This window comes from Paenibacillus amylolyticus, from assembly GCF_051136285.1.
Lineage (GTDB): Bacteria > Bacillota > Bacilli > Paenibacillales > Paenibacillaceae > Paenibacillus > Paenibacillus amylolyticus_F.
In genome coordinates this window covers 3,977,884-4,208,569 of sequence record NZ_CP194938.1, presented here as the reverse complement: position 1 = coordinate 4,208,569, position 230,686 = coordinate 3,977,884, and the positions used below count along the sequence as shown (strand labels likewise).

Genomic DNA, 230,686 nt, shown 5'->3' with positions numbered 1-230,686 from the left:
GATCGTTAGAATTGGAAATGTGTTAAAATGCGCCAAATAGCGTCATCTGGGATCGTTAGCCGAATTGTCACCAAGGTGACGATGTGCAACTGACCGTGGAGGGGGAAGGCACAACGACACTTTCATATTTTAAGGAAAGTAAGTGCCCTGTCCATTATCATCAGGCAGTACTTATACGTATAGCGCATGACAGTCAGTACATGATAAGAATTACATGGGCAAGCACGGACTATCGGCGGACTATCGGCGGACTATCGGCGGACTATCGGCGGACTATCGGCGGACTATCGGCGGACTATCGGCGGACTATCGGCGGACTATCGGCGGACTATCGGCGGACACCAAAAAGACGAAGCAGGGCTGTGCCCACTTCGTCTTTTTGCCTATAGCTTCGTACTCTACCACTGCCGCCGATCATCGTCAGGAGTTGTGGGAGCACCGAGTTCACTCTTGTATGGTCAAGTTATCCCCAAGCCGTGAACTATTTGGAAGCGACAGGGGCCAGCGGAGTCTTGCGATGCCGATCTAACCATCCGGGCCGATCCAGTTCAAGGAGCCGGCGATATCGCTCTTCCCGAGCCAGCAGCTGTTCGTGAGAACCCTGCATGACGATGTTTCCATTTTCCACAAACACAATCTCGTCCATCTTCTCCGCACCAATCAGGTGGTGGGTGACCCAGATTAAGGTTTTGCCTTGCAGGCTGTCCAGCATGGTGCGCATCAATTCGCGTTCTGTCACAGGGTCTAACCCTACGGTCGGTTCATCAAAAATAACAACAGGTGTCTTCCGTAGCAGCACCCGAGCCAGCGCAATCCGCTGACGCTCTCCACCCGAGAAACGCAGTCCCGTCTCCAGCATCGGGGTGTTATACCCCTGCGGCAAAGACTCGATCAGATCCGCCAAACCTACCTGGGCAGCTACCTGCCGAATCTCTTCATCTGTCGCATCCGGACGACCAATCCGCAGATTGCCCGCAACTGTAGTATCGAACAGATGTGGGCTCTGATTGAGCACCGCCACCACTTCGGTTACACTCTCGCCAAGCATCTTCACAGGCAGATCATTGATTAAAACCTTACCAGAAGAGGGAGACAGTGCACCCTGGATGAGCTTCAACAGTGTTGATTTGCCACCACCGCTGCGCCCGAGAATGGCCAAACGTTTGCCCTGCGGCAGATGTAAGGAGATATCTTGAACAGCGTACTCTGCCTCTGCTTCATATCGATAACTTACTTGCTCGATGGTAATATCCGCACGCAGCTTCGGTGGAATTCGAAGCCGAATACGCCCATCAGTAGCAGCCACTGTGTCAGTTATAACTACTCTGTCATCCGATCTTGCAGCCAGAACAGAATTCTGTCCGTCATCCGACATATTTGCAACTGAAGCAGACAGCCTTCCCTTATGCAGGTCAGCCTCTTGGTCCTGCTTCTCCTGACGTCCCTTCTCTTGATGTTCTTTCTCCTGAAAACCTTGTTCCCCCGGCCCTTCCAGTTTGTTTAATCGCTCTAGCGATTCACGGTAATCTGGTATATGAGCAAGTGCATCGTTAACAGGCAGCAGTGATTCTGTAAGCGGGAACAGCACGAGCACAAATGCTGCAATCATCACCGCAGGCAAATGAGCAGCAGATGCCGCTTGTCCTGCCCACAGAGTTACCGAAACAACCATCAGTCCAATGACACATTGGGCAATAAAGTCCCGCCTGCGGCTCCAGCTCCGCAACCTGCGCCGAATCTGATCAGCATGCTCTTCGTCCTCTTCTTGCCACTGCACAAAAGCTGCGGCTCTGCCACTGGCAATCCAGTCACCAAGCCCAAGCACACCGTCGGTCAGGCGTGTGTATAACTTACTATTTTCTCTTTTGAGCTGTACACGCCATCTCCAGGTAATCTTCAGTGAAATTGCGGGAAGTACCAGAGCGATGAACAGCATATAAAGCGCTACCCATAGCGCAAATATCGGATCTACACTACCAAAGGCCAGGACAGCCGCCCCATAGATCACAAGAGCAGTAACCGCCGGGAATACAGTGCGCAGATAAATATCCTGCAGGCGTTCCACATCATCGGCAAGGGCACCGAGCACATCACCGGTTTGCATACGTGAACGCAGCAATAAAGCCTGCGGCTCCAAAATGCGATACAGCTTCACCCGCTGATCTGCCAGCACTCGCAAAACAGCATCATGCCCTGCCAGTCTTTCTACATAACGGAACACCGCCCGGAAGATCCCAAAGGCACGCACACCCACAATCGGAACATACACCATCAAAATGTTTTCAGGACGCAGCGCAGACTTCGAGATCAGATATCCGGAGGTGAAAAGTAGCATCACCGCACAGAGAGCCGCACATGTGCCTAGAGCAATCGCACCGATGAATCGCCAGCGGTACTGTTCCGCGTATGGAGTGATCCAGCTATTTTTTTGTTGATCACCGCTGTGTTCAGCCTCTGTCCCTTGATGTCCGGATTTCATCTCATATCGCCTCCATCTGTGCCTGAATCATGTGATAATATGCACCTTTTCGTGCAATCAATTCCTGATGTGTCCCTATCTCCGCTACCGTCCCGTGATCCATAACGATGATCCGATCCATATGTGGCATCCAATGCAGACGATGAGTCGCCAGAAAAACAAGTTTACCTTCAAACAACGGTAGCATAGTCTGCTTTAACTCATACTCGGTCTCTACGTCCAAGTGTGCTGTAGGTTCATCAAGCAATAGCACACTGCGTTCACTCAGCAAAGCTCTTGCCAGTGCCACACGTTGTTCCTGACCGCCGCTAATCTGCCTGCCTCCCGCACCAATCTGTTCGTGTAGTCCGCTTGGCATAGCTGACAAAAGCTTCGTTAGCCCCGCTACCTGTGCAGCTTGAGCCACCTCTGCGTCGGATGCCTCCGGTACATAAAAACGAATATTATCCGCAATTGAGCCACTGAAAATATACGGATGCTGCGGGATTGCGGCCGTCTGGCTACGCCAAGCCTCAAGTAGATCCAGGGTCAGATGCTGTCCATCGACCAGCACTTGTCCGGCTGTTGGAAGCTGGAAACCTGCAAGGACATCGATAAGTGTTGATTTCCCGGCTCCGCTGGCGCCAATAATCCCAATTTTACCAAAACCCTTTAGCTGAAACGTCACATCCCGAATGGAATAAGGACCCTCTGCTTCATGTTGAACCTGAATACCCGTCAGTGCTAACCGGCTATGCTCTTCCCAAGAGAACAAGGATACGGAATCATCACCGTAGTTCAAGTTGCCTGAGGAACCAGGGTCTGCGTCATGAACTGAAGCCGATGAAGAAGATGTTGAAAAGGATGTTGAGGCCGGTGCCACCGGATGTACGCCATGTCTGTCCCGGTTAAATACGACGCGCAGCTGGGAAGAGGACACCGATGTATGGGGCTGAGAAGGGATCGGTCTATCCATAGTTTGTTGTAACTCGGGAGAGGTTACTGCTGATTGCGCCTCTTCGGTTCGTTCAACCATCCCTGCATAGGCTTTATGCTGGCGCTGTTCTGCGGCCCTGCCTCGTTCAATCACTTTATTAATTGCTTCCCCGGCTTCCTTGCCATCTAATGTCGCGTGGTAATCTGCACCCAACATACGTACCGGCAGAAAGTATTCCGGTGCCAGAATAAGTACCGTCAGGGCAGGTAAAAGTGTCATATGCCCTTCCGTCAGCCGGAGCCCAAGGCCTACCGCCACCGACGCAACCGACAACATCGTGAAGAAATCCAGAGCAAATGAGGACAAAAAGGCCATGCGAAGTGTGGACATGGTTGCTTTTCGGTATCGCTGGCTCACTCGCATGATGGAGCCTTCGTGTGTTTTGCTTTGCCCCAGTGTTTTCAAGGTTTCCAGCCCACGCAGCGTATCGACAAAATGATTAGCCAGCGCTTTGTAGGACTTGAATTGTCCATCAATCTTACGCTGAGTCGCCAGACCGATCAGGATCATAAATAGGATCAGAATCGGTAGTGTCAGCATCAATATTACACCGGACATGGTATCCAGTCTGAACACATAAACCAGGATGACAACAGGTGTAAATCCCATGCCCAGCATACGCGGTATAAACAGCTCCAGATACGTCTTGTATTGAGAAATACCTTCGCGTGCCAGCGTCACCAGATGTCCTGTACCTTCCGTCTTGGCGTAACGCGGTCCGAGCCGGAACCACTGTTCCGTCATCTGTCTACGCAGATCGGTTCCTGTTCTCTCCGCATACCGTGTAGTAACAAGGTGCAGCCAGAATGACAAGGCATAGCGGGCAGCAAAAGCAGCCAGAAACAGCAATAGTACCGGATACTGCGACGAAACTGTGGCACCTTCAAACAAGGCCGTGATGGCCTGTGCCAGCCATTTGGCCTGCATAATAATCGTCATCGCCTGCAGCAGCACCAGCGCAGATGCCAGTGCGAGTACTGGCCGGATGCCCGGCAGCTTCATTAGCCCGCGTCCCATGTCAGTACTCCAGGTGGTGCTGCTCGTTCAGACGTTTGCGGAAGATATAATAACTCCAGATCTGATATCCGAGTACAAATGGCAGCAAGGTGCAGGCAACAATAGTCATCACTTTTAATGAATAAGGTCCCGATGCTGCATTATATACCGTCAGATCAAATGCCGAATTGATTGAACTCACCATAACTCGTGGGAATAGCCCAATAAATACGGAGGCAAAGGCAATCGCAATAACTGCACCCGTCATCCCAAAAGCCCAGCCTTCGCGTTGCTGACGAATGAATCGAGCCGCAAGAGCCAGTGCCGCAGCACCCAGCAGAGCCATAATCCAGAGTGCCCAACCGCGAACAGCAAACACATCGGTCATCAGATAGGTCAGTATTGCATATATCGCAAGGACTGCGACTAACGGCATCATTAACTTTTTCGCCAGTTGAAGTGCCCGTTCTCTCAATTCACCTACGGTACGCAGGGAAACAAATAACAGCCCGTGAACCAGACACAATAGCGTTACACTCAAGCCACCTACAACGGTGTATGGATTCACAATATCCAGGAATCCGGCATGCATCTGCATGTTCTCATCAATAGGCAGGCCCTTCATCAACGTTGCAAAAACGACCCCAAACAGGAATGGCAACAAGGCACTTGCCACCACAATAATGATGTCCCACGTTTTACGCCACCGCTGCTGTTTCATTTTACTGCGGAACTCAAAAGCAACTCCGCGTCCGATCAACAACAGCAACACAACAACAAGCGGAAGATAGAATCCGCTGAACAGCGTAGCATACCAGTGCGGGAAGGCTGCAAACATGGCGCCGCCTGCGGTCAGCAGCCAGACCTCGTTTCCATCCCAAAACGGACCAATCGAGTTGATTAACGTACGGCGTTCACGATCTGTTTTGGCAATCAGACCCGTTGACATACCTACTCCGAAGTCGAAACCTTCAAGAAAGAAAAATCCGATAAACAATACGGCGATCAGTACAAACCAAAGCTCACTTAGTAACAACGGAATACCCCCCATCTACGCCAAACGGATCGGCCGGCTCATCATGCTCTTCCGACTTATCGACGGCATACGGTCCTGCTTTGATTTTGCGTACAAACAGGAACACCATCACGATGCCCAGAACGGTATATGCCGCAGTAAAAGCAATCGTGGAGAATAAAATCATACCTGCTGATACATTCGGTGATACACCTGCTTCGGTCGTCATATACCCGAATACCGTCCATGGCTGTCTGCCAACCTCGGTCATAATCCACCCTGCTGAATTCGCAATAAACGGCAGGGAGATCGCAAAGACCATCAGACGCATAAACCATGGTTTAGCCACTTCCAGCTTCTTGCGCCAAGCCAGATATGTACCATACATCGCGAGCAGAATCATCAGTCCGCCCGCAGCAATCATGACACGGAAGCTCCAGAATGTAGTTCGTACTGGCGGAATATAATTTCCAGGCCCGTACGTCTGCTGATACTCGGCATTCAGTTCTTTCATGCCTTTGACACTACCTGAGAATTTACTATAGGAGAGGTAACTGAGTAATCCAGGGATTTTGATCTCACCGGAGTTCTCCTGTTTATCCGTGTCAATGGAGGCAATAACCGTCCACGGTGCCGGGTCTTCCGTTGTTGTCCACGTGCCTTCACTTGCAGCCATCTTCATCGGCTGTGTTTCCACCAGATATTGTGCCTGGAAGTGCCCGGAGAAGGCTACACCCAGCGAGGATACGAGACCAATAATAACGGCAATGTTGAAGGATCTGCGGAACACTTCCACGTCTTGTTTTTTCATCAACTTGTAAGCACTAATGCCCGTCACCACAAATGCTCCCGTCATTAACGCACCAAAAATCGTATGCGGGAATTCAACGAGAAACTGTCCATTCGTAAGCAGTGCAAAGAAGTCATTCATCTCCGCCCGGCCATTATTGATGGCGAATCCAACGGGATGCTGCATAAACGAGTTCGCTGCCAGAATCCACACCGCTGACAGGAATGTACCGGCAAATACGAGCCAGATGCAGGCCAGATGCACTTTTTTGGACAAACGATCCCAGCCGAATATCCATAAACCGATAAATGTGGACTCCATAAAAAACGCCAGCAAAGCCTCGATCGCCAGCGGCGCACCGAAGACATCACCGACAAAGCGGGAATACTCCGACCAGTTCATGCCGAACTGGAACTCTTGCAGAATACCGGTAACCACCCCGACAGCAAAGTTAATCAGGAACAGCTTGCCCCAGAACTTGGCCATCGTTTTGTAAATCTCTTTTCCCTTCATGACATACAACGTCTCCATAATCGCAACCAGCAGCACGAGGCCGATTGATAGCGGTACGAAGAAAAAGTGGAAAATCGTTGTAAGTGCATACTGGATACGCGATAACATAATCGGATCCATACCTTTACCCCTTCTTTCTGTTCGCTTTTGCAAGATACGTAAATGGCTTTGAAGCGGCATCTTCGCTGTCTGTCCTCCAAATACGTTGTTGAACGTATTGTGCCAGATTACCTATTTTTCACATGTGATAATTCTCACATTCTCGTGCCTCTGTAACAAAAAAAGTGACCTCGGTCACACAATAGATAAAATTAGGCCTATTTATTGTGCTTGTAAGTGGCCTGTTTGATCTGGACTGCTCCATGTATTCATGGAAGTTGTTCATGTTTGGAGACAAATGCCCATATGTTAGTGTCAGACGGATGATGCGAAGTTCTGCACGGCTTTTACATAAGAGAATCGGCCTAGACCTATTAAAGTGAGGTGAGTTACAGTGGAACACTCCGAACCATTAACAGATGAAGATCCGAAACCGGAATCGAACTTTACGGATGAATGGGTAAAGGCAACACCTGAACGGTATGTGTCCACAGACGCTACAGTTCAATACGTGCTTTTTCCGCGAAAAGGGGGCTGGTCTTCCTTCCCCTATCCAGACATCGCGGCTCTGCTCGCAGCAGAACAGGGAACCCTCTATTATGTCAGCAGCCGCACGGCCGAGGAGGAGAAACTTCCAAATGCCATTCAAGTGATCTCCCTCTCGGAAGCAGAAACCCGATTACAGGAGCCACACACGGCTGCAGTCGTCGCACACCCTTACTGGCTTATGACTGTGGCTTCCCTTCAGCCGGAAGTATGCATTGCACTATTGCCTGAACCTGTAGGGGATGAAGCAACCTCTCCGCTCTGGGAGAGCAGTATCTCCAGGCTTGTCGGCATTGCCGATCTGGTGGGCACATCTTCGGAAACCCGGTACATGAAATTGCTCTTTCAAGGCACCCGTGCCATCTGGCTAGGAGGAGAAGACGCTTCTCCTGCTGGTTATATCCATCATGGTGGCACACGTATTCCAGTGCGGGACTATGAACTGTTTTTCATGCATGCACTCCAGCAGGTGCTTGCAGGTAAGCCAGATCACATCACCATGTTACAATGCCATGTACGAGCCGACTATTACAGACAGCTTCGGACAAAAGCAGGTGCTCATGAAACGATCTCGTTTCTTCTTTCAGCTTATGAGTATTTGCTAGAGGATTCCCGTGCCGCTGCTTCGCTTAAGGAAGCCTTCACACACGCTGTCATCAACGGGCGGCCAGATTGCGTTGTGTCCCATTACCGTTTCCTCTCCGCTATCCATGCGAGGTCAGGTCAGGTTGAGGAAGCTCTACAGGTGTTTGGCATCAGTGCACGTGACGAGCAGGAACGCCATCACTATGAACAATTATGTCGCTGGCTTGAAGCAGGAGAGGAGCAGTTGGTTCAAGCGGAACTGCTTCGCATCAATGACGATTATGGCAGTGCTATTCGTATTCTGGATGAGCTTGGCGGGGAAACGGCAAGGCACTGGAAATTCCGCATCTATCAGGAAACAGAGCATGTAGAGGCTGCACTCACCCTAGTTCATGCCATCGACATTCAGGACAGAGCCGGTCTTCTGCAATATCGGCAATTATCCGGGACAGCACTGGCTCTTCGAGGAGAGCGCCACGGTGCAGTGAGGCAGTTTCTGGAGGCGGCTGTAGAGGATGAACATGTGCTCGCCCGGATTATTGAACTGGAACTGCTGGATCATGCCGTACAGCAACTGCTTGGGGAGGTGCTTTAATGTTAGACCCGAAAAAACGTAGAGCCCCCGGGAGCAGACCGATTATGCATGATTCACTTCAGACACAGACAACCAAACAACAAGCAGCCGTGGAGGATCATACAGCGGTTGCGGTTGAGCTGAATCGGATGCCGCCGGAGAAGATAGATATGCCTTTGATGAATGGACCAGATATGGACGCGAAAAGTGAACAGCTGATTAAGTCCATGAACGAATCGAACCCTTCTGCCAACTTGGATGTTGAAAGGGAGGCATTCAAAGAGTTCTCCGCCATACGCCGGGTACGCAAAAGTAAAAACAACAAGTTAACAGCCATGCTTCAGGTTCGTAATGAACAAGGACGGTATCTGGAGGAAGTGCTGCAGGATCTGAGTGAATTCGTGGACGAGATTGTCATCGTTGATGATGCCAGTACAGATGGAACGCCGGATATATGCAGATCCTTTCCAAAGGTCGTGCGCCTGGAAATTTTGGAGAAGCCACTATTTGCCGAGGAATGGCGCCTTCGCAATACCCTATGGCAAGCAGCTGTGAGTACCTGCCCGGACTGGCTTCTCTCGGTCGATGCCGATGAACTATACAGCACAGAAGCCAAACAGGCGATACGCAAACTCATTGATCAGGACTATGCAGACTGGTTTGCCTTTCGTTTCTATGATATGTGGGGCGGCCGAACTCATTATCGGGAGGATGAACTCTGGTCGATGCACAAACGCCACACAGCCTCTCTTGTTCGTTATATGCCAGGCTATCCTTACTTTTACCCGCAGCAGAATCACCATCTTCCTCGCCTCCCCGTGTCCAGCACCGTATTGTCAGGGGTATGCACAGAACTGAAAGTACAGCATCTCGGCTGGGCTGGCAGTCTGGAAGACCGGGTGCGCAAGTACTTGCGTTACAAACGTATTGATCCGCATGGAGAATGGGGCAATCCGGCGCAGTATGAGTCCATTCTGGATCCTGAACCGCGCCTGCTTCCGTGGAAGGAGGGAACCTAATATGGGTGTGGTCAGCATACTGACCCATAGTTTTACCGATGGATACAATCGGGAGTTTAACCGGGTATTTGGCGGTGGACTGGAACGTTACATTCTCGATCTATGCCGTGTGATCCGCGGACTCGGTCATATTCCCGAGGTACATCAACTGTCTTATTTCGAAGCGTTCCAGACCCGAACCGAACAGATTGACGTCTATGGCTATGATTATGACATGCAAAATGTACCTGAAGCTTTTGACCGGATGGCCGCAGCCGCTCGCGGACCTATTATCTATGCAAGTTGCCTGTGGCAGCCCATTAACTACAAACCCGGTAGCCTCGGGATATGCCACGGCATTAATTGGGATCGCCCCGGTCTGCCGCTGGATACGAAACGTCAGGTTGCCGAACATATTCAGTTGGCGTTGGACGGACTGGTTCGCATCGTCTCGGTGGACTCTCATTTCCAGACCTTCTGCCGGGCAGCTTGTACGTACAACGATTCAGAACAAATCGTATTGATTCCCAACGCCGTGGACACCTCATACTTTGTTCCGGCTCCGCCAAGGAGGACACTCCCACAGCAAAACGAAGAAGAATGGATGGCTGCGTGGAAGAGAGATACGACAATGCAAGCTGAACATGCGGACATCATTGTTCAGCAATCCGGAGATAACATAGTGGGTCTCGATAGAGCAGATCAAGATGATTTAGATGCCTATAGCCGTTCAGTGGAAAAGGCCATAACGAAAAGTTATCATCCAGAGTTATTGGAGGCCTCCAGTGTTATCTCTGTAGAAAGCGAGGCTACCGAAACCGTTCCTCATTCATGGCAGGCTCACACGAAAAACGATGAGCCAGCTTCGACTCCCCGTGCAATCCGTATTCTGTATCCACGTCGCATCAGCAGCGAGCGCGGTATCATTCCCATGATGCTTGCTGCAGATACGCTACTGGGGGCTTTTCCAGATGTGGAGGTTGAATTTGCCGGGGAACTGGTGGAAGGTAGTACGGTGGGCAGAGCTTTTCGCTATTGGCAGCGTACACATCCGTATACAGCTCGTATCCACCAGCATACGTACGACTTCAGAGAGATTCGTGATGCCTATCATCAGGCGGATATCGTTGTCATTCCTACGTTATTCTCGGAGGGAACCTCCTACGCTTGTCTGGAAGCGATGAGTTGTGGCCTTCCGGTTATCGCTTCGAATGTTGGCGGACTCAATGATCTGATTCAGGACGGGTTTAACGGGCTCCTTGTTCCTCCGGGTGAACAGGCACTGTCTGCTGCACTCGTTCGTCTCGTTCAGGATCGAGCCGAGCGGGAACGGCTCGGCATCTATGCGCGCGAGACGGCGCTGTCTTATGATCTGTCCATATGGCGCAGCCGGTGGAGCAGGGTTCTGGAATCTTTTTTAACGGAAACAGGATTGAGGGAGGGGATTCGGACATGATGAACACACCTGATATCACGGCAATGTTGGAATCTAGGTACATTCGGCAAAGCGATCCGAAGACAGATACGCTGGTTTTTCCGCTTCATCCTGCGTGGTGGAGTCGCCCTTATGAATATGAGTGGGCCCGGCAGTTTGTACGCCCGGATGATGTAGTGCTGGATGCGGCATGTGGTATATCTCACCCGTTCAAATTCTGGCTTACAGAGCATTGCCGCGAAGTTCATGCGTGCGACTGGGATGAACGCATTTTGTCGGAAGAGGCGATTCGGTTGGATATTGCTGCCGATTTTGGTGAACAGGCATCCCGGAATCTGCCGGAACCCTATCTGACACGGCTCAACCGGGCTCAAGCCAATCTGGCTCAGCTTCCATATACCACCGAGCAGTTTGACCGTGTATTCTGCATCTCTGTTCTGGAACATCTGGACACCGGCACAATGCTGCGAGCTTTCCGCGAATTTGCCCGGGTGTTGAAGCCGGACGGACAGTTAATCGCCACCTTTGATGTGCCCGAGATGCGGCCAGACTTGCTGGAGACGATCATGGCTGTAACGGGGCTGAGGATTGAAGATAAGCTGAACGTGACCGAACCGGAGGACGCGATATTTTCGGATATGTATGGCGCCCCGATTCGCTGTTTCAGGGCTGTGATCTGTAAGACGGGAAAGGGCTAGCGTCGCCGAATACGAGGAATGAATAGCTGTAGGGTCATCAAAAAACAGCAAAAATTGGAGAGACCTCAAGGAAGTGTACGCCGGGATGCCCCGGCTTTTTTGCTGTGCCGAAAAGGAGGGGCATCCCGTGAATCCGGCGGTATGGGGACGCCGGATTACAGGTACACCAGTAGCATGTTGCACTGCTGCTGGAAGGTTGGGGCATTGGCTGCACCGGGAACCGTCAGGCGCAGCAGGGTTTGCAGGCCCGGCGGAGACGTCTTCGCCGGGCGGCCTTGGGCGGCAGCATGCCGTGCAGTGATTCGGGCCGCGAGTTCGGCCCAATCACACGCCAGGCTCTGCCGCCCGGCGAGCAGCGCGAGCGTGCCCGCCAGGAGCGCAGCGGCGGGCACTGCGTCCGCGAGGGGCTGCTGCGCGCCGCCAGGCGAGCCGCATAGCGCAAGCAGCCCTTCGCGGACGCGTGCGGGCGCGCGCAGCAGCCCGCAGCGGGCCGCAGGCGGGAGCGCTGCGAGCAGCGCCAGCGCGCCGCCCGGCGGCAGGGCTTGCAGTAGGCGCAGCCATGCGGGCCATGCGCCTACGGCAGCAAGCGCCTGCGCGGGCGCGAGCAGTGCCGGGGCAGCGCTTGCTGCGGGTGCGAGCAGTGCCTGCTGGGTGCTGCTGCGCGGCTGGGGCACATGGCCTTGCGGCTCAGACTGCGCCTGCTCGTGCACGCTCGCCTGCTCATCCAGCCTTGCCTGCATCTTCACATTCGCCTGAGCGTGTGCCTGCTCATCTACCCCAGCCTGTGCCTGCACCGCTATGCAGCTCGCATCGCCGCCACCCACTGCCACGCCCTCGCCGCGCAGCAGTGCCTCGGCAGCACGCGCCGCTTCCGGCACCGCTGCCCGCTGGCGTGCTGCCGCATGGCGCCCAGGTACGCCCTGCCGCTTGTGGCCCAGCGCCCACAGCGCCAGCTCGGCCTCTGGCCCGTGCTGCGCATGCGCACGCCACAGCTGCAATGCCGCGCTGGCAGCTGCATCCTCGCCCAGCTGCGCCAGCGCAAGCCCCGCAGCAAGCGGCTGCGCACGCAGTGCCGGGCCCAGTGCCGCCGCATGGCGCAGCAGCCATTCCGGCCGATGCGCAGCCAGTGCGGCCGAGACCAACGCTTGCCACGCCAATGGCGGCAAGCTCACTCCCTCGGCTGCGCCGGCAATGGCCTGCGGGCGCCCCGTGGCTGCGCCAAGAAGCAGCATTCGCTGCCACGCCGCCCCATTGCTTGGCTGCATAATCAGCGCCGCCGTATAGGCCGCTTCCGCTTTTGCCCAGCGACCCACCTGCTCATGCGCCATGCCTTCCAGTGTCAGGCTGCGGTAAGTTCCGGCACCAGACACCGAGGTATACCTCGCTCCTGTCGATGCAACGGATTTCGCCTGCTTCAACCAGTTCAGCGCGCTATCTGCCCGTCCCTGATCCATTTCCAACACAGCCGCCAGCTCCAACAGATCCGGGTAATCACCATACATCGATGCCCAAGTCTCCACTACGGAAAGCGCCCGTTCTGGCTGTCCCAGCTCTCTCCAAGCGTAAGCTGTTTTCAGCACCACGTCCGAATGATATCCACACGCCGGGTCAAGCCCTGCGAGTAGTGGCAACAACAATCGAAGTGCTTCATCATATCGGGCTTGCTGAAACCACTCGGCAGCCAGCGCATAGAACAACTCGGGCTGATCTGGTGTCTGCTGCAAAGCTAGCCGAATCAGCCGCATGTTACGCACATCTTTTTGTTTAGCAGCAATAACTTGATCCAGATAACCATAATGAATAACCTCTATTTCCGAATGGTGAATCCCTTGCGGCATCAGAGCAAGAATGGAAGAAGCAACTTCCTCATGTATTCTTCCACGAAAAGCGATCCGGGGATCATTACGAAACAGACGGCAGACCTCATCCGTTACACGCTCTTCACCTGAGATACCCAGCAGGCTCGTTACCTTCATCCAGTAACCCCAGATTTCTTCACTCCCTGCTTCCAACCAATCCAGAAACTCCGACTTTGTTTGTAACGTACTTATCCACATTTCATCTGCATCCAGTACCAATATCCACGAATAACTCGCGGCGGCAAGTGAAAGATTGCGTGCCTGGCTAAAATCTCCATTCCACTCCATACCAATAATCGTCGCATGATAACGCTCGGCAATCGTTGCCGAATCATCTGTCGAGCCTGTATCCACGATAATGATCTCATCTACCATTTCACTCACAGAACCGAGACAACGAGCCAAAAATTCGCCTTCATCCCTCACAATCATGCATAAGCTGATTCCATGCTTCACCCGTAACCCGCCCCCTTGCCGCAAAACCTCTCCCCATCCTTATATCTCGCCCTGTTCACAAAACCTTCTTTTATCCTAGCCCTCGAATCCATCTACTCCCGGCAACTCCAGCCGAATATGCTGAATGACAGGCCAGTACGCACGATGTTGCCTTTTCCCATGCTCCACCTGTTCCGTATCAGACGAAAGCTGCCCCAGATGGCAATCCGCTGCACGAATCAGTCCTTTCACGAGCCAACTCGTTCCGGTCAACGTATCCAAGGCTCCGGGAAAAGGTTCACGATTCCCTCTTCCCTTGGCATCTGTTATCTCACTTTCAACTTGCTCTCTCTCCATCTCCTGCTCACCACTAGCATTCCTTTCCTTCTCCGGCCTCTTTTCCGTTACATGATCCACTTCAACCAGTAACTGCCGGCCCCGTTGAATCAATCCATGCAGTACGTGCCATCTTCCAGACTGAACGCACCCTTCCAGCATAAGCCCGAGAGCTTGCCAACCATCATATACCCCTGCATGATCTGAGTCCGCCACACCCTCAAGTCCAGCTACATTCTCACTTTCCGATCTGTTCTCCACCTCTATTGCAGCCATCCACCATCCTGCCAACCGAGGCTCTGCCTCAGATAATCCCTCCTTACTCTCATCCGCCGGTGAGCCATTCATCAGCCATAGGGTAAAGGCATCCTGTCCGCTCGCACCCCGCCCCTCTTTCCCATCCAGCCATTGCAAACGTTCGAGCCAACGGGCAGCCATAGGGGTAAATGAACCCTTTTTCCGCTTCACGGTTTCCAGTTTCAAACGTGCTGTACTCCAGTCCCCTCGCTGCACATGCAGAACAGCCTCAGCTACAGAACGTTTCTCCCGTTGCTCGCCGGAAGAGACAGACGGCATCTCCCCCAGCATCTCAAGCGCCGCATCATAACAATGACATTGTTCCAGAATGCCAAGCACTTTAGACAAAGCTTCCTCCGAATTCATGGCAAAACGCGACTTGATCACCGCTGGAATCTGCCGCTCCTGCCCCGACACTCGCATAATTCGAAATATGCGATAGAGTGGCGGTAGCAGGCTGGATTTTGCACGCACAGCTTCCACGTAAGCCTCTACCGCTCCCTCAAGATCGGCCTTTCCTTCCAGCAAACGACCCAATGTGTACCATGTCTGGTATGTGCCCATCCCTTCTTCCGTATGGAAAATTGCCGGTGGCGGCCCCTGCCGAACGGCTTCACGAAGTGACATCTCTGCCATAACTGTATCCCCCAAAGCGTCCGCGCAAATCGCACGATGGTGCATCAGATCCGTGTATTCCGGAAACAGCTCCAGCGCCTCATCCACCCGTTCCAGAGCCTCCTGCCAGCGCTGCAAATGCTCCAGACAGCGGACCTCGTATTTCAACAGCAAATGAGCATAACTGGTCACCACAGGGTCAATCCTCTGCCGGGCTTTGCCAAATGATTCGAGTGCCTGCTCTGCTTCACCCACACGTAAATACTCTACGCCCAGATTATAGTGATGAAATGGCTGGTCCGGCTCTTCCGCCACCGCCTGCTGTAGTAAACGCAAATTACGGTTCACCTTGTCCTTTTGCTCCACAATCACCGTCTGATACCCGTAATGGTGAATCACCATGTCCGTAACATGAAACGCCGCCTCTGGATTCCGCTCACAGATCGCCGCCGCAATCTGCTCATGAATTCGGCCCTGGAACCGATGCTCCGGGGCATTGCGAAACAGACGCAGCACCGGATTAACCGTCGCCCCCTGCTGACCCGAACCCGTATAGTTATGAATGTTCAAAAACAATCCGTCGCATCCGCTGACTGTCGTCCAGCTTCTGATCTGCTCCCGTGCTGCTGATTCCAGCGCCTCGTCCGCATCAAGAAAGAGAATCCAGTCGCCGGAAGCCCGCTCCAGGCCAGCATTCCGTGCTGCGGCGAAATCATCGCACCACGCAAATTCAACCACAACCGCCCCATGCTCTTCTGCAATGACCTTGCTGCGATCTGATGAGCCAGTGTCTACCACGATGATTTCATCGACCGCACCGCGTACACTTTCAAGACAGCGCGGTAGCATTTCCTCCTCATCCTTGACGATCATACACAGAGAGATTTGCTGCGCTTGGCTCTGCTGACTCTGATGCTGATGTACTCGCATGATGATTCCTCCTTTCTTTTGCACGGTATACCGTCCGCCAAGGTATACCTTCCGCGGTTCGCAACTGCTGCTCCAAAGCCATCTGTTGAGCCGCAAGCACTGATGGTTCCGAGGATCGATTCTGCTCCTGACGAATCAAATCAAGGGCGATCTGTAAGTAACAAACCGCTGCCCCGGCACGGGCTTGACTGAAATTCGGCTCGCGCTCCAGCGCCTGTTCAAACATTGACAGCGCCTGTTCCGAGTATCCTTTTGCATACAACGTTTCACCCAGCCAAAAGAGTCCTTCCGCATCCAGTTCCCCTTCCGTCATACCCTGAATCAGCATCTCGGCGGCAATCATCGTGTAGCCATATCGATAGAGCAGACCTGCATAACTCCGAGGAATCGCCGTTTCTGTCCGCTCATGCTCTGACATGATCCGAGCCAGCCGTTCATGCAGCTGCCTTGCGAGGGACAGCTGTCCGCTCTGAATAGCGCGAATCACAACTTGCTTCGCAGCCATTTGCGCTGCCTCACCCCATTGCAGTAGCTGCCCATCGGGTACATGCGGTATAGGATTCGTAGCAGATGAACCCGGTGTATACTCAAACAGCAAATGGTCTGCTACTTTCCACATATTTCTTTCAGCGGGGGGTGATTTAGCGAGAAAGGATGAAGATAACCGTCTTCCGTTCGCCCAACAAGCTAACGCCCAGTCACTCCGCTCTTCTGCTCGAAGGCTTGTATGGAGATCATCTTGCCCCCACGTAACGCTAATGGAAGAGCTACAGATCTGCTCGCCACTTTCCCTGTCTGGTTCTCTCCAACTGCCTTCCGCAAGGTGCCATGCATCTGTGACTTGGCCTGCACACAGCAGCCAGTGAAGTTGATCACCTGCCGGGATATGAACATTGGATGTCTCACTGCCGAGTAAATGCAATGCCTGCTTATAGGCTCCACATTCAGCGAGGGCATAGATCATCTCCATTAGTATTTTTATCTCTATCCGTACTTGCCCTGTCTTCTTTTCTAGAGAGGAGCACAAATGGTTCATTCTATCTGCACGATCTGTCCCATGTATCTCATTGAATTGATTAGCCAGATGCAGCAAGCGATCTGTTATCTGTTCATCTGAAAAGCCCTGTTGTTGCAGTACATCCGCCAGCCCTATCCATGCCGGTCTATAGGTGAACAGGTGCTCCAGCGCCAGCTCATATAATCGAACCGCTTCTTGCCCGAATCCCCTCTTTTGTGCGAGCCGTGCCATGGACGTATATGCCCGATAACTGTTCGAGCCCGCTTCTGTTACGTAAACAGGCTCCGTTACTGCTTCACCACCGCTAGCCCTTGCTTGATCATCCCGTCTAGAGCCACAGTTACTCGCTCTTGCGTAGGCACGATATGCCCGCTCCTCCAAGCCTTGGCGCTCCAGAATCTCTCCGTACAACAAATGCAGATCGGGATATGCAGGGTAACGACAACATTCTGCGGTGAGCAGCATGTGTGCTTCTTCATAACGCTCCAGCACTACCAGCACTTTAACCAAATCTTTCACCAGAGTGGCGCGATATGGAGCCTGCAATTCAGCAAATTTCAGCGATTCCCCGAACGCATCCGCTGCCTGTTCCAGATCACCTAGCTGGCAGCGTGTTACGCCCAGATTGTACAGGTGAAAAGGCTGTGCCGGATGATCCGCCAATTCTCGTTCAATCAGGCGCAAATTGCGCTTGGGTTTATCACCTTTAGCGATCACCGTTGCGAGATAACCATCATGTCCCAGACGCAAAGGAACCAGCAGTTCTTCCTCTGCTTTTACATCTGCTTTTACACCTGCATCTGCTAACTCGTTTGCTGCATTTGCTTGCGGCCAATCCCATTGTGCATATGTTTCTCTCGTGGACTTATTTGATGTAACATCACAGCTCTGCTCGGCAGGATCCTGACGAACCAACTGTTCATGAATACGTCCGGTGTACCGGTAACCGTGATGAGCACGGAACAGCCGTACCGGATAAGACAGAATCTTGTCCTCCGGCCCTTCACCGAACTGATTTTCAATCGTTATGCGTAATCTGGTAATGCTCTTATGGACACCTGGCAGAACAGTCATCAATTCTTCCAGACCTTCAATCACATACTCGTCGGCATCCAGACAGAGAATCCATTCTGTGGTTGCCAAGGGCAAGCTAATATTTCGGGCTTTCGCAAAATCTTCCTCCCAGTCAGCTCGCAACACGGTCGCATCATATGTTCTGGCGATATCAGGCGTCCGGTCGGACGAGCCTGTATCCGTAATGAAGGATTCCAAGTCTGCTTGCTTCAAGCTGTCCAGACAGCGAGGCAGGCACTGTTCTTCATTTTGCACAATCATATGGATACCGAGTAACCGGTTCTGCATCCGCTTGACCTCCAATACAAAAAAATACATGAAGCCCACCAAAGTGAACTCCATGTACCTATATGACAGCAAAGCGGGTTATGTGCCTTGTCCATTGAAGAACACATCAATCGTACTTGGTGCACCGATCAGGCTTGAGCGATAAGAAAGTCGAGTATATTTCAGAAACCGTTGGGGTACCAAAACATCTACAGAACCGGACAGGATACCCGTTACCGTAGTCACATCCGTGTACCAGTTGGTTCCGTTCGCACTGATCTCCACTTGGGCATCCACCCTGTTCACACCTGGTCCCCTGTTATACACGAAAAAGGAGTACGTTCCAAACACACTGGTTGTTACAGCAGGCAACGACGTAAACGTATTAGCAGTCGGTGTGCTGACAAGTTGGTTCTCCTGAAAACTTTTCTGTGAGATGGATGTTACACTGCTAAGTGTACCTGCCGTGATGGTTGCTCCGAGCACACTCGTGATTGTACCGTTCAGCAAGTTCGTCAATGTTCCGGCGGTAACTGTCGCTCCCAGCACGCTGGTGATCGTACCGTTTAACAGATTCGTCAGCGTTCCCGCCGTGATTGTTGCACCTAGCACACTCGTGATCGTACCATTCAGCAGGTTCGTCAGTGTTCCAGCGGTGACTGTCGCTCCCAGCACGCTCGTGATTGTCCCTGCTGTGATGGTCGCACCTAACACACTCGTGATTGTACCGTTCAGCAAGTTGGTCAGCGTTCCGGCAGTCACTGTCGCTCCCAGTACGCTCGTGATTGTACCTGCCGTAATCGTTGCACCTAACACACTCGTGATTGTACCATTCAGCAAGTTGGTCAGCGTTCCGGCAGTCACTGTCGCGCCCAACACGCTCGTGATTGTCCCTGCTGTGATGGTGGCACCTAACACACTGGTGATTGTACCATTCAACAAGTTCGTTAGTGTTCCAGCGGTGACTGTCGCTCCTAGCACGCTTGTTATCGTTCCCGCCGTGATCGTTGCACCTAGCACGCTTGTTATCGTTCCCGCCGTGATCGTTGCACCTAGAACACTGGTGATCGTACCATTCAGGATGTTGGTGATTGTACCTGCATTAATAGTCACCGTGGTCAGACCTGATATGTTGCTGATCGTCCCGTCCAGAATGATACCTACTACATTGCCGCTTGTATCCGTTCTGACGGGCTGGGCCGTACCTGTACTATCCTGACCAAAAATCAGTGTTCTCAGGTTATCGGGATTCGTATTAAACGTTGTAAAGTTAGGCATGAGCCTCGTCCTCCTCCCTGGACAATCTGGGTAATCAAACTACCGTACGAACATACGCTGTGCCTGAAAATAAACATCAAGCCGGGTTGGCTGAGCCGAATTCACAGGCAAGATAACTAACCGGGTATAATGCAGAAATCGCAAGGGAACAATCGCCTTGGTCTGGCCCCCCTCAATGACTTCCTGACTATCCACTGCATAATCTACAGCATTTGGGCTGACCTGAACTTGAATGATAGCTGGATGTGTTCCACGATTCACGACGCCATAGCTGTACATGCTCAGAGATGAGGTATCCTGCGGTGGGAGGGCATGTTCACCTTGACTTGTCTCTGCTCCGGTATAGGTATGCTCTGTAAAACAGTGTGTAGCACCAGGGAGTTTCGCTCGTGAGAAAACACCCTGTTTGAACCGGGGACGAGTAATCCGGGAACAAGGGGGCTTCAGCAGTTTGGCGCGGCGAGAACAACGGGATGCATGGCGGCTGACATATTTGGTTGTCCGTTTGATGGTCTGCTTGGCTGATGGTTTTGTTCTCTTCCTGCTTCGCTTCGCTGTTCGACTCATCTCGATTTCCCCTTAAAAAAATGTGCTTACGCATCGTATGCCTGAAATGGAAATACGGGCACGGCACCCGCCGTTATTTGGGGATTCGTATGGAATCCCCAAACGCTTTTTCTTCCTTTTACATATAGTACTAGTCATAAGGACATGCGGAATAAAGTGAGCTATGATTATGCCCCATCCATTCCATTCGTCCAGAGGAGGTCAAGCGGGATGACCAATACGAATGTGTTCAACCAGTCCAATGGCCCTTTATTCACACAACTGACCAACACGTTTGCGGCTCCGGGGATTGGAGCGGCTCCAGACACGGGTGCGGCGGCGGCGGGAAGCTTTTTTGCCCTGACCACGAACAATGTGTCTATTCCCTCAAGCCAAAATCTGCTACTGCAAATTTTAAATAGTGTAGGCAGCGGCAGGACGATATGTATCGCGAGCCTCTCAGGAGGCACAACAGCAGCAGCCACACTCGCAGTCTATTCTGGTGGAACCGTAACTGTCGGCAGCACACCCGTGCCCGTCAATACACTGCTGGGCAATACCAATACCAGCATCGTAACGACAAGACAGAATACAGGAACTCTCGGGGGAGTCTTCACAAGCCTGCTCAGTATGCCGCTGACTGCCGGAATGTACGCTTTGGATTTGAATGGCTCCATCGTTGTTCCTCCGGGTCAATCTTTATCCATTAGTTTAGGAACAGGTAGCCAGACCGGAGCGATTAACCTGTTTTGGTGGGAATTCTAACATGAATTTTGATCTAAGGTGGTGCTAACCATGCCAAATAACAACGTGTTTAATCCATTAAATAGGCCCGTTTATACCTCTAATACAAACACATATATCTCACCTGGCATTGTTGCCCCACCCGAGAATAATGCGGGCAGCACAGGCAACCTGTACAACGCCGGCTCTACCAACTCCAACACACTGGGCTTGCTTGGAGGAAGTGTAACGGCAACACTGCAACTCGCCAATCCGGCTGGCAGCGGCAGAACACTGTATATCTCTCGATTATCCGGCGGCATTACTGTTGCACTCAATCTGCTGTCTTCATTCAGTGGTACGATGACCCTAACTGTGAACGGCACACTCTCATCCCCAAGTACACTTGCAGCCGTAAACAGCAATCTTTCCAGCAGTAACACAAGTGTCGCTCTCGTTCGATTTTCTACAGCAGCCCCATCCGGTGCCACCGCTATAATGTCCATGCCTTTGCAAGTTGGCCCATTTCAATCCAACGAGTTCGGTAAATACGTGATCCCTCCTGGTCAGGCCATAAACCTGTCCGTAACCGGAGCACTCTCCGTCGCCGGTGTGTTAGCCTCCACGACGTATTTCACCTGGTGGGAAGTGTGAATATCTGTAACCATATCTGATACAGGTAAAGAACAAAAATAGCCACGTTCGGATAAGTACCGAAAGCGGCTATTTTGCATGTTAAGATATAGTAGACAGAGCCAAAAGGACTTAACACAACACGGTGTCCATCTTTTTGAGTTGTATTCCCCTTTCCAGAAAGAATCCCTGCACCTTAGTGCTTATCCCAGTACCACACGGTCATCTGCCATCTTTTTGCCGCTAATCCGCTCGAATTCGCCAAGCAGCTCAGATACCGTAAGTGTACGTTTGTGTTCCTCACGGACATCCAGAATGATTCGGCCTTTGTCCATCATGATCAGACGGTTGCCCAGACGAATGGCCTGCTCCATATTATGCGTTACCATGAGTGTGGTGAGTCTCATCTCGCGGACAAGAGTCTCCGTCAGTTCTGTAATGAGTTCGGCACGGGATGGATCAAGTGCTGCCGTGTGTTCATCCAGCAGCAAAATCTGTGGCTGGGTGAAGGTTGCCATCAGCAGACTAAGCGCCTGACGCTCGCCACCAGACAGGAGGCCCACCTTGGCATTCGGGCGTTTTTCCAGTCCGATACCCAACTTCTCCAGCTGCGCGTTGAAGATTTCACGTCTGGCGCGTGTCACCCCGAAGCCGAGTCCGCGTGCTTTGCCGCGTTTGTACGCCATTGCCATGTTCTCTTCAATGGACATATGCGGTGCCGTTCCGGCCATCGGGTCCTGAAAGACACGTCCAATCCAGCTGCTTCGTTTATGCTCCGGCAGATTTTTGATCGAACGGTCGTTGATGAGCACGTCGCCCATATCCGGTTTCATCACGCCTGAGATAATGTTCATCAAGGTTGATTTCCCGGCGCCATTACTGCCAATAACCGTTACGAAATCACCCGGATTCATCGTTAGATTCACACCAACCAGCGCCGTTTTCTCATCCGTGGTGCCCGGATTGAACAGTTTGGTAACTTGTTTAATCTCCAACATACTACATGCCCCCCTCTGCCTGTTGGCCGCCGGATTGCATCAGCTCTTCGGTTCGTTTACGAGCGAGACTGCGCTGTTTCATCGAGCGCTGTATCGTCGGGAAGACGAGTGCGATAATCACGATCACAGCCGTGATCAGCTTCAGGTCGGACGTTTCGAACCAATCTACCTGCAAGGCCAGTGCCACCACAATCCGATAGATAATGGAACCAACAACGGCTGCCAGCGTTGCCCAGAATACCGTTCTGGCGCCGAGGATCGCTTCGCCAATAATGACAGAGGCCAAACCTATGACGATCATCCCGATGCCCATCGTAATATCCGCAAACCCGGATTGTTGGGCAATAAATGCACCAGACAAAGCTACCAAACCATTGGACAAGCTGACACCAAGAATGGTCGTCACATCTGTATTCGCGCCAAAACTGCGAATCATCCGTTTGTTATCTCCTGTAGCGCGAAGCGCAAGTCCGATATCTGTTTTCATAAACAGATCCAGCATGATTTTAAATACCAGCACAACGATGATGATCAGGATCATGACATGTTCACCCGAAAATGGCGTTTCCACGCCCATAATGGATTTATTCGGTGCACCCAGAATACGCATGTTGATCGAATACAGGGCAATCATCATCAAAATCCCGGACAACAGTCCGTTTATTTTTCCTTTGGTATGCAACAGACCTGTGAGTGCTCCAGCCACCATGCCGCCAGCCATTGCTGCCAAACAGGCCAGCCAAGGAGAGTAATCATTGGAGATCATGACCGCCGCAATCGCGCCTCCTGTGGTAAAACTTCCGTCTACGGTAAGATCGGGGAAATCCAGAATGCGGAACGTAATGTACACACCCAGTGCCATCAGCGCATACAACAGCCCCAGCTCAATAGCCCCTTCAATGGAATTCCAACTTATACTCACACTACTTCCTCCCTGTCTATCTCTATCCGAAAAGAATGAGGCGAACCCACATACACGTTCGCCCCCCATCCGTCTGCCGAAGTATTGTCATACTGTCAGCTTCTCAATAAATTCATTTGGTCTTTGGTTCATTATTTGATAATGTTGTTCGCCTGATCTTTCACTTCCGCCTTCATCTCATCCGTTACTGTAATACCTTGGGCTTCAGCAGCTTTCAGGTTCAGGATCAGATCCAGCTTGTCCGGCACGGTAACCTTCATGTCGCCTGGTTTGGTTCCATTTTTCAGGATGTCCGCAGCCATCTCACCTACTTGGTAGCCGTGGTCGTAATATTTGAAACCTACTGTTGCAAAAGCACCTTTCTCCACCGTATCCCGATCACTGGAGAAGAACGGAATTTTATTTTTGTTCGCTGTCTGGATAATCGTATCCACCGCACTTACCACCGAGTTGTCGAGTGTAATGTAGAACGCATCTACTTTGCCTACCAGTGAGTCTGTTGCTTGTTTGACTTCCGATGTATTGGTCACCGGTGCTTTGACCAGCTTGATGTTGTGCGTTGCCAGAGCCTTCTCTGCATTGTCAGCCATGACAACTGCATTCGGTTCACCTTCGTTGATGACCAGTCCCACAGTCTTTACATTCGGTAGATTTTTAGCGATAAAATCAGCCAATTGTACAATCGCCTCTGGATTTGTATCCGATGCACCAGTTACATTGCCGCCCGGTTTGTCCATGTCACTCACGAGCTTGGCACCCAGTGGATCAGTTACAGCTGCAAACAGGAGTGGCTTGTCCTTCACTTGTTGCGCGAGAGCCAGTGCTGATGGGGTAGCAATCCCGAGCACGAGGTCGTTTTTGGAATCGCCTGCAATTTTCTGTGCAATGGACAGGTTGTTCGTAGAATCACCTTGCGCATTGTTGTAATCGATCTTGAGGTTTTTGTTCTCTTCAATGCCTGCATCTTTCAGGGCAGCGATGAAACCTTCGCGTGTGGCATCCAGAGATGGATGTTCAACAATCTGAGAGATGGCAATCTGATAGGATTTTTCGGCGCTGCCTCCCCCTGTTGTACTGTCTGATCCCTTGGACTCCGAGCCTGTACCGCTGTTATTTCCGCAACCTGCCGCTACGATCATCGAAGCAGCCATCATCAGTGACATCCAAAACTTCTTTTTCATCTGTAAGAACCCCTCTCCAATGGTTAAAATGTGGTGTCTTCTTATAAGTGTTGCCTTAGTCCGATAAGGCGGGACAAAACGACCGCTTCAACGCATTGTTGCTTTGATCGACAAAAGCAGACAAATCTAGACTTTTGGCATGCGACTGAAGTCCATGCTGTGTTGCTCTTTTATTGTTTTCCTAATATTAAAGTGCATCCCGGCTTCCGTCAATGGTTGAACCGCTTCCATTTTAGTTTATTTCAGATACGTGATAGAAAACTTTACATAAATAAAAAAAGACAACCCCCAAATCATGCGGGTTGCCTAATTTCACATGTCTATTTTAATAAAACATGCCTTCATAAATAGCTCTTAATCTATTGCGTTATATGAAACTACAATTTAAACTTCTCAATCTGTGAACGCAGTTTCTCTGACATGTCGGCAAGTTCTGCAGATGAGGAAGCCACTTCCTCCATGGAAGCCATTTGCTGCTGTGCAGCAGCCGAGACATTTTGGGTCTCTGCTGCCGTCTCGTTAGCTGACTCCGATATGAGACGAATGGAGCCCACCAAGCTGCCTGTGCCAGAGACAATTTCCTCCGCGGCAGCCGTCACGCTACGGATACTGTCAGCGACCTGCTCCACAGAAGAGCGAATATTCGTAAATAGCTCACTTGCAACTTCGCCTGCCTGTTTACCCTGAGCAGCCTGCTCAACGGTCTGTTCAGATGCATGAAGTGTACGCTCAATTTCCACCTGAATGCGCCCAATAAAACCGGCAATCTGCTCTGCGGATGCAATCGACTGTCCAGCAAGATTACGAACTTCATCTGCCACGACAGCAAATCCCCGGCCAGCCTCACCAGAACGTGACGCCTCAATTGCCGCATTCAGGGAAAGGATATTCGTTTGCCGTGCAATGTTGCTAATTACACCTACAACCTCACCAATAGAATTGGACAAACCGCTAAGGTTCTGAATGGTGTTCGACAACTCACGAATGCCATACTCCATCTCATCCATCTTCCTGCCCATATCATTCATAGCAGCAGATCCATCTGTTGCCAACACATTAGCCTCCGAAGCAACAGCTGATACATTGGAGCTATGTGTAGCAACACCGTTAATTTGTACTGCAATATTTTCTGCTGCGTTGCTACCATCTTGTACACTGGACGTTTGACGCTCCGAGCTCTCCGCGACAACCATAATGGCCTCCGTAATGCTCTGTGATGCATTGGAGCCTTGCTCGGCACCGACCGCAAGCTGTTTCGCAGAATCGGTTAATTGACCGGATAAATCCGTAACACTTGTCATCAACTGATGTAGCTGCTCACTGGATCTATTAAATGAATGTAGTGCTACGCTAATATCCGTTTTCCCTTTTACAGGAATACGATATGTCAGATCTCCTTGTGCCAGCAGATCAATTCCGTGTGTCAGTTGACGAATCGGCCGTACAATTTTTGTCGCGATTAAAATACTTAGTAACAATGCTGCCGCAACGATGATAATTCCTACGGTAAGTATAAGTCTCAGTAGATCGTTAACCGGTTTTAAAAACTCACTCTCATCCATATATGTAACTACAACCCAATTAAGTTCCGTTTGATTCATGTAGCCAAGTGAATCTGCACCATCCATTTGAAAATCAAAAGTAATATAATTTCCCTTTACCGCTTCAGCGAACGCTTTATTTATAGTAGCGTTACCCATATCAGCAATTGTCTTATTCATAATCATCGTCTCATCTGGAGAATAGATATATGTTCCACTGGCTGTTGTCATAAGCGCTTTTCCTGTGTTGCCATGCTTAAACAGACTTACACTTTCAACCAATTCACTGATGTGATATCCAGCTGTATAGAAACCAACTGGCTGACCCTCTTTCATGATCGGTGCACCAATGGCAACGCCAAGTTTATTATCCACTACAGAAATTAACGGTTCAGAGACATACGGACGACCCGCCTGAATTTCTTTTAAATACGGCCGCTTCGATAAGTCATATTCTTTACCTGTCGCGTCCATCGCAAACTGTCCTGTTACATCAGGTGAATACAAAACCGTAGTAAACTCAGGATGTTGCTCTTTTAAACTGGAGAGAAATTGGAGCTGCTGCTCTTTATTATCCCCAATCGACGCACCTTGCTCGGCAATCATTCTAACGATGGTTTGTTGCTCTTTCATTTTGATATCCATTTCTTTAGCCAGCAATTTCGTATCTAATACGAGCTGTTTCGTTGAATTGCTTTTGACCTGATTAGCTGTGGGAACATAGAAGGTAACCGAAAGGACCGCAACACAGACAATGACGATGATCAGTGAAGACAGCATAATTTGTCCCGCTGTTTGCCTTAAAGAACAAAATGTGAGTATTGAACGAAGAAAACCTGATTTTTTCCGAGCCATAACCTATCCCCTTTTTTCTAGAAGCTATATTTTTTATATTATATATATCGGAATAATAGTAGTTGTTTTTAATCAGTAAATTACCTCTTTTTGAAAAAAAATTGGAATCGGTTTCAGATAACAAGAGGTTTTTATTGATTATGTTCATATTTAGATATCAATGTATATACTGATACAATATCGTATTTAAGTCATACAGTTACGTATATGCGCTTTGTTTATACATAAAAAAAGACTGCTTCGAACATTCGAAACAATCTCATAGATAAGCTTGCTATTATTAATTCCCCGACACTTCACGAATCTGGTACGTGCATTTCTTGCCACCATCGGCGTAACACTCGGTGCGCTCGACATCGGCTTTCAGCAACGAACGGAACAAATCCAGTTCACAACGACAAGCCTGCTTGTATACACTTGCGACTTGCACAATAGGGCAGTTTAGTTCGGTAATGACGTACGTGCCATCTTCTTCTCTGGAAGCATCCGCCATATATCCGTTTGCATTCTGGATTCGTGCCAGTTCCTCCACACGTCCGGCGAGATCATGCCCCTCCATCTGTGCCAAACCACTGCGAAGCAGCTTGTCACGGCGACTTTCGAAAAGGCCATCCACGACACGGCTGCCTGCTGTATCAGACAACTCTTCGAGTAATTCCAACGTTAATGAAGAATATGATTTCGGAAAATAACTATCTCCGCGATCTGTCAAATGATATACCGAGGATGGACGTCCCGCGGTGGCCCGGGCCTCACGTACCTCAATCCAGCCATCCTGCTCCAGTGCTGTCAGATGGCGACGAATCGCCATACCGGTCAGCCCCAGCTCCGCAGTAATCTCGCGGGCCGTCATCGTCCCTTGCTGTTTCAGCATGAACAGAATCCGTTCACGCGTTGTACGTTCTTCTTCACGCTTCACGTTCAGCACCTGCTCTCCTGCTTATGCGTGTACGGGCGCTGCCTCCCGGCAAGCATCCGAGCAAAAGCGGTTATGCGTCTCTTCGCAATCCTCACAGCATACATGCTGCAGGTTGCAGGTCGGACAATTAATATATCGGTCATGTGTTGTGCCACAGTGATAACAGCTGGCAATGACAATATCCTCATCGGTCTGATTAATCGGCACCGAGATCCGCTCATCAAATACATAACATTTGCCATCAAACAGACGCCCTTGCACCTCAGGATCTTTCCCGTAAGTGACAATACCGCCTTCCAGTTGAGCGACATCCTGGAATCCTTCCTTGATCATAAACCCGGTCAGCTTCTCACAGCGAATACCACCCGTGCAGTACGTAATGATCGTTTTGTCCTTCATATCGCCCAGATTCTCCCGAATCCACTCCGGAAACTCACGGAACGATTCCACGTCTGGACGGATAGCGCCACGGAAATGGCCGATCTCGTATTCATAATCATTGCGGCCATCGATGACGATGACGTCATCCCGTTGCAGATGCTCGTGGAACTCTTTCGGCGAAAGGCGTTTACCACTGGTCTCATTCGGATCAAGCTCTTCGTCTACGCGGAACGTCACGAGTTCTGCCTTATGGCGCACAAAGATTTTTTTGAACGCATGCTCTTCCACATCATCCATCTTAAACACCATATCCTTGAACAGCGGGTTGGCATGCATATCTTTCATATACTGCTCTGTCTGTTCAGGTGTTCCCGATACCGTACCGTTGATCCCCTCGGAAGCGATCAGAATACGGCCTTTCACCCCCAAGTCTTTGCAGTATTGCAGATGCTCCTGCGTAAAGGTCTCGGGGTCTTCAATCTTCACGAACTTATAATATAAAAGCACGCGGTACGCACTGTTACACATGTATATCACCTGTTCCTATTCAATGTTGTTGATAAAAAAGAAAAGAAACAGCCGCTCGAAACATCGTCTCGAACTGCTGCCTTACATTCGACTTTATATTCCTGCATACTAGTTTATCGGAAGCGGAAGGACTTAGTCAATATAAATGTATAGAAAGGCATGAAAGATATGGAACATCTCTTCTATGCCGCCACCATTCTTTTCTTCAGTAACTATTCCGAGATCGTAATAATAGAGGTCACAAAGTGGTACTTCTCGTTTTCCATCACCGATTGTGACAAAAGTATTTTATTCCCCTCCGGACTCCAGGCTAACGGATCGGATGCAAGGTCCATATTTGCCGAGATCTGGAATTGCTCTGCGGACTCCGTGTTGGACACGAATAATCCCTTTTCATTATCTTTCTCGGAACTAATGGTGTACGCAATCTTGGTATCGTCACCTGACCAGCTTGTGCCAAAAATCTGATTACCCCTGGCGAGTGTGGCCTTTTCATTCCCTTCCAAATCGGTGAGCACCAGCGCCCGTTTGGTATCCGCTGTTCTTTTCACAATGGCAAGCCTTGTTCCGTCGTTCGAAGGAATGACCCACTCCACGCTTTTGAGCACCTGTCGTACTTCGCCCGTCTTCCCATCATAGGCATTCAGCTGACCGTCTTCTCCCGTAATGTAATAGATTACGTTGTTTGACGCTTTGATACTGCGCACATTGAAGTTGCCCGTCTCCACCAGCACTTTAGTTGTACCGTCCAGTGCAGCCGAGATCAGATCCCCTTTCATATTGGAAAAAACCACATGTTCATTGTCCAGCCATGCACCCTCCTGAATGAATCCATCCTGTTTACCCGCAGCTACCGCTTCTCCGCTCTTCAGGTTCAGAATGAAAGGCCAGCCTGTCGTCTCCTCCGTCTGCCAGTAGAACAGATGCTGCCCATCTGGCGAAACTAGTGGCGCTCCCAGACTGACCTCACTTTCCTTGATCGGTGTATCTGTGCCTTTCGTCAGATCATACATATACAAGTTATGCGGATACCGCTCTTGTCCCTCTACATTAACCGATTTCATGGATGTGTTTTCTTTGTCTGTAACAATTGAACTCTCGTTGAACCAAGCGATTCCGCGCATATTAAGCAGCTTTTCTATTTTCTCCAGCTTGAGACTCTGGTAGACGGATGTGTTCGTGTTATCTTTCACTGTAATATCTGTGCCTGTTTTCGCACCTTGTGTATTGCCAGACGGCTCTGTTGTGCTTCCACAGGCAACCGTTGTCAGTAACGCAGCTGCCCCCAGCACCCCAAACGTCGCTTTCATCCATTTCATCATGTCGTGATCCCCCTCGGTTACTTATGCTATACACCCATCATAAAGCCGGCATACTTCCAAAGTTATTCAGACTTGTTTCCAACTTGTAAACTTGTATCTATATCTTAATCTACGAGTGGGAATACGAGTTGAAATGTCACACCTTCTTGATGCGCTGGATCACTGGGCAGTAATGTAATGGTTCCGCCTTGCTTCTCGACAAACTGCTTTACGAGAGATAGACCGAGTCCAGTGCCGCCTGTTTTTCGAGCTCGATCCTTATTGACGGTATAAAAGGGTTCGAAGATCTTCTCCCTTGCTTCTTCCGGGATTGGCACACCTGAATTATGGATACGAATGACGGCTTGACGCTCGTTCATCCGCAGTTCGTTTTCGACCCGAATAATGCCGCCGGGGATGTTATATTTGATTGCGTTATCCAGCAGGTTAATGAAGATATGCATCAGACTCTCCCGGTCACTGTGAATGACGGCAGGTTCAAGCTTCATTTCCATGTTCAACGCGAACTTCTCCACCTTACCTCGCATCCGTCCACAGGCATCCTCCAGCAATGCTTTAATCTCTACATCTTCTGCCTGATTCTCAAAATCGTACTTTTCGAGCGCAGACAGATGCAGCACCTTCTCCACCATTTCATATAATCGCTCGGTTTCTTTGCCAATACTATTCGTAGCATCGTCCAGCAGTTGCGGATCATCCTTGTACATGTTTAGCAGCTCCACATACGCCTTGATGGACGTCAGCGGTGTCTTGAATTCATGGCTGATATTGCCGATATATTGTTTCTGCTGCTGCTCGAGTGCCTGTAACTTCTCAATAGCCAGCTGCAGCTTCTGCTGCTCGGCATGCATAGCTGCAATATTCTGTTGAATAGACGTGCTCATATAATATATCCCTTGTCCCAGATCACCCAGTTCATCCTTGCGTTTAACTGGAGATTCGGTGATGTAGTTCCCCTCCTGAATGGAGGCTGCTGATTTCTTCAACCGGGTGATGGCTACAGCAAAACGGTTGTAGAACAGATAACCCAGAATGAAACTCAGGGCAACCACCGTGATACCTGCCCACAGGAACAGTTGTTGAATACGAGCGTAGAACTCCTGATAACTCTGCACGGAATATTGGATCCAGATCGCACCGATCTGTCCCTCAGGGCCATCCAGCGGCGCAGCATAAAGCAATGTGTCATCTTGCTCATGATAGGCAATTTTATTTTGCAAAGCATAATTCAGGGTTTCCTGAACCAGTTCACTTTCACTTGGTGGAAAAGAGGCTCCCACTTGTTTTCCGCTCATGTCATACAATGCAATCGGCAAGCCTGTTGAGTCGGCAAGGGATTGCACCAACCTGCGCCCATTTTGCTGCAAAAACAATTCCGGCTCCTGGCGAATCGCTTCCGTATAGTACGCCTGGCGCACATTCAGATTAATCAGACGTGTCTGCTGGGCGAGAATACTCTCGACCTGTGACTGCTGATTAAGTTCAATGCCTCGCAGCACGAGAGAACTCAGCACAACCACGGTGAGAATGAGCAATGCTGCCAGAAACACACTGAACTTCAGCTTGATGCTGACTCTCATACCGCCCCGCCTGTTTCGGGGGCAGTCGCTTTGTAACCGATACCGTATACGGTCTGCAGCATTTGCTGATCCGTATCCCCGATTTTTTTGCGCAAGCGCTGGATATGAATGTCTACCGTCCGCGTACCGCCTGCATACTCCATACCCCATACCCGATCAAGCAGATCATCCCGCGTGTACACCCGTTCCGGATTGGACATCAGGATGGTCAGCAGGTCGAACTCTTTCGGTGTTAAATCCAGCTTCTCTTCACCAACCTTGACCGTACGGTGAGCAACATGGATATGCAATGTCCCGTTGACAATGGCCTGACTCTTGGAATCATCCTGCGGTGGTGTACTGTTCTTCTCCACACGACGCATCAGCGCTTTTACACGGGCCAGCAATTCACGGATTTCGAATGGTTTGGTCATATAATCGTCTGCGCCCATTTCAAGACCAATGATTTTATCAACCAGTTCGTTTTTGACAGTAAGTAAAATAATGCCGATATCCTCCCGATCTTCTAAGCGGCGGCAGACGCCATATCCGTCCAGCTTGGGCATCATCACATCCAGAATCATCACCTGAGGATGGAACAAAGCAACCTTTTCCAAGGCCTCTTCGCCATCATTTGCCGTCTCCACTTCATACCCTTCGCGCCGCAGCGCATATGCAATGGCACTGACGATGCTCGATTCATCATCAACAACGAGTACTTTTTTATTCATCGGATTCATCCTCTTTATCTGTGTCATGAGTTATGAATTTATGTTAACAAGATCGCGATCATTACGCCATAAACTTTGGTCGTTTCCAGCAGAATCTCGATTCTTCTCCGCAAGGACGCTGCCCTTCTTCTTTTATACCCTAAAGACAGCAAAAAGAGCCATTCCGCAGATGGGTTGGCTCAATATTTCAGTATTATGATACAAGGTTAAACTACGGCAGCAGCTTTCGGATTTTCTCTTCGGAAAGACCCGAGGCCTTCACAATAGCGGACATGTCCACACCGAGCGCCAACAACTCACGAGCCATCTCTTGTTTACCTTCCAGCCTGCCTTTGGCCGTCCCTTCTGCCCGTGCACCCTCAATCATTGACTTCTCATCGCTCAACGCCTTCATCCGGGCATCATACGCCATTCGGGTAGCGGCATCATGACTCAGGAATTCCAGCGTATCCATCGCTTTCTTCAACATCGGTTCATTCATCGCCAGCACCTCCCAGTTTGATATATCGATCCCTTTCAGGAATAAACCGCGCTATTTGATTTCATGTTCCTCAAACGATAGATTTAAAGGCTCGTCCGACATCTCATATTCTGTATCCATATGGGTCAATGGTGTGTTCAGATCCACTTCCTCGAAGCGGAAACTGTCCACCCAAACCTTGCCTTTCCCGTTCAAGAGTACCCCAAACGAGATCACCGCACTCTCTGCTGGTACATCCAGCACAATGCTGTACTGATTCCATGGCTGCGTACCGGAGATCGGCCGGTCATGCATGTTATCAAACTGCAGCACATCGTGCACTTGATTATCCACACGCATCCATAGTCCGCAGAAGGCTTCCACACGATCCGTTTTGACGAAACCGGTCAACTTCATCCGTTTGCCTACATATTTATCTGCCCTGAACTGCTGCATCATCGTAGCAAATTCATTCGGTTCCATAGGCGTAACAGCCTTCAGATACCCTGAGGCCTTGCCTTGATGTACCTCGGCAGGGTCAAGCCCCATCTCATAGTTTTGCGGGTGACTTCCCGTTAACATCCAGCCTTTAATTGCCGTTGCAGAATTCATCTGTAATTCTCCTCCTCTGGTTTTTCCACTGAATAGTTTTAGATCGAATAATTTGCGAAAACGTCCAGGCGGCATGCCATACATCTTGCGAAAAGCACGCGTAAACGCTTCCTGACTTTCAAATCCGCAGGCAAGCGATATGTCCAGAATCCCTGTATCCGTAGAGCGCAGTGCGGTGGATGCCAGACTCATCCGCCGATGGCGAATATAATCAACCACCGTCATACCCACCCCATCCCGGAAGAGCCGATGATAATGATAAGGCGATAACGATGCCTCGGAAGCTACGTCTTCCAGTCCAATCTCTTCATGCAGATGGTTCTCGATGTAGATCAAACTGTTCTGAATCATCTCCTGATATCGACTCAATTGAGGAATCCTCCCTTCCTTATCTTTACTATACGTGTTCGCACAGAAGCCGTTTTGATCATTTTTGCGGAAAATAAAAAAAGAAGAGCCAGACCAGGGACAACCATGTCCCTAACCGACTCTTCGTAGATACTGTTACTTTAGGCGAACCGAGACCACGCCAGTCCACCGTGCGACAGCTTAACTGTTCTTTACTTTGATACTCTCAAAACCACAGGCGGGCTTATACTGCTGGAACCGGCTGTGCACTAACCTCTTCTTCATCATGCTCTACCAGCTCATGTTTCTCCCATGCACGGCTCTTCCAGCGGAAGTACATAATGACCGCTCGAGTCCATTCATCCGCTGCAATGGCAAGCCACACGCCTGCCAGCCCCATATTCAACTGGAACACCAGCAGATAGCCAAGAGGCAGACTCATGCATACCATGGAGATTAGACCCATGTATACCGGGAACTTCGCATCCCCTGCCGCACGCAAGGAACCAATAATGACGATATTGCAGGTACGTCCGGTTTCAAGTACGAGACTGAGCAGGAGCACTTGTGCGCCCATCTTGATAATCTCCGGATTTTCCGTAAAAATACCCATCAGCGGTACACGGAAAATGATAATGATCACATCAATAACAACGGTCGCCAGTAGCGCCCATTTCACACTGTCAAATACACGTTTATACGCATCATCCTTACGGCGCGCTCCTACTAGTCGGCCGACAATGATCGACGTTCCCATACCAATTGCCATACTGAACAGATAAATATAGCTTGAAATATTACCCGCATATTGCTTGGTTGCCATCGCTTCTGCACCCAGATAAGTCACGTACAACGTAAATACGAGCTGGCAAGAGTGATATACCATGGATTCCATTGCAGATGGGATCCCGATCCGCAGAATTTTCCCAATAAATTGTTTGGACAACTTAATGTAGTATTCAAAATCGACACGAACCTCACTTACACGATACAAGAGCCAGAAAAAGATCAGTAAGCAGATGAAACGGCTACCTACCGTCGAAATTGCTGCTCCTTCTACGCCCAGCTTCGGCAAGCCGAAATGTCCAAAGATCAGCGCATAGTTACCAATCACGTGAATCACGTTCATAAACACCGATACATACATCGTTTCCTTCGTATAACCATGTGTACGAATTGTAGCCGCCAGTGCATTAATGAGGGCCTGCAGGAAAATCCCGCCCCCGACAATGCTTATATATGACCGTGCATAATCGTAAATTTCACCTTGTATATGTAAAAGCGACAGCAAATGTCCACCAAACACGAGGAAGATCACACTCAGGATCAATCCAACCGCCAGGTTAAGCGTGATGGCATTACCTGTAACCTGAGCTGCTTCAGTCAGCTTTTTCGAACCGATATATTGGGCTACAACAATGGCAGCACCATGACCAATGACTTCGAGTACAAGAATTGCAATGGAGATAATCTGGTTGGCTGCACCCACCCCGGAGACGGCATTATCCGATACCGAGCTAAGCATGAGCGTATCCACGCTCCCCATCAACATAAACAAGAAGAGTTCCAGGAATATAGGCCAGGTTAGCCGAATCAGCTTCAGATCCTGGGCATCTGAACGGAGAGACTCTTTCGTCGAGGATATTGCTGTCATTTTCTCACCTTTCCAACGTTTGCTTTAATTCATAGGGTATGTTAGCACAGGTGGTTTGAAAATGCAGTAGTTTTGCGAAAATAATTGAAAGTTTTTTGTAATTCCAGAAATAGGAATTATATCATTTTCATAAATCTGGTCTTGTAGGTACTCATGCATGGCTCTCTGCCACATAATTAAGACACAACAAAACCCTTCCACCACGCATATCCTGCGATGAATGGAAGGGCTCATATCCCTTTTTTAAAATATCAGAAGCACTGACAGACAATCATCCTTTCACCGAACCTGCCGCAATCCCCTCCACAATTCGTTCACTCAGCACAAGGAATGCAATTAGAATCGGCAAGATGCTGATCATCAGTGTAGCACCAATGGCTCCCCAATCGGTTGTATACTGCCCGATAAAGTTCTGCACTCCAACGGTCAACGTTTTGTACGAATCCGAACTGATGAAGGTATTGACGAAAATAAATTCGTTCCAGTCATAGATCATGTTAATGATCGCTGTTGTGGCAATCACGGAAGCCGTCATTGGTAACACAATGCGGAAGAAGATGCGGTTCACCGAGCATCCATCCATCACTGCCGCCTCCTCGACCTCTCTCGGAAGAGCGTAATAGAAGCCGAGCAGAATCATAATGGTGATCGGCATGTTAAATGCGATGTAAGACAGAATGACCGATAACGGATGATCCGTAAGATTTAACTTCAAGAACAGACTGAACAGCGGAATCAGTGTGGAATGCACCGGGATCATCAGACCCACCATGAACAGTCCCAGCACCAGTGAACGTCCTTTCCAGCGCATCCGTGTAATGGCAAAGGTTACGAGACTGGCAAACATCACCGTAAATACGACAGAAACAACCGTAATCCATACACTGTTGAAAAAATATAAACTGATATTACCTTCCGTCCATACTTTGACATAGTTCTCCCAACGCGGCGTAGCCGGTAGTGCAAAAGGAGCCATGTCGAATACTTCCTGGTTATTTTTGAGTGAAAATAACAGTAGCCAGATTAAGGGCAAGATTTGAAGCAAAGCCACCAGAGACAGAAGCACGTATAACAGGACATATCCAACTCTTCTCATCCATACAGGGCTATGACCTGTCTCCGAACCCACGGGCAACCGAACAGCCGGTTCCATCTTCAACAGAATGACCTCCTTTCATTGTACGTATGCGTCAGGAATATTGAATTGTGTCTTTAGATGCCGTTGCCTTGCGAAGTAGCCAGGTTACGACCAGACAGATCAGAAGTAGGAAGAACCCTACAGCACTGCCGTATCCAAAGTCAAAACTGCGAAACGCCTGACGATACATATAGGAGGCCATGACTTCGCTGGAGCCATTCGGACCGCCATCTGTCATGACGTAGATCAGGTCAAAATATTTGAGTGATCCTACCACGGCGAGTACCACGGTCACTTTAATCACTTCGGTAATAAGCGGCAGCTTAATACGGAAAGCAATCTGCCACGGGTTCGCACCATCAATACGCGCAGCCTCGACCAGTGATTCCGGAATGTTTTTGAGTGCCGCATAATAGATCAAAATATAGAAACCTGCATACTGCCATAGAATCGGCACGAACAGTGCATAGAGCACCAACGATGGTTCCGCCAGCCAGGCTGGCGGATTGCTAAATCCGATTGCTTCCAGAAAGCTGTTCAACACACCATTACTGGGGTGATAGATTTTCAGCCATAACTGGGCGATAGCAACCGAAGATAGGAGCATCGGAATCAGGTATATTTTACGAAAAAAATTCGCGCCCTTAATCTTGCCTGACAGCACCAGTGCAATCATCAGATAACCGATGAGACTCAGCGCAGAGAACAAAGCTAACAAAAAGGTATGATTGGCACTCTGCCAAAACGTGCTATCCTGAATCAATCTGGCGTAGTTATCCAAACCTATAAACGTCATTGCCCCGATCCCGTCCCATTGCATCAACCCGTAATAGCCAGTGAGCACAATCGGAATGTAGACCAGAACCAGCAGCAGAAGCAGCGCAGGTAGTACATACAGCGCGGCCACCAGACGGTTCGACATGACTTTGTCCAAGACGTAATCCTCCCTTCAAGCGTTCAAGCATTCAAATGGTGTACGTGTAGGTGAGGTGTACATCAGTTGCCTTTGTCGATGGCTGCCTGATGATTCTTCACAAAGTCTTCCGGTGTAACTGCTTTGCCAAACAGCGCCTGAATCATATCCAGATGTGCCTGAGCAGCAGCCGGTTTCATCTGCACGTCTGCAAAGAGGGTCAAGCTGCTCGCCTGGTTCAACTCGTTCAGCAGATCGATGTAAAGCTGTGGCAACTGTACAGTAGCTGTATCCACTTTGGTCGCCGGGATAACCCCTGCTTGGGTCACCGAGCTTTCGCCCCATTTTTCCACAAAGTATTGAATGAATTTCTGTGCTTCATCCTTCACTTTTGAGTTCTGAGCCGCAAACAATCCTACACCTGGCCCACCTACCCAGCTATTAATGTCACCTTTACCACCGTCAATTGTCGGGAATTTGAAGAATCCAACCTTATCCTTGAATTCCTGCGGGATGTCCGGGTTCGTTGTAAAGTTTGGCAGTTCCCAGGTTCCCATCAGGTACATTGCCGCTTTGGAATTCATGAATTCGGATTTGCCCTCGTCATTGGACAAGCCGTTAAACCCTTTATTGAATGCATTCATATCTACCAGCTTTTGCACTTCAGCCGCAGCCTGTGTCAGTGCTGGATCATCAAACTTACCGGAGCCGTTAATGGCTTTCTCCAATGCATCCCCGCCTACACGATTGGCCAGATACATGTACCAGAGTGAACCCGTCCAGCGGTCTTTGTTGCCCAAAGCAATCGGCACTTCGCCGTTATCGGTCAGCGTCTTCACCACATTCAGGAACTCATCATAGGTCGCTGGCGGCTGCAAATTATATTTTTCAAATATCGCCTTGTTGTAATAAATCGGGGAAATGTTCAGCTCAATCGGCAGCGCATACGTTTTGCCGTCTACCGCATAAGCCTCTGTTGTGCCAGCGATAAACTTCTCACCGAGCGATCCCTTCAACAGCTCATCGAGCGGTGCAAACAGATTGCCCTTCACGTAAGGCTCCAGGAAGCCCGCAGCCCAGGTTACGCCCACATCGGGAAGTTCATTGGAAGCAGACAAAATTTTCAGTTTGTTTTTGTATTGTTCGTTCTCCAGCACTTCCTGCTTGATGGTCACATTTGGGTTATCGGTCTGATACTGCTGAATAATATCGTTGACCAGCTTGTTCTGTTGTGCCGAGCTTCCAGCTGGCCAGAGATGCATGAACTTCAAGGTTACCTTGCCATCTCCGCCACTATCACCGCCGCTTGCATTACTACCGGATTCCTTGCTTGTACCAGAACCTGAATTGTTACATCCAGACAAAATGACAGCCAGAATCAGCGTCCATGACAGGATCATAGCTAGTGTCTTTTTATTCATATTTCCAACCCCCAATAGTGGAATTTCGGTTAATGTAACCGCTTTAATGAAATTGTAGCATGGGCACCTCTAGCCTATAAGGGTAGAATGATTTGGGAAAACTCCACTATTTTGAGTATTTATTACCTGTTTTCTTAGGCAAGAGAATTCTTCTTAAGCGGATATATTAACTCTTTTCATTTACGGCATGACGATACTTGCTTGGACTGATGTCCTCCAGGCTTTTGAATACTTTGATGAAATATTTATCGGTCTGATAGCCAACTCTCTCGGCAATTTCCGAGATGGGCAGGTTCGTCTGCACCAGCAATTCCTTCGCCCGCTGTACCCGTTTGCGCATGAGATACTCACTGAAGTTAAGTCCGACCTGCTCTTTGAACAAGACGCTAAAATAACTGGAGTTCAGGTGCAGGGTATCCGCAAGCTCACGCATGGTCATCGGCTCGCCCAGATGTGCCTCGATGTAAGCCAAAGCTTCTCCAATAGGTGTATCCTCCTGCTGCTCTCTCCGTTCGCGGATATCAACCAGCTTCGGATCCACCATCTCCTGCATCGTTTGAATACGCCGTTGTTGCTCATGAAGTTGAAGAGCCTTCTGTACGGTCTGAAGCAGCTGCTCTTTATCAATTGGCTTGAGCAAATAATCCACCACGCCCAGCTTAATGGCCTGCTGAGCGTAATTAAAATCCGCATACCCTGACATAATCAGAACCGCTGGTTTACTCGGAAAATGCTGAATGGCTTCCACCAGGGATAAGCCGGAGAACTCTGGCATACGCACATCGGTAATCAGGAGATCCGCAGGCTGACTTGCAAGCCATTCCCTGGCCTCGACACCACTCGCAGCTGTCTGAATTCGGATCTTTCCGGCAGACCATGCCTCCAGTGTCTTGCGAATCCCTTCTCTTGTACGCGGCTCGTCGTCCACAATCAGAATCGTTCTCTCATGAATCATGTGCAGCCCCCGCTCCCCTCGGAATTTCAAAACATATCACTGTTCCTGTTCCTAATTTGCTCTCTATCGTTAGTTTGGCATGTTCGTCAAGCTGGCTTCCAAAGTACAGCCGAAGGCGTTGATGTACGTTAATCAGCCCTACACCGGTTCCTCTCCCAAGAGCTACCGAATCACCATTGTTGAGTGCATGTCTAATGGTCTGAAGACGTTCCTCATCTATACCCGGCCCAGTATCGCGTACCTCGACACACACCTCACCTGTCTTCGAGGAAGGATGGACGCTGATTTCTATCCTTCCGGGCTTTAAAGAACTCTCGATGCCATGCAGAACTGCGTTCTCTACCAACGGCTGAATCAGCAGTTTAGGCATAGGTACATTGCGTAGTTCATCGCTCAACTTGATCTCCCATTGCATTCTGTCACCCAGACGCATCTGCATAATGTTCAGATACCGCTCTACATGTTCAAGCTCGTCCGCCAGTGTAACCCATTCATCCTGATGGGGGCTGGAGATAATGTAGCGAAATAACTGAGACATCGCGATAACCATACGCGCCATCTCCTCCTCTCCTTTTTCCTCCAGTGACCAGTAGAATGCTTCTAATGTATTGAACAGAAAATGGGGATTAATCTGGGATTGCAAAGCCTTCATCTCAGCCCGGGACTGCATAACTTCCTTCTCATGTACCACCCGTGTCAATTCATTCTGCCTGTAGACCATCTGGTTATACACCTCATTCAGCTCATTGATCTCCAAGGTAGAGCTGACCATGAGGTTAGGTCTCATCGCCCCTGGTTGTGCTCCGCGCATCGCCCGCATCAGACGAATTAACGGACGAGTAATCATCGTGGAGAGAAAGAAGGACATGACCAGAAAAAGCACAACGCCAATGATACCCGATACGAGCAAAGCTGTTCTCAAAATCGACACCCCTTCGGTAGTCTCCCGCAGCGGTGTCAGCACAGCCAATGTCCAGCCCGTTAACTCGGATCGCTGTTTCACCACGATATAAGATTCCTTGCCGTTTTGAACAACCGATTCACTGTTCATCACCGCTTGAGGATCGAGATGCACCTCCAAATTAGACGTCACCACTTCACCGCCGCCGTCCAGCAGCATGATCGAATCCTGTGAGCCGTCTGTCCCATCCGAATCATTGAGTTGAAAAAAACTGCGCTGCATACGCACGACCACGTATCCCCCATGCTCAAAGGAACGATCCAGTAAGCTGATTCGCCGAACAGCCAGAAGAATGCTTGGATCATCGGGATCAGAGCCTGCCCATACCAGCCGTCCCTTACCCTCATCCGCCTTGACAATCCAGCTCCGTTCCAGCCTGTGACTTAAGGAGCGATCATCCATCGGGAAGATACGGCTATAATCGGTCGTGTAGATTTCCATGCTCTGCGCACCATTAATAAAGGATTGGTAACTGCCCGCGATCTGCAGCAGTGCCTGTCGCTGATTAAAGGTGGCCTTCTGTCCCCGTTTCTCCTCACTGAGCAGACGCTGCACATAAGTATCATCTGCAACCTGAGCAGTCAACGAATTCACCTGAGCAATCAAGGCATCCAATCTGCCACTGGCTTGAACAGCGGTCTGGTGGATATGCTTCTCGGCATTGTTTTTCAACAAAGCTGCCACACGATCATAGGCTGTAATACCTGCGAGCAATAGGACAATGAGCATAACCATTACAAAACCAACAAAGATCTGATTACGAAGCGAGTTAAAATGCCTTGTTTTCCGCTGCAATGTGCAAACGTCCTCCTCTTTCTGCATGTAAAAGAAACCACCATCTCACGCCCGTCTTTTTTCATGACGGGATACACTCGATGCCGGATTCATCTACGTTATTCTGTTAAGGTAATATTGAAGCGCTTGCAAAAATAAAAAAATGTTCTCGTGTATATTGTTTTCCTCTGAGTGGTTCTTCTTTGTTTATTGATTAAACTAACCAGTTCAAAATATCACATATTAGTTTATGAATCAATGGATTTAGCCGTTCTCCATAAATCAGAACAAAAAAAGAGAGAAGCGGAGCGCTTTGTTTGCTAACTCCCTCTCTCTTTCTAATATGCTCTTTTACACCTTTTTTAAGGTTTGAGCTGACTCAACAATTGTCTTATTAGAACACCATTTTTATACCAGTGACATACTAATTAACGTTGACCTTGTAGTTTACTGGAATTTTCCAATCTAACGTCTCTACTTTCGAACCTAGGAAACTAACGTCAAATTTCCAATTAATATAAGCTGTAGTACTTTCGTTACTTTTTTGTTTAGAATCCCAAGTGGAAACTAGAAGACCTAAATCAAGATAATGACCTGCATCATATAGATATGCTGATTTATCAATTTTATAGGAGTACCCACTCACGTTACCAACCACATTTTGATAAATAGTATCATTTACTGTTGTAGTGGTTGTATTATACGAGATACTTGTAAGTACATTATATGCTGATTTTCCAGCAGCATAATATGGGACATTTTTGGTGAAAAGTCCTATGATAACAGGCCAGTTAGCCTTAATTTCTGAAGTGGATTTTTTATATACTCCACCGATTAATCTAGAAGTAATTACTGTATTCTGACCCGCTGCGATAGTTCCGAGAGTTTGAGTGCCTCCACTTGTTACTCCGCCTATTTTATAACGTTGCTCAATACCATTAGTAGTGGTCCCATTAACTCTTACATGTTCTGCAACTGTTAGTCTGGAAGTCCAATTGGCATTACCTGCTTTACCAACATCCACGATATTCCCCTCAACTTTAGGACAGAAATAAAATTCTGCTACGTCCACACCAAAAGGGGCTTTTGAATAGTAGACATTGGAACACGATTTAATGTAGGGATTAGCTGAAAAAGGACCAATCTCCTCGTTAGTAATTTTATGTGGCTCTGCAGGCGCAAGAATCTGTTCAAACCAGTTGCCATCCAAAAGGCTATCTACATATGATCCATCCGTAGTGATTTTAGAAGTATCTATATTCAAATGATTTAACTTCTCTTCAAAGTAAAACATATCCCCTTTTTTATCTTGTAAATATAATTTAATATTGGCTGTGTTCCGTAAGTCTGTAGAAATAAGACTTGTATCGGCCTTATCGTTGGTTTTTATCTTAAAGTGTAAAACTTTAAAGCTATCATTATTCTCCTTCAAGTCCCCAACATAACTTTCAATACCATCGGATTGTTCTCTACTTGAATACAATTTACCATCCAATTGAAGCGGGACAACTCCTCCATTGAATCTAACAAGCCCATTAATATGTACAGCATCGCCATCCAGCGTTAAATTATCTATTAATAGTTTAGCCCGATGAACTAACTTCTCTTCAGCGATGTAATTCGAATATTCTTCTGACCCTATGACCATTTGAATGTTTTCTTTCGAAACCATGTATCCAGGAATAGATGTTATGCTTTGAGGGATCTCCCCATTTTCAATAACAGACTCACTCGAAGCGCTACTAACTCCACTAAAGGATACGACTAGTGCAATAATTAGAGACAGCAAGGTTACATTCTTTAATACCGCCTTAATTTTACAATACCTCCCATTTAAGATTATTTAAGTTATCAATATATTTCAGGATACATATATTGTCAAGGAGTTGAATAAAATGGATATTACAATTAAGATAGAGTGTATACACAGTTGTACATCGAAATTTGTTCTAAGGAGATCCTTAACTTATGAAAAAAATGAGCCAAAAAAATTGGATTATCATTTTAACACTTGCTCTTGTAGCCTCTCTAATTGCAAATGTTGTTGGTTATAATTCGAATAACGGAAAACTAAAAGATTATTTAAATCAACAATACAGTCAGGTGCTGTCAGATTACGAACGTAACATTCTTTCCACTTCGGATTCAATCTTGTTAACTTTGCAGAGCGCTATGGATCAAAAGAAGATTAGTAAAGAAGAATTACTATTCTTATGCAATAGCTATGAACAGTTAAAACAAAATCAGATTCAATATGCAAACTATGTACTGGTCTATAACTCTCCTGACGGGAAAAAGGCTTTTTCTTTGGATAAGAATGAACCTATTACTCTTAATTATCTTCCCGGTTTTATCTACTTTAATTCAAGTAAAGCTATGTTTGAAAAACTTCTTTTGCAAAGCGAATCCGCTTCTGACTTAGTTGTAACTACTAGCTTAGATAAGAGCTTAAGACTTGCAAATGAAATCGTCCAAATAAACACAGCCATTTATAAAAAATATATCAATGAAAATTTCACTCAATTGTCAAACGAGGAGACAATCATGACCCGGCTATACTTACAAAAGGATCTGACCACCTCGTCTGCAAAACTAGCTGAGCTTGATGCAGAACTATCCGATTTAAATAACTAAATTTCTTCTTGAAAAGTCACAATAACAAAGAGCCGAAGCAGGATTAACCTCTGCTTCGGCTCTTTTGCCACCATACATTAGACCAATCATTGGTTATATCCATCAACGTTACCCTTTCGGTAACGCATTACGTAGACGCTTCTCCCGATACCGCTGGTATGCACGAATCAGCATGCCGATGATGATCATCACCACACCAATGTTAATCGCCACATCCGCCAGGTTTAATATGCCCCGTCCCGATGGAAACACCAGAAAATCCGTCACACGAGCATAAACAAAGCGATCTATGGCGTTGCCGAGCGCACCGCCGACCATGAATCCTGCCCCGGCCTGCATCCAGAATCCCCGTATCTCACCTTTATGCCGATAATAGAGCATACCTGCGATAAACAGCACGGCAATGACCCCGAATAAACGTGCATTACCTTGAAACATGCTTCCGGCCATACCGCTATTTTCATAGTGCTGCAGCTGCATTCCTGAATCGCCGAGCCGCATCACTTCCCCAACCTCCATATACATCCGAACCGCAATTTTGGTACCCTGATCCACAAGCGTAACCAGCACCGCGATAAAATAAAACAGCATCGTTTTCCCCCTGCCTGCCTGAGCCGCTCTTTATTTTCACAATTGTAGAAAAATCATTATAACGTTCCCCTTTACTTTACCACAGCGGTTATAACGTCACCAAATGATCCGGTCTTGACCCTCTTCTAACAACCGATAAAGTGTGTAATTCGGTTCGGGCAGGTAGAACAGGAACTGGTATGGGATACGTTCAACTCCGAAACAGCGCTACAACTCGGCCTGCACCTGATTCAGGAAAGCGAAGCATCGTTCACAAGCCGTGACTATCGATATTACATTAAAGGGTCATCGTCTCTTTTTGCATGCGATGGAAGGCACTCCCCCCGATAATGAAAATTGGATTCGGCGCAAAAACAACGTGGTCAACGACTTCGGCTCCAGCTCCTGGCATACAGCCTTACGGTTACGGAGCGAAAACAAAACATTAGCGCAAGATTACCAACTGCCCGATGCCGACTATGTACTGGCTGGCGGAGCATTCCCGCTGATCCTAAAAGAGGAAGGACAAGTGGGGACAATCACGATATCAGGTCTGCCTGATGAGGAAGATCATGATCTTGTTACTACGGGCATTCGCTCGTTTTTAGAGGGATAACACATACTTCATACTTACAACTGCGTTTCCTGGACGTTTTACGCATAAAACCCGCCTTATCGTATTTCACAAGGCGGGTCAGCATGCTTTAACCATTGTCCGATACGTCGTGTATTACAAGGATCAGGATGGCTTTTTATTTTTCATAATGTGATACACGTTGCTAAAACTGCCAGAGAGAATGCCAACGATCGGGAAAATCGCCCAGTTAATATCCCAGCGCTGGTAGACGAAACCCGTAAAGAGGAAGAACGCTGTCGCGAGCGGCCAAACCACAGCCTCGACGGCTCGTACTGCTCGTGCCTCTTCTCTCTTGGCTGCATTCAGGTGCCGATCCTCCAGCAACGTCGTATAGGAACCCTGAATATTACCGTAATAGACAAACAGAAACACACCAATCCCCGCCGTCGCCAAAAGAGCCGACACCCCGTAAGCTGCATAGGTATCATTCACATAGGTCCCCGCAAAGATGAAAACAGGAGACAGAATGCACAGACACACGCCCGTAATGAGTGCCACACGATATGTAAGTGCAAAGCTTGCCTTACTACGCTGAATAGTCATCATCAGGGAACGAGGGAGCTGGAACCCTTTCTCCATATACTCAAACCGCCCCAGCTTCATACCACTGTAGATGAACATGCCCACAGCAACAGCCGCCAGGACAAACATACCACTCATGCCAAGTACAGAACCAATACCAACCGCACCTTGATCTGATGATGTACCCATGCTTTCGAACAACGTATCCATTAATATGAGAAAAGCTATTCCCGCTGAGGACAGCCACACGCCAAGCCCCGTCCAGAAACCTGCACTTCGCTTAGCCGCGAGATAGGCCTGAACCTCTTCTTCGGTCAGCACGGGATATGTTACCTCGCCATCCTCAGGCTGAATACCCAGCTCCGCCATCAGTTCCTCGATGTTGCCAAACTCGGAGATCACAATACCAACCGCCTCATTCTCCGATCTGCCCTCCTGTTTTAACTCCAGATACTTATCCTCCATACCCGAAAGAAGCTCCTGTTTCATACGCTCCACCTCAGGACTTCTTGGCAATCCCGCAAACATATTGTCCAGATACACCATTATTGTCTCCATATCCGATCACAGCTCCCTGATAAACAGATTAACGACCTCTTGCGTAACCTTCCATTCCTCACATTTTTCCCTGTAAAAGTCCAGGCCAGCTGGCGTGATCCGGTAATACGTGCGGCGTTTTCCCAGACTTTCATCCTGATAAAAAGATTCGATATAACCGTTCTTCTCCAAGCGGGTGAAGGCTGAATAGAGTGTAGTCTCCTTCATGACATACTTTTCATCAGTTAGCTGCCGGATGTTCTTGGAGATCTCGTAACCGTACGATTCTCCTTCAAGCAACATATAGAGGATTAGCGTATCATTATAACCGCGTATTACATCACTGCTGATCACAAAAGGTGTTCCTCCTCATTACTTCATCTGTCGTAGTAGTTTGAGTATAACACAGTTACTACGACAGATGAAGTAGTTTAGTTGAAAATAGGCAAAATAAAAATCCGCACCTGGTTAGAGGTACGGATTTGAAATAATATATCCTTTTCATCTGACAACAATGTCTAAAATCATCCATCATTTGCTCCATAGATTTACCGAGTGCTCCCTTGCTTTTCGGTTTAAACTACGGTGATGCACCCTAATTACTTAATCGCTGACAGCACATCCAGCAGCATGGACTTGAACTTCGGACGATCAATCGCTTCACAGACCCGTACATTTGGCGTTTTACCCAAACGTCCGTTGATATCTACCACACTGTATCCACGCGTAAGTTCTCCCGCCGCTTCCACATCGACGTAATAATGCCCAGACTTCGTCATGAGCGACTCATCTGCCGCTACCGCCATTAACAGCGTATCGGGGTGTGTTGTTCCGTTCAGTTTATGTACCGACTTGTTGAATTGCATGACCACCTTGTTGATCCCCGTGAAGAAATCAGCACCCGATGTCCCCAAAGCTGCAATCTCGGCATGATCGTCATCATCCATAACAGAATATTGAGTACACATCTCCCAGCCAACCATCGTAATCGGGATGCCTGCATGCAGTACAATTTTGGCTGCCTCCGGGTCTACGTAGAAGTTATACTCTGCCGCCGGTGTAATATTGCCCAGGGCATTGTTCGCTCCACCCATGATGTACAAGTGAGCAATTTCAGGGATAATCGTTGGATCTTTCTGAATAGCCATCGCAATGTTCGTTAGCGGCGCAATCGCCAGCAGTTCGAGCTCCCCCGGGTGTGCGTGCACCTTCTCAATAATAAAATCAACTGCGTGGCCGCTCTCCGGACGCTGATCCGCCTTGGGGAAATGCGCGCCGCCCATGCCGTCATCGCCGTGCACGTCTTCCACCGTACGATGCTGGGCCTGACCATAGGCCATAAGAGGACGCTCGCAGCCTTTGTATACCGGAACCTTGCCGCCGTGTCCGGCAACCTGTACGGTGTACAGTGCATTTTCAACCTCTTGGTCAAACTGCACGTTGCCACCGGTAATCGTAATGCCTTCCACCTGAAAATGATGTAGTGCCGTCAGGATCGCAATCGTATCGTCTCCTGCTGTATCCGTATCAATGATGACTCTTCTCATGCTACCGCGCTCCTTCTTCTGTATAAGTATAATAATCGTTCTATATCCGCCAAACGACCCTCGTATATCACCATGTTCATTCAACGGACATATCTATGCGAAACGTCAGGGTTTATTTTACATCAAAAACGTACCAATGACGATGGAAACGCCGATAATTACGGAACGTAACAACTGTGCTACCGCCATATTGCCCCGCGCAATCTCGTCACATACCCTCATTTTCGGGATCAGGAAATCAAATATAATATAGACGAGGCACAGAATAAGGATACCCAGCACCGACCATAGCAACATATCTACCCATACATGCGTTGAGAAGGATACCATACCTACAATAATACACAGTCCCAGCAGCTTGCTACCCATGTACATACCTGCGGCTTCATTTCCTTTTGCAATCTCTTCACTATCGTTATACCGAGTCAATTTGCTGAACGCAAAATACCCCACAATTAATACCACTAAAAGAATGCCGATCCCCACCGCAACATTCACGAGGTTCAATCCTAGCTTTTCCATTCCTTCTCCTCCTCCTCATCAATCATCTTGTTGCGTACTGCAGCGGCGCAATAATACGCCATATCTCCAGTCACTTTCTCCCCGACCCTGGGCAACATCCCGGCAAAACGTCCGCCAATCACAAATACACCCGTCAGCAAATAACCACGGTATTCTCCATCCTCTGTCTGAATCACAGCCTGCTCCATCGGCACGAGTTGCTGATATACCTTGGGCTGATTTTCATAATAGGCGGCGACCTCTTCGTCTTCCTTATCTTCATCTTCTTTGTTCAGGAGTATAGATTCGTCTGCTGTATTTGTATTTTTATCCGTACCTGTATCCCTATTCGTATCCACGACTTCCATCGAATCTTGAACTGCTTTATGATCCAGCAAAAGTGTTCCACGACCCTCGCGACCCCAATAGCTCTTGGCTACGTAAGGCACATCGCTCTGCTCAAACGGCTCCGCGGTGAAGTAGGTTGGCAGCAAATACTGTGAAATCACCTGCATCTCCGCCTTGTCAAAAAGCGTAAATCCGCAGTACTCCGGCGTTTGCTCATTCCGCTCGTACAGCGACCAGATGGCGGCCATAAAACCTTTGCTCTGCATCAGCACATGCTGGACAGGATTCATCAGGCCAAGTTGCCCTTCTCGCACCAGCTCAATCAGAGCAGCACCAATGTCCACATCGGTTGTTTCGTCTCGATCCCCGATCAGGTATTCCAGCGGATACAAGCGATACAACAGTCGAATCTCACGTCCCTGATGATACAGTGCCTCTCCCGGCACAATCTCCAGCTCTTCCAGCGGAGCATATAACACCTCATATCCGGCTTCACGGCAGCGTTCCATCAGATAGGTGGTGTTGGTTCGATCCTCCACATGATCGCCGTAAGAGGTGAATGTGACCGGCCCCTCCAGCCCTTGCTCGGCATAACAGGTTAACCATGATCGGAAACACTCTCGAATATGTTCATCCATATGTGCGGAGGGTGCAGTCCATGCCTGGTCAGCTGTCTGGCCGATCAGAATACGTTCGAGTGTCGCCGATTCAGGTATACCTGTTGGCGTATCGGTGTTATTTTCAATACATTTCAGACCAGCTTCGCCAATAATCCAGTCCTGACGAGTGATTCCACCTGTAACAGCTTCCATGCGTGCTGTGGGGATTAACCCCGGATGGATGCCAAGAGGATGCTCCAGAAATGAGTCCGGCATATATCGCTGGATGAAACGCATCACTTTGCTGTAAATCGCGTCTACCGCCTCTGCCGCGGCACGTAGCTCCCCCAGCTCTTTTGGCGTATAGATCGTCAATGCAGGCACACAATACTGTTTGCCGTACATGCGATGATATGGGATCTGCTCCCCAGCTTCACCCGAGAAAATCTCCTCGTGACTGAATGGCATCGAGTACACTTCCCTCATCCTGCCAGCCTCCCCCAGATGATACGATGAATATTCGCTTTATTCATGATGCAATCAACCTCCGGAACTTCGGAAAAAGCTGCCGAAGCCGCTCGATTTCGATTTGGATGAGCTTTTATAAGAGCTACTGCTGTCTTTGCTACCCCGATAAGATGAGCCGCTGTATCCGCCATAATAGTAGTGACCACTGCTGGAATCGTACTCACATCCATTATCATATTCGGGGTCACATTCGTCATCGCTACTGCCACATCCCGCAAGCACCGCAGGCACAGCCAGCATTAGCGAAAATGCAACCAGTTTGGCTTTGGAGCCCGGTTTTGGTTCTGGCTTGGGGTATGATTTAAAGCCCATTTCAGAGTCTAATCTGGATGATGATTTTGATTCTAATGTATTGCCAGATGCCACTGCAGTCTCAGAACTAGACTGTAATGTGAATGCAGTTTCATCACTGCTGATGTTTCTGGACACCTTCTCTGATAAGGGCTTTTGTACCTCTTCTTCCTTCATTACAGATCCACCTCTTTCATGAAAAACAGTACTTTCTTCCGATCCGCATCCAGCACGGAATACAGAAACTCGTACGTCTTGCCTTCGCGTACCATGTAGTGATCCAGCAGCTGCTCGGCCAGCTCCATCGTGTAGCCAGAGGATTCCGCAAGCTCCAGCTCATCAAAAGAACGTCCATTCCACAGCATGTATTCCGGGCTGTACATGGAAGACATTTTACACATTGCCAGCGCCGCATCCGCAATAGCAGCACCATGCCCTTCCGGCATCTGCTGGTCATACGCAGCCACGTAGATGGCATGTTCGCGCCGATCCTGACACTCATTGGACAGATGGGCCCATAATTTGTTTTTCATCAGGGTAGCATCCACCAGCTTGCGCATAAACAGTTCATCCCGCGTCACTGAAGCCTGCTCAAGCATACCCGTCTCTGCCTGTTTATCCTCTGACCAACTGCGATACATCAATGAATAATAGATGGTGATTCCCTCCCTATCTGCAAGCTCTTAGATGAGCCGATTCAATATACACAAACGTATTAAACGCATGAGAAGGAAAAAAGTTACACTATTCGCCGAGACATGTAAAAAGAAACATGGGAAATTTATGCTGCGCCTTTTAAATAAACTCCAGCCCGCCCACCAGACCTACGTGTCTGCCTGCCAATTTCATCTCCTGCTCAAGCGCTAATGATCACCACAGAGCTTATTTGGCAAAAAAACAGGCTGCCCGAATTCTAACGATCAGGAGAAACGTTATTTCGGAGAAAAGCCAGTGAAATCGGCTAAAATCTCTACATTTCACGGAAATAACGTCGCTGGTGATCGTTAGAATTTTAAATCGCCAAATAACAGCCAAATAACCTCTCCTCAGATCGTTAGACTGGCCAGAGTCAGAGATGGACGCCACTCGGGTCAATTATAGTTACCCTTTCATGCATGAAAATCAACATCGATCATCTCAACAGGACTAACCCTTGAAACACTCCATCGCAACACCCTCCAGAAAAGTAATATCACACAAAAAGGACTGCCTCATGTCAGTCAATGCATATCCATGCTATCAACTGTGAGACAATCCTTTTACGTTCCCTTTTACATCCTTACGCTCTAGTCCATTTCCTACACTTCTAGTTAGTTACTTTCAACAATCAGTCCTGTATTTACACTCACTCAGTGAGGTTTGGCTGTGTTTTGTTAACGGCTTGTGGCACGCTTTTGCTGTTCGTACTCTACTATCACATCTCAGCCCATTGAGCCAACAGTTCATCGTATGCCCCGGATAACTGCTCACGCTCGTTCCAGATTTGTTCCAAAGCTATCGAATCATTGGCTAATGCTTCAAGCTGCTGATCAAGCTCCTGAATCTGTGTTTCCAAACGAGCCATCGCCTGCTCCAACTTTTCAACAGACCCGTGTTTCCCACTACTGTTATCGCTGCGGCTGCGGCTGTGGCTGCGATTGTGACTACTGCTGCGGTTAACATCTCCACTTCCTACACTCTTGTTCACCTGTCCGGCATCAAACTCAGTATGAACTTGCTCCTTCACAGTCTCTCGGCTTCCCCCCGGTTCACTGGCATATTCACTTGCTCTCGTCACCGTTGAATTCCCGCCGATCCCCGTACCTGTTCCTGTTCCTTCCGTTCTTCTCCCCGTCTTCGATCCGTTTCCAGAACCACTTGCCCCAAGTGACCGTGATATTTCTTTCGTTATGCGAGTCTGCAGATCAAGCTTCTTCTCCCGATATGCTTCATAATCTCCACGGTACGTCGTCAGTTGTCCATCCTCCAGTTCCCAGACACGGGAAGCCAGACGGTTCACAAAGTATCGATCATGTGAGATGGCAAGCACGGTTCCTTCAAAATCAGCCAGAGAATCCTCCAGCGCCTCTCTTGATGCAATATCCAGATGATTCGTCGGCTCATCCAACAGAAGTACATTCGGTTTGCGCTGTACCAGCAACGCCAGCCTCAGACGAGTCCACTCTCCACCGGACAGCTGTCCTACCGAACGGAAAACATCTGCACCATAGAACAGATATCGCGCCAAAATGCCACGAGCTTCCCCTTCCTCCACGCCTGCTTCCTGACGGAAGTACTCCAGCACGTTCAGCTTGGGATTCACAGGTTCCTCCTGCTGAGCCAAGTATCCCACATCAACGCGTGCGCCCCATTGCAGCTTGCCTGCATCCGGCTGCTCTTCACCAAGCAGCAGCTTGAAGAGTGTTGTTTTACCAGAGCCATTGCGACCGATCAAGGCTGCCTTGTCCCCGTACTCCAGAAGAGCAGATATGCCACGTAAAATATCCCGGTCACCGTATCGTTTTTCCACGTCTTCCAGCACCGCTACACGTTTACCTGTCCGATCCGTCGGAAGCACATCAAAATCCGCCTGGCGACGCTCCAGCACAGGGCGCTTCACTTGCTCCATCCGCTCCAGCGCTTTGCGCATGGAGGCTGCACGCCGGAAAAACTTTTCGTTACCGCCGACACGGCCCCATTCTTCCAGCTGGCGTATCGTTTCCTTCATTTTTTTCATAACCTTCTGCTGCTCTTTGAACTCTTCAAACTGCTTCAGCAGCCGCTGTTCCTTCACCTTCATATATTCGGTATATCCGCCCGCAGCGATTTCGGCCTCTCCGTCCTCCAGCTCCAACGTACGTGTTACAACCCGATCCAGGAAATAGCGGTCATGTGAGATCAGAATAACGGTACCGGAATATTCTCGCAAAAATCCTTCCAACCACTCCACCCGCTCCAGATCCAGATGGTTCGTTGGCTCATCCAGCAATAACAGATCAGGACTGACGATCAGCTGCGAAGCCAGCACCACACGTGTCTGCTCACCGCCAGAGAGCGATCCGAACCGCCAGCCGTAATGTGCCTTCGCAATATCCAGCCCGTCTGCGACTTGGTCAATCCGTGCATCCATCTCGTATCCACCTTCGCGTTCGAACCGCTCCTGCAGTGCTGCATACCGTTTCAACAGACGCTCGAGTTGCTCTGGATCTGCCGCACAGGAAGGATCGGACATCTGTTGCTCCAATTCGGTCATCTGGGTACGGCAGGCGATAAGTTCCCGAAAACCAAGGCCCAATACATCCAGCACCGTGTGGTCATCCATTCCTTCGGGTACTTGGGCGACATAACCGACTCGTGTATCTTTTTTCAGCATCAATTGGCCTTCATCCGGCTGGCTTAATCGGGCCATCAGACGCATCAAGGTGGTTTTGCCGCTTCCGTTGCGGCCGATCAGGGCCACCTTGTCGCCTTCCATAATTTCAAATGTAATGCCGTCCAGCACCAGATGTGCTCCGTGATATTGTTTCAGCTGTTGCGCGCTAATGATCATCATAATAAAGTTCCTCCTATGGTGTGGAAGAGCCCGACCGCAACACAAAAAGAGCCGCAGGAGGTTAGCTCCGCGGCCCTTCAGAATTCAAGCAAATATGCTTATCGTCCGAATGAGGTCAAGGCAGGCATCTTCTCGTACATGTTAACTTCCGTATATTCAAAATTGGACAGACTTCTCCCGTTGTTCGAAAAAGTGTGAACAATGCCAGCCATAGCAATCGGCAGCTGGCTAATACGGTTGTTAAGCATCTCGTGATTCACCTGTCTTCACCTCCCTTGTCATAAGTAATGTCAATATATCACAGACGGTTGCATCTCTGCAACCACCTCATGCAGCTAGCTCCCTGTCATGTGCCTGTGCCATTGTTATGTGGGTGCGCCCGCGGTTATCATACAGTCATCTCCATCAGCATTTTTCATCCCTGACTACTCGTGCTGATCTCCTAGCAATCTCCTACCGCTCTTATACCCAGAAGGCAAACTACCCTAGATAAGCCATCTGGATATCCAATAAAGTCTGCAAATTAATCTCAATGCGCAGTTCGTCATGCTCATTGATCGCAATTAATGTATTACCATTAACACTTAACGTTTTGATCGGGTTAGTATCCTCGAAAAAAATCCCCCACACCAAACGATCTTCGGCATCGGCACAAGCAATGAAGCCTTCATTCCCCATTTGCCCGTCCCCGCCAATGATTTTCCCGCCTTGATAATCCACACTTGTCCATGCATCCACCATAGTCCAACAATCATCGTTATATTTCACAACACTATCCATCGTTGTATCACACACCGGAGAACAATACATGGTACGCTCATTATTGTTAGGATCGACATATGTTCGGATATCCAAAATGATGACCTTGCCATCTGCAAAAACGATGCAATTCATACCGGGCAACTCACGCTGTTCAGCAGACCAATGTTCCATAATTAAGCTGTTCATCATATATTCCTTCCTCGACGCCGAAGCACCAGAGCTGTAATGGCGACTGTGATCAGCGTTAGCAATCCTGATGTACCTAGTGCCGCACCAAGCAGCGCATACCCGAGACCACTCCATCCGCCAATATCGATACTAATCATGATCACAACTGCCCCGCCAAGTAACGTCAGACACGGCAAAATGGACTGAATCCACGTCATCCGGTGCCCTTGCACTCGATACACAATCCATTCGATCAGCAGCTGCACCACCCACATGCCAAGTGTCCACAGGATGAGTACTTCCATAATGTCCTCCTTCTTACAACTGGAAAGTCCTTAACTGGTCAATGCAAAGCTATTTTTAAACTTGAATCTTACGGACAACATCAGTCGGATACTGATCTATGCTACAATCTCTTACTTCAACCAGTCTGCAAAAAAGTTCCGATACCCTTCCTTCATCACCGTTCGTGAAAAGGCACCAAACGCGTATTCACGATTATCCTCCGATACACTGCGAGGCGCAGCCGCAGCCATGTTCACCAGTTCAAACCAGTTATCCTCGTTGCCAGCAAAGGCATGTGTTGATCTGATGTGACCATAGCAGGCATGCTCGGGCTTCACGACCATTTTCCCCATCGCCATCGCTTCCGTCAGTGGCATCGCAAACGTATCAAACGCCGAACAGCTCCAGTACACCTTAGCCGAGTTCATCAGCGTAAATATCTCATCCTGAGTAAGTGCAAACTTCAGCTTCACGTTACTTGGAATATCATATTTCTTCATACTCTCCTGATAGCGTACACCGCCAAACACCATGTACACTTCTTTGTCCGGGTTCTGCCGGGCATATTCGAGCACAAGGTCGGGACGGCGGTTCGCCTCATCCCGCCCGATCCAGAGCACGCGGTTATGCACGACCTGACTCGGGTCATAATGGCGGTGTGCCAGCTCTTCGTTGAAGCCAATCGGAATGACGCTCACGTCATGCACACCGAAATTGCGCCCCAGCTCTCTTTTCAAAAACTCTGTCTGCACAATCGCTTTATCCACCATCGTATAGAATGGCTTCATCATCTCATATCCCGTCAGTGCCGGGTCTGGGAAACTGTGTGGAAACAGTACACTCTTCGGCAAAAACATTTTCAAAAACGTAAATCCCGATACCGTATAGATCACATGCTCGATATTTTGGCTATGAATCTGATCCAGCACGATGTCATAGTTCACCAGGTCACCCTTCTCATGCTCGTATCCCGGCAACCAGTCGTATCCACTGACATGACGCTCCGGCGAGATGAACACGATGTCCACACCCAGCTCCAGCCCGATCTGCTTCAGTCGATCCGCGAACACCCGCGGCCCCTGAGCCTCCGTGAATTGAATTTTACGCATAACCAGTCCGACTTTACGCAAATCTGTCACCCCTTATTTCCATATTACACTTCAACCGTCTAATCTCTCATCCCGTCCAAATGCGCCATGCACTGTTCCAGCGTTGCAGCCGTCTCATGCCACTGATTGCGCAGCTGTTCCTGCGGCCACACACAGTCCGGATTCTTTAGATCACCGTCGATCAGACGTAACATCCAGAGCGAGAATACAATCGCATAAGCGTCGTACCACTTGGCAAAAGAACCCCATTCAACCTGCACACCAAGGCTCTCCAGCTTGTCCAGGTACACCTTCATCACACGCGCCCGCAGTCCCGGCGTCATCGTACGAGGAAAGAGCGGATGCGACAAGTCCAGCAGATGGTATATGTCCCACAGCGGCGTATTCAGGTGTGCATGCTCCCAGTCCAGGATGACCAACCTGCCTTCTACCTCGGCTACGTTGCCGGGATGCAAATCGCCATGACACAGTACCAGTGGCAGCTCATCTTCTGCCGTCAGAATTAACATGGTAAGTTTATCCCAGTCTGCTGCTGACAACGTCAGATTAAGGCCGGATAACAACTCATCTGTCCCTGACTGGCGCTGTTGCAGTTCATGCAGCATATCCCGGATGGGCGGCTTATGCCCGACTCGCGGCAGTTCTCCCCACGCTGCAACAGGCAGTGCATGCCAATCCGCCATATGTGCGGCAGTAGTCAACAGGGTCGATTCGCACGAACGATGCTCCAGCTGTCCCATATCTTCGTAGATCATCCAGCTCTGTGAAGGAGCTGCCGCCTGATCCGAAGCCGCGATGAGCTGCGGATATACGGGTGGCAATTGTGCCATCACATGCTCGTACATCCAGCGTTCCCGTCCGTGCTGTGCAGAATTCGTCAACGGTTTGAAAATATAAGACTGGCCGGATTGCGCAGTAAACCGTTCCACATGCCTGCCGTTCAACCCTTGATAGAGAATCTGCCGGCCTGTAATCTGCTGTTCATCTAATATTCCTTCGCGTGTCACCCAGCGCTCTGGATGTCTGTCTTTCTCCATATTCCTCATGTCCTCGAAATTCTCTGCGTCCTCTATATTCTCCATGCTCTTCATAAACTCACCCTCCCTTCCGTCTGACCTTTCCCGTACAGGATTTCTATTCATCATACGTTCCAGGTGAACGACCTGCAAGGGTAAACTACGGCGCAAATTAGGTATAAATAAAAACAAGATTGATGGTATATGTACTCCGAGAGGTTGTTTAAGAGTTTAAATAGGGTTATTCGCACCTGTCCATCGTATGTGGAAATCATCTCCTCATCCTATCAATATGAAATAAAGGAAATTGCCCAGCCTACAATCCATAAGCACATGAAATAACAATATCCCAATCCCTTCGTAAAAGAGGCCAAGCCGTTATTCCCGACTTGGCCTCTTTTACTTTCATATGAATTACATTTAATAACAATTATAATCTCACTGACTCTATCTATCAAAAAACATATTAAAAGAAAAAAATGAATTTATCTATCCTCGTTGTATAATCTCAGTTTCATGCAACGTCTATCTAATAGTATTTTAATACATTTTAAAAATTCATAAAACCAGCTATAGAAAGTAATTAGGCTCCATTAAAACTTATTTTAATGCAACAAATACTATAATTAGTCAGGTTGTTATGAGATTTTATCAATGCTATATTTTTAGGATAAATTATACATATTTTAAAAAATTTAAATTCAGGAGGTCATTATTAGATGATACTGCAAAACGAACAATCGATGGATAAATTCTCCTCGATCTTAAAAAAACTGGTAGACATTGCAGCTGAGGATCATTATAACCCCTATAAGGAGTTTGAGTGGGTAGATAGCCTTGACCCCAATCAAATGTGGATGAGCCCGAGTTTAATGTCTGTTTACAATACTAACTTTTATAACGATCTGCCTGAAGCCCGAATTCAAGCATTAAGTAAATGGGAGAGTATCAATTTTTACAGTTTGAATGTTCATGGGATTCGCGAGTTGCTAATAGAAGTAATCAAAAGAATACATACCGAAGGTTTCGAGCTGCCATCCGAGTTCTTTCACCATTTTGTTGGTGAAGAAAATGAACATATGTGGTTTTTCTCGAAGTTCTGTCTCAATTATGGAGGAAAGATTTATGTCGATAAAAAAGTGAAAGTCGAAAACAGTGGCAAGGAAGCGTTCGAAAACTTCTTAGTCTTTGCTCGCATTCTTATTTTCGAGGAAATTGTAGATTATTTTAATATTTGCATGGGAGCTGATCAATCACTTCATCCTATCATTAGAAAGATTAATAAAGTTCATCATATGGACGAATCACGCCATATAGCTTTCGGTCGAGAGATCGTGAAATTGTTACACAGTGATTTAAAGGAGACCCAATCCATCGAACAGTTATATTTACTTGAAACATATATTAAACGTTATATGGTCTCAAGTATTCATTCTCTATACAACCCTACAGTTTACAAGGATGCAGGATTTGATGAACCTTACGCTTTTCGCAATACATTAATTGATCTTCCAGAACGAGTCGAAATACATGAAAAAATCTTGAAGAGAACCACTGACTTCTTTGTTAAAAGTGAGATTTTCACCAAGAAGGAGTTGTTTTAAATTGCAAGACCTTACCCAAAAAGAAATGGTTCAAGTAAAACAATGGATCCTTCAAAATAACACCTCCTCGACTGAATTATTATATGAAACGGATTTAATTGAAAATCGAATCATTGACTCATTACAATTCGTTGAATTTATTTTGTTTTTAGAATCAATTACAGGTAAAGAAGTATATACAAAAAATTTCAATCTCGAAAGTATACGATCTTTGCAAGCTATTGAGCTCAATTACTTTAAGAAAGAGGAATTGCATGGATAAAAATAAATATTTCACGATAACAGATGGCCTTGCAGTATTTGGTCCCGAGATAATCCAAATATTGAATAAATTAGACGCCATTTTTGTAGACATGTCGAAAGATTTCATGGCAGACAATATGATTTTCCCTGCCTTGATGAAAGTGGAAGACTTAAGTTCTCTGGATTATTTCAATAATTTCCCACATTTAGGTTTGGCAGTGGCTGGATTAACAGATGAAGCCTGTGGCTGTTTGACATCACAAAAAGAGAAGGTTACGACTATTCGTCAGAACAACATCAAAGATAGTGATTATCTATTACCTTCTGCTGCTTGTTACAATGTGTACCTCCATCTTCGTAATGAAGTAGTGACTCAAGCCAAATATTATACAACTGCAGCTCGTTGTTTTAGAAACGAAAGCGAGTACAAAGGTTTAGAGCGTCTATGGAGCTTTCAAATGAGGGAAATTATCTGCATTGGTAGTATGGATGAAGTTCAAGCTTTTCTTTCCGTTTACAAAAATAAGATATCCTCACTAGCAGAACAGATTGGGATTGTATTTGACATTGAAGTTGCAACAGATCCTTTTTACGACAAACAAGGAACTAAAGCACTCATGCAAAAGCTCCAACCTGTTAAAGAAGAGTTTGTATTTGAGGGCACAGTTTCAGCAGCATCATTGAATTTTCACCGCAATTTTTTCGGAGAAAAATGCAACATCCTAAACAATACGGGGGCGGCAGTATTCTCCGGCTGCGTTGCTTTTGGTCTTGAACGCTGGCTTCATGCTCTTCTTAAAACATATGGACATGACCTGGAAACGATTCATGGGAAATTGAATAATGTTTGAATCTCTTTTCCTATCCACCTTCGAGCTTAAGACTCCTCTCATTCAAGCTGGAATGGGTGGTGTATCTGGTGTTGAACTGGCTGCTAGTGTGTCTAATCAGGGGTGTCTGGGAGTGTTAGCTCAATATAAAAACTCTCCTCAAGAAGTTATACGAACAATACAGGAAACACGTCATAAAACTGCCTGTTTCATCGGTGTTAATTTTATTCCAGAGGTCTCAGGAACATCACTACTGGATAAGCAAATTGAAGCATTAATTCAATGTGGAGACAACAAGTTAACCATTGTAATGTACGGTTTACCACCGAAGCATGTAGCGGAGAAGATTATTTCATCCTCTATCCCACTAATTATTCAGGTTGGTACCCAAAAGGATGCAGAGGCAGCTTATCTAATGGGTGCCACATGTATCGTGCTTCAAGGAATACAGGCTGGAGGGCATCTTTTAGGTGAAGTAACCACTGAAGAATTACTTAAGGATGTACTGAGTTGCAAGTTTGAGGTTCCTCTTATTGTTGCAGGAGGAATTTCAAGCGGTATAGATTATTTATACTACAGAGATCAAGGCGCAAGTGGCTGTATGTGCGGAACAATGTTCGTAACGTCACATGAATCGAATGCCCATCCGAAGTACAAGCAATTAATTGTAGACTCCGCTGCAAAAGATACGATTATGACAGACCTCTTTCGTATAGGGTGGGAAGGTAGAATACACCGAGTTTTAAAGAATGAGACGGTTCGTATTGGACAGGAACAATCGATAACGTTCATTGCCGAATCTGAAATCTTCGGCAAACGATATCCCGTGCCACGCTTTAGTTCAGCTGCTCCCCTAAAACAAACAAACGGCGCTATTGAACTGATGGCCTTGTACTGTGGAGAATCTTGCGAAAACATACAACGAATCGAGCCTGTAGAAGCAATTCTCGAAAGATTTTGTTCGGAAATAATCTTGCATGATTAAGGACGATGAGTATGAAAGAAATTTTTATCATTAGACATGGGGAAGCAGAACATTTGGTAAATGGAACCGGTGGAGGCTGGGTCGACACCCCCTTAACAAAAGTAGGACGTGACCAATCACGACGTGTAGCCTACCGTCTTAAAGAATTAGTAAGTGACAAGCCATGCGATATTTACTCAAGCGATTTGACTAGAGCACACGAAACGGCAACCATAATTGGAAGTGTTTTAGAAAATAATCTTTCCACCAGTCCGCTTATTAGAGGCTTGTCACTGGGCATTGCTGGAAGCATGCAAAAGCAAGATGCTGAATTGGTTAAACATCCAATTTCAATGCCATTATTTGATTGGATTCCATATCAGGATGCTGAAAGCTGGGCAATGATGCAAGATAGAGTTGATTCATTTATGACAATGTTATGCGAAAGCAGACATGACACCTCCATTATTGTGACTCATGGGAATTCAGGAGTTTCCGTTTTATATTGGCTATTAGGAATTAATAGAGGTTTACTGACCAAGTTGGTTAAACCCTCCTTTCAATTAGATCCTTGCAGTTTGACTCATCTAATAAAAAAAGAGGAAAACAAAGTCAGATTGGTGAAAATTAACGATATGAGTCACATCAATATATGACATTAAATGAGGAGCAACAATGAAAGAATTAATTATAGTTAATAGCAAGGTTGATACAAACCAAATTTTACTGCCTGAGTGGGAAAGCAGATTAAAAAACATAAGCAATAATATAAAGAAATACACTGGTGAGAATTATGTAAGCTTATACAACATTGGTGGAGAACATATGTATAATACTGCCAATCGTTTGTCCAATGAACTAGAACTCCCTTTAAAAAAATGGGACGAATGTTCTACTTATAGTCAGCCGAAGAATTCCCATCAACACGAACTTCATGACTCAATGGATCGTTTATATCAATCTGAAAAAAGCACAGTTATTGTAACTATTTTAAACCAACAACTATCTGATCTCATTGGTTGGTGGTTAAAGTTACCTTATGGCATATGGAGTAATTGGGAGTTAGTAACTGAACAGATTGGATTTCATGTGTTGAATATTAATAAATCAGGTGATCGTACCATTTATAAGTTCAATGAGAGATAACCAAGCCGACCATTCAAGGGAGAACATTTATGAATGCGAAAAGAACATTGGTAATCAGCGATATCCATGGTTGTCACGCGGAATTCAAACAACTCTTGGAAATTGTTAATTACAATCCAGCGCAAGATAGACTCATTCTTATTGGAGATTATGTTAGCAGAGGTCCTGATAGTAAAAAAGTGGTTGACTTAGTAATTGAATTGGTGCACGAAAACGGCGCAATTGCTTTACAGGGCAATCATGACCATCGTTTTGTAAGAGTAATCAAGAATCAGGCGAGTGAAAAAGAAGTTTCCAAATTTTTTGACAAAGGTGGACGTGAAACTTTACAAAGTTACTGCCAAACTAATATAGTCGAAAATTCATATCATATGAAGGAAGTCCAAGATTTCGTTATGAACCAATTCTCTCATCACATCGATTTTCTAAAAGATCTGCCTTACTTTTATGAAGATGATAAATACATCTATGTGCATGCAGGATTGAATCCCCTTGTCTCTAGCTTATCTGAACAAGATGCTCATGACCTACTGTATATTAAAGAGGATTTTTACACGAACAAAAATCCCATGGACAAAATTATTATTTTCGGACATACCGTTACAAAGGATATTCATAATTCTTTTGATATCTGGTTTGGTGGAGACAAAATAGGTATTGACGGTGGTTGCTCCTTCGGAGGTCAACTTAACTGCTTAGAGTTAGTTAATGGAAAAGAAATCCAAAATTTCAGCATTAAAGCTGGGGGTCATCATTTGTGAGTACTGTTCAAGTTGAACAAACCCCCTTGGAACAGAAGCAACCATCTGTAATTAAAATTTACCTCTGGGTATTATCCTTTATGAAGCCTTATTACGGGATGACCATTTTATTAATTTTGATGGGGGTCATCGTCTCAGGTTGTGAGTTAATGATACCAAAAATCATACAGTACTTTATTGACATTGTTTACCCAACCGGAGATTACCAAACATTCATCCAACTGTTCATGATTCTGCTTATAGTCACAGTTACAATCATACTATCTACAATGGGACAAAATTTACTGCAACGTATACTCTCCGAGAAAACCGCTAGAGATCTTCAACTAGCTGCATTCCGTAAAACTAGAGAGTTAGGAATTCCGTATTTTGAAAGCAAGCCGCCTGGTCAAATTCTATCTTTACTGAATAATCAAGTATCCGCCATACAAGAAATATACAAGTCATATATGCCCGTATCTATTCAATTCTCCATTTATTCCATTCTATCCATTGCAATTATGTTATCCATGAATGTCAAACTAACCTTAATCATGATACCAGTATTTCTCATTTATTATATAATTGGGCCGTACTTTGCTCGTCGAGCCGTTCTTTTCGGAAAGCAGTCTGCCGACTGTAATATAGAGTTGAATAAACAGATTTACGATAGTGTGTCGGCTTTGCAAGAATTCCGCGCAAATGATTGTCACGATTGGGATATGGAACGACATGAGAATAGCGTAAAACTCTATTTAAAAGCATATTTAAAAACTAATTTATTCTCCTTTCTAAGAGGAAGCGTACGGCGACTTTGTAATAATGCCGGTGCAATAGCCATATTTGCATATGGCTCTATTCTTTCCAAAACAGAAGAGATCACTGTTGGTGAATTTGTTGTATTCATTTTAATCTACTTCTACACCATTTTTGTCCTGACCAAGATTGTTTCTCTAGCAACTGAGCAAAGACAATTACTTTTTCAGGGTGAAAAGCTCTACGAATTAATGAATAGCGAACCTACAATTATTGAGAAAGAAAACCCGATTCTAATCAAAAAAGTGAGAGGAAATATATCGTTCAAACAAGTTCAATTTGCATACTCGAAAGATAAACCCATTTTGAAAAATTTCACTTTGGATATCCGTGCTGGAGAAAAGGTGGTTTTAGTAGGAAATAGTGGTTGTGGCAAATCTACGATTTTAAAATTGGCTAATCGTTTCTACGAGACTGCAAGTGGAAGTATTACATTAGACGATGTGTCTATAAAGGATCTTTCATTGAAACAACTTCGAGAAAATATAGGCTGTGTCTTTCAAGAAACCTATTTATTTGGCTATTCGATTCGAGATAATATCGCTTTTGGTAATCCTTATGCATCGGAAGAAGATATACTAGCCGCAGCTAAAGCCGCTTGTGCTCACGATTTTATTGTGGAGCTTAAGGATGGATATGACACCTTAGTAGGAGAAAGAGGCGTTAGACTTTCTGGAGGACAGCGACAGAGAATCGCCATTGCCCGAATGTTTGTGAAAAATCCATCCATTATTTTATTAGATGAGGCCACGTCTGCACTGGACAATATTAGCGAAAGGGATGTTCAGGAAGCTCTAAACCGATTAATGGAGGGGCGGACAACAATCATCGTTACCCATCGAATGACTTCTGTAACCAATGCTGATCGCATTGCTGTGGTAGATGAAGGAGAAGTTCATGAAAGTGGAACCTATGACCAGATTATACAATTGCGAGGGAAATTCTATAATCTAGTCCATGGGAAGATACTAAAATAAACAAGTTGTGCAGTGGAGGAATAATGAGCTACAAGCAATGGATTGTTCCAGTACTAATGCGACATAAATGGAGTTTCATAATTACATCCATTTTATTGATTACACAGGTGATATTAGAAATTATAATGACTGGATTGCAAAAATACGTCATTGATGATGTTTTTATCGCAGGGAATTATGAACGACTGATTCCTCTCTTAATTATTTTTGGTGCGGTCATCGCTGGTTATACAATACTATTCACTGTGGTACCGTATTTAACCAAAAAAATTGAAACCGAAATCTATCTTTTGTTAAGTAAAGGTCTAAAGGAACAGCTACACCGATTAACCATTCATCAAATTCATAACAAAAGAACCGCTCAGTTTATTCAATTGTTAACATCAGATACGAAAAAGGCTGCTGCTTTTATTGGAGTTGATTCGTTTAGTGGTATTCGTCATGCCATCACAATTGTCCTATTGATTATTATTATTGGCACAATAAACTATCAAATTCTTTTATTTGTACTAATCATGAGTATATTTTATATTTTCACAGCTAAAACGTTCTCCCCTAAACTTCGGAAAATATCCAAGTCCATAGAAGAAAGTCGGGGAAATCTATTAATTCACTTGGAAGAAGGTATTTCATCCACGAAAGAGGTCCTTTCTTTTAACCGATTAGAGCACGAGGAAAGTAAATACCAATCCTTATTTAACCGCTACTTGGAGAATGTGGTCAACGAAGGCAAACTATTAAATAAACAATTAGCAATAAGCGGGCCTTTAAAATGGGGGGTACGCCTAGCATTATTCGGTTTCGGAGGTTATGAACTACTTCAAGGTAATATCTCATTAGGAATTTTCGTTATTGTTTGGCAATTCTCATGCAACTTAATTGATGAAATTTATTCCTTGTTTCTATTTGTATCCCACATATCGATAAACATGGCTTATTTAGATCGGCTTAAGGCTGTCCATGATGAAACCCAAGTTGCAGACGGCACCATTTACTTAGAAGAAAAGATAACCAGGCTTTCTTTTGAAAAAGTATCATTCTCATACAACGCGCATTCACCTCTTGTACTAGATCAACTCCACTTCGACATTCCCATCGGTAAGAAAATTGCTTTTGTTGGTGGAAGTGGAGGTGGAAAATCCACAATTACCCAACTACTGATTCGCTTTTTTGAACCTACTATGGGAAGTATACATGTTAATGGATACCAACTTAGTGATGTGAAGCGTAGTTCTTGGTTGCATAAAATAGCTGTCGTCTTTCAGGACCCATATATACTATCAGATACTATTCTAAATAACTTAACTTTAGGCCGAGACGAAAGCTTGAGCAAAGTAAAGTCTTATTCTCAAATGGCTATGATTGATAATGTAATTGAAGAATCTACTGAAGGCTACGGAACTATAATCGGTGCCCGAGGAACTACATTGTCTGGAGGACAACGACAACGATTAGCGATAACGAGAGCTTTGATCCGGGATGCAGAAATTTTAATTTTTGATGAGGCCACGTCATCATTAGATATGGAAACGGAAAGAAATGTACAGCACAACATTGATCAATTACGAAAAGGAAAAACAACCATAATCATTGCTCATCGTTTATCAACTATTCAAAATGCTGATGTAATATACGTGCTTGATCGTGGACGGATCGTAGACAGTGGATCTCACGAAAAATTATTAAAATCATGCGATTTGTACAGAAAATTACACCTCGCACAAAAAGAGCAGGTACAGACATCTGTCGAAAGGCAAGTTGTAGAGGAGTTTATTTGATCATATAACAACGATTTGATGATACTATACAAAAGGGGAGATATAAAACGTGCACAAAGTACTTCCACTTGCTAAACCCATTATTGAGAGTTATTTGCACCATGCCTATCAAACCTCAATTATTGGTCTTGAAGAAGGAACTACGCCTTGGCTGCTCTCGAATTATATTCAATTATATTTCGACGGAAATGATTCACTGCCTTTACAATTTTATATGCCGGATGAAACCGGCTATACTTGGAACTTTGGTTGTCCATTTTTAGATACACAAGTAATCAAAAAGGAGACTATAACTGAACTACATAAAGACATCAAAGAGTTTATCATTTATGCTTTGAAACACGGTAATTACGTCATGACTTATATTAATGAAAAGCATGTTCCCCAAAAGTCCAGTTATAAAAAAAATGATTTCTCTCATATGTTTTTCATTGATGGATACAATCTGGAAAATCAAACTTTTCATCATCTAGGCTACAATGTTGAAAATAACAGCAGAAGGTTCGGAACGAGTGAGATAACATTTGAGAATTTCATAAAAGCGTATCACAATAATCCAAATTACTTGTTCCACACTCATGAAAATGTATACCTCACTAGACTGAATTATAACTTTCAATATGATTTTAATATTTCACAAGTACTAGACCAATTAACAAATCTCTTACATTCAAGCAGACAAAAAAAGTTCAATGACGATCCCAACCATGTATTTGGATTGAATGTCTACGCAAACTTAAGACGAATACTTAAACAAAATCTTGAAAGTAGAATTGATATGAAATTGACTCCTTTTTTACTTCTAGCCGAGCACAAAAAGCTAATGGTGCAAAGACTGGAATACATGAGCACTCTAAAAATAATGGATAACTTTCTGAAAGAGCAGCACACATATAAACAGTTGGAGCAACGTCTGATTTTTCTAAGAAACTCTGCTTTACTATATAATCGAACGAAGCGTGTTGATGTAATGGATAACATGTTAGATGAGTTAATCCATATTCAAACTGAAGAGGCAGAAGTACTTGATGCTATTCTTCATAAAATGCATATGGGTTGAACACATCACTCAAACACAATCCGGCCTGACGGATGCTCTGGCAAAATGGACGACACCAACTGCCGGACAGCAGGCTGGTCCGATTCCATAATTGAATCTGTGGCATCGCCGGTATAGACCAGCCTTCCCTGATCCATCACGGCGATGCTGTCACAGATCGTTAGCGCGGCGCGGATGTCATGCGTGATAAACAGATAGGACAGCCCATACGACGCTCGTAACTCTGCCAGCAAGGACAGAATCTGTGTCTGGTGAACCATATCCAGACTACTGATCGATTCATCCAGCACGATTAACTTCGGCTTGAGTGCGATCGCTCTGGCAATGTTGACTCGTTGCAGCTGACCGCCGCTGAACTGATGGGGAAGCTTGCTCGCATCCTGCGGCGTGAGTCCTACCTGAACGAGTAGCTGTTCAATCGTGCGCTGTTGTTCCTTGGCGGACAAACGCTCGTAATTGTCCAGCGGCTCTCCAATAATCTGCGCGGCGGTCATCATCGGATTTACAGCTGAGTAACAGTCTTGGAAAACGACCTGCAGATCACGCCGCAACCCTTTAAGCACCGTTTTATCCGCTCGGTAGATGTCTTGGCCTTGGAATAGAACCTGACCTTGGCTTGGTCTTTCCAGCCCTAAAACAATTTTGCCCAATGTGCTTTTGCCCGCCCCACTCGTTCCAAGCAGTCCAAGACAAACACCTTGTTCAATCGTAAGTGACACATCCGCTAGTACAGGAGGGCGTGACCCCGAACGATCCAGCCAGCTCCGTTTGCCATAGCTATGACTTACTTCATGTACTTGTAACATTCGGTTCATCATCCTCCTTCCCTGTTTCCAGACCACTTCTAGTGACCAAGAGACAACTTCGGCCGGGCATTTAACAGCATCCGGGTGTACTCATGCTGCGGGTGATCAAACAGTTGATACACGTCTGCCTGCTCGATGATCCGCCCCTTCTGCATAACGGCCACTTCATCCGCCATCTGAGAGATAACCCCAAGATCGTGGGAAATGAGCAGGATGGATGTGCCGTGCTCCTTGCGAAGCCGATCCAATTCCCGTAATACATTTAACTGGTTCACGACATCCAGTGCTGTTGTGGGCTCATCGGCAATCACTAAAGCAGGCCGCAGGCACATCGAAACAGCAATCATCACCCGTTGCAACATGCCTCCGCTGAGTTGGAACGGATAACGTTTTATCAACTTTGCCGGATCAGGCAGGTTCATATCAGCTAGCGCAGCCATGGCCTGCTCCCGTGCCTCCGCTTTGGATATCTTCCTATGGGTTCGCAGCGTTTCAATGAATTGAGATCCGATGGTATACACAGGGGTAAAAGCATTCATCGGATTCTGCATAATAAATCCGATATCCTTGCCCCGGATACGCCGCATCTCTTCTTCCGACAAGTTGCTAAGCTCCCGCCCATTCAGACGAATGCTGCCTGAAGATTCCATTCTGCGCGGATGAAGCAAGCGCATCAGCGCATTACATGTCACCGTTTTGCCGCAGCCACTCTCACCAACCAGGCCAAAGACCTGCCCTTTTTTCAAACTCAACTGAACAGGTTCCAGTAACGGGACGGCTCCCTTCGCTGTCTTGAGCTTAACCTCTAGATCACGAACTTCAAGTACAATCTCTGCCTCGTCCATCGTCACAATCCCCCTTGTTCAGTTATTTTCACGATTACTTCTTGGAAATCCCGTACCGATCGGATAACGCTTCTCCCAAAATGTTAAATGTCATTACAACAAGTAAAATAGCCACACCCGGATAGATCATTAACTCCGGATGACTGCGAATATACCCTGTGCCTTCGTGAATCATGGCTCCCCACTCCGCGTTAGGCGGCTGAATGCCAAGTCCCAGGAAGGACAGCGCCGAGATATCCATAATCGCCCAGCCCATCTCCAGTGTGCCCATAACCACGATGGGACGCTGCACATTGGGAATGATATGTTTGCGAATGATCGTCCAGGTGGAAGATCCGCTGATGCGAGCCGCTGCAATAAAGCTCCGTTCCTTCAAGCTGACAACCATGTTTCGGCATATGCGTGCATAATGTACCCACTGCACCATCATGAGCGCAAGTAGGACTTGCATCAGACCTGGGCCGAAAATGCCCACAATCCCTAGTACCAGTACCAGCTGTGGAAATGCCAAAATGCCTTCACATAACCGCATCAGCACATTGTCAATCCAGCCGCCCAGATAACCGGAGATCGACCCAACGATAAGGCCGATTACCAAAGATGACAGGAAGATTAGCGTTGCAAATCCAATGGAAACCCGCGCTCCATAGAGAAGTCTGGAGAGATTGTCTCTCCCCAGATGATCTGTACCGAGCCAGTGCTCTGCAGATGGATCCTTCAGCTTCTGCAGCAGATTGACCTTGACAGGATCATGCTGCGCAATCCACGGAGCCAGTAACGCCAGGATGAAGAAAAGAATTATAATTGCAGAGCAAAACCAAATCATTTTTTGCCCTCGAAATATGGTAAGCCATCGGTTCATCAATGCTCTGCCCGTCCTTTCGATGAAATTCGCGGGTCCATATACAGCTGTACCAGATCAACGATCAGATTACACACGATGAACAGACATGCCGAAATAAAGACATAACATTGGATCACGGGAATATCCCGGTTAAAGATCGCTTCGACAAAGTAACGTCCGAAACCCGGCCAGGAGAAAACTTGTTCTACAATAATCGTTCCGGTTAACAGTCTGCCCATGCTCATACCGAATCCTGTGATAAACGGGGTGATGGCAAGCTTGAGCACATGCTTCAGCATAATGACCCGTTCGCGTATGCCACGCGTTCTTGCGTATTGCACGTAGGCTTCCTGTAATTGCTCCAGTACACTGGTGCGCAACATACGGGTGTACAGCGCAATCATCACCATGGAAAGTGTCAACGTAGGCAACACCAGGTTCTCCCAAGAGCCGCGCCCTTCAACGGGCAGCCAGTCCAGTTTGACTGCAAAAAAGAAAATGAGCAGGTAACCGAGCCAGAACTGCGGAATGGAAGCACCAAAATAAGAGATGGCCCGGCTGATCATATCAATCCAGCTATTTTTGTATACCGCCGCCAAAACCCCCAAAGGGATGCTCACCAAAGCAGAGAACAGAATGCTCCATAACGCCAGTTCTGCCGTAGCAGGGAACTTATCCTTCACTTCATCAATCACCGGTTTATTGGTGAGATACGAGGTACCAAAATCCAGCTGAGCTATTCTCTTCAACGTATCTACATACTGAGTGAACAAAGGTCGATCCAAACCGAACTCATGGCGTTTTTCTGCCAGCAGCTCTGGTGTTGGATAGATATGTGCTGCTGTCAGATATGCTTCGGCTGGATCAACCGGTGAAATATGAATCAGCCCAAAAGTCACAAGTGTAGCGATAAAAACGATAGGAATGATCGCGATCATTCGTTTACCTATATAGCCGATCACCAAACTTTCCTCCCTTTTACCCTGCCACACAAGCTCTTGTTGCCTGATGTGTTACGTGTTCATGAATACGTTCTTCGATTATGCTTATGGATTGCTTAACTGCATCCCCACAAACGGATTCTCATCGCGATTCGCCGGGAAGACAAATTTAGCAATTTTCTTCTGATATACAGCTGTTTTCTTCACATAAGAGATCGGTACAATCGCCGATTGTTCCTGCAATGTTGTCAGAATGGATGTATACAGTTCCTGACGTTTTTTCTCATCTGTAGAGGACAGTGCTGCATGCACCTGGTCGTCCAGTTCCTTTTTCATCGGCAAGGCAGTAAGTGTCTCGGAGATCCCGAATCCTGGGCTTGCTACGACGTTAATAAAGGAATGCGGATCGTATGGTGCCCCGTAATTGTACCAGAAGTACAGGTCGAAATCATTGGCTTTCAGGCGTTTGATCTGCACCGTTAACTCAAGTCCGGTAAGGTTTACTTTAACCCCCAGCTCACTCCATTCGGCCTGAATGGTTTCGCCCATTGCTTTTTGAATCGGATCGGTTTTATCAAAAATCAGTTCGAATTCCAGCTTCTGTCCGTCTTTCTCACGCACTGTTCCACCAGCCGGAAGTTTCCAGCCTGCTTCGTCCAGCAATGTTTTGGATTGCTCCACGTTATATTCAATCGGTTTCAAATCAACATTAGTGTACGGATAGTTTTTGGACAATGCAGTATCCGCCGGTTCTTCCAGACCCAATGTGACACCTTCTACCATGGCTTTCTTGTTGAAGCCCTGTTGAAGTGCCATCCGCACTCTCACATCAGACAACTTCGGATTGGAAGAGTTAAGTAACAGGTCACGCGTACCTACAGGATCAGACAACTCACTTACATATTTGTCGTTGTCACGAAGCTGCTGGAACGCATCCAGACTGATCATACCTTCACCGTAAATCAGATCCAGATCACCTTTTTCAAAAGCAAGTACCCGTGTCTCTGCATCAGGGATAATTTTGACCGTAATCTGATCAAATGCTGGTGCCGTTCCCCAGTAATTCGGGTTACGTTTGAAGACAGCATACTCATCCTGCTTATAATCAGCCAGCATCCACGGACCCGTACCAACCGGCTCTTTGATGCCTTTGGACGTATCTCCATCATCCGGGAATCCAGCCGCACCCAGGAAACGGAACGGACGAACCACGGACAAATCCTGAAGTACAGGATAATACGGCTCGGTAAGTGTCATGCGGAACGTATGATCATCTACGACCTCAGTCTTGCCCAGCACGCCGATAATGCCCAGCCAGCTATGTGTTTTTTTATTTTTCATGATGGAGTCAAAATTCTTTTTCACAATTTCAGCATTAAAAGGCGTGCCATCGGAAAATTTCACCCCTTGGCGCAGCTTGAATGTATATACTTTGCCATCATCAGAGATGGTCCATGATTCAGCAAGTGCAGGTTCCAGTTTACCATCCTTCTGGTAACTCACCAGCGGCTCATAGATCATGGATTGGGCAAACAATTGGGACGGATTGTACGTATGTGGATTCATCGTGCCGATATCCCGTGGCCATGACATCGTAATCGACTTTGCTGAAGCCGCCTGATCTCCTGAAGCTGAAGGAGATGCCGAACTGTTCTCTTTATTACTGCAACCCGCGATGATCAACACCAACAGCAGTGTAGTTATCATTATAAGGGTAGAGCGCTTACGTTGTTGCACTGACATAGATATAAACCCCTTTTCTCTCTTCTCTCATTCTTTACCTGACCATTAACGTGATAATGATTCTCATATTCATTAAGAATATGAAGTAGCCTCCCTTTTGTCAACAAAAATCGACATAGTATGTATGCCCATTAAATAGCTAAAAAAGCCCTCCCCATAGGAGGAGAGGCTTTTTTAGATGGATATATGCATATTTGCTTCATCTTCACATCTTCATATGCACCTGCTGTCTTACGTATAAAATTCAGTGCTACCCGTTGCAGAGACTCATTATAGTTTGCCTTCCTCGCGGTCGCCGGCAATCACTTCATCCGTTTCCTTGACATAGTTCACGATCTCCTGGGCTGTTGTGTAGGCCACACCTACATAGGTATCAGCTGCACCGTAATAAATGGCAATTCGTCCAGTATCGGCATCGTGCAGGGTTGCACATGGGAAGACAACGTTATCAACGAAGCCCTGTTCTTCATACCATTTCTCCGGCGTCAGTACAAAGTTGGATGAACGATACTTCACTTTGGACGGCTCATCCAGATCGAGAATAACCGCACCCATACTGTACACAAAACCGTTGCACGTCCCGGTTACACCATGGTAGAACATCAGCCAACCTTCGGATGTCTCAATCGGAGCCGGACCACCGCCAATTTTCACGGATTGCCACCAGCCTTGTCCACCTTTGCTCATAACATGACGATGTTTGCCCCAATAAACCAGATCCGGGCTTTCGCTCAAGAAAATGTCTCCAAACGGGGTATGCCCGCTATCGCTTGGTCTGGACAGCATCACGTAGTTGTCGTTGATTTTGCGTGGAAACAAAACGCCATTGCGGTTAAAGGGCAGCATCGGATTCTCAAGACGGACAAACGTTTTGAAATCTTCCGTCTTGGCAAGGCCCAAGGAAGCACCGTAAAAATCGGTACACCAGATGATGTAATAGGTATCGTCCACTTTGACCAGACGCGGATCGTATGCGTAGTGCGGCATAAACGGTTCGCCTTGTTCGTCCACAAAAGCAATGCACTCTTCTTCGATTGTCCAAGACAATCCGTCTTCACTGGAACCCATGTGCAGGTGCGGACGGCCATTGATCGTCTCTGCGCGGAATACACCAATGAATTTCCCCTCATAAGGAACAACTGCACTGTTGAAAATACGCGCAACCCCTTTCACCGGATTACGCGGAACAACTGGATTGAATGAGTGTCTCCACACCGGACCTTCCGTTCCTTCCGGTTTGTTCTCCCACGGCATGTTTGGCAAAGTATCCCCAATAATGTGTACCTTTTTCGTTTCTGTAACTGTCATATTTCATTTCCCCCTTTAATTGAATGATTTCAAGGAAGTGTTTCATGCAATCATTTCACGGAACCTTGCGCAAAACCGTTGTAGATGTATTTTTGAAGCAGCAGGAAAATAATCATTGTTGGAATAATAGCGATCATAATCCCTGCGCTGATGACCTCCCATTGTGATCCGAAGGGGCCTTTGAACTTGAACAGGGCAGTGGAAATCACCTGTAGATCGGTCTTGGGCATATATAGGAATGGCGTGTAAAAATCGTTGTAGATGTTTACACCTTTGACGATAATGACCGTAACAATTGCCGGTTTCAGCAAAGGTAAAATAATTTTCCAATAGATCGTGAAGTACGAAGCACCATCCAGCATGGCCGATTCATCGAGTGCACTGGAGATTGAACCAAGGAATTGCAAGAAGATGTACACCGCGATAATATCCGTTCCCAAATACATAACGATGGCGGCCCATCGTGTATTGAACAGGTCGAGTGCGTTAATAATCTGGAAGGTCGCAACTTGTGTGGTTACACTCGGAATCAGGGTAGCGAGCAGGAATGCGGCAACCATGATTTTTTTACCTTTGAATTTGAAGCGATCCAGAACATATGCAATCATAGATCCCGTTAACGTTGCACCCACGATGGAAATGATCAGGATAATAATGGTGTTTTTGAAACCGACGAGCATGTTGCCATCAACAAATGCCTTCGTATAGTTCGCAAAATGAAACCAGTCGGCTGGCGGGGCAAGCGGACTGCTTGTGGCATATTCGGCATTGGTCTTCAGGGACGCAAAGAGGATTACCACGATGGGCAAAAGTGCAATGAACGCTGCCAGAATCAGAGATGCGTATTTCATTACGCTTGCGATGGTAGTTTTGAATGGGTTCACGTTCATTCCTCTCCTTTCATGCTGACACGCTGCACAAGCGTCACAAGAATAACGATCAGAAGCAGCACAACAGCCATGGCTGATGCGAGTCCCAGTTTGCCGTATTTAAATGCCAAGTGAACCGTCTGAATAACAAAGGTCATACTGCCGTTGGAACCGTCGGTCATAATATATGGAATATCGAACGCACTGATGGCGCCGCTTATGGCCAAAATCAGGTTGAGCTGCAGGATACGGGTAATACTCGGCAAAATAATATGGCAGAATTGCTGCCAGCGGTTGGCACCATCAATATCGGAAGCTTCATATACATCCTTCGGAATGGAAGAAATCGCACCGAGGAAGATAATAAAGTTAAAGCCCATGTATCTCCAGACCGATGCACCCGCAAGAGACACGTTAATTATATTCGGGTTCCCAAGCCAAAGCTGGGTGTACTGCCCAAGTCCAATCGCCTGCATCAGCGTATCAAGCGTCCCATCCGGTTTGAAGAAAAAAAGGAAGATAAATCCGATGGCAACACCATTCAGCAGGTAAGGAAAGAACAGGATCCCTTTGAAGAAATTTTTGCCCCGGATTTTGAAACTCAGAATTGTCGCAAAATAAAGAGCCAGACCCATCTGCACAAAAGTGGCAACGAAATAATACAAGCTCACAATGAACACTTTGAAGTATTCGGGATCACTAAAAATCCGCGTGTAATTCTCCAATCCGACATAGTCGAACCTTTTACTGTATCCATTCCAGTCGGTAAAACTGTATTTAAACATATTAATGACAGGCAAATAAGCAAACGTGAACAACAATGCCAGCGGAATAATCGAGAAGGCACAGATAATAAATATGCGTTGTGCTGAGTAACTCCAGTTTGAAAGTCTTACGTATTTCATGCTCCCCACACCTCCCGGCGGTTCAGCCGCCTTGGTTCATTAACGCTTCGTATCGCTCCGCGGATGTAACCGCAGGGCGGGCCAAGTAAATACATATTTAACAGGTTATCACCTTAGTCATTCCACTAATGGCTCAAACACGCTGCGAACCTGGCCCTAAACCAGACAACTACCGACACCCGCATTATGTCTGCTCACATCTGCTGGTATGAACGCTTGTGTTTTTCTATTATTTCATGACCTCGGCGAGGGCTTTTACCCATTTATCGTTCAGGTCTTTCATGATGTCATCATACGATTCGCTTCGATTACCAATAGCTGCTTCAATAATGCGTTTCTTGAAGTCAGGCTGCCAGAGACCAATCTCACCTTCGTTATCGATTTTGTCCATCAATCCCTCTTGCCCCTCTTTAGCGGGAGTTAGCGTAGAGAATTTTACGTCCTTGTATTGATTCAGAATGGGTGGCAGCTCTGCGCTCTTATCTGCGCTCATACCTCCGCCCTGCTGGACAGCATAGTTGGATTTCGCCAGGAACCAGTCGATCCATGCTTTCGCTGCAGGTTTGTTCTCGCTGTTCACATTCATGCCGATGTTGTAGTCCGCGGACAGCGGTACAATGATATCACTAGCCGTGGTCGGGAATGGCAAGAAACCGATATTGTCCGGTGTATCTGTCATACCTTGAATCTGTGTGATTGCCCAAGATCCGAGAGCCATCGTTGCAATTTTGCCTTTCGCCAGATCCGCCTTAGAGCTCTCCCAGTCTGTAGTCGTTGGATCTTTCTCGATCAGGCCATTCTTGGCTGCGTCATAGAGCACTTTGTATAGCTCGTAGTGCGGCTGCCCTGGCACAAAGTTATCATCCGTATTTGGTTGATCTACGTTGACATAATCCACGCTCCCTGCAACTGTCGGCAGGTCTGCTTCCCATTGAGTAAGTGCCCAGCCGGATGCGTAGTTGGTGTAGAGCGGAATAGCATCTGTATTGTCTTTCACCTTCTGAAGCGCTGCCTGGAATTGCTCTGGTGTCTTCGGCAGTTCGTTGATACCTGCATCTTTGAAGACTTGTTTGTTATAAATGATGCCGGAGAACGTAATAACGGTTGGGATTCCATATACCTGGCCTTCCACCATACGCTCTTCAATAGCGGTATATTTGTCTTTCAGCTCATCGTACGTACCGAGTGGCTCGAAAAAGTCCGGGATATCGGCGATCGGAACACTTGTTGGAATCATAAGTACGTCGCCGTAGTCTTTGGTGCTCATCCGAATTTTCACTTGCCCCTCATAATCAGCCAAGGCCTGGAAATTCACTTTAACGTCCGGATACTCTTTGTTGAACTCGGCCGCATAGTTCTTGAATACGGTATCCACAATATCTGTACGTTGCGTCAAAACCGTGATTTCCCCCTTGATATCTGCCGGATCTGTGCTAATCTCTTCTCCCGACTGCGAAGGCCCTCCTCCTGATGAACATGCAGCAAGCAGCGAAGTAATGAGCAGCATCGTCAGCAACAACATCCAACCTTTATTTTTTTGCATTTGTCCCGACCCCTCTCTTAATTAAATTAAGTTATCGTTAAGGTTACAAAACAGATTCTATTATGGTAACGCTTACCTGTCAATAATTTTATTCTATTACAGCATCCATAAATTAAGACATATCTCGTTGACAAGTGCATTTTATAGAACTAATATTACTCCATAAAGTTAACGATAACTTAATTAAACATAATTTTGTACTGCCAAAGGAGCACTCTGAATGACTCAAAAGTTGATTCAGCTTCAATCTGAAATCGCGGAGCATTGGAACACAAAGATTTTGCCATTTTGGGCTAATCTGAAAGACACAGACCATGGCGGATTCTATGGCTGGGTTGGCAATGATTTGCTCGTTAACCGATACGCACCCAAAGGTGGGATCGCTACAGCACGGCAACTCTGGTCTTTTGCCGCAGCCTACCGGGTGACCGGAGAGGGAATCTGGCAGGATCATGCTGACCATGCCTATCGTTTTCTCACTGAATACCTGGTGGACAAGGAGCATGGAGGGATGTACTGGATGGTGGAAGCTACTGGTGAACCGCTGGATATGAGCAAACATGTATATACCCAGGCTTTTGGCGTATATGCGCTCAGTGAATACTATCGCGCAACTGATAACACTTCTGCACTGGAACTTGCGAAAACGATTTTTTCACTGATTGAGAGCAAAGGCCTTAACGCAAAACTGCCTGCTTACAAAGAGCAATTTGATCGGTACTGGAACGAACAGCCTAATGAAATGCTGAGTGAAAATGGAGTCATCGCGGATTACACGATGAATACCCATATCCATGTGCTTGAAGCTTACACCACCCTTTACAGGGTATGGCCGGACCCCGAAGTAAAAGCAGCGCTTGAACGCTTGCTCGGGATTCTGTATGAACGGGTATATGACAAAAACACAAAGTTCCTCGGGGTATTTTTCAACCAAAAGTGGGAGTCCATCATTGATCTGCGCTCGTTTGGACATGACATCGAGGCCAGCTGGCTGATTGACGACGCCCTCAAGATATTGGGACTTGAACATCACCCGCAATATTCAGCCATGGTCACGGATATCGCTTACAACATCCTGAATTCTGCTGTGCAAGCAGATGGTTCACTAATGAATGAACAGGAAGGCCACCATGTGGATACCGCGCGCATCTGGTGGGTTCAGGCGGAAGCGATGGTTGGTTTCTATAACGCCTATCAACGCACCGGTGATGCCGTGTTTCTGGAACAGGTCGAAAGACTGTGGAGTTATACAAAGGATCACATTGTTGATCTCCGTTCAGGTGGTGAATGGCACTGGGCCGTTGATGAAAAGGGTACACCCGATCAGCACGAAGTTGCCGGCCCTTGGAAATGCCCGTACCATAACAGCCGGTTTTGCATTGAGTTACTGGAGAGGATGGGGTAAGCATGATACATCCGAAATATGAATCATTACTGGAACAGCAGGAACAGCTTTTGTCACGTAAAAATGAGGTGGATTCCTCCTTCTACAATGGCGTATACCAGCGTTATCGTTATCCGGTTATTACACGCCATCATGTGCCGCTGCACTGGCGATTTGATCTGAACAAGGCCACAAATCCGCATTTCATGGAGCGTCTGGGCATTAATGCCACACTTAACCCGGGAGCGATCTATTTCAAGGGCAAATACATCATGGTTGTACGCACGGAAGGACTGGATCGAAAATCAATCTTTGCACTTGCCGAGAGTGACAATGGCATTGACGGATTTCGCTTCATTAGCAAACCGCTCGTTTGGGATGATATCGATGCAGAGGAAACCAACCAATATGACATGCGTCTGGTTCAACATGAGGACGGCTGGATTTATGGCATCTATTGTTCGGAACGCAAAGACCCGGAAGCTCCTGCCTTCGACACCTCCAGCGCTGTTGCACAGGCGGGACTAGTTCGTACGCGTGATCTGAACCGTTGGGAACGTCTTCCTAACGTGACAACAAACTCCCCGCAACAGCGGAATGTGGTGTTACACCCCGAGTTTGTCGATGGGAAATATGCTTTCTACACGCGTCCGCAGGATGGTTTCATCTCTACAGGCAGCGGTGGTGGTATTGCCTTCGGCCTGTGCAAGGATATCTCGTATCCTGTTATTCCTGAAGAAATCGTAATAGATGAACGGAAATACCATACGGTTTATGAAGCCAAAAACGGTCAGGGTCCTGCCCCGCTCAAAACAGACCGCGGCTGGATTCATATTGCCCACGGGGTACGAAATACCGCAGCCGGTCTTCGGTATGTGTTGTACACTTTTGCAACCGATCTGAACGATCCGGCACGTATCATTGCCAAGCCGGGCGGCCATTTCATTGCCCCTTATGATGATGAACGTGTGGGCGATGTATCCAATGTTATATTTTGCAACGGTGCTGTAGTCAATGAAAAGGATGCGGTGTTTATCTACTATGCATCCAGTGATACACGCTGCCATGTCGCTACAACCACGCTGAGTCAACTGGTCGATTACACGTTTAATACTCCAGCTGATCCTTATCGTTCTCTGGACTGCGCCAGCCAGCGTGGCGACCTTATTGAACAGAACGAACGTTTATTGCAAAAGCAATGAAATTAACATCGGAAGATCAACATCATCCCCTTTTGGACGTGGCGAAAATTAGTGATGCGATGCCTGGAATGCCTTTATTCCAGGTTGGTAACGAGGTATACTAATATAGATTGTTGTTATGTTGGAAGAAAGCGCTCATCATAATGACAGCACATTGTATCTAAACCGGCTTGAAGGAGGCGACCAAAGCTGAAAAACAATATCACCATGCGGGATATCGCCGACAAGCTCGGGGTCAGCAGTGTGACCGTCTCGAAAGCATTAAATGACAAAGATGGTGTCAGTGGCGAATTAAAGGAAAAGATTAAACAACTTGCCGTCCAGATGGGTTATCGCTATAACGCCACAGCCCGTTCAATGAAGGAAGGCTTAACCCATAATATCGGCGTAATTATCCCGGAGCGGTTCACCGGGCCTACGCAATCGTTCTATGTACGCGTGTTCCAACGCATCACTAAACATCTGGAGGATCAAGGGTACTACGGCATTCTCCATATTCTGAACAGTGAGGACGAAGAAGAACTGTCACTGCCCAAGCTGTACAGTGATAGCAAGGTCGACGGCTTCATTGTGCTGGGTCAGATCAGCAAGGAATATATTGAACTGGTACAGTCGATGGATGTTCCAAAGATGTTCCTCGACTTCTACGATGAGCATTCCGATATCGATTCGGTGGTGACCGATAACTTCTATGCCGCGTATGAGTTAACGAACTATCTGATTCAGCAGGGGCACCACAGCATTGCTTATGTTGGCAATCTGTATTCAACCAGTAGCATTCAGGATCGGTTCCTCGGTTACTACAAATCCCTGCTGGAACACCGACTACCTATGAATCCAGATCTCATCCTGAATGATCGGGACGAACGGGGAACCTTTATCGAGATTGACCTGCCCGCACAGCTTCCCACCGCATTTGTCTGCAACTGTGATCAAGTCGCTCATCTGCTCGTGCAGAAGCTGAATTCGCTGGGTATTCAAGTGCCAGCTCAATGCTCTGTCGTTGGTTTCGACAATGATATCTATGCCTTGTTGTCTGAACCCAAGCTCACCACGGTTGAAGTGGATATTGAGCAGATGGCACGCACAGCTGTTCAATCCATGCTCAAAAAGATCGATAATCCTGATCGCAGCTTCGGTCGTGTTCATGTGAAGGGCAATATCATCTACCGCGACTCGGTGAATGTTGCACCGGAATCGAAACCCCAATTGACGACTTAATGGAGTACGTAAAATTTAAAAACAAGCGGCTCCCACAACCTTGTTGTGGAGCCGCTTGTTTTTTTGTACATCTGGTCTTTTGGTGTACTGTATAGCTTAATTTAGTAGCTTGTTTTCAGCCAGTTGTCTTTAGACCAGGTTAGTTTGCCTGCACCTGCACCATTGGAACTTGTCAGCCGCGTATTCAGCGTAGACGGATCATCCGTCTGATAACTGTATGGCAGGGAAATAAAGCCATTCCACGAGAACGGTTTGATCACGGCTGGAACAGGTGCCAGCGGGCTACCTGCTGTGCCACTATCGCCACGGAAAGAGCTCCCGTCCAGAGAGTAAATCGTGTCTAACACGCTGATTTTACCTGTGTATGTGGCATTGGTTGGGTCGGTCTGATTGTTGCGTACAGGATACTGTACATCCTTGATTACGGATTTTTCAACCAATACAGCGCCGCTTTCAGTCGAGATGGCACCATTGCTGGTGATCCCCAATTTGTAACCTTTGGAAGCGATGGCTGTTGCCATAGCAGTAGTAATACGCGCTTGGGCTGAACGAGCACCAGTTGCATCCATAATGATGTTATAAGCATGAGCATTACCGCCGCGCAGACGAGGCATGCGATCCTGAATGTCTTTGTACAGGTTGTGATGCAGTGTAATGGACAGATTAGCGTTAGCTGACTCCAGACTGGTCGCACCAACGAGATGCCCTTTTTTCTGCGGACCGGAGATGGCAATGACATCTTCCTTGCTTAGACCCACCGCACTGCTGCGCAGGTAGTTGTACATCGGATAGGAAGCTTTGTTTGCTTCCAACTCGTTAATCTGACGGGTAACCCAGCTGTTCGCGCTGCCGTCATCCCCTTTGAAGGTGGACCAGGAGATGGTCACACCACTGGTTCCTTTTTTCGAATCGACGAGTCCGTCATAGGCTTTGTTAAACGTACAGTGATCGATCCATACGCCACTGCTATCCTCCAAGGTAATGTAATCCCAATCGTTTTTGTCATAGTCACCTTTGGTGGATTCATCCCACTCCCACAACTCATCGAATTCCAGGTTGCGGATGATGACGTTAGAGCTTCGTTTCACCGTGATGGCAGCGTGTTTGATCTTGGAACCGTTGGCCGAGAACAGGGTTAGTCCGTTAAAGCCATCTACCGTAATTTTGCTGACTCCCGTCTGCTTCAATACAGGATGTGTCAGTGCATCGTTATGCTTGGCAAAAGGCGAGGTCTGTGCCGCGCTTGGAATCTCGTTCCACCCTAAATCGAGGTCGTTCATAATTTCAACGACTTTGACACCGGAGTTCTTTTTGAGAGCCAGCGCCAGGTCGGTGGCATTGTACACTTTTTTGTACGTGGATGTGTTCGACTCATTGATGACTCCTCCGCCCGTATTGCCTTGGGAGAAACCGGCCAGATTGTAATCTGCATTGCCCGCTGCCTGCACACTTGCAGGTCCGGATAATAAGGTGAACCCTAGCGTGAGAGCCAGAGCCGTGCTGCATAAACTTCGTACTGTTTTTTTCATCGAATTGATTCCTCCCGGTAGATTAATGTTGAGTTTGTCTGTCTGCCCCTCTGCACCATGTTCATGTCGCAAGTGACATATTCACAATGTAAACGTTGAAAGCGATTACAACAATAATCCTGATTTCACATTTGTAGGAGAACGACGGAACGGACAGGATTTGTGCCCAAAGCAACCTGATATCGTATGTAGTTAACTTGTAAATCAGAGGATGTAGGAAGAATAACGGATGAATGACCCGATTGCCGGGCGTGTGAAAAAATGAAAACAAAAAAGCAGGACTGCTTCTGCTGCAGACCTGCCCGATTTTACTTTTTGATGGAACGTGTCCAGAAGCCTCCATGGAACTGTTTGGGCTCCACCGTAATGACAAATGCCTTGGGATCAAGAGCCAGGATAGTCTGGTAGAGCAACTTCTGATTTTTACGTTTCGCAAGAATCTCCATAACAAGTCGATCTCCGTCTCGTCCGCTACCCACCCATGAGGTTACACCGTACCCTTTATCGCGCAAAGCATTTGCCAGCCCTCCATCCATCTGGTTGCAAATCACTTTCACGGTAATGTAACCAAGTGCAATCTTTTCCTCAATCCATGCACCGAGCAGTACTCCAAGCCCGTATCCCACGGCGTATACGATGAGAGCTTCTGGCTGTTTCAAATAGTTCAGCACCAGATTCAAGCCCAGCACATAGATCACTATCTCACCCATACTGATCAGGGCAGCAATGTATTTCTGTCCTTTGAGTGTTAAGATCATGCGCAGGGTATAGGCCGATACATATACAATCTGAATCAAAAAGATAAATATCAATATTTTAAGCAATGACCATCCCTCTTTCCTAGGCTTTCCACTGTAAATAAGCCCTCTGTTACATGCTGCATGACGAGTACTTCCGCCTAAGTGGAAAAACATTTTATATCACGCGTTACATGAAGATCATCCCATTCCTCTATCTCCATCATTGGACGTTATGACCTATTCCTAAACGGCTTGATGTAAATTTCCAGGTATCTGTCCGGTCCGTATATGCCGGAACTGCCATTATAAAACCGTTTATGACGATGTTCAACCCAGCGAAGGTCCCAGGGGCGTAAAAGCCAAGGGATGAATATACTGTATTAACCACACGGGATATAAGGTGAGCCCTTATTCTTACGAAGCTGTCGACAGACTTGTTCAGAAGTGAAATTTGGACGGAATGCAAGTCTTATCGAGAATAGGGAGCCTGTTCGTACGCCGAACGGAAAACACCAAAGGAGGAGTGCACCATGCGCATATGGCGAGAAATGGAGCAAGAGGGCATGGAAGAACTTGTATTTTTCCACGATCCCTCCAGCGGACTTAAAGCAATCATTGCCATTCACAATACTGCTCTGGGTCCGGCTTTGGGTGGATGCCGCTGCTGGGCCTATGCATCCGAAGAAGAAGCGATCCGAGACGCGGTAAAGCTAGCCCAGGGCATGACCTACAAAAATGCCATGGCAGGCCTGCCTTATGGCGGCGGTAAAGCAGTGGTCTGGGATGTCGCTGGCACTTTGAAGCAAACGGTGACGGGGGAACGAGTCGGCAGGGTGCTGGCGGACTCTGCGAAGAGTGATGCGCTTGGCGAAGTGCTGGCGGACTCTGCGAAGAGTGATGCGCTTGGCGAAGTGCTGGCGGACTCTGCGAAGGGTGATGCGCTTGGCGAAGTGCTGGCAGACTCTGCGAAGGGTGATGCGCTTGGCGAAGTGCTGGCGGACTCTGCGAAGGGTGATGCGCTTGGCGAAGTGCTGGCAGACTCTGCGAAGGGTGATGCGCTTGGCGAAGTGCTAGCGGACTCTGCGAAGGGTGATGCGCTTGGCGAAGTGCTGGCAGACTCTGCGAAGGGTGAAGCACTGCGTGCGTTGCGCTTCCGGGCATTGGGTCGCTGTCTGGAGCGACTAAATGGTCGCTTCGTGACAGGTCTGGATCTGGGCACTACGGCGGCAGACATGGACCAGATCCGGGTGGAGACGGCATATGTGACGGATACCACTGGTTCGCTTGGCGCACAGGATGACTTCACTGCTGATATGACCGCCTACGGCGTGTACACCGGCATTGTCACCTCACTGCGCCATCTGGGCGCAGCCGATCTGCAGGGCATTCCCGTTGCCGTCCAGGGACTGGGCAAGGTCGGGTATGCCCTGTGCCGTTACCTGCATGCAGCCGGGGCACGGCTGATCGTGGCAGACGTTGTACCGGAACGTGTACAACGTGCCCTTATGCAGTTCAGCGGCGCCATTTCGGCCGATCCGGCCCGTATTCACGCCGCTGACTGCAGGGTGTTCGCCCCCTGTGCCCTAGGGGGCGTGTTGACCCCGGCGACCGTGGAGGAGCTTCGCTGCTCCATTGTCGCCGGGGCGGCCAACAACCAGCTGAGTGAACGTCAGCTGGTTGTTGGCCGCATGCAGGCGCGCGGCATCCTGTACGCGCCTGACTACGTGCTGAGCGCAGGCGGCATTATCAGCACTGCCTGCGAACTGCAAGGCGCCGGGCCTGACCTGATCCGCCAGAAGGTGGCGGGGATTGCAGGCACGCTGAGCAAGGTATACGCAGAAGCTGCGCGCTCTGGAATCTCTACAGCAGATGCAGCCGATCGCCTAGCCGAGGCCATTCTGCGTTCTGGCCAGACCCAATAAATGCGGTTAAAGCAGCTATTTTTTGCAATGATCGAGCTAGTACCGTTTCAACCTTTTTCATTCAGAGCCTTGCAGAGCTCTATATTCTAAAAGTCCTTCACCCACATCCACATCTACAGTTACATTTACACCTACATTACTTGTCCCAACACTCTAACGATCTCAGGAGAGCTTATTTGGCCCATTTTTCATGCTTCTCCAAGCTAACGATCACCAGAGACGCTATTTTGCAAAAATCGGCTCTTTTTCGGGCTAAAACACCCTCTTGTGCAGAAATAAGGTTCTTGGTGATCGTTAGAATTCATGAGAGCCACTTTTCGTCCAAGTAAGCTCATCTGAGATCGTTAGAATACAAACTCACTTTGAGTTACTTACTCGGGTTACCCATCCCTATCTACTGCATTTGAGTTACTTACTCCGGTTACTATCCTATCTAATCCACTTTCTTTGGATTCTACTGCACTTTGGGTTACTTATTGCCTTGGTTCATCTTACTTCATTCAACTTCATTTATTTCATGTTGAACTCCCCTTCGCATCTCTCCATTGCTGACCCGTGTGATGAAACAAAGCCCCGCGTGCTGGTATTGCAAGTTGCACACGGGGCTAAATTAAAAAGTTCACTTACATCATACAAGCGTAGAGTTGCTGCGTAGGGCTACTGTATAGAGATATCACATTGTACTTTTTGCGTAAAGTTATTACATAGATTTACTACATAGAGTTATTACGTAGAGTTATACATAGACACTTACTACTAGACTTACTGCAAGAGTTACACTTGAGCCCATCCCGGTTCATCCAATTAAAAAATCTGGGCATGTACCCAAGAAGCTTTCAACTCAAACCACCGCAGACGGTTGAACCACTGGTTTCTTGACCCGATACAACAGCGTCCACAGAAGTACATTCGCCAGAATCAAGATTGTACCGTATATCCAGACTCCTCCGGAGAAGGAACGGAAAAAGACATGAGCCCCCCACAGTAAAGCGAACACAGGTAAAGCAGCGAAAATATACCAGCCTTCACTTTGCTGGGCCACACTGAATGATTGCGAGAAGGGCGGCTTTTGTAGCATAAACTTGCTGGATACCGGGATCAGCGCCGTAGCGGTGAGCAAAATAACCACGATATCTGGCAAAATCCGAAGTCCAAATGTCCATGTAAACACCATCGCATTCAACAGAAATACGGGGATGAATATGTTACTAAGGAATGCCTTCAAGGCGCCTCGATATAATACATTTTCATTAGCCATTGGCACCGCACGAAAGATCCATGATGCCTTGTACTGGCCGGAATATTTCAGCATAATTATGATGGTTACCAAAAGAACCAGCATAATGTATAAGGTGTACATAAATGAACTTTGCCTGAATTCCGCCCAAGTCGATGATTGCAAAGCGGTATACCAGAAGATATAAGGCATCACTAATGCAAAGCCTAGCGAAGGATATACTTTAAGCTTGAACTCCCGCTCATTACGCATCATGCTTGCTGACAGGCGGAAGCAAGCTTGCTCCTCTGCCGAACGGCTGAACAGCTTGGCAGCAATCCGGTCCCATTTTCCCCGGCGGCGACTGGATGTCTGGCCGGAGTGAGCCATCTTTTCCAGATACAGCTCAAAAGAAGGCATAAGCTTCACGTATACGATCAGGCATATCACCGGAACAACAAAAGCAAGCGCTGTTAACGTATAGATCCACACCCCGCCATGACCTGCGAATAACCATTCGTATGCAGCAGCATACCATAGTGGAGGTAACAGCAACTGCCACCATTCGGGCGTAAAGGCTACTTTAAAATCAATAATATCGAAGGAACGAACGACAAACTGATACCCTACCGCGATGCCCACCGAAAGCAGAATCTGTACCATATTGATCATGTCTTTCAGCTTCTCCCCATCCAGAAACTTCATCATGAAGAGATAGATGAGGGATGTGGTCACCAAGATCAGCATGCTAATGAGAATAATCTGTATCAGAAAGATCAGGAAAAAACCAATCCCGTGCGTAACCAGCCCGGCAATGAGTGGCGCAGCCGTCACTGAACCCGTCAGCAATACCAGATAGACCCCTGCATGGATAGCCCGAGCCATACCTACGGTTCGTGCATCGACGGGTTTGGTCAATATAATGTTGCGATCCCGGATGTCCAGAAGTACGGATGAAAAATCCGAAATCATCGATGTCATAATCATAAACATAAGTACGCCAAACAAAATGCCCATCTGAAGCATGAATTGACCTGTATTCCAAACGACAAAGGGAATCATGATTGCTCCCATCAGGGCATACATCCAGAGAGAGCGAACATACTGGTTACCCTCGTTGTTCTCCTTACTCTTTGTCCTTGTGGACATAATTGTAGGTACTCTGCGCTGATCCATCTGGAACTTTACCCGTAAAATGAGGCGCAGTACGTCATAATCAGCCCCCATTTTGGCAATAATCGGCCGAAAACGATCCAGAATTTTGAGCGTACGAAAATCGGAGGGTTCCGCCATGTCAGTTCACCTCCTGCACAATCGACACAAAGCGCTCAGCAATCGCCTTATGTTCATTAAAGCCGGTCAGTTGGTTAAACACTTCCTCCAATGACCCTTCCATCGATTGCTGCTGAAGCTGCTTGAACGTACCATCTGCCACCACACGACCCTCGGCAATGAGTACAATCCGGCTACTGATCTTCTCCACCACATCCATAATGTGTGACGAATAGAAAATGGTTGTGCCTTTCGCAGACAACTGTGACAAAATCTCTTTCACCACCATCACACTGTTCGCATCCAGCCCGCTGAGCGGTTCATCCAGGAACAGCAGATCAGGATCATGCAGCAGTGCCGAGATCAGCAGCACCTTCTGACGCATCCCCTTGGAAAAGGAAGCAATGCGCGAGTGGTACGATTTTTCCAGTCCAAAACAATCCATCAGCAGCTTTGCTTTATAATCCGCATCTTCATAGGACAAGCCATATAACTCTCCGGTAAACGTCAAATATTCCGCCGGAGTTAATTGTTCATATAGTTCTGCCACTTCTGGCACATAACCGATTCTACGCTTATATTCCACCTCGCCATTGGAGATATCCTGTCCAAAAATACGAACCGTTCCCACATAACCCTCTACTAATCCGAGCAAAATCTTCACCGTTGTACTCTTGCCGGCTCCATTCGGCCCGATATATCCAATCATCTCACCTCTACTCACTTCCAGGTCGATGCCGTTCAACACATAACGCCCGTTATATCTCATACGTAAGCCTTCAATTGACAGTACTTGTTCTCTAGTCGTTTTGGACACCATTTGTTCTAAAGCCACTTCGTTATCCAGCTCCTTCTCTCTACTATTTTCTACAATTCTACTAGTTTACCACAGTTTGGATTGAAGGGACTATGTACTCTATCGATCTAATTAGCAAAAAGACGCTTCATCCGAAGCGTCCTCCTATGAGTTAACAATCAATCCTCATCGTCAAAATCCTGGTCAAACGACAACACTTTACCTGTATTCGCATCAATATCAACATCTGCTTCACCCTGAGCAGTTCTCAGTTCAATCTCATAGACATAGCGACCGTTGTCCCGATCCAGTTCAACCTTCGTTACTTTACCACCAGTCACTTGTTTCAGTGCAATGTTGGAAGCTTGCGCAACCGTCAGTTTAACCTGATTGGAAGCAGACACACTCGAAGAGTTAGCTTTCCCATTATCACGATAATCATCGTCGTCATCGTGGTCGTCATCATTGATCACCGCCAAAACCTTACCCGTGTACGCATCCAACCTCACCGTCACATCCGGGCTACCTTTTCTGTCGATCTCAACTTCATAGAACGTTTGGCCGTTTCTGCGCTCCAGATCCACATCATCCACTTTGCCTTCCACTGCTTTTAGCGCTATGGATTTGGCTTGTGCTGCTGTCAGCAGCTTACCTGTGTTGTTCTGATTGGCACTCGTGGACTGTGTCACTGATGCTGGCGCGGACTGCGTTGTTCCAGATTGTATTTGGGGGGCAGGTTGTCCATTGATATTGCCGCTGGCTGCAACGGCTGACCCACCAAGCAGCACCGCTGCGGACAAGCTACCAATCCATAGTTTATGTTTGTTCATCATCATTCATCTCCTCGTTAATGTTCTCGTTCTCGTCTACAAATATAGAATAACTTAGACGAATGAGAGATCAGCGAGAGAAAGATTAGAATTTGATGAGAAAATGAGGAGAGTTTGCTTACTCCTTTTTAGAGAACACCGTTTAATCATCGTCCTTATCCCAAGTTACCGAACGAATAGCGCCCGAGATTGCATTCACCTGTACCGTGGCCTCACGTCCGTCTTCCAGATCGATTTCAACCAGGTAGTATGGATTGCCACTGTTCGTACCGCGCAGCTCCACATCATCCACTTCGCCGGGAACCCTCGCAAGTGCTTTCTGCTTGGCCTGTTTCTCACTTAGAAACTGCGGCGCTTTCTCCGTGCCTCCATCGCCGGATACAGGGGGAGCCTTAATCGCTTTGGAGGAAAGAATGTCGCCTGTATACGGATCAATCGTCAGTTCTTGACGGCTGTTGTCCCTGGCTTTCACCACTGCGGTGTACACAGGACTGCCCTGCTGTTCAACCAACTCCAGCGAAACAAGCTGCTCCCCGGCTCTCTGCTTCAGCAGCTCAGACTTCATCTGCTCACGGCTCCACAGCGTCTTCTCTTCAGCCTGCGGACTTGCTTCCAGACGTTTGATCGATTGAACAGCCGCCGTAAACGCATCGACCTGCACATCGTATAGACCTGTCTCCGAACGAAGCTGCATTAGATACGTACCATCCTTAAGGGTGGAATGAATGATCTCCCCCGGATATTGCTCCAGTACAGATTGTGCTGCTGCATCGGCAGATAACTGCTGACGGGCAGGCTCCCACGGTTTCCACCATATCCATGCGGTGAGGAGCATCACAGCCAGTGTTCCGGCCCCCCACCACAGTAACTTTCGTGTTCCATTTCCCGCGTTACTTTTATTTGTATTCTTATGTTCACGCCCATGCTCATGTTCTTGTTCACTTCGTGTCATCTCAGGACGCTGTTCCTGCTCTGCCATATGCATTCCCCCTCACCTTCTCCCACACTTTCACCTTATCTAGCCAGATCCTCACCCCTGGAAAAGGGAATCCAACAACGCTGGTTAAAACACCCTCCTGGTTATTCTGTCATCGGAGTGTTCTGTGTGAACTTTTCAGTTCATTTATATCGTTCCATCCAGTATAGAAGAGAAGAATGAGAATTTCATGAGAGCGGGCTGTCTGGGCTATCGGATGTAGTTTGCTGCAAAATAATACAAGCCTCCGTACCCACACCCTCGGTACTGGAAAGTTCAATCTGTGCTCCCACGGCGCCTGCCAGTTCTTTGACAAGGGACAATCCAAGTCCAGACCCGCCGGCACTGCCGCTTCGTGTTCTGGAGACATCCGCCTGGTAGAAACGGTCGAATACCTTCGCCAGATCCTCCTCCTGCATACCGATGCCCTTATCCACGATTCGTATCCGGCAGCTCTCGCCCTGCGCCTCCAGCCTGACTTCAATGGCATCTTCACTATATTTCCGTGCATTATCCAGCAAAATAAACACCATCTGCTTCAGCTTGCTCTCATCGCTGATCGCCCAGATCGGGCCTGGAGCGTAGCACCGCACTTCCCGGTGGTACGCTTCACGGAATGCACGTGTGGAATCCGCAGCCAGCTTCGTAATATCTACACGTTCCAGTTGCACATTCCATTGCTCAGGCTGCTTGGCAAGCAGCAACAACTGCTCGGTCATCTCACGCATGCGTACCGATTCAGACAGAATTGCTTCCACAGCTTCATCAAAGACTTCTGGCCGCTGCTTACCCCGGCGCTGGAGCAGACTGGCGTAACTCTCAATGATGGTCAGGGGTGTTTTCAGCTCATGTGATGCATCCGAGACAAAACGCTCCTGTCGTTCAAAGTTTGATTCCAGCAGATCCATCATGCGATTAAACGTCTGTCCCATCGTGTTCAGTTCATCCTTTGATTTTGCCTCCAGCGGAAGTCGCTTGAACTGTCCACTCGCTTGAATATCACTCATTGTACGTGTCATTTGCTGGATCGGTCTTGTCATGCGATTCGCCAATATTCGGCTGGAGATCACCGCAGGAATCAGGGCAACAATGGTCACGATTACTAATACTGTACGCAGGGTGGCAAGTCCATTCTCTGTTTCAGCCACACTCTGAGTTACCTGCAGGTTTACCACTTCTCCGTCCGGCCAGATTAGTGGCATGGACACCCACACATATCCGACTTGATCCACCTGGGTATACTCTGCCTTTTTCTCATTCTCATATTGAAAAGACAACTTGCTGAGTTGTTCGGATGCTCCCGTTGTGGTTACTGGGGAGCTGCTTCCATCTTCATGTACAATGCGCAGCATGCCATTCACAGGCGCATAAGCCCGTAGCAGATCATCTGGCGGGATGTTGCCGGCTGACTGCCGTACCCCTGTGACGATGGAATCCGCCTCGGCTTCCACTCGTCTGATCTCATTATTAATGGATACTCGCTCAAAGACGAGAAATACAGACAGATTCACTGCAATTAACAGCACGGCAAACAGAACCGACGAGTATCCGTAGATTTTACTGCGCAGGCTCATGTTTGCTCCTTCAGGACGTATCCTACGCCCCTTACGGTATGTATTAAGGGTGATGTGAATCCGTTATCCACCTTCTTGCGCACATAACGGATATACACGTCCACCACATTCGTATCGCCATAATAATCGTATCCCCACACGGACTGTACGATCTGATCCCTGTTAAGCACCTGACGCTGATTACGCAGCAAATATACTAACAGGTCAAACTCCCGCGGGGTAAGCTCGATAGCCTGTCCATCCCGGAACACTTCACGTGTGCCCTCATTCAGCTTCAAATCCGCAGCAGTCAACCATTCCTCCTGCGCTTCATGTAACTGACCCGCCGTCCCCTGCTCTGCTTCCTGCTCCAAGGTATGAGCCGCTGCCCTTGCAGAAACAGCCGCGGCAAGACGCAAGGCTGACCGGACCCGCGCCAGCAGCTCTTCAATCTGAAACGGCTTGGTGATATAGTCATTGGCACCCAGATCCAGACCAGATACCTTGTCCTCCACCGAATCCTTGGCTGTCAGCATCAGGATCGGGACTACGGCATCCCTCGCTCGAATCCGCCGTAAAACCTCAATACCACTCAGGCCCGGCAGCATAATGTCCAATAGAATCAAATCCCATTGTCCTTCACTGTACTTTTCCAGCCCTTCTGTCCCACTGCCTGCCTTTGTGACCTGATATCCTTCGTACTGCAGTTCCAGTTCAAGCAGTCTTGCTATTTTGGGCTCATCTTCAATGACCAGCACAGCTTCATTCATGCTGATTCCCCCTCACCCCGTCATATCATTCTCCCGTCATTTTACAACATCTGCTTACAATTTGCCCAAAGCATCGGAAACGGAGTGGTCTCCAGCCACCAGATCAAAGGCCATCCGATAGGTCTTCTCTTCCTGCAAGGAGGCTGCGATGACACGTGCCACATCTTCACGAGCAATGCTACCCGGTTTCAGATCCGTTCCTACGGTCACTTGGCCGGTGCCCGGTTCATTTTTCAGACCTCCCGGACGGATAATCGTATAGTTCAAGTCACTGGCAAACAAAGCCCGATCTGCAAAATGCTTTGCCACATAATACGGTTTGATCTCCTCCGGCCATTTACTGCGCTGATCTGCACCATAGGCACTGACTAGAATATACCTGGAAATGCCTTGTTTCTCTGCGGCCTCCATCGTTTTCACTGCACCGTCCAGGTCGATAAGCAATGTTTTATCTGGACCCGTCGAACCACCGGAACCTGCTGTAAACACTATGGCATTCTGATCTTTCATCGCTTCGTCCAGCTCATCCACCGTACCCTCCAGATCACCCATGACAACCTCTGCACCAAGTTCCTTCAAGGCATCTGCCTGCTCCGGCTTGCGAATCATAGCCGTGACCTGATGTTTGCCTTCCTGCGCCAGCTGTTCCACCAAGTGTTTACCAATCTGTCCGTTTGCTCCAATCACCAGTACATTCATTGTTCATTCTCCTTTCAGGGTGGGCAAGAGAGCGATTTAAACACTCTCTGCTTATTATGTTGTTGCTCTTCTCATAAACTTTGTTAATCATTCCCCGTCCTATCTTTTAAACGAAAGCGGGTGCTTTTAAGCGCAGACAGAATTGCATATCGCTTACACACCTCTTGGCTCCGTGCCAAATCACCCTGTCTCTCATCCTACCGCTGTGGTATACGATACTTTCTCCAATGGAGGTTCTGTGACTCGCATCGTAATACTAAAAACCAAAATGATTTTGTGGAACGCACGAACGTACTGTCCAGCTCATGATAAGCCATGGTCTATTCGTTTCTATCGTTCCTTTTAATATCTGTATAATGCTCCATACTCATACCGTTAATTGTCCCTATACTTAGTCAACCCGAGATGCAAGTTCATGTCCAAAAGTGCATACCAAAAAGGACGCCCGATGGGCGCCCTTTAACGTTAGTGCTATAGATTAATAAGCCAGTGCGAACAAACCATGGATGTGGGACAGGTAACGGATGTTACTTGCTTCTTTCATCATGGTTGCAGGCAGACCTTTCAGACGAGTCTGGTTGCCACCGATCATGCCGACAGCGTCTTTACGACCCAGACTTCCCAGCGTACCGGAGAAGATTGGCGAGAACGATTCCATTGCGCCACCTTTGAACATTACGCCCAGGTTGTGACCAATCGTTTCACCCATTTGCCAAGCCAGTTGTGCTGTTGGAGGGTACGGACGAGCACCTTCGCTAGGGAAGACTACTGCGCTGTCACCAGCAACAAATACATCTTTATGTGATGTGGATTGCAGAACTTCCGTTACTTTCGCACGGCCGCGATCCACTTCAATTCCGCTGTTAGCAACAACGGCATTACCTTGTACGCCACCTGTCCATACCAGAGTGTTCGTAGGAATGGAGCTGCCGTCTTTCAGCATAACTTCGTTTTCTTTCATCTCGGTAATCGCTACGCCAACAATGAAGTTTACGCCGCGTTTTTCGAGACTGGATTTCGCACGATCAACCAGCTCTGGCGGGAAACCTGCCAGGATGGAAGGACCTGCTTCAACCGTGTAGAGGGAGATATCGTTGAAATCGATACCTTTCTCTTTACATACACCTGGAAGAAGATCAACGAATTCGCCGACAAGCTCGATACCTGTCAAGCCACCGCCACCAATAACAAACGTAGCGTCTGCTTTGTTGCCGGATTGTTTGTATGCATCCAGACGTGCTTCAACATGTGCACGAATACGGTTTGCATCACTAACGGATTTCAGCGTGAAGCTGTATTCCTGCAATCCTGGAATTCCGAAGTAAGCTGTTTCGCTACCCAGCGCAACAACAAGCGCATCGTAAGAGTATGTGGAGCCGCTAGTCATGAGAACTTTTTTCTCGTCCGGCTTGATTGTATCCACCGTGTCGATTTTCAGGTTCACATCTTTACCGCGCAGCAATTTTTCAAGCGGGAGAGCAACAGCTTGCTCAGAAATGCTTCCTGCTGCAAGACGGTGCAGTTCCGTAATAATTTGGTGTGTAGGGTAACGGTTCACGACAGTAATTGTCGCTTCTTCCGGAGTCAAGTATTGACGCGCAGTCAGCGCAGTCAACAGACCGCCGTATCCTCCACCCAAGATCAAAATTTGCTTCGACATATCCATCCTCCGTTCTTCTAAGTCTTAACGTTTCGGTTGTTGACGCTCGTTCAGGATGCTCAGGAAAGATTGAGCAAAACGAAGCGTTTGTTGTACGTTTGGATCTTTAAGCATTTTCAGCATAGCGAACAAGCCAACTGAAGATTGCTCTGTTTGCGCACGGTCGTTAGCTTCGATGGCAGCAGAAGCTACACCTTTAGCTTTGTCTACAACAGGCTTAGCGAATTCGCCCATTGCACTCATTGTGTCGCTGATCAGAACTTTGTCTGTAGCGATACCTTGTGCGAAGTCGTAAGCTTTCGTCATTGCAGTAACCATTTCAGCCAATTTAGGCAGGTTCTCCACCAATACAGTTAGAGACTCCTGTACCTCAGGCTTCATCAGTTGATCCAGTACGTCCAGGGACTGGCGCTCGGCGCCTTCTGTTACTGGCACCTCTTGTTGAGTAGGCGATTGTGACATAAGAGAAAGTCCTCCTTTACTTTGGGATAGAAGTCCGCGACTTTCATGATGCCTGTCAAGCAGAGCCGAACCACAAATACATCAATACACTAAATGTACCAAATTTCACACATTAGGATAAGAGCAGCCAAAGACCGCTCTCACGTATGCATGGTATGTTGGGTCTTATTGCGGACAACACATGTTGACGCACAAAACGACAAGCAGGCCGAAACCGAACTCTATACCCTTATATTACACCTCTTACACATGAACATGAAAAAGAAATTTTTTACACTTGTGAAGATATTGTGAACATTGTAACAAAATCGATTTTTTTGTCAAGCCGTGCAGGCTTATCACGAATGGTCATTTAATTTCCCCAAACGCCACAAGCTACCATATGTGGTATTAAGACATGATCACAACAAACCATATGTACGAAAAGCACATATGAAAGTGCATGGTGAACGTTTTTTCAGGAATGGATCTCCAAAAATTTACCGTTCATGCAACGAATTTGGTCACTTTGGTTATTATGCAGCGACAACCCCGCCCTTATTCCCACAGTGCAAACATCTTTCATACTCAAGTATGAACATCTTTGGACGAGAATGCAAAAATGCCGCCCAAGGAGGTCCGCTCACAACTTCAAGCAATCTAAATTTAATCATCTTGAGGAACTCACAAAGACATCAATCGGACAACACTTACGAATCCATTCTCGAAAGTCTTCTGGAACGTGAACGTTTAAATTATCCTCAGCCCGGTTAATAAGGACTACACCAGACAACGAAGGAGATGTTCGATATGAGTAATTCAACTGGCGATAAAATCAAAGCAGGCATTAATAAGGCCAAAGGCGAAGTGAAGGATCAGATCGGCAACGCAACGAACAATAAGTCCCTTCAGGCTGAGGGTAAAATGGATAAGGCCAAAGGGGCCGTTCAAGATAAAGTAGCCGATGTGAAAAAACATCACGAATAATGCAATCAGGTTTGCATACTCTGCATGTCTCTACGCACCAGTGTGAAGATAGCTAAAGGGTATTGAACTAGCCTAACCGTCCAGATACAGATCGGTTATAACCCTGTAAATCTGTTGACGGAGGCACAAAAAAGCCAAGGAAGGTGCTTGAAACAACAACCCTTCTCTGGCTTTTTTTGTTTTTTTATATCGCTGGTACTGAATACCTTGCCATATCGATGATAAAGTTTCGGCTTTCACGCATGGTATGATACTCTCTGCTGAACAGTCTGACCCAGTCGGCATGCTCCTGATACCAGTGGAATGTTTGTTCAAGCCCCTGCTCCAGCGTAGTTTGTGGATACCAACCAAACGCCGCACGTAACTTCCCGGAGTGAACAACCAGGCTTGATCCTCTGGATTGCGTAGGCTCCAGTTCTCGTATCTCCTTAGCTGTTGCGGATCGATCCAGTGGCTCCAGCAGCATCCCCATCTCCTGCATCGTTGTTCCAATTCCGGTAGAAATGTTATAGGTCTGTCCATCTTCGCCATGAATCATCATCTGCTCAATCGCTCGCAACGCATCATCAATATACAGAAAATCACGTACAGCTGATCCCTGAATATCCAGAGGCAGTCCATCCAGCATCCGCCCGAAGTTTCGCGGAATAATACGATCCGGCAGTTGCCATGGTCCGTACAGATTCGTCAAACGGAAAATTTTCACCGGAAGTTGATAACATCGAGCATACGATTGGGCAATTGCCTCGCAGGCTACTTTTGAAGCAGAATACGGGGAAACCGGTGCATAAGGGTCTGACTCGTTGTAAACTCGGCCCCATTCACCGCCGTATACTTCAACGGATGAAGCCAGCAAAAGAGGGATATCATGGTCGGTTGCATACTGCAGGATGGCCTGAGTACTGAGGGTGTTATTGCGGAATACCTCTCCGGGTTGATGGTACGAATAGTCGACGTGAGGCATAGCGGCAAGATGAATGATGGAATCTGTGTTGTGTGGCAGATGAATGTTGTCTCTAGCGAGGTTACACTTGATGAAAGGCATATCATTTAGCGGAGAACGGTGCACAAGTCTCTGACAATAGTCATCCTGATCCAGCAGGGTCACCTGATGTCCTTTTTGCGCCAAAAACTGTGAAAGATTAAATCCGACGAATCCAGAAGCTCCTGTGACCACGATATTCACACATTTTCCCCCTATCGTTATATACATTGGCCGTTGAAAGAGAGTGTCTGTATCGAGTATAACCCAAAATGATACATTTTGTATCATTTTACAATGTTTTTTTGTTTGTCCATTCCTTGAAAGGTTAATACAAATACATGGAAAGAGGTGAATCCAAATGAGTGACCCAAAGCAAGAGTTCAGCGATATTCAGCAAATGTACTTTAAAGACGACGGGGTCATGCCAAATCACCCCAATCTGCCAGTGCTTCTGTACAAAGGAGTCTGGCGGTCTGAACCTGTCAGGGCTGAATTTAACTTAAACCGGAACGGCTGGGGTAATAGCTGGGTCAATGGTGTGTACGATTATCATCATTATCACAGCAATGCACACGAGGTCCTTGCCGTAATGAGCGGATTTGTGCAGTTGATCTTAGGTGGTGAGAAGGGACAAAAGGTTTACTTGAAGAGTGGGGATGTCGTTGTACTCCCTGCCGGAACCGGCCATAAACGTCTGAAGGCCAGTCCCGATTTTCGGATCGCCGGAGCTTATCCTGAAGGTATGAGTTATAACACACGTACAGGCAAACAAGGCGAGCGGCCTCAGGTGTTGCAAGAGATTCAAGCGGTTCCGCTACCGGGGACAGACCCGGTGTATGGAAAAGACGGTCCTTTAACCAAGCTGTGGCTCAATCGTAATAGTTGAAACGCAAACTTTTGAAGTACAGGCTGAAGCTGACACACTGGTATTCAATAATAAAAATACAGAGACACTTTGTATCATACAGAAGTCCCCAGGTTTGGTCTGTAAACACTTTATGAAGAAATCGACTTTGAAGACGGGTGCAATGAGTGTTTTTCATCTTGTTCCGGATTAAATCGGGTGAAGTGACGCTCCAATTTTCGGCTTGCCCACAGGGATACAACGATGAATAATACTACACCAATCCAGCGTACCGGGTGCTCCAGAAACTGCTCTACGTTCGAGCCAATATACGTTACAGAGAAAATCATAATCCCTTTACCCAATCCAACTGCAAGCAGGAAAGATAACAATCGCATTCGGGCGATGCCCGCTGCCACATTAATAATAACAAACGGACCCACTGGAAAAATGCTAAGCAGGAATACATAGCTGAACGCGTTCCTGCGAATCCATACCATACTGCGCTGGACACGTGGTTTGCGTGCCCACTTTTCCACAAAAGCAGACTTCCCGATCTCTCGTACAATCAGAAATGTCACGGTACAGCCAAGAACCATGCCGATCCAGGAGTACAGGAAACCAGCCCATAGCCCATACACTGCTCCGTTAACCCCAACAATTAATAACGTTGGAAGCGGCGGTACAAAAGACTTCATAAACGTAAGCAAAATACCCGGCAATGGCCCGAGAGAACGGAACTTCTCCAGCCAAAATCGAATATTTTCTTCCGTGATATATGACATAATATCAAGCGCTGCTGGTGTCATCCGCATCCATCCAATCTATTTAATCTATTTCATCCGTATACACAACGATGCAGTACAGTTTATTGAAATGAAATACGTACACTTTCAGAAAAGAATTAGTCCATTCCACTCTGTGCTGCTCTGGTGCGGCGGTCAGCGCATAACCTCATCCCATTAAACATGATAAAAGGATTTAGCTGCCGCCCTCCAAGTATAACGTACATTGAGATGTAGCATCGTTGTCAATTTGAAGAAATATTCGGATAACGAAACAAACCAAAAAAGCACACCCCGATCATTCATCTTGGTGTGCTTACATATGAAAGCCCTGAATCTTCTAAATTCAGCAGCATAACATGCTTATGTCTATTCCAATCCGTTTTCCTGTAACTCAAGCTCAAGCAGTTCCGCCTGATGGGCTGCATTCCACTCAGGAATACCTGACCGAATGAACTCTTCCGCATCCATCGCTGCTTTGGACTGGTTACACAGATTGCAGGCACAGACACAATTGAGTGGTGTAGTATGTCCGCCTTTCGCCCGTGGAAGAAGATGATCAATCGTATCTCCATAGGAACCGCAGAAGTAACACGTATACTTATCGCGATCCAGAATAAACCGCTTGAAATCCTTGTTGCTGAATAATCGGCGAATGGTATACCGATTAACCACAACGGCGGCTTTTTCTTTTACCAGCGTAACCGCAAGCTCCATGTCCACTTCCTGATGCCAGCGGCGTCCTTTGTCAGTTTTGCCGCGCATGCGCACCATGCCTTGCCGATTGGTCCGGAGCGAGGCCGGATCTTCCGGGTCAATCGCTGCCGGCGGCGCGTGATGACGCCGCGGACGGCCATCCATGCCAGCCCCGTGACTGCGGCTGGCATGCGATGGCTCGCGCCCTGCGGCGGCTGGCTGCGCCTTCGCCGCCGCATGTGCCAAGCCCGCGCTGGCCTCCCCGCGGGCTTGGCTTGGCTCCGGCGCAGGGGCCTCAGCAGCTCCGCTGCGGGCCTGCCCTGCGCCGGGCGCGAGCGCGGCCGCACGCTTGCGGCGCCGCTTGCGTTTGCGCCGGGCTGCGGGCGGCTGATCCGCAGCCACAGGCGCTGGCGCAGCGGCAACGCCTGGCGAATGCACCTCACCGGGCGGATGCTCCCCGCCCGGCGCCCCATCCACCGTATTCAGATCGGTGGATGAATTACCCTCGCTCCCAGCCTCGGCAGAGGCATGAGCGTTCAGTATCTCTGACGGCTTTCTTTTCCGCCGTCTCCGTCTCTTCTTCTTCGGACTGGCGGAAGCACTGACCGAAGAAATCGCTACATCCTTTTCCGCCTGATCCGAAGACACAGCTCCAGCCTCAGAAAGTGCCGAGCTTGCTAATACATGTGGATCCACATGTCTTCCCGAATCCCGGCCCTGTTCATTTCCTCCGGCCGGCCGCTGCGACTGCGACGAAACATGCACGTTCTGTTCCCGTTCACTCTTTACCGGAGATGGAGGCTTGTCTTTGTGAGAATTCCGATCCCCTCCGTCATGACGATACTCAAGCGTTGTGCCTTCAGTTGCCTGTGCCACTCGCATATCACCGTTATGACGTTCTCGTACACCGAGCTGACGACAACGGCGACAAGCTCCACGTCTGGCTCCGGAACCCGCACGTTTCCCGGTTCTGCGCCGAAAATCAGACGCAGGCCGCCGCTCTCCGCAATACATACATGTCTTGGTTTGTCGTGTTTCATGTTCTGTCTTCCCTTCGCGGAAAGAGGCTGATCCCGTATCCATGTTGTCACCTCGGTTCCGAATGAATCCGGTTTCTTTCTATTGTATCACATCTGCTCGTGAACACCCTCATCGCCGTAAGCCTTGTATTCTTTCGAGTTATATTCGGGTGTCTGTTCATTACATTCACGGAGAATGTGCTCTACATATTCCAATATATCCTGCATCGGTTTCCCGCATTGTTCACATCTAGTCATGTATGATCACCTTGATCCTGTCCTCTAAGTTTACTGTATATTATCGTTCCGCCTTATGATTACCCTTGGATTCAGAAAAAGAAACATTCGTTCCCACATAAACATACAGAAATATCCATTGGTATCGGACGACTCATAACAATAAAAACCGTTCCCGACTCAACCTGAGGCTGAACCTGAGAACGGCTAATGACAGATCATACGTTGCCTTGCTCCTAGCGGACATCTACTTGCCTCGAATTTTGTTGTGGTACCAGACGTGGTTTCGGTTTGGGCAGATTACCAAAGATAATCCACGCATGGGGCACGAATCTTGCTGCGAGCCCAACCACAAGCCATGAAGCTATGAGTGCGATACCAAATCCACTGGCGTACCACAGATGAATGAACCAGGATACCCCGGTCTGCGGTGGATGTTCACGATAAAATAACAGGAAAAACGGATGAATCAGATAAATACCAAAGGACAATGCCCCAAGCCGGTTTAGCGGTTTGACGATCAATGCAGGGCCATTGTGGTATAACCAATAAGAAATCTGGATAATGACAAGTGCACAGGCGAAGGTATGTACATTCCAGAAGAGCTCGTACCATAACGTGTTATATGTAGCAATGTTCAACCGCAGCAAATAATAAATATACACATGAGCCAGTCCCGCCGTAAGCCACACCACCCAAAGCAAAATCCATGAAGTTACGCGCACTTTGGTTGCATTCGCCCAGCTAATGACAAACCATTGCTTGATCTGTGGGAAGTACACACCCATGAAAGTACCTAACATGAAATAGGAGAAATAAGAGAAGGCCCAGCTTCCTTTGTTGGGTACCTGGAATCCATATTTATTACTGACAATGAAGGCCCATTGAATAAGCAGTCCAATCGGGATAGACCATTTGACAACAGAAGGATACTTCTTCAACAGCCACAGCACCAGTGGAAAAATCAGATAAAATTGCATGTTGATAAACACAAAATACAGATGTGTATAGGCTTTTCCCGTAAACAGCCTCTCTATAAAAGTGATCATCGACACATCAAACGGGCGCCCTTGATAATACATGTTATGAAGTACAACAAAATACATAATCGAGAAGAGGAAGTATGGCAGTAGAATATAAACAAAGCGCTTTTTGTAAAAATTACTGACCAGTTTCTTGTTCAGCGGGCGGGTGTAGTAGTTATAGAACAGCACAAAGCTGCTCAAAAAAATAAAGGTCGGCGTACCATATTTCATAAAAATATTAATAAAGTTGTATAGCCAATAATAATTAGAATTCGCCATTTCCAGCGTAGCATTAGATGTAGAATGTACAAAAAGCACACCGATAATCGCCATTGCCCTTACGAGATTTAACTCCGGGATTCGTTCTCTCTTCAGTGTTTGATTCATGTTATAGAGGTTCTCCTTTATGTATTAGTCAATATGTTAAATATGACTTAGTCCATTGAGCTCTCTATCTATTAAAAAGCATATTGTCTAACATGTGTAGCCCAATTTCTTGAGATTTTCCTAACTTTTAATTTTTTCTCACATTTTTCTCATGATTTTGAATGCCAAAAAGACCGCTATGACGCGGCCTGAGAGCTTTTTGCAATTAATCCAACTTTTATTTCTTATAATCGCAATTAAATCTTGAAATCCGTTTCCTGATCATAGATATTCTGTTGCATTGGGGATAGACCATAAAGTGTGCACAACAAGATTAGTTCTTCTCCCGGCTCGCCAAAATCTGCTTATACACGTCAATAGCCGCCTGTCTGGAAGCCTTCAGGTCTACGATGGCATCCTCACTTGGCTGATGAATATCTTTGCTGTACAAGTCCTTCAACTCAGGCAGCCACTTGCGAATATAGTCCCCTTGAGGATCGTACTTCTCCGACTGCGTCACGGGATTGTTCACACGGAAATACGGCGCAGCATTCTCACCTAGTGATGCGCACCATAGCCAGTTGCCGCGATTCTGGATGTTATCATAATCTTTTAATTTTCGTCTGAAATACGCCTCACCCAACGTGAATGGGCACCGAAGGTTTTTGGTCAGGAACATTGCGGTAAGAATACGGAGACGATTAGGCATATGCCCTGTCTCGTTCAGCTCTGTCATCGCTGCATCGATAATGGGAATGCCTGTCTCTGCTCTGCACCAACGCTCAAAGTGAGTATCCTGAAGACCAGAAAGATCATACACTTTTTCATACGTAAAATAATGTGCCTCATAAACTGCTCTGTACAGGTAGAAATCACGGAAGCACAACTGTCTGATCCACTCACCAGCTTCTGAGATATGCTGCGCAGCATCGTATATCTTGCGAATGGATACAGCCCCCACAGCTACATACGAGCTAAGATGGCTTGGCTCATAGGCCTCAAACTCATCCCGATGATCCCCGTAATCTGCCACTCGCTCGACCAGAAAACGATCAAGCAACCTATGAGGATCAACCTCATCTCCCGATTCGTCAGAACTCTCCAGCAAAGCAGCTGGAACCTTCATCTCCTCCGGCCAATCCACATTTCGTTCACTTATATTCACATCTGCAATGGTTGTTGCCGATGCTGGATTAGGATGTTCGTTCATGAATTCAACCCAGCGCCGGTGGAAGGCCGCGAATACTTTATAAGGTTCCGACTTGCCTGTAAAATGGGCAAAGGCCTTCAGGTCCATCAGCAGGTGATCGGTCAGCAGAGTAAATGTAGTCTCATGGGCTTCGCAGATTTTACGTATCTCTCGATCCCGTTCCATCGCGTAAGGCGTCATATCCCGATGAACGACAATCTCACTGATCTCACCCTTCATATGACTCAGTAGCCATTCCACCACTTCAGCCGGTTTGCCATAAGCCACATGCAACTGCCGTTTCGCCACCTGATACTTCTTGCCCAGTGCCGCAGCATGTCTAATGAAATTCACACCGCTGTGTTCTTTCTCCCGTCCTTGCCGCAACAGGAATGGGTCGTAGATCAACACATGCAGGCTCTCTTCTCCCTGCTCCCGCAAATAATCGAATGCGTTCAGATCATCAGTACGCAGATCTTTACGATGTATAAATAATTTCACGTGCCCTCCCTCCTGCCTGAACAACTAAGGTTTGGTCAGACTTTGATATAACTTGCTCGTTTCAGGCTCTGGCTGATGACCCAGATCCTCCTTCAGGATTAATGTGAATGAATGATAGAGTCGCAATATGCCTTGCTGGTCATCCATGGAGGCATATACTTCCATCATTAATCTGCAGATTTCTTCCGAATAAGGCTCGCGTTCCTGCAATTGCATCAATAGCTCAATCGCTTGCCCGCCCAGTCCATGGTTCATTTCCCATGTGGCAATATCCATGACAAGCTCCGTATACTTACGCCTGAGTTCTCTGCCCTTGGATCTTGCCCAATCATAATCATGCTCTTCCAAATAATCGCCTCGGTAGAGCATGTAGATCTGTCTCAGATCCTGCACATTATCGGAAGTGATGGCTTCATAGGACATCGCTTGCTCAAACTGTTCAATGTCACTCAGCAGATTACCGGTCAACAGACGATAACGGTTCATGTTGTACTCCAGTTTGGCAGTCATGCTCCATTCCTTTAATAACTTGCGAATCTGATACACGGATGTATGTAGAAGCGTCAACCCTTTATCCTGAGATACATCTGCCCAGAGCTTATCAAGCAGAATCTCCTTGCTTACCCACTCTCCGCGGTGATGAAACAGAAAAGCAAATAATTCCTGCGACTTGGTCGTTCGCCATTTATGTTTCTCAGCACTCTGCTCCAGACTTCTGAATATGTCCAAATGTTTGAAGGTCAGAAGTCCCGGCGCTTTGAATTCCATTGCCTCGGCTTCAGGTTCCAATTCTTGTACCTCAATTGTAGCAGCAACCTGTGCATGATAAGACATCGCTCCTGCAATCCGATCGATAGTTTTGCTCAGTCGAGCCGAGCTGACCGGTTTCAACACATAATCCAGAGCCTGGAGCTCGAATGCCTCCACTGCATGGTCAGCATACGCGGTTACAAATATAATTCGAATGCTTGAATCCAGCTGCTGTATATATTCTGCTGCTTCCAGGCCATTAACCTCCGGCATGCCAATGTCCAGAAATACAACATCTACACGATCACTTGCCAAGTAATGAAGACCATCTTGTGCTGTCGAAAAACATTGCACAGGTGTAATTCTTCCGTCCGATTGCAGCAGGCGTTGCAGATGCATCTGTGCCGGCTTCTCATCATCAATTACAATGGCTCTCACTGTTCTCAACCTCCTGCCATGAGAGATTTAATATGGACACCCACTATATCGGCATCCGCTAATTCGGTTGTTAACCACTATTACCCAATCGCTTTAAATCATGCCTCATGTAAAATGATGAACCTGGTTCAGCGGAATATGAAATTGGATCTGTGTACCACTTCCCACATGACTCTGGATCTCCAATCCATGTCCATAGAGCGACATGAGGCGACGATTGATATTTTGCAGCCCTACCCCTCCCGGCCCTTCGGTACGCCCTGATTTTACCTGAGCCATCCGGTCAGGAGGAATGCCCACACCATCATCCTGTACCCGAACGATGACATCATCCGCATTCTGGAAAATATGAAGTCGTACTGTACCGCCTGCCGCTCTCTCCATGACCCCGTGACGAATAGCATTCTCCACAAGCGGTTGAATCGTGAGAGGAGGCAGAAATACCCGAATATCTGGCTGCACTTCATACTTGACGATGAGCCTGTCTTCAAACCTGGCCTGTTCCAGATGAACGTAGGACTCCACTAATTCGAGCTCTTTATACAAAGGCACCAGTTGTTCTCTATTCTGAAAGTCAAAGCTGCCTCGCAAATAATGACTCAATTCAATGAGCAGATCCGTTGCCTTATCCGGGTTCACCGCACAAGTTGCAATAATTACATTTAATGCATTGTAGAGAAAATGGGGTTTAATCTGCGCCTGGAGAAAGGCCATCTCCGTCCGAATCGTGTCCTGTACAGAAGTACGAAGCTCAATCAAGGTTCGAACCCGCGCTCGCAATTCACCTGCATCTACTGGTTTACTCAAAAAGTCATTCGCTCCCGCCTGAAAGCCGTGCCGGATATCTTCGGGCAATCCACGAGCAGTCAGCATCAGAATGGGAAGCTCGGACAACGAACGCTGCTCCCGCAACTTGCGACAGAGTTCAGGGCCGGACATTTTGGGCATCATCCAGTCCGTAATGACCAGATCAATAGATGGGTTTTGTTCGTACAACTCTATCGCTTTGAAACCACTATCTGCTGCAAGTACCCGGTAACGTTCAGTGGATAGCAAGTTCAAAAGTACATGCCGATTCACAGGGTCATCATCTACAATCAGAATCGTTGGTTCCCCCGCACGCTTCTCATCCTGCTCATGCAATGGACTCGAGTCTTGCAAATCCTCAGTAACATAACCATTCGTCTTTTTTCCTTGCGTTGTCACATAACGGGCCTGAGCGGGACCAGCCTGTTCTTGTAGCAGCGGTAACTTCACTATAGGCAACGTAAAATGGAACGTGGATCCCTCACCCGGCTCTGATTCGACCCAGATTTCACCTTCCCCCAGCTCAACCAGTTTTTTCGTGATACTGAGACCCAGTCCAGTTCCCTCATAAGCCCGTTCCATGGTTCCATTGCTTTGCTCATAGGATTGAAAAATATCTTCCAGCCTCTCTGGTGCAATGCCCACACCAGTATCCGCAACAGATACCTTGACCATCTCACCTTCAACGGAGCCATACAGTCGTATCTCGCCATGCTCAGTGAACTTGTAAGCGTTACCCAGCAAATTATAGAGAATCTGCCGAAGCCGATCCTCGTCCGCTTCTACCAGCGGCAATGCATCAGGCCATTGCTGGATGAGCACGATCGGCTTGTCCTCAAACGTAAAACCCGACACCTCAACCACTGTTCGGGCAACTGACTCCAGATCAACAGGAACCCGCTTTAATTCAATCTCACTATTTTTCAGTTTGGAGAAGTCCAGAATATCATTCACTAGCAGTGACAAACGTTTGCCTGTAGCGGTGATCATGGACAGGTTTTTGGCTTGTTTTGGAGTAACAGCCCCGGCTGCTCCCTCCAGCATTGACTCGGCAATGTTAATGATGCCATGAAGCGGTGTCCTCAGCTCATGTGAGGTATTCGCCATGAATTCATCCTTGAGGCTGTCGATTACCAGCAGACGCTCCGACAGAGCTTCCACTTCAAGGAATGCCTGTGCAAACCGAACGGCCGTAACGACCATCTGAAGGAGTACAAACAACAGAAGCTCAAGCAGTGCGAGAAAGGCAGTATCTACCGCCACGAATGCCCCAATCGTAAATAACACAACAACCATGATAATGCTCATTAGACCAACAAGTGCAAAGTGGCTGTCGTTTGTCTGTTTGCGCGACCAATGAATCATCGTTCGTATGGCATAGAGCAACACAGATAAAGAGATAAGCAGCATGGGCAGTTCAAAAGTCGAAAATAACTCGGGTGGCAAAGTAACGCCTATAAGCGATTGAATAATAAGCAAAATCAGACCAAGACGCACAAACCAACCATGCACTGCCCCCGGCACTAATACAGACAGATACCGAAGCAAGAAATAATACGAGAACGCTCCGCTTAGAAGCTGCAGACGAAGCATCATATCGTGCGTCAACAGCGGAACAATTGTAGCTAGCAGCTTCTCTCCATGTGTAAGAGCATACAACGCCCCCGAGAGACTAAACAGTCCTAGAAATTGAAGCTCTTTCTCACTGCGCCGCAGCCTGAACAACACCAGGAAAAAAACAGCAGGCAGAATAAAACCAATCAAGGTCAGCAGATCCTTAAGCCAGTCCAACTGTTGACTTCGAAGAATACTGCTCTCATCTCCGAATAGGACGGGTGCAACAATGCCTCCTGAAGCATAGCTGTAATTGGTTACTTGAATGATGATGTCAGCTGTATCGCCATCAATGGACGTGAATCCTGTAAACGGCAGATTCATCTGACGGTCAGAATCCTCAGTTACCCCAGGAGAGCCCATACCACCTATGAGATTTCCGTTAATAAAAATGCGATGAGACATGCGTATATTCTGGGTATGAATGCCGTAGCGGTTTTTCATGTGCCGGGGGGATAGCTTCACTTGCAAGTGATACGTCCCATATCCTTGAGCCTGTCCCAGCGATGTATTCCATTTTGACGGAACCTGAATATTCTGCGAATTCGGAAGCGGCCTTCGACCTGACAAATCGGCTTTAAAGTCTTCCGGCCCTAACAGCTCGCTAGGGTAAAAATCCCAGGTTCCGTTCAGTGAGGCCGCACCTTCTTCGCTGAAATCCCATTGACGCAGATCAATATGCCCCTTGGTCACCTGCGGATTATTCCGCTCGCTGATCCATGTCTGGGCGATCCATCCTAGCGGAAGCAGAACAACGCATATAAAACTTAGCGTCAGCATGATCCAGTGTTTTCTCATCTATGTATTCCTTCCGTCCTCAAAGCAGCGAGAGATATCACTTTTTGTCGATTTATTTCTATAGATCCATGTTACACGTTTCCGAGGCTCACGGAAATAGTTCATGAACAGTTTTAGCTCATTTTTCAACAAAATAAAGAGACTTTACAGGCATTTTTGTGCAAAAGCCTGCAACCAAAAAGCCCCAGACTTCCTCCAACCAGAAAAACTGGGGAGAAGCCTGGAGCTTGGGCGATGCTTGCTGAGAGCACTGCGAACCCCTTGGGAAACGACATTGAATTTTATAGCAATCTGCTGAAGTATTGCAATGGACACATCCTCGAAGCTACGTCAGGTTCAGGGCAAATGCTGAATCCACTGATCGTTAGCGCTCTCCGCAACCTTTTTGCGTACATGAACCCTCCATACTACTTACTACTTACTACTTACTACTTACTCTATTCTCATACCACACTCTTACTCATACTGGGACGGCTATCTACCTCAGATTTAATACCCACGCGAATATTGCTCGGCAATTGCCGCCTGATCCTTGCTAACCCCCAGCTCAAGTGCCGCATGATTAGCCCAGTACGGGTCACGCAACATACCTCTGCCAATTGCCACCAGTTCAGCATCCTCATTACCGATGACGGCCTGAGCCAACGCTGCGTCTTCTAACATGCCTACAGCAATTACTGGCACATGCAGTTCCTCGCGGAAACGACGGGCAAAAGGAACCTGATACCCTGGATAGTTTCCAGGTTTACGCTGACCGGATGGCCCTTCACCGCCTGAACTTATGTGGAACACATCCACTCCCGCCTCCTGATAGGCACGGCCAATCTCAATGGCATGATCAAGGTCATATCCACCATCAGCATATTCCATTGCAGATATTCGCATAATTAGCGGCATATCAGCAGGCATTTCTTTTTTCACCGCACGAATCACCTCTACACCAAAACGAGACAGATCCTGTCCATACACATCCTCGCGGTGATTCATCAGCGGAGAATGAAATTGGTGTATCAGATAACCATGCGCACCATGAAGCTCAATTGCATCCACACCCGCCTGAACCGCGCGACGCACACCATCTGCAAACTTCTGCACCATGCCTTCCACTTCTTCGGTGGTCAACGCGCGCGGCTCCTTATACTTTTCTCCCGGAAACGTTACAACAGAAGGCGCTACCGGCTGCGGCGCATCCTCTGCTTTACGCCCTGCATGTGCGATCTGGATCGCTACTTTAGAGCCGTAGGCATGCATTCCCTCCACCAGCTTGGTGAAGGCTGGAATATGTTCATCTGACCAGATGCCGAGGTCATTGTCTGTAATGCGTCCATCCGGATCGACATCCGTCATCTCGATAATAATCAGTCCCGTTCCACCCACAGCACGGCTTACATAATGAACCTGATGCCAGTCATTCGGGATGCCGTCCTTGGCTGTAACCGAATATTGGCACATCGGCGCCATAACGACACGGTTGTGCAACTGTAGACTTTTGAATTGATAGGGTGAAAATAATTGCTCTGTCATGGTTCATACAACTCCTATTCCTGTTCTGTAGTTCAGCTTGGCGATGGCTAAATCCGCCCAAATAAGGCTTCTCCTGATCGTTAGCACTCGCTACATCATTCACATCACTCACTTCTTTCGCGCACTCAGTTTGCATCCAGATCCGAGAACATTTTGCCGTTTTTGCCGTAGTTATCTTTCTCCAGATCCTCTATGAAAATAAAAACCTTGCTTGCTTCCACATCCAATGTCTCGCAAGCGACCTCGGTCATTCGTTCAATCAACTGACGCTTCTGCTCCTTTGTTTTGCCCTCCAGCATCTTCACTGTGATAAATGGCATGTTCTAAACACATCCTTTCTTCATAGCTATTATGAACCTGAGGTTCGAAAATTCAAGTACGCACTTTTTGGTGCCCTTCCATCGACACCCGTCCCGGTCCCAGTTCCACTTCAATCTCCTCCTTCAGTAGGATACCATTCTCGAAATTAGGCCAAAACATGATATGATATCGTTACAATCCCGACAGAAGGAATATCTTGCCACCAGCCTAGACATAAGAGGACTTCACAATCACAGGCAAGACCGTACACTCTAACGGGACAGGCATATTCAAGGTGTTTGGAAGGGATTATAACGTTATACATGTACTAGACCTGACGTTCCATTCCTGCATTCAACCTATAGATTACCCATAAAGGAGAGATTGGACTTGAAAGATATATTAATTCAAAGACTCAGCACGTACGTACAGATGGATACCCAATCCGATGAAAATAGTGAGACCTGCCCATCCACACCAGGACAACTGGCGCTGGGCAAGCTGCTTGTAGAAGAGTGCACTTCCATTGGATTGCAGGAAGTGACGATGGATGAGAACGGCTATGTGATGGCTACCCTTCCGTCCAATACGGACAAGGATGTGCCTGTCATTGGGTTCCTCGCTCACCTCGACACGGCCACCGATTTTACGGGGACCAATGTGAAACCGCAAGTTGTCGAAAACTATGACGGAGCAGATATCGTGCTGAACCGGGAACTGGATGTTATTTTGTCCACTAAAGACTTCCCGGAACTCCACGAGTATAAAGGTCATACTCTGATTACCACGGATGGCACAACGCTTCTGGGTGCAGACAACAAAGCAGGTATTGCCGAGATCATGACGGCGATGGCTTACCTGATCGAGCATCCGGAGGTGAAACACGGCAAGATTAGGGTTGCTTTTACTCCGGATGAAGAGATCGGCCGCGGGCCTCACAAGTTCGATGTCGCTGCTTTTGGCGCCAAATATGCTTATACCGTAGACGGCGGGCCGCTTGGTGAACTGGAATATGAAAGCTTTAATGCAGCTGCGGCCAAAATTACAGTGCATGGTACAAACGTGCATCCCGGCACGGCAAAAGACAAAATGGTGAGTTCGCTGAAAATAGCGATGGAGCTAAATGGACGCTTACCTGTAGAGGAAGCACCTGAATCCACAGAGGGTTACGAAGGCTTTTACCATCTGCTGTCGATGGAAGGTGATGTTGAGCTGACAAAGATGCAGTATATTATTCGTGATTTTGACCGGGAGAAGTTTGAAGCACGCAAAACCAACCTGTTAAACATCACGAATGAACTGAAGGCCAAGTATGGAGATAAACGTATTACACTGGAGATGAATGACCAGTACTACAACATGCGTGAGAAAATCGAGCCTGTCCGCCAGATCGTTGATATCGCGCATGAAGCCATGACCAGGCTGGACATTGAGCCGATTATCCGCCCGATTCGAGGCGGAACAGACGGTTCCCAGCTCTCATATATGGGCATGCCAACACCGAATATCTTCACAGGCGGGGAGAATTACCACGGCAAGTTCGAGTATGTATCGGTGGATAATATGGTAAAAGCCACACAAGTCATTGTAGAAATCGCGCAATTGTTCGAGCAGCAAGGAAACATCTGAATCGAACATACGCAGGGAAGATAGATAGGAAAGATAGACCAACACACAACATAACGAATGAAAAGGCACCCTTCCAGGGTGCTTTTTGTGCTATCAAGGGTGGGAACGAGGCATGCGGAGTACAAGAAATGTAAAGTAAGTCAGCGAACGACCAGTTCATGGTGCAAAGACACACACTTAATCGTACACGTTATCTCCTGCAACTCACTCGTACATATTGCCTCCTGCGATTGCTCGCAACTCCTCCACATTCTGAATGACGATCTTCCGCCTTACTTTGCGAATAATATCTCGATTGCACAAGTCCTGAGTGACTCGATTGAGATGCCTGTAGCTCGTACCGAGCAGATCGGCCAGCTCCGTCAGTTTAGATGTCTGAATCTCTTCCGAGACAGTTGAATCCTGTTCCGTTATAGATAAAAGATAACTGGCGAACCTGCTCTCAACAGGGTATAACATGTTCAAACTCGACAGGTTCGAGAACGTGTACAGCTTGTGTGTCACCTGACTAAGCATAAAATGGAGGAATTTCGGATTCTCGGCATAGGTGTTCTGAATGACACGGTAGCTAATGGCGAGCAGCAAACTGCGATTCACCGATTGCACCGTATTGTTCGCCTCTTTCCCATTGACCAGCTCCAAGTCTCCGACTAGAGCGAGCGGTGTGCTGAACCTGAGCAGCAGTGACTTGCCATTCGGCAATGTTGTGAAGATCTTGAGCTTGCCTTGAACGAGAAAATATAAGCGTTCAGGACGTTCCCCTTTTTCACAAATAACCTCACCCTTATCTGCCTCAAGCAGACGCAGCTCGGCAAGCACCGTTTCGTCCAGCACCTGATCCAACCCATGCTCTCTGGCAAGCTGTCGCATAAACTCAAAGTTCAGTACTTCCTTCATCCAGCCCTACCTCCAATGTAATCTCCCTGATACTCAAAATGGACACATGTCCTATATTTTAATTTAATTTGCATGTATGTATTGGCATAAAAACAGCCTTAACTAGAACTAATATCCATGAAAACGCACCACATGGAAATAAATTGGAACAACTTTCGAAAATAGTTCGATTTTAATCTAATCAGGCATTCAGGATATCTGATTTTTGTCCGATGAACAATAGAGGTTCTGCAAATTTTCCAATTCACTTTACATTTAAATATTGAGAGGATGATTCTGTTCCATGAGTAACATAAACATTGTTGATGCACTGTTAAAAGCTTTACCTTATATTAAGTTGATCCTGCGGGAGCCAGCCAGCTTGACCGTGTATGACCACGAGAAAGTATTAGATGTAATTATGACAGATAAGTTCGATCTTGGATTTGAAAAAGGCATGAAACTTATCGATTCTTATCAGAACTATGCCGTTTTGAAAAACGGTCGGGATGCTACACTCTCTACATTGCCCAAAGAAGTGTTTGGAGTAGAGCTGGATACGCTGAACGTTCCCATCTTTGATGACAATAATAACGTTGTGGCTGTATTCTGTGTATCCTATGACCAGTCCAATCAGAATCAACTGGAGGACATTATCCAAGAGAATCAAGACATCAATGGCAACCTCGTCGATATGGTACAGCACGTAGCAGCCCATGCCGAGGAATTGCAGGCTACCAGTGAGCAGATTCTGGAGAATACACGGCTTGCTGTTCAGAACTCAACCCAGATTAACAAAGTTGCTGGTTTCATTCGTGAAATTTCCGAACAAACCAACCTGCTTGGTCTGAACGCCGCAATTGAAGCAGCACGTGTAGGTGAAGCGGGTGCCGGATTTGGTGTCGTTGCCTCTGAAGTACGTAAACTCTCTGTTGATGCAAAACAAGCAACGACCGATATTGATGCCAGCCTGAAAGATGTACAACAGGTGATGAAGCAGATGGAGGTCGAAGTGTCCCAGATTGCCGCTTCCTCGCAGGAACAAGCAACACTGGTTGCATCTTTCACCGATGTCATCGAAAAGCTCAATGACACGGGTGCACGCATGAAAGCTCTGTCGGAACAGCTAATCAGCTACTCCGTACAAAAGTAATGTAATAGAGGTAGCACATATACTGCCCCGTCAGCATTAACTTCCTTACTATGACAGACTTCAAATGTAATAAACAGGACTTGGAATGCCATCATGGTAGCCCAAGTCCTGTTGTTTTGTTATGCCGTATACACGATATCATTGGAATGAAAGCATCATATTATCCTGTCGCATTCAGCTTTTTAGCACCTGTTACTTCTTCTTCCGACTCCCAGCATTCAATCTCGCCCGGAATGTGAATACGGTCACGGGTGAATACAGGATCACGTCCCTCGGCCTTCTGCCGCTTGTAATCTTTTAATGCTTCAAAGGTAACTTTGGAAAGCATCAGAATGGCAATCAGGTTCACCACAACCATCAGCCCCATGAACAAGTCAGCCAAATCCCAGACCAGCTGCACCTTCGCTACCGCCCCAAATACCACCATGCTAATGACGGCAACACGATATATCCAAAGCCACACCTTGTTCGATTTAATAAATTCAATGTTGGTTTCCCCGTAGTAATAATTGCCGATCAACGTACTGAACGCAAACAGGAATACCATGATAGCCAGGAAACCTGAAGCCCATGAACCCATGTGTATACTGAGCGCAGCCTGAGTTAGCTCAATTCCACCCAGATCAGAACCTTGATATACCCCGGATAGCAAAATAATCATGGCTGTACTTGTACAGATAACCAGCGTATCTGTCAGAACGCCAAACGCCTGAATCAGACCCTGTTTGACCGGATGAGTCGTATCGGCTGTTGCCGCAGCATTCGGCGCACTACCCATGCCGGCTTCATTCGAGAATAATCCACGCTTAACGCCATTCATCAGCGCGGCACCCAGTGTACCGCCCGCCATCTGTTCAAAGCCGAAGGCGTTTTTCACAATCAGCATGATCATTGCCGGAAGTTCAGTAATGTTTGCCAGCACAATAAACGCAGCAACGCCAATATATAGAACGGCGAGCACCACCACGATATACTCTGACGCTTTTGCGATCCGTTTAACTCCGCCCATAATGATGCCTGCAAAAACGACAGCCATAATGATGCCAACCGTTAAGCGATCCGTTCCAAAGGAGTTCTGAAATGCCACGGTAATGGTGTTGGACTGTACAGCGTTAAAGACCAGGCCGAACGAAAGGGTAATCAGAATGGCAAACAGGACTCCCATCCACCGTTTCCCAAGCCCCCGCTCCATATAATACGCCGGTCCTCCGCGGAATCCACCCTTGTCCTTGATTTTGTAGATCTGAGCCAGTGTGCTCTCAACAAAGCTTGAAGCCGATCCAATTATCGCGATAATCCACATCCAGAACACAGCTCCAGGCCCACCCAGGGCGATAGCCAGTGCAATCCCTGTAATGTTTCCCGTTCCCACGCGTGCGGCCATACTGATACAGAAAGCCTGAAATGGCGAAATTTTGCCCGGCTCCTTACTCTTTGGCTCTCTAAGCACCTTGACCATATCACCGATCATACGGAATTGCATGAACCTTGTTTTGGTTGTGAAATAGACTCCGCACACAACGAGTAGAATAATTAATAGCTTGGACCAGAGAAAATCATTGAAAACGACGACAACATCTTGTATTGTTTGCTCCATCGATACGCCCCTTATTTTAATGTATTATAAAAAGACTACTGCATTCGTTTCTTCATCCTGAGACTCCGTATGTCTGATCAGATGTTATGCTTGAAATAGCTGAAAATTTGCAACATTTCACACAACAACAGGCTCAGACGGATGTATGTTACTTATACTACAATTACACCTACCGAAATCGACAAATACCTACATGATTTCTGTACATTTTTTTCAAAAACGCGTCTTTCTCATCCAGTCACTGTCACCTAACCTCACATGTGAGCTTCTGTGTAACCTTCTATGCAGAAAAGCAAGATGGAAGTATGATAGGAGAGGTATCTCAGATGCCTGAGATAGCCATTATGTAAATTAAAACAAGCTTTTTGTGGCGAGACGAACCGCCTTTTAACATAGAGAATTGTTTGTAACACCATGATGAACTGGAAAGGACGTGACGGATTTGCGTTATTTTATCGTGGATGATGATCCAGGCGTGCGTTCCATGCTAATGGACATTATTGAAGATGAGGGACTGGGTGACGTTGCCGGGGAAGCTGAGGACGGAGCACATATTCATGCCGAATTGCTGGAGCTGCATAAGGTGGATGTCCTGCTGATTGATCTGTTAATGCCACATCAGGATGGGATCCAGACGGTACGGGCACTTGAAGGAAGGTTCAAAGGTAAGATCGTGATGATCTCCCAGATTGAGTCCAAAAATATGATTGGGGAAGCCTACTCTCTCGGTATTGAGTACTATATTACGAAACCGATTAATCGACTCGAGATTCTATCGGTACTGCGGCTGGTCGAGGAGAGATTACGGATGCAGCAGTCTATTGCTGACATCCAGCGCACATTGCAAGGACTGACGGGCTTGCAGACAGGTGAACGCAAGCAGGCACAGGTTCCGGACAAAACAATTACCACCACAGGCCATTTTCTACTGTCCGAGATGGGCATGATCGGAGAGGCTGGCAGCCGGGATCTGCTGGACATGCTGGAATATCTGGAGCAGATAGAGACGGAGGAGCATAAGCTGTCGCCATACACTTTCCCATCACTTAAAGACATCTTCCAGCATGTAGCCCAGCGTAAGTTGGGGAAAGACGCCTCGGCTGCGGACATTACCAAAGAGGTGAAAGCATCGGAACAACGAGTGCGCAGAGCCATTTTCCAGACATTAAGTCATGTGGTGTCTCTTGGTTTGACGGATTATACACATCCGAAATTCGAGAACTACGCCTCCAAATTTTTTGATTTTACCGAGATTCGCAAAAAAATGCTCGAACTGCAAAACAACGTGGAGCCCTCGTTGTCTCAGACCCGCATTAATACAAAGAAGTTCGTACAAGTGTTGTACCTGGAAGCGAAACGCATGCTTCACTGAACAAAAATAGGCATGAATGATCCGCCGTTAGGGCTCCCTCACGTAGTTGCAGGGTTAACCCTTCCGGCGCTCTTCATGCCCTTCCTTGTTTTGTATGCTGTGCTGTATGCCTAAGCCATACATATTCATAAGATGAGGCTTTGCTATATATAGTTCCATTCCCGATTGATACGCTATCACGTTCGCGTCTGATTCCGGGATATTCGATTATATTCATTAATCAATTCGTCCAGTGCCATTGACTGCCGAATGACTTCGGGATGCCCAAGCCTTCCCTTGTTATGCTCTACCAGTTGATGAAGGTTATGCCTGGCCTTTTCTATTCTGCTCTTCAAATCCAAACTCATAACCATGGCTCCAGATACCTCCTTATTTCTGTTCCATTGTATTGTTTCCTGTCAATCTATAGTTGGATTAACATATGGCATAGGAGACATGGATGTTTTGTATGCTTCTCCAAAATTTGAAAGGGCTGATTCCATTCTAATAGAGATTGGTGAAAAATACCAGATGCAACATCGCGGTGTCACCTCGCTCTAACTCTATACTCAAACCCCACGTATGCTTATACCGCGTCGAATTGGGTTGTGTCGTAATTGTGTATTTTATAAAAGTAAACCAAAAAGCACCTCTCCAATCTCGAACACCTGGTTGATGTCCTTTTAAGATTGGAGAGATGCTCTCTGTTACCATCTAATTTACGTCCGATAAGCTGCCCTGTCTGTCATGCTGAAGGCCTTTCGCACATTAGTTCGATAGGACATTGAATATTAGTGCGTAACTTGGACCTGCATTGGTTCACTCGTAACCTTCCCACTTGCATTGATCCATTCCACCACATATTCGTATTCCCCAACAGCACGATCATTGACCTCTATCTTGGCAGCCTGCGCATTCGGAGTGGATGCCGTCAGCGGCTGGCTATCAATCTCTATGCCATCCTCGTATAACCGATATGATGTCGCATTAGTGCCCCACCACAGATTCATCGCGATCGTGTACTGGCCATCCCCATCCCAATTGTCATGGGACAGTTCAGGCTTCGATGGTTCAGCATTACGAACGATTACCGTCAGCGGTTGGCACTCCGCCTTACCCTTAGCACTCTTTAGCTCACATGTATATACATACGTGCCGTTAGCTCGCCCCTGAATGGAAGTAGATGCATTCTGAGCAGAAGGAGTAGATGCAGATAACTTTTGAGTATCGAGCAGCACTCCATTTTCATACAACTTATACTCCGTACCGTTATTGCCCCACCACATGTTCATCGTAATGGTGTATGTTCCATCGCTAAGCCCGTTCCCGTGACCGTTATTATCGGATAAGACAGGTGTGCCAGGCACATTCGCCGGCTCTTGCGGGCCACCGACATAGCGAATATTGGGTGCTTTCGGCTGTTCCATATCTGCCCCGAGATAAAAGCTGGTATGCGGCGGCTGGTTATAGGCTACATTTTGCCAAGCTACACCCAGTCGGTAGACCGGATCATGCATCAGCGTGCGAAGCCGCACGTCTGTCTCATCGGTCGTTGTATAGATACGCAGCTCGGAGCTGTCTTGACTGCGCCAGATGACTTCCTCACGCCAGTCACCAAACAAATCGGCCTGCAAGCTTGGATTGGCTTTCGTGCCATTATTGGAAGCAGCACCCGTTGCTGTCAACAGATTAACCGTAGTCTGGTTTTTATAATCCCACTTATCGATTCGAGTACCGTCCTGCAACTCACGCAACAGATCACCGTCCCACCAGATACCAAAGTTGGTCGAGGAAGGAATCTTGGTTGTGATCAGCTCTCCCTTGGCACTGTAAAGTCCGGTAATGGGAATATGCTGTTCATTGGTAATCGTAGCAGCCCACACTTCAGCTCCCGGGTAGTTTGGATCAATATCAGCTGCCATGCCGCGTCCAGTATCCATACCCGTGAACACCCCCCACAGTACTTCACCCGTAGCTGCATCCCGCATCTCCATACCATATTTCGAACTTTTATCCTCGTGCACCCCGAATACCTCCATCCCCGGACGGGTTGGATCAAGGTCACTCAGATGCATGGCATCTCCATGTCCCAATCTTGTGTTGTAGAGCGGCTTACCGTCATCATCAATCGCCATCGCTCCGAAGGTAATCTCATCCTTGCCATCACCATCCACGTCACCTACGGACAGGTTGTGATTCCCCTGGCCTGCATAAGACCCGTAACCCGCATCGTTCGAGTCAAAGCGCCACACCTGACTGATCTTGCCATCCCTGAAATCGTAAGAAGCAAGCACCGTACGTGTATAATACCCACGGCTGAACATGGCACTTGGATGCTCCCCATCCAGGTAGGCTACAGCCGCAAGGAAGCGGTCTACCCGATTTCCGTATCCATCCCCCCATGCAGCAACATCTCCGCGCGGCGGATCATAATTCACCGTATCCAGTGCCTCCCCGGTCTCTCCATCGAATACAGTCAGAAACTCGTCACCCAGCAGCACATATCCGGAGCTATTGCGATGATCTGCACTCACATCCCCGATGACCTTCCCTTGCCCGTCAACGGTTCCATCTGCGGTCTTCATCATCAGCTCAGCCCGGCCATCTCCATCAAAATCATAGACCAGGAACGGTGAGTAATGTGCCCCCGCCCGAATATTCGGCCCCATATTGATCCGCCAAAGACGGGTTCCATCCAGCTTGTAGGCGTCCATATATACAATGCCAGTAATTCCGGCTTGAGAATTATCCTTGCCGTTATTCGGCGACCACATGAGCACAATTTCGTACTCGCCGTCCCCGTCCACATCCCCGACACTGGCATCCCCTGCGTAGTAGGTATATGGCTGCCCGTCTTTGGTATATGCATCAGCAGGTTTCTGCAAAGGCACAGAGAGGTATTGCTCCTGCCATACACCGAATTCCTTCGTCGCCGGCTTCTCCATTCCATTTTCTACCGTCGAAATACGGTATTTAGAGATATCCGTACCCTCGGCATCCGTATAGTTCGTGCTTCCCGTCAGCGGCTCTGCGTTCAGCTTCACATCATCACGATACAGATTGAAAGCGATCGATTCCGCATCCAGGCCGAGCATGCGCCAGCCAATGTAGTTGCCTTGCTCCGTTTTCACCGCAACCGGTGCACGATCCAAATATTCCATTGCCCGGTTCAGTGTTGTGGCTACCGGAGTTTCAAGCACGCTGGACAGCTCGGATACACCGCCTGCGTTCACTGAGGCCACTTTATAGTAATACGGAACCGTACTAAGAATGGTGGAATCCTTATACGAAGTCTCCTTGGTACGACCAATCATCTCATAGGCGCCATCCTTGTTCTTGGAGCGATAGATCTGGTAAAAGCGCGCACCCGCAGCTTCACTCCATGTGAAGGAAGCATCGTTTTTATTAACCTCTTGTAACGTCAGCCCTGAAGGCACTTCCGCTTTTGTTACACTTGGATCAATCGTAGATACATTCAGCGTATTGGACGCAAGCGATTCCGTTCCCGTCTGATCCACTGCTGTTACCGTGTACACATAATCCATGCCAAGTTCGATCTGATTATCCGTGTAGGCTGGCTCATCAACCGTGGCGAGTAATTCCGGTTTAACAGCTCCCGCAGACTGTCGATAGACGTTGTACTGCACTTCCCCGGCAGCCGCCTCCCACGACAATACTGCACGGATTGGATCATTGTTCAGATCGAGATCATCGAGTTGAAGCCGCGAAGGAGCCATAAAAGTCGGTGTGATCTCCAAACCGTTAAGGTGCGCGGTCTGTCCACTGAACACCAGATTCATCTGACCATCCTGAACCTGAACATCGTTGATCACTTTTTCGGCTATATTTTTGGTACCCGAAGATACGGTTCCGTAGTCCTTACCCTCGATATTAACGTTCGTTCGAGCCGAGCCGATCCAATCCCCAATGTAGGCTTTAACCGAATAGCTGCCATTCGGCAGATCCACCTTAAATTCATAATTCCCGCCAAAATAAATCACGAAATCACGGCGCAGCGCATCCGTGGCATTGCCACGATCCCGATCCGTCATATTAGCCGTTGAGGTCAGGCCGTACCCGCGCTCCGGCGTGTATAAAGTATTCCGATTCACTTCGTTATACCCTTCCGCGACCGGAGAGCCTACCGGGCCAAAGTCATATCGATACGCTGCCGACTTCGTTGTGAAACTCGTCTCGTCCGAAGGCTCGGATTCACCGCGACCATTCACCGCGGTCACACGCACCGTATAGGTCTCACCTTCGGTAAGGCCGGATAAGGTCATGGTTGGAACCGTCGCTGTTCCGGCAAGTGTATACGCAGATGCCGGCTCGGAGGACAGCTTACGATATATTTTGTAAATATCTGCTGAATCATCCGCTGTCCACTTCAATACAGCGCCCGCGTTGCTAATACTGCCAGCTTTCAGACCGCTCGGCTTCACCGGAACCTCAGCAGGCACCTCGGCATCTCGCACGGCACCTGCCAGTGGAATATCGAGTTCACGTACCGCAACGGCAACCATTCTTGCGATCTGAATGGCACCATACTCCTGAAAATGCGTATTATCGGCAACTCCGTTAGGGAATGCCTGATAGATGCCCGGTGCAACATGCAGGAACACCGACAGCGTAGCCTCAGGCCCGATCGAATCATAATATTCGATGCTGAGTTTGCTCAGATCGATCAGCAGCACATTGTTTTCGGACGCCACTTCTTTTGCTGCCTGCACATATTCAGGGAAAGAAACGTTGAATTTGCCAGTGCTTGCATTAAAGTCCCTACGCCCCATCGGCGTCACCAGAATCGGTGTTGCCCCCCGTTGCCGCACACCGTCTATGTAGGTTTTCAGATAGATTTTGTAATCGGCTGGCGAAGCATAACGGTCAGGCACACTGATCGTGGCATCATTATGTCCGAACTGTACAAACAGGTAGTCTCCCGGACGGATCACTCTCAGAATTTCATCCAACCGCCCTTGGAAAATAAATGATTTGGAGCTGCGTCCACCAATGGAATGATTTTTGATCTCCACGGCATCGTTAAAAAAGGAAGGCAGCATCTGTCCCCAGCCCGCTTGCGGCTCCCAATACGGATTGTAGGTCTGCATCGTTGAATCCCCTGCCAGATACAGAACAGGTTTGCTTCCAGCTTCGCGTTCAGCTTGCTTGGTAATAACCAGTGCATTCAAATTCGCAGCAGCACCGGAGAATACCAGATTCATCTGACCATCCACCAAAGCGATGTCAAAGTTCATCTCCAGATACTCGCCTGCCGCTTTGCTGTTCAGCTGCACCTTGTTCATGCTTTCTACATCGATGGCAATCTCTGTCGCTCCGGCAGCATCCCCTGCAACAAGCGAGACCGTATAGTCCCCGTTCGGCAGATCCACATTGAATTGCCCACCCGCAGCAAACGTTGCAAAATCAGTTTTGATTGGATCACTGATCTCACGATCCTGCACCGTCACTTTGGAGACATCGGCAAAACCATATCCCCGTTCCGATGTATAAACTGCATCTGCCCCTACACCGGTGTATCCATCCGCTACTGCTCCTGATCCAAAATCATATCGATAAACGGCTTTTTCCGCAGCAACTGAATCCGGCTCTGCCGCACTTGCTGTTGTCCCACCAAATAAAGAGCCCCACCCCAAACTGGAAATCGTAAATACGGATATAAGCAAAATCAAGCTGAGCCTACGTGTCTTTTTTGCGATCATCAACACCCATCCCTTCGCTTCTTCATCTTGTCTGTTCACTTCTTCATCGTGGAACGTACAGACTTTCTCGCTATAAACCAGTTAAGTAAGCGCTTGCATTTTGTCGGTTATAAAAACATCTATTGCTGCCTGCGCTACTCCTCTGTCTCCTCTGTCTTGCTGCTCCCTAGTCCCCCTTCCCACCGCAATTCATATTTCCTGCTGCTATTACACTACATCTCGAAACGCGGATGTGATTTCCATTCGATACTAACGTGAATCGCCTGGTAATAACATGTAATTATCCGTCTTTTTTCACCACAAACCCGATATATTGGTAACCCATTCAACTGGCTGTCACACAAGCAACCGTTTTCCGGCGTTTCAGGTAATAAAATCCCTTTTCATAACTGGGGCATTCGGTTACAATAGGTCGATATGTGTGTCCGGGTCCGGCGGATGCCAAATGAAGTCCGAGGATGGCCTATACAGGCTCATCATCCAGATTTGATATTATTGGAGGCTTATCAACACCATGCAAACCGAGTCACAGACTAAAGTCAAAATCATAAACGCCGATCCCAGCGCGATGGGATTATTTGGGCTGGCAATTGTAACCCTGGTCGCTTCTTCCCAAAAGCTCGGCATTACCGATGGACTTAGCTACGCTATTCCGTGGGCAATCTTCCTGGGTGCCTTTGCCCAGCTCTTCGCTTGTATTCAGGATTCCAAACGCAATAACACGTTCGGCACCACTGCTTTTGGTGCATATGCCTTCTTCTGGTTCGCCATGGGCGCCAACTGGATGATCAAAATGGGCGTATTCGGCTCTACACTTGCTGAGCAGACCGATGGCAAGCAGCTTGGATTTGCTTTTGCCGGATATCTGATCTTCACCTTGTTCATGACGATTGGCGCTGTTGAAGCCAACAAAGTATTGCTTATCATTTTCATTCTGATCGATTTCCTGTTCCTTGGTCTGACCTTTGACGCTTTTGGCGTAGCACCACATATCTTCCACACCATTGCAGCTTATGCTGAGATGGGAATTGGTATTGTGTCCCTGTACGGTACGGGTGCTTCCGTTCTGAATGCTCACTTCGGTTATACATTCTTGCCGATTGGCAAACCGTCCGGCATTTTCAGACCTAAGGCTTAATATACAGATTGAGGTTCCACCGCCTGCGCGCCGGTCCGCGCCTGGCGGTTTTTTGTATGATCGAGCCTCATCACTCTACATTTGAATATGATTCTGACCGACACCTATACTAGGTATACAACCTCTAAGCTCCAAAAAAACCTGAGAAATGCTACATTAAAAATAGAGTCAGAGCAGCCATACTGCAAGGAGGAAGAAACATGAGAGAGATACCCAAACCTACGGAGATGGATCAAACGGAGAGAAAGTATGTACGTGAAACGCGCTGTTACAAAACAGCACGGGTGTTTCCGACAGATGTCAATAATCATAACACCTTGTTTGGCGGCAAACTGATGTCCTACATTGATGATATTGCCTCTATCACCGCATCCAAGTTGTGCCGGGTGAATACCGTCACCGCATCAACTGACTCTGTCGATTTTCTGTACCCAATTAATCCAACCGATTCTGTAACATTGGAGTCATTCGCTACGTGGACAGGCCGAAGTTCCATGGAAATCTTTGTGAAAGTCATTCGTGAGGATCTGAAGACTGGGGAGAAAAAAATCGCAGCAACAGCATTCCTGACCTTTGTGGCCCTGGATGAAAACAACCGCAAATTAATCGTTCCCCGAATCATTCCGGAGACGGAAGAAGAGAAAAAGCTGTACGAGACCGCACCTGACCGGGCAGCTATGCGGAAACAACGGCGGGAAGAGAGCAAAAAGTTCGCTAACTTCCTGACCGTAACGTACCCTTGGGAGTAAGATAAGCACAGCGCAACAACACGATCGCAGCTGTATTGCGTTTCTTCCCCCTGTAAGGAGAGGCTTAAGATGCGTGTATCAGGAGAGTTAACACGCGGTTTAACCACTTTAAAGCAACTTGTTAGCCAGATGATGCCGGATAGATGGATACAGTTCTGCTATCCGGCAACTCTCCACCCATAGAGACACACCACTGCTGATAGAGGCGGAATGCAGCTCCACTCTCTATATGCTGCTTGCAGGTGTATATACCTTGCTCAATGGATGGGGCACGTCCGGCAACATACAGGCGAAAACCCGCATTTAACAACACCTGATTAACAAATGTGAGATGACCATCCCCGCGCAGCACACTCTCCGCCACTTCAACCTGCTTCGCTGCGGTCCAGATCATATCGGGCACAGGCATATCCAGATCGTAGATTGAAGGATCTATGAGTTCAAGCTTCATCTCGCCATCCTCCACAGCGTATACACGTGTAGGGCGATCAATATACAGATCCTCTGATCCTTCCATGCCTTGAACAACATAAGCACGTTGATACTGAAAACGGGTAAGCAGTTTCGCAATTCGATCCAGAAACGTATTATGGAACACCCCAAATACAAGATATGACGAATGATTGTAATCAATCAGTTTCTCGGCTGTATTCAGCACTGTGCGAAAACCCAGTTCCTCCCGCAAAGGGCGAAGCCTACGTAGCGGCTCACACCATTCTTCGGAGGAAACATACATCACACCTGTGTGGCGAGCAGCACTGAGAGCATCCTCCCGGCTCATCTTGCGTGTATCCATCCCCGCCTCTCTAAGCACAACCGACAATGTAACTCCCCATTTGGGCGGCAAAGGTTCACTGCCGTGAAGAGTAACCGGCAATCCAGCTGCAGCTAGCACAAATGCCACGGGATATGTAGCCATAAATGACTTGGTTCGTCCATCATAAGGACCGGCGCAATCCAAACTATCCTGAAATACAGAGAAACGCTCCGTGCTATTCCTGCATGCATGCACAAAAGCTTCCATCTCCTCAACGTTCTCCATCTTCATCCGCTCGGCCATTAGAAATGCAGCTGTCTGAGCAGGAGAAACTTGCTGTTTCAATATATGTTCAGCAACGTTCAGCGCCTCTGCATAATTCAGATCACGTGAACCTCGCTTTCCACGTCCAACCTCTCTGAGGATTTGAGACATATCCATAGAGCACCCTCCTTTCAATTATGACTGGAGCAGTTGATGAGCCTTCACAATTGCGGTAGCAACATCAACCATCCGTTTGCGCTCATCCATTGCTTTTTTACGTAAGAGATCATACGCCTCCGATTCGGATATCTGCTTCAGATCAGACAAGATGGCCTTCGCCATATCAATCCATTTCCGGTCCTCCAGCTTGGAATGCAACTGCTTCCGCTCTTGCTCCCATTGCTTGCGTTCCATATAACGCCGTGCTGCAAAGTGCAATGTCCAATGGATTTCCGGCCCGGCCATGGAAGGTGTAAGAATGCCATCAAACGAAGTGTCAACCTCGCAGTCGTTGGCAGAGGAAGACGCTGTATCCGGGGCACACCACCAGAGTAGCGGAGTATCTACCTTCTCCTCTCCCAGGCGGTTCACCCAATAAGCTACGTCCACTAGAGACAGGTGCAGGATGGAGGCATCCACCTCACGGGCTAGCCTCATCACCTCTGTCTCACTGTCCGAGACCTGTACATGATAACCAACGGTCCCCAACAAATTCTCTGGTGTCAGAGGGATTACTTCGGACGAGCTGTCCAGATTGGGTTGCACACGGATGACCAATATGGATCGCATGATGGATCAATCCCTCCTTATTTTAGTACACAAACACCGCCTTCACTTTTATTACATTAACACATGAAAGCGATAATTGTGTCATGTTACCTGACAAAAACGAAGAAATATATACATGATTTTTTAAATTCCGAATTAACTCAGAGGAGTTTTTGAGGTAGATCGTCATAGAGGTTTTATTTTTTGTTGTTTGTCGCCCTATATTTTCTGGATAAAAGTGGATTTAAAATGGTTAGAGAATTCCACCATGGCACCTTTCCTACATTAAATAATGTATTTTGTGCACTATAATGAAGTTATTTTCTTATCCGTATGATAGAACATCATTTTTCCCGATTACCAATTCCACTTTTCTTTAAACTCATGTAAACATAATTAACTTCAAATTTCAAATACTTTTTTATGTTAACTATATTGACATGAATAGATCATTATTTTATAGTTAAGCCATAAGAACTCCATAAACGAAGGATCACTCACAGTTACAATGGCGTAGCTGGTTGAAACGGCAATGAAGCCTGTTTTGCAAATTCGGAGCAAAGGGAAGCGTATGTGTATACGCAGTCCTCCGAGGCATGACAGGCTTTTTCAATTTTCCAGGATAAGGAAAAGACAGAGCAGTGAGCAGTATACAGAAATGGATCTGAGGGGGCTAACCACAATGAGTACAACGAAAAAACTGGTGCTAGTCGGCAATGGTATGGCAGGTATTCGTACAATTGAGCATATTCTTAAGCTTGCTCCGCATGCGTACGACATTACCGTCTTTGGCGCAGAGCCGCATCCAAACTATAACCGAATCATGCTATCTTCTGTTCTGGCAGGCGGAACATCGATTGAAGACATCGTGATTAACGACTGGAGCTGGTATGAAGATAACGGCATCCATGTCTATCCGGGTGATTCTGTCGTGCAGATTGATACCGTACGCAAGGAAGTTGTATCTCAGAACGGGGTTCACGCCTCCTACGATGAGCTGATTATGGCGACAGGTTCACAAGCATTCATTCTGCCTCTTCCAGGTGCGAACAAAGAAGGGGTCATCGGTTTCCGTGACATCAAAGACTGTGAAACGATGATGGATGCCTCGAAAAAGTATCGCAAAGCAGCTGTGATCGGCGGCGGACTACTCGGTCTTGAAGCTGCTCGCGGACTGTTGAATCTGGGTATGGACGTAACCGTTATTCATATTAACGGACACCTGATGGATCGAAATCTCGATCTGCCTGCAGGATTAATGCTTCAGCGTGAGCTGGAGGAGCAGGGCATGAAATTCCTTTTGAACAAACATACGGAAGAGATTACAGGCAAAGGCCGGGTTAAGGCGCTGCGGTTCACCGATCAAACGGTGCTTGAGACAGACCTGGTTGTCATGGCGGTGGGTATTCGTCCACAAGTTGAACTGGCTCGAAACAGCGGACTGGACGTTAATCGCGGGGTCATCGTAGATGACTATATGCGTACCAACATTCCAGGTATCTCGGCTGTCGGAGAGTGTGCGGAACATCGCGGCATCGCGTATGGTCTCGTTGCTCCGTTATATGAACAAGGTATGGTTCTCGCCAAAAGACTCGCGGGTGCAGCAACGGATGGATACGCAGGATCGGTCACTTCAACCAAACTGAAAGTTTCGGGAGTCGATGTATTCTCTGCCGGACAATTCAAAGACTCGCCAGAAACACGCAGCATTCGCATCCAGGATGATGTAGACGGTGTATACAAAAAAATGGTGATCAAAGACGGTCAGCTCATTGGTGCTGTGTTGTTCGGCGATACGACCGATGGTGCATCTCTTTTCTCCTTGATTAAAAGCGGTGAAAATATCAGCGGCCGCGAAAAAGAAATTTTGCTCGGTGTGCCTTCTGGCAGTTCCGGCTCAGGCTCGTCTGTGGCAGAGCGCATGGCTACCATGCCCGATGATGAGATCATCTGCGGTTGTAACGGTGTAACGAAATCTGCCATCGGTGATGCTGTTCTCAACAAAGGATGTAACACTGTCGGTGCCATTAAGTCCTGTACTAAAGCATCAGCTTCTTGCGGTGGATGTAAACCAATCGTGGAATCACTGCTCACGTATTATGCCGGAGACAATGTAGGCGAGCAGACCAAAGAAGGTATCTGCGGATGTACTTCGTATGACCGGGATGAAATTGTGGCCCAAATCAAAGAAATGGGTCTGAAAACCGTCAAAGAAGTCATGAACGTGCTCGGTTGGGATGAGCCGGAGGGCTGCTCCAAATGTCGTCCTTCCCTCAACTACTACCTTGGCATGATCTGGCCGACAGAGTATGAGGATGAGCGGGTATCCAAATTCACGAATGAGCGTTACCACGCCAATATCCAGAAAGACGGTACGTATTCTGTTATTCCGCGGATCTATGGCGGTGTAACGTCACCTGCGGAACTGATCAAGATCGCAACGGTTGCAGCGAAGTATGATGTGCCCATGGTGAAGTTTACGGGTGGACAACGACTTGACCTGCTTGGCGTACAGAAGGAGAACCTGCCGAAAATTTGGGAAGAGCTCGACATGCCTTCCGGTTTCGGTTACGGCAAAGCTTTACGTACGGTAAAAACATGTGTAGGTAATACGTTCTGCCGCTTCGGTACACAGGATTCCATTGAGATGGGTATTCGTCTGGAGAAGAAACTCGACAAGATGGTCGCTCCAGCAAAAGTAAAATTGGCCGTCTCGGGATGCCCGCGGAACTGTGCCGAAGCAACAATTAAAGATCTGGGCGTTGTAGCCATCGATGGTGCATGGGAGCTTCATGTTGGAGGCAATGCCGGTGTGAAGGTACGTACAGCCGAGCTGTTATGTACAGTGAAGACGGATGCCGAAGTCGAAGAGTGGACTTACGCTTACCTGCAATATTATAGAGAGAATGCCAAATGGAATGAGAGAACAGCGGCCTGGATTGAACGGGTCGGTCTGGATCATGTAAAGGAAGCTCTGGCAGATCGAGATGTACGTCTCGCACTGGTTGAACGTCTGGAAGTGACACTGGGTCACACGGTAGATCCTTGGAAAGAAATTATTGAAGATGAGAGATTGCGTAAAAACTTCACCCCACTGTCCGGTGCAGAACCGGTAGCTCACTAGAAGAGGAGGATCAGCGATGAGTAAATTCCGAATTGGGCATATGGCCGATATTGATGAAAAGGGGGCTCGTACCTTTCTGGTCGAGGATACCGAAATTGCAGTCTTCAAACTGAGTGACGGCAGCCTGCATGCCGTGGAAAATCGCTGCCCTCACAAGGGCGGCAAGCTATCGGAGGGCATGGTCTGCGGCACAGTCGTTCACTGTCCGCTGCATGACTGGAAGATTGATCTGCGAAGCGGCAAGGTACATGAACCGGACGATGGATGCTTGAACACGTACAAAACAGAAGTAGACAGAGCTAGTGGAGATATCTATATTACGATTGCAGGGTAACAAAATGGTTAGCCTGTAACAAGCCAATACTGACAGAAGGAGGGGTGCACTATGGATTTTGTTAGACATGCAGAAGTATTACAAGCCATGGTTGACGTTGGTGAACATAAAGTCAGGATAAACCGGGTACAGATGTTGATCCGCGGTTTCTTGACGGGGGCCATCCTTGCCTTTGCCACTACACTAGCGTATACTGCCGCGCCTCAAACTTTTTCGTCAAAACTGGGAACACGGCTATGAGCCGGGGGGTGGTAAGTATCATTGGTGCCGGCCCTGGAGATCCCGAACTGATTACAGTCAAAGCCCTGAAACGTATTCAGTCCGCTGATGTCATTATGTACGATCGGCTTGTCACAGATGAATTACTTTCCGAAGCAAAGGCGAGTGCCCTTCGCATATACTGCGGCAAAGCTCCCGGTCTCCACTCCATGAGCCAGGAGATGATTGGACGTATGCTCGCGTCACATGCGGCGGAAGGCAAACAAGTCGTTCGCCTCAAAGGCGGTGACCCGTTCATCTTCGGCCGCGGCGGCGAAGAAGCGCTAGTACTGGCAGAGTCAGGCATTCCGTATGAGATCATCCCGGGTATCACTTCGGCAGTAGGCACCTCTGCTTCATCTTTGATTCCACTAACGCATCGCGGAGTCTCTTCTTCTTTTGCCTGCGTCACCGGGACCGGCAGTGATGGACGTGTATCTTCCGTTCGTTGGGATCTGCTTGCGCATAGTGTAGATACACTGGTGATCTATATGGGAATCAGTCAGTTGCCACAGATTCAGCAAGAGTTGCTTCGTTACGGCAAAGCCGGACATACACCGGCAGCACTGATAGAGCGTGGAACAACAAGTGAAGAACGGATTGTTACAGGTACACTTGCCGAGTTACAGACACTGGCTATCATGCATCATATCTGTAACCCAGCTTTAATTATGATTGGAGAGTCCGTGCTTATTCGCGAACAGTTACTCCAGATGGAAAACGCTGCATCTACTTCGATGACGGGGTAACCTTGGGTATACGTATGCCCTCATAGCGGAACGCATTCACACAGCACAAACATGTATCTGCATGTATTAGTCCAACAGCATACGCTCATGCATCGTCCGGCCCTTCTGCCCTGGTTCAATCAGGAGGCGGGTCGGTTTGATGTTAATCAGAGCTGTCAGCTGTTCCCCCATATAATGCGCAGAATATTTGAACCCCTCTTCCGCCCAATGCATAACAACGCCCACGGTTGCGGATACGAGATAACTTAACATGATATCGTAATTAATAACCTGCTCACTGTCCTCGGTTACTAAAATGAAGTCTTCCATAAGGTAATTTCGGAACACATTGTTGATCCTCAGCGCCATATCCCCATGCATTGTCATCAATGCCTTGAATTGATCCTGGTGAGTTTCAATATATTCAAACACAGGCATAGTTGAAGGTAACAGTCCGGTCATATCCACTTCTGTGAGATTCGCATAAGGTGTAGCATATGCTTGTCCTAATCCTTGCAGGAAATCTTCCAGAAGGAATTGCAGCAGCTCCGGTTTGCCGGGAAAATGCAAATAAAACGTTCCCCGATTATAATCCGCCCGTTCCGTGATATCCCGGATGGTCAGGGCATCAGCTCCCTTTTCCAATATTAAAGACACTGCCGCAGCGATGATCGCATCCTGCGTTCTTCGTGCTCTCCGATCCTGAGGATGTTCGATAATCAACACTTCCGCCTCCTTTGTCCATTATTGTAGCCTAAATGAACAACGCTTACATCTATGTTCAATAGCTGACATTTGCGCTGTCAATGATTATTGTCACATGTTTATGTATATCTTAACATTAAGACAGGGACTAAAAACGACAGGTTTTCAACTTTTGGAACTTACCCGCCCATTATATATTATAAGGAGACGATTCAATCATGAGTACATCCTATACACAAACCGCTGTAATTACAGGAGCTGCCGGAGGTATTGGTAAAGAGCTTGCACGTCGCTTGGCTGAACGTAAAATCAAACTGGTATTGGTGGATTTGAACGAAGAGGCCATTGCAAAAACGATCACTGAATTAAACCTTGATCAAGAACATGTCATTGCAGTTAAAGCCAATGTATCTGATGAAGCTGATGTTAAAAATTATGTACAAAAAGCGCTGGATGCGTTTGGACGTATCGATTATTTTGCGAATAATGCCGGTATTGAAGGCCCAACGGGTCTAATTGAAGACCTGAGTGTTGAAGCACTTGATACGGTATACAACGTGAATATTCGCGGGGTATTCCTTGGTCTGCAGAATGTCATTCCTGTGATGAAAAAACAAAAATCCGGTGCGATTCTGAATACTTCTTCCCTCGCAGGTCTGATGGGTGCTCCGGCTGTATCTCCATATATTATGTCCAAACATGCCGTTGTTGGTCTCACACGTACCGCCGCCAATGAGCTGGCACCGTTCAACATTCGGGTAAATGCTGTATTGCCAGGCACAATCAACACGCGTATGATGCGTCAGATTGAAGCTAACTCCGGCAACGTGGAAGATTACCAATCTGCTACGGTATCTGCCATTCCAATGGGTCGTTACGGTGAACCGGAAGAAGTTGCAGCCGTGATGAACTTCCTGTTGTCCGAGGAAGCATCTTATGTTACTGCATCCCTCTACACTGTAGATGGCGGTATGATGGGTCAGTAATAGATAAACCGTGTCAGCGTAAGGGCAGTCGTGTAGCATCCCCGTGTGAGTGCATATACTAACGCCATGTCGTAAAACTACATCGTACAGTTATGTTGGCATATATGCTGACGAGATGTTAATATGCACACATAATTTAGATGTGATATACCCTACAGCTGCGTGTAGCGAAATTATACTGATAAGAAGCCAACTCTTAAGTAAATTTTCGCTGACTCACATCTTCGATGCCAAAAGACCTCGACAACACCATTAAGGGAACTCCCTTTGTGTGAAGTTGAGGTCTTTTCTTATATGCAATAGCTTCGCACTCATCCGGTACTCATCCGGCACTGCTCCACTACGCTAACGATCACCAGAAACCTTATTTCGGCCATTTCAGCACATTTCCTAATCTAACGATCACCAGGAACCTTATTTCAGTAAAAACGCCCTATTTTCATCAAAAATGACCCTCTACTCCGAAAATAACGTCTCTCCTGATCGTTAGATTTAAAAACACCGGAAAAACACCCCAATAGCGTCGCTGGTGATCGTTAGAATTTCGGTGTACGGTTAACGACCTTTTATTTCTAGTTTACTCCATTGTTCGGTCCCTAACCTAACTCTACCTAATCCACGTACCCCGCGTGACCCTTGTCCATTAAGTAGTCCATTTCTGCATCCAAAATACTTTCTACCGTCAGCTCGTCAAGCTTCACATCTTTACGGCTCAAAATGAAGTCGGCCAGATCGTCACCATCAATATCAACGTCTTTCCCTTTGGAATTCTCATGCGCCTTGTTGATGTAAGCTTGCTCATGCTTCAGGACAAGCTCTATATTTGCCTTGCTTGCCTTTGTTTTGTCAGCGATATATTGAATCATTTCCTGCTCGTTAATTGCGTTGTTGTCTGCCACGTCAGTTCATCTCCTTGGTTATCCTTCTTGCTGTCATTGTAGCATAGGTTATCCCATTACGGGCAGAACTTATGCCCAGTCTTTGACGTCCCCCTTTACTAGTGCCACATTAGCATCCACCCTACGATAACCGCACATAGAATGTAGCTCCCTCGCCCACGACACTTTTGGCGTAAATCTCTCCCCTATGTTGCTCCACAATAGACTTTGCAATCGCCAGACCCAGACCATGCCCGCCGTGTTTACGTGCTCGAGATGAATCCGTGCGATAGAAACGGTCAAAAATCCGATCCAAATGCTCTGGCGCGATCCCTTCCCCCGTATTAAAAACAGTCAGCAAGACATCATGGTTCTGCCTCTGGAGTGAAATATTCACAGCCCCTTTTGGGCCGGAATATTTCACGGCGTTATCGAGCAAGATCAGAACAACCTGTTTGATCTGCTCCCGGTTTCCGTGAACCATCAGATCGGAATCAATGTTGTAATCCAGGGTAATATTTTTTTCAAAAATCACAGCCTCCATCGGCAAAATAATACTTTCCACTGCATCACTCATATTAAACTTGGTATGGATCATCGTGGAACGCGAGTCGTCCATCTGAGTCAGATACAGCAAATCATTCGTTAATCCAGACATCCGCTCGGTTTCCGATTTGATATAGTGAAGCCATTTGGCCTGGCTTCCAATGGTCTCCTCCTGATTTGCGAGTAACACATCCGTATTCGTATTAATGGTTGCCAGAGGTGTTTTCAACTCATGGGAGGCGTCAGCGATAAACTGTTTCTGTTTCTCAAACGCTTCACGCACAGGTGCAATGGAGCGGCTCGCAAAATAACGACTTAGGAAGTAAATCACCACAAACATAATCAGCCCAACCACCGTAAAGGTGTAAATTAAATTGGTCAGGATACCCTGCTGCGCGGTCACGTCCATGAACACAATCATATGCCCGTCCCTGCTCGGATCCACCACATAGGCCCAGTCCGTACCATCGAGTGCAAATTGTCCAGTCCACCGATTACTTTCACCTTGGCCCGTTTTCCCTTGGTCAATTTTTTGTAGAGCTTGTGTGTAAAAAGATTCCTCCATATCAAACAGCGAATGTGTATCGGTAATTTCCCACTGCTTATCGGTTTGGATCATAAAAGAAACCGACCGGGCCGGGGGTGCACTGGGATCTCCACCTGGTCCTCGAAATCCACCAAAGTTCCCACCATTCATACTCTTGTTACCCCCGCCCCTCCCATTAGAGAAAGGAACAGTTGCCGATTCGGATTTCATTCCTACGTCAACATCTGAACCAGAGCCTGAAATCATTCCCGTTCCCGTCCCTGCTCCCCCATTTTTCCCTTCACCTCGTGACTGCTGAGCACCCAAACCATAAGAGATATGGTAAAAATCAGAAACCTTGTACAGCTCCATATTCGTTTCGCGCTGCACATTCTGGTACGTAATCGTGTAGATCGTTACAAAAGCCACCAGCATCATAATCGAGATCGACACCAGATTGACAATCAGGAACCGATTGCGGAGTTTCTTGAACATTAGCTCGTCACCTCAAGTACGTATCCCACGCCCCGAATCGTATTAATGCGAACAACCGAATTCAGGAAGGTTAGTTTTTTGCGCAAAAAGGAGATATAAACCTCCACGTTGTTATACTCGACATCCGAGTCGAATCCCCATAACTTCTCAATGATCTGCTCTTTGGAGGTGATCGCCTGTTTGCGGGTGATCAGCAGTTCCAGCAGCTCGTTTTCCTTCAGATTTAATTTGATCTCCTTGCCCTGTGCACTCAGCTTCAATTGCGTGGTATTCAGTTCGATATCGCCAAACTTCAACCCATCCTCGGGGATCACTTCGCCTTTACGTCTCAGGGCTGCCCGAATCCGGGCAAGCAATTCTTCCGTGGCAAAAGGCTTCGCAATATAATCATCGGCACCATAATCAAGGCCAGATACTTTGTCCGATAGCTCCCCTTTGGCTGTGAGCAGAATGACGGGCGTATGGTTCCCCTCATTGCGTAGTGTTTGAAGCACCGTTATGCCGTCCATCTCCGGCATCATAATGTCCAACAGTAACAGGTCGTAGATGCCGCTCTGCGCATAATCCAGTCCGGATCTGCCGTCGTGGACCATATCCACGGAGTAGTTATTTTTTTTCAAAATCTGCGATACGGCCTCCGCCAAATGAACCTCATCTTCCGCTATCAAAATTCTCATGATCTATTCATCCTCTGCTCACGTTGGTTGGTATGCTCTTATTCTATCAAGTAAACCTTGAATCAACCTTAATTGGAGACCCCTTAAGAGTAGCAGCCACCAGGAAGATTAATCTGTCGTCGGAATCCGTGTGTGAATGCTCCCTTGTTCAACAGTATAGATGAAGGCAAAGAAATGTTAACGCCGTGTAAAACCATTTAAGATTCATTCAAGGTTACTTCGCTAAGATACAGACATGACAGCAACACACAACAAACCAAACATAAACAAAACATACACCAACTTATCCATACCCGAAAGGACTGAATCATCATGGCGATTGAAGTATTCAACCGATATGAGAGCAAGTATCTGCTGACCGATGAGCAATACCAGCATTTTTACAGCGATCTGCTACATTACATGGAACTGGATGCCTACAACAAAAAACATGAGTTTTACTCCATCAGTAATCTGTACTTCGACACACCGCAGGATTCACTGATTCGAGCGAGTCTATCCAAACCGAAATACAAGGAAAAACTGCGCTTGCGAGCCTACGGCATACCTGAAGAGAATGCGAAAGTGTATCTGGAGATCAAAAAGAAAGTGTTCGGCCTCGTCAACAAACGTAGAACGGCGCTGAAGCTGGATGAAGCTTATGATTTTGTTCGCTCGGGACAAGCGCCAGAGCTGGCCGACTACATGAACCCGCAGGTGTTAGAAGAAATCAAATATTTTCTCCGGCTCTACGATCTCGAACCTAAAGTGTATCTGGCCTACGAACGTAAGGCGCTGTTCGATAAGAGCAGCCGCGATCTTCGCATTACCTTTGACACCAACATTCGCAGCCGTAGATACGATCTGAAGTTGGAACAAGGAGATTACGGTGAACCGCTCGTGAAAGACGGGCGCTGGCTCATGGAAGTCAAAGCCGAGAAAACCGTTCCGATGTGGCTCTCCCAATTACTGTCGGAGCACGGGTTGTACCGGACGGGATTTTCTAAATACGGCAATGAATACAGACATCTGGTGAGAACCACCCATCTGAATTATCAGAACGAACGCGAACTTATCCCAGGTACTGATTTCAATCCTAACGACGCAGCCCCAGCGGCTTCACAAGAAAAATTAATTCGAGAAAGAGAGCGTGTATTATATGCTTGATACCCTTTTCAGCTCCGCCCTGGACGATTCAACCTTGAGTTTCAGCAGTGCTGTCATCACAATCGGACTTGCCATCCTCCTGGGACTGATCATCAGCCTGACCTATATGAAAACCAATCAAGCGACTTACTCACAAAGTTTTACGTTGACTATGGTTGTGCTGCCCGTGATCGTTGCCATCATCATTCTGCTTATCGGCAGCAACATTGCCCGGGCGTTCAGCTTGGCGGGAGCCTTCTCCATCATCCGTTTCCGCAGTGCACCTGGTGATCCGAAAGACATTGCTTACGTTTTGTTCACGATGGCATCCGGTCTGGCTTGTGGTGTAGGTGCCTTTGATTATGCCATTCTGTTCACCGTTATCCTGTGTGTGCTGATGTTTGTACTGAACCGATTTAACTTTGGCGGAAAAAAGAGTCAGCAGAAGACACTCAAGATTACCATTCCCGAGAATTTGAGTTACGAAGAAGCGCTGAACGAAGTATTCCATCATTTTAAAGTCCCATTTGATCTGAAAAAAATCAGAACGACCGAACTCGGCAGTCTGTACGAACTGGTATATAACGTCACGATTCACGAGAGCGTGAATCAGAAACAATTCCTTGATGCCATCCGTACACGGAACGGTAATCTGGATATCTCGTTAACGATGAGTCCAACGACAGAATATTAAGCTTGGAAGATCGGCTTATCCACTTGATCGATTAACCCCCATTATGATTTGGAGAGGAATGATATATTATGAAGAAGAAAAATTCTCAGAAACGTAAAAACATGATTACAGGCAGCAAACTATGGTCCATCGCCATGATTACCAGTCTGCTCGCAGCATGCAGTGCTCCGGCAACGACAAGCAGCACAGCAAATGCAGCCGTCTCCACAACAGGAACAACCAAAATCGTATCCGTCAGCGAGTCCACGTCCGTGAAGTATGCCGATCTGGTCTCACTAGAGGCAGATGATACAAATGTCAGCTGGACAGAAGCGGATTCGACCATGATCAAGCTGAGTGGTACAACAGCAACGGTAACAGGTTCGGGTGCGAAGGTATCGAGCGGATCGGTCACCATCTCGGAAGCAGGCACGTATGTGCTAAGCGGTAAGCTAACCGATGGCCAAATCGTGGTCAATGTCGCTGATAAAGGCGTGGTACATCTCGTATTAAATGGCGCAGCTATCCACGATAATGACAGTGCAGGAATCTACATTCAAAAGGCAGGCAAAGCGGTGATCACGCTTGAAAAAGGAACCCAAAACGCCGTTTCCGATGGTAAAGCATACGTATATGCCGACAGCAGCACCGATGAGCCAGATGCGGCCATCTTTAGCAAAGCCGATCTTACGTTTAACGGTGCAGGTCAGTTGACCGTCACAGGAAATTACAATGAAGGCATCACAAGCAAAGATGATCTGAAAATCATCAGCGGCTCCATTAACGTCAAAGCAGCCGATGACGGCATCAAAGGTAAAGACATGGTTGCTATTCAGGCAGGCATCATTACTGTCGATGCAGCGGGAGACGGTATCAAATCAACCAATGATACCGATACCAGTAAAGGGTTTGTCGCGATTGCAGACGGTACCTTCAACATCCAGAGTGGAAGCGACGGCATTCAGGCAGAGACCACCCTTGTCACCGATGGAGGTACGTATAACATTGTGACAGCTGGCGGCAGCGCGAATGCACCAGCCAAGGTCGAAGAAGGCCCCAGTGGCGGCTTTGGAGGAGGTAGCGGTGGTTTCGGTGGCGATGGTGCTATAAATGGCGGCACGCCTCCAACCGATATGGGCACACCACCGGATGGTGAACCGCCTGCCGACATGCCAGCGATGCCAACTAGCAATGGCAATGCAAGCAGCGGTACAACAACGAACTCCACGAAGGTCGCAAATTCAAGTACAACTAGCACTACTACAGTATCGTCGGATTCCAACGCCGATGCAGACAATGCAACGACGACAACAGAGGAAGAGTCTACAAGCGCCAAAGCACTTAAAGCAGGAGCGGATCTCACGGTGAATGGCGGAACATACACCATTGATTCTATGGATGATTCCTTGCACAGCAATAGCAATGTGACGGTGAACGACGGGACTTTCAACATACAGTCTGGAGACGATGGCATTCACGCCGATCAGGCGCTGTCCATTAACGGTGGAACAATCAAGATTGCGAAAAGTTATGAAGGGCTCGAAGGGGCAATTATTACCCTGAATGACGGAGATGTGGACGTAACGGCGTCAGATGATGGGGTGAATGCCGCTGGTGATGAGGCAACAACGAGCAGCACAACAGCAACTACAACGGGAAAAGCTACAAATAACAGCAGTTCTGCTATCGACACAAACAAATCAGCAGATACAGACACAAACTCTGCTAACTCCACTGGAACGACGGGTACCACATCCATGTCAGATCACTCGGCACAAGATACGGATGCGAGCCAGCAAAACCGTGGCCCTGGCGGTATGCCAGGTGAATCATCGGGAAATAGCGAACTCCACATCAACGGTGGAACTCTTACCGTAAATGCAGGCGGTGACGGTCTCGATGCCAATGGCTCCATTACAATGACGGGCGGAACGGTGATCGTGAATGGCCCAACGAATAATGGTAATGGGGCACTGGATTATGACGGAACATTTGAGATCAGTGGCGGATATCTTGTGGCGGTGGGAAGTTCTGGCATGGCGCAAGGCACTTCGGATGCTTCAACGCAAAATACAATCGTGATGACCTTCCCTGAGACACAAAAAGCCGGAACACTGGTTCATGTCCAGGATAGCAAAGGCAACAATATCCTGACGTTTGCACCAGCAAAAGATTACCAAAGTGTAGTCGTTAGCTCACCGGATCTCGCAAAAGATGGATCATATGTCATCCTCTCTGGCGGAACATCAACAGGCAAAGCAGTGGACGGACTCTATACTGGCGGTACCTATAGCGGCGGAACCCAAATTGTTGCCTTCCAGTCCACAAGCAATGTGACCTGGGTGAATGAATCAGGCGTAACAACAGCCCGCTCCGGCATGGGTGGTTTCGGTGGCGGCAATGGACAAGGCGGATTCGGCGGTGGGAGAAATCGTTCGCAATCCAGCACGTCTACAGATACCACGGGTACGACAAGCACAACTGGAACTACAGGAACTACGGATTCGGCAAAGTAAATGAAATGAATAAGCTGATTGAATAGAGGGCAGTTGCCACTGCCTGACCCAAGTAAATTAAAAGTCATGCTCTGATTTCACAATTAAGGTGAAATTGGAGCATGACTTTGCTTGTTTCCCTAAAGGAAATAGGCCATCTAACAGGAACCTGTCTGCCTAACGCGAATATGGATATATATTCTAAAGCGTACTTGAGCTGGTTTCGAAGTTAACCACGGCACCAGCGCAGTTGAGCATACCTTATTCAAGAATATGAAAGGAGTTCGATTGAGATATGATAGCCCCCGTTTCACATAAACCCGAAGGGTATGAAGGCCCATTCTGCTGTATTTGGGGAATCGTGCAGCCTGATCAGGGAACAAAGCGAGAGAATATGATCTATCAAAATGAAAAAGTGACAGCATTCATAGCGAGCAAATGGTGGCCTAACAATAAAGGGCATGCTCTTATTGTTCCTAATCCGCATTTTGAAAATATTTTTGACCTGCCTGCGGATTACGCGGCTGCCATTCACCATGCAGCTCAGCTTACAGCGATGGCTATGAAAAGTACATATGGATGCGAAGGAATCTCTACCCGCCAGCATAATGAGCCTGCAGGTAATCAAGATGTGTGGCATTACCACCTTCAAGTTTTTCCAAGATATGCGGACGACCAGCTTTATCATTCGACAGGTTCACCGTCCAAACCGGAGGAGCGCTCCTTTTACGCAAATAAGTTACGTTCCTGGATCAAGGAACAGGCATAAATTGGCGTACAAGCTGAGAACATATTCAATGTGCTTGCAAACTAAGCCGCGTGACTCAGCCGCACGGCTCAAGGATGAAATCGGAATATCGATAGCAGCGAAAGCTCAAGTTCACGTCTGAATTAATTTCTAACGATCACCACGGAGCTTATTTTGCAGTAAAACGTCCTTTTCGGATTCTAACGGTCACCACAGAGCTTATTCCTAAGAAACATGCCAAAAAACGGCCAAAATATAGCTTTTCTACCGCAATAGCGTCACTGGGGATCGTTAGATTTTTAGAATGGTTAAATCCAGCCAAATAACGTCTCTGGTGATCGTTAGAGGTTAGCTGAGACGAAATCAAGATACGGAGGGAACCATTTTACGTCTATAGAGAAATTCCAACCTGCCCCACTCTCAAAAAGCATACACATACACCTTGGTTCGCAGCGCATCACGGCAGGTGATTGTACGTAGCGGCTCTTTGCCCGGCAGTGCAAAACAGACGCTAATCACCTTCGCGCCCGGCGGCAGTTCGCTTTGGAACTTGTCTACCAGCCGAGTCATCGCACCCGGGAACAGATAACAGATCACACAATCGGCATGCGCATAAGAACAGGTATAGATGTTTCCGCGAATGAAGCGCAGACGCCCTTTTAATGAATGCCGCTGCCCACCGGCTTGGCGGAGCCAAATACTGAACCATGTCAGCCATTGAGAAATCCACAGCGGGATGAGTGAGTTTTCAATGCCCGTAAGTCTTTTGCCTGGACAATGCTTCACCACATCCATGCCTAGTGTTCCCCAACCGGAGCCAGCTTCCATGATGTCACCATAACCCGATATGCGATTGATCTCCTGAATCACCACCTGCCTCACCGGGCGGGATGTGGGCATGGGTGAGATTCCATTTTTCCAGCTTACGATTACGATCCATACGACAGCGATCAGAGTTAACACAGCAATGAGCCATGGCATCAATTGAATAATCATCATGAACTCATCATAACAAAGGGAAGCTCCAGCGGTCTATGATCGCGCAGAAGCTTCCCTTTGTTGATATTTTTTCAAGGCCCAATCCTATTACTTAGTAGTTTTGTTTAGAGGATGTGATGCGCTATTCATCGGTCTCCCCGACATGAGACTTCATGTATACCCCTTTTTTGTACACCGATTTAATCGTAAAATGAATGCCCAGCTTGCGATTCGTGCGATAGATCAACGAGTTAATCTCGTCGATGCCTACCGGATCACTCTCCAACATGCTCCGTTCCGGCCACACCTGAGCAATGATCTGCTCCCGCGTGACAAAATGATCCAGTTCGCTGTACAGCAGCTTGAACAATTGGTATTCCTTTTTCGATAATGGAATCTCATCCTCGTTCACCTGCACCGTCTGTAAGTGATCCTGTAAACGTACACCCTCACCGAGTAGATCGGATAAGCGGTACTCTCGCGTCTCTCCTAGATCACCTTCCACGCGAAGGTGGATCAGTCCGTTGACCAGTGTCAGGCTGTCTCCTTCGCCAAACGGGTATTTCTCATATGGAACGAGGCGTTGCCCGTTGAGTTCGGTTCCATTTTTGCTATCCAAATCCTCGATCCAGAGCTGTTCTTTCGTGTCATAATGAATACGGCAATGCCGCTTCGATATCATCTGATTATAGATGGACAAGTCCAGTTCACTGACCCCTGTGTAACGCCCCACCGTAATCGAGCGGCCCTGGCTCACATAAGCGAATGAACCATCGCTCTCCTGACCCGGCGTACGAATGACGATTTTTGCCGTCTCCCGCATGTTATTCCCCACCTTTAATGTAACTCGATCTCTATCTTTTCATTCGAGTACTGATAAATTCATCAGATTTGTTCCATTGTTTACATACCTGCCATTTCATATAGTGATATACAGGAACACCATGGATTTAAACAAACCTAAACATTCATTACTTACTCTATTACTATACCAAACGTTGTGCATTTTTTCTCATAGCGGCCTGACGGACGCTTTAGCATATTCAACAAGAGAGGTATTTCCCATGAAGAAAAAAAACATTTTGATATATGTGCTGCTTGCCTTCGCTTTATCTATCACCTTAACCATACTGTCACGCGTGAGTGACGAAGGCGGTGTATCACCAGAAGGGACATCGGCCTCCGAAATCTCGTGGCTTCGAATGAACAATCAACCTTAAATGTGGCAGCTACTCTATTATAAACGTGACTCCTGTGCAAAACGTTTCACGAATGTCATCTATGCGAAACATTTCCAGTACGTCCTTCATTTCAGACTAAAGGGAGGAATTACGGTGAAAAGAAATACCATTCACGCTATCACATGCGCTCTTTTTGCTGCTTTGATTCTTAGCAGTTGCCAAAATTCTGATGTGCCTAATCAAACGGAAATAAATAAAACACCAAAAGAACTAGAGTCCTTCTTTCCAGGCAACATCACTGAAGCGGATTCAATCGAAATCATGAGCGGCAGTGATGGTTCTAAAAAAATGACTACCGATCCCGAACTGATTCAGGACTGGATTGAAAAGTTACGGCACTTAAAAATCGTCCTGAATCCACATCAGGAAGATACAACAGGGGTTCTGTTTCATATGACGGCATTTAAACAAGAAGAGGTTATTTTTTATATGACACCTACTAATATCAATCATCATCCGATCGAGCCACAGAGTGAACTGGCTGACCTGATGACCAAGCTGTACAAAACAATGAAATAACTTCTATTGCATGTAAGGCGACTTCAATAAGAAAGACTCTGAAATTGCCTCAATTCCAGAGTCTCCTACAACGAAGTATATAGTGTGCTAAGCACAGCGTTTTTCTAACATGATTTATTACGACAGTCGCTATATGCTTACATCAATTGTCTTGATCATCTGATTTGCTCTCCCTCGCCTGAATCTCCTCCATCCGGCTGGTCACCTTCTGGTACAGATAAGAGATACCTAGCAGCAGGACACCAAAGCTGAAATATGCAAAGATTTTACTGCCTGCGGTCAGCAGACTAGCATCGTAGAATACCATCTTGCCTGTGGCGAACAGTGTCAGGCCCAGACCGAGACGACGGATCATGACGTATTTTCTACGGAAGCCGTAGGCAATATAGAGTATCGCCAGCACCAGATAGATCAAGCTGAACATCAGTCCCACGTCACCCCACTGGAACTGAATGGTCAGGAACACGGTAATGACGCCGAGCAGATAGATTCCCGCAATAACGGGATACCACTCCACACTTTTGAACTGACTACGAATGCCTGCAATCAGCAAATCTCGCCCTGCGAAGAATACACCCACGTTGAAAATAATCAGGACAACCAGTCCGACAATTTCGGCTGCCGTATGCTGCTCTACACCTGGCTGCAATGCCGGCATCGTCAAGGTAACAGCCAGTGCCATACAGCATCCGACTGCATGCAGGAAAAGGGTATACCCCCGCAGGAACGGGTCACGAAGCAGCTTCACTTTGCCCAGTCCATACGCCAAAGCAATCGTCAGCGCCGCAAACATAAGCAACTTGTAAAACATGTATAACAGGAACGCTTCATCGACCGCTCTCACATATAATTCATTCGACTCATAGAGCACATATAACCATACATTCACAAGGGTCACGTACCCGAAACCTTCCAGAAAACCGCGCTCCCACGAAGCGTAGCTGAACTTTGTTCCTGTTCCTGCGGAGGAACTGCTGCGCAGCGCCCAAGCATAATAAAGTGTAATGAGCAAGGTTCCCAGCGTAAGGCTGGAGTATTTTAACATGAAATACGACGGTTCCCCCACAAAGAATAAAGACAACAAATCATACTGTACAAAAATCGTAATACATAGGAGCATGATGCCCCAGCCCGCGCGTTCGACCGCCTTGAACTTTCTGAAATGTCCAAACGTCACGAGCAACACACCTTCAATTAACCAACCCATCGACAGCCATCTCGAACCAAACTGGAACGGAATGAGCAGAATCGTGAAGGTGAGCGACGTAAGATAGAACAGTAGAATTGTCTGCTTCTCCTGTGCCATATGTCGCTGAACCAATCTGGCGAGTCCGAGATATACGAGTGCAAAAATAACAGCAAGCATGCCCTGCGCATCATTCCAACCTGCTGCATCAAGCAGTACATACAAGACAAGACAGCTCAAGCTCGTATTCATCGCTAATAAAGCAAAATCCCACCAGGTCAACTTCACCCGATGTTTAAACGGATAGGCGAGCGTAATGCCCAGGTACAGAGCAAAAGTCACCACAGAATACAGCATACCCACCTGTTCGCTCGGCGACAGCCACAGCAGAATCAGCATGGACGGCGCGTGGAACAGGAAGCTGATGTAATGCACTACAGGCCATCGTTGCCCGAACGAAATGAACACAATGATGCCGTTCAGCAGCAACAGATAGATCATTGCGGTATAGACCGCTGTGCCTTCCAGTCCAAACGTGAACAGATAAGAGAAGAATGGCAAATATCCACCCACAAGACCAAAGGAACAGATCGTCTTGGACTGATACCGCAACGACAACAGTACAGCGACGGCAGACACCAATATGGATAAACCGAGACCTGTATATAGGCCGATGATCTGCAGCAAAAAGTAACTGTAGAAAATCGAACCAAACAGCACGGAGATGCCTCCGCCGAGCAGTCCCATTGCAAATGTTTTCTGTTTCCGGCGGAACAGCCACTCCCCACCTGCAAGCATCAGTGCGCCGAGCAGGAAGAAACCCGCACCTTTCATCTCATCGCTAAACCACGTTGAATAGGAGTATCGAAAAGCTGCACCCACCCCCAGGATGAGAAGCAGAATGGCTACTTTGTTAATCCAGCTAAGTCCAATGCGCATCTCCATCCGGTTCTGTTTGATCCGGCGCTGAATAGTTTCCTCACTCAGTTCCTCCTCTGCCATCTGGTCATAGCCGTGTTGCATCTGTCCGCGCACAGCCTCGGCTCTCTCCCACACAGTCTGCTTGTGCGATTCGATCCGAGATTTCACCTCGGTTGCCAGATAGGCAATCCGCTCCTTCATCTCAGCCGCATCCTCCTGCAAATGCTGGGAAGCCTCATTGAAGAGAGCGTTTAGATTGGATTTCGTTCGGTGTTCCAAATTGCTGACATGATCGTTATGTACTGCCGTTTTCCCTTGAAAATACGTCTCCATCTTCTCCCGGGATACCCGGATCAGATTCAGCTTCTCGTCCAGCATTTGTTCGGACAAGGCCGTGCGAAGGCGTGCATTTTCCTCTTCCATCTGGCGTGCACGATGCTCCAGTTGTTGCAGCCTAAGCTGCTGAGCTTGCGTCTGTTCCAGCAACTGTTCATTACGAACCGTGAGGTCATCGGATTGATACTCCTGAAGCAGGGCCTGATAGTCCTTGGCGAGCTGCTTTTGCTGCTCCTGAACCTGCCTAAGCCGATCCTTAAATTCTTTCATGGACTTCCTCCATTGGTTGCCATAAGATGTTTTCCTATGTTTTCCTATATTTTACTATAGAATGTGCAATAAAGGGTTTAAACACAAAAAAAGCCCGGAAACATCAAGCTGCCCAAGGCTTCTTCATGCTTTCCAGACTTTTCACTTCAACCTCTTTAGTTCCCCGTCTGTGTCGATGAATCTTGTGTTGACGGCCCCGTGTCCTCTTTCTTGTCATCCGATTCCGGCTCAATCAACTGCGTTGTGTTCGGGTCTAACCAGCTGGCAATCATGCCGCGCACATAGGTCAGATCTTCATCAGACAGATCGTAATACCACGTACCGCTGCGCATCTTCCCGTCGCCTTTCAGCATGTAATTGCTGATGGTTGGAATACTGTCTTTCATGTATAGAGACTCGGCAAAATTCACAATAAAGTCCGATTTCATATTGGTTGTAAAATTCGATCCGGCAATCTTGATGATGTCCGGGATCTTGGTCAGATTTTTGACCTCCATCGCACGATTCATGAAGCTACTTAGGAAAATCCGGTGACGCATCGTACGATTGAAATCGGAATCCTCCCGATACCGTACATATCCCAGCGCCTCTTCGCCATTATAGATCGGTTTGTTAGCCTCTACGAATAACTTCTCATGGATCTTAAGTTTGTTCTCTATGTTTTTCTTGATCGGCAGCTCAACGCCTCCAACCGCGTCTACGATGTCCTTCAAGCCGTGAAAGTTAATCGCTGCATAGAAATCTACTTTGTTCTCCAGCAGCTTCTCCACCGTATCCATTGCCATCTTGGCTTCGCCGTGAGCATAGGCCGAGTTAATTTTGGATTTCACATCACGACCCACAATTTCGGTGTAGGAGTCACGCGGAATGGACAGCAGCAGCACTTTATTGTCCTCTGGACGCACGACAGAATAGATGATGGTGTCCGAACGGCTCGGCTCATTATCTCGCTGGTCGATACCCAGCAGCAACAGTGAAAATGGATCGGTATGTTGTACAACAGGTGCATCCTTGTCTCCTGCGGCTTTATACGAATCATCCAAAGCTTCCTTCACCTTACCTGAGGCAAACATATTAAATGCCAGCACAACGAGCTGTTTTTGATAGATAAATCCGAGTCCTCCCAGCACAATTAATATGCTCAGTATGATGATGAGTGGCTTTTTCCAACTTTTCTTCGGTTTCTTCGGCTTCCGTCTAGTTAAATGTGCAGCACTGTTTTCCATCATATCTCCTTTAGTTGCGGTTTCTTCATTCATTTAACTATATTAATAACACCATTTCAATAGATTACGATATAATCGGCTATACAAATACTGGACACCAAAGGAGCGATGAGAGATGGAGTATCGACATTTAGGCAATAGCGGTCTACGTGTATCGGCGCTGGGGCTGGGTACAAATGCATTTGGCAAAAGAGCAGATCAGGCCGCTTCAACCCGCATTCTTCATGCAGCGATGGACCGTGGCATCAACTTTATTGATACTGCCAACATCTATGCTGGCACCGAATCAGAACGAATTATCGGACAGGCACTGGCCGGTCGGCGGGAAAACGCGGTGCTTGCAACCAAAGCCGGCTTGCCCCGGCATGATGGTCCTCATGGGCGCGGTTCCTCGCGCTACCATCTACAGCAAGAGCTGGAACATAGCCTGCGGCGTCTGCAAACGGATTATGTTGATCTGTACCAGATCCATACCTTTGACCCGCATACCCCGCTGGATGAAACCCTGCGCACGCTGGACGACATGATCACGTCCGGCAAAGTGCGCTACATCGGCGCCTCCAACTACGCCGCCTGGGAGCTGATGAAAGCCCTCGGCATTAGCGAGATGCGCGGATATGCGCGGTATATCTCCACGCAAACCAGCTACTCACTTGCCGATCGAACACCTGAGAACGAGCTCGTACCGCTTTGCCTCGATCAAGGTGTAGGCATTATCCCGTATTTCCCGCTGGCTGGCGGTATACTGACAGGGAAATACAATGGACACACCAGCGTGCCATCTGGCTCCAGAGCAGATACAGATCCATCCTTCAACCGTTTCCTGCTGGAGCATAACATTCAGCTGAGCGAGCAGGTAAGCTCCAAGGCAGAGGCATACGGCTGCTCCCCAAGCGTACTATCGCTCGCCTGGTTGTTAACTCGTCCGGCGGTATCCACTGTGATTGTCGGTGCCACGCAGACCGAACAGATGGAGCATAATCTCGCTAGTCTTGATCTGCAGCTTCCAAATGAACTGCTGGCAGAACTGGATCAACTGAGTGATAATTTCCGTTATAGCGAGCCATTCGCGTCCTATAGGCTCGATTAAATCTTAATGACAAATAAACCTTCCAACCTTACAGGGTTAGGGAGGTTTATCTATTTTTCGTCATTTTTCGCAAAAGTTACATGATGAATCCACTTGATGCAAACGCAAGTGACTAAGAATACGATATAGCTATGAATGGTCTGATTTAAGTCGAATGAATTCCTGCATGATGTCCATGTAACCCTCTTTACGGTCAGCAAGAAGCTCGAAGAAGTTTTTGTCTGATTCCTCTACGAGATTCATGGCTTCAATCGCCAGCTTGGTTCCTTCCGGCGTTGTCGTGATAATATTAGCCCGTGTATCCGTCTGATGGCGAGCACGTATAATGTAACCTCTCTTTTCAAGCGCTCGTAGCACCTGGGAGGTAACATTGACATCTACATTGGCGAATTGAGCAATCTGAACCTGTGTAATTCCCTTACCTTCCAAATCACGCTCATTAAGCCATAAACAAGAATGCAATAATATGAATTGGGGTTGCGTCAGATCGAGGGGTTCTAATACCCTTCGCACTTCCTTCTGCCACATCGTAGTTACGTGCCATAACAGGTATCCCGGACTATCTTGCGGATTCGTGTATCGTGAGCTTTTCATTCTTATACCTCCGTGGTGTACGATCTTGTGCTGCAGAGATGTACGTATCATGCATCGTATAACAAATCTGTTATACTAACGCTTCGAAACACACATCCGTTGCATCTCTACAAGTTTATCTATGAAATAATTACCTTATTTATCGTGTAGGAATAAACTGTTTTACCCATTGACCAAATCCCTGTGGATTTCGGCTCTGAATCAAGATCGTGCCTTCTCCGCGGAAACGGCAGACCAAGCCTTCGCCACTCGTCACACTGGACAACCAGCCTTGGGATGCTTTCTCAATGCGATAATCGACGTAATGAGGCCATGCCACCAGATGAGCATTGTCCACAATAACCTCTTCGCCAGCAGCCAGATGTATCGGATGTATCGCACCATAGGAAGACAGGAACACCGTGCCGCGTCCGCTGATCTCAATAATAAAGAAGCCTTCTCCGGAAAAAAGACCTTTTTTCAGATTCTGCATTTTGGTATTGACCTGAATGCCTTCCGTTCCTGCCAAAAATCCGTCTTTCTGTACATAGAGAGAATACGAACCATCCAGTTCTACCGCCTCCACACCGCCCATGGCTGATGGAGATAGCAAAATCTCCGCACTTCCCCCTGCCGCCGTCAATTCCTGAAAGAAGAATTTCTCTCCGCTCAGCATGCGGCCAAATCCGGCAAACATTCCGCCTTCTGCTGATCCTTTGAGTTCGACGGTAGGTGACATCGAAACCATGGCTCCACTTTCAGCCTTGAAACGCTCTCCACGTTGTAACTCCACCTTGAGCATGGCAAAGGCACCATCGTATAGAATTTCATATTTCACGGTTTCATCAGCTCCCTGTCATAGTCCGTAGTAAAGTCACCAGAGTCCGTTATCTTCCAGCACGGCTGCTTTGTCGCCGTACTCCTTCATAATGTGCTGGTCACCCCAATTACAAAGTGCGGTCAGAATTGGCTCTAAGCTCCGCCCGTAATCACTTAATTCATACTCTACCTTGGGCGGTACCTGATTGTATACAATTCGTTTTACAATACCATCATTCTCTAGTTCTCTCAGCTGCTGTGTCAACATTTTCTGGGTAATTGCGGGCATAATACGCTTTAAATCACCGGTTCGTTTCTTTCCATGCGTCAGGTGACAGAGAATAACACACTTCCATTTACCGCCGATGACCTCTAGCGTTGCTTCGACCGAGATATTATATTTTTTGCGCTCCATTACTGTCTTCCTCCCTGATGAATCAATAATCCATTTGCTTCCGCTCATGCTACTGTATAGGCACCAATAAGTACGTAGGGTACTAAAAAGTACGTACTGTTCATGTTATACCGAATAATTCATAATAGCATTTGCCGGTAAGCAAATCTACATTCTAGGAGTTGAGCAAGACATGCATCATGAGACAAAACATAACACTTGGGCGCTACTAGCACTAGCAATCAGCGCTTTTGCAATCGGTACAACCGAGTTCATCAGTGTAGGACTCTTACCCCTGATCGCAAATGATCTTCACGTTAGTGTATCTTTGGCGGGACTAACCGTTACCATATATGCTTTGGGTGTGATGTTCGGTGCTCCGATCCTTACATCGCTAACGTCCGCTATATCACGCAAAACATTGCTGCTGGCTATTATGGTGGTTTTCATCGCAGGCAACACACTGGCCTCATTATCTACAGGAATTACTGTATTGCTTATCGCACGAGTGATATCTGCTCTGGCACATGGCTTGTTCATGTCGATTGGTTCCACCATAGCAGCTGATTTGGTACCTCCCGACCGCAGAGCAAGCGCTATTGCCACCATGTTCTCGGGACTAACCATTGCAACAGTAACCGGTGTACCTTTCGGTACATTCATAGGCCAACATGTTAGCTGGCGTGCTGCTTTTATGCTGATCGCAGCAGTTGGCATCCTTGCCTTGATTGCTAACTTGTTGCTTGTGCCCTCAGCATTACAGCGTGGCACACGTACAGCCATCCGCGATCAGGTCAAGCTGGTAACAGGCGGACGGATGATGCTCGCTTTTATCATCACGGCTGTAGGCTACGGAGGCACATTCGTTGTGTTCACCTATTTGTCTCCACTGTTGCACGACATTAGCGGTTTCTCAGAACAAACGGTGACCTTCATTCTGCTGTTGTATGGTATTGCCATCGCCATTGGCAATATGATTGGTGGCAGAGCTGCTAATCGAAACCCGTTAAAATCACTACTTTACATGTTCATCGTACAGACCCTCATTCTGGGTGTGTTGTACTTTACCGTTCCCTTCAAATGGGCAGCACTACTGACCATTATCGGCATGGGTTTGCTCGCTTTCATGAATGTGCCGGGCCTTCAAGTGGTTGTGCTTACACTCGCAGAAAGGTATGCACCGCAGGCCAAGGATGTAGCATCCGCTTTTAACATCGCTGCATTTAATGCAGGCATTGCTATAGGTGCTTATCTAGGTGGAGTTATTAATGACTCTATCGGTCTGATTCATACCACCTGGGTTGGTGCATTGATGGTGCTCATTGCAGCAATCCTGACGATATGGGCCAAACATCTTGAGCAACAAGTCACGGCCAGTTCAAACCAACTGAATAAAAGCTTCATTAAGATGTAACCTAAAAGAAAACGCATTTCTCGTTATGGATAGGAGGCCGTTGGAACCAATAACTGGTCTCATATTATATATCGACAGATTATATACGTTACTATATACGTTGGATGCAATTTGATCTATTATCATTTAATTTTGTATTATGAAAATTTGGAATTTTCACTTTATATGGAAATATCCACATATTTTAAGGAGGATTTCTCATGACAACTGCACAACATTTACAATCAACAACAACATTGCATAACGGTGTCCATATGCCTTGGTTTGGTCTAGGTGTATTCAAGGTCGAAGAAGGATCAGAGCTCATCGAGGCGATAAAGAGTGCTATCAAGCATGGTTACCGCAGTATCGACACAGCGGCGATCTATGGTAATGAAGCAGGAGTAGGACAGGCCATTGCGGAAGCCTTGCAGGAAAACAATCTAAAGCGCGAAGACCTGTTTATTACATCTAAGGTATGGAATGCAGACCTCGGATATGCTGAGACACTGGCCGCATTTGATACAACGATGAATAAACTTGGACTACATGTTCTGGATCTATACCTGATTCACTGGCCCAAAGCTGGCAAGTACAAAGGTGCATGGAAAGCCATGGAGGAATTGTACGCAGCAGGCCGAATCCGCGCAATTGGCGTAAGTAACTTTCAGATTCACCATCTGCAAGATCTGATGCAGGATGCACAGGTGAAACCGATGATCAACCAGGTTGAGTACCACCCGCGTCTAACGCAGGAGGATTTAAAATCATTTTGTAAGCAGCTTGGCATTCAGCTTGAAGCATGGTCACCATTAATGCAGGGTGAACTGCTGGACAACACGGTACTTACGGAGATTGCTACATCCAAGAACAAGTCTGTCGCTCAGGTCATCCTGCGCTGGGATCTGCAAAATGGCGTCGTGACCATCCCGAAATCTACGAAAGAGCATCGGATTATCGAAAATGCTGACATATTTGACTTTGAGCTGTCCACGGAAGAGATGGATCGGATCAACTCGTTGAACGAGAATGTGCGCGTAGGTCCTGACCCGGATAACTTTGATTTTTAAAACTTAAAAACCACATCTCTTAACCGTCGAGCAAAGTCGATTGTTCATCCATCGGCTTTGTTTTTTGTTTCATCCTCTTCGTTAAACTGGTTAATCAGTTTATCCAGGATCACGGACTGCCTGATTACCTCAGGGTGTAGAAATCCGTTATATTCCTTCGCCAGTTCATGCAGCCGTCTTCTAGCCCGCTCTATTCTCAACTGTATAAGCATGCTTCTTTTCATCAAATTCAGCCCCTCTGAACTATTTTAGAATTTGATGTCAGATAATAGAATATTACTTTAAAGGCACAAAAAATATTTAGAAATGACGGATTGTAATATGAAGTGCGACACCTACTGGAAATAAATAAAAAATGGCCCATGGCCGGATTCGTGTAGAATGAAGGTTCCTACACCACATTCACACAAGGAGAATCCACCATGAGCTACACACATCTTAGCATAATTGAGCGCAGCAAGCTAGAAATCCTCCATCGGCAGGGGAGAAGTACCCGAGCGATTGCCAAAGAACTTGGCAGACATCATTCCACCATTAGCCGGGAACTCCGCCGAAATACAGTAGAACACCCCTACGCCGTGGAGAACGCTCAAGAGGGCTATGTCCAGCGCCGTAAGGCCTCCGTTTCCGCAGGGAAGTGGAATTCAGAACTGGCGAGTCGCATTGAAGATAAGCTCCACGCAACCTGGTCTCCAGAGCAGATCGTAGAGCGATTGCGTCAGGAGGGTCAATCCATGGTATGTTTTAAAACGATCTATCGTTGGCTTTATACCGGCCGTCTGGTGAAAGGTGTGCTTGCCATCCTCAGACACAAAGGGAAACGGCAGAAGCCAGCAGAGACACGCGGCAAGTTTGCTGTGGGCAAGCCCATCTCTCAACGTCCGAAAGAGGTTCGTCACCGGGAGACCTTCGGCCATTGGGAACTGGATACGGTGGTTTCAGGTCGTGGGAAAAGCAAGGGCTGCGTAGCCACGTTCATCGAACGAAAGACCCGCTTGTATACCGCGATTCGTATGCCTGATCGTACTGCGTTGTCCATGGAGATTGCCTTTGGAGTAGCGGCTTCGCAGTATCCTGCCCGAGCGTTTCAAACCGCTACCGCGGACCGTGGCAAGGAATTCGCCTGTTACACCAGCCTGGAAGCCGTTCATGGCGTGCAGGTATATTTTGCAGATCCCTATTCCTCCTGGCAACGCGGCTCGAATGAAAATGCCAATGGCCTCCTGCGAGAGTTTTTTCCCAAAGGGACCGATTTTGCCCAAATCACGGATGAGGCTCTAGAAAACGCTCTGGACTTGATCAATCACAGACCACGTAAATGCCTGAGCTGGAGAACCGCTCACGAATCCTTTTCAGAGGAACTGTCGCACTTGGCTTGACAATCCGTCAAATAAAAAAAGCGTTTTCTCAAATTAGAGAAACGCTTCCCTTATTCTAATGAACCTACATTATACAGTCCCAACGATCTCTCAAGTAGGTTTTAAGTACCCCACCCGTGTCCCATTGTATTTACAATAACAGGGATAGACTCAATAATAGCAAAACTACATAGCACCAAGCAGTATAACATTTTTTTTAGCATTGAGTTGATACACCTCTCTTGATAGTTTTTTAAATATTTCCTTTGCTGCAGCATCTGCGAAATCTCTATACTGCTCAAAAAGGGACATACAAGTAATTATATTCTTTCCACTATTTATTATAATCGATAACTTCAAAGCTTCTAATGTAAGATTTACCGCAGAAGTAAAATCTTTGTTTTCGTTGAATCGATATATGGCTAGATCAGCTAAGAAATGCACATAGCTCTCTTTCAAAATTACAGATTGATATTCACCAAACTCCGTTTTCTCTGATTGGTAGGGTATATATGCTGAAAAACGATTCAAAATCCTGTCGATATTGAAATGATACAAGTTCGCCGCCTTAGTAATGTGCAGTACAGCAATGAATATTTCATCTTCGTGTAATGCTATATAATCCGTGTACTCTTGTAGAACATCCACTTCTCCAGACATCAATCGATACATGAGTGTGTTGGCAACAGCCCACTCTGTAAATTGTCCAATTATCCGTGCGGCTTCTTCGTCGTTCTCTTGTATCCAACTCTCACCATGTGCATATAAAGCCACAAATTCTAAAGCTCTCTTATAGTCTCCACATTCCTCACTAGCTGTCGCTCGAGCCAGATAGGCATATAAAATATAATAATATATAGGTCGCCCTGTCAGTCTTTTTACCTCCGATGGCCGCACTGAGCGGCATTGTAAATCATATTGTATCGTTGCGATCCGGTGCATTTCTTTAGCTAATGTATCCACTTTCCCCCACTTATGAACCATTCCAAAAACATGCATTAGCTGCTTTAACGCTTCAAGCTGATTGGTTTCATCGAGACGATTAACATATGTCTCAAATTGGGTAGCTACTCGGACATTTTCCTCAATGTCTTCTCCTAGTTCAATTAAAAACAAACGGTACTGACACATTGCAAGACGTTCAGAATGCTGGTACTTTTCTGCCTCACACACACCTCTATACAAAATTGCCGCAGCCAAATGTTTGTTATTCTCGAATAATTCTTCAGCTATATCAAATAATATTGGAACATAAGAAAGATCTTCTAGAATACGAATCGTGACTTGCCGGATACAATCTACCCGATTAAAATCTGCACACCGAAATATAAATGGTCGAATGCGTCTGATGGAAACTAGAAACGAAAAACATTCCTCTATGTAATCATTAAAAAAATAATCTTCTGGTAATCCCATTCCATATGTAATTGCTGTAAGTTGATTCATAGATATAGGTCTATTTCCTTGTAATATGCGGCTGAGCGTCCCTGAATTTATACCTGATGTCAAAGCAAAGTGAGAGTGTTTAATATGATTATCCTCTATGTGTTTCATCAGTTTCTCGCGAATTGAATTTGTCCACCCCATCATACTCACCTCCACAAAATACAAAAAATAGGTTAAAACACCATATATATCTATACTAATTAAGAATCAACCATTGGTCAACAACAAATGAATCATCTAGCAACTTCTTTTCAAAAGGGGAGCTGCCTCAGTCCATTGTCCATTTAAACACCTGGCAAGGTTCTTGGAGTGAACAAGCACCAAAGAGACTGTGTCTAAATTCCTGATCGAATTTAGACACAGTCTCTGCTTTTTTTCAAACAACAGACAGATAGAAGGATCGTACATCCTTCTATTTAGTTGAATGGCTTCCAGCCATCCTCCCCCGACAGGACAAGGGACAAATCATACTCGGCTGCTTCTTCATCCGTCAGGATGCTAGACCAGGGCACACGAACGTCCGCATGCCCAGCTCCAGGTCCAGCACTTTTATATTCGGCAAAATGAACCGTCGCTTCCGCCTCGATCTTGCTCCAGTTGTGCCAACCCTCTTGTTTCACATGCGCGCCGATCCAGCAGTTCAGGAAACAGACTTTGGCGTGATCACGCCATGGCCTGCCCAGATACACCGATTGCGGAGGAGCGTTGCTGGTCAGATCACATTCAACAAATACATATCCATAACGAACATCCTCTGGTGTAGAGGCTGCCGTAATCCAGCCATTCACTTCGCCTTCCGCAACTTCCACATCCGTCAGGCGACTTTTCGTATAAATCTCACAGCCCTTGAACACAACGGTAGCCGAGCCGAAAATAAAATCGATATCCCCTTCGATATAACAACCCTCGAAGTACTGTCTTAACTTCCGCCGCTCCGCACCGTCACGCGGCCCGCCGAAATAACTGCGATCCAGCGGTTGCTCCGGCAGCGGCCCAGTAAAGATCGTATCCTGATAACCGATAAAACGACATTGGCGAAACACAGCGCGATCCCCATCCACATAAATGGCCAACGCCTGTCCCACTTCCTTGCCCGGCCCGGCCGAATTCACAAAAGAGATCGCTTCTGCCGTAAAATCATCCGCACCGACAAACGCTGTATAGGAATGAAAGGTATGATACTGCGAGCCATCCGGGAATCTCTTGAGCGCATGATCATCATAGGTGATGATCGTCTCATCCGCTCCATCACCTATGAGATGAATGCCCGGTTTTTCCATGTGCAACTTCTCAACATACACACCTGCCTTCACTCGAATCGGAAGACCACCAACGCCATCATCCGGGTGAGCATCCACTGCCGCCTGAATGGTTTTGTAGTCCCCTGATCCATCCGATGCCACAGTTATGCAGGACACAGATGACTCCAACATGAGATCGGCCGCCGAGCGCTGCTCTGTCATGACAAACGCTCCATTTCCAGCGCAGCCAGCAACAACGGAGCAACACCCATAAAGGAATCGCTTACAATTGCCTCGCTGACATAATAACTGTACGAGCCATCACGATCGAGGCTCAATCCTGCTCCGTGACAGATGCCGTTCAACTTCACACCTTCCGCGGTCTCTTCTACCAACCTGGAGGTAAGTCCTTGCCAACCTTTCTCTGCCGCTTCTCTGAAGTGAGGTTCCAGATAACGCAATCGCACACCCTTGGCGAGTGCATATACAAACATGCTTGAACCTGAAGCTTCCAGATAGTTCCCTTTGCGGAATCCCTGATCCAGCACCTGGAACCATAATCCGCTCTCCTGCTCCTGCACACGTACCAACGCATTGCACATCCGTTCAAAGATACCAATGATCGTGCCCCGTTTAGGGTGATTTAGCGGGAAATGCTCCACACTGTCCACGATTGCCATGGCGTACCAGCCCATTGCCCGGCTCCAGAAATGTGGTGAACATCCGGTCAGGGAATCTGCCCAGATCTGCTCCTTCGATTCATCCCAGCCATGGTATAACAATCCGGTACGCGGATCACGTGTCTGGCGCTCGACCAGCAAAATTTGATGAGCTACCTCATCAAATAACTCTGGACGTTGGAACGTCTTCGCATATTGGGAGAGAAAAGGTGAAGACATGTACAGTCCATCCAGCCACATCTGGAACGGATAGATTTTTTTGTGCCAGAATCCGCCCTCGGACGTTCGGGGCTGTCCTGCAAGCTGTGCGGCGAGTAGATGGGCTGCTTCTGCGTAGCGTCCATCCTTGGCACCATCCAGCAACGCAAACAGGTTTTTCCCTTGATTAATCTGATCCAGATTATATTCTTCAAGGGAGTAGGTGCCGATAGAGCCGTCAGGCTGCACATACAGATCCATATGTCTCTTCATAAAATCGATATATTCCTGCTTGTTGTACTCTTCTCCCGTACGTGCCATACCCATCAACGTCATGCCTTCTACATATGCCCATCGTCCCGAAGGGAACGCATGGAAGCCGTCCTCGTTACATTGCTGTATAATCGTAGCTGCAATTCGCTCAGACCAGGATAACTGCGTCTGTACCTGCATCGCGGTACCTCCTAGAATGTTGTATTGGTTTTTACTTTTCACTAAAAAGCCGGCATTACTGCCGGCACTTTGCCGTTGAATTACGCAGGTTCAGCTTCGGCTGGATGACAACCGGCACCTCCACCTGCTCGTCACGGATCAGGGATACAATCAGCTCTGCTGCCTGAGCAGCCAGCTCATCCAGCGGTGGACCAATCGTCGTTAGTGCCACTTCGGCATACTGCATATCCGGCAGATCGTCGTAACCGATAATAGAGATATCTTGCGGCACGCTGTAGCCCGCTTCGAGCAATGCCCGAAGTGCTCCCCGTGTCACAAGGTTGTTCAGGCCGATAAATGCCGTTGGAGACTCCGGACCAAACGTGTAATTTCGAATGGCGAAATACCCGTCTTCCCACGAAGAATACGCCGGCAGCACATCGTCCTCATTAAAAGTCAGACCTGTACGCTGCAACGCTTCCCTGTATCCCTCCAGCTTGACATGCTGCGAGTTACCGATGAATCCAATTCGGCTATGACCGAGTGATTTCAGATGCTCCACCGCCTTGTACAGCCCCTCCTTACGATCAATCTTGATGTAAGGAGAGTTCGGAGCTTCATCTGTACCGAGTACAAAACATGGCATGTTAAGGGTCGCAAACTTTTTCCAGAAAGCATCCCGATTGTCCAGCGCATAGTCCCACAGAATACAACCATCCACCCGCAGCTGGCTGAACACATCCACCCCGTCATCGGCCACAACCAGAATCATCTGATATCCCCGCTTCTTCAGCTCCGTATGCAGGCTGCCCGATATGTTGGAGAACAAAGGGTTGCTTAGTTCATCCAGCACAAAACCAATGATATTGCTTCTGCCGGTGGAGAGCTGCCTTGCCAGCATATTTTTTCGATATTGATGTTTCTCTGCTATCGCAAGCACCTTCTGCTTGGTCGCCGGTTTGATTCGGGGATCATCATTCAGTGCTTTTGATACCGTGCTATAGCTCACCCCCGCCAGTTTGGCAATATCTTTAATGGTTATCAAAATCGATCAACACCTCTCATACACCTTGAAACCTATTTCTGTGCAGCTTTATAACGATCATACTGTGCCTGTCTGCCTGCAATCACCTGTTCAACATTCATTTTCTTCAATGTTTCGATATAACTGTCAAACTGATCCAGGCTTGCGTCACCGCTGATAAACTTGAAGTTCATCTCTTCCACATACGTGGTAATGTCAGGCATCGACATGCTCTCTACGCTCGCTTCATCTGGCAGAGCATAAACAAACGGGAACGGCTCACGTACATACTTCTCTAATTCTTTGTCCAGCTTCGCATGCCATGGTGCGACAATGGAATCCGCCGAATCCGTGGATTGGATGTTAGGCAGATTGACCGGACCAATTCCGAGCTTCTGGATATATTCATTGTCTTTACCTTTATCCGTGAACTTCTTCACGCCGTTCTCTTCTGTATACGTGTCATCTTTGATACCCCAAGTGTAATACGTCTGTGCTTCGTCACTGACCGCATAATCCAGGAAACGGAAAGCCAGTTCCGGATTTTTACTATCCTTACTGATGCCGAAGATGCCGCTAACTGGTGTACGTCCAATGTAGAACTGGTCTCCATGTGGCCCTTTTAATGGAAGAATGCCTTTAATGATTGGTTCCTCCGGCTTGTAATCCTTGAAGAGTGGGCTGTACACCATCGACATATACCAGCTAAAATTAAAAGTTGCTCCAGTTACATTCTGGGAGATCCGTGAAGTAACCTGATCACTTGTCGTGCTCGCATAGTCCACTCCCAGCAAACCTTCCTTGTACAAACCGTTCAAGTATGTCAGATATTCCTTGTAAGCAGGCTCATAATAGCTGAAGTGCACTTTGCCTTGATCATCCGCATAGAAATTGTTCGACAGATCAAGTCCAAAGGCTGGACCAAAGGCCATCGGTACAAATTTCGATTCCATAGATAGCGGAATCTCATCGGCTTTGCCGTTGCCGTTCGGGTCGTCCGTTTTGAATTTGCGCAGCATCGCTGTGAACTCATCCAGCGTCGTTGGTTCGCTTAACCCCAGTTTTTTCAACCAACGCTCATTCAACATGAACACAGGCATATAGTTACGGGTCAACGTCTGCTGTGGAATATAATACATTTTACCATCTGGCGTTGTTAAACTGGCCTTAATTGATGGCGACTTTTCATATATTTTTTTGAGATTAACGCCGTACTTCTCTACCAGATCATTAATCGGGATGAACAGACCGCTGTTAATGTACTTCATCAATTGATCCTGATCCGGCAGATACACGATATCCGGGAGCCCTGTACCCGCAGCCAGTCTTGGATTTACAGCATCCGCATAGTTTTGAGGAGGGATCAGATCCCAATCCACTTTTACACCCGCATTACTCTCAATTTTCTTAACGATGGCTGCGGTGGATAAGTCCACGTTCGTGGTCCATGCATTGGTTGCCAAGACAGACAGTTTGGCATCCGGTTGATCCGTTACCGGTCCAGCGCCGGTATAATTGAAGGCTTTTTCTGTACTCTCAGGTGTTTTCCCCGCATCAGTTCCTGCACCTGTCCCCCCACTACAACCTGCTAAACTGATTGCGAGTATCGCTGCAATTACACTTTTTCTTCCTGCCCCTTTGACTTTCATCCATCATTCCTCCTTGGTATGAACCCTTTTGAACTCCCTTGAATGACTTTCTTGAATGATTATGATGCTTGGGTGATGCAATCTATCCTTTCACGGCTCCGAGGGTAATCCCCTTAACGAAGTACCGTTGGATAAACGGGTAGATCATGACGATCGGCAGAATGCTGACCACAATAGATACATAACGAACTTGCAGCGATGAAACCGCCAGTGCACCGGATGTCATCGTACCACCCATCTTCTGCATCACCTCTGGCGAAGCCATGATCAGCACCCTTCGCAGGAACATCTGGAGGGGCTGCATATCCTGTTTCCCCAGATATAACAGGGCCGAGAAAAAGTTGTTCCAGTGAAATACGGCATAATACAGCGTAAGCACGGCCAGTGTAGGTTTGATAATCGGCACAGCCAAGCGGTACAGCATCGTCATCTCATTGGCTCCATCGATGCTTGCGCTTTCAAAGATTTCATTGGGAATGCCTTCAAAGGCCGAGCGGCAGATCATCACGTTAAATGTGATTACCAGTACAGGCAGCACCATCACCCAGCGGGTATTGTACAGACCGAGCGATGTAATCAGCATGTAGACCGGAATGAGTCCACCTGAGAAATACATGGTGAAAGCGATGAAGAAGTTCAACTTGCGACGCAGAAAAAATTGCTGTCTCGACAAAGGGAATGCGGCCAGGCAGGTTGCTACAATGTTCAGCAGCGTGCCCACAACGGTATACCAGACGGTGTTATAAAAGGATACCCAGAGTTCCTTATACTGGAGCACCATCTTATATCCTGAGAGTGTAAACCCTACAGGCCAGAGCACTACCTTCTGTTTATCAATGGCATCCACTGAACTGAAGGAAATGCTGACCACGTACAGGAACGGATATAAGGTAACAACAACCGCCACAATCGTCAGCAGGTAGACGAAGACATAGAATAATCGGTCACTTCTCGATTTTTGCATACAGGCTCTCCTTTGAATCAGTGTGTGTCTTACCAGAGTGACATTTTGGTCAGGCGGCGAGTCATGGTATTGGCTGCAAAAACAAGGATAAAGGTGATAATAGAGTTGAATAATCCAATAGCTGTGGCGAAGCCATAGTTCTGACCCTCAATCCCCATCCGGTATACATAGGTGGACAGCACATCCGCTGTTTCATAGGTGGCTCCGTTATAGAGCAGGTATACCTTCTCGAATCCTACGCTCATAATGCCGCCAAGCGACAGAAGCAAGAGAATGACGATGGTTGGTTTGATGCTTGGGAGTGTGAGATGCCATAGCTCCTGGAATTTGTTAACACCATCGATTTTACCGGAGTCATACATCTCAGGGTCAATGCCCATAATGGCTGCGATGTAGATGATAGAGCTGAAGCCGAAGCTCTGCCAGATGTCAGAACTTGTGAAGATGGTACGGAACCAGCTCGCGTCCATCATGAAGTTTACTTTTTCCATGCCGAGACTTGAGATCAAAGTGTTAATAATACCGTCTGTTGGTGACAGGAAATTGATAATGATGCCGGCTACAACGACGGTGGAGATAAAGTGAGGAAGATAGGTTACGGTTTGGGCGAAGCGTTTAAAGGTTCGATTCTTAATCTCTACGATGCAGACTGCAAATAGAATGGGGATGGAGAAACCGAACAAAAGCGGCAGAAAGGCCAGTAAAAAGGTGTTGCGTAGGAGCCGCCAGAAGTAGATCGAGTTCACGAACTGTTCAAACCATCGTAGACCCACCCACTCGCCGCTGAACATGCCTTGACCTGGGATAAAATTGCGAAAGGCAAGCAGTACACCCGGCATGGGCAAATACATGAAGATGAGATAATACAGAAAGATTGGTGAGAACATCAGCAGTAAATACTTATCCCGCCGGATCAGACCGAACAGCGTGGACATGCGTTTTTTCAACATAAACACTCCCCTTCGCTTCATAATTACAACGTTTGAATTTTTTATCAAAAAAAATATCCGTTCCTCCGAATTATCTGTTACATATCCAATTCTAATTTGGTAACAACCTATACTATATCGCTTATTTATAAGGAATAGTGGGTTGATATACTCTTTCTTGAACCTCAGTTAAGTCTTTTCAGTACTTGCCGCCCCCATAATTACAACGTTGTAATTTTGACTTAAATGTATACGCTTTCATAAACTTTTTCTCATCTTAGCAGAGTCTTTCATGTTTAGCAACAACAAAATCAGGAATGCCCTTTAATTTTTAAAACCCATGCCCCTCGGAGCAAACGTGAATATTGCATGATATACCCACAATGGAAAAAGAAAAAAGGCAGGAATAGTGTAGCTATTCTGCCTCAACATGTATTACAACTACGCATCATAACTGATTGCGAAACTGCATCGGTGTTACACCCTTAACGCGCTGAAACGCTCTGTAGAATTGACTGACATGTGAGAATCCCAGTGCAAAGCTGATTGCCGTCACCGATTCAGTTGTACTACGCAGACGATGGACGGCTTCCTCCACACGTAAATTCAGTAGATACTGGTACGGCGTTGAACCTGTCAGCATTTTGAACGAACGCATAAAATGATACCTGCTCTGATGGGCTACCGCTGCCATGGAGTCGATGTCCATCGGGTTTGTGAAGTCACTGTGGATATACTCCAATACACGCTGCATATGAGGATCTATTCCTGCGTTACTCCCCGTAGCTCCAATGAAATGAGGACGAGTATTGCCAGGAAGCAATAGCCCCTCCGGGTTCCCGGTCCATATGGAACCAGCTCCTCTTGCTGCTTCGTGCGAATGCTCCGGTCCAGACAATATGCGCTCAAGATACTGCTCTACAGCCAGCTCGGTTTCCTGAATAAGCAGCGGGTCCGGTTCATCCTCCAGCCCGGCCACATGCCACCCACGGAACAGCCTGCTAATCTCTGCGGGATCAAAACCTTGGTTGACCTGTAATTCAGAATGAACTGGTCTTGAACTGCGGTCTGTTAATCCTCCCGGTAGATTACGAAACTTGATGACTATGACGGCTGCATCTGAACCGATCTCAAAAAAGTGCTCCATCCGGGGATGAGCGATGATTCCGAATCCAGCCTGTAATGAATATGTCTGTTGTTCCTGCACCAACAAGCATTGGCCTCTAATTGGCAGGGTTACCTGATACCAGTCATCATGCACATGGGGTTCATTGGCGAACCCGCCAGAAGCTTTCCATAACTCCAAGCCATTGAATGCCATATTTAATTCCATCGTTTCTCACCTGCTGACATTATAGCAAATCGTGCTTAGATTCCAAGCACTTTTCGCAAAGACAAGCTCTCTAACTATCTTTTATTATGAATAAAAAATATCCGAGGTGATCTATAATGGCTCAAGCCGCCGTAAACAAAATTCAACTAAACCACTCAGCGAACTGGGCCCTTGCAGGGGTGAGTTTCGCCCATCTGCTGAACGATGCCATGCAAACGGTTGTTACCTCAGCCTTCCCGCTGTTCCAACAAGCCATGCATCTCAGCTTTGCACAGATGGGTTGGAATGCCTTCGCACTAAACATTACTGCTTCGGTGCTGCAACCGCTGATCGGCTATATATCCGATCGCAAACCCATGCCTATTCTGCTGCCTGGCGGCATGTTATTTTCCTTGTTCGGGATTCTTGGCTTTGCTTTCTCGTCATCGTTATGGATGCTGCTTGTATCCGCATCACTGATTGGTATCGGCTCATCCATTCTTCATCCCGAATCCTCACGTGTTGCCCATCTGGCAGCGGGTCGAGGGCGTGGCATGGCACAATCCATCTTTCAGGTTGGCGGGAATACCGGACAAGCTATTGCCCCCCTGCTGGTCGCTTTTGTACTGCTTCCGCATGGCCAGTTACAATTTCTGTGGCTAATGGCCTTTGCACTTATCGGCATCCTTATCCAAGCTTCAGTAAGTCGTTGGTACAAGCACAAGCTGAACGCCGAACGTACCCGCCTTATGCAGCCCATACATCATGCACCACTTGAAGCTGAGTCAACGTTTCAGCCCGTAAGTCGAAGACGAATTGTAATATCCATGAGCGTTCTCATTCTGCTGTTATTCTCGAAGTTTGTTTATATCGCGGCTATGACAGGATACTACGCCTTTTATTACACGGCCGTACATCATCTGCCACTCTCGAAAGCGCAGCTCTGCTTATTTATCCTTCAATTCGCAGGCATGATTGGAACCTTGCTTGGCGGGCCACTCGCGGATCGTTACGGGCGCAAACCGATGATCTGGTTTTCCATTGCAGGTACTGCCCCGTTCTCACTACTGCTCCCTTATGCAGGCCCTGTCCTGTCTATGGTGCTATGTGGCATCATCGGATTAATCCTGATGTCGGGCTTCAGTGTTATTATTGTCTACGCTCAGGAATTGCTGCCACGTCACATTGGTACAGTATCGGGATTGTTCTTCGGCTTGTCATTTGGTATGGCGGGACTGGGTTCGGTTGTCATCGGTTCTCTGATAGATGTGACCAGCATTTCATTCGTCATCCGACTGTGTTCCTTTTTGCCCCTAATCGGCGTGTGTGCTGTATTCTTGCGCAGTGATCCATCCACTAAAGCTTAACAAGCTATTGAAACTTCCATAGCAGGTTCAATACAATAAGTTGAGAAGCGGAGGCGCGATATTTATCAGAGAGAAGGAATGGTTCAATGATCATTGATGTACAGCACGTCACTTGGAAAAGAGAACATCTCACCCTGCTGCACGATGTCAGCTGGCGTGTAAACAAAGGCGAACACTGGGCGTTGCTTGGCCTAAACGGCTCCGGCAAAACAACGCTCCTCAATATGATTACCGGCTACCTGTGGCCTACGGAAGGCAGCATCTCGGTACTCGGCCATGAATATGGCCATGTAGATCTGAGAGAGCTTCGGAAGTCCATTGGCTGGGTAAGTTCCTCCTTGCAGGAGAAACTGCACGCTTCCGACCGCACACAATATGTCGTGATTAGCGGGAAACATGCCACGATCGGCTTGTATGACAAGCTTGCGGACGAAGACCTGGATCAGGCCAGACACTGGATGGAGACGCTAGGCTGCCAGCATCTGTGGAATCGCGAGTACCGTACCTGCTCCCAGGGGGAGAAGCAGAAACTTCTCATTGCCCGCGCCCTGATGGCGAATCCGCAGCTGCTTATTCTGGACGAGCCCTGTAATGGACTCGATCTATTCTCCAGAGAACGTCTGCTGGACAGTATCCGTGAACTGACAGAGCGTGCCGACACCCCTTCGCTGATCTACGTTACGCACCATACCGAGGAAATCCTGCCTGTTTTCCAGCATAGCCTTCTGCTCCGCCGGGGTGAAGTTTTCGGGAGTGGATTAACCTCTGATCTCATGACAGAGGATGTATTAAGTGATTTCTTCGAAGCCCCAGTAGAAGTAGATCAGCATGGTGAACGGGTTTATGTACGGGCGGCGACAACTAAGGGTTAGAAACACCACCATTGAAGATACAAAACACAGAACAAAGGAGAGCAAAAATACAGACAAAGCCCAAATACTTATCCACATGTGGATAGTTTTTGGGCTTTTCACTCCTATATCTTGTGTTATCCACGGTTTTCTGTGTAGAACTTTCGACAATCTGAGTATAACTTCGCTTCTACGTTTGCCTCATCCTTCTCCAAGCATCCATGCTTCCCGTCATACCTTCCTGATTTCCAGGTATACTTCAATCCTATTTTCGTGCGGACAGAAACAGAAAAAGCGGAATACGCTGTCTACGCTGGTACGTCTCTTCATCAACGAAATAGGCACGCTGCGGCGCAGACTCACGTAGGTGTTCCACACGGAATCCAGCATTCTGCAAAGCCATGTAATAGGATTCGATGGAGCGGTGCATTTTGTGGACTGAGCCCCCAAGCCACTGCTGTTCCCGATATCCCTCAACGAAATATTGATCGACAATCCAATTAGTCCGTGTTCCAGAAGGTTGTAGCGTCGAAGTAATAACCGGATGCTCTACCGAAAAAATGAAAACCCCATCCTTTTTAAGGGTACCATGGATACTATGGAACAGACGGTTTATATCCTCAATGTAGTGGATAGCCAATCTTGAAATGGCCAGATCATATGTATCTACCGGATATGTCCCATCCTCCAGATAAGATTGCTCAATTCGAGCGTTCAATCCCTGAACCGTCTTGCGAGCAGTTTGAACCATATTGGTCGAACCTTCAATTCCGGTATAACTTAAGCCGTTATGCTTCTCCCCGAGTAACTCTGTAGCAAACCTCGCATCTCCGCAGCCGAGATCCAGAATACTTTTGCCCGTAGCGTCCCCAATCAACTCGAGCATGACCGGTTTCTCCAGCGTATCATTGGCATTATCCTGACCTTGCCGGCGTTCCATATACGTCTGAAATACAGCATCATTATCGTAAAAATCAGAACCTCTCTCACTCATACCTGCACAGACCTCCTTTTCTTGAGTTCCAAAGTAGCTAGTTACCTTCTGAAGTCTTAATTTCGGTAAAAGTATACCGGATACACGCATGTCTGGCTATACCAAAAAAAGGCTGTTGCGGGAGTTTACTCCGCAAACAGCCTTCATCGTCACCTTTTTGTATATTACACCTGAGCCTTATAATGTGTCATAGATGATCTATCCTAACCAAAACGTTCGGTTTTGTACCATTTGCTCTCCCGTTTGCGGATCTTGTCCATCAGCAGATTGTAGAAAGCCCGGATCGAGATCAGAATGAAGAGCTGTGCATACGTGAAATACGATACGCACGCATAGATAAAGTTACGGGTGTTGCTCTGCCCGATATCGGCTGCCAGTGCTAGATTGATCTGCAGCACATAGATAAAGTACATCAGTGCCCAACCAATCACAAGATAAACGTATGCATCCCCGGCAAACTGGAAGGGAGAACTGACCTCCGGTTTGAATATCGCGATAACCTGGTAAACGAGGTTGACCACAAAGATGATGTCCGACACAATAATGGCCAGCATAAACCAGAAGTAACTGACTGCGTAGTAGAGAACAAGCAATTTGTTCCGCCAGCTGGAACGGTTGAACAGATTATGAATGTTATCCAGAACCACCTGGTAGTTCCCTTTCGCCCAGCGTTCACGCTGTTTCATGTATACACCAAGCTGTTCTGGCTCTTGTTGATATGCTTCCGCTTGCGGTGCAAGAGCAACCAACTGGCCTCGATTCATGATCTCGAATGAAAGGGCGGTATCTTCCGTAATGGCGGTCACATCCCAGCCTCCGATTTCACGGATAAGCTTGCTTTTGATAATATAATTCGTACCTGGTATGGTTCCGAGTTGAAACAGCTCCCACAGCCCCGTGTGGTAAATACGCTGAGACGTAATAATTTCGAGATTAATGCATTTGGAGAGGAAGTTTTGCCCACGGTTACGGGCTTTGTTCCGCCCAAACACGACACCATACTGCTCCGGGTTTTCCAGTGATTTTTGCGCGAGAAACATGAGTGAATTCCGCTCCGGTGCAGCGTCGGCATCAAATATACAGATCCATTCGCCGGTTGCCAGCCCCAGTCCGTCGTTCAGCGCACCGGATTTGCCCCCCGTTCCTTTGCGTTCAAGTACCGTGACATCACGGTGCACATAACTGGTCTGACCGAGGAATGATTGTAACCGTTCCGCTGTGTCATCCGTACAGTTATCCGCAATGACGATGACCTGCACCTTATCCTCTGGATAGTTCAGCTGCAAAATATGCTCCACTGTTGCCACAATGACCAGACCCTCGTTATGGGCAGGTACCATGACCGTGACGGTTGGATAATCATCCATATTTTCTGGAATCTGAATGCCCTTCTTCTCTTGCTTGTGTATAAAACGAATAGCCCCCACCATAATGACGATGGATTCAAACACAGCAATCCAAATACTGAATATCGACAAGATCAGAATGAAATCAGCCATCCATTTTCCTCCGATCATACCTTCGAATAACTCTGGATCGAAATCGGAGCGTTGCAATCGTTAATCCAATAGTAAACACCACAAAAATACAACTCACGGCAATACAGATCGGAATAAACCAGGACATATAATCCATCAGCCTCGCTCCTTCCTGTTAGATATATTCCCCGATTAAATCCGTTTCTGTATTTCGTTCCAGTGCAGCAAGAACAGCGTCGAGATTGTCATACTTGCTGAATTGCTCCTTCTGGAACACCAGCGCACCGGATTTGATGACGGTCTGTAGTTCGTTTCCCTTTTTATCGAGCACATCCAGATCCATAATATTTTTTTTGATCCGGCGTGTCAGCATCGGCAGGTAATCCACATTCACCATCGGGCACAAAATGACAAATCGACCGCGGTCTACAAAAAACTTGTGATCCTCATATCGAATCTGTTTCTGAATCGTCTGTGAGATCTCAAGCAAAAATTGTGCATACCTCACTGAACCGAGCGATTCCAGCACAAGCGGCAGAAATTCAATCTTAAACATCGCGATGCTAAAACCATAACAATCCGAATAACGACGGGCAAGGTTGCTCTGTTTGATTAGCGTATCTTCAAACGCTTCCTTATTGCCCAATGTCGTATCCAGATCAATCTCGGGATTGCGATCCTTCATCTGCTCCAGACGTTCAATCACCCGTGCGCTTCGCACAAGTCTTCTCTTAATGACTGCTGCGATCGCGGTGTTTGCCGGAATAAGCAGCCACCAGGAAAACACGAGCACATTCGGTTCTGCGAAAGTCACGAGCCACACAAAATAGGTAACCAAATAAACAAATATCAACACGACGGATACACCAACAGGAAGCAAAAGCCCCAAAGCGAGTGCCCCTAACGAGGCAATGCTTAATACAACATCAAGCTTGGTATAACTCTGATTCATGTACAAATGAAGATACACGAAAAACTGTTGTATGATGGCAAGGCTGATCAAGATGGCGTATCCCCAAGCTAGACGTCGGGTAGGTGCTTTATTTATCATAGGCCTCCTTCTTTGCAATTAAAAAGTTACTTTTTAAGAAAATTGTACAAATATGTTTCTCCCAGCAACGGGAACAGGTTGTCAAACAAATGAGTGTTTCCGTCAAATACATAACCACCCGGATAACGTGCGTCCTGCCCACGGAAAGTAATCATATGTTTATACAATTGCTTCGCCCAAGCTGAATCTTCTGTCCGAACTGCAAGCAAGATGGCGAGGCCATAGACCGATGCCGATTCATATTCTACAGCAGGATTATGTGTTATACGATCATACTGTCCGGGAAGCTTGCCCCGGGTGGCGAATTCTTTTTTCAGAAAAGTAATCAGCTTGTCCGGTCTGCTCCCGGTCTCCATCAGGTGATTCGCCACGATGAGCTGATCAATCAGATTGACCTTGTCATCATAGGTATAAGCTTTGGTGTTTATATGGATGCTCTTCGGATAGAATAATCCATCGTCGGGCATTTTATGCAGCACATCTTCATATCTGGCATACGCATCCGGCTCCAGCATCTGGTGATCTCTCATCGCTTGCAAAGCGAGCAAATCCACATAGACCAGGCTTAACGTTTTCGTGGAATGACCGCTGTTGAAATCATAAAAATCAGCCATGTATCCCTGCTGCTCTGTACGCTGCGTTAATGTGCGGGAAAGAGCCGATGCCGTCGCCAGCTTGTCCGCTCTGCCTTGCTTCCATCGATCTGCAGCTTCCAACAAGGCTCCTATAATTCGCAGGTCATCCCCCAGCGCGTTGGTTCCGACATGGGCTTTCCCCTGCGGATCAAGCTTCCAGACAATATACATATCAGGCCTAATCACATAATACGTCTGGAACCGCATGTAGGCCTGCTCGAACAAGGGCTCGTTATCACTCGCCAAAGCATACTGCATCCACAATCCAACCGATTCGGACAATGCCTCTCGCCCCGCAACGATGTCCGCTCTCTGGGACGGCGCATCCTGCAGATAGGTTGCAAGTGTACCATTCGGATTGGTCATATGTTTTTCAACAAAAGCGACTGTAGGCGATACCTTATCCATCACGAACCGCTCCTTCCATAGCAATACGATCGCCACAGTAGAAACAATAAGAAGTAATATGTACCAGGATCGCTTGTTCCGAAAAATAAACTTCACACCATTCCTCCTGACGGGAATATATGACGGAGTAACCCAGCCTCTTCTGATGAAAGAAGGTGGCCTTATCCAAAGTGTGCTCTTAATCATGGTTATCCATGTATGAGCGGTGCCCGCCCTTTTTAACATATTTCCAATCCACCTCAATGTTATGTCTCATCTTCCGCAGCAGCTGGATCGCCATCTGAATCTCTGCATCCGTCAAACCGTTCAGCGTAACCTGATCCGAATGCACACCTTCTTTGCGAATAAACTCCCATGCTTCAAGCCCTGCCTCTGTTGGATAGAGTACCTTATTCTTCTTATTACCCAGTGCTGGCTGTTTGACTATAAAACCGTCCGATTCAAGTTTACTGATCGCTCGGGCTGCCGTTGTACGATCCACCTTGATCAGTTCAGCCAGCTGGTTCGGAATGATGCCGGGATTCTCACAGATACGGTACAAATACAAATATTGTCCACGGGACAAATTCAGATGCTGGAACTCCACATTACTGATGGAATCCAGGCAACGAGCAATCATGCCAATCTCACGCAGCACTTCTCTCGCTTCGTTTTGTTCATGCGTCTTATACACTTCATTCGGCTCGTTAGGCTCGTTAGGTTCCTTAGATTCATTCACAGAGCTCACACTCCTATAAAATTGTTGCATTCGCAACATAATTAATGATATAACTACACTAGTTTAGTGTATCACTTTCCCTTCCATTCCGATATTCGATTCCTATCATGCAAAGGAGAACCATCCATGAATATAACTATTGTTGAAGCGAACACCCAGGAGCTGCTTGAAGCGTACTTTGCCATTCGCATGGCCATTTTTGTAGAGGAACAAGGCGTGCCTGCATCTGATGAGTTTGATGCATTTGATGCCCTGGGCACTGAAGCACGCCACATCTTGCTCTATGTAGACGGTGTGCCTGCCGCTTCCTCCAGACTGCGCATCGTGGAGCAAGTAGCCAAGCTGGAACGTATCTGTGTCATGCTGGATTACCGCAAGCATGGCCTCGGCCGTGTATTAATCAACAAACTGGAGGAAATGGCTATTGAAGACGGACTACAGAAGGCCAAGCTGCACGCGCAGGTACAGGCCTCTGGCTTCTATGAACGTCTCGGCTATACTCCTGCTTCCGAAGTATTCATGGAGGATGGCATTCCCCATCTACTGATGACAAAAAGCCTAATATAACTTACTTAGGCCAAACTGGCTTCCGGATTGAAATTAACCTGTAACTCAAATAAACGCCTCTATCCTCACTTCTTCAGTGATTGGATAGAGGCGTTTATTGTTTAATGCGATACGTCACGTGCGTGCGTTATCCCATAGCCAGACGGCTTGTATCTGGTTTTGCAGATGTTTGCCCATCAGCTTTGGCTTCCGCGTTATTCTTCATCTGTTTACTGCGCAATTGCCCACAGGCAGCATCGATATCTGACCCATGCTCCATACGTACAGTCGAGTTAATATTGTTCTTTTTCAGCGTATCGTAGAAGCCCGAGATGGACTCTTCGGTGCTACGCTGGTACTGGCTGTGCTCATCCACCGGATTGTATGGAATCAGATTCACACTGACCATGCTCTTGCGGCTGGACAGCAGTTCCGCCAGTTCGGCAGCGTGTTCGCGCTGATCGTTCACATCCCGGAGCAAAATGTATTCGAACATGATACGTTTGTTTGTTTTCTCCAAATAATAGTCCACCGCATCCATCAATTGTTCAATCGGGAATGCCCGGTTGATCTTCATGATGTGTGTACGCAGATCATTATTCGGCGCATGGAGCGAGATCGCAAGGTTCACCTGCAGACTGCTATCTGCAAATTCCTTGATTTTATCCGGCAATCCGCTTGTGGACACCGTGATTCGCTTCGCAGCGAGAGCTAGCCCTTTGCGATCCTTGATCACTTCGATAAAATTGCTCATATGCTCGAAGTTATCAAATGGTTCGCCAATGCCCATCACCACAACGTTCGTGACAAGCTCGCCTTGACCCGCTGCATCCAGATGCCGTTGTACATGCATGATCTGTTCTACAATCTCTCCTGCGGAGAGATCCCGGCTTTTCTTGATCAGCCCGCTGGCACAGAAACTGCAGCCGATATTACATCCGACCTGTGTTGTGACACAGACGGTCAAGCCGTACTTTTGCCGCATAAGCACAGTCTCGATCAAGTTGCCGTCCTGCAGTCGGAGCAGGAACTTCACCGTACCGTCTGCTGATTCCTGCTTCACATGCTCGCTCAGTGAATTCATCGTGAAATGCTCAGACAGTACATCTACACATTCCTGACGGACATCGGACATACCCGTAAAATCATGCACCCGCTCTTGGTATAACCACTCCCAGATACGAGAAGCACGGGATTTCTTCTGCCCATGCTCGGGCAGCCAGGCACGTAATTGCTCTAATGTTAATCCATATATGGACGATTTAATCATGATATAAACCTCTTTTCGCAAAAAAACATATGGTTCATCGGTCAAGTCACCCAAAAAACCTCTACTCTGTATTGTCCCAAAATTAACAAGGGAACACAAGAGCTTTTGCATTTCTTCCAAGAGGTTTTATGCTTGGTAAATCTGCGCAGGCCGTCCTAGAAGTGAATAATGCCAGACGTATGCAGCAGAACGAGCAGAACCAGAATAGGTGCGACATAACGAAGCATGAACAACCAGATACGGAACCAGCCAGAGCTTAGACCAGCTGCCTCAGCAGCCGTCTTCCAAAAGTATCCCGCAAAGATCGTTACTAACAATCCACCTACAGGCAGCAGAATGTTGGACGCCATAAAGTCCATCCAGTCGAACACACTCTTCGATCCGATCTTCCACTCCGGGAACAGTCCGAGCGACAGCACGGAAGGCAGCCCTACGATGAAGACAGAGAGAGAGATGCTCCATACGGCACGGTTACGACTCCAGGAAAGACGCTCCATGAAGTATTTTACGGGAACCTCCAGCAGTGAAACCGCTGATGTCAACGCTGCAATCGCCAGCAACACGAAAAATAATCCAGCAAACAGGAAGCCCATCGGCATCGCCGAGAATGCTGCTGGCAGCGCAATGAAGATCAGGGATGGCCCCTGATCAGGCGCGATGCCAAACGAGAAGGTCGTAGGGAAGATAATCAGACCCGCGATAAAAGCATAGAGCAAGTCACCTGCACCTACTGCTACCGTTGCTGCACCAAGGGACTGGCTTTTATCCACATACGAACCATACGTTACGAGAATACCCATACCAAGCGACAGCGAGAAGAAGGCATGTCCGAGCGCAACCAGTGCCGACTCCGTTGTGAGCTGAGAGAAGTCCGGATTCAGGAAAAAGGAAACACCCGCACCTGCTCCCGGCAGTGTAACAGCACGTATCATCAGTACAATTAACAGAACCAGCATGGCTGGGATCAGAATTTTGTTAAACTTCTCAATTCCGTTCGATACACCCTTCGCAACAATCGAGCCTGTGATCAGGACAGAAACCAATTGCCATACAATCGGCATATAACCGCCGACAAAGCTGTCGAATTGTGCGCCATAATCCGGATTGTTAAACAATGTGCCACTGAACGAAGTTACGGCGTATTGCAATGTCCAGCCCGCGATGATGACGTAGAAGGACAGAATGATAAATGGTGTTAATACTTGCAGTAATCCGGCTGCCAACCAGCCTTTGTGTCCACCTGCTTTGATAAAGGCCGTAGCTGCGCTCCCCCGTCCACTACGTCCAATAGCCAGCTCTGCAAGAAGTACAGGCAGACCGATCAGCAATAGACAGACAATAAAGAGCAGGAAAAATGCCGCTCCACCATTTTCACCTGTGATATATGGAAATTTCCACATGTTACCGAGACCCACGGAACTACCGATGGCCGCCAGAATAAAACCGGCGCGTGAGAAGCGTTCCCCTTTACCTGCATTGTTTGGGTCTAGATCAGACTTACTCAAATTCATTGTATCTACTCCATCACTTTAAAGTTTTCCCGTAATTATATACTACTCTTCGTGTCAGGTCATGCAAAAATCAATATTTGTCGAAATTTCACCATATTGAGGATGATTTGATTTCAGTATGGATCAATTACCACGAGCTTAACCATGAATTCACTTGAAAAAACACAAAAAGAGATGCTTCAGACAGCCCCTTTTACATTCAGGCCTATGAAACATCTCTTATATTTTGCAATTGACGCTATTTACACTTTAATTTCAAGCAGTTCGTATTTGATTACACCCATCGGAGCATTAACATGGATCACACTGCCCACTTCTTTGCCCATCAACTCTTTGCCCAGTGGACTCTCGTACGAAATCTTGCTGTTGGATACATCCGCTTCTGCTGGACCGACCAGTTGATATTCAATCTTTTCAGCAAACTCAAGGTCGTTCAGTATTACCGTTGAACCAATGCTTACTTTAGTGGAATCCATATTGTCTGAGCTGATCACTCTCGCTTTGGTCAGCATTTTCTCCAGAATCAGAATGCGGGTCTCCATAAATGCCTGATCATCTTTGGCTGAATGATACTCACTGTTCTCCTTCAGGTCCCCGTAACTGATCGCAAGCTTCAGACGTTCTGCCAGCTCCTTGCGCTTCACCGTTTTCAGTTCCTTCAGTTCTTCCTCCAGCTTTTCCAAGCCTTCCTGTGTCAAAATTACTTCATCATTAGCCATGTTTTCCATCTCCTAATCCTGCTATCTATCTATATTCTAACCTATATCCACTCCGAACGGTTAACATACCCTCGAAAAAGAAACCAAACTCTCATTGTCGAAATATGAGTATGCCCTCTAACCTCACTATTTTATGATCACCCAAACTGTACCGGTACAATAGGGATAATCATGTGTGTGCATTTCAGACGTTCACTTTTACAATGAAGCCATGGCAGCAGTTTTCACAATATTTCATCTGCAGCCCATTACATGACTTGAGGTGATTGAGATGAATGTTACATTAACTCCATCTGAAATACTTGCCTATTTGAAACGGATAGGCATTGATAAAGTCAAGGAACCTACATTGGAATTTCTATCCGAAATTCAGAAAGCACATATCCACCATCTATCCTGGCAAACGGTCGATATTTTTGCAGGTAGACCTGTGGGCATCGATCTACAAGAGTCCGTGCAACTTATTCTGCAAGGACGCAGCGGTTACTGTTTCCATTTGAATGGCGCATTCAGTGTTTTACTTCAGTCTCTGGGCTACACCGTGCATTGGCACCGTGCTGGCGTTCAGCCGCATGGAGAACAACCACGTGTGAACTCGTTCCATCTCGGTCTCTCGGTATCTTTGCCAGATGCGGACCCGGATGTGGAACGTTGGATTGTGGATGTCGGTCTGGGCGGCATGCCTTTTGAACCGCTTCCTCTTCGTTATGGAACCTATGGACGCGAGCCGTTCACTTATACTTTAATGTCTTCTTCTGTTGTTTCCGGTGGATGGAGGCTCGAATATGAACCTAACGGACCAAGTAAGGGCGTGGACTATGCTCCCGAAGAGCTTACCAGTCTGGAAGAGTTTATTCCCAAACATGAATTCTACAGCCAATCCGTGGATTCGCCCTGGCATAATGCATTTTTGCTCCGTCAGAGAGATACCAACCACAGCTATGAGCTGCGGGGATGCATGCTTCGCACGCATGGAATCGAAGGCATTAGCAAGACGGAAATTCAAACCTACAATGAGTGGAAAGACGTACTAACCCAGCTTTTCTATGAACCGTTGGTGATTTATACGGAACAAGAACGCCAAGAGATGTGGGATCGAATACAGATTGCGCATGAAGAATGGAAAAAACACAACTAGCCTGATCTGCTGGAAAAAACGCGAGATAAGGATAAATATAGAGGAAAGCCTGTCATCCATGCCGAATACAACGTCAGGTGATAAATGATGATAACTATACAAGTACTGCAAGTACCGTCTGTGATACCCGAGGTATACTGGGATCTTTTTCTGTCATCCGTCTCTGAGGAGCGGCGGGCACAAGCTTCTCGTTTTATACATCAAGTGGATGCCTATCGGTCTGTTATGGGTGAAGTGTTGACCCGTGTGAAGTTAAGCAAGTTGACTGGCATAAGGCCTGAAGAGTTTTCCTTTACTCGTAACAAATACGGCAAACCTGCCCTTATTAATGATGCTAATGTACAATTTAATGTTTCGCATTCTGGTGATTGGGTTGCGTTAATCGCTGGAAGTGAAGATGAACTCGGTGTGGATGTGGAAAAAATTGCACCGATTGACCTGCAGATCGCAGAGCGGTTCTTCTCTTCATCCGAATGCCAGTTCTTGGCTGGGAAGCCTGAAGAAATGCAGCAGGAGACCTTCTATCGTCTGTGGACACTGAAGGAGAGTTACATCAAGGCTGTGGGCATGGGGCTTTCCATGCCACTGAACTCTTTCGCTATTCTTCCTCATGTCCAGCAGCAAGGAGAGCATAATTGGAAATGCAACCAAGCCGGGCGAATCCTTAGCCATCGCTTCTACAGTCACCCCTTGGATGAACAGCACATGTTGGCTGCCTGTGCTGCAAGAGGCGAGCTGCCAACCCGGCCCGAGATCGTGACGCTGGAGAGTTTATACGCAGAGCTTATTTAAGGTGCAACCAAAAATCTAATGGTTTCAAAAAAAGGAGCGAATTCATCTGGAGGTAAAACTCTCCGTTGATTCTCTCCTTTTTCTGTACCCAACCAAACATAGCTGATCCATAATAATCTACTCATAATCAGCCTGAGAGCTGGAGCAAGGGCTGCCACCATATAAGCCAAAAAAGCCAACAACGTAAGTAACACGCTTTAACTTTTATAAAGGCTCATACTATGATGATAACGTTAACGAAAGGATTAGTTCCGACTCCGCAATTTGCTGAGCAGGCGAAGAATCTCGATATACAGCCAGACCAGTGTTACCATCAGTCCGAACGCTCCATACCATTCCATATACTTGGGCGCCCCCTGCTCCGCACCACCTTCAATAAAGTCAAAATCCAGTACCAAATTAAGAGCGGCAACAATGACAATCACAACCGAGATGCCAATGCCAATCAGACTATTCTCATGCAGATATGGAACCGTAATACCGAACAGCCCTAGTACAAAGCTGAGCAAATACATAATCATAATGCCACCCGTTGCAGCCACCACACCTAGCTTGAAGTTCTCTGTTGCTTTGATTAACCGAGTTTTATACGCTATTAATAGAGCAACGAATACCGCCATGGTCAATAGGGCTGCTTGCAGGGTAATTCCGTTATACAAGGACTCATAACTTGCCGAAAGTGCTCCCAGGAACATGCCCTCTGCTACCGCATAGATCGGTACGAGGTAAGGAGACACCACTGGTTTAAACGAGATAATCAGCGCCAAAATGAAACCAACAATCAATCCGCCATAGGCAAGCGGCATCACTTCTTGTCCGTTAAAGAACATCATCCAGGTTGCAAATGCACTGCCCAGCAGGATAATCAACGTGATGAATGCTTTGTTCACCGTGCCATTAATCGTCATGTAATTCTGGTATCGATCCTCTCCATATCCTCTGTTCTCAAACGTGCTGTCTTTAAGTGTAGGGTTACCGCTACGACCGATCAACACCATCACCTCTTCTTATGTATTTGGTAATCTGTAAATCCCATGCCTAGTGCTGCTTCCTTAACCATTTGAATTCTTCAGTTTCTTTATAAGCTATGTAGAACTACTTTTTCTAAATAAATGGAGCCGGATGTGATCTATAGATCACACCCTGCGTACCTACACAACCACCTAGGACATATGTCCTAACTGCTCCGGTATTATGTTTGGCATCTTTTACTTTTTGCCTCTATAAATTCCCTGCCTACTTATACAGCACCTTGTCCACATTATACTTTGCACGCATAGTGTTAATGATATAGGTCTCGTAAATTTCACGATCCACCGGGTCTTCTACCAGACAGACCTCAATCTTCGTCACTTCCTCACGATGATTTTTCATCGGGGACACGGTATCTTCAAAATGCTTCTTAATGCGGGGTCTTAATTTTCGAGCTTTCCCGACAAATAACAACTCGTCAGCGGCATTATAAAACATAAAAATTCCGCCTAATTCCCGTGTAATCAGGTGAAAATCAGTAAATCCGTAGATGTGGCTTAGCTGCGGATTTTCCTGCTTCGTAATGGTCACATCAGGTGTTGGAACAATAATTTGAATCATCATTTTCACTTCCTCTATATTCTATAGATGTACATCCTAACACATATTATAATACGACACCATTTCAATCTAAATGAAGTGTAATTCACGGAATTTTCGCTATTGCGACAAATATTTCAAAAAAAGGTTAACTTTCCTGATTCAAAGTGGTACTATAAGGGTACGAGGAAGAAATTGGGCACTAAGACACATGTCTTTGTATCCAACCAAGTCTGATAGGGCCTGAAATGTTTCGTCTTTCTCACACTGAATTCTGTGATGTGCACACGAGAAGAGTACAGTTAGCAAGAAACGTAGCTTTTTAGATTTACCATCTATACGAATATACGAGAACTTATTGCAGCAAGCAAATCCGGCCTAATAATCATGAATGATTTCTGTATATTACAGCATCAAGTTCATCAACTAGAATTAGAAATGATATAAACAACCTATAGTCTCATCATAGTAGTTAGACACACGTAGAAGGATAGATAGAAACCCGTTTTAGAGACTAGTCAGAACATGAACTTTATTAAGCAGAATAGCGTAACACCCTTAGAACATGAATAGGTTCCACCTCCAGCCCGGCATATGAGCCAGGGCTTTTTCCCATTTGTGCTTCAACTCAGACCACCTCGGCAGCGAAACAGAGGTATCGTGGTTCTTTCTGCTGGGTTTATAATATGGCAAGATACCAGTAGAGGGAGTGATGGGATGTATTCCGATCTGCTATTGACGGAGAACCGCCCTATATATATACAAGTCAAAGATTATTTGAAACGATTGATGTTAAAAGGTGCTTTACAGCCCAATCAGAAGCTGCCTTCGACCCGAGAGCTTGGTACGCTCATGAAGGTAAGCCGCAGTACTATTCTGCTTGCGTACGCCGAACTCGAAGAGGAAGGCTTGATCTATGCGCTCAAAGGTAAGGGCAATTACGTCAGCACACTCATTGAAACACCAAAGGCCGAAGCACACTGGCACTTGGACTGGAAAACAAGGGTCAGCGATTATGCCATTCAGGCAGAGCAATATGATCTGATGAAACATGGATCAGGAGCGGAGCGCGGCGAAATTTCGTTCACCAGTATTGCTCCGGATGAAAAGCTATTTGATCTGCACAATGTGAAACGGGCTTTTCTAGACCGGATGGCGCTTGAAGGGGAAGTCCTGCTTAATTACGGCTACGCGCAAGGGTACAAACCGCTCATGAACTATTTGCTGCGTTATATGGAGAACAAAGGGGTAGACCTTACAGGCAAGGATATCCTGATTACAAACGGTTTTACGGAGGGTTTCGACCTGGTGCTTGGGGCCTTACGCAAAAAGAGTGGTAAAGCGCTGTGTGAGAACCCCACACATCACACGGCGATCAAAAACCTGAAGCTGCACCAGTTTCAGCTAACCGGCATCCATATGGAACCGGACGGAATCGATCTGAAGCAGCTGGAGCAAGAGCTGGCTGGCAGTGCATATGATCTGGCCTATCTTGTGCCTTCTTATCACAATCCAACAGGAATCGTGACTTCCCCCGCCAAACGAATTGAAATTATACGTTTGATGAATGAATATCAAGTCCCGATCATCGAGGATGGATTCAACGAAGAACTTCGTTATTCCGGCTCCCATGTCTCGCCCCTCATCGCAAGTATGGGTAATGGGAATGGCCTGGTGTATCTGGGTAGTTTCTCCAAAGTATTATTCCCCGGGCTTCGCGTAGGCTGGATTATCGCGGATGCCGCATTCATTGACTATTTGGAGAGCATGAAGCGGGCACGCAGCATTCATACGTCTACACTGGATCAATCGCTACTGTATCAATATTTGAGCAACGGCAATTTTGAGAAATACTTAAAACGCGCTCGTACAGAGTACAAGCGGAAATATGAACTGGTTGTGCATTGCTTGAAGCAGTATCTGCCGATGTGTCAAATATCCGGAGCAGGCGGTCTGCATCTGTTCGTACAGTTTCCACCGAAGGTACGAACGAGAGAGCTGCTTGCCGCCTGCAAAGTGAAAGGGGTAACCTTCACCCCTGGAGATACCTTTTATCTGGAACCCGGTCAAGGACTCCATACGATGCGCCTCGGCTTCTCCAGAGTCAGCGACGAGAACATCCGCAAAGGCATACGTATCATCGGTGAGACCGTTGCGAGCATGATGTAAAGTAGTTTAATAACAATAGGGAGGATTTTCACATGAAAGTCGGCGTTATTATGGGCGGTACATCTTCTGAGCGGGATATATCCTTGCTCACCGGACAGGAGATGATTGCGAATCTGGACAAAAACAAGTACGAGGTCGTGCCCATTGAGTTGAATTCCAAGCGGGATTTGATCGACAAATCAGACGGAATCGATGTAGCCTTGCTTGCTCTGCACGGAAAATACGGAGAAGACGGTACGGTGCAAGGCACACTCGAATCCCTCGGCATTCCCTACACGGGCTGCGGCGTGCTCGCAAGCAGTGTATGCATGGATAAGGACATGTCCAAACAGCTAATGCGCCAGGCAGGGGTACTTACTGGAGATTGGCTTCAAGTGAATCGAATGCAAGATCTATCCTCGGTGGCTGTCCAGCACTTAACGTACCCCGTAGTCGTCAAACCAAATTCCGGTGGCTCAAGTATAGGAACGCAGATCGTACATGAGCCGGATGCCCTGCCTGCCGCGGTAGAGGCTGCTCTTGCATGGGACAACAGTGTCATGATTGAGCAATACATTGAGGGTGAAGAGATTACCTGCGCCATTGTTGATGGCAAGATGCTGCCTGTAATCTCCATTCATGCCAATGCTGCCTTTTTCGACTATGCTGCCAAATACGATGATAACGGCGCGGATGAGCAGGTCATTCAGTTGCCTTCCGATCTGCATCAGCGTGTAGAGGCTGCTGCGTTAACTTGTTACAACGTACTCAAATGCAGTGTATACGCTCGGGTGGATATGCTGATACGTGAAGGCGTGCCATATGTGCTTGAGGTCAACACACTGCCGGGGCTGACCCGAAACAGTCTGCTGCCCAAAAGTGCAGCCGCTGCGGGTATTTCTTTTGCCGAACTGCTCGACACCATCATTGACCTTTCTCTCAAGGAACGCGCAGGGGAGGTGTCCCGCATATGAGTCTGGATGTGAATATCCGGCACAGCACGGATCAGGATCTGCAGGATATGGTTATCCTCATGGATCAGCTTGGATATCCAACAACCTTTGCTGAAATGCAGGAAAGATACGCACATATTGCTGCCGATGCCAACTTTACCACATTGGTGGCCGAATTACGCGGGCGCTTGGTAGGACTTATTGGCATGCAAACGTCTTATATGTACGAAAAGAACGGAAGACACTGCCGCATTATGGCACTGGTTGTTCACGAGCATCACCGCGGTTCCGGTATTGGCCGTCAGCTGTTGCTGGCTGCTGAACAGTGTGCAGCTTCACATCAGGTGGACTCCATATCGCTGAACAGCGGCAACCGTGTCGATCGTAAAGCTGCGCATGAATTTTATCAGAAAATGGGTTATACCGCCGGCAGTACCGGTTTTAACAAAAGGCCAAAACTGCTGCAGCATAACTAAACGCAGGAATAATAAGCCAAAAAATATACGATACCGTTATGGAATAAAGCCGAAATTAACAGAAATGAATTCAGGACTCTTTCGTATGAAAAACAACAAAACATGCCCTCCCAAGCTCTTGTTCCACTTGGGAGGGCATGTTTACGGTTCATTGCAAATACCACCGACGGAGGAGGTGTTAACGATGAAGCCTTGGCCCTGCTTTTTCATCACAGCAGCACATGTTTCAGGCTCCTTCAATCAGCGGGAAACCAGCCCAGTCAACCTCATCCGAAATCAGTCGTTTAGTTTCAACATCTCATATGCCTCAATGAAGCTCTCAATGGGAATCCCGTTAATCTTCATCCCCGCCACTTGGCAAGCCTCCAGCTCAACACCTGACAGATCACAATCAACAAAACGACTGCCCCCCAGATCACAATGTTTCCACTGCATCGGTACGTTATCCGCTCCCAGATGTGTATCCTGAAATTGAACCCCGTCCAGCGCGCAGAATTCAAACTTGGTGTTCGTTAATCGCAAATCCGCCAGCAGCATTTCTGTCATGTTCAGGTTCGTTAATTTGCTTTCGCTCAGATTACAATCGGTGATGCGACTGTTCTTCATTGTGCTGGAACTATACCACATCGAATCCAAATTGGCTTGAACACATTGATGTTCCTTCCCTGGATCATGCTGCACACTGGGATCTATTGGACTCGGAAATGTCGTTTTCTTATAACCGTACTCAGACTCAGAGGCATACATACAAACATAACCTAGCTTTTCGTAAAAATGATGATTACTCGTCTGCCGACCAGAAGTCTCCAGCCTCCAGTGCAGGATATGCGGGAACGCAGCCTCAATCTGTCTGATCACTTGTGAGCCTACTCCGCGCCCTTGGCAGACAGGGTCGATATAGATTTTGTCCAGCCTTGCGATCTCATGCCCGAGCACATTCACGCTTACCCCGCCAATGGCACAGCCATCCGCTTCCACCACATAATAATCCCATTCGCGAATGACATATTCATGCATACGGACAGAGCCGTAACCCGGAGGGCATAGATTACTGTCCAGGTCATGCTTTCCTTTTGCCCAGACGTGGATCGCATGATCAAAAGCACGTGTGCAAATTTCCGTCAGCACAACTGCATCTTCGTGCTCTGCTCGGCGCAGGTTTATCGATAATGGTTTGGGTTTAATCCGCTCAGTGGTTTTCCCATCGGAATGGGTGCTGTGAAGTTCAAAATAATCATAGATCTCTCCGTCAGACAGACGTCTTCGGTTCACATACTGAAAGCCTGTATGCTCCAGAACTCTGCGAGAAGCGGGGTTATATGTCTTCACAATGCCAACGATTCGGTTTAACGACGTATGCTCAATTAGATACATTATCAACGCCTGAACTGCCTCTGTGATATAACCTTTGTTGCGGTGATCACGTGAGATGGCATACGCTACTTCATAATCAGACGGATCAAGCATATCGTTTGGAAACACACCACACCAACCGATCAGCTGCTGGCTCTCCTGATGAACTACCGCAAGCATTATTCTCACATCTTGCGGATCAAACCGCTCATAACTACCCACAACGAACTGTAAAAACTCACTTAGTTGCTCTTCGGTCATCTTCCAATCGGGTAACAGGTCCGTAATTTCAGGCTGATGTGTCAGGGCTGTCAGCGCAGCTTGGTCTTGCAAAGTAAAAGGACGCAACATCACTGCATCAGCAACAATCGTGAAACCATGATTCATATAGAACACCTCTTAGGGATTATTTTGCGATGACACGACAAAAAGGAGCACCTCCAATAGAGGTACTCCCGTATCGTTTCATCCTTTCAGATCGAAACGCCGAAGATCCTCGTAATGGGTCAAAAAGGACAGACGTATCCCGTGTTGATCTAACGGAATTTTTACGCCTTGTTCTTTCCTACAACATTACGAGAAATCTGGCATTCTCTGAAATCCCCTTCCAATTCACGCATCATTTTCAACGAATTAGATTATATTAATTGCGGTCAATGAAAATCCAGCCTGTATCTTGTTCTTTCTCCACTGTGGCTCCTAGCGATTCAGCCATAAAGCGCAGTGGCACATAGGTTTTGCCGTTTTTGCCTACAAACGCCGACTCCACCATCGTGACTTCTTGCCCCGCGACTGTTGCTTTCGAAGAACCTACCGTCAGCACAACCTCGTCTCCTGTCATATCGTCAATGACAATAATCTGTTTCGAGCCCTTGGTCCATTTCACTTCTGCATCCAATTGCTCGGACAGATACCGCAGTGGCACAAAGGTTGTATTTTTCACTGTGATCGCACCATTTTCTTCACTCGGATGGAGGAAGATGCTTTTTGTTGAAATTTTCATCTCATTCTTCAGGAATTGATAGACGAATGAATTTGAATCAAAATTGCGAAGAACTTGTCCAGGTGTAACTTCACCTTCTGCCAGTTCCATCACACCGCGAGAAGCATCCACTTCATCCACTGTGACCGCTCCACCAATATTCCATAACTCACTGTCTGCACTGAGGGTTACAGCACGAACCGGCAGGTCTTCCGAAGCAGGAACAGCCACCTTCAACGACATATTCTGTTTACGAATATCCAGCTTGCTATCCACGAAGAAATCCATGTTCAATTTGGTCTCCGGGCCAAATACCGTTTTTAGCTCCGGTGTATCTTTCAGCAGGTTGTTCAGCTCCTCATCATAGTTCACCAGAACGCTGTCCAAACCTTCTTTAATCATGTCATATATGGATGTGACTGCTTCTTCCTTCGATTTCGGTAAGATAGAAGTCACTTCATCGTCTTCCATGCCTTCTATACCTTCCAGACCCATATAACTTTCAAATACAGGGTATAGTACATCATACAAGTCTCCAATCAACTGCTTGAGACCTTGCTCATCCTTGGCAATACTCGTCAGAAACGGCTTAACCATAGCGAGCAATTCTTCACCGTTAATCTCCATGTGCAGCTTGTTCAGAGACAGGGTTTCACCGTTTACAGTCTCCTGAACAGGTGTAACAGATATGTTCTTGGGATTAGACAGATGTTTCATGACAAAAGTTAATACCTTTGGAGAAAGCTCCTGCATCTGTTTCTCCAGCTCTTTCGTATCCAGAGGCAGCATGGTTTCTGCTCCCCCAAGTGTATCGAGCGATATGTAAACCGGTTTCTGAGCTCCATCCACATCAATGGTCATGCCCGACTTGTCCACGGACAGATGGAAAGGCAGTTTTGTTCCATCCATGTTCAGTGATCCTTTGACCGATGCCGTGTCCGTGTCTTTCATTTTGGCATGATCGATATTCAGTGAGATCGAATTGATTCGTTTGATCATTACGAGAGCTTCATCGGTTGCAAGTTGTTTGTCCGGCTCTATGTTAATGTGCATGGATTGCTTGGATTCACCGGATTTTACTTTGGTGTTATTGGCTATAGCTTGGCTAACATCAACGCCACCTACGGCCTGACACCCTGTAAGAACAACCATTAACAGGACAAGCGGTATTGCCATCCATTGGTATAACTTTTGGCTCTTAATTGGGATCTCCCCCTTAACAAAATATGGTTCACTCCATATTATGAGGGCACAAGGAATTGTTGTAAACGGATACGTATAAAAATAGGCCAAATAGGCCGGAACACGTCCGGCCTTCTGGTTCTTCTATCCTTCATATGTCATAACATGCGCGTGGAAACGTGCTGTTTCATGTAATATTTTCAGATTATTCCTGTTCCTGATCCTCAGCAGTCTCTTCATCCTTCACTTCATCTGCCGGTGTCACAGGTGCCTCAAATTGATCCGGTTCATCGTCTTGAATCGCTTTGTTCTCTTCATTCTGATTTTGTGTCATAACGGTTCTCCCTCTCTTCGGCGTAATCATCAAGGCGTTGCCTTGTGTGTATCAATAACCGGATGGCGCATGAATCAAACATCCGTACACACGCGCTTTCTGGCAGCAAAGCCTAGAAAACATAGAAGATAATTCCGTTGCCGTTCTCCACAGTCACCTGAAACAACGCCTGAATTCGATCAATCGTCTGCTTGATGTCCTGAAGAGTCTCTTGCTCGTCCCTGCCTTCCATCACGGGATATACACCTTCGGCAAGCATATGCTCCAGACTGAAACGTGCCTCCACATCATCAGGGGTAAGCTGCTCCAATGCCATATAAGCTTCAAGAACCTGCTTGTTATTAATCAAGAACAGATCCATGTCTGAATAATTCCCCAGATACTGCTGACTAGCGAGCGGCACAACATAACCGAGCGGTGGTTCTCCATCCACAAGACTGCCGCTCAACGTGAACTGCAGCATCTGCCACATTTTATCAATATCCAGATCGACCTGACAATCAAGCACACTAACCTCACCCGATTGGATGGATTGCACCAACTCATCCTTCACTACAACATATCTACCCGACATGCCCATCGCTTCATACCTCCTGTACATTTCCTTCTATTGTTCCCCATTAACCGTGCTTGTTATATCAGAATCGGGGTAAAAAAGAAAAAGAACACCTTAACATTATCATACGATGTGCAAGTGGATGCGAACGCGTATGTTTCTCCAAGGAGGACGACCCAATGAAAAAATTCGATTACTGTCTCAATTACAAAGAGCTGGATCTGCGCAAGCAGCCTGAATTATATACTGTGGGACGGGGCGAGCAGGGTGTGCTTATGGTGGAGCCATACAAGAGCGAGATTTTGCCGCACTGGCAGTTCAAGACACCCGAGATCGCGACAGAGTCAGCCGAGAAGATCTTTTGGAAAACGTGCCTTCCGCCGAAGTGTTCATCCCTATGGTTAATTCAGACTTGTAGCTTCTGCTTCGCCACCTTTGGAACGTGGTCGTAGCATGCTTCCTACAATTCGTAACATGAACTTGCGTGGCATAAGTCGGGAGAACTGTGCTGTCCAGTAATTTCTGCTCCCCGGTACAGCATAAGGTTTGCCTGACTCCAGTGCCCTCACGGCCACTGCCACGACATGCTCAGGTGTATCACGTTTACCGACGGAGGCTTCATCAGCACCCACCACATCAAAAAACGAAGTCTCGGTTGAACCCGGACATAATGCTAAAAACTGAACTCCACGCTTCCTGTTCTCCTCATATAACGCCTCTGTAAAAGAAAGTACATACGCCTTCGTTGCTCCATACACAGCCATATAAGGATCTGGTTGAAAGGAAGCTGTCGAAGATACATTAATTACAGCGCCATTTTTCTTCTGCAACATGCCTGGCAAGAAAAGGTGTGTCATGTTTGTCAAAGCGAGCACGTTCAACAAAATTTCGTCCTGCTGCCGGGAACTGTCTATTTGTTCAAAATATCCATGAGTAGCGAATCCAGCATTATTAATCAAGATATCAATCTGTATTCCCCGATTCTGGCATTCCTCATATACCTTCCGTGGTGCGTCTGCTTCAGAGAGATCCGATACAATTAACTCAGCCTTTACTTGATATGTACGTTCTATTCGTTCTGCCAATTGTTCCAGTTTGGACTCTGTTCTGGCAACCAGCACAACATTTTTACCCTTGGAAGCCATCTCGATTGCAAAAACTTCACCTATTCCCGAAGAAGCTCCTGTAATAAGTGCCCATTGATGTTGTTGTTTTATCATTTCTTTTCTATCCTCCAGACATAATCGAAACTATTGTTTCTTTTTAGAAACACTGTTTCTTTGTAGAATCATCGTAACCTAAATTCATGATCCAGTCAAATTACATCTGTTACATCAACTTTTAAACGGAATTTAGAACGTGGTGCTGACATTCTAAAGTCGGATTAAATTGACGTTATCTGGCGTAAAACAGTAGAATGACCATAAGAAAAGGAAACGTCGTAGTTTCTTTTAACAACAATACGGTTATGAGGATGAAATCAATGAAGGATATACATTCGGGTTCCTCGGAATCTGCACATACGGTAACAACCTTTCAGGAAGCCAGACTCCAGCACTCGGATAATCTGCGGCAAAATATTGTACATGCTGCTGCGGCTTTATTACAAGAGCATGGCCCCGAAGCCGTCACGGTACGCCGCGTAGCTGAACGCATGGAATGCTCTACCAAGATCATATATAACCTTTTTGGCAAAAAAGAAGGGTTAGCCAAACATCTATATTTAGAGGGATGTTCTCTTATGGCCCAGCGTTTTGAAGCTATGCCCCGGCAGGCGTCGTTCGAACACTATTTCCGTGATCTGGCCTACGTCTACTGGGACTTCGGCATATCTCAATCCAGCTTCTATCAGCTGATGTTTGGAGGTTCCTTTTCCGAATTCAAGCCGGACGGAGAGACGTTACAGGGAACAGCGACTGCACTGAAGCAAGTGTCAGGGTTAGTTGAGGTAGCGATTGAACAAGGCATGATTCAGGTGCAAGATCCCCTGCTTGCGGTGCGTATGATCTGGGCCCCCTTACATGGTGTGATCCATCTATACCTGGGAGGACATATTGAAACCGAAGAAGCTGCCAAAACCCTTTATGATCATACGTTATCGATGATCATAAACTCTCTAGTGAATCCATCTGCGAATGGATAGACACAGAATTTGTACATTTAGAAACGATTATAGATAAACATAAAGAAGCATATCCATGGCGTAATACGCTTAGGACATGCTCCTTTTTCTATGCTACTATTTCTGTGTACATGAATAGATCAATTTAGATCATTTTTATCAACCACAGCCGGCTTAGCGCGCTTCCTGATTTTCCGCTTCCCAGCGTGCAATCTCTTCACGAACTCTTGGCGCTACTTCTTTGCCGAGCAGTTCAATCGCGTGCATAACCTCATCATGCGGCTGTGTGCCGAGTGGAGTGTGCAACATGAACCGGGTGATGCCAACCTCTTTGCGCAGATAGATAATTTTCTCAACTAACGTATCCACATCCCCTACGTACAGTGCACCTTCCAGGGTGCGTGCCGCATCAAATGTTTCACGCCCGTAATGTCCCCATCCGCGTTCACGTCCGAGCTGGTTCATTACCGCTTGTGCAGGGCGGAAAAACTTCTCCACCGCTTCATCGGTAGTATCGGCAACAAAGCCGTGAGAGTGGGAAGCAACAGTTAACTTGGAAGCGTCGTGTCCAGCGTGTGCAGCTGCTTTTTTATACAACTCCACCAGAGGTGCAAACTGTTTTGGACGACCACCGATAATGGCAAGGACCAGCGGCAATCCGAGCAGACCAGCACGAACAACCGATTCCTGATTACCGCCACTGCCGATCCAGACCGGAAGCTTCTCTTGTACCGGGCGCGGATAAATGCCCAGGTTGTTGAAGGAAGGACGATGTTTGCCCGACCAGGTTACTTTTTCCGACTCCGTCAGTTTCAAAAGCAGATCCAATTTCTCATCAAACAACTCATCATAGTCGCCCAGATCATAACCGAATAACGGGAAGGACTCGATAAATGAGCCACGCCCTGCCATAATCTCTGCACGTCCATTCGAAATACCGTCCAATGTCGCAAAATCCTGAAATACACGTACTGGATCATCTGATGACAGCACCGTTACTGCACTGGTCAGGCGAATGTTTTTCGTCTGTGAAGCTGCTGCTGCCAAAATGACTGCCGGTGACGAAGCTGCATAATCTGAACGATGATGCTCCCCTACGCCGTATACATCCAGCCCCACCTGATCTGCCAAAACAATCTCTTCCACGACATCACGAATACGCTGTGCGTGGCTGATAACTTTTCCTGTATTTACATCCGGGTTTGTCTCCACAAATGTACTGATTCCGATTTCCATAGTATGTTCCTCCCTGGGTATGAAGCGATCCGTCGTCCATCTAACCTATTGTAAGTAGATCACCTTTTGTTATTTATCTTTATATTGAACTATTTCGGGTAAAAACACAAGTACCCTCTGTTTCCAGAGGGCACTTTTCTTTATGAATGAGAATCACTTTAGGAGTATCTCCATAGAGTTTAGGTCAATAACGGCTCCTGTTTGTCTCATAAAATTGAAACCCAAAATCCCGTCAATTTCCAAACCGTAATCCATGTTCCCGATCTCAATCTCGAAGTTTTTCAAAACAGTTCCATCTACAGCGATAGAATCTAGTGACTTCGTATAAACATACTCTATGCCGCCAACACCTCTTATTGTGTTAACCACATCGTTCTCTTCCGGAATCATTCCGATATCCACAACCACATCTGCGTTTAATAATGTACTAGCCGACCCGGTATCAAGAAGTACTTTCTCCAGCGTAAATTTTTTACCTCTGTAAACCAGTTGTACACTTATAAAGGGCAATCCATATATATCTGCTATCTTCATCTAGGGCCTCTTAATCCGACATACCTTTCTCTAGCCACAACTTCAGAACGTGATGTATGAAAAAAACAATATTCCCGATTAGGGTCTTCCTTATGCAATTCGCTATATCGTTTCAATGCTTTTGTTGAATCACCAAATGAATCTATAACAGCCATTTCTTCAATATAACGTTGACCTTCTTGCGAATAAGCCTTCGTCGCTTCAAAAACAACCCACTCATTCGGGAAACGTTCTTGAACCTCTTTCCATTGCATCGTTGACACCTCCGGATTATTCGATACTTCCATTATAACATGGGCTCCACCCTTCTATAAATTTACTAACCGAAAATTACGCTATAGAAGTGCCATCTGCTACAACTTCCTTCCGATATACAACAGATGGGACGAGATCCCCAGAATGGAAGGATCTTTGGCTGCCTTAATCATGTATTGAAGCAGCTCTTGTTCCTCCCCACGTTCCTTCCAATATCGATGCTGCTCGTCTGTGATCATCGCTTTGAGGCTGGAGGAACCGATCAGCTGAACAGTCTCGAAGCCGTGCTGCTCCATGAACGGCACAACATCCTTCACATGAAAATAGTATGCTCCCGTAAAACGTCCTTGATCCTGATGATCAAACGTACCTCTTTCGACAAAAGACCGGATCGCACCGATGTTATCATTGGGCCTCCAATGTTGCGGTGATTGCAATGAATTGATACTCATCCGCATCCGGCTCTGGACCGCCACAAATACAGCGCCTCCCGGCTTCGTGACTCGATAGAGTTCACGCATTGCTGCCGCCCGCTCTTTTTCCTGTTGCAGATGATACAGCGGCCCCAGCATAAGCACCGCATCATAGGTGTCATCGGCAATCCCGTTCAGGGAAGTTGCATCCAGTACATGAAATCCATCAAATTGCGGAGTCAGCTCTAATGCTTCGGCTTTCTCCTGCGCAAGTTCTACCGATGAAGGTGTAAGATCCGATAACGTAACCTGATATCCCGACTTAGCCAGCTCCATTGCGTATTTCCCCGGTCCAGCACCGTTATCCAGAATCAGACCGCCTGGAGGAAGATACTCCCGAATGTAATTCATATTAATGATAAATTCGATGGGTTCACGCTCCAGCCTGCCCCACTCATCAAATCCGGAATAATATCGAATAATGTGCTCTCGATCTTTGTGCATCTCTTGTACACCCGCCTTTTTTGAACTATTTAACTACAGTAAATTTGCTTTAGTATACATCCTAAATTTTTCCTGTAAAATCAAAAATGACGTCCTCCTTTCGCTATATTCGAAAGAGAACGTCATTGCAAGTTTATTTAGTATTTAAGTCTGTATCGCCAGGGATATGATAAGACTAGATTTTTTTCACAAATTCAGACTTCAGTTTCATCGCACCCAGGCTATCGATCTTGCAATCAATATCATGGTCTCCATCGATCAGACGGATATTCTTCACTTTGGTGCCTTGTTTCACGACGAGGGAGCTGCCTTTCACTTTGAGGTCTTTGATGACCGTAACTGTGTCACCATCGTTCAGTACATTTCCATTGGCATCACGCACAACTTTGGACTCCTCAGCATCCCCTTGTTCTGCTTCCAAAGACCATTCATGTGCGCATTCCGGACAGATCAACAACAGGCCATCCTCATACGTATACTCCGAATTACATTTCGGACAATTGGGCAAATTAGACATTTGTATTAAACTCTCCATTCTGCATTTTCGCTATCTCACTAGTATAAGGGATTTCTGCAATATGTTCCATACGATGGCTCACTGCATTCCTGATTTGACTTATTTTTAAACGAAATTTAAAGGAAGATGATCTTCACTTTAAGGAAAGACCATTATAATAATAAAAAAACAACGTATCCGCTTAATGTGAATTATAAGTAAATTTTTACAGCACCAGTGATGGATTACCCCTTTGTAAAACCGATACATGATTCTATACAATCAATCTTTCATCCCAAAGGAGTGCCGGCTTATGTCATCCTATGTTTTCCCTATTCAGACCGCATTTATTACCTTTGTCGTTGCTTCCCTGTTCCTGCTGGTACCGTGGTTAATCTATGGTTATCGCAAAGATGGCTTTTTCAGCTGGTCACGGTTTGCCGTCAGCTTTTCTTTTATTTTCTTCCTGTTAGCAGCCTACTGCCTGGTCATTCTGCCGCTTCCGACGACTCGAAACACCTGTGCAGGGCATGCTGCTAATGCCGTTTATTACAATTTGACACCCTTTATGTTTGTGAAAGACATTATGAAGGAAACCCCCATCATATGGTCTCAACCCTCTACATGGATCAACATGATTAAGGGCCGAGCTTTCCTGCAAGTACTGTTCAATGTATTACTGCTCATGCCACTGGGGGTATATATCCGGTATTTCTGGCAAAAGAGAGCTTTTTGGAAACACGCCTTTGTGGCTGGCTTCGGGCTTTCCTTATTTTTCGAAGTCACCCAACTCACGGGGTTGTACGGATATTACAGCTGTCCTTACCGGCTATTCGATGTGGATGATCTGATGCTGAACACCTCTGGTGCAGTAATTGGTTTCTTCGCAGCCCCGTTGCTGCTGGCCTTATTCCCATCACGTGCGAGTATTCAGGCCAAGAGCGAGCAGATTGTGGAGCAAAACCGTGTCTATCCTGTACCACAGCTGCTTGCACTGCTTATCGATGGTATTGTCGTGATGATCATCGACATAATCATGTCCATCTTCACAGCATCCAATGACATCCAGGATGCTATAAATACATCTACTGCGATGGTTATCGTCCTGTTCTTTATCCCTTGGGTTCGCAACGGAGTTACACCGGGCTCTGCAGTTCTCCGGTTCCGATATGTGGATCGTCAAACGGGTACGCCGATGCTTCCAGCGCTATTGAAACGCTTTATTGCCATCTATGCTCCGTGGCTTCTGATCACGATTATTCAACTGATAAGTCAGTATGCATACCCTAACACTCAGGATGATGTGCTTAATTCTTATCTGGTCTGGATTTTCCTGAGTTTAAATTTTGCGGGCTTCCTCGTGTATATCGTCCTGTTCATCCATTTGGTAGTCGTGATATTCTCGGGTGGAAAACGTTCCTTCTATTTCGACGAGGTCGCCCGAACGCGGGCCTCGCGTAAATAATAAATCAAATGTGTGTCCTTCCCTACAGGACGATTCATATATCAAAAAAGGCGGCCTCTCATGGATAACCCATAAGGCCGCCTTTTGTATTTTGAGAAACTGAGATGGTTGAGTTCTCAGCAACTCAGCATGTTCTCAAGCTTGCAAAGTAAAAAATACCTTACATAACACCTAGCAGTTCGCGTTTAGAAGCCTCTGGATCATGAACAACCTCAATCTCATGGTTGATGATCAGTGTCGCCCGATCCTGACGATATTCAGGCCATTCGATTCCTGCCGTCTCCGGCTTACCGTTTTTCGCAAAGGAAATCCAGGCATCCTGCACCTTGAGTGCAAGCACTCTAGCCGCTTCATCCGGCTCAGCTTTCATGAATTTCAGTGCATCGAGCGTGTTAAACACAAAGAACATTTCGATGCTGTGAATGGCTCTTTTCAGAAGGGGATGCTCTGGCATCACCCAGTCAAAACGGTACATCCACACCGGGGCATGCTTCTGTTGTGCAGCTGCATACTGTAGTGCTGACCGCCAGAAGAACATATCGGTCATTACCTGAGCCTGTCCATCTGCTGTTTTGGGATAACTGTCTGCGATAGCGACACGATTCTCCAGATCCGGCGTCATAAAATCAACACCCTGCACCATATCAATTTCGTTTGAAAAAGGTACATGTGGCTGAATAAACAGCGCTCCTTCATGCTTCGTTGTGCCGATAAGTACCGGTACACCCTCTGCGGAGCCTTCACTTACGGCTTGAAGCGGTATTTGCGGCAATGTTTCGCCATCCAGTACAGGCTGGAACAACATAGCCATGCCGGCTCCGCTCTGCTGCTTCACCGTTTCTGCAGCTGCCATAATCTGCTCTACCGGAATGCTGTTCAGCTTATGCAAATTTTCCCGGTCTACACCAAGAATCTTCAACATACCCTCACGTAAAGCCGAAGCTTGCTCTGCTGGCATGAACTGCGAAGCGCCACTTTCCATAATGGTACGCTGGAATAAACCTTTGGCTGAAGGCATCGCCATCAGTGCGGCAATACTCATACTGCCTGCCGATTCCCCAAATACCGTAACCTGGCCCGGATCACCGCCAAAGGCAGTAATGTTATCTTTTACCCATTGCAGCGCAGCTACCTGATCCAGCAGCCCAGCGTTGGATACATAGGAATCACCCAGCGGAGCCATGTGCAGAAATCCTAGTGGCCCAAGACGATAGTTAATAGTCACTACGATTACGTCACCACGAACGGCTAGCTGTGTGCCATCATATACAGGCAGACTGCCTGATCCGGTGACAAATGATCCCCCGTGAATCCAGACCATGACGGGAAGGGGGTGACTGCTTTCTTTTTCAGGTGCCCAGATGTTCAGATACAGGCTGTCTTCCGACTCCGGCGGCTTCTGTCCGCCCATCCACTCTGAATCATGACGCGGTTGTATATTCTCAGGCCCAAATTCGGTTGCCTGTCTGATTCCTTCCCATGACTCGGGCTGTACCGGAGCTTGGAAACGCAGCTCGCCTACTGGTGGCTTCGCATACGGAATGCCCTTCCATACACTTGCACCGTGTAAAAGCTCGCCTTGAACCGTACCATATTTCGTTTGAACTTGAAGTTCCCGCATGTCGCTTCTACATCCTCTCCGTGATTAAATACATTCATTGGTAACCATGATTAGAGCTTAATTAGGCTAAACATGTGTATATATTTGAGTATAAATCTTCGGCATACCCATTTACAACTTTGCCCAGATGGTTACATTAGGTCATGCCATCCTTGGAGTTGGATTAAAACATTCGATCTAGAAATTCACCAAATGTATATCCCGTACTATAAAATTTTTCTGCAAGAGCAACCATGCTTTGGAGTAGAAAATTAAAAGTATTAAAAATAATGATACCTAACACAGATATAATCACAGGTAACATCAATTTTCCATATAAATTCCAGTTCGTATACTTCAAGAAAAGCCATCCCCTTACCAAAATATTAATTCTATTTGACGGATTGTAATATGAAGTGCGACACCTACTGGAAATAAATAAAAAAGGGCCCATGGCCGGATTCGTGTAGAATGAAAGTTCTCACACAACCATTCACACAAGGAGAATCCACCATGAGCTACACACATCTTAGCATAGTCGAACGCAGCAAGCTAGAAATCCTCCACCAGCAGGGGAAAAGTACCCGAGCGATTGCCAAAGAACTTGGCAGACATCATTCCACCATTAGCCGGGAACTCCGCCGAAATACAGTAGAACAACCCATACGGCGTGGAGAACGCTCAAGAGGGCTATGTCCAGCGCCGTAAGGCCTCCGTTTCCGCAGGGAAGTGGAATCCAGAACTGGCGAGTCGCATCGAAGAAAAGCTTCAGGCAACCTGGTCTCCGGAACAGATCGTAGAGCGTTTGCGTCAGGAAGGTCAAGCGATGGTATGTTTTAAAACGGGCTATCGCTGGCTTTATACAGGCCGTTTGGTGAAAGGCGTGCTTGCCATCCTCAGACACAAAGGGAAACGGCAGAAGCCAGCAGAGACACGCGGCAAGTTTGCTGTGGGCAAGCCCATCTCTCAACGTCCGAAAGAGGTTCGTCACCGGGAGACCTTCGGCCATTGGGAACTGGATACGGTGGTTTCAGGTCGTGGGAAAAGCAAGGGCTGTGTAGCCACGTTCATCGAACGAAAGACCCGCTTGTACACCGCGATTCGTATGCCTGATCGTACCGCGTTGTCCATGGAGATTGCCTTTGGAGTAGCGGCTTCGCAGTACCCAGTCCATGCATTTCAAACCGCTACCGCAGACCGTGGCAAGGAATTCGCCTGTTACACAGCCTAGAAGCCGTTCATGGCGTGCAGGTATATTTTGCAGATCCCTATTCCTCCTGGCAACGCGGCTCGAATGAAAATGCCAATGGCCTCCTGCGAGAGTTTTTCCCCAAGGGGACGGATTTCGCCCAAATCACGGATGAAGCTCTGGAAAATGCTCTGGACTTGATCAATCACAGACCACGTAAATGCCTGAGCTGGAGAACCGCTCACGAATCCTTTTCAGAGGAACTGTCGCACTTGGCTTGACAATCCGTCATTTACTAAAACCGTTATTTCATTCCGCTAAGAATATGTTATGATATTGCACCGTATACTCAGCACCTTCAATCCATTTTCCAGCAGTGAAGTCCCGTCCCTTCACAACCACCCGATCCTTGTAAATTTCCACATGTAACCCTTCGCTCCCCTCCAAATGCTTGTCCTCATCCGGCCTGCACCATGGTACATCGTATACGGTGCTTGCAGCTGCCAGTGTGTATGCCCGGAGAATAGAATTGCTTGTGGATACTTGGCGAGCACTGCCTTCAGTTCTGCATCCTGATTCACGCCATACCGAGTCTGAAGTGATCCAGCCACCGTGTCCATCAGAGGCTGGTGGATAAAGAGAAAAATCGGACGATCCAGTGCAGCCTGTTCAGAAGACATCTCACAGTCCTTCGGATGCGGTTGTTCCGTACCAAGGAAGATATAATGATATCCGTCGATCCAATGATCGTGGTAACTTCCCTTCATGCCTTTGGCCGCTTCAAAATCGTTCAAACGCCGGAGATTAACCATAGTGTTCTCAGAAAAAATGAATACCCTGACTCTACATCGTTCTTTTCGCCTATATTTTTACTTAATAGTGGGTCATTTGCCTTAAGGTAAATTTCACCATATAATTAATATTTAACACAAAAAGTAAAGGATGAGCAACATGACTCTAATCGAAAATCATAGAACTTCTATTCCACCCAATTGGAGTTCAAAGTCCCAATTCACTCAAAGACAATGGATGGATTGGAAAGTAGAATATACAGTAAATCCCATGCGAGAGCTTAAGGTTCACATTGCTCATGCTGCGTTAAAAGAGAGACTAAAATTTAACTCGAAAGTACTGAAGCTTTTTAGAAGTAAATTAGATATGTTAGAAGGACAGTTTTTTTATCCACATCTCTTTTTTCTCGTAGACCTAGAAGGAATTGTCCTAGATATTCATGGGGTGGATTCTCTTCATCCTGATCTCGAACCCTTGATCGTTAGGCCAGGTAGTTCAATGTCCATGGAATCAGGAGGAATTAACGCCATCTCAATCGCCATTAAAACAGGGGAGAACATATTCCTTGAAGGTGACGAACATCAACTAAGATTCTTCAAAAACTGGCTCTGCCTCTGCAGTCCAATTAAAGTTCAAGGTGAAATTGTAGCTTTTCTAAATTTCTCACGCCATACCCCGTTTGTATATGACAGTATATTTGCTTTAGTTTCATCTATCGTAGCCTCTATTGAATACGAATTAGAGCTAGAGTTGCAGACTCATAATCAGATAGATAATCTATTTGATACTTACTGTTTTACGGCAAGAGAGCGTGAAGTCGCCAACCTCTGGCTACAGAATAAAGGAGCACTATACATAGGTGAGAAATTAGGAATTACGGAAGGCACAGTAAGAAACTTTGTGAAGAAGATTTATATGAAATCCGGAGTGAATGATCGTGGGGGATTCATGCAAAAGTTTTATTAAAAATAACGGGACAACAGTTAGTGAACCACACTCTGAAGTCCCGCTTGTTCTCTTTTATTTTATTCATAAACTTCTTATTCCTAAAATAATAGTACTTAGGTGAATAAGAAATACGGTGACTGTAACCATCCAGAAAAGCAGTAAGAGCTGACTTAGAGCACCATCCCGGATCGCTTGCACTACTAATAGTATAGTCCAAACAACTAACGCTATTAACAATAACTTTGTCGCCATAGAAACCGCTGTCAACATCGCTAGTGTGTAACCAATTACTATAACTACTAGTGATAATCTGTATTCTTTCAATAATGAACTCCCTTTCCAGATCTGAGAGCCTAGCACTGAGTTAATTAGAAATAGCAGCCTCATTTAGATGACAAGAGTGAGCTTAAAAATACTGAACAATTTCCTATGAATCTTGACTCTTACTTTGTAGAGTTCTTTTTCAAAATCCAAATAACTCTACGGGATGGCAACCCATTATGAGAGGTTGGATGACACACCAAAGATAAATAAGCTGTTGCTTAGCTGATTTCAGCCAAGCAACAGCTTATTTAATATTAGAGACTCATTTAATTATTAATACATACTGTTGAGAGCTGGCCAGTGGTAATTGTTGATATGGTCCATGTAAATGCTGCCTCTACCTCTTGACCTTTATCGTCTGTGTTTTGCGCTAATTTTTGCAATTCCAATACCTCGTTCATTCTTTTCACCTCCTTGTTTTAGTAAGGTAAATGTATTGATACTTATTTTCCTTAATTCTCTGATACCGTCTTGGCTTTCGTTTTTACTAGGAAATTATCTATGTTGACAAGTGGTAACCAGTAGAGTGGATTATTTTTGGAGATCCCCAATAATGCTAATATTATCCCTGAACTACCTGTATACACATCATCAGCTAATCTATAAGAAAATTGCCCTGGATATACGTAGTAACTATCCTTTTTGATTATGAAGATATTAAGTAAATTCAATACATCGGCAAGAATTTGTTCTCGAGCTTCGCCGTTTTCCACCATACAAGGCAATAAAAGAAAGCTTCCCGCACCATCAAACAAGCTACCGCTAATCGTGGAACGAATCTTTGATAATTTTAAAATTGCCTCCATCTCTTCCCTGTATAGGTCTTGTCCACTCACATGGTTTAAGAACCAAATGGAAATAGCAATTCCAATTGAACCTCCAGAAAGATAGGGCAACAGACGATTTCTTTGATCAAATGTTTGTAATACGCCAGACATATCATCTACTTTAGTCTTCATCAGATCTTCTTCAAGTAATGACTTAGCCTTTTCCAAATACTCTTTACTGTTGGTAGCTGAGTACAGCGCAGAATAAAACAGTGCTACGCCGGATAAGCCATCAATTAATCCTATTTCTACCGTCATCCAGTCATTAACTTTTAATGACGTTTTTTTCTTTTTATTAACATGAATTAACTTAGCAATTTCTTTTGCAAACTGTAAGTATTCCATATTTCCAGTTTCAAAATATACACTAATAACGAATAACCCAATACCTGAAAGACCTGATCGTAAAGTAATATTAGTCTCACTAATATTATCTTTTAATAGCTTCAAGTCATTTAAGACCATTTTTGTATAGCCTTGATCATAGAGCATTGCCAATATTCCAGTTCTACCAGTAAGTAATCCATGACCTTCAACTTGTGATAAATTGTCTAACACAACACTTTCAATCCAATCATTCACTTTTGAAGTACTGGCATCAACTTTATGGAGTGTGAAAGCAGCACCACTGCCCCCAGTTAAAAAGTTAAACTTGCCGCCTCTCATCTCATACTGACGAATATCTCCATTAATTAATCTCTCATCTTCTGTAAAATTATTAATAATTCCTTTAGTCAAATTATTGATTATGTAAGACACGTTAAGCTCGTTTTTCTCATATTTTAGATTAGATTCTATAGAAATACAGTCTTGATAAAATATAATTTTCTCATCACATTTTTTTTGTAGATCTTCAATGAAATGATAAAATGAACTTTCATAGTTTTCCTTTATCCAACGAAGATGATTACTTTGCAGATACACATCCAAGTCTTCTGAAGTTAAAACTGGAAGTGCTAAATACCTGACCAACCTCTTCATTCCATACCAGTCTCTTGCCCCATTAACCTTCATTTCCTGAGAGGAAAATCCCAATGTAACCATATTGGGCTTGTTTTCAGAGTTTACAGGCATGGCAGTTTCAAAATCAATTATTCTAACACTTAAATCTTCCCTTACCATCACATTCGCTGGTTGCAAATCACCCATAGCGATCCCACTATTATGCATTTCTTCTATTATAGATAGCAGTTGCAATAGTATTTTTTTCACTTTTCGGGCATGGTTATTCATACCCTCACTGCCCTCAAATAACGGAAAATATTGCGCAAGCCATTGTCTTAAATCTCGGCCTTCAATGAATTCCTCTACCAAAAAGTAGTGTTCCCATTCTTGGAAGTATTCAATGAAATCAACAACACCCGTTACATTCTGGAGCGTTTTTAAAGCATCGTATTCGTTAGTTTGTCTTGCTAAAGCATCTTGACATATCCCATCTAAACCAGCATTGGGTCTAGCTTCCTTAATGATTACTTTCATATTATCGTGCTTTCGACGAGCTAAATATACCCCTCCAGCGTTACTATAACTAAGAGCAGTTTCAATCTCATATCGCTTTAAATTACTTTCCTTGTTTGTTTCTAAATCATCAGAAAGGTTAATCGTATTAAGATATTCGTCGAACTCTTTTACAAAGTCAGGGACTTGGTAAAAGGGTGTTCTTTGATCTATGATTAAATTACCTTTCTCATCTCTAATACAGTGTTCACCATGTTCATTGAGAACTTTACTAAATCCTCCATACCTATAGAACACATTACTTGCCTTCCATCTTCTATCACTGAGAATATAAGGTCCCTTTTTAAAATCCTGAGTTATTAATGAAATCATATCTAGCAATTCAACAAATTCTTCGTTACTAATAGGATATATTGTTATAAATTTTCCAGAAGTAGCACGATTAGCATTCTTTGAATTCACCTTAATAAAGCTCTGCTTATTCTTCAAATGCTTGAAGTCAATATTCTTATCTAGACATAGCTGCGCAACTTTATCCAGTAAGTTCTGCGATTCTTCAAAAGATGAAGTTACATGAATTTTCCATCCTTGTTCTGGAAGGAATTTATTCCTAACATGATATTGCTTCCAAACAGATTCACTTGTTGATAGTACAGCATATGTATGAGGTACTTTATTTAGTTCATACTCATTAGATTTTTCAGTTAATTCTTGTTTGCCGTAATATTCAGAATTCGGTTTCAAATACTGATGATAAAGCATATTGCCTTCCATAAAAAACCTCTTTTTCTTGAAAAAAAATTTCAATCTCTCATTCATGCTTGAACTTATATTTAAATTACTAGCACTAAAATTTCGGATGAGTGATGAGCACAACACGGCTATATACTGAGCAATGTCGATACCCAATTAGTTATTGTTCTTTATGACAACACTTATAGATGGCCTCGAGTTCTAACTTTTAGAATAAATGTTTATATGTACTTTTAGTTTTTTTACATATCTTAATGTTTTGTAAATGGAATAAACCTTCATAAATTAATAAACATAAATAAACATCTCAACTTTATGAGCTGGAAAATGGACTTAAACCCTTGAGCGCGTAAGAAGAATTCAATAAATTTACTTGTATTCACAAAAAAACACCTCGCTTGTTTGGTATCATGGAAGTACGACCAACCATGCCAATAAGAAAGGTGTGTAACTCTATGTTACAACAACATTCCATGTCTGAATAGTCTCGTTTATCCAAACTTTTTGCCACGCTTCGCATTGGAAAATCTCCACGAAACGCAGGGATTTCCAAATCGTTCTGTCTTTCCAGTTTAGCGATTTTTGCAGACGTTAAGCCTTCAGATCGCACGTCATTTTGAATGCTCATTTCCTCTAAACGGGTGCGTATATTTATCGTCGACGATTCGGTACCCAGCTGAAACCGGACTAAAAAAGCAGAACTCCTAGCACATGTGTTTGACCACTCTACAGGCAAATTCTCTAAAGGATATCATTCAAAACAGCGAATGACACTGGGAGAAGTGTTTCAAAACCTGCCAAAATCGAGTGCAAGAGACATCAAAGGCTCCGTGGTCGGGCATACTTCATGTGGTCTTCCTGAGAAGCTTGTCTTTGTGCACAACCGGAATGAAAAACGGAATGGCTTGCCATTTTAAGCACAGACATCACGCTGGATGATGCTGAAATTGTACGAATCTACGGCATGCGTTGGAGTATTTAAACCTTTCATAAAAGTCACGAAAAGCTAATTAGGAACAGAATTTCAGGGGCGATCTGGACTTCCCGACTGCGTTTCAGCAACTTATGAGTGTATTTCTTGAAATGGCAGAGGCAAAAACGAAAAAGAACGAACAAAACGGCTGTTTTTTGTCAACTACAAGAATGAATCTCTGCTTTACCCAGCTAATATCAACAGTTTGTTTGGAGATTTGAGCTGCAAAAGTTGCGTTACTAATAATTTATGATTACTTATTGTCCTTTTTTGCTAAAATTCGAATAAAAGGATTCAGAATTAAAGCAATACCAACACTAAATAGAAACAAGTTTGTTGTACTCATAACATCCATTAGCGATATAATCATTAGTACTAGCCCAACCGCCACAATACAAATAAATCCAAATGTGATTCCATTTTTCAAACGCCTAGCCCCTTTTAAATAATTTTTAATTAATAAAATTTCTATTGATAATGAGCATAACAAAAGACCAATTATAAATAACATCCCATTTCCTGTACCAAGTGTATCGTACATGGAGACTGCAGCTAGAGATAGACCTACAATTGAAAGATAAAAACCTACTTTAGAAAACTCACCGATATTATGATTCAAGATACATTTAACTCCTTGTCATGGAATCAGTGCAACTAATCACACTGATTCCTGGGGAAATATTTTTTTAGAAAATTACTCCAACTGCTCCTCCTGCTCCTCCTGTTACAGCTCCAAGAGCAGCTCCTCTTACTCCATAATATGTAGCTCCTGAAATAGCTCCTGCAACCGCTCCTCCCGGACCTGCAGTTGCTCCAATCAGGGCACCCATAGCCGCTCCTCTTACAGCACCTGCTACTCCTCCAACGACCCCACCAATAATGGCGTCTTTTACCCAACCACCACCGGTTATATCTACTAATTCATATTCTGTTACTGCTACAAAATTATTATTTAATACAACTTGCATACATTAACCTCCTTTAATTCCATGTTTGTTTCCAAATACTTTTAGCAGCTCCAGCAACGGCCCCAACAGTTCCTACGACTATAGCACCAGCTGCACCTCCACTAATAGTTCCAACTACAGGCGCAACTACAGTGCCAGCACTAGAAAATGCTATTGCTCCAGATACAGCGCCTCCTGCTCCCCCTAGTGCAGCAGATTTAGCAACATCCCACCAGTCGATTCCACCTTCAATGCTTAAGAGAACTTCTGTTTCTAGTACTTCAAAATTATTAGAGTATACTAAGCTTTTCATTTTATCACCTCCTTTCAATAATTATGTGCAATTAGGATTTAAAGGAGCGTATACATCAATATATAACTCTTTTGTCAACTCATTCTCTTGATTTATATTATAAAATGGCGCAATTTGATGTAAATGATTCTCCTGTATATATCGAGTAATTTCATTATAAGCAAGATATATCTCTTCTGGAGAGTCATAATATCTTAAGTAAATACAGTTCCCCAAATAAAATTTAGGAAGATAACGATATTGAAATAAATTCGATTCAACTTTTCCAATTACAGGGACTAAAAATTCTATATCAACAATTTGAGTTTCATCAGAAACAATGTCCACTGCATGTGTAACTGAGATAAGTGGGCCATTCCTTTTCAGACCACTATTTTTAAGATTTGAAACGAACGATATTAAGTTATCATTCACAGAATGAAAATTGCATTTTTGTCTGCAAGAAACTACGTTAAAAAATTCAATACTCTTTTCACGCTCAATTATATAAGAATACATGTCAAACATTCCTTTACTGGATAGAATCTTTATTAAAAAAGTAAATATGTTTATATTTTCTAAATTTATTTTATATTAGTACTAATGCTATGAATATATCCAATACTAGATATATAAATTAAGTACAGAAAGAATATATAATTTATAAATGTTTATAATAGGCCAAACCTAAAGATCAACAGCTATTTTAAATAGATATAGTTAGCAACGACTATAAGACCTGCTAATCAGCTTGTTTAATTATGTATAGAGGGTAGTACCTTGAGTGATAAGTATGATGTTTTATGGCTTCCTTTTACGATTTCAGTAACGCAGTGCTTGTTGCCTGATTATCGATCAACTCTCAATGCTGTTTCATAACAAGGATCGCTTATAAGCCATGGAAAAACATCTATTATTTCCTTTTCTTGTTGTGGATTAGGGCTTTTCAACAAGATAGGGTTGCAGATATTTTTCCATTTTAATCTTGAAATACATGCTCTTCAATTTTCCCTACTACTCACACCTTTTTCTTGGGCCTTTTGTGTACACCTCAGTAGAATAAATATGTCTATAGTTTTTTAGAACATTTATATAGTATTTAAAAATTTATTTATAGAATCTAAATCTCGGGGGAGGATCGTATGTCTTTATTCAAAAGATACACCATTCAAAAACAATACGACCTAAAAGACTGCGGTGCAGCATGTCTAGCTACTATCTCTCGGCATCATGGTTTAAAGATGCCACTTACTCGAATTAGAGAAATTGCAGGTACAGACAGACAAGGAACAAACGCTCTTGGGTTGATTAAAGCAGCAGAACAAATGGGCTTCTCAGCCAAAGGGATTAAAGGAAACCCCGAAGCTTTCTTTAGTGAATTTCCACTCCCATGCATTGCTCATGTAGTTATTGATCAGAAGCTTCTGCATTATGTAGTTATACATAAAATTACAAAGAAAAATGTAATTATAGCCGACCCAGCAAGAGGGATTGTGAGGTGCAGTCCTGAAGAATTCTTCAAGATTTGGACAGGCATTCTTATTCTAATGGTTCCAACCCCACAGTTTCAGAAGAAAAATGAGACACGAGGCGCTTTATCACGTTTCTTCACCCTATTGCTCCCACAGAAAAACATGTTGCTAGGGATCATTTTTGCGTCATTGCTGTATACTGCCCTAGGAATACTGGGTGCATTTTACTTTAAGTTCTTACTTGATTCCATCGTTCCTTATAGGCTAGAGCAGACCCTACAATGGATATCAATTGGTGTAATTGTTCTGACCCTTTTACAGATATTGTTAAATGCTTTTAGAAGTCATTTATTATTATATCTAAGCCAAAAGCTCGATATCTCGCTAATACTTGGATATTATTACCATGTTATGAAATTACCCCTCTCTTTTTTTGAGACTCGTAAAACAGGAGAGATTATCTCAAGACTTATGGATGCCTCAAAAGTTAGGGATGCAATATCGAGTGCAGCTCTGACCATTATGATTGATTCTATGATGGTTATTGCAGGCGGAGTCATCCTATATACTCAGAACTCTTTCCTCTTCGGTATAACGGCAATTATGATACCACTATATGTGCTAATTGTTTGGGGATTCCACCCCATATTTGAGAAGCAAAACCGTGAGCAGATGGAACAGAATGCTGAACTTACTTCATACATTGTTGAATCAATCAATGGCATTGAGACCCTCAAGGCTCATCAGGCTGAAAGAGAGGCTAACCTGGAAACCGAAAAGAAATTCGTCAAATTATTGCGTACTCTTTTCAAGTTTGGGTTTTCTAACAATTTCCAGGCTACTTTAAAAGGAACTCTCCAAAGCGTAGGCGGGATTATCATCCTTTGGATTGGTGCTAACGAAGTCTTAAATGGACAATTGACGATGGGACAACTTATTACGTTTAATGCTCTGCTTGCATACTTTATAAATCCTATTTTGAACCTGATTAATCTGCAATCTTCTCTTCAAACTGCTATTGTTGCTGCAGATCGGTTAACTGAAATTATGGATTTGGAACCCGAAAAAAAGGAATCTGATAGCCGCAATATTAAACCAGCGTCACTAAAGGGATCTATCGACTTCAAAGATGTGCATTTCCGATATGGAACAAGACAATCCATCCTGAATGGTGTTGATCTACATGTTGAAAGAGGAGAGAAAGTTGCGCTGGTAGGAGAGAGTGGTTCTGGTAAGACAACTCTCGTTAAACTATTACTTCGTTTCTATGAGGCAGAAAAGGGAGAACTATTGATTTCTGAGAATAATATAAAAGACATATCTATCGAGTCGCTTCGACAGAAAATAAGTTATATCCCACAACAAACATTTTTCTTCAGCGGTACGATTCGCGACAACCTTGCTATGGGAGCTACATCCGAGATTGGAATGGATGCACTCATAGAAGCAACAAAACAAGCAAGTGCTCATGATTTTATTAATCAATTGCCTATGCGTTATCAGACAGATCTTGAAGAGAACGCATCCAACCTGTCAGGAGGACAACGTCAACGCTTGGCTTTGGCACGCGCATTACTTACCAAACCTGACATTCTGATTTTGGATGAAGCAACCAGTAATTTGGATACCACTACGGAAAAAGCCGTATCGGATACAATACACGGCCTGGATGATATGACGATGATTATTATTGCTCACCGCTTGAGTACGGTTATGCGTTGTGATCGCATCTTTGTAATGGACAAAGGTACTGTGGTAGAGGCCGGAACACACGATCAGCTGCTACAACAGCGAGGGAGATATTTCGAGCTTTGGAAAGATCAGTTACCTGGAATTGATACTAAGATTGCTCAGGAAGAGAGTCTTACTCCGCCTAAGCTGGAACACACGGGGGCGATGGTATGAGTCTTAAACTTCTAAATCCTGAAGAGTTAAGAGACAGCAGGGAAATGTTGGAGAAGAGATCACCTGCATTTATTAGTTGGTTTCTTATATTACTGACGTTAGTATTGATCGTTGCATTTATCTGGAGCTGGAAAGCACAGATTGACGTAGTTGTTAAAGCTCCTGGAGTAGTCAAGCCTAACGAGAAAATTTCCAAAATAGTAAACAAGGCTACCGGAAGTATCTCTAAAATATATGTTCAACAAGGACAACAAGTTAAAGCCGGTGATAAGCTGTTTTCTATTCAAACAGGAACCCTAAAAGTCGAAAAGACTCGTTTACAAAATGATTACAAAGAAGCAGAACAACGATTGGCCGGACTTGAACAACTCTCTAAAGCACTTTCTTCGGGTGATGGGACGATGAAATCAAAAAAAACGGTAAGCGCTCTGCTTGCTAATGATAATCCGGTCCAGAACAAGTTAGAATTGGAAATTACCAAAGTGATTGCTGACCAGGTTGAGACGGATAAAACCATTGCAAATAAACGTCTCCTACTCAAAAGTCTTAACTATGGAAAGAATTATCTCCCTTCGGGTTCCGTAGAGTATGAAAGATACGAAAACTATAGTCTGAAGGCTTCTCAAAACATTTTGACAGAAACACAAATCCAGGAAGATTATAAACGAGCTATCTTCAACGGTGATGAACTCACTACTGCTTCAACCAAAGAAAAGCTGAAAACGACCAAGTTGCAAATGGAAACTAATCAAACTGAATTTCGGTACACGATACAGTCTGAGCTGGAAGATGCACTGGAGCAAAAGAAAACACTGGAAAAACAAGAATCTGACCTATATGTACAGTTACAAGGAAGTATTGATGAATTAAGAACACAGAAGAAAGAACTCAATAGCCAAATCAATTCGATTCGTTCTAATCTGGATAATTATACTGCCATAGCACCAATTTCAGGCGTAATCAATACAATTAATGAAGTAGGTGAAGGACAGCTTATCCAGGAAGGGTTACAGGTCATGGATGTGGTTCCAGTAAATAATACGATCTATTCCATTCAAATGGCTATGAGCCACCAAGATATTGGACGTATACATGAAGGAGATCCTGTACGCTTTCATTTTACCGCCTTTCCCCGGGAAGAGTACGGTTCTGTCCTTGGCAAAATAGAATCCATTAGTAGTGACTCTTTAGTAAATCCTCAAGATGGTGCTAGTTATTACGTCGCGGAAGCTACACTTGAATCAATACAACTAAAAGATGCACTTGGACAACAGCAGCAAATCAAATCAGGTATGCAAACGGAGGCACATATCATAACAGAGCAGAAGTCAGTACTACAGTGGCTCTTAGAAAAAATGGATTTTTGGACTAAATAAAAATAATAAAAGAGTCGCTCTTATGAGAGACTCATCAGCAGTGCGCAATTATCTCGACTCGTTCAAAGTTACGCGCTGCTTCAAAACAAAATGGTACGAGTATTTTATTTTAACTGATCATCCTTAGTCTGCAAATTAACTTATAGTTAGAGACGTTTCGCGCTATATAGGTGATTTATCAGATATAAACACCATTGTAAATATCCAAGAAAGGATGTTTATTCAAATAGGATTGTTAACGTAAAATCATAACAGTGAACAACTCATATTAGGAGGTTTTTACTTGAAAAACTGGAAACATCTTTTCTTATCTCTTGCCATTTCAGCAGGTTTACTCGCATCCGCAGTACCCGCCATTGCCGCTCCGCAACAGACGTCAGTGAAGGTAAATGATGAACTCGTTGCATACGCTGTAGGAGCACCTATTAATGATAAGGGAATAACCCTTGTCCCGTTGCGCTCTACGCTGGATGCCATGGATGTGAAGCTGACTACAGCGTCAGATGATACCATTACCGCCATTGTTAACGGCAGAACGATTACTCTCCAAAGTAAGCTTACTCGAATCAATGGCGTAACATATGCTCCGATTCGCATCTTGGGGGATGCAACAGGCTACGAAGTTCACTGGGATCACACAACGCGCACGGTTGTCCTGGTATCCAAGGGAGAGGCAAAAGAAACAGTCTCAACGGGTGGCAAAGGCTTCATGTGGGAAGTCAAAAGCAATGGCAATACAGTATATCTGGTAGGATCGATTCATATCGCGAATGACAACCTCTACCCATTGCGCAAAGAATTTGAAGAGGCGTTCGCTGAGGCTGATTATCTTGGAGTAGAAATTAATATGAGTAAAGCAGCCGATGTAGCACAACAGCAGCTGATACTCGGTAAGGGTACATACCAAGATGGAACAACCCTAAAAGAACACATTTCAAGTGAGACTTATGGAAAATTGGAAGAAATTCTGAAGCAAAATGGGGCAGCCCCCAGTGCTTTGGACGCATACAAGCCATGGGTGGTTGAGAGTACCCTTGTCAGCATGAAGTCGGCGAAAGTTGGAATTACAGAATCTGCAGGAGTGGATTTATATTTCATCCAGAAGGCCATCGAACAGAAGCTACCGATCATTGAGCTGGAATCCTATGAATCCCAGCTTAGTATGTTGGATGGTTTCTCCAAAGAACTACAGGAAAGCTTACTGAGAGCAACATTGGATAATTTTGATGTATTGGAAAGCAACGTTAGTGGAATAGTCGACATGTGGAAAACCGGGAGCGACGAGCAGTTGCTAGAGCTAACAAACAGCTTCTCGGAAAATGAAGAATACAATAAGGCGATGCTTATTGATCGTAACATTGACATGGCCAATAAAATCGAAGGATACCTAAAAAACGGTAAACATGAGGAATACTTCATCGTAGTTGGTGCAGCGCACTATTTGGGTGACCACGGAATTGTAAAACTACTGCAAGATAAAGGATACACTCTAACACGAAAATAAATTTCATGAAATTGGAGACATTCGCAAACAGCCTGTTGCCCGGTATATCCGAGTCACAGGCTGTTTATCATGTATGCTCCCTTAATTTCCACTTATACACCAATTCCGCTAATTCCCGGTCGAACAAGATGGAGGCGTGGTTATATGGCACTTTAGTGTAGGTCTGAATGACTTTTGTAAACAATGTACCTGTATTCTGTATTCGTCAGCAAAATATAAATCGAACGTTCATCGGTCATCCTCATATTTCCCCTTATCAAGTTGGCTCTATTCTTCCCTATTAATATAGGTACCCTATAATGAAATCCTACATTGAATAAGCAGGTGATCTTCGTATATGAGCGGCTCTCTATTCACATTAACTCTGATCTTCGCTGCTTCCAATGATTGAGCAATTGGATTAGCTCGAACAGCAAATGGAAGAAATGGCGGCAAGCTTGCCAGAGGTTGAACTGGTGAAGACCATACCGGGAATTGAAACGAAACTGGCAGTTACAATCATAGCTGAAATAGGGGATATCAGGCAATTTAACGATGCGAAGCAACTTGTGGCGTTTACAGGCCTTGACCCCGGGATTTTTAGTTCAGGGAAGTTTACGGCGACAAGTACACGAATAACGAAACGAGGCTCCAAAAGGCTTAGATGCTCTCTGTACCTGGCTATGCAATGTGGAATAAGGAAAAATAAGAATGTAAAAATGGGTTCATATTACGAGAAAAAAGAAAAGAGGGCAAGCCCTACAAGGTGGTCGTGATCGCCTATGCAAACAAGCTGTTGCATCACATTTTCGCCATCTTGCAAAAAGGCAGCCCTACCAAGCGTAAACCATATTTATCCAAAAACCTCACTCAACTGGCTAAGCCATAATACAAAGGGGGTGTCCCAAAAGTCATTTTATGATTTTTTTAGACAGGATTTCAAGCAATAGAGAAGTCTTCAAACCCACTTTACCGTATACTCAGCACCCTCAATCCATTTCCCGGCAGTGAAATCACGTCCCTTCACAACCACCCGATCCTTGTAAATCTCCACATGCAGCCCTTCGCTGCCTTCCAGATGCTCGTCCTCATCCGTCCATAGATAGGCGACCGAGGAAGCATTAAACATCGTTGGCATCCGGCCTGCACCATCGAACGTTGTATGCGGTGCTTGCAGCTGCCAATGGGTATGCCCAGAGAACAGAATTGCTTGTGGATACTTGGCAAGCACCGCCTTCAATTCCGTATCCTGATTCACGCCATACCAGCCTTGTGCCTGGAGTGATCCGGCAACAGTGTCCATCAGCGGCTGATGAATAAAGAGAAAAATCGGATGATCTGGCGCGGCTTGTTCAGCCAGCTTCGCATCCAGCCACTCCAGCTGTTCAGACGACATCTCACAGTCCTTCGGATGCGGCTGTTCCGTGCCGAGGAAGATATAATGATATCCGTCAATCCAATGATCGTGATAAGCTCCCTTCATACCTGTGGCTGCTTCAAAATCAATCAAACGTCGATGCCATAAGCCCGCAACGGTAATCGTATCAGCTGTGGCTCTATCCGAAATCTCCGCGCGAACATCTTGATCTGCACTTCCGTCTGTGTTTCCATTCATACTGTCATTCGTATAGTCACTTGCAACGACATTTGAATTCCCCATTTCCCCTTCGTGCCCGGCAGGTTCAGGCAGCACGAATTGGTCACCAGCCAGTCTATGAATCAGCGCCGCCGACTCCTCGGCTGTCTGTTTCACCGGATACTCCAGCTCCGTATCCTGCTCCAGCAATTCGGCAACATGTCCTTCCGTCATCTCAAGCAGAACAAGGGGTGGCTTCTGCCAGATGATCGCGCCGATATCATGATTGCCGACCGTGAAGCGTATTTCAGGCAACTTCTTCGCATATTGTCCCCAGATACGCCGCCATTCACGATACTCACTCGGCAGTCCACGATCTGTCACGTCACCTACATGCATAATGCCACTGCTTCCATGACTAAACGAAGTTATATCCGCCAGCGCCTGCTCCAGATGCCGGTTATGAATATGATCTGCCTCGTCCCGTACATGTGTGTCCGTGATCACCTGAAAGGTAGTAAGGGGCTTCTCCATTGTATCCATTATGAATCACTCCATTTCAGTCCAATAATGCCTATCAAAATAAAACCGATCCACACCATCGACGTCAGTCGAAGTCGTTCACCAAAGAAATAATGCCCTACCACGCCAATCATCGTAATGCCAACACCCGACCAGATCGCATAGGCTACAGCCAGCGGCATATATTTTACCGCATAATTCAGAAAGGTGAAGCTCGCCGCATAACAGACAAACATCATCACGGAAGGCCACAATCTGGAGAACCCGTCCGACACTTTAAGCAAAATAGTGGCACTCAGCTCCAGACCAATGGCGAGTGCCAGCAGCACCCAGCCCAGATAAGTCTGACTGTTCGTCATCGGCCTAACCCACCGGAGAGCAATTCATGGAATGTCTGGATTGTGAGATCTGCCAGTTGTATTTTCCCAGGCTCACCAATACCAATCTTGCAGCCTGCTCCGGCAGCTCTCGCCATCTCCATATCCCCATCCGTGTCCCCAATCACCATAACCTGCTGGGTTTGTACACCTAATCGCTCACAGGCAAGCAGCAACATATCGGGGAACGGTTTTCCGCGCTCCACCAGATCGGTGCCAATCACTACGTCAAAGTAAGCATCCAGCTCCATCCATTGCAAATGTTTGACTGCACTTGCCGTTTCATCGGCTGTCACTACGCCCATTTTCAATCCCTGACTACGAGACTGCCCCAGAAATTCCCGCACACCGGGTAGCGGATGCGCCGGACGATGCACCTCCATCGCTTCCTCGGCCTGTTCGAGACATGCTCTTACGATCATTTTGGCCTCTGCCCAGCTGAGTCCTGCACGATATCCATGCCATGTCAGCACGGCATATACTTCATCCATCGTACCCATGGCGAGCGGGCCCCGGACATCATACCCGTTCATCCGCCCCCGTTCATCGTGAAACGTACCCCAGATCTGCGGAAGATCGGCCTCATCCATTTCCATCCCCCGGACAGCAAGCTGTTCTCTGAAATCCCGTAATACACAATCCGTCCAGAACCCCCACATGCCTGTAAAATCAAGCAACGTACCATCTTTATCAAACAGAATGGCTTTAACGTGCACCTCTGATCTATGGTCTACCTTATTCTCTTGCATGGACTAAACTCCTTGTCTTATATGGTAATGAATGGAAAGGACGGTACGTGATGTACCGCCCTTTTTGCTTAGGCACTAACGCTTATACATGAGAGGAGATGATAATTTCATGTAATACAATGAATTATTTTGCAATACGATCCAGTTCTTTTTGTGCTTTCTCTTTGGCTTCCTTCAACGCCTGCTCTGCAGGTATGTTGTTAATCTGCACTTTATCTGCCGCTTCCTTCAAGGCATCGTTAATTTTGCCGCCTGTTGGATCACGGAATGGAGCTGAAGCATGTGCAGCCTGTTGCAATGGCACGGTAATCTGTGGATGCTCTTCGCTGAATTTCTTGAATTCCGGATCTTGCTGTGCAGATTGGCGTACAGCAATGTAACCTGTGTTCATCGACCATGAAGCGGTGTTTTCGGTTTTAGAGAAATACGTCAGCCATTTGTATGCTGCTTTTTGCTGCTCTGGACTAGCCGCTGCCGGAATACCTGCAAGGATTGCACTCGCTACCGGTTTACCTTCGCCAATGCCTTCCCAGCCTGGTTGCTGCATGGCCGCTACGATTTTAAAATCGAGATCGCCTTGGTCACCACTTGAACCGGTGTATCCAGCCGCTTTATTTTTCATCACATCGTCAATCGTTTTGTACCAATACTCCCAGCCTTGACCCCCGTATTGGATACCCATGATTTTGTCTTCGTTGATCCATTTACGGAACAGCTCCCATGTCTCGATCCATTCAGGAGAGTCGATCATCACGGTTTTACCGTCATCACTCAGAATCTTGCCACCTTTGCCCATAACCGCATCGATCATGTTGTCTCTGCCCCACATTGGCTCCCAGCCGTAGAAGGTGGTTTTGCCATTTTCCTTCTTGGTCATCTTCGCAGCAGCCTCAGCAAACTTCTCCCATGTAGTTAGGCTTGCCGGGTCAATTCCGTTCTCTTTGAACGTATCCATACGATAGTACATAATTTGAGTCGTGCCATACATCGGTAAAAAGAACTGCTTGCCATCTACATTTCCTTGTTCCAGGAACGTTTGAATGAAATCATCTTTCTTGAAGTTTGGGTCAGCCGCGATCATCTCGTCCATGGGTGCATAATAGCCTTTGCGCGCCCAGTCAATATTGGCACTCAGAACGGCAGCAGGTACTTTCTTGGAAGCAATGGCCGCTTGAAGCTTCTGTTCAGTCTCCGTGTAATCCGCTTGTACAATGCCTTTCACAACAACTTCGTTCTGCGAAGCGTTGAAGGCATCAATTTTCTTTTTCATATTGTCGCCCAGATTACCGCCTAGACCATACCAGAACTCAATCTCCACAGGTGTTTTAGCTTGTGTATCTGTGCCGCTACTCGCAGCAGCCGTAGAACTCGATTCTGCAGGGGCTTGTGTTCCGCAAGCCGTTATTAATGCAAAGCTTGCCGCGAGTACCAGCGACATGCCGCCTTTCCAGCTCAGCTTCATTTTCTTCTTCAAAGTCATGCCTGACTTGCTCCAATTCATTGTTGTTCCTCCCGTTTTTAGGTGACTTGTATAGGTGAAATGTGAAGCATATCAATTCTTGTTGACGCCAGCCGTCATGTTCACGCTCTGCATGATCGTTTTCTGGGTAAACACGAAAAGAATAAGTAAAGGTGCGATGGTAAATGCACTTGCAGCCATAATCTGCGGCCAAGCCAGCCCATAGGCTCCGCCTTCCACGAAGAAACTTCGCAATCCGGCTGATACCAGCTGCAGGTCCGGATCCTTGGTGATGAGCATCGGCCAGAAATAGTTGTTGTACTGTTCGATGAATGTAATCAGCACCATCACGGCGAAGCTGGAGCGAACGAGCGGCGCGATAATCGTCCAGAGAATGCGGAAGTGTGATGCTCCGTCCAGCTCTCCGGCTTCCACCAGTTCATGGGATACCTGCATAAAGGCCTGACGGATCAGGAAAATCGAAAATACGCTGACACAGTTGGATACGATCAGGCCTGTATAGGAATCGAGCAGGTTAAGCTCGCTTAACACCAGATAACCAGGCAGATACACTGCCGTACTGGGAATCATGTAACCCACCAGAATGATGCCGGTTAACGTACCCTTAAGGCGGAATTTCATATGTGTCAGGGCGTATGCCATCATGCTGGAGTTCACAATCTGGAACAGACAGATCGCTATGGCGACCCCGGTACTGTTCAGCATGTACCTTGCAAACGGCGCTGCGTTCCAGGCATCCACGTAGTTCTGCCACAGAAATGTCTCCGGCCAGAAGGTCGGCGGGAACTGCCAGATTTCATCATTTGTTTTGAATCCGCTGATTACCATCCAATAGAACGGGAAAGCAGTGCCTAGTGCGATAATAGCAAGCACCATATAGCGAAGGATCGCACTGATTTTTACTTTTTTACGGGACAACTTTTGCATCTCCCTGGGCTTCATTTGGCTCGTTTTGCTTTTCGGCATCGTCATTGTCATTAGTAGTGCACCAAGCGTCTGCCAAGCAGGAAGGACACTCCCGATAACAACACGCAAATCAGAATAATGACTACAGCAATCGATGAAGCTTCGCCCACATTGAACGATTCAAAGGCAGATTGATAATACATATACAGCAAGGTTCGAGTTGATCCAGCAGGTCCACCTTGAGTCATGACGTTAATCTGGTCATAGGCTTGTAAGGATTGAATCGTCAGAATGATCGAGAGGAAAAAAGTCGTTGGCGAGATCAGCGGTAAGGTAATACTTCTGAACTTGTCCCAAGCTCCCGCCCCATCAATGGAAGCTGCTTCAAGCAGATCCGACGGCAGATTCCGTAGAGCTACCAGATAGAACACCATTGCCCAACCAATGGACTTCCACAGGGTGACAATCAAAACAGCAACAAGTGCCCAGTCCATGTCACGGAGCCATCCAATCGGCGATATTCCCGCCCATCCAAGCATCAGATTAGCCAGTCCCACTTGCGGCTCGAAAATCCACGACCACGCGATGGATACCGCAACCGTTGGTGTGACCCATGGCGAGAACAGTAATGTGCGAAAAATACCGGATGATTTCATTTTGCTATTCATCAGCATCGCTAGTGCAAGTCCTCCCACAATAGTAGGGATCACGCTTCCGAGCCCAAATAATAGCGTTACTTTCAGAGATCGATAGAATTCAGAGTTCGTTAGCAGGTAGGTATAGTTGTCCAACCCGACGAACAGCTTGTCCGGGCTCATGAAGTCCCAGTCCGTAAAACTGAGATATACGATATATCCCAGAGGCCCCAGCCAGAAAATCAACAGCGGAATTAGAGCTGGCAGCGTGAATAGAACCGCTTCGGACTCCCTCCATAATTTCAAGCGCAATTCTTCCACTCCTTATTGTCCAAATTTCCTTTAACAATTGGCAATTTATAGATATATTCTGGCTCATTTAATCTTCCGTACAAAAATGATTGTACACTCGATTTGAAAAATCTATTTCCGGGTTGTGTTAAAATTCGATGGAGTCATGTAAAATATGAATATGTTCGAGGAAACGTTTATCCTATTGCCGAGGTGACATTGTGGGAAAAGAAATTGCCGGGAACCCGAATCATTCTTCGTTACCCGATCGGTCTGCGCTGAGGGAGAGAGTTATCGAGGCGATTGCCAATACGATGGATCTGTATGGGGTGAATCATACGTTTGGTAAGCTATATGGCGTGATGTATTTTGAGGATCGTCCAATGACCCTGGAAGAGATGAAGACCTCCATGAATATGAGCAAAAGTAACATGAGCTATGCAGTTCGTTCGTTAACCGAGTCCCAGATGATCTACAAGCTGGATGAGAAGAAGGAGCGGCAGGATCAATATGTGGCGGAGACAGACTTCTTTCGCACGTTTCAAAATTTCTTCGGATTAAAACTGCAACGGGAAGTGGATGTGATGCTGGAAGGCATCCGCGAGGTTATCCCTGACCTGACAATCATGATCTTATCGGAACGCACGACTGCGCAAGAACGGGAAGAGGCATTGCGAGATTTGCACAAGCTCCAGCATGCAGAGCAATATTATGTCTGGCTTCAGGGGTTCGTGAATCGACTTCGAGATGGCAAGCTGTATGAAGAAGGTACATCTATATCGGAGGAGTAAGATAGACTTGTCAGGTATGATATAAAATGAGAATACAGAAAAAGAGCTGTTCCTAGCCAACGAATGGTTTGGGGACAGCTCTTTATAGGCAAATCTACATATGTCTGATTATAAAAGAAAGACTTGGTCTGGATTCAAAATATAAATAGGTTGAATCGGTTGTTTGAATGTAACTTGCACCGTTCCATTTATCACCTACGGGAAAAAGAACGGATCTAAATTTTATCTCCTCTAATGAAGCCTTCCCATTATTTATCTGTATGGTGATCGGTTCTTATAAATATATTCTACAGCACCATTTTGTTTAATCTCACGGACTTCTTCATCTGATAATGGAGGATTTCCACGTGACATCGTATCACCTCTTTCAAAAACAATTAAAGAGAGTATTTGATCAAAAAATTGCGGCTCTGCATTACATTTTATTTAAATTCACACACAAGACAACCAAAAGACCAGGAATTACATTCCCGGCCCTTTGATGCTTGTTTGCTTGCTTATCCGTTAGTTATATCGTTCAGTTACTTCTGAGCCGCCGCTTCAATATCGGCATATGCCCAGTGTGTTGCTGGCACATCACTGAAGAATGGCGCTCCAGCTCCTGTCAGCGGTGTACGCTTGAACAATACGTTCAGCACTTTAACCGCTTCGGCGCGAGTCAGCTTGCCTTCCGGCTTGAACGTGCCATCCTGATAACCTGTCATCAGCCCCGCAGATTGCACGTATGCAATTGCGTCCGCTGCCCACAGATCAGCAGGTACATCATTAAAGGATTCTGCTGCTGTTGCATTCGTGCTACTTACAGATGCTGCCGACGTCGTTCCCGCTGCATTGGCTTCTTGCTTTTGCATCCAGCGATACGCAATGGTTGCCATCTGCGCACGGGTGATCGAACCTTCCGGTGCAAACACTGTGCTGTTCAGGCCATTCATCATACCAGTAGCCTTCGCCTGCCCAATCTCGTTCGCTGCCCAGTGCGTGGCTGCTACGTCAGCAAAGCCTGCATCTGTTGCAGGTGCTGTTGCTGCACCACCTGACAAGTTACGGGCAAGCATCGCTGCCATCTGCGCACGTGTCACGAACGCATCTGGACGGAAGTCCGTGCCGAAGCCTTGAATGTACGGATGGTTTGCTTGCTGAGCAGCGTTCAGCCCGTCTACAGATACCAGTGTAAACGTACTGAACTTGGTTACGGTGAATTCAATCCCTTCACTGCCATCGGTCAGCTTCACCAGTTTACCTCGTACCAGTTCTTTCGTACCGTCACTATGTTCAATGTATACAGCGAGGTTATTCAGCGCTTGCTGACGAGCCGTGGCTTCGGTTGGCAGACTGTTCCCCAGCGGCAGAGTCAGTGTTACTTCACGGCTCTGCATATTGGTTTCGATCTCCACTGGACGAGCCAGTACACGTACATTACTGTTCAGTGCAGCCTTCTGAATCACTTGCTCTTTCTTCGCGCGTTCTTCGACTTCCTTACGCTCCGAATCCTTCTTGAGAGGAACGATGCGGAAGTACATATCCTGATCGAATCCGGCGATAGATTTCGTTGGTACAGAAATGACTGCATTTTGCGTTGAAATCTCCAACTTGAGTGAGCCGTCACTCAGTTCTTTAACAGCAGTTTTCGGAACTTCGACCCGTGTCTCGGACACGGCATCCTTCGTATCGGGAATAACGATCCGTGCCGTATCGGTGCCCAGCTGTTTTGCTTTTTCAACCGATTGCTTCGCAATGGCATCTGTCATTTTAACCAAATCTTTAACGATACCGTTTGTTTCCGTTGTGCGTGTAATCGGCGTTTTGGTCAGATTCGTACCGTTAACACCGTTAACATCCACGACGATCTGCTCTTGCTTCGTCGTTGGTGCAGGCGTTGGTGACCCACTTCCACCGCTACTACCACTTCCTGTAGGAGCGCTAGGGGTAGTCGGGTTAATTACTGGAATGAAGTAATTGTTAAATGCTTTCTGAATATCTGCATAGCTTGTATATCCACCCGTTGGCTTCTTATCAAGCATCCATTGCGCAAGTTGTTCCAGCTTTGTTGCATTGTCCGTGATCGTAGCCAGCTTGCTGAAATCCAGAGGAAACTTCTCATGAGGCGTATTGGCCTCTATAGATTGTTGATATCCGTAGAGGCTTTTCAGTGCCACCAGCATCTCACCCGGGGTAGCAGGATCATTGATTGGGGGATACTGTAAAAGCAACATGATCAGACCGATATAAGAATCATTCAGTGAAACGTTCTCGTCTTTAGATAAACGCTGAACAATATATGAGAATAATTGCTTGTCTACACTGGAAAGCTTGGAATATTTCTCACCCACGAATTGTAAGTTATCAGTATCTGGATATGAGATATACTTGTATGGTTCACTAAGAAGACTATAGAAGCTGCTCAAATGCTGTTGAGATACTACCAGGTCTGTTTGTAGCATCGCCATAAGCCCTTCATATCCCACTCTCAGCGCATATTGCACTTCGCCCTTGGATTTATAATTATAGTAGTCCGAAGGTATCAATGTCATGACAACCTGAGCAACAGCTTCCTGTTCTTCCGGCTGAAGGTCCCCGAATCCCTCTGGAAGTTCCAGCCACTCCGGCTGCTTGATTAATTTGAGTATATCCTTCAGATTTTGTTGGCTCTTAGCCAAGTTCAACTCTTCCAGCGGATTGCTTTCCTTATTTTTAGTGAAAACCAATTCCTTGTACAAACTGGCGGGGTTACTGCTACTGGCCTTTACGCGTACCCATACAGATACATCACCATCAAAGCTTGGTGGCGATGCTGTACTGTACTCCTTCCAGTCAACACCTTGGTTCTCGCTATATTCCATTGTCGTATCCGCGCCAATCATGACATTCGCTTCATCATCTGCGGTTACTGATGGGGCTGGCGCTGGCGCAGAGAGAGTGCCCACTTCCTTCATTGAATAAGCAGCCTCATAATAACTCATATCAACCCACACGATGATGTTAAAATAATATTTGGTGTCTGGTTCTAAATTGTTGACGACAAAAAAAGTATCAGTAGTTCTATCAACGTATCTTCCGTTTTTTTGAATGTTTGATAATGTATCAATATTGGGTTGATTGGATACGTAAATATCATAAAGAATATCACCGCCATAATAGTTAGCATTTGACTCGATGAGAGCTTCCGTCCAACTTAACTTAATTTTATTCGCTCCGGCTTGTACAGTGATTTTTCCATCTCCTACATCCAATCCGTCTGCATGTACTGAAGTTACAGCAAAAATCTGCATTACCAGAACAAACACAAGTAACACGCTAACTGATTTACGAACTTGCTTACTCATAACTACCCCCTCAGAATATAACGCGATTAATTCGCTTTTGATATCTTCATTTTATTCCTTGGGTCTTAACAAACACTGAACATTGAAGCAAGCAGCAGGAGTTACTGAACGCCACCTTTGCATTACAAGACAACACAAAGTTAGTAGGAAGTCAGCCAGAATCAACATAATTTGGGATATCCTTATACGTGCCAAAAAGTGTTGTCATCACACCATTCATGCTAGAAACGTCGGTAGCCTTATTCAATTCTTTATATTCTGTGATTTTCGTGACCATAAATCCGAGCCGACTATTAAAGTACGTAGTAAATGAAGTGCCTTGAAATCTGTTATCAAAGGACAAGACGTCACCTACGAACAATGTTATATCCGCTCCGGTCAGTTGCATATAACGATACCCGGCTTGTTTCCACTCCGATTTATCGACACTCGGGAAATAGGGCGACCATTTTGCCATGGAGTTATACACCTGATCCATTTTATCTTTTTTGAGCCTAACTCAGTTTGTTTTGGTAATACGCTGAGATTATAAATCAGATTAAATGCATATACAGCCTGATTGTCACTGTCGTATTGCACATCTAGTGGAATCAGCATAATCATACCTCTGGCAATCTCATTCTTTTGATCTTCGCTTAATGCTTCGTAACCTTCAGGTAGCTCCAACAACTCTCCTTCTTCAAGCAAATTACCAACATTAGCTATTTTTTCGCCCGGGTTTGAATCATCATACCCTTGTCTCTCCATCTTTAAAATTTCAAATGGGTAAGATCGAGCACTCACCACACCTCCGGGACTTACAATCTGAAGCAACATCACCGCCACCAACAAAAAACTTACTATCTTTCTGAACAAGGCTTCGCTCTCCTCTCATTTCATGTTTGATCCTTATGCCTGTATCTTTGGACCTAGTTTAGAACACAGTAATAAACAGAATCTAAACAAAAAGTGAGAATAAACGGAAAGAGATCCACTCTATAATTCAACATAGAATGGATCTCTTCATATTTTCGTCAAAATTCATCATTATTTATTAAAAAGTCCTACTTCATGCAAATCCCTTGTTAATGCTCAGCCTTTGGCTTATAGTTACTCAATTTCCCCTCATAAATCAGCTTCAACTGCTCACTTTGGCGAAAATCATCCGGGGTTACAAGCGCAGGCAGCTTGTTCCACAGCTTAATACCCGAGCGTTGCAACATTTCGGCTACAAACTGCGAGCAAAAATAAGAGTTGCTGAACTCCACCGGTTCCTTCAGAGTGATACCAAGGAGGCCCAACAGATTATACATATATTTCTGGCGGCTGCGAATGAAAATGTGCAGCACACGTTTCATTTTTTCCACTTCACGCTCCGTGACTTGAAGCTCGTAGATGACACAAGTCGTGTTTGGATACTTACTGTACGTTCCTGTCTGGATATCTTCCTTCACAAACCCGCCATTCAGCGGGTTGCTCGGATGTTTGCGACCAAAGCTGTACAATTCCGTTAATTCCCGGTCGAACGAGATCGAGGCATGATTATACGGCGCTTTGGTGTAGCTCTGAATCACTTTCGTAAACAACGTCCCTGTATTCGTCAGCAAAATATAAATCGAACGTTCATCGGTCATCCTCATATTTCCCCTTATCAAGTTGGCACTATTCCTTCATAATAACATAGGTACCCTATAATGGAATCTCACATTGACTAAGCAGGTGATCTTCGTACATGAGCAGCTCCCTATTCACATTAACCTTGATCTTTGCAGCCTTACTTATTATTCATATTGTGTACAAAGTGATCACTAAATTGCAGCCGGACAAGGATTATTCGGGCATCGGAACTAAAATCAAAACTTGGTGGGGCATGCTGGTCATCTTTTGCCTCGCTACCCTGTTTAACCCGATCGTCTCACTGATTTCACTCATGGTGCTTGCGTTTTTTTCACTGAAAGAGTATTTCTCCATGATCCGCAACACACGTAAAGCTGACCGCCGACTGTTTCTATGGGCATATCTCGCGATTCCCGTGCAATTTTACTGGATTTACATTGGATGGTATGGCATGTTTATCATCTTTATTCCGCTCTATGTATTTCTCGTCTTGCCCATGCCACGTCTGATCAACAAGGGAACGATCGGGTTTCTACGCAGTGTCAGCTCCACACAGTGGGGACTCATGCTCATGGTGTTTGGATTAAGTCATCTCGCTTATTTCCCGTTTGCCTCACCCGAGTACGGATCAAAACTTGTACTTTTCCTCGTTGTGCTAACACAACTTAATGATGTGGTGCACTATCTCGTATCTCTGTATTTGGGCAAACGAAGAGTGGTGCCTACAGCAAATCCTTTTATCACATGGGAAGGGTTTGTGTGTGCATTCCTAATTACAACGGCAGTCTCCTATTTCATCCATCCCTACCTGACACCATTTGATTGGCAGTTTTCCCTGTTCATCGGGGCGCTGATCGGCCTCGCCGGATTCTTCGGCAGCCTCACCGTATCCGTGCTGAAGCGTGATCTGTTGATCGGAGATGACAGCAAGTCGGACGCGCTCAAAAAAAGTTATCTCAGCCGAGTCGACAGTCTCACTTATACCTCACCGGTCATGTTCCACGTCGTTCGGTATTTCTTTGAATTCATGTAGAACGTCAAAAAAGCAGCCCTCAAGGCTGCTTTCTCTGTTTTAATTTATCTTTATCCTCACAAAATAATTCGTCTCTGTCTCCTGAGCATGCCTGCAGTTATTTCAATCGGATCTCTTTCTCAGACATCAGCATGTTCCCCTTATCATTGGTGAATACAAATGTGGCTTTCCCGCGCTCGCCCTTCATCTCGTCCGAATAGATAAATCCGGAAAATTGTCCATTGCCGCTAAAATAAAAGCCATCCTCACCGTTCGCACCGTGCTCGATCGCTTCTTCCAAGGAGTTCACAATCGTTACCGTATTTGATGTCCAACGCATTTCTGTTAGGCTATACCCCTTGGGCACTTGCTTGATGGTAAAATCAAAGCTGTTGCCCTCCATCGGTTTTTTCGTCTGATCAATAACAATATCGATCTCCTCTGAAGATGCCGAGGCAGTAGATTGCATTTGCACCTTGTCTTCTTCAGCTTGTGCATTGCTCTGATCATTATTGTTTTTAGCTTCCGCATTAGGTATAGAATCCTGTCCAGCATCCTCAATTGGCTGCTTGGACTGCGGATATGCATGTTCCTGAACAGACTCTTTATTATTTTTGGCGCCACAGGCGCTAACGACAATGGCCATACACAGCACCGCTGTATACAGTGCCGATTTTCTGACGATACGATTCATACTTCATCGACTCCCTATATTCTTTTTGCATCCTTCTCATACACAGATTAGAACGTGAACCCTATTCATCACTACACCATATCGTCCCTCATGAAGCTCCATAATATGTAAATGACATTAAAATTCAAACTGTAACTGTTCTTTCGTAGTGATGAGCGTATGAGTTTGCATTAAAGAAGATGGGAATCAGAAGCGTTACTTCTTATGATTAATGCTCAAATCTCGGTAACTCCAGTACCTGACCTGATTGAATGGTTCCGTGTGCCAATTGGTTCGTATTTTTGAGCGCTTCAACATAAATCCGAGTATCCATCTGTTCTGGTTTGTTCGCAAGCGATATACTCCATAACGTGTCTCCTGAGGATACAACGACCTGCTGATTCAGCAACACTGGCTGATCACCCGCCGAAGCCTTGAACACTACACTACAACCAGCAATGAACACACTAATGGTAATGAGCAGCTTGATCATCGCTCGACGTGTGACTTGATCTCGCATAAATAACATAGAAGTGTACTTTTCAAACGAATAATCTGGCTTTCCCAACATGGCCTGTTCAGGTTTATGAATGCTTTTGTACGTGGAATATCTCATCTTCATTTGACCTCCGATTTTCAACTTCCCTTTTTCGCTAATCTTCACTTAGCCCGCTTATATAATTGCATTTAACAACAAAAAATATCTATCTTGCTAAATCTGCAGTAGGAACATACTACTAGACATTAAATTAAAATATAGGTCTATATTATCACCCCATTCTAAACAAATTCTGAACAATTCCTGATCTAAGATAAACAACAAGAATTGAATAGATGCCTGATTTTCGGCGATGAGATGTTTGTTCCTGCCCTATAATAAGGGAAAGATTGTGATTCCAAGGAAGTAAGGACGTGCGGTTTATGATCTCTGCAGATCTGAAAGAACAGTATTACCAGGCACTAGTAGCCAAAGATTCAGAATATGAAGGTTTATTTTATGTCGGGGTCAAAACAACGGGTGTATTTTGTCGCCCTACTTGCCCTGCACGGAAACCAAAGTTCGAAAACTGCGAGTTTTATGAGACTGCTCAGCAAGCCCTGCTTGCGTCATTTCGTCCGTGCCAGCGTTGTAGGCCTTTATCTCATCCCAATCAGGTTTCGGATGTGGTTCGCATGCTGGTTGAGGCTGTAGAGAAAGAGCCGGAGAAACGATGGAAGGAACAGGATTTCAAAGCACTGTCCATTGATGAATCCACAGCCCGTCGTCAGTTTAAAAAAAGATTCGGCATGACCTTTGTCGAATATGCACGCGCCCGGCGCATGGGACTAGCCCTAAAGAATATTCGCTCCGGACGTACCGTCATCGATAGCCAGCTCTCCACGGGATATGAGTCGAGCAGTGGATTTCGGGATGCTTTTTCACGGATTATGGGAGCTGCGCCAACACATGTAGATGAAGAACGGATACTGAAGGCGGCCTGGATCGACACCCGTCTTGGCCCTATGATGGCTGTGGCGGATGAGCAAGCTTTATATTTACTCGAATTCATTGATCGCAGAGGACTGGAACGTGAGGTAGAACGTCTGCGAAAGCGTACCAAATCTGCAATTGTGCCTGGCACAACAGCACCTATTCAGTCCATAGAGCGGGAGTTAAATGAATATTTCGACGGCAAAAGGACGGCGTTCGACACAGCGTTGTTCTGTTTAGGAACACCATTTCAAAAACAAGTCTGGGAAGCGTTATTAGCTATTCCAGCCGGAGAAACAAGATCCTATCAAGAGATCGCTAACGCCGTTGGAAAACCGACAGCATGCCGTGCAGTAGCACAGGCGAATGGTGCTAATCAGCTTGCTATTGTTATTCCATGTCACCGTGTAATTAACGCGAGCGGGGAACTGGGTGGTTATGGAGGAGGACTGACACGTAAAAACTGGCTGCTCCAACATGAGAAACAGAGGTCATGATCGTGAGGATCAGCATTACATTTATCTGATAAAGGAATGATTCGAGATGAACGTCAACAACCACACGTTAAGGGAAAAAGCTGAGCAATTTCATCAATATCACATCAAAGGAAAACCACTCGTACTGGTGAATGCGTGGGATGCTGGAAGTGCACAGACTATTCAATCTACAGGAGCGGCAGCTATCGCTACCGGAAGCTTTTCTGTTGCCGCAGCCCACGGTGAGCAGGACGGAGAAGCTCTGCCCTTCCATCTGGTGCTTGCTAACCTTGCACGCATTACAAAGAGTGTAGATTTGCCAGTAACCATTGATATAGAGGGAGGGTATGGCAGGTCTGTGTCAGAAGTGAAGCGAAATGTATTGCAAATTATTGAGTGTGGAGCGGTAGGTATTAATATCGAGGATCAGCTTCCGAATGGTGAAGGTTTGTATAGTTCTGCAGAACAGTGTTTGAGGTTATCCGCAGCACGCGAGGCTGCAGAGCAGGCAGGCATTCGGCTTTTTATCAATGCGCGTACGGATTTATTTCTGCAACAAGTTCCTGAGCAGCATCAAGAAGCGTTGGTAAATGAAGCTATTACAAGATCGAAGGCGTACGCAGAAGCAGGGGCTAGCGGTTTGTTCGTTCCAGGTTTACAGCATCCGGAGTGGATTCAACAACTGTGTGATCAGTCCCCAATTCCCGTCAACGTGATGGTAACCTCCCCGGAGCCTTCACCCAACCAGCTGGCTGCACTAGGGGTAGCACGAATCAGCTATGGCCCTTATCCTTATCTGCAAATCATGGAACACCTGAAAGCGTTAGGGCAACGTATTTTGACAGGATCATATGGATCATAATAAAGAGGTGTGTTCGTACCACGCTTCCCTCATGAACAGAGGATGTTCTCGGCCTTCACCTGTGGTATAATCCCACTACCTAACTAGTAACAGGAGGCACATATGCTTAACGTTGAACAAAAGCTCGAAATTCTTGAATCCTATCCCCAGCTGCAGCGCAAAAATGTTTCTCTGGGGCGTGTAAATTTCCACTACGAAGACAGCGCCTATGAGAAAAAGATCGTGGCACTTCACATTCACCCGAACGGTAATGGTTATATCTATGCCGGGCTGTTGCCAGACTACGAAACGGATGCCAAAGGGTTCGTCAATATTCGTGACTACTCGGAAGCGGATCTGCGCTCCTTGCTGGATGCAACACTCAAAGCGATGTCTTACAATCCGGATGCAGTTGAAGTAGCTGAAAAAGCTCCCCTCCCAAAAGAATCTATCCCAGTTACCCTGTCGTCAGGCGGCGGAATATGGATCAATGAAGAGGGACATACACTTACCTTAAAATATGATAATGACATGTGGTGTGTGTATTCCGGTCAGGATTTGGATATGGCTTTTGAATCACGTGGCGAAGCTGGTGAATATCTTCAAGAGGAAGGTTTCAAACCGCAAGCTCAAGCTTAAATAACGATACAGCAAACATGAGAAGGTACAACAAACACGAGGCGAGTTCATACTCCCTCGTGTTTTTTTATCTCCTTCGTCTAATTAATATTACTGAACACCTTCATTTACGTTCCTAATCACTTGAACTCTTTTCCTTAGGTGTTTGACTCGCGCATCGTTAGTCTTTGCTGGCTTTTCGTACAAGCGGCGCATGTTTCATCATCGGATAAGTGGACACGAGCAACGCTCCGCCGATCAAACCCAGCACGGTAAACAGCACCATTCTATTTAACCTCGCGATCCACAGCAGCAGTTGTTCCAAGTCTGCAAATGCAACCACCAGTGACATCACCAGACCCAAGCCGAACAATAGAATCAGGAAATTGCGCATCCCCAGCCGAATCCAGCAAACGGTCAGAAAAACGGAAAGACCAAGTACCAGAAGTCCAAGCATCAAGTCAATCCACAGATAAGGAAATACAAGATAATCAGAAGAGTAGAGCATTCCCGGTTGGAACAGCGTGACCTGAAGCCATCCCCCTACATTCAGCAAATGCACAACCAAATAGATCAAATGCAGAATGACCATCGTGCCAACAACCATGCAGGCCCCCATCATATAAAATGATTTCATGAATTGAATCCGTGTACTGCCCATACTAATGGCTACCGGGTAGAGCGTGATCAGACCTGCAATGGCAAAAGTACAGATTCCTCCATACATTGGCCCGAATAACTGCGAAGAATAACTGACATGAAACAGGAGGCCAATAGCCACGTAGATCGCCGTCAGCCCAAGAGCAATAGAAGTAAAGATGATCAGATATAAACGCATGTCGTCCAATATCAGCCGGTTGGTTCCTTTTACTGCATTCATACTCTCGCCCCTTCCTGCTTCCGGGTCACATTCACCAGATAATCCTGGAGTGCTGCTTTTTCAATGGAGAGTCCATGATGTTGAGCCTTGACCATCCATTCCTTTGAATACACGTCATCAATCATCACTTTACCGGTTGTGCCCATTCGGGCAGAATCGATGATATTGGCACCCTGCGACGCCGCTTCCACATCTTGAACCAACCCTGTTAGAAGAATTCCACGTTCGCGCATCTCCTCCATAGGATGATGATATAACACCTTTCCATGATGTACAACGATCAGGGTTTCACACAAAGGCTGTACCTCTTCAATGTGGTGTGTCGATATTAGAATCAGACGAGGGTTACCCTCATACGTTTCCAACAACGCTTCATAGAAAATTTTTCGTTTCTCGGCATCCAGGCCGTTTGTAGGCTCATCCATAATGGTTACACTTGCATTACTGCACAGTCCCAGAATAATCTGAGCGGCTGTCTTCATGCCCTTCGAAAATTTACTGATCTTCTGTTTAGATGGTAGCTCGAAGATATCAGTAAGCTGTTTGGCAAGCTGGTGATCCCACTGTGAATGAAAATGTGATCCAATGGTAACCAGATCATTAACCGTCCAGTTTTTACCAATGGGATGATTCTCCTGGATATAACATAGATGCCCTTGAGCAGACAGATTATTGTATGGGTTCTGGCCCATAACCTGAATTGTTCCACTCTGGGGACGGTTGTGCCCTGCGAGAAGGCTCATTAGCGTAGTTTTTCCGGCTCCGTTTCTTCCCCAGATCGCTCCAATCACAGGCTCACTCTCATGCAATGTGACCTCGTTCAGAATAGGGTCTTTATTCTTCTGATAGCTGTAACGTACCTGCTCCATCTGGATCATACTCCACTCTCCTTATCCTTCTTGCCGCGGATCAGATCAATAATCGCGTCCTCGTCCATTCGAATACGTCTGGCTTCTTCAAGTAAAGGTTTGATATATTCTTCATAAAAGTGCTGCTTCCGTTCAACGAGTAATACTTCCCTGGCTCCCTTGGCAACAAACATACCCACACCTCGCTGCTTGTATATGATGCCTTTGTCCACCAACTCCTGCAGCCCCTTTCGCGCCGTAGCCGGATTAATGTTGTAGAAGCGGGATAATTCATTGGTTGAGGGAACCTGCTCCTCCACCCTTAATCGGCCTTCAACAATATCATCCATGATCATCATGGCAATCTGATGAAAAATAGGCTGGGATTCATCTAAAGTCGATTTCATCTGTTTCCAACTTTCATACATAATAATGATTCGTGTGCCTTCCTCCATAGAGGAATGGCTTAACGGCTGGATCGCTTACTTCATCACCTTGTTCTTCATAATTCAAGTTAGTTGGTTAGTTACTCATGTAACTAACTATAGTACACAAAAACACAAATGTAAATAGACCCTTGTTAATTCATCAACTTCTCCATACGCATCCGGTTATATTGGTTCAGGAGAGCGTCGAGTACTACGGATTGTCGGATCACTTCAGGATGAAGCATATTACCATATTGTGTGTGTATGTGATGCAGCTGTTGTCTCGCGTCTTCGATCTGTGACTTTAATTCCATATGATCCATAGTCCCCCCTCCTTTTGTCATATTTTAGCTTATTATGCCAATCGATAGTTTTATGAGGATATGACAGTGTACTTTCTTATGTATTATCACAGCATTATTACAGCGTTTATGGCATACCAAAAAGAACGCTTCTGAAGAAAATCAGAAGCGTTCCGTGGCTCAGGCTTATGCCCCCGAACCTTATTTCGTATAGTCATTTAAGTTCCGAATCCGTGGTCACTGGGTCTCATAATTTCTGGGTCGGGATTCTTTGTGTCTGGGACAGGTTGCGCAGCAGGGACTGTGATGGATACAATGATACTACATGTAGCTATCAGCAAAGCCAACTTTCTCTTCATTAAGTTTCTGCACCTCACTAATGATCATTTTGTATTCCTGTTTCGCCGTCTCAGATGCGAATTCCCTGTATTG

202 protein-coding genes and 5 pseudogenes (1 of these 207 cut by a window edge) are annotated in these 230,686 nt (G+C 46.6%); 66 read left to right on the top strand and 141 right to left on the bottom strand.

Annotation, left to right across the window (positions count from 1 at the left end; translation table 11 throughout):
* Positions 1 to 481: 481 nt before the first annotated feature.
* The 4 genes from ACR8BL_RS18510 to ACR8BL_RS18495 are packed head-to-tail and all read right to left on the bottom strand — an operon-like array spanning position 482 to position 6,889.
* The gene (locus ACR8BL_RS18510; RefSeq protein ID WP_434748970.1) at positions 482 to 2,479 is read right to left on the bottom strand and encodes an amino acid ABC transporter ATP-binding/permease protein; all 1,998 of its coding nucleotides are present in this window, start codon (positions 2,477 to 2,479) and stop codon (positions 482 to 484) included.
* Position 2,480: 1 nt separating this feature from the next.
* Entirely contained in the window at positions 2,481 to 4,472 is a 1,992-nt protein-coding gene (locus ACR8BL_RS18505) for an ABC transporter ATP-binding protein/permease (RefSeq protein WP_434748969.1), read from the bottom strand.
* Between the two features lies 1 nt (position 4,473).
* Positions 4,474 to 5,502, bottom strand: coding sequence for a cytochrome d ubiquinol oxidase subunit II (gene cydB, locus ACR8BL_RS18500; RefSeq protein ID WP_434748968.1), 1,029 nt, complete (start codon positions 5,500 to 5,502; stop codon positions 4,474 to 4,476).
* Positions 5,474 to 6,889 carry a cytochrome ubiquinol oxidase subunit I gene (locus ACR8BL_RS18495; RefSeq protein ID WP_434748967.1) on the bottom strand — a complete coding sequence of 472 codons (1,416 nt, stop codon included), beginning with the start codon at positions 6,887 to 6,889 and terminating at the stop codon, positions 5,474 to 5,476. Before ACR8BL_RS18495 ends, cydB begins: the two co-directional genes overlap by 29 nt.
* Positions 6,890 to 7,262: 373 nt before the next feature.
* Between ACR8BL_RS18495 and ACR8BL_RS18490 the strand changes: the two genes are divergently transcribed.
* From ACR8BL_RS18490 to ACR8BL_RS18475, 4 genes are read left to right on the top strand one after another with little or no spacing between them, the layout of a single operon-like run.
* Positions 7,263 to 8,594: a hypothetical protein gene (locus ACR8BL_RS18490; RefSeq protein WP_434748966.1), complete on the top strand. Its 1,332-nt coding sequence runs from the start codon at positions 7,263 to 7,265 to the stop codon at positions 8,592 to 8,594.
* Positions 8,594 to 9,592 carry a glycosyltransferase gene (locus ACR8BL_RS18485; protein ID WP_434748965.1) on the top strand — a complete coding sequence of 333 codons (999 nt, stop codon included), beginning with the start codon at positions 8,594 to 8,596 and terminating at the stop codon, positions 9,590 to 9,592. Before ACR8BL_RS18490 ends, ACR8BL_RS18485 begins: the two co-directional genes overlap by 1 nt.
* A gap of 1 nt (position 9,593) precedes the next feature.
* The gene (locus tag ACR8BL_RS18480) at positions 9,594 to 11,027 is read left to right on the top strand and encodes a glycosyltransferase family 4 protein (protein ID WP_434748964.1); all 1,434 of its coding nucleotides are present in this window, start codon (positions 9,594 to 9,596) and stop codon (positions 11,025 to 11,027) included.
* A complete protein-coding gene (locus tag ACR8BL_RS18475; protein ID WP_434748963.1) occupies positions 11,024 to 11,704 on the top strand; it encodes a class I SAM-dependent methyltransferase in 681 nt (226 codons plus the stop codon). Before ACR8BL_RS18480 ends, ACR8BL_RS18475 begins: the two co-directional genes overlap by 4 nt.
* Before the next feature lie 155 nt (positions 11,705 to 11,859).
* Here ACR8BL_RS18475 and ACR8BL_RS18470 read toward each other — a convergent pair whose 3' ends face one another.
* The 5 genes from ACR8BL_RS18470 to ACR8BL_RS18450 form a co-directional block, all read right to left on the bottom strand.
* Positions 11,860 to 14,019: a glycosyltransferase gene (locus ACR8BL_RS18470; RefSeq protein WP_434748962.1), complete on the bottom strand. Its 2,160-nt coding sequence runs from the start codon at positions 14,017 to 14,019 to the stop codon at positions 11,860 to 11,862.
* A gap of 75 nt (positions 14,020 to 14,094) precedes the next feature.
* Entirely contained in the window at positions 14,095 to 16,176 is a 2,082-nt protein-coding gene (locus ACR8BL_RS18465; RefSeq protein ID WP_434748961.1) for a tetratricopeptide repeat-containing glycosyltransferase family 2 protein, read from the bottom strand.
* Positions 16,103 to 18,556, bottom strand: a complete 2,454-nt coding sequence (locus ACR8BL_RS18460) for a glycosyltransferase (protein WP_434748960.1) — start codon at positions 18,554 to 18,556, stop codon at positions 16,103 to 16,105. Before ACR8BL_RS18460 ends, ACR8BL_RS18465 begins: the two co-directional genes overlap by 74 nt.
* A 78-nt stretch (positions 18,557 to 18,634) precedes the next feature.
* On the bottom strand, positions 18,635 to 19,813 hold the full coding sequence (locus ACR8BL_RS18455; RefSeq protein WP_434748959.1) for a DUF6385 domain-containing protein: 1,179 nt from the start codon (positions 19,811 to 19,813) through the stop codon (positions 18,635 to 18,637).
* A gap of 39 nt (positions 19,814 to 19,852) precedes the next feature.
* Complete coding sequence (locus ACR8BL_RS18450; protein ID WP_434748958.1) at positions 19,853 to 20,380, bottom strand: DUF6385 domain-containing protein; 528 nt, start codon at positions 20,378 to 20,380, stop codon at positions 19,853 to 19,855.
* 210 nt (positions 20,381 to 20,590) lie between these two features.
* Here ACR8BL_RS18450 and ACR8BL_RS18445 point away from each other — a divergent pair, with 210 nt between their 5' ends.
* Both ACR8BL_RS18445 and ACR8BL_RS18440 read left to right on the top strand, forming a co-directional pair.
* Positions 20,591 to 21,124 carry a hypothetical protein gene (locus ACR8BL_RS18445; protein WP_434748957.1) on the top strand — a complete coding sequence of 178 codons (534 nt, stop codon included), beginning with the start codon at positions 20,591 to 20,593 and terminating at the stop codon, positions 21,122 to 21,124.
* A 30-nt stretch (positions 21,125 to 21,154) separates the two neighbouring features.
* A complete protein-coding gene (locus ACR8BL_RS18440) occupies positions 21,155 to 21,736 on the top strand; it encodes a hypothetical protein (RefSeq protein ID WP_434748956.1) in 582 nt (193 codons plus the stop codon).
* Positions 21,737 to 21,918: 182 nt separating this feature from the next.
* On the opposite strand, the gene ACR8BL_RS18435 is transcribed toward ACR8BL_RS18440, so the two are convergent.
* The 18 genes and pseudogenes from ACR8BL_RS18435 to ACR8BL_RS18350 form a co-directional block, all read right to left on the bottom strand.
* Positions 21,919 to 22,713: an ABC transporter ATP-binding protein gene (locus ACR8BL_RS18435; RefSeq protein ID WP_434748955.1), complete on the bottom strand. Its 795-nt coding sequence runs from the start codon at positions 22,711 to 22,713 to the stop codon at positions 21,919 to 21,921.
* A gap of 1 nt (position 22,714) precedes the next feature.
* Complete coding sequence (locus ACR8BL_RS18430; RefSeq protein WP_434753167.1) at positions 22,715 to 23,575, bottom strand: ABC transporter permease; 861 nt, start codon at positions 23,573 to 23,575, stop codon at positions 22,715 to 22,717.
* Positions 23,576 to 23,766: 191 nt separating this feature from the next.
* Complete coding sequence (locus tag ACR8BL_RS18425; RefSeq protein ID WP_434748954.1) at positions 23,767 to 24,816, bottom strand: ABC transporter substrate-binding protein; 1,050 nt, start codon at positions 24,814 to 24,816, stop codon at positions 23,767 to 23,769.
* 377 nt (positions 24,817 to 25,193) lie between these two features.
* The gene (locus ACR8BL_RS18420) at positions 25,194 to 27,137 is read right to left on the bottom strand and encodes a methyl-accepting chemotaxis protein (protein ID WP_434748953.1); all 1,944 of its coding nucleotides are present in this window, start codon (positions 27,135 to 27,137) and stop codon (positions 25,194 to 25,196) included.
* 355 nt (positions 27,138 to 27,492) lie between these two features.
* Entirely contained in the window at positions 27,493 to 28,140 is a 648-nt protein-coding gene (locus ACR8BL_RS18415) for a helix-turn-helix transcriptional regulator (RefSeq protein ID WP_434748952.1), read from the bottom strand.
* Positions 28,141 to 28,152: 12 nt separating this feature from the next.
* A complete protein-coding gene (locus tag ACR8BL_RS18410) occupies positions 28,153 to 29,040 on the bottom strand; it encodes a rhodanese-related sulfurtransferase (protein ID WP_434748951.1) in 888 nt (295 codons plus the stop codon).
* A 212-nt stretch (positions 29,041 to 29,252) separates the two neighbouring features.
* On the bottom strand, positions 29,253 to 30,362 hold the full coding sequence (locus ACR8BL_RS18405; RefSeq protein WP_434748950.1) for a hypothetical protein: 1,110 nt from the start codon (positions 30,360 to 30,362) through the stop codon (positions 29,253 to 29,255).
* Positions 30,363 to 30,466: 104 nt separating this feature from the next.
* Positions 30,467 to 31,942 (bottom strand): ATP-binding protein, encoded by a 1,476-nt coding sequence (locus tag ACR8BL_RS18400; protein ID WP_434748949.1) that lies wholly within the window; start codon positions 31,940 to 31,942, stop codon positions 30,467 to 30,469.
* Positions 31,939 to 32,652, bottom strand: coding sequence for a response regulator transcription factor (locus ACR8BL_RS18395; protein ID WP_434748948.1), 714 nt, complete (start codon positions 32,650 to 32,652; stop codon positions 31,939 to 31,941). Before ACR8BL_RS18395 ends, ACR8BL_RS18400 begins: the two co-directional genes overlap by 4 nt.
* 211 nt (positions 32,653 to 32,863) lie before the next feature.
* A pseudogene (locus ACR8BL_RS18390) lies at positions 32,864 to 33,178 on the bottom strand (Rpn family recombination-promoting nuclease/putative transposase); the annotation flags it as partial.
* Positions 33,179 to 33,184: 6 nt separating this feature from the next.
* Positions 33,185 to 34,093 carry a helix-turn-helix transcriptional regulator gene (locus ACR8BL_RS18385; protein ID WP_434748947.1) on the bottom strand — a complete coding sequence of 303 codons (909 nt, stop codon included), beginning with the start codon at positions 34,091 to 34,093 and terminating at the stop codon, positions 33,185 to 33,187.
* Between the two features lie 223 nt (positions 34,094 to 34,316).
* On the bottom strand, positions 34,317 to 35,726 hold the full coding sequence (locus ACR8BL_RS18380) for an MATE family efflux transporter (RefSeq protein ID WP_434748946.1): 1,410 nt from the start codon (positions 35,724 to 35,726) through the stop codon (positions 34,317 to 34,319).
* A gap of 271 nt (positions 35,727 to 35,997) precedes the next feature.
* A complete protein-coding gene (locus tag ACR8BL_RS18375; protein WP_434753166.1) occupies positions 35,998 to 36,879 on the bottom strand; it encodes a carbohydrate ABC transporter permease in 882 nt (293 codons plus the stop codon).
* Between the two features lie 37 nt (positions 36,880 to 36,916).
* Positions 36,917 to 37,798, bottom strand: a complete 882-nt coding sequence (locus ACR8BL_RS18370) for a carbohydrate ABC transporter permease (protein WP_434748945.1) — start codon at positions 37,796 to 37,798, stop codon at positions 36,917 to 36,919.
* Positions 37,799 to 37,860: 62 nt separating this feature from the next.
* Positions 37,861 to 39,198 (bottom strand): extracellular solute-binding protein, encoded by a 1,338-nt coding sequence (locus tag ACR8BL_RS18365; protein ID WP_434748944.1) that lies wholly within the window; start codon positions 39,196 to 39,198, stop codon positions 37,861 to 37,863.
* A gap of 166 nt (positions 39,199 to 39,364) precedes the next feature.
* The gene (locus ACR8BL_RS18360) at positions 39,365 to 40,153 is read right to left on the bottom strand and encodes a response regulator (RefSeq protein ID WP_434748943.1); all 789 of its coding nucleotides are present in this window, start codon (positions 40,151 to 40,153) and stop codon (positions 39,365 to 39,367) included.
* Positions 40,143 to 41,936, bottom strand: coding sequence for a cache domain-containing sensor histidine kinase (locus ACR8BL_RS18355; RefSeq protein WP_434748942.1), 1,794 nt, complete (start codon positions 41,934 to 41,936; stop codon positions 40,143 to 40,145). Before ACR8BL_RS18355 ends, ACR8BL_RS18360 begins: the two co-directional genes overlap by 11 nt.
* A 376-nt stretch (positions 41,937 to 42,312) precedes the next feature.
* Entirely contained in the window at positions 42,313 to 43,560 is a 1,248-nt protein-coding gene (locus ACR8BL_RS18350; protein WP_434748941.1) for a hypothetical protein, read from the bottom strand.
* A gap of 296 nt (positions 43,561 to 43,856) precedes the next feature.
* Here ACR8BL_RS18350 and ACR8BL_RS18345 point away from each other — a divergent pair, with 296 nt between their 5' ends.
* Entirely contained in the window at positions 43,857 to 44,522 is a 666-nt protein-coding gene (locus ACR8BL_RS18345; RefSeq protein WP_434748940.1) for a hypothetical protein, read from the top strand.
* Between the two features lie 108 nt (positions 44,523 to 44,630).
* On the opposite strand, the gene lspA is transcribed toward ACR8BL_RS18345, so the two are convergent.
* The gene (gene lspA, locus ACR8BL_RS18340) at positions 44,631 to 45,113 is read right to left on the bottom strand and encodes a signal peptidase II (RefSeq protein WP_434748939.1); all 483 of its coding nucleotides are present in this window, start codon (positions 45,111 to 45,113) and stop codon (positions 44,631 to 44,633) included.
* Between the two features lie 259 nt (positions 45,114 to 45,372).
* On the opposite strand from lspA, the gene ACR8BL_RS18335 reads away from it, so the two are divergent.
* Positions 45,373 to 45,708 (top strand): heme-degrading domain-containing protein, encoded by a 336-nt coding sequence (locus ACR8BL_RS18335; protein ID WP_434748938.1) that lies wholly within the window; start codon positions 45,373 to 45,375, stop codon positions 45,706 to 45,708.
* Positions 45,709 to 45,831: 123 nt separating this feature from the next.
* On the opposite strand, the gene ACR8BL_RS18330 is transcribed toward ACR8BL_RS18335, so the two are convergent.
* The 13 genes from ACR8BL_RS18330 to ACR8BL_RS18270 form a co-directional block, all read right to left on the bottom strand.
* Positions 45,832 to 46,809, bottom strand: a complete 978-nt coding sequence (locus tag ACR8BL_RS18330) for a permease prefix domain 1-containing protein (protein ID WP_434748937.1) — start codon at positions 46,807 to 46,809, stop codon at positions 45,832 to 45,834.
* Between the two features lie 6 nt (positions 46,810 to 46,815).
* Positions 46,816 to 47,142, bottom strand: coding sequence for a PadR family transcriptional regulator (locus ACR8BL_RS18325; protein ID WP_434748936.1), 327 nt, complete (start codon positions 47,140 to 47,142; stop codon positions 46,816 to 46,818).
* A gap of 245 nt (positions 47,143 to 47,387) precedes the next feature.
* On the bottom strand, positions 47,388 to 48,335 hold the full coding sequence (locus ACR8BL_RS18320; RefSeq protein ID WP_434748935.1) for a nucleoside hydrolase: 948 nt from the start codon (positions 48,333 to 48,335) through the stop codon (positions 47,388 to 47,390).
* A 117-nt stretch (positions 48,336 to 48,452) separates the two neighbouring features.
* Positions 48,453 to 48,857, bottom strand: a complete 405-nt coding sequence (locus ACR8BL_RS18315; RefSeq protein ID WP_434748934.1) for a DUF350 domain-containing protein — start codon at positions 48,855 to 48,857, stop codon at positions 48,453 to 48,455.
* On the bottom strand, positions 48,845 to 50,269 hold the full coding sequence (locus ACR8BL_RS18310; protein ID WP_434748933.1) for a glutathionylspermidine synthase family protein: 1,425 nt from the start codon (positions 50,267 to 50,269) through the stop codon (positions 48,845 to 48,847). Before ACR8BL_RS18310 ends, ACR8BL_RS18315 begins: the two co-directional genes overlap by 13 nt.
* A 54-nt stretch (positions 50,270 to 50,323) precedes the next feature.
* The gene (locus tag ACR8BL_RS18305; RefSeq protein ID WP_434748932.1) at positions 50,324 to 50,779 is read right to left on the bottom strand and encodes a hypothetical protein; all 456 of its coding nucleotides are present in this window, start codon (positions 50,777 to 50,779) and stop codon (positions 50,324 to 50,326) included.
* Complete coding sequence (locus ACR8BL_RS18300; RefSeq protein ID WP_434748931.1) at positions 50,779 to 51,243, bottom strand: hypothetical protein; 465 nt, start codon at positions 51,241 to 51,243, stop codon at positions 50,779 to 50,781. The genes ACR8BL_RS18305 and ACR8BL_RS18300 overlap by 1 nt, the downstream gene beginning before the upstream one ends.
* Before the next feature lie 773 nt (positions 51,244 to 52,016).
* Complete coding sequence (gene abc-f, locus ACR8BL_RS18295) at positions 52,017 to 54,134, bottom strand: ribosomal protection-like ABC-F family protein (RefSeq protein WP_434748930.1); 2,118 nt, start codon at positions 54,132 to 54,134, stop codon at positions 52,017 to 52,019.
* A gap of 98 nt (positions 54,135 to 54,232) precedes the next feature.
* Complete coding sequence (locus ACR8BL_RS18290; RefSeq protein ID WP_186809699.1) at positions 54,233 to 54,394, bottom strand: hypothetical protein; 162 nt, start codon at positions 54,392 to 54,394, stop codon at positions 54,233 to 54,235.
* Positions 54,395 to 54,614: 220 nt separating this feature from the next.
* Positions 54,615 to 55,085, bottom strand: coding sequence for a hypothetical protein (locus ACR8BL_RS18285; protein ID WP_434748929.1), 471 nt, complete (start codon positions 55,083 to 55,085; stop codon positions 54,615 to 54,617).
* Complete coding sequence (locus ACR8BL_RS18280; RefSeq protein WP_434748928.1) at positions 55,082 to 55,369, bottom strand: hypothetical protein; 288 nt, start codon at positions 55,367 to 55,369, stop codon at positions 55,082 to 55,084. Before ACR8BL_RS18280 ends, ACR8BL_RS18285 begins: the two co-directional genes overlap by 4 nt.
* A gap of 111 nt (positions 55,370 to 55,480) precedes the next feature.
* Entirely contained in the window at positions 55,481 to 56,479 is a 999-nt protein-coding gene (locus ACR8BL_RS18275) for a glycosyltransferase (RefSeq protein WP_434748927.1), read from the bottom strand.
* 38 nt (positions 56,480 to 56,517) lie between these two features.
* Entirely contained in the window at positions 56,518 to 57,549 is a 1,032-nt protein-coding gene (locus ACR8BL_RS18270; RefSeq protein ID WP_434748926.1) for a phosphotransferase family protein, read from the bottom strand.
* A 644-nt stretch (positions 57,550 to 58,193) separates the two neighbouring features.
* On the opposite strand from ACR8BL_RS18270, the gene ACR8BL_RS18265 reads away from it, so the two are divergent.
* The 9 genes from ACR8BL_RS18265 to ACR8BL_RS18225 all read left to right on the top strand — a co-directional run bounded on the left by ACR8BL_RS18265 (position 58,194) and on the right by ACR8BL_RS18225 (position 67,632).
* Entirely contained in the window at positions 58,194 to 59,078 is an 885-nt protein-coding gene (locus ACR8BL_RS18265) for a diiron oxygenase (RefSeq protein WP_434748925.1), read from the top strand.
* 254 nt (positions 59,079 to 59,332) lie between these two features.
* A complete protein-coding gene (locus ACR8BL_RS18260; RefSeq protein ID WP_434748924.1) occupies positions 59,333 to 60,172 on the top strand; it encodes an aminoacyl--tRNA ligase-related protein in 840 nt (279 codons plus the stop codon).
* Positions 60,165 to 61,136 carry an NAD(P)H-dependent flavin oxidoreductase gene (locus ACR8BL_RS18255; protein ID WP_434748923.1) on the top strand — a complete coding sequence of 324 codons (972 nt, stop codon included), beginning with the start codon at positions 60,165 to 60,167 and terminating at the stop codon, positions 61,134 to 61,136. Before ACR8BL_RS18260 ends, ACR8BL_RS18255 begins: the two co-directional genes overlap by 8 nt.
* An 11-nt stretch (positions 61,137 to 61,147) precedes the next feature.
* Positions 61,148 to 61,771 carry a histidine phosphatase family protein gene (locus ACR8BL_RS18250; RefSeq protein ID WP_434748922.1) on the top strand — a complete coding sequence of 208 codons (624 nt, stop codon included), beginning with the start codon at positions 61,148 to 61,150 and terminating at the stop codon, positions 61,769 to 61,771.
* Between the two features lie 19 nt (positions 61,772 to 61,790).
* Complete coding sequence (locus ACR8BL_RS18245) at positions 61,791 to 62,261, top strand: hypothetical protein (protein ID WP_434748921.1); 471 nt, start codon at positions 61,791 to 61,793, stop codon at positions 62,259 to 62,261.
* A 29-nt stretch (positions 62,262 to 62,290) separates the two neighbouring features.
* Positions 62,291 to 63,022, top strand: coding sequence for a metallophosphoesterase (locus ACR8BL_RS18240; RefSeq protein ID WP_434748920.1), 732 nt, complete (start codon positions 62,291 to 62,293; stop codon positions 63,020 to 63,022).
* Positions 63,019 to 64,794: an ABC transporter ATP-binding protein gene (locus tag ACR8BL_RS18235; protein WP_434748919.1), complete on the top strand. Its 1,776-nt coding sequence runs from the start codon at positions 63,019 to 63,021 to the stop codon at positions 64,792 to 64,794. The genes ACR8BL_RS18240 and ACR8BL_RS18235 overlap by 4 nt, the downstream gene beginning before the upstream one ends.
* A 23-nt stretch (positions 64,795 to 64,817) precedes the next feature.
* A complete protein-coding gene (locus tag ACR8BL_RS18230) occupies positions 64,818 to 66,572 on the top strand; it encodes an ABC transporter ATP-binding protein (RefSeq protein ID WP_434748918.1) in 1,755 nt (584 codons plus the stop codon).
* Between the two features lie 49 nt (positions 66,573 to 66,621).
* Positions 66,622 to 67,632, top strand: coding sequence for a hypothetical protein (locus ACR8BL_RS18225; RefSeq protein WP_434748917.1), 1,011 nt, complete (start codon positions 66,622 to 66,624; stop codon positions 67,630 to 67,632).
* A gap of 5 nt (positions 67,633 to 67,637) precedes the next feature.
* Here ACR8BL_RS18225 and nikE read toward each other — a convergent pair whose 3' ends face one another.
* The 9 genes from nikE to ACR8BL_RS18180 all read right to left on the bottom strand — a co-directional run bounded on the left by nikE (position 67,638) and on the right by ACR8BL_RS18180 (position 77,436).
* On the bottom strand, positions 67,638 to 68,438 hold the full coding sequence (nikE, locus tag ACR8BL_RS18220; RefSeq protein WP_434748916.1) for a nickel import ATP-binding protein NikE: 801 nt from the start codon (positions 68,436 to 68,438) through the stop codon (positions 67,638 to 67,640).
* A gap of 38 nt (positions 68,439 to 68,476) precedes the next feature.
* Positions 68,477 to 69,283, bottom strand: a complete 807-nt coding sequence (nikD, locus tag ACR8BL_RS18215; RefSeq protein ID WP_434748915.1) for a nickel import ATP-binding protein NikD — start codon at positions 69,281 to 69,283, stop codon at positions 68,477 to 68,479.
* Positions 69,284 to 69,317: 34 nt separating this feature from the next.
* The gene (gene nikC, locus ACR8BL_RS18210; RefSeq protein ID WP_434753165.1) at positions 69,318 to 70,145 is read right to left on the bottom strand and encodes a nickel ABC transporter permease subunit NikC; all 828 of its coding nucleotides are present in this window, start codon (positions 70,143 to 70,145) and stop codon (positions 69,318 to 69,320) included.
* Positions 70,145 to 71,089 (bottom strand): nickel ABC transporter permease subunit NikB, encoded by a 945-nt coding sequence (gene nikB / locus ACR8BL_RS18205; RefSeq protein ID WP_434748914.1) that lies wholly within the window; start codon positions 71,087 to 71,089, stop codon positions 70,145 to 70,147. The genes nikC and nikB overlap by 1 nt, the downstream gene beginning before the upstream one ends.
* Before the next feature lie 84 nt (positions 71,090 to 71,173).
* Complete coding sequence (gene nikA, locus ACR8BL_RS18200; RefSeq protein WP_434748913.1) at positions 71,174 to 72,811, bottom strand: nickel ABC transporter substrate-binding protein; 1,638 nt, start codon at positions 72,809 to 72,811, stop codon at positions 71,174 to 71,176.
* Between the two features lie 270 nt (positions 72,812 to 73,081).
* Positions 73,082 to 74,119 carry a glycoside hydrolase family 130 protein gene (locus ACR8BL_RS18195; RefSeq protein ID WP_434748912.1) on the bottom strand — a complete coding sequence of 346 codons (1,038 nt, stop codon included), beginning with the start codon at positions 74,117 to 74,119 and terminating at the stop codon, positions 73,082 to 73,084.
* Between the two features lie 50 nt (positions 74,120 to 74,169).
* Complete coding sequence (locus ACR8BL_RS18190; RefSeq protein WP_434748911.1) at positions 74,170 to 75,009, bottom strand: carbohydrate ABC transporter permease; 840 nt, start codon at positions 75,007 to 75,009, stop codon at positions 74,170 to 74,172.
* Positions 75,006 to 75,893, bottom strand: coding sequence for a carbohydrate ABC transporter permease (locus ACR8BL_RS18185; protein ID WP_434748910.1), 888 nt, complete (start codon positions 75,891 to 75,893; stop codon positions 75,006 to 75,008). The genes ACR8BL_RS18190 and ACR8BL_RS18185 overlap by 4 nt, the downstream gene beginning before the upstream one ends.
* Before the next feature lie 229 nt (positions 75,894 to 76,122).
* Positions 76,123 to 77,436 carry an ABC transporter substrate-binding protein gene (locus ACR8BL_RS18180; protein ID WP_434748909.1) on the bottom strand — a complete coding sequence of 438 codons (1,314 nt, stop codon included), beginning with the start codon at positions 77,434 to 77,436 and terminating at the stop codon, positions 76,123 to 76,125.
* Positions 77,437 to 77,656: 220 nt separating this feature from the next.
* Here ACR8BL_RS18180 and ACR8BL_RS18175 point away from each other — a divergent pair, with 220 nt between their 5' ends.
* The 3 genes from ACR8BL_RS18175 (at position 77,657) to ACR8BL_RS18165 (ending at position 81,243) form a co-directional block, all read left to right on the top strand.
* Complete coding sequence (locus tag ACR8BL_RS18175) at positions 77,657 to 78,841, top strand: AGE family epimerase/isomerase (protein WP_434748908.1); 1,185 nt, start codon at positions 77,657 to 77,659, stop codon at positions 78,839 to 78,841.
* 2 nt (positions 78,842 to 78,843) lie between these two features.
* Positions 78,844 to 80,022, top strand: a complete 1,179-nt coding sequence (locus ACR8BL_RS18170) for a glycoside hydrolase family 130 protein (RefSeq protein ID WP_434748907.1) — start codon at positions 78,844 to 78,846, stop codon at positions 80,020 to 80,022.
* 207 nt (positions 80,023 to 80,229) lie between these two features.
* Positions 80,230 to 81,243, top strand: coding sequence for a LacI family DNA-binding transcriptional regulator (locus ACR8BL_RS18165; RefSeq protein WP_434748906.1), 1,014 nt, complete (start codon positions 80,230 to 80,232; stop codon positions 81,241 to 81,243).
* A gap of 101 nt (positions 81,244 to 81,344) precedes the next feature.
* Here ACR8BL_RS18165 and ACR8BL_RS18160 read toward each other — a convergent pair whose 3' ends face one another.
* Together ACR8BL_RS18160 and ACR8BL_RS18155 are read right to left on the bottom strand one after the other, a co-directional pair.
* Positions 81,345 to 82,772, bottom strand: a complete 1,428-nt coding sequence (locus ACR8BL_RS18160; protein WP_434748905.1) for a hypothetical protein — start codon at positions 82,770 to 82,772, stop codon at positions 81,345 to 81,347.
* 308 nt (positions 82,773 to 83,080) lie between these two features.
* On the bottom strand, positions 83,081 to 83,596 hold the full coding sequence (locus tag ACR8BL_RS18155) for a DUF2179 domain-containing protein (protein ID WP_434748904.1): 516 nt from the start codon (positions 83,594 to 83,596) through the stop codon (positions 83,081 to 83,083).
* Between the two features lie 446 nt (positions 83,597 to 84,042).
* On the opposite strand from ACR8BL_RS18155, the gene ACR8BL_RS18150 reads away from it, so the two are divergent.
* Complete coding sequence (locus tag ACR8BL_RS18150; protein ID WP_434748903.1) at positions 84,043 to 85,434, top strand: Leu/Phe/Val dehydrogenase; 1,392 nt, start codon at positions 84,043 to 84,045, stop codon at positions 85,432 to 85,434.
* A gap of 841 nt (positions 85,435 to 86,275) precedes the next feature.
* On the opposite strand, the gene ACR8BL_RS18145 is transcribed toward ACR8BL_RS18150, so the two are convergent.
* The 9 genes from ACR8BL_RS18145 to ACR8BL_RS18105 all read right to left on the bottom strand — a co-directional run bounded on the left by ACR8BL_RS18145 (position 86,276) and on the right by ACR8BL_RS18105 (position 95,668).
* Positions 86,276 to 87,943, bottom strand: coding sequence for a hypothetical protein (locus ACR8BL_RS18145; RefSeq protein ID WP_434748902.1), 1,668 nt, complete (start codon positions 87,941 to 87,943; stop codon positions 86,276 to 86,278).
* A 1-nt stretch (position 87,944) separates the two neighbouring features.
* A complete protein-coding gene (locus ACR8BL_RS18140) occupies positions 87,945 to 88,742 on the bottom strand; it encodes an ABC transporter ATP-binding protein (protein WP_434753164.1) in 798 nt (265 codons plus the stop codon).
* Between the two features lie 155 nt (positions 88,743 to 88,897).
* Positions 88,898 to 89,554 carry a PepSY domain-containing protein gene (locus ACR8BL_RS18135; protein WP_434748901.1) on the bottom strand — a complete coding sequence of 219 codons (657 nt, stop codon included), beginning with the start codon at positions 89,552 to 89,554 and terminating at the stop codon, positions 88,898 to 88,900.
* Between the two features lie 136 nt (positions 89,555 to 89,690).
* Complete coding sequence (locus tag ACR8BL_RS18130; protein ID WP_434748900.1) at positions 89,691 to 90,527, bottom strand: PepSY domain-containing protein; 837 nt, start codon at positions 90,525 to 90,527, stop codon at positions 89,691 to 89,693.
* Positions 90,528 to 90,712: 185 nt separating this feature from the next.
* A complete protein-coding gene (locus ACR8BL_RS18125; RefSeq protein WP_434748899.1) occupies positions 90,713 to 92,098 on the bottom strand; it encodes a sensor histidine kinase in 1,386 nt (461 codons plus the stop codon).
* Positions 92,095 to 92,847 (bottom strand): response regulator transcription factor, encoded by a 753-nt coding sequence (locus ACR8BL_RS18120; RefSeq protein WP_434748898.1) that lies wholly within the window; start codon positions 92,845 to 92,847, stop codon positions 92,095 to 92,097. The genes ACR8BL_RS18125 and ACR8BL_RS18120 overlap by 4 nt, the downstream gene beginning before the upstream one ends.
* A gap of 54 nt (positions 92,848 to 92,901) precedes the next feature.
* Positions 92,902 to 93,546: an SDR family oxidoreductase gene (locus tag ACR8BL_RS18115; protein ID WP_434748897.1), complete on the bottom strand. Its 645-nt coding sequence runs from the start codon at positions 93,544 to 93,546 to the stop codon at positions 92,902 to 92,904.
* A gap of 478 nt (positions 93,547 to 94,024) precedes the next feature.
* The gene (locus ACR8BL_RS18110; protein WP_145333676.1) at positions 94,025 to 95,206 is read right to left on the bottom strand and encodes an NAD(P)/FAD-dependent oxidoreductase; all 1,182 of its coding nucleotides are present in this window, start codon (positions 95,204 to 95,206) and stop codon (positions 94,025 to 94,027) included.
* A 24-nt stretch (positions 95,207 to 95,230) separates the two neighbouring features.
* Positions 95,231 to 95,668 (bottom strand): DUF1641 domain-containing protein, encoded by a 438-nt coding sequence (locus ACR8BL_RS18105; protein ID WP_251510598.1) that lies wholly within the window; start codon positions 95,666 to 95,668, stop codon positions 95,231 to 95,233.
* 789 nt (positions 95,669 to 96,457) lie between these two features.
* On the opposite strand from ACR8BL_RS18105, the gene ACR8BL_RS18100 reads away from it, so the two are divergent.
* Positions 96,458 to 96,634 carry a CsbD family protein gene (locus tag ACR8BL_RS18100; RefSeq protein ID WP_090921556.1) on the top strand — a complete coding sequence of 59 codons (177 nt, stop codon included), beginning with the start codon at positions 96,458 to 96,460 and terminating at the stop codon, positions 96,632 to 96,634.
* A 184-nt stretch (positions 96,635 to 96,818) separates the two neighbouring features.
* Here ACR8BL_RS18100 and ACR8BL_RS18095 read toward each other — a convergent pair whose 3' ends face one another.
* The gene (locus tag ACR8BL_RS18095; protein WP_434748896.1) at positions 96,819 to 97,820 is read right to left on the bottom strand and encodes an NAD-dependent epimerase/dehydratase family protein; all 1,002 of its coding nucleotides are present in this window, start codon (positions 97,818 to 97,820) and stop codon (positions 96,819 to 96,821) included.
* 157 nt (positions 97,821 to 97,977) lie between these two features.
* Between ACR8BL_RS18095 and ACR8BL_RS18090 the strand changes: the two genes are divergently transcribed.
* Positions 97,978 to 98,505, top strand: a complete 528-nt coding sequence (locus tag ACR8BL_RS18090) for a cupin domain-containing protein (RefSeq protein WP_434748895.1) — start codon at positions 97,978 to 97,980, stop codon at positions 98,503 to 98,505.
* A 110-nt stretch (positions 98,506 to 98,615) separates the two neighbouring features.
* On the opposite strand, the gene ACR8BL_RS18085 is transcribed toward ACR8BL_RS18090, so the two are convergent.
* The 9 genes from ACR8BL_RS18085 to ACR8BL_RS18045 all read right to left on the bottom strand — a co-directional run bounded on the left by ACR8BL_RS18085 (position 98,616) and on the right by ACR8BL_RS18045 (position 110,532).
* Positions 98,616 to 99,248 (bottom strand): TVP38/TMEM64 family protein, encoded by a 633-nt coding sequence (locus ACR8BL_RS18085; RefSeq protein ID WP_434756397.1) that lies wholly within the window; start codon positions 99,246 to 99,248, stop codon positions 98,616 to 98,618.
* A 369-nt stretch (positions 99,249 to 99,617) separates the two neighbouring features.
* The gene (locus tag ACR8BL_RS18080; RefSeq protein ID WP_434748894.1) at positions 99,618 to 101,027 is read right to left on the bottom strand and encodes an HNH endonuclease; all 1,410 of its coding nucleotides are present in this window, start codon (positions 101,025 to 101,027) and stop codon (positions 99,618 to 99,620) included.
* Between the two features lie 44 nt (positions 101,028 to 101,071).
* Complete coding sequence (locus ACR8BL_RS18075) at positions 101,072 to 101,221, bottom strand: hypothetical protein (RefSeq protein ID WP_434748893.1); 150 nt, start codon at positions 101,219 to 101,221, stop codon at positions 101,072 to 101,074.
* Positions 101,222 to 101,436: 215 nt separating this feature from the next.
* Positions 101,437 to 102,612 carry an acyltransferase gene (locus ACR8BL_RS18070; RefSeq protein WP_434748892.1) on the bottom strand — a complete coding sequence of 392 codons (1,176 nt, stop codon included), beginning with the start codon at positions 102,610 to 102,612 and terminating at the stop codon, positions 101,437 to 101,439.
* A 313-nt stretch (positions 102,613 to 102,925) separates the two neighbouring features.
* Positions 102,926 to 104,281, bottom strand: coding sequence for a cryptochrome/photolyase family protein (locus tag ACR8BL_RS18065; protein WP_434748891.1), 1,356 nt, complete (start codon positions 104,279 to 104,281; stop codon positions 102,926 to 102,928).
* Positions 104,282 to 104,305: 24 nt separating this feature from the next.
* The gene (locus tag ACR8BL_RS18060) at positions 104,306 to 105,469 is read right to left on the bottom strand and encodes a response regulator (protein ID WP_434748890.1); all 1,164 of its coding nucleotides are present in this window, start codon (positions 105,467 to 105,469) and stop codon (positions 104,306 to 104,308) included.
* 105 nt (positions 105,470 to 105,574) lie between these two features.
* On the bottom strand, positions 105,575 to 108,688 hold the full coding sequence (locus tag ACR8BL_RS18055) for an ATP-binding protein (protein ID WP_434748889.1): 3,114 nt from the start codon (positions 108,686 to 108,688) through the stop codon (positions 105,575 to 105,577).
* Positions 108,689 to 109,177: 489 nt separating this feature from the next.
* Complete coding sequence (locus tag ACR8BL_RS18050) at positions 109,178 to 110,212, bottom strand: NADH:flavin oxidoreductase/NADH oxidase (protein WP_434748888.1); 1,035 nt, start codon at positions 110,210 to 110,212, stop codon at positions 109,178 to 109,180.
* 125 nt (positions 110,213 to 110,337) lie between these two features.
* A complete protein-coding gene (locus ACR8BL_RS18045; RefSeq protein WP_434748887.1) occupies positions 110,338 to 110,532 on the bottom strand; it encodes a 2-hydroxymuconate tautomerase in 195 nt (64 codons plus the stop codon).
* A gap of 370 nt (positions 110,533 to 110,902) precedes the next feature.
* Here ACR8BL_RS18045 and pepT point away from each other — a divergent pair, with 370 nt between their 5' ends.
* Positions 110,903 to 112,141, top strand: a complete 1,239-nt coding sequence (pepT, locus tag ACR8BL_RS18040; protein WP_434748886.1) for a peptidase T — start codon at positions 110,903 to 110,905, stop codon at positions 112,139 to 112,141.
* Positions 112,142 to 112,345: 204 nt separating this feature from the next.
* On the opposite strand, the gene ACR8BL_RS18035 is transcribed toward pepT, so the two are convergent.
* Positions 112,346 to 113,038, bottom strand: coding sequence for a Crp/Fnr family transcriptional regulator (locus ACR8BL_RS18035; protein ID WP_434748885.1), 693 nt, complete (start codon positions 113,036 to 113,038; stop codon positions 112,346 to 112,348).
* Positions 113,039 to 113,321: 283 nt separating this feature from the next.
* On the opposite strand from ACR8BL_RS18035, the gene ACR8BL_RS18030 reads away from it, so the two are divergent.
* The gene (locus tag ACR8BL_RS18030; protein WP_434748884.1) at positions 113,322 to 114,170 is read left to right on the top strand and encodes a methyl-accepting chemotaxis protein; all 849 of its coding nucleotides are present in this window, start codon (positions 113,322 to 113,324) and stop codon (positions 114,168 to 114,170) included.
* Positions 114,171 to 114,330: 160 nt separating this feature from the next.
* On the opposite strand, the gene ACR8BL_RS18025 is transcribed toward ACR8BL_RS18030, so the two are convergent.
* Entirely contained in the window at positions 114,331 to 115,767 is a 1,437-nt protein-coding gene (locus ACR8BL_RS18025) for an alanine/glycine:cation symporter family protein (protein ID WP_434748883.1), read from the bottom strand.
* Between the two features lie 442 nt (positions 115,768 to 116,209).
* Between ACR8BL_RS18025 and ACR8BL_RS18020 the strand changes: the two genes are divergently transcribed.
* Positions 116,210 to 117,139 carry a response regulator gene (locus tag ACR8BL_RS18020; protein WP_434753162.1) on the top strand — a complete coding sequence of 310 codons (930 nt, stop codon included), beginning with the start codon at positions 116,210 to 116,212 and terminating at the stop codon, positions 117,137 to 117,139.
* A 176-nt stretch (positions 117,140 to 117,315) separates the two neighbouring features.
* On the opposite strand, the gene ACR8BL_RS18015 is transcribed toward ACR8BL_RS18020, so the two are convergent.
* Together ACR8BL_RS18015 and ACR8BL_RS18010 are read right to left on the bottom strand one after the other, a co-directional pair.
* A complete protein-coding gene (locus ACR8BL_RS18015) occupies positions 117,316 to 117,492 on the bottom strand; it encodes an aspartyl-phosphate phosphatase Spo0E family protein (RefSeq protein WP_434748882.1) in 177 nt (58 codons plus the stop codon).
* Positions 117,493 to 117,909: 417 nt separating this feature from the next.
* Positions 117,910 to 122,877, bottom strand: a complete 4,968-nt coding sequence (locus ACR8BL_RS18010; RefSeq protein WP_434748881.1) for a fibronectin type III domain-containing protein — start codon at positions 122,875 to 122,877, stop codon at positions 117,910 to 117,912.
* 475 nt (positions 122,878 to 123,352) lie between these two features.
* Between ACR8BL_RS18010 and ACR8BL_RS18005 the strand changes: the two genes are divergently transcribed.
* Positions 123,353 to 123,976, top strand: coding sequence for an acetate uptake transporter (locus tag ACR8BL_RS18005; protein ID WP_434748880.1), 624 nt, complete (start codon positions 123,353 to 123,355; stop codon positions 123,974 to 123,976).
* Positions 123,977 to 124,176: 200 nt separating this feature from the next.
* The gene (locus ACR8BL_RS18000) at positions 124,177 to 124,725 is read left to right on the top strand and encodes an acyl-CoA thioesterase (RefSeq protein WP_434748879.1); all 549 of its coding nucleotides are present in this window, start codon (positions 124,177 to 124,179) and stop codon (positions 124,723 to 124,725) included.
* A 121-nt stretch (positions 124,726 to 124,846) separates the two neighbouring features.
* Here the strand turns inward: ACR8BL_RS18000 and ACR8BL_RS17995 are convergent, their stop codons facing one another.
* Both ACR8BL_RS17995 and ACR8BL_RS17990 read right to left on the bottom strand, forming a co-directional pair.
* Positions 124,847 to 125,923, bottom strand: a complete 1,077-nt coding sequence (locus tag ACR8BL_RS17995) for an anthranilate phosphoribosyltransferase (protein WP_434748878.1) — start codon at positions 125,921 to 125,923, stop codon at positions 124,847 to 124,849.
* A gap of 18 nt (positions 125,924 to 125,941) precedes the next feature.
* The gene (locus tag ACR8BL_RS17990; protein ID WP_434748877.1) at positions 125,942 to 126,535 is read right to left on the bottom strand and encodes an ANTAR domain-containing response regulator; all 594 of its coding nucleotides are present in this window, start codon (positions 126,533 to 126,535) and stop codon (positions 125,942 to 125,944) included.
* Positions 126,536 to 127,196: 661 nt separating this feature from the next.
* On the opposite strand from ACR8BL_RS17990, the gene nirB reads away from it, so the two are divergent.
* From nirB to cobA, 4 genes are read left to right on the top strand one after another with little or no spacing between them, the layout of a single operon-like run.
* Complete coding sequence (gene nirB / locus ACR8BL_RS17985; RefSeq protein WP_434748876.1) at positions 127,197 to 129,638, top strand: nitrite reductase large subunit NirB; 2,442 nt, start codon at positions 127,197 to 127,199, stop codon at positions 129,636 to 129,638.
* A gap of 16 nt (positions 129,639 to 129,654) precedes the next feature.
* Complete coding sequence (gene nirD / locus ACR8BL_RS17980) at positions 129,655 to 129,972, top strand: nitrite reductase small subunit NirD (RefSeq protein ID WP_434748875.1); 318 nt, start codon at positions 129,655 to 129,657, stop codon at positions 129,970 to 129,972.
* A 51-nt stretch (positions 129,973 to 130,023) separates the two neighbouring features.
* Positions 130,024 to 130,212 (top strand): hypothetical protein, encoded by a 189-nt coding sequence (locus tag ACR8BL_RS17975; RefSeq protein WP_434748874.1) that lies wholly within the window; start codon positions 130,024 to 130,026, stop codon positions 130,210 to 130,212.
* Complete coding sequence (gene cobA / locus ACR8BL_RS17970; RefSeq protein ID WP_434748873.1) at positions 130,209 to 130,979, top strand: uroporphyrinogen-III C-methyltransferase; 771 nt, start codon at positions 130,209 to 130,211, stop codon at positions 130,977 to 130,979. The genes ACR8BL_RS17975 and cobA overlap by 4 nt, the downstream gene beginning before the upstream one ends.
* Before the next feature lie 66 nt (positions 130,980 to 131,045).
* Here cobA and ACR8BL_RS17965 read toward each other — a convergent pair whose 3' ends face one another.
* Complete coding sequence (locus ACR8BL_RS17965) at positions 131,046 to 131,681, bottom strand: TetR/AcrR family transcriptional regulator (RefSeq protein WP_434748872.1); 636 nt, start codon at positions 131,679 to 131,681, stop codon at positions 131,046 to 131,048.
* Positions 131,682 to 131,881: 200 nt separating this feature from the next.
* Between ACR8BL_RS17965 and ACR8BL_RS17960 the strand changes: the two genes are divergently transcribed.
* Positions 131,882 to 132,649: an SDR family NAD(P)-dependent oxidoreductase gene (locus ACR8BL_RS17960; protein ID WP_434748871.1), complete on the top strand. Its 768-nt coding sequence runs from the start codon at positions 131,882 to 131,884 to the stop codon at positions 132,647 to 132,649.
* Between the two features lie 611 nt (positions 132,650 to 133,260).
* Here the strand turns inward: ACR8BL_RS17960 and ACR8BL_RS17955 are convergent.
* The 3 genes from ACR8BL_RS17955 to ACR8BL_RS17945 all read right to left on the bottom strand — a co-directional run bounded on the left by ACR8BL_RS17955 (position 133,261) and on the right by ACR8BL_RS17945 (position 135,771).
* Positions 133,261 to 133,548 (bottom strand): hypothetical protein, encoded by a 288-nt coding sequence (locus ACR8BL_RS17955; RefSeq protein ID WP_434748870.1) that lies wholly within the window; start codon positions 133,546 to 133,548, stop codon positions 133,261 to 133,263.
* A gap of 121 nt (positions 133,549 to 133,669) precedes the next feature.
* On the bottom strand, positions 133,670 to 135,094 hold the full coding sequence (locus ACR8BL_RS17950) for a sensor histidine kinase (protein ID WP_434748869.1): 1,425 nt from the start codon (positions 135,092 to 135,094) through the stop codon (positions 133,670 to 133,672).
* Entirely contained in the window at positions 135,094 to 135,771 is a 678-nt protein-coding gene (locus ACR8BL_RS17945) for a response regulator transcription factor (RefSeq protein ID WP_434748868.1), read from the bottom strand. Before ACR8BL_RS17945 ends, ACR8BL_RS17950 begins: the two co-directional genes overlap by 1 nt.
* A 312-nt stretch (positions 135,772 to 136,083) precedes the next feature.
* Between ACR8BL_RS17945 and ACR8BL_RS17940 the strand changes: the two genes are divergently transcribed.
* The 4 genes from ACR8BL_RS17940 to ACR8BL_RS17925 all read left to right on the top strand — a co-directional run bounded on the left by ACR8BL_RS17940 (position 136,084) and on the right by ACR8BL_RS17925 (position 140,833).
* Entirely contained in the window at positions 136,084 to 136,917 is an 834-nt protein-coding gene (locus ACR8BL_RS17940) for a polyphosphate polymerase domain-containing protein (RefSeq protein WP_434748867.1), read from the top strand.
* Positions 136,910 to 137,590: a DUF4956 domain-containing protein gene (locus ACR8BL_RS17935; protein WP_434748866.1), complete on the top strand. Its 681-nt coding sequence runs from the start codon at positions 136,910 to 136,912 to the stop codon at positions 137,588 to 137,590. Before ACR8BL_RS17940 ends, ACR8BL_RS17935 begins: the two co-directional genes overlap by 8 nt.
* 68 nt (positions 137,591 to 137,658) lie before the next feature.
* Entirely contained in the window at positions 137,659 to 140,085 is a 2,427-nt protein-coding gene (locus ACR8BL_RS17930) for a carbohydrate-binding domain-containing protein (protein ID WP_434748865.1), read from the top strand.
* A gap of 274 nt (positions 140,086 to 140,359) precedes the next feature.
* Positions 140,360 to 140,833: an HIT family protein gene (locus ACR8BL_RS17925; protein WP_434748864.1), complete on the top strand. Its 474-nt coding sequence runs from the start codon at positions 140,360 to 140,362 to the stop codon at positions 140,831 to 140,833.
* A 399-nt stretch (positions 140,834 to 141,232) separates the two neighbouring features.
* Here ACR8BL_RS17925 and ACR8BL_RS17920 read toward each other — a convergent pair whose 3' ends face one another.
* Positions 141,233 to 141,811 (bottom strand): class I SAM-dependent methyltransferase, encoded by a 579-nt coding sequence (locus ACR8BL_RS17920; protein ID WP_434748863.1) that lies wholly within the window; start codon positions 141,809 to 141,811, stop codon positions 141,233 to 141,235.
* 121 nt (positions 141,812 to 141,932) lie between these two features.
* On the bottom strand, positions 141,933 to 142,613 hold the full coding sequence (locus tag ACR8BL_RS17915; RefSeq protein WP_434748862.1) for an FHA domain-containing protein: 681 nt from the start codon (positions 142,611 to 142,613) through the stop codon (positions 141,933 to 141,935).
* Between the two features lie 241 nt (positions 142,614 to 142,854).
* Between ACR8BL_RS17915 and ACR8BL_RS17910 the strand changes: the two genes are divergently transcribed.
* Together ACR8BL_RS17910 and ACR8BL_RS17905 are read left to right on the top strand one after the other, a co-directional pair.
* The gene (locus ACR8BL_RS17910; protein WP_434748861.1) at positions 142,855 to 143,010 is read left to right on the top strand and encodes a hypothetical protein; all 156 of its coding nucleotides are present in this window, start codon (positions 142,855 to 142,857) and stop codon (positions 143,008 to 143,010) included.
* Positions 143,011 to 143,124: 114 nt separating this feature from the next.
* On the top strand, positions 143,125 to 143,550 hold the full coding sequence (locus ACR8BL_RS17905) for a hypothetical protein (protein ID WP_434748860.1): 426 nt from the start codon (positions 143,125 to 143,127) through the stop codon (positions 143,548 to 143,550).
* Positions 143,551 to 143,692: 142 nt separating this feature from the next.
* Here the strand turns inward: ACR8BL_RS17905 and ACR8BL_RS17900 are convergent, their stop codons facing one another.
* On the bottom strand, positions 143,693 to 146,263 hold the full coding sequence (locus ACR8BL_RS17900; protein WP_434748859.1) for a DUF2339 domain-containing protein: 2,571 nt from the start codon (positions 146,261 to 146,263) through the stop codon (positions 143,693 to 143,695).
* A 155-nt stretch (positions 146,264 to 146,418) separates the two neighbouring features.
* Positions 146,419 to 147,492 carry an LCP family protein gene (locus tag ACR8BL_RS17895; protein ID WP_434756392.1) on the bottom strand — a complete coding sequence of 358 codons (1,074 nt, stop codon included), beginning with the start codon at positions 147,490 to 147,492 and terminating at the stop codon, positions 146,419 to 146,421.
* A 112-nt stretch (positions 147,493 to 147,604) separates the two neighbouring features.
* Between ACR8BL_RS17895 and ACR8BL_RS17890 the strand changes: the two genes are divergently transcribed.
* On the top strand, positions 147,605 to 148,579 hold the full coding sequence (locus ACR8BL_RS17890) for an aldo/keto reductase (RefSeq protein WP_434748857.1): 975 nt from the start codon (positions 147,605 to 147,607) through the stop codon (positions 148,577 to 148,579).
* A 129-nt stretch (positions 148,580 to 148,708) separates the two neighbouring features.
* On the opposite strand, the gene ACR8BL_RS17885 is transcribed toward ACR8BL_RS17890, so the two are convergent.
* The 3 genes from ACR8BL_RS17885 to ACR8BL_RS17875 all read right to left on the bottom strand — a co-directional run bounded on the left by ACR8BL_RS17885 (position 148,709) and on the right by ACR8BL_RS17875 (position 150,386).
* Positions 148,709 to 149,173 (bottom strand): MarR family winged helix-turn-helix transcriptional regulator, encoded by a 465-nt coding sequence (locus ACR8BL_RS17885; RefSeq protein WP_434748856.1) that lies wholly within the window; start codon positions 149,171 to 149,173, stop codon positions 148,709 to 148,711.
* A 139-nt stretch (positions 149,174 to 149,312) separates the two neighbouring features.
* On the bottom strand, positions 149,313 to 149,990 hold the full coding sequence (locus ACR8BL_RS17880) for a TIGR00266 family protein (RefSeq protein WP_434748855.1): 678 nt from the start codon (positions 149,988 to 149,990) through the stop codon (positions 149,313 to 149,315).
* Positions 149,991 to 150,026: 36 nt separating this feature from the next.
* Positions 150,027 to 150,386: a winged helix-turn-helix transcriptional regulator gene (locus ACR8BL_RS17875; protein WP_434748854.1), complete on the bottom strand. Its 360-nt coding sequence runs from the start codon at positions 150,384 to 150,386 to the stop codon at positions 150,027 to 150,029.
* 172 nt (positions 150,387 to 150,558) lie between these two features.
* Between ACR8BL_RS17875 and ACR8BL_RS17870 the strand changes: the two genes are divergently transcribed.
* Positions 150,559 to 151,779 (top strand): MFS transporter, encoded by a 1,221-nt coding sequence (locus ACR8BL_RS17870; protein ID WP_434748853.1) that lies wholly within the window; start codon positions 150,559 to 150,561, stop codon positions 151,777 to 151,779.
* A 200-nt stretch (positions 151,780 to 151,979) separates the two neighbouring features.
* Positions 151,980 to 152,828, top strand: coding sequence for an aldo/keto reductase (locus tag ACR8BL_RS17865; protein ID WP_434748852.1), 849 nt, complete (start codon positions 151,980 to 151,982; stop codon positions 152,826 to 152,828).
* A 44-nt stretch (positions 152,829 to 152,872) separates the two neighbouring features.
* Here ACR8BL_RS17865 and ACR8BL_RS17860 read toward each other — a convergent pair whose 3' ends face one another.
* On the bottom strand, positions 152,873 to 153,052 hold the full coding sequence (locus tag ACR8BL_RS17860; protein WP_434748851.1) for an aspartyl-phosphate phosphatase Spo0E family protein: 180 nt from the start codon (positions 153,050 to 153,052) through the stop codon (positions 152,873 to 152,875).
* 198 nt (positions 153,053 to 153,250) lie between these two features.
* On the opposite strand from ACR8BL_RS17860, the gene ACR8BL_RS17855 reads away from it, so the two are divergent.
* Positions 153,251 to 154,207 (top strand): IS30 family transposase, encoded by a 957-nt coding sequence (locus ACR8BL_RS17855; RefSeq protein WP_221791739.1) that lies wholly within the window; start codon positions 153,251 to 153,253, stop codon positions 154,205 to 154,207.
* Between the two features lie 165 nt (positions 154,208 to 154,372).
* Here ACR8BL_RS17855 and ACR8BL_RS17850 read toward each other — a convergent pair whose 3' ends face one another.
* The 8 genes from ACR8BL_RS17850 to ACR8BL_RS17815 form a co-directional block, all read right to left on the bottom strand.
* Positions 154,373 to 155,776: a transcriptional regulator gene (locus ACR8BL_RS17850; protein WP_434748850.1), complete on the bottom strand. Its 1,404-nt coding sequence runs from the start codon at positions 155,774 to 155,776 to the stop codon at positions 154,373 to 154,375.
* Between the two features lie 272 nt (positions 155,777 to 156,048).
* Positions 156,049 to 157,095, bottom strand: coding sequence for a pectinesterase family protein (locus ACR8BL_RS17845; protein ID WP_434748849.1), 1,047 nt, complete (start codon positions 157,093 to 157,095; stop codon positions 156,049 to 156,051).
* Complete coding sequence (locus tag ACR8BL_RS17840; RefSeq protein ID WP_434748848.1) at positions 157,092 to 158,204, bottom strand: glycoside hydrolase family 88/105 protein; 1,113 nt, start codon at positions 158,202 to 158,204, stop codon at positions 157,092 to 157,094. Before ACR8BL_RS17840 ends, ACR8BL_RS17845 begins: the two co-directional genes overlap by 4 nt.
* A gap of 55 nt (positions 158,205 to 158,259) precedes the next feature.
* Positions 158,260 to 159,228, bottom strand: coding sequence for a LacI family DNA-binding transcriptional regulator (locus ACR8BL_RS17835; protein WP_434748847.1), 969 nt, complete (start codon positions 159,226 to 159,228; stop codon positions 158,260 to 158,262).
* 32 nt (positions 159,229 to 159,260) lie between these two features.
* Entirely contained in the window at positions 159,261 to 160,856 is a 1,596-nt protein-coding gene (locus ACR8BL_RS17830) for an extracellular solute-binding protein (protein ID WP_434748846.1), read from the bottom strand.
* A gap of 82 nt (positions 160,857 to 160,938) precedes the next feature.
* On the bottom strand, positions 160,939 to 161,820 hold the full coding sequence (locus tag ACR8BL_RS17825; RefSeq protein WP_434748845.1) for a carbohydrate ABC transporter permease: 882 nt from the start codon (positions 161,818 to 161,820) through the stop codon (positions 160,939 to 160,941).
* Between the two features lie 29 nt (positions 161,821 to 161,849).
* Positions 161,850 to 162,770: an ABC transporter permease gene (locus tag ACR8BL_RS17820; protein ID WP_434748844.1), complete on the bottom strand. Its 921-nt coding sequence runs from the start codon at positions 162,768 to 162,770 to the stop codon at positions 161,850 to 161,852.
* Between the two features lie 427 nt (positions 162,771 to 163,197).
* Positions 163,198 to 164,082: a helix-turn-helix domain-containing protein gene (locus tag ACR8BL_RS17815; protein ID WP_434748843.1), complete on the bottom strand. Its 885-nt coding sequence runs from the start codon at positions 164,080 to 164,082 to the stop codon at positions 163,198 to 163,200.
* 116 nt (positions 164,083 to 164,198) lie between these two features.
* Here ACR8BL_RS17815 and ACR8BL_RS17810 point away from each other — a divergent pair, with 116 nt between their 5' ends.
* Positions 164,199 to 165,428: an MFS transporter gene (locus ACR8BL_RS17810; protein ID WP_434748842.1), complete on the top strand. Its 1,230-nt coding sequence runs from the start codon at positions 164,199 to 164,201 to the stop codon at positions 165,426 to 165,428.
* An 86-nt stretch (positions 165,429 to 165,514) separates the two neighbouring features.
* Positions 165,515 to 166,300, top strand: a complete 786-nt coding sequence (locus ACR8BL_RS17805; RefSeq protein WP_434748841.1) for an ABC transporter ATP-binding protein — start codon at positions 165,515 to 165,517, stop codon at positions 166,298 to 166,300.
* A 244-nt stretch (positions 166,301 to 166,544) separates the two neighbouring features.
* Here the strand turns inward: ACR8BL_RS17805 and ACR8BL_RS17800 are convergent, their stop codons facing one another.
* The 5 genes from ACR8BL_RS17800 to ACR8BL_RS17780 all read right to left on the bottom strand — a co-directional run bounded on the left by ACR8BL_RS17800 (position 166,545) and on the right by ACR8BL_RS17780 (position 171,464).
* Entirely contained in the window at positions 166,545 to 167,273 is a 729-nt protein-coding gene (locus ACR8BL_RS17800; protein WP_434748840.1) for a class I SAM-dependent methyltransferase, read from the bottom strand.
* Positions 167,274 to 167,476: 203 nt separating this feature from the next.
* A complete protein-coding gene (locus ACR8BL_RS17795) occupies positions 167,477 to 168,772 on the bottom strand; it encodes a glycosyltransferase family 2 protein (RefSeq protein WP_434748839.1) in 1,296 nt (431 codons plus the stop codon).
* Between the two features lie 154 nt (positions 168,773 to 168,926).
* Positions 168,927 to 169,802, bottom strand: a complete 876-nt coding sequence (locus ACR8BL_RS17790) for a diguanylate cyclase domain-containing protein (protein ID WP_434748838.1) — start codon at positions 169,800 to 169,802, stop codon at positions 168,927 to 168,929.
* 26 nt (positions 169,803 to 169,828) lie between these two features.
* Positions 169,829 to 170,941, bottom strand: coding sequence for a glycosyl hydrolase (locus ACR8BL_RS17785; RefSeq protein WP_434748837.1), 1,113 nt, complete (start codon positions 170,939 to 170,941; stop codon positions 169,829 to 169,831).
* An 82-nt stretch (positions 170,942 to 171,023) separates the two neighbouring features.
* Entirely contained in the window at positions 171,024 to 171,464 is a 441-nt protein-coding gene (locus ACR8BL_RS17780; RefSeq protein WP_434753161.1) for a MarR family winged helix-turn-helix transcriptional regulator, read from the bottom strand.
* 225 nt (positions 171,465 to 171,689) lie between these two features.
* On the opposite strand from ACR8BL_RS17780, the gene ACR8BL_RS17775 reads away from it, so the two are divergent.
* Positions 171,690 to 172,130: a GNAT family N-acetyltransferase gene (locus ACR8BL_RS17775; RefSeq protein WP_434748836.1), complete on the top strand. Its 441-nt coding sequence runs from the start codon at positions 171,690 to 171,692 to the stop codon at positions 172,128 to 172,130.
* Between the two features lie 127 nt (positions 172,131 to 172,257).
* Here ACR8BL_RS17775 and rlmN read toward each other — a convergent pair whose 3' ends face one another.
* The 3 genes from rlmN to greA all read right to left on the bottom strand — a co-directional run bounded on the left by rlmN (position 172,258) and on the right by greA (position 175,609).
* Positions 172,258 to 173,379 (bottom strand): 23S rRNA (adenine(2503)-C(2))-methyltransferase RlmN, encoded by a 1,122-nt coding sequence (gene rlmN, locus ACR8BL_RS17770; protein ID WP_434748835.1) that lies wholly within the window; start codon positions 173,377 to 173,379, stop codon positions 172,258 to 172,260.
* Positions 173,380 to 173,534: 155 nt separating this feature from the next.
* Positions 173,535 to 174,890 carry a sodium-dependent transporter gene (locus ACR8BL_RS17765; protein WP_434748834.1) on the bottom strand — a complete coding sequence of 452 codons (1,356 nt, stop codon included), beginning with the start codon at positions 174,888 to 174,890 and terminating at the stop codon, positions 173,535 to 173,537.
* Positions 174,891 to 175,132: 242 nt separating this feature from the next.
* Entirely contained in the window at positions 175,133 to 175,609 is a 477-nt protein-coding gene (gene greA, locus ACR8BL_RS17760; RefSeq protein ID WP_434748833.1) for a transcription elongation factor GreA, read from the bottom strand.
* A gap of 271 nt (positions 175,610 to 175,880) precedes the next feature.
* On the opposite strand from greA, the gene ACR8BL_RS17755 reads away from it, so the two are divergent.
* A complete protein-coding gene (locus tag ACR8BL_RS17755) occupies positions 175,881 to 176,747 on the top strand; it encodes an arylamine N-acetyltransferase family protein (RefSeq protein ID WP_434748832.1) in 867 nt (288 codons plus the stop codon).
* An 84-nt stretch (positions 176,748 to 176,831) separates the two neighbouring features.
* Positions 176,832 to 177,539 carry a 4'-phosphopantetheinyl transferase family protein gene (locus tag ACR8BL_RS17750; RefSeq protein ID WP_434748831.1) on the top strand — a complete coding sequence of 236 codons (708 nt, stop codon included), beginning with the start codon at positions 176,832 to 176,834 and terminating at the stop codon, positions 177,537 to 177,539.
* 245 nt (positions 177,540 to 177,784) lie between these two features.
* Here the strand turns inward: ACR8BL_RS17750 and ACR8BL_RS17745 are convergent, their stop codons facing one another.
* Positions 177,785 to 178,531 (bottom strand): Bax inhibitor-1/YccA family protein, encoded by a 747-nt coding sequence (locus ACR8BL_RS17745; protein WP_434748830.1) that lies wholly within the window; start codon positions 178,529 to 178,531, stop codon positions 177,785 to 177,787.
* A 244-nt stretch (positions 178,532 to 178,775) separates the two neighbouring features.
* Positions 178,776 to 179,132 (bottom strand): nucleotide excision repair endonuclease, encoded by a 357-nt coding sequence (locus tag ACR8BL_RS17740; protein WP_434753160.1) that lies wholly within the window; start codon positions 179,130 to 179,132, stop codon positions 178,776 to 178,778.
* Between the two features lie 696 nt (positions 179,133 to 179,828).
* On the opposite strand from ACR8BL_RS17740, the gene ACR8BL_RS17735 reads away from it, so the two are divergent.
* The 3 genes from ACR8BL_RS17735 to ACR8BL_RS17725 are packed head-to-tail and all read left to right on the top strand — an operon-like array spanning position 179,829 to position 182,688.
* A complete protein-coding gene (locus tag ACR8BL_RS17735; RefSeq protein ID WP_434748829.1) occupies positions 179,829 to 181,280 on the top strand; it encodes a PLP-dependent aminotransferase family protein in 1,452 nt (483 codons plus the stop codon).
* Between the two features lie 32 nt (positions 181,281 to 181,312).
* A complete protein-coding gene (locus ACR8BL_RS17730) occupies positions 181,313 to 182,233 on the top strand; it encodes a D-alanine--D-alanine ligase (RefSeq protein WP_434748828.1) in 921 nt (306 codons plus the stop codon).
* Positions 182,230 to 182,688, top strand: coding sequence for a GNAT family N-acetyltransferase (locus ACR8BL_RS17725; RefSeq protein ID WP_434748827.1), 459 nt, complete (start codon positions 182,230 to 182,232; stop codon positions 182,686 to 182,688). The genes ACR8BL_RS17730 and ACR8BL_RS17725 overlap by 4 nt, the downstream gene beginning before the upstream one ends.
* 276 nt (positions 182,689 to 182,964) lie before the next feature.
* On the opposite strand, the gene ACR8BL_RS17720 is transcribed toward ACR8BL_RS17725, so the two are convergent.
* The 4 genes from ACR8BL_RS17720 to ACR8BL_RS17705 form a co-directional block, all read right to left on the bottom strand.
* Positions 182,965 to 184,428 (bottom strand): GNAT family N-acetyltransferase, encoded by a 1,464-nt coding sequence (locus tag ACR8BL_RS17720; RefSeq protein ID WP_434748826.1) that lies wholly within the window; start codon positions 184,426 to 184,428, stop codon positions 182,965 to 182,967.
* A gap of 256 nt (positions 184,429 to 184,684) precedes the next feature.
* Positions 184,685 to 186,199, bottom strand: a complete 1,515-nt coding sequence (locus tag ACR8BL_RS17715) for a copper amine oxidase N-terminal domain-containing protein (RefSeq protein ID WP_434748825.1) — start codon at positions 186,197 to 186,199, stop codon at positions 184,685 to 184,687.
* A 211-nt stretch (positions 186,200 to 186,410) separates the two neighbouring features.
* Positions 186,411 to 186,539 carry a hypothetical protein gene (locus tag ACR8BL_RS17710; protein WP_434748824.1) on the bottom strand — a complete coding sequence of 43 codons (129 nt, stop codon included), beginning with the start codon at positions 186,537 to 186,539 and terminating at the stop codon, positions 186,411 to 186,413.
* 112 nt (positions 186,540 to 186,651) lie between these two features.
* Complete coding sequence (locus tag ACR8BL_RS17705) at positions 186,652 to 187,119, bottom strand: DUF1877 family protein (protein ID WP_434748823.1); 468 nt, start codon at positions 187,117 to 187,119, stop codon at positions 186,652 to 186,654.
* A gap of 155 nt (positions 187,120 to 187,274) precedes the next feature.
* Here ACR8BL_RS17705 and ACR8BL_RS17700 point away from each other — a divergent pair.
* Positions 187,275 to 187,457: pseudogene (locus tag ACR8BL_RS17700) on the top strand (DUF4385 family protein); the annotation flags it as partial.
* A 39-nt stretch (positions 187,458 to 187,496) separates the two neighbouring features.
* On the opposite strand, the gene ACR8BL_RS17695 reads toward ACR8BL_RS17700, so the two are convergent.
* Entirely contained in the window at positions 187,497 to 188,315 is an 819-nt protein-coding gene (locus tag ACR8BL_RS17695; protein WP_434748822.1) for an SDR family NAD(P)-dependent oxidoreductase, read from the bottom strand.
* A 263-nt stretch (positions 188,316 to 188,578) separates the two neighbouring features.
* On the opposite strand from ACR8BL_RS17695, the gene ACR8BL_RS17690 reads away from it, so the two are divergent.
* A complete protein-coding gene (locus tag ACR8BL_RS17690; RefSeq protein ID WP_434748821.1) occupies positions 188,579 to 189,238 on the top strand; it encodes a TetR/AcrR family transcriptional regulator in 660 nt (219 codons plus the stop codon).
* A 153-nt stretch (positions 189,239 to 189,391) separates the two neighbouring features.
* Here the strand turns inward: ACR8BL_RS17690 and ACR8BL_RS17685 are convergent, their stop codons facing one another.
* From ACR8BL_RS17685 to ACR8BL_RS17665, 5 genes are all read right to left on the bottom strand, one after another.
* Positions 189,392 to 190,453 (bottom strand): LLM class flavin-dependent oxidoreductase, encoded by a 1,062-nt coding sequence (locus ACR8BL_RS17685; protein WP_434748820.1) that lies wholly within the window; start codon positions 190,451 to 190,453, stop codon positions 189,392 to 189,394.
* A 153-nt stretch (positions 190,454 to 190,606) separates the two neighbouring features.
* Entirely contained in the window at positions 190,607 to 190,987 is a 381-nt protein-coding gene (locus ACR8BL_RS17680) for a retropepsin-like aspartic protease (protein WP_434748819.1), read from the bottom strand.
* Positions 190,984 to 191,241, bottom strand: coding sequence for a hypothetical protein (locus tag ACR8BL_RS17675; RefSeq protein WP_434748818.1), 258 nt, complete (start codon positions 191,239 to 191,241; stop codon positions 190,984 to 190,986). Before ACR8BL_RS17675 ends, ACR8BL_RS17680 begins: the two co-directional genes overlap by 4 nt.
* 99 nt (positions 191,242 to 191,340) lie before the next feature.
* Positions 191,341 to 192,159, bottom strand: a complete 819-nt coding sequence (locus ACR8BL_RS17670) for a class I SAM-dependent methyltransferase (RefSeq protein ID WP_434748817.1) — start codon at positions 192,157 to 192,159, stop codon at positions 191,341 to 191,343.
* Positions 192,160 to 192,334: 175 nt separating this feature from the next.
* Complete coding sequence (locus ACR8BL_RS17665) at positions 192,335 to 192,676, bottom strand: zinc ribbon domain-containing protein YjdM (protein WP_434748816.1); 342 nt, start codon at positions 192,674 to 192,676, stop codon at positions 192,335 to 192,337.
* A gap of 292 nt (positions 192,677 to 192,968) precedes the next feature.
* On the opposite strand from ACR8BL_RS17665, the gene ACR8BL_RS17660 reads away from it, so the two are divergent.
* On the top strand, positions 192,969 to 194,120 hold the full coding sequence (locus tag ACR8BL_RS17660) for a VanZ family protein (protein ID WP_434748815.1): 1,152 nt from the start codon (positions 192,969 to 192,971) through the stop codon (positions 194,118 to 194,120).
* Positions 194,121 to 194,280: 160 nt separating this feature from the next.
* On the opposite strand, the gene ACR8BL_RS17655 is transcribed toward ACR8BL_RS17660, so the two are convergent.
* Positions 194,281 to 195,741, bottom strand: coding sequence for a carboxylesterase/lipase family protein (locus ACR8BL_RS17655; RefSeq protein WP_434748814.1), 1,461 nt, complete (start codon positions 195,739 to 195,741; stop codon positions 194,281 to 194,283).
* Positions 195,742 to 196,233: 492 nt separating this feature from the next.
* Between ACR8BL_RS17655 and ACR8BL_RS17650 the strand changes: the two are divergent.
* A pseudogene (locus ACR8BL_RS17650) lies at positions 196,234 to 197,190 on the top strand (IS30 family transposase).
* A 111-nt stretch (positions 197,191 to 197,301) separates the two neighbouring features.
* Here the strand turns inward: ACR8BL_RS17650 and ACR8BL_RS17645 are convergent.
* Positions 197,302 to 197,721 carry a metallophosphoesterase family protein gene (locus ACR8BL_RS17645; protein WP_434748813.1) on the bottom strand — a complete coding sequence of 140 codons (420 nt, stop codon included), beginning with the start codon at positions 197,719 to 197,721 and terminating at the stop codon, positions 197,302 to 197,304.
* A 217-nt stretch (positions 197,722 to 197,938) separates the two neighbouring features.
* Between ACR8BL_RS17645 and ACR8BL_RS17640 the strand changes: the two genes are divergently transcribed.
* Positions 197,939 to 198,667 (top strand): LuxR C-terminal-related transcriptional regulator, encoded by a 729-nt coding sequence (locus tag ACR8BL_RS17640; RefSeq protein WP_434748812.1) that lies wholly within the window; start codon positions 197,939 to 197,941, stop codon positions 198,665 to 198,667.
* Positions 198,668 to 199,239: 572 nt separating this feature from the next.
* Here ACR8BL_RS17640 and ACR8BL_RS17635 read toward each other — a convergent pair.
* A complete protein-coding gene (locus tag ACR8BL_RS17635) occupies positions 199,240 to 199,374 on the bottom strand; it encodes a class III lanthipeptide (RefSeq protein ID WP_434748811.1) in 135 nt (44 codons plus the stop codon).
* A 51-nt stretch (positions 199,375 to 199,425) separates the two neighbouring features.
* Positions 199,426 to 202,032: a class III lanthionine synthetase LanKC gene (gene lanKC, locus ACR8BL_RS17630; RefSeq protein WP_434748810.1), complete on the bottom strand. Its 2,607-nt coding sequence runs from the start codon at positions 202,030 to 202,032 to the stop codon at positions 199,426 to 199,428.
* An 830-nt stretch (positions 202,033 to 202,862) separates the two neighbouring features.
* On the opposite strand from lanKC, the pseudogene ACR8BL_RS17625 reads away from it, so the two are divergent.
* Positions 202,863 to 203,018 (top strand): annotated as a pseudogene (locus ACR8BL_RS17625) (IS4 family transposase); the annotation flags it as partial.
* 219 nt (positions 203,019 to 203,237) lie between these two features.
* On the opposite strand, the gene ACR8BL_RS17620 reads toward ACR8BL_RS17625, so the two are convergent.
* The 4 genes from ACR8BL_RS17620 to ACR8BL_RS17605 form a co-directional block, all read right to left on the bottom strand.
* Positions 203,238 to 203,603, bottom strand: a complete 366-nt coding sequence (locus ACR8BL_RS17620) for a hypothetical protein (RefSeq protein ID WP_434748809.1) — start codon at positions 203,601 to 203,603, stop codon at positions 203,238 to 203,240.
* Between the two features lie 67 nt (positions 203,604 to 203,670).
* Complete coding sequence (locus ACR8BL_RS17615) at positions 203,671 to 203,952, bottom strand: Blp family class II bacteriocin (RefSeq protein WP_434748808.1); 282 nt, start codon at positions 203,950 to 203,952, stop codon at positions 203,671 to 203,673.
* Between the two features lie 13 nt (positions 203,953 to 203,965).
* Positions 203,966 to 204,244, bottom strand: a complete 279-nt coding sequence (locus ACR8BL_RS17610) for a Blp family class II bacteriocin (RefSeq protein ID WP_434748807.1) — start codon at positions 204,242 to 204,244, stop codon at positions 203,966 to 203,968.
* Between the two features lie 21 nt (positions 204,245 to 204,265).
* A complete protein-coding gene (locus ACR8BL_RS17605; protein WP_434748806.1) occupies positions 204,266 to 204,742 on the bottom strand; it encodes a hypothetical protein in 477 nt (158 codons plus the stop codon).
* 623 nt (positions 204,743 to 205,365) lie between these two features.
* Here ACR8BL_RS17605 and ACR8BL_RS17600 point away from each other — a divergent pair.
* From ACR8BL_RS17600 to ACR8BL_RS17585, 4 genes and pseudogenes are all read left to right on the top strand, one after another.
* Positions 205,366 to 207,600, top strand: a complete 2,235-nt coding sequence (locus ACR8BL_RS17600) for a peptidase domain-containing ABC transporter (RefSeq protein ID WP_434748805.1) — start codon at positions 205,366 to 205,368, stop codon at positions 207,598 to 207,600.
* The gene (locus ACR8BL_RS17595; protein WP_434748804.1) at positions 207,597 to 208,976 is read left to right on the top strand and encodes an HlyD family efflux transporter periplasmic adaptor subunit; all 1,380 of its coding nucleotides are present in this window, start codon (positions 207,597 to 207,599) and stop codon (positions 208,974 to 208,976) included. The genes ACR8BL_RS17600 and ACR8BL_RS17595 overlap by 4 nt, the downstream gene beginning before the upstream one ends.
* Before the next feature lie 283 nt (positions 208,977 to 209,259).
* Entirely contained in the window at positions 209,260 to 210,480 is a 1,221-nt protein-coding gene (locus ACR8BL_RS17590) for a TraB/GumN family protein (RefSeq protein ID WP_434748803.1), read from the top strand.
* 404 nt (positions 210,481 to 210,884) lie between these two features.
* Positions 210,885 to 211,348 (top strand): annotated as a pseudogene (locus tag ACR8BL_RS17585) (transposase); the annotation flags it as partial.
* Between the two features lie 69 nt (positions 211,349 to 211,417).
* On the opposite strand, the gene ACR8BL_RS17580 reads toward ACR8BL_RS17585, so the two are convergent.
* The 6 genes from ACR8BL_RS17580 to ACR8BL_RS17555 all read right to left on the bottom strand — a co-directional run bounded on the left by ACR8BL_RS17580 (position 211,418) and on the right by ACR8BL_RS17555 (position 217,016).
* Positions 211,418 to 212,578: a metallophosphoesterase family protein gene (locus tag ACR8BL_RS17580; protein ID WP_434748802.1), complete on the bottom strand. Its 1,161-nt coding sequence runs from the start codon at positions 212,576 to 212,578 to the stop codon at positions 211,418 to 211,420.
* Positions 212,578 to 212,916 (bottom strand): DMT family transporter, encoded by a 339-nt coding sequence (locus tag ACR8BL_RS17575; RefSeq protein WP_311281339.1) that lies wholly within the window; start codon positions 212,914 to 212,916, stop codon positions 212,578 to 212,580. The genes ACR8BL_RS17580 and ACR8BL_RS17575 overlap by 1 nt, the downstream gene beginning before the upstream one ends.
* Complete coding sequence (locus ACR8BL_RS17570) at positions 212,913 to 213,683, bottom strand: HAD family hydrolase (RefSeq protein ID WP_434748801.1); 771 nt, start codon at positions 213,681 to 213,683, stop codon at positions 212,913 to 212,915. Before ACR8BL_RS17570 ends, ACR8BL_RS17575 begins: the two co-directional genes overlap by 4 nt.
* A gap of 124 nt (positions 213,684 to 213,807) precedes the next feature.
* Positions 213,808 to 215,184, bottom strand: coding sequence for an ABC transporter substrate-binding protein (locus ACR8BL_RS17565; protein WP_434748800.1), 1,377 nt, complete (start codon positions 215,182 to 215,184; stop codon positions 213,808 to 213,810).
* A 51-nt stretch (positions 215,185 to 215,235) separates the two neighbouring features.
* On the bottom strand, positions 215,236 to 216,039 hold the full coding sequence (locus ACR8BL_RS17560; RefSeq protein ID WP_434753159.1) for a carbohydrate ABC transporter permease: 804 nt from the start codon (positions 216,037 to 216,039) through the stop codon (positions 215,236 to 215,238).
* A 101-nt stretch (positions 216,040 to 216,140) separates the two neighbouring features.
* Positions 216,141 to 217,016: a carbohydrate ABC transporter permease gene (locus ACR8BL_RS17555; protein WP_434748799.1), complete on the bottom strand. Its 876-nt coding sequence runs from the start codon at positions 217,014 to 217,016 to the stop codon at positions 216,141 to 216,143.
* Between the two features lie 200 nt (positions 217,017 to 217,216).
* Here ACR8BL_RS17555 and ACR8BL_RS17550 point away from each other — a divergent pair, with 200 nt between their 5' ends.
* Positions 217,217 to 217,786 (top strand): GbsR/MarR family transcriptional regulator, encoded by a 570-nt coding sequence (locus ACR8BL_RS17550; RefSeq protein ID WP_434748798.1) that lies wholly within the window; start codon positions 217,217 to 217,219, stop codon positions 217,784 to 217,786.
* A gap of 521 nt (positions 217,787 to 218,307) precedes the next feature.
* Here ACR8BL_RS17550 and ACR8BL_RS17545 read toward each other — a convergent pair.
* From ACR8BL_RS17545 to ACR8BL_RS17535, 3 genes are all read right to left on the bottom strand, one after another.
* Positions 218,308 to 221,109: a DUF4073 domain-containing protein gene (locus ACR8BL_RS17545; protein ID WP_434748797.1), complete on the bottom strand. Its 2,802-nt coding sequence runs from the start codon at positions 221,107 to 221,109 to the stop codon at positions 218,308 to 218,310.
* Positions 221,110 to 221,487: 378 nt separating this feature from the next.
* Positions 221,488 to 221,964, bottom strand: coding sequence for a hypothetical protein (locus ACR8BL_RS17540; RefSeq protein ID WP_434748796.1), 477 nt, complete (start codon positions 221,962 to 221,964; stop codon positions 221,488 to 221,490).
* 209 nt (positions 221,965 to 222,173) lie between these two features.
* On the bottom strand, positions 222,174 to 222,722 hold the full coding sequence (locus tag ACR8BL_RS17535) for a hypothetical protein (protein WP_434748795.1): 549 nt from the start codon (positions 222,720 to 222,722) through the stop codon (positions 222,174 to 222,176).
* A 98-nt stretch (positions 222,723 to 222,820) separates the two neighbouring features.
* Between ACR8BL_RS17535 and ACR8BL_RS17530 the strand changes: the two genes are divergently transcribed.
* On the top strand, positions 222,821 to 223,738 hold the full coding sequence (locus ACR8BL_RS17530) for a phosphatidate cytidylyltransferase (protein WP_434748794.1): 918 nt from the start codon (positions 222,821 to 222,823) through the stop codon (positions 223,736 to 223,738).
* Positions 223,739 to 223,835: 97 nt separating this feature from the next.
* Here the strand turns inward: ACR8BL_RS17530 and ACR8BL_RS17525 are convergent, their stop codons facing one another.
* Positions 223,836 to 224,411, bottom strand: a complete 576-nt coding sequence (locus ACR8BL_RS17525; protein WP_434748793.1) for a hypothetical protein — start codon at positions 224,409 to 224,411, stop codon at positions 223,836 to 223,838.
* A gap of 208 nt (positions 224,412 to 224,619) precedes the next feature.
* A complete protein-coding gene (locus tag ACR8BL_RS17520; protein ID WP_434748792.1) occupies positions 224,620 to 225,006 on the bottom strand; it encodes a LysM peptidoglycan-binding domain-containing protein in 387 nt (128 codons plus the stop codon).
* Positions 225,007 to 225,311: 305 nt separating this feature from the next.
* On the opposite strand from ACR8BL_RS17520, the gene ACR8BL_RS17515 reads away from it, so the two are divergent.
* From ACR8BL_RS17515 to ACR8BL_RS17505, 3 genes are all read left to right on the top strand, one after another.
* The gene (locus tag ACR8BL_RS17515; protein ID WP_434753158.1) at positions 225,312 to 226,358 is read left to right on the top strand and encodes a bifunctional transcriptional activator/DNA repair enzyme AdaA; all 1,047 of its coding nucleotides are present in this window, start codon (positions 225,312 to 225,314) and stop codon (positions 226,356 to 226,358) included.
* Between the two features lie 46 nt (positions 226,359 to 226,404).
* The gene (locus ACR8BL_RS17510; protein WP_434748791.1) at positions 226,405 to 227,199 is read left to right on the top strand and encodes an isocitrate lyase/PEP mutase family protein; all 795 of its coding nucleotides are present in this window, start codon (positions 226,405 to 226,407) and stop codon (positions 227,197 to 227,199) included.
* Between the two features lie 102 nt (positions 227,200 to 227,301).
* Positions 227,302 to 227,817: a hypothetical protein gene (locus tag ACR8BL_RS17505; RefSeq protein WP_434748790.1), complete on the top strand. Its 516-nt coding sequence runs from the start codon at positions 227,302 to 227,304 to the stop codon at positions 227,815 to 227,817.
* 160 nt (positions 227,818 to 227,977) lie between these two features.
* Here the strand turns inward: ACR8BL_RS17505 and ACR8BL_RS17500 are convergent, their stop codons facing one another.
* From ACR8BL_RS17500 to ACR8BL_RS17480, 5 genes are all read right to left on the bottom strand, one after another.
* Positions 227,978 to 228,676 (bottom strand): hypothetical protein, encoded by a 699-nt coding sequence (locus ACR8BL_RS17500; protein ID WP_434748789.1) that lies wholly within the window; start codon positions 228,674 to 228,676, stop codon positions 227,978 to 227,980.
* Positions 228,673 to 229,554: an ATP-binding cassette domain-containing protein gene (locus ACR8BL_RS17495; protein WP_434748788.1), complete on the bottom strand. Its 882-nt coding sequence runs from the start codon at positions 229,552 to 229,554 to the stop codon at positions 228,673 to 228,675. The genes ACR8BL_RS17500 and ACR8BL_RS17495 overlap by 4 nt, the downstream gene beginning before the upstream one ends.
* Complete coding sequence (locus ACR8BL_RS17490) at positions 229,551 to 229,931, bottom strand: GntR family transcriptional regulator (protein WP_434753157.1); 381 nt, start codon at positions 229,929 to 229,931, stop codon at positions 229,551 to 229,553. Before ACR8BL_RS17490 ends, ACR8BL_RS17495 begins: the two co-directional genes overlap by 4 nt.
* 173 nt (positions 229,932 to 230,104) lie before the next feature.
* Positions 230,105 to 230,275 (bottom strand): aspartyl-phosphate phosphatase Spo0E family protein, encoded by a 171-nt coding sequence (locus ACR8BL_RS17485; protein WP_434748787.1) that lies wholly within the window; start codon positions 230,273 to 230,275, stop codon positions 230,105 to 230,107.
* A 300-nt stretch (positions 230,276 to 230,575) separates the two neighbouring features.
* A protein-coding gene (locus tag ACR8BL_RS17480) for a helix-turn-helix domain-containing protein (protein ID WP_434748786.1) crosses the window boundary here: on the bottom strand, positions 230,576 to 230,686 show its 3' portion. 1,272 nt of this gene lie beyond the right edge of the window; only the last 111 of its 1,383 coding nucleotides appear in the window; the start codon falls outside the window, past its right edge; it ends in the stop codon at positions 230,576 to 230,578.

Coding starts and splice junctions, on each gene's coding strand:
- ACR8BL_RS18505 (WP_434748969.1), bottom strand. CDS start 4,472: ATGGGACGCGGGCTAATGAAGCTGCCGGGCATCCGGCCAGTACTCGCA.
- ACR8BL_RS18135 (WP_434748901.1), bottom strand. CDS start 89,554: ATGATGATGAACAAACATAAACTATGGATTGGTAGCTTGTCCGCAGCG.
- ACR8BL_RS17895 (WP_434756392.1), bottom strand. CDS start 147,492: ATGATGGAAAACAGTGCTGCACATTTAACTAGACGGAAGCCGAAGAAA.
- ACR8BL_RS17945 (WP_434748868.1), bottom strand. CDS start 135,771: ATGAGAATTTTGATAGCGGAAGATGAGGTTCATTTGGCGGAGGCCGTA.
- ACR8BL_RS17810 (WP_434748842.1), top strand. CDS start 164,199: ATGGCTCAAGCCGCCGTAAACAAAATTCAACTAAACCACTCAGCGAAC.
- ACR8BL_RS17940 (WP_434748867.1), top strand. CDS start 136,084: ATGGCGATTGAAGTATTCAACCGATATGAGAGCAAGTATCTGCTGACC.
- ACR8BL_RS17485 (WP_434748787.1), bottom strand. CDS start 230,275: ATGGATCATATGGAATTAAAGTCACAGATCGAAGACGCGAGACAACAG.
- ACR8BL_RS18125 (WP_434748899.1), bottom strand. CDS start 92,098: ATGAGCCTGCGCAGTAAAATCTACGGATACTCGTCGGTTCTGTTTGCC.
- ACR8BL_RS17870 (WP_434748853.1), top strand. CDS start 150,559: ATGCATCATGAGACAAAACATAACACTTGGGCGCTACTAGCACTAGCA.
- ACR8BL_RS18455 (WP_434748959.1), bottom strand. CDS start 19,813: ATGCCTAACTTTACAACGTTTAATACGAATCCCGATAACCTGAGAACA.
- ACR8BL_RS17915 (WP_434748862.1), bottom strand. CDS start 142,613: ATGCGGGAGACGGCAAAAATCGTCATTCGTACGCCGGGTCAGGAGAGC.
- ACR8BL_RS18035 (WP_434748885.1), bottom strand. CDS start 113,038: ATGAAGGAAGTACTGAACTTTGAGTTTATGCGACAGCTTGCCAGAGAG.
- ACR8BL_RS18145 (WP_434748902.1), bottom strand. CDS start 87,943: ATGGCGGAACCCTCCGATTTTCGTACGCTCAAAATTCTGGATCGTTTT.
- ACR8BL_RS17855 (WP_221791739.1), top strand. CDS start 153,251: ATGAGCTACACACATCTTAGCATAATTGAGCGCAGCAAGCTAGAAATC.
- ACR8BL_RS17490 (WP_434753157.1), bottom strand. CDS start 229,931: ATGAAATCGACTTTAGATGAATCCCAGCCTATTTTTCATCAGATTGCC.
- ACR8BL_RS18270 (WP_434748926.1), bottom strand. CDS start 57,549: ATGAAGAGCATGGAGAATATAGAGGACGCAGAGAATTTCGAGGACATG.
- ACR8BL_RS18165 (WP_434748906.1), top strand. CDS start 80,230: ATGCGGGATATCGCCGACAAGCTCGGGGTCAGCAGTGTGACCGTCTCG.
- ACR8BL_RS18070 (WP_434748892.1), bottom strand. CDS start 102,612: ATGAATCAAACACTGAAGAGAGAACGAATCCCGGAGTTAAATCTCGTA.
- ACR8BL_RS17790 (WP_434748838.1), bottom strand. CDS start 169,802: ATGATAAATAAAGCACCTACCCGACGTCTAGCTTGGGGATACGCCATC.
- ACR8BL_RS18045 (WP_434748887.1), bottom strand. CDS start 110,532: ATGCCATTTATCACAGTGAAGATGCTGGAGGGCAAAACAAAGGAGCAG.
- ACR8BL_RS18180 (WP_434748909.1), bottom strand. CDS start 77,436: ATGCAAAAAAATAAAGGTTGGATGTTGTTGCTGACGATGCTGCTCATT.
- ACR8BL_RS17595 (WP_434748804.1), top strand. CDS start 207,597: ATGAGTCTTAAACTTCTAAATCCTGAAGAGTTAAGAGACAGCAGGGAA.
- ACR8BL_RS17840 (WP_434748848.1), bottom strand. CDS start 158,204: ATGCAGGTACAGACGCAGTTATCCTGGTCTGAGCGAATTGCAGCTACG.
- ACR8BL_RS18435 (WP_434748955.1), bottom strand. CDS start 22,713: ATGTTGGAGATTAAACAAGTTACCAAACTGTTCAATCCGGGCACCACG.
- nikD (WP_434748915.1), bottom strand. CDS start 69,283: ATGGACGAGGCAGAGATTGTACTTGAAGTTCGTGATCTAGAGGTTAAG.
- ACR8BL_RS17820 (WP_434748844.1), bottom strand. CDS start 162,770: ATGTTGAAAAAACGCATGTCCACGCTGTTCGGTCTGATCCGGCGGGAT.
- ACR8BL_RS18190 (WP_434748911.1), bottom strand. CDS start 75,009: ATGAACGTGAACCCATTCAAAACTACCATCGCAAGCGTAATGAAATAC.
- ACR8BL_RS17775 (WP_434748836.1), top strand. CDS start 171,690: ATGAATATAACTATTGTTGAAGCGAACACCCAGGAGCTGCTTGAAGCG.
- ACR8BL_RS18465 (WP_434748961.1), bottom strand. CDS start 16,176: ATGCGAGTACATCAGCATCAGAGTCAGCAGAGCCAAGCGCAGCAAATC.
- ACR8BL_RS17765 (WP_434748834.1), bottom strand. CDS start 174,890: ATGAATTTGAGTAAGTCTGATCTAGACCCAAACAATGCAGGTAAAGGG.
- ACR8BL_RS17990 (WP_434748877.1), bottom strand. CDS start 126,535: ATGCGATCCATATTGGTCATCCGTGTGCAACCCAATCTGGACAGCTCG.
- ACR8BL_RS18080 (WP_434748894.1), bottom strand. CDS start 101,027: ATGGATACGGGATCAGCCTCTTTCCGCGAAGGGAAGACAGAACATGAA.
- ACR8BL_RS17675 (WP_434748818.1), bottom strand. CDS start 191,241: ATGCAATGGAAAGAGGTTCAAGAACGTTTCCCGAATGAGTGGGTTGTT.
- ACR8BL_RS17735 (WP_434748829.1), top strand. CDS start 179,829: ATGTATTCCGATCTGCTATTGACGGAGAACCGCCCTATATATATACAA.
- ACR8BL_RS18440 (WP_434748956.1), top strand. CDS start 21,155: ATGCCAAATAACAACGTGTTTAATCCATTAAATAGGCCCGTTTATACC.
- ACR8BL_RS17725 (WP_434748827.1), top strand. CDS start 182,230: ATGAGTCTGGATGTGAATATCCGGCACAGCACGGATCAGGATCTGCAG.
- ACR8BL_RS18140 (WP_434753164.1), bottom strand. CDS start 88,742: ATGGTGTCCAAAACGACTAGAGAACAAGTACTGTCAATTGAAGGCTTA.
- ACR8BL_RS18170 (WP_434748907.1), top strand. CDS start 78,844: ATGATACATCCGAAATATGAATCATTACTGGAACAGCAGGAACAGCTT.
- ACR8BL_RS17930 (WP_434748865.1), top strand. CDS start 137,659: ATGAAGAAGAAAAATTCTCAGAAACGTAAAAACATGATTACAGGCAGC.
- ACR8BL_RS18405 (WP_434748950.1), bottom strand. CDS start 30,362: ATGATGAAATGGATGAAAGCGACGTTTGGGGTGCTGGGGGCAGCTGCG.
- ACR8BL_RS18410 (WP_434748951.1), bottom strand. CDS start 29,040: ATGTGTAACAGTGCGTACCGCGTGCTTTTATATTATAAGTTCGTGAAG.
- ACR8BL_RS18105 (WP_251510598.1), bottom strand. CDS start 95,668: ATGTCACAATCGCCTACTCAACAAGAGGTGCCAGTAACAGAAGGCGCC.
- ACR8BL_RS18375 (WP_434753166.1), bottom strand. CDS start 36,879: ATGGAACCGGCTGTTCGGTTGCCCGTGGGTTCGGAGACAGGTCATAGC.
- ACR8BL_RS17510 (WP_434748791.1), top strand. CDS start 226,405: ATGAACGTCAACAACCACACGTTAAGGGAAAAAGCTGAGCAATTTCAT.
- ACR8BL_RS17865 (WP_434748852.1), top strand. CDS start 151,980: ATGACAACTGCACAACATTTACAATCAACAACAACATTGCATAACGGT.
- ACR8BL_RS18300 (WP_434748931.1), bottom strand. CDS start 51,243: ATGTATCGCAGTTGGTCAGAGGATAAACAGGCAGAGACGGGTATGCTT.
- ACR8BL_RS18025 (WP_434748883.1), bottom strand. CDS start 115,767: ATGGAGCAAACAATACAAGATGTTGTCGTCGTTTTCAATGATTTTCTC.
- ACR8BL_RS17740 (WP_434753160.1), bottom strand. CDS start 179,132: ATGATTCAAATTATTGTTCCAACACCTGATGTGACCATTACGAAGCAG.
- ACR8BL_RS17520 (WP_434748792.1), bottom strand. CDS start 225,006: ATGAGATATTCCACGTACAAAAGCATTCATAAACCTGAACAGGCCATG.
- ACR8BL_RS18050 (WP_434748888.1), bottom strand. CDS start 110,212: ATGACAGAGCAATTATTTTCACCCTATCAATTCAAAAGTCTACAGTTG.
- ACR8BL_RS18330 (WP_434748937.1), bottom strand. CDS start 46,809: ATGGAGACAATAATGGTGTATCTGGACAATATGTTTGCGGGATTGCCA.
- ACR8BL_RS17995 (WP_434748878.1), bottom strand. CDS start 125,923: ATGGATATGTCTCAAATCCTCAGAGAGGTTGGACGTGGAAAGCGAGGT.
- ACR8BL_RS17535 (WP_434748795.1), bottom strand. CDS start 222,722: ATGACCGATGAACGTTCGATTTATATTTTGCTGACGAATACAGGGACG.
- ACR8BL_RS17645 (WP_434748813.1), bottom strand. CDS start 197,721: ATGGTTAATCTCCGGCGTTTGAACGATTTTGAAGCGGCCAAAGGCATG.
- ACR8BL_RS18245 (WP_434748921.1), top strand. CDS start 61,791: ATGAAAGAATTAATTATAGTTAATAGCAAGGTTGATACAAACCAAATT.
- ACR8BL_RS18130 (WP_434748900.1), bottom strand. CDS start 90,527: ATGGCAGAGCAGGAACAGCGTCCTGAGATGACACGAAGTGAACAAGAA.
- ACR8BL_RS17575 (WP_311281339.1), bottom strand. CDS start 212,916: ATGACGAACAGTCAGACTTATCTGGGCTGGGTGCTGCTGGCACTCGCC.
- ACR8BL_RS18315 (WP_434748934.1), bottom strand. CDS start 48,857: ATGGAAAAGCTAGGATTGAACCTCGTGAATGTTGCGGTGGGGATCGGC.
- ACR8BL_RS18055 (WP_434748889.1), bottom strand. CDS start 108,688: ATGAGAAAACACTGGATCATGCTGACGCTAAGTTTTATATGCGTTGTT.
- ACR8BL_RS18380 (WP_434748946.1), bottom strand. CDS start 35,726: ATGACAGCAATATCCTCGACGAAAGAGTCTCTCCGTTCAGATGCCCAG.
- ACR8BL_RS17690 (WP_434748821.1), top strand. CDS start 188,579: ATGAAGGATATACATTCGGGTTCCTCGGAATCTGCACATACGGTAACA.
- rlmN (WP_434748835.1), bottom strand. CDS start 173,379: ATGATTAAATCGTCCATATATGGATTAACATTAGAGCAATTACGTGCC.
- ACR8BL_RS18175 (WP_434748908.1), top strand. CDS start 77,657: ATGACTCAAAAGTTGATTCAGCTTCAATCTGAAATCGCGGAGCATTGG.
- ACR8BL_RS17530 (WP_434748794.1), top strand. CDS start 222,821: ATGAGCAGCTCCCTATTCACATTAACCTTGATCTTTGCAGCCTTACTT.
- ACR8BL_RS17960 (WP_434748871.1), top strand. CDS start 131,882: ATGAGTACATCCTATACACAAACCGCTGTAATTACAGGAGCTGCCGGA.
- ACR8BL_RS18120 (WP_434748898.1), bottom strand. CDS start 92,847: ATGAATGAAGCTGTGCTGGTCATTGAAGATGAGCCCAAAATAGCAAGA.
- ACR8BL_RS18160 (WP_434748905.1), bottom strand. CDS start 82,772: ATGAAAAAAACAGTACGAAGTTTATGCAGCACGGCTCTGGCTCTCACG.
- ACR8BL_RS17660 (WP_434748815.1), top strand. CDS start 192,969: ATGTCATCCTATGTTTTCCCTATTCAGACCGCATTTATTACCTTTGTC.
- ACR8BL_RS18115 (WP_434748897.1), bottom strand. CDS start 93,546: ATGAATGTACTGGTGATTGGAGCAAACGGACAGATTGGTAAACACTTG.
- ACR8BL_RS18110 (WP_145333676.1), bottom strand. CDS start 95,206: ATGTCGAAGCAAATTTTGATCTTGGGTGGAGGATACGGCGGTCTGTTG.
- ACR8BL_RS17505 (WP_434748790.1), top strand. CDS start 227,302: ATGCTTAACGTTGAACAAAAGCTCGAAATTCTTGAATCCTATCCCCAG.
- ACR8BL_RS18285 (WP_434748929.1), bottom strand. CDS start 55,085: ATGATGAACAGCTTAATTATGGAACATTGGTCTGCTGAACAGCGTGAG.
- ACR8BL_RS17755 (WP_434748832.1), top strand. CDS start 175,881: ATGAATGTTACATTAACTCCATCTGAAATACTTGCCTATTTGAAACGG.
- ACR8BL_RS17750 (WP_434748831.1), top strand. CDS start 176,832: ATGATGATAACTATACAAGTACTGCAAGTACCGTCTGTGATACCCGAG.
- ACR8BL_RS18030 (WP_434748884.1), top strand. CDS start 113,322: ATGAGTAACATAAACATTGTTGATGCACTGTTAAAAGCTTTACCTTAT.
- ACR8BL_RS18355 (WP_434748942.1), bottom strand. CDS start 41,936: ATGCAGAAAGAGGAGGACGTTTGCACATTGCAGCGGAAAACAAGGCAT.
- ACR8BL_RS17600 (WP_434748805.1), top strand. CDS start 205,366: ATGTCTTTATTCAAAAGATACACCATTCAAAAACAATACGACCTAAAA.
- ACR8BL_RS18100 (WP_090921556.1), top strand. CDS start 96,458: ATGAGTAATTCAACTGGCGATAAAATCAAAGCAGGCATTAATAAGGCC.
- ACR8BL_RS17665 (WP_434748816.1), bottom strand. CDS start 192,676: ATGTCTAATTTGCCCAATTGTCCGAAATGTAATTCGGAGTATACGTAT.
- ACR8BL_RS17545 (WP_434748797.1), bottom strand. CDS start 221,109: ATGAGTAAGCAAGTTCGTAAATCAGTTAGCGTGTTACTTGTGTTTGTT.
- ACR8BL_RS17710 (WP_434748824.1), bottom strand. CDS start 186,539: ATGACACAAAATCAGAATGAAGAGAACAAAGCGATTCAAGACGATGAA.
- ACR8BL_RS18255 (WP_434748923.1), top strand. CDS start 60,165: ATGTTTGAATCTCTTTTCCTATCCACCTTCGAGCTTAAGACTCCTCTC.
- ACR8BL_RS17640 (WP_434748812.1), top strand. CDS start 197,939: ATGGATTGGAAAGTAGAATATACAGTAAATCCCATGCGAGAGCTTAAG.
- ACR8BL_RS17950 (WP_434748869.1), bottom strand. CDS start 135,094: ATGTTCAAGAAACTCCGCAATCGGTTCCTGATTGTCAATCTGGTGTCG.
- ACR8BL_RS18360 (WP_434748943.1), bottom strand. CDS start 40,153: ATGATTCATGAGAGAACGATTCTGATTGTGGACGACGAGCCGCGTACA.
- ACR8BL_RS17695 (WP_434748822.1), bottom strand. CDS start 188,315: ATGATAAAACAACAACATCAATGGGCACTTATTACAGGAGCTTCTTCG.
- ACR8BL_RS18475 (WP_434748963.1), top strand. CDS start 11,024: ATGATGAACACACCTGATATCACGGCAATGTTGGAATCTAGGTACATT.
- ACR8BL_RS17720 (WP_434748826.1), bottom strand. CDS start 184,428: ATGAATCATGGTTTCACGATTGTTGCTGATGCAGTGATGTTGCGTCCT.
- ACR8BL_RS18150 (WP_434748903.1), top strand. CDS start 84,043: ATGCGCATATGGCGAGAAATGGAGCAAGAGGGCATGGAAGAACTTGTA.
- nikA (WP_434748913.1), bottom strand. CDS start 72,811: ATGTCAGTGCAACAACGTAAGCGCTCTACCCTTATAATGATAACTACA.
- ACR8BL_RS18400 (WP_434748949.1), bottom strand. CDS start 31,942: ATGAGAGTCAGCATCAAGCTGAAGTTCAGTGTGTTTCTGGCAGCATTG.
- ACR8BL_RS17825 (WP_434748845.1), bottom strand. CDS start 161,820: ATGCAAAAATCGAGAAGTGACCGATTATTCTATGTCTTCGTCTACCTG.
- ACR8BL_RS17655 (WP_434748814.1), bottom strand. CDS start 195,741: ATGCGGGAACTTCAAGTTCAAACGAAATATGGTACGGTTCAAGGCGAG.
- ACR8BL_RS17610 (WP_434748807.1), bottom strand. CDS start 204,244: ATGAAAAGCTTAGTATACTCTAATAATTTTGAAGTACTAGAAACAGAA.
- ACR8BL_RS17560 (WP_434753159.1), bottom strand. CDS start 216,039: ATGGTGCTTGCTATTATCGCACTAGGCACTGCTTTCCCGTTCTATTGG.
- ACR8BL_RS18450 (WP_434748958.1), bottom strand. CDS start 20,380: ATGAGTCGAACAGCGAAGCGAAGCAGGAAGAGAACAAAACCATCAGCC.
- ACR8BL_RS17850 (WP_434748850.1), bottom strand. CDS start 155,776: ATGATGGGGTGGACAAATTCAATTCGCGAGAAACTGATGAAACACATA.
- ACR8BL_RS18395 (WP_434748948.1), bottom strand. CDS start 32,652: ATGAATAAAAAAGTACTCGTTGTTGATGATGAATCGAGCATCGTCAGT.
- ACR8BL_RS18265 (WP_434748925.1), top strand. CDS start 58,194: ATGATACTGCAAAACGAACAATCGATGGATAAATTCTCCTCGATCTTA.
- greA (WP_434748833.1), bottom strand. CDS start 175,609: ATGGCTAATGATGAAGTAATTTTGACACAGGAAGGCTTGGAAAAGCTG.
- ACR8BL_RS18345 (WP_434748940.1), top strand. CDS start 43,857: ATGAAAAAAATGAGCCAAAAAAATTGGATTATCATTTTAACACTTGCT.
- abc-f (WP_434748930.1), bottom strand. CDS start 54,134: ATGATGATCATTAGCGCGCAACAGCTGAAACAATATCACGGAGCACAT.
- ACR8BL_RS17730 (WP_434748828.1), top strand. CDS start 181,313: ATGAAAGTCGGCGTTATTATGGGCGGTACATCTTCTGAGCGGGATATA.
- ACR8BL_RS17805 (WP_434748841.1), top strand. CDS start 165,515: ATGATCATTGATGTACAGCACGTCACTTGGAAAAGAGAACATCTCACC.
- ACR8BL_RS18240 (WP_434748920.1), top strand. CDS start 62,291: ATGAATGCGAAAAGAACATTGGTAATCAGCGATATCCATGGTTGTCAC.
- ACR8BL_RS17925 (WP_434748864.1), top strand. CDS start 140,360: ATGATAGCCCCCGTTTCACATAAACCCGAAGGGTATGAAGGCCCATTC.
- ACR8BL_RS17680 (WP_434748819.1), bottom strand. CDS start 190,987: ATGAAGATAGCAGATATATATGGATTGCCCTTTATAAGTGTACAACTG.
- ACR8BL_RS17845 (WP_434748849.1), bottom strand. CDS start 157,095: ATGACAGAGCAGCGCTCGGCGGCCGATCTCATGTTGGAGTCATCTGTG.
- ACR8BL_RS18420 (WP_434748953.1), bottom strand. CDS start 27,137: ATGCTGTCTTCACTGATCATCGTCATTGTCTGTGTTGCGGTCCTTTCG.
- ACR8BL_RS17860 (WP_434748851.1), bottom strand. CDS start 153,052: ATGAAAAGAAGCATGCTTATACAGTTGAGAATAGAGCGGGCTAGAAGA.
- ACR8BL_RS18445 (WP_434748957.1), top strand. CDS start 20,591: ATGACCAATACGAATGTGTTCAACCAGTCCAATGGCCCTTTATTCACA.
- ACR8BL_RS18425 (WP_434748954.1), bottom strand. CDS start 24,816: ATGAAAAAGAAGTTTTGGATGTCACTGATGATGGCTGCTTCGATGATC.
- ACR8BL_RS17580 (WP_434748802.1), bottom strand. CDS start 212,578: ATGGATACAATGGAGAAGCCCCTTACTACCTTTCAGGTGATCACGGAC.
- ACR8BL_RS17615 (WP_434748808.1), bottom strand. CDS start 203,952: ATGCAAGTTGTATTAAATAATAATTTTGTAGCAGTAACAGAATATGAA.
- cydB (WP_434748968.1), bottom strand. CDS start 5,502: ATGGGGGGTATTCCGTTGTTACTAAGTGAGCTTTGGTTTGTACTGATC.
- ACR8BL_RS17635 (WP_434748811.1), bottom strand. CDS start 199,374: ATGAACGAGGTATTGGAATTGCAAAAATTAGCGCAAAACACAGACGAT.
- ACR8BL_RS18250 (WP_434748922.1), top strand. CDS start 61,148: ATGAAAGAAATTTTTATCATTAGACATGGGGAAGCAGAACATTTGGTA.
- ACR8BL_RS17890 (WP_434748857.1), top strand. CDS start 147,605: ATGGAGTATCGACATTTAGGCAATAGCGGTCTACGTGTATCGGCGCTG.
- ACR8BL_RS18000 (WP_434748879.1), top strand. CDS start 124,177: ATGAGAGAGATACCCAAACCTACGGAGATGGATCAAACGGAGAGAAAG.
- lspA (WP_434748939.1), bottom strand. CDS start 45,113: ATGCTGTTTTATTTTATCGCGGTGCTGGTTACGCTTGTGGATCAGGGT.
- ACR8BL_RS18075 (WP_434748893.1), bottom strand. CDS start 101,221: ATGACTAGATGTGAACAATGCGGGAAACCGATGCAGGATATATTGGAA.
- ACR8BL_RS17920 (WP_434748863.1), bottom strand. CDS start 141,811: ATGATGATTATTCAATTGATGCCATGGCTCATTGCTGTGTTAACTCTG.
- ACR8BL_RS17815 (WP_434748843.1), bottom strand. CDS start 164,082: ATGGAATTAAATATGGCATTCAATGGCTTGGAGTTATGGAAAGCTTCT.
- ACR8BL_RS17570 (WP_434748801.1), bottom strand. CDS start 213,683: ATGCAAGAGAATAAGGTAGACCATAGATCAGAGGTGCACGTTAAAGCC.
- ACR8BL_RS18510 (WP_434748970.1), bottom strand. CDS start 2,479: ATGAAATCCGGACATCAAGGGACAGAGGCTGAACACAGCGGTGATCAA.
- ACR8BL_RS18085 (WP_434756397.1), bottom strand. CDS start 99,248: ATGTCATATATCACGGAAGAAAATATTCGATTTTGGCTGGAGAAGTTC.
- ACR8BL_RS17670 (WP_434748817.1), bottom strand. CDS start 192,159: ATGCACAAAGATCGAGAGCACATTATTCGATATTATTCCGGATTTGAT.
- ACR8BL_RS17705 (WP_434748823.1), bottom strand. CDS start 187,119: ATGGGCATGTCGGGTAGATATGTTGTAGTGAAGGATGAGTTGGTGCAA.
- ACR8BL_RS18280 (WP_434748928.1), bottom strand. CDS start 55,369: ATGGAAGTACTCATCCTGTGGACACTTGGCATGTGGGTGGTGCAGCTG.
- ACR8BL_RS18260 (WP_434748924.1), top strand. CDS start 59,333: ATGGATAAAAATAAATATTTCACGATAACAGATGGCCTTGCAGTATTT.
- ACR8BL_RS17910 (WP_434748861.1), top strand. CDS start 142,855: ATGAAGAAAAAAAACATTTTGATATATGTGCTGCTTGCCTTCGCTTTA.
- ACR8BL_RS18185 (WP_434748910.1), bottom strand. CDS start 75,893: ATGAAATACGTAAGACTTTCAAACTGGAGTTACTCAGCACAACGCATA.
- ACR8BL_RS18230 (WP_434748918.1), top strand. CDS start 64,818: ATGAGCTACAAGCAATGGATTGTTCCAGTACTAATGCGACATAAATGG.
- ACR8BL_RS18350 (WP_434748941.1), bottom strand. CDS start 43,560: ATGGTTTCGAAAGAAAACATTCAAATGGTCATAGGGTCAGAAGAATAT.
- nirD (WP_434748875.1), top strand. CDS start 129,655: ATGAGTAAATTCCGAATTGGGCATATGGCCGATATTGATGAAAAGGGG.
- ACR8BL_RS18460 (WP_434748960.1), bottom strand. CDS start 18,556: ATGCAGAACCGGTTACTCGGTATCCATATGATTGTGCAAAATGAAGAA.
- lanKC (WP_434748810.1), bottom strand. CDS start 202,032: ATGGAAGGCAATATGCTTTATCATCAGTATTTGAAACCGAATTCTGAA.
- nikC (WP_434753165.1), bottom strand. CDS start 70,145: ATGAACCGATGGCTTACCATATTTCGAGGGCAAAAAATGATTTGGTTT.
- ACR8BL_RS17975 (WP_434748874.1), top strand. CDS start 130,024: ATGGATTTTGTTAGACATGCAGAAGTATTACAAGCCATGGTTGACGTT.
- ACR8BL_RS17715 (WP_434748825.1), bottom strand. CDS start 186,199: ATGGCAATACCGCTTGTCCTGTTAATGGTTGTTCTTACAGGGTGTCAG.
- ACR8BL_RS18305 (WP_434748932.1), bottom strand. CDS start 50,779: ATGAAGGAAGAAGAGGTACAAAAGCCCTTATCAGAGAAGGTGTCCAGA.
- ACR8BL_RS17500 (WP_434748789.1), bottom strand. CDS start 228,676: ATGAATGCAGTAAAAGGAACCAACCGGCTGATATTGGACGACATGCGT.
- cobA (WP_434748873.1), top strand. CDS start 130,209: ATGAGCCGGGGGGTGGTAAGTATCATTGGTGCCGGCCCTGGAGATCCC.
- ACR8BL_RS18495 (WP_434748967.1), bottom strand. CDS start 6,889: ATGGATCCGATTATGTTATCGCGTATCCAGTATGCACTTACAACGATT.
- ACR8BL_RS18365 (WP_434748944.1), bottom strand. CDS start 39,198: ATGAATAAAAAGACACTAGCTATGATCCTGTCATGGACGCTGATTCTG.
- ACR8BL_RS17515 (WP_434753158.1), top strand. CDS start 225,312: ATGATCTCTGCAGATCTGAAAGAACAGTATTACCAGGCACTAGTAGCC.
- ACR8BL_RS17830 (WP_434748846.1), bottom strand. CDS start 160,856: ATGAAAGTCAAAGGGGCAGGAAGAAAAAGTGTAATTGCAGCGATACTC.
- ACR8BL_RS18015 (WP_434748882.1), bottom strand. CDS start 117,492: ATGGTTATGAGTTTGGATTTGAAGAGCAGAATAGAAAAGGCCAGGCAT.
- ACR8BL_RS18320 (WP_434748935.1), bottom strand. CDS start 48,335: ATGAGAAGAGTCATCATTGATACGGATACAGCAGGAGACGATACGATT.
- nikE (WP_434748916.1), bottom strand. CDS start 68,438: ATGTTACAAGTACATGAAGTAAGTCATAGCTATGGCAAACGGAGCTGG.
- ACR8BL_RS18310 (WP_434748933.1), bottom strand. CDS start 50,269: ATGAGGGAAGTGTACTCGATGCCATTCAGTCACGAGGAGATTTTCTCG.
- ACR8BL_RS18005 (WP_434748880.1), top strand. CDS start 123,353: ATGCAAACCGAGTCACAGACTAAAGTCAAAATCATAAACGCCGATCCC.
- ACR8BL_RS18485 (WP_434748965.1), top strand. CDS start 8,594: ATGTTAGACCCGAAAAAACGTAGAGCCCCCGGGAGCAGACCGATTATG.
- ACR8BL_RS17525 (WP_434748793.1), bottom strand. CDS start 224,411: ATGAATCGTATCGTCAGAAAATCGGCACTGTATACAGCGGTGCTGTGT.
- ACR8BL_RS17935 (WP_434748866.1), top strand. CDS start 136,910: ATGCTTGATACCCTTTTCAGCTCCGCCCTGGACGATTCAACCTTGAGT.
- ACR8BL_RS18430 (WP_434753167.1), bottom strand. CDS start 23,575: ATGGCACTGGGTGTGTACATTACGTTCCGCATTCTGGATTTCCCCGAT.
- ACR8BL_RS18195 (WP_434748912.1), bottom strand. CDS start 74,119: ATGACAGTTACAGAAACGAAAAAGGTACACATTATTGGGGATACTTTG.
- ACR8BL_RS18480 (WP_434748964.1), top strand. CDS start 9,594: ATGGGTGTGGTCAGCATACTGACCCATAGTTTTACCGATGGATACAAT.
- ACR8BL_RS17795 (WP_434748839.1), bottom strand. CDS start 168,772: ATGGCTGATTTCATTCTGATCTTGTCGATATTCAGTATTTGGATTGCT.
- ACR8BL_RS17780 (WP_434753161.1), bottom strand. CDS start 171,464: ATGATTGCTCGTTGCCTGGATTCCATCAGTAATGTGGAGTTCCAGCAT.
- ACR8BL_RS17875 (WP_434748854.1), bottom strand. CDS start 150,386: ATGGAGCGCAAAAAATATAATATCTCGGTCGAAGCAACGCTAGAGGTC.
- ACR8BL_RS17565 (WP_434748800.1), bottom strand. CDS start 215,184: ATGAATTGGAGCAAGTCAGGCATGACTTTGAAGAAGAAAATGAAGCTG.
- ACR8BL_RS17900 (WP_434748859.1), bottom strand. CDS start 146,263: ATGAAAGAATTTAAGGATCGGCTTAGGCAGGTTCAGGAGCAGCAAAAG.
- ACR8BL_RS17800 (WP_434748840.1), bottom strand. CDS start 167,273: ATGAGTGAGAGAGGTTCTGATTTTTACGATAATGATGCTGTATTTCAG.
- ACR8BL_RS17495 (WP_434748788.1), bottom strand. CDS start 229,554: ATGATCCAGATGGAGCAGGTACGTTACAGCTATCAGAAGAATAAAGAC.
- ACR8BL_RS17885 (WP_434748856.1), bottom strand. CDS start 149,173: ATGAAAAGCTCACGATACACGAATCCGCAAGATAGTCCGGGATACCTG.
- ACR8BL_RS17605 (WP_434748806.1), bottom strand. CDS start 204,742: ATGTATTCTTATATAATTGAGCGTGAAAAGAGTATTGAATTTTTTAAC.
- ACR8BL_RS17685 (WP_434748820.1), bottom strand. CDS start 190,453: ATGGAAATCGGAATCAGTACATTTGTGGAGACAAACCCGGATGTAAAT.
- nirB (WP_434748876.1), top strand. CDS start 127,197: ATGAGTACAACGAAAAAACTGGTGCTAGTCGGCAATGGTATGGCAGGT.
- ACR8BL_RS18090 (WP_434748895.1), top strand. CDS start 97,978: ATGAGTGACCCAAAGCAAGAGTTCAGCGATATTCAGCAAATGTACTTT.